This is a genomic window from Halomonas sp. KM007, from assembly GCF_050709225.1.
Lineage (GTDB): Bacteria > Pseudomonadota > Gammaproteobacteria > Pseudomonadales > Halomonadaceae > Vreelandella > Vreelandella hamiltonii.
The window spans coordinates 2,000,101-2,230,786 of the sequence record NZ_CP136131.1 but is presented as its reverse complement, the minus strand read 5'-3'; the positions used below and the strand labels follow the sequence as shown (position 1 = coordinate 2,230,786).

Genomic DNA, 230,686 nt, shown 5'->3' with positions numbered 1-230,686 from the left:
CGTTCATTCTACAGCGTTCTATCCAGCCCGAATATCGCACGATAGCATAGCCTCTCATTCTTTGAGGAGGCTTAACCATGACCAAAACCTACACCCCGCGTCGCAGCGCTGAACAATGGCAATCACTGATTGATCAGTGGCAAGCCAGCGGCCAGTCCGCCAAACAATTTTGCGAAGAGCGAGCACTGGGCTACGCCAGCTTCTGCCAGTGGCGAAAGCGGCTCAGCCAAGCGGATGAGAAAATAGCGCCGGGTGAAGCTTCTTCCCCGCAAGCATCGTTTATCGATCTGGCGTCACTTGGAGCATCTGAGTCTGGCGGTTGGCACATTGTCTTAAGCCTCGGCGGCGGAGTCGAGCTGACGCTGAGCCAAAGCTGATGTTCGTCCCTAGCCAACAAGCTCGCATCTGGTTGCGCACCGAACCCACGGACATGCGCAAATCTTATAATGGCTTGAGCGCTTTGGTGAAAAACCAATTGGAACAAGACCCGTTAAGTGGCCATTACTTCGTGTTCGTCAATCGGCGCAAGACGATGATGAAAGTTCTCTACTTCGAGTCTTCTGGGTACTGCGTGTGGAGCAAACGTCTCGAGCAGGGACAGTTCCAGGTGCGAGCTTCACCCACGGGACAGCGCAGTCTTAGTTGGACTGACTTGCAGTTGTTGCTTGAAGGCATCGAAGTGCAAAAACTGCGGCGGTTCAAGCGTTATCGGCATGCGGCTTGAGGCCTTGGCTGGTATAATCCCCGGCATGAAAAGCGCCACACCATCGACTCAAACTCTGGCTGATAAATGCCAAAGTCTCGAAGCGGAAAACGCGTCTTTGCGCAACCGCGTGCGCTGGTTCGAGAAACAGCTGTTCGGTCAGAAGTCGGAAAAACGTCCCGTCGAGAACCCTTACCAGGGCGGCCTGGATCTGGGCGATAGCGCCGAGCCCGTACAGCCCGAAGGTGAAAAGCAAACCGTTATCTATCAGCGCGGCACCGCCAAGAAACAACGCCCTGACGACTGCGTAAATGATAGCGGGCTGCGCTTCAATGATGACGTCCCAGTAGAAATTATCGACATCCAGCCCCCTGAGTTGTCCGGCTCCGAGGCGGATCAATACGAAGTGATCGCCACCAAAACCGTGTATCGTCTGGCCCAGCGTCCGGCCAGCTACGTGGTACTGCAATACAACCGCCCAGTACTCAAGCACAAAAACCAGCAAAAGCCCGAAGCCTGCCCGGCGCCGGATAATGTGCTCGAGCGCAGCATCGCCGATGTCAGCCTTCTGGCGGGGCTGCTGGTGGATAAGTTCCAGTACCACCTGCCGCTGTACCGTCAACATCAGCGCATCCAGAGCGCCGGTATTACGCTCAGTCGCGCCACCCTGACCAACCTCACTAAACGCGCCATTGAACTGCTTCGGCCCATCGTCCAGGCACAGCTTGATAATGTGCTGCGCAGCAAGGTGCTGGCGATGGATGAGACGCCGATCAAAGCGGGCAAATCCCGGAAAGGTAAGATGAAACAGGCTTGGTTCTGGCCCCTGTACGGAGACCAGCACGAGGTGGTGTTCACCTACTCGGCCAGCCGAGGGCGCTTGCATATCGGAAACACATTAAAACGCGAGTTTGAGGGCACGTTGCTCAGTGACGGCTATGCTGCTTATGCACGCTACGCCGAGCAGTGCCAGGGCGTGACTCACGCCCAGTGTTGGGCGCATACCCGGCGCCAATTTATCGAAGCCGAGAACGATGAGCCGCAAGCCGCTGCACAAGCGATCGGCCTGATCCGACAGCTCTACCGGCTTGAAACTGAAGCGGCGGAAAAAAACCTTAAAGACGATACGCTGCGCGAGCACCGACTGAATCACAGCAAGCCGATAGTCGACGAGCTTTATCAGTGGTGTCATGAGCAGCTGCTACGCACCACCCTGCTACCGAAGCAACCGTTCACCCAAGCACTGAATTACCTCTTGAATCGTGAACAGGCGCTGCGGGTGTTCCTTGAAGATCCGGCGGTACCACTCGATACCAATCACCTGGAAAGAGCACTTCGCCCGATCCCGATGGGACGCAAAAACTGGATGTTCTGCTGGACCGAGATCGGCGCTGAACACGTGGGTATTATCCAAAGCTTGATCAGCACCTGTAAGCTGCACGGCATCAATACTTACACTTATCTGACCGACGTATTACTGCGTATCAGTGAGCACCCTGCCAGCCGAGTGGAGGAGCTGACGCCCCGGCTGTGGAAGGACCTGTTCGCCAATCAGCCGCTGCGATCAGATCTATATGGGGCGTGCAAGAACGTCGCAGAATGAACGCTTACCTTTTATCGGCTTTCATGATGTTTCCTCACTGCGGCTTGTACATCGGATGATGTGAGCTCGTGCGTGCTGGTATCAGTGCTGAAAAAAGTCAGCGCATTTGCTGTCACGGAGATCGCAAGTAAGGTTGTTATTGTTGGAGAGTTGTTGTTTCTATCTGATCTTCATCCAATGGGAATGTAATGTATGTAAGAGAAAGACGATAAAGCTTGTAGGAAATACGCTACTTCAATGTAAGTTTTATCTTATATGTAATATTGAAAATGAAATTTGTGTGGTTGTGTAATGCGATGGCGTTAAAGAGTAATGGGAGGTGTTGATAAGCCGAGACCCTGATCACGCTGGGCATTACCCTCGCCATCTTCATCAACATGAGCCTCGCCAACCTCTCGGGCGTACTGATCCCGCTGGTGCTGAAGCGCCTGCAGATCGACCCGGCGCTGTCTGGCGCGGTCATCCTGACCACCGTGACGGATGTAGTGGGATTCCTCTCGTTTCTGGGGCTCGCGACGCTGATCATTTTGTGATCATGCAATGTTGATCATTGGCGATGAGGCTAGACTTCATCGCCAGCGCATTTGTCCAAGAGGCAGTCGCTTGAAGACTTTATTATGTCTTATCAATCAGTTTCTATACTGAAATCCATTGGCCCTGTTGATCGGAAGCTTCAATGGCATCGATCAGCCGATTCACTCGGGCGGCTGCGCGAAAATCAGGATACAACGGGCGATGATTGATAATGCCTTCTACCAGGTCACGCACCTCAATGATTTTCTGATCGTTATAGCCCAAGCCATGACCCGGCGCTGGGCTGAACGCCGCATAATCAGGATGCTCGGGACCTGCAAGCAATGTTGTAAAACCGCGTCGCCCCGGGAGCCCACTATGACGATACAGCTGTAACTCACTCATGCGCTCTTGATCAAACACGATAGCGCCCTTGGTGCCCGTTAGCGTATAAGCCAACCCCATTTTACGCCCTGCAGCCACCCGTGACGTCTCAATGTTGCCGATCAGTCCTCGATTAAAACGCAACATTGCTTGGGCCTGATCATCATTTTCCACGGCAGCCAAGCCACTACCGTCGGCCTTTGGCCGCATTGCGATGACGGTCTGTAGTTGGCCACATACTTCGGTAATACGCTGCCCTGTTAAAAATTCAGCCATATTGAGAATATGCGACCCTAGATCGCCCAACGCCCCGGCACCTGCCATCGCACGCTGTGTATGCCAGTCATGGGGCTTTTCCGGATCAAGCAGGTAATCCTCGTTGTGCCGTCCACGAAAGTGAATCAGCTCACCGATTTCACCGCTGGCGACCATCTGGCGAGCCAGTTGGGTGGCGGAATTGCGAATATAGTTAAAGCCCACCAGGGTTTTGACACCCGCCTTTTCAGCGGCAGCGACCATCTCGTCAGCATCGGCCGTGCTCAGCGCCAGCGGTTTTTCGGCGTAAACATGCTTACCAGCAGCAATCGCGGCCAGCGCCATCTCTTTATGCAGGAAATTGGGCGCGCAGATATCCACCACGTCAACCTCACTATCTTCTACCAAAGCGCGCCAATCGTCGGTGGCGCGGGCAAATCCCCAGGCGCGTGCGCGGCTCTCTGCAGTGGCGAGGTCGACATCCGCCAACAGTTCACAAACGGGCTTGGCGGGTAGTTCAAAAACGCTGGGCGCCGCATTAAAGGCGATGGCGTGGGCTTTGCCCATAAAACCGGTGCCAATTAGGCCAACTTTGAGGGTTTTCATTGTGATTATCCCTGTTTTAAAAAAATCACGCCGGGCTGAGCCCGGCGTTGAATAGTGTCGTGCCCCGTAGCCTGCTTACATGGTCGGCATGGTGAAGTGGTTGGTCTCTTCACGAATGCCGCTGGGCCAGCGCTGGGTGATGGTCTTCATACGGGTGTAGAAACGCACACCGTCCGGGCCGTGCATATGCAGCGGGCCAAACAGCGAGCGCTTCCAGCCGCCGAAGCTATGGAACGCCATGGGTACCGGGATCGGTACGTTAACGCCGACCATACCGACCTGAATCTGTTCGCAGTATTGGCGCGCTGCATCACCATCGCGGGTAAAGATCGCCGTGCCATTGCCGTACTCGTGGGCGTTGATCATGCTGACCGCGTCGTCGAAGCTGGCCACGCGGGCAATCGCCAGCACCGGGCCAAAGATCTCCTCCGAGTGAATACGCATTTTGGGCGTTACATGATCGAACAGAGTGCCGCCAATGAAGTAGCCATCGCCCGCACCCTCTATGGTTGTCTGGCGGCCGTCCACCACCAGCTCTGCGCCTTCATCCACGCCGGTTTGGATATAACTCGCCACTTTGTCGCGGTGCTCGCGGGTGATCAGCGGCCCCATATCGTTATCTGGACCATCGACAAGCCCCGGGCCAACCGTCAGCTTATCCAGTTCGGCCACCAGCTTTTCGCGCAGGCGGTTGGCGGTCTCTTCGCCCACTGGTACCGCCACCGAAATCGCCATGCAGCGCTCGCCTGCCGAGCCATAGGCCGCGCCCATCAGGGCACCCACGGCTTGATCGAGATCCGCGTCTGGCATAATCACCATGTGATTTTTAGCCCCGCCCAGGGCCTGAACGCGTTTGCCATGGGCTGATGCGGTAGCATAGATATACTCGGCAATGGGCGTGGAGCCCACAAAGCTGACCGCCTGAACACGCTCGTCGGTGAGCAGCACGTTCACTGCTTCTTTATCGCCATTGACGATATTGAAGACGCCATCCGGCAGGCCCGCGTCTTTCAACAGCTCGGCCAAGCGCAGCGGCGTAGAGGGATCTTTTTCCGAAGGTTTCATGACGAAGGTGTTGCCGCAAGCCAGCGCAATGGGGAACATCCACATGGGCACCATGGCGGGAAAGTTGAACGGCGAGATACCTGTACACACGCCCAACGGCTGCATCATCGAGTAGCTATCCACGCCGGTGCCGACGTTCATGGAGTGCTCGCCTTTTTGCAGGTGGGGGATGCCACAAGCAAATTCGACCACTTCCAGGCCACGGGTCACTTCACCCTTGGCATCGGAAAACACCTTGCCGTGCTCGCTGGAAATCAGCCGGGCCAGCTCATCGGTGTGCTCCTCGACCAGCGCTTTGAACTTGAACAAAATACGTGCGCGCTTTAGCGGCGAGGTTTTTGACCAAGCAACGAACGCCTCGTCGGCGATGCGTACGGCTTCGCGGGTTTCATCGGCAGATGCCAGCGCCACCAAGGCACTCTGTTCACCGGTGGCCGGATTATAGACCGGCGAAGTACGCTGGCTCTGTCCGGCAAAGAGCTGACCATTTAGATAGTGGGGTAACGTTTGCATAAAGGCTCCTAATTAATGGGTGGCGTTAACAACGTCGAAGCCTGCCTGCTCGGCCAGTTGGCACAGGTTGCGATACCCCAGGCGGGCGTAAGTCAGCGGATGGGCAACTTCCGGGTCTTGTTCGGCCTCGACCACTAACCACCCCTGGTAACCCTGTTCGCATAGGTGGGTCAAAGTGGGTAGGAAGTCCACATTGCCATCCCTCGGCACTGTAAACAGGCCGTCTAACACGCCATTTAAAAAGCTTTTGTCGCGATTGCGCACTGCGTCCAGAACCGGGAAACGCAGGTCTTTGCAATGCACATGGTGAATGCGCTGGCTGTAGCGTTTGGCGATGGCGAGCGGGTCACCACCGGCACCGCGCAAATGACCAAAATCGAGCAGCAGCCCCACGCCTTCGCCAGTGTTGTCCATTAAGCGCTCAACGTCGGTCTGGCTTTCGATCACCGTGCCTAGGTGGTGGTGATACACCAACTGAATGCCCTGGGATTTCAGGTAGTCGCCCACCACCTCTAAACCACTCAGCAGTCGCTGCCATTCGTCCTCGGCCAAATGCGGACGTTGGGAGAGCGGACGCTGCTGATCGCCGTGTATACAGTGGGTGACTTCACACAGCACCATCACCTTGGCGCCGCACTGTTTGAGCAGGTTCATATGGTCTTGAATAGCGTCAATCTCTTCTTCAGGCGTGCGCTCCAGCAGACGTGCGGAGTACCAGCCCGACACAAGCGCCAGGTCGTGGGCGCTAAGCGCCTGACTCAAGGCATCGGGCGTGCGGGGAAACTTGTTACCTAATTCAAAGCCGCTAAAGCCTGCTTCGCGGCCCTCTTGCAAGCAGGTTTCCAGCGGTGTTGCGCCCCCCAAGCTGGGTAAGTCGTCGTTGGTCCAGGTGAGCGGGTTGATGCCTAAAGTAACCGTGGGCATAGCGTATTCCTTGTGATTATGTTTTTGTTGAGGGCGAGAGCTAACGGGCCTGGCGCTGCTTGGCTTCGCGGTACCCTTGATAGGCTTTATTGACCGCTTCTCGCTCGGAAACCTCGGGCACGGCCACTTCCCACCAGGCGCCGCCCTCCTGGGTGCTGGGTAACGGGTCGGTGTCCAGCGCAATCACATAAGTCGAGGTGGCGCTGCGAGCGCGCACCAACGCCTGCTCCAGCTTCGCAATGCCGCTTACCGATTCAGACTCACAGCCCAACGCTTTGGCATGGGCGGCAAAATCGGTTCTGGGAGCGCCGGCCTCGACAGTGAGGCAATCCTGCAGCAGGTTGTTGAAACCCGCCCCGCCGGTAGCCTGCTGTAAGCGGTTGATACAGCCGTAGCCACGGTTATCCAACACCACCACAATCAGCTTGTGGCCCAGCATCACCGAGGTTGCCAGCTCTGAGTTGTGCATCAGGTAGCTGCCGTCGCCGACCATCACCACCACTTCCCGCTCGGGCTTAGCCATCTTGACGCCCAGTCCGCCCGCAATTTCATAGCCCATGCAGGAGAAGCCGTACTCCACGTGATAGCTGCCGGGGCCGGAGCATTGCCATAGCTTATGCAGCTCGCCGGGCAAGCCACCGGCGGCGCAAACTACGGTGGTATCGTTGCCTGCCTGGCGATTGACGGCGCCGATCACCTGGGCATCGGTGGGCAGCGCCAGTCCTTGGTCGGCGGTCACGTTGCGCACGATTTCGGCCCACTCGCGCTTGAGCGTGCCGGTCTGATCGCGCCATTCATCGCCGCCGCGCCATTCACCCAGCGCCGCGTCGAGTTGACCCAGCCCGACCAAGGCATCGCAGGTGAGTGGCAGCGCTTGATGCTTGACGCTGTCGAAGCGGCCAACGTTGAGGGCTATCAATGTTTTATCGCTGCTTTCAAATAGCGCCCTGGAACCGGTAGTGAAGTCCTGCAACCTCGTACCCACCGCCAAAATGACATCCGCCTGCTCTGCCAATTGGTTAGCGGCTGAGCTGCCGGTCACGCCTATGGCCCCCACCGCGCAGGAGTGGCTATCCGCCAGCGCCCCTTTGCCCGCCTGGGTTTCAGCCACCGGGATGCCCCGTGCTTTGGCAAACTCGGCCAGGGCATCGCAGGCAGCAGCGTAATGCACGCCGCCACCGGCAATGATCAACGGGCGTTTGGCTTGCTTGAGTGCAGCCACGGCCTGACGTAGCTCATAAGCATCCGGCGAAGGGCGTCGAATACGATGCACCCTGGGGGCAAAAAAGGCTTCTGGATAATCGTAGGCAAAGGTTTGCACATCCTGGGGCAATGCCAGCGTCGCGGGGCCGCAGTGCTCGGGATCCAGCAGCGTGGCCATCGCCTGGGGCAAACTGGTCAGCAGTTGCTCGGGGCGATTGATGCGGTCGAAGTAGCGCGATACCGGGCGAAAACAATCGTTGACGCTAATGGTAGGGTCGCCGAAATGCTCCACCTGCTGGAGTACCGGATCAGGTTCGCGGGTGGCAAAGGTATCCCCCGGCAGCAGAAGAATTGGCAGTCGATTGGCATGGGCGAGCGCCGCGGCGGTAACCATATTGGTCGCCCCAGGACCAATCGAGCTGGTCGCCGCCATTAAGCGCTGGCGGCCATTGGCCTTGGCAAAGGCAATCGCCGCGTGAGCCATGGTCTGCTCGTTATGGGCACGGAAGGTCGGCAAGGTGTCTTGCACGTGGTAAAGCGCTTCGCCTAACCCCGCCACATTGCCATGCCCAAAAATCGCGAATACGCCTTCAAACAGTGCCACTTCCTGGCCATCCACCTCTATATGCTGCGCAGCCAGGTACTTGACCAACGCCTGGGCCATGGTGAGTCGAATGGTGCTCATGACGCCTCCTCCGTGTGGGCCAGAGATAGCGGCTGAGTCTGCCTTAACTGGCGCCACGCCTGTATTAACTCGGCATAGTTGTTGGCCACCCGCGCGATTAAAGCAGCATCGTCGATACGCTCCGCCAGCCAATCGCGACTGGCACTGGCAAAGAGCGTGCGGCCAACGGTAAATCCTTTGCAGCAGGCATGACTCGCAGCTGCTTCAAAGCCGCGTTTCATATCGCTCATGGGTGCATCGAGCCCGAGCAATACGACGCCCCGACAATAGGCATCCTCACGCTCGATGGTCTCGCTCACTGCCTGCCAGGCGACATCTGACATGGCAGGCAACTTCCACCAGTCAGGACGAATGTTCAGGTTGTAAAGCCGCTGCAGGCTTCGTGGTAACGTCTTATCATCATTGGGCATATGGGCGGGGGGGATGACCTCAATCAGCAACTCCAACCCATACGCACAGGCCGCCTGATAGAGCTGGCGTAGCCGTTCTTCCTGCTCCAGGCGCAGCGATATTTCATCATCGGGGTGGTAAAACACCAGGCATTTAATGATCTGTTCTTTAGGCCAATTGCGCAGGCAAGAGCCCAAATCATCGCCATGCTGAAAGCGCAGCGGGCGTGAGCCCGGAAGCTCCACTGGGCGCCCAATCCACCAGCCTTTTCCACTGGCTTGATTGAGTGCGTCTTGACCCAACACATCGTCTACCAGAATCGCGGGGGTGGTAACGCCTCCCAGCTTGGCCCCCTCTTCTGCAGCGGTGACCAGGAGTTTTTTAAGTTCAGACAAGCGTGCGCTGTCGGCGTGCTCTTCACGGGCCATATCGGTGAGCTGGCGACGGTGGTCAAATGCCAGCCCCAATACTTCGGGCCACTGATCAGGTACGCGGGTAGTGACCCGATGCACATGATTCAGGCGTTGATCGATATCTGGCCGTGGAACGTCATCACGTCGAGCAAGGTAATCAAATAACTCGTCTTCGGTAGGCATCGCAGGAGCGCAACCATGGCGGGAAACCACCAGGGCACCGCAAGCGTTGGCGTAACTGGCGCTTGTTTGCCAAGGCTCACCGCGCAACCAACCTCTCAATAACCCGCTCATAAAGGCATCACCAGCGCCCAATACATTGAGTACCTCGACCTGCACGCCCTTGACTACAATACCGTCTTCGATACGCTCAGGAATGGCACCTTCAAACACCACGCAGCCCATGGGCCCGAGCTTACATACTAAGATGGCTTCGCTAACGTCGCGCACCGCACGCAGGGCCGCCAAGGTGTCCGTGCTGCCGCCAGCAATGTGAAACTCCTCTTCGGTGCCTACAATCAGGTCGAAATCAGGTAGCCAGCGCTGCAAGCCAATAGTCACTTTATCATCGGCAATAAAGCGGGTTTCACCATCACCGGGATTGGTCAGCCCCCACAGCACGGGCCGATAGTCGATATCCAGCACCCGTTTCACGCCATAATGGGCAGCGGCGTCCAGCGCCTTGCGACAAGCTCGACGAGCGGTATCGGTGGAAAGATGCGTGCCGGTAATGGCCAGCGCCTTGGCCCGGGCAATAAACGCAGGGTCGATGGCATCAGCATCGATCGCCATATCGGCGCAGTCGCGGCGGTAGAACAGCAGCGGAAAGCTCTCACGGTCTTTTAACGCCAGTAATACCAGTCCGGTATGGCGCTCTGGATCAGTCTGTAGCGCAGTGGTATCTACCCCCGCACGTTCCAGCTCTTCGCGAACGAAGTTGCCCATCTGCTCATTGCCGACCCGCGAAAGCATGGCCGACTTCAACCCCAGGCGCGCGGTGCCGTAAGCCACATTGCCTGAGCTTCCACCGAGGTATTTAGCAAAACTGGCGACATCTTCTAAGCGGCTGCCAATTTGCTCAGCGTAGAGGTCAACCGCCACGCGCCCCAGACAAATCAGGTCAAGCGGTCGGTGTTGACTATTGTTATTCAGCATAAATATCTCCCCACGTCACAAATTCGTGGTACTAGTCACAAGATGGCACTGGGCATACAAGCGTCTTGGGTGGCAAGCGATAAGGCTGATCAACCGCTGCTTAAAGTGAGAAAGCAGCACGGAATCGATCGAGCGCGAGGTCGTCGTCGCCAGAGGCCCAACCTTCCAGTCCTACGGTGCCGCGATAACCTATGTCGTTCAGGGCTTTGGCAATGGCCGGATAGTTAATCTCGCCAGTTCCCGGTTCGCAGCGCCCCGGCACATCAGCTACCTGCACCTCACCAATGTAAGGCCCACAGCGGCGAATCAATTCGATTAAATTACCTTCACCAATTTGGGCGTGATAAACGTCCAACATAATACGCAAGCTGGGCCGATCAAGACTTTCCACCAGCGCTAGAACATCTTCCAAGCGCGCAAATGGCACGCCGGGGTGGTCAACTTGGGTATTAAGGTTTTCAAGCACAAAGGTGACGCCGTGCTGCTCGCCAAGATCCGCCAACCGATTGAGGGTGTCGCGGGCTTTAAGCCACATAGCACCGGTCATCTGTTGGCAGGGTTTCACGGGAAGACCTTCGTCATCCAACCCCGTGCCATGCAGGTTTAGTCGCGGAATGCCAAGGCGCTTGGCTACCTCAATCGACTCAGCGGCGGTGCGCAGCAGTTCATCTGCCCCGGCTGCATCCGCCAGGGAGCCGGTGACATAGCCGGTCATGGATGAAAATGTCGCCCCGCTATTGGCCAGTGCGTCAATGTCGTGCTTAGTCCAGTCCCAGATTTCGACTTGAAAACCCAAATCAGAAATACGCTTAATTCGTTCCAACACGGGTAAATCGCGAAACACCATTTCAGCGCAAACGGCCAGCGTGAACGGGGATGATGGGGTAGGTTGATTCATCATGGCTCCTTAATAGCCGCTCGCCGTTCGCGGTGAAGAGGGTTCAGCGCTGCTTGTTTCATCCGCAGGCTGGGTGTCTTGTTCGGCTAAGCTGGCCTTTTTGGCTTTATCGTCCCGCTGGAATTCCGCAAGCTCCGCATCCAGGCTTTCAAGCTCAGCACCACCCGCCATCATGTTGAGCACTTCTTCGCGGGTGACCTCTTCTTTGCGGAAGGAACCCAAACTGCCGCCGCGTGACAATAGGGTGAAGGCATCCGCCACGGGGTAAGCGTGGTGGACATTGTGAGTGATGAAGATAACCGCAAGGCCATCAGCGCGGGCTTTGGCGATGTAACGCAGTACTACGGAGGCCTGCTTGACCCCAAGCGCGGAGGTTGGCTCATCCAGAATCAGCACCTTGGCACCAAAGTAGACGGCACGGGCAATGGCCACGCACTGGCGCTCACCACCAGAAAGCGTGCCCACCGGCTGACTTGGGTCACGCACGTCAATGCCGATTTTCGCCATCTCCTGTTTGGCAACTCGATCGGCATATTTCCAGTCAATCCGCTTTAAAGGCCCCCAGCCCACCGTCGGCTCGCGGCCCATAAAAAAGTTACGGGTGATCGACATCAACGGCACCATGGCCAGATCCTGAAACACCGTCGCGATACCAGCATCCAGGGCATAAGCCGGGGACTTGAAACGGGCGGGCTTGCCATCCAGAAGCATTTCACCATGGGTGGGCTGGTGCACCCCAGAAAGGGTTTTGATCAGCGTTGACTTACCTGCGCCGTTGTCACCCAGCAGACACATCACTTCGCCGGAATAGACCTGCATCGAGATATCACTCAAGGCAATCACGCTGCCGAAGTGCTTGCTGACACTGCGCATTTCAATCATTGGCGTACGAGTGGTCATGTTATTTGGCCTCCATCGCCTTTTTGCGCATGTAATTGTTGAATAGCACCGCCACCAGCAACATCACGCCCAAGAAAACCTGGAACCAGTCGGTGTTCACACCCGTATAGAAGATACCCATTTGCACCATGCCGAAGATGAGCGCCCCAAGCGCTGCACCAATGGCAGACCCATAGCCTCCGGTCAGCAAGGCGCCGCCAATCACCACCGCAATAATCGCTTCGAGCTCTTTCAGCATGCCGCGAATGGTGTCTGCCGATCCGGTATCCATGACTTGAATACAGGCAAAAATGGTGGCGGAGAAGGCTGTGAACATGAATAGCGAGATTTTGACGCGATGCACTGGCACACCCGAGTTACGCGCAGCGTTAGCATCACCACCGCTGGCAAATATCCAGTTACCGTAAGGCGTGCAGAGCAGTACCCACGTCGCCAAGGCTGTTAACCCCAACCACCAGACGATAGAGACCGGAATGCCTGAAACGACAGGATTACCCGCAAAGTTGGTCGCCATCCAGCCATTGGCTGCCATCCAACTGAACAAGCCTGTCGCTACCTCGCCCGAAAACAGCGCCGCAAACCAGTCACCGGGGATATGTGCTTGAACACCCCCGACCTGCGTACGCCCGGTTAGCAAGCGGCTGATACCAATCGCCAAGCCACGCAAGATGAATAGAAAGCCCAATGTCACGATGAAAGAGGGGAGTCCAGTACGGTTCACCAGATTACCGTTAATCCAGCCCACAAGAGCTGCGCATGAAAAGGCCAGTAAGATAGCGGCCCAAAGTGGCCAACCATACTCGACGGCCGGAATGGCAATAAGAATGCCCGCCAGGCCGATCATCGAGCCAATCGACAAGTCGAACTCACCACCAATCATAAGCAGTGCGGCCGCCGTGGCGATAATGCCAAGCTGGGCAGCGACTTCGAGAAAGTTGATGATGCCTTGCGGGGTAAACATACCCGTGCCGCTGGAAGCGACGATAAAGAAAGAGAGCACCAACACGGCACCGGCTAGCGCCCCCAGCTCGGGGCGAGTTAATGCTTTTTTCCAAAAAGACACTTTCTGGATGCGCTCATCTTGTACAACCACTGCTGGTGCAGTCGACTGTTGCACTTCATTGGTATTCATGGCGATCGACTCCTGGGGCCTGGCAGGGCTTGGAACTACCCAGCCTTTTCAGTTTCGTCAGCTTTCAGCGAATGCCCTGACTGCTCAGTTCAATGACTTGCTCGGCGTTTTCTGGAGTGACAAACCCCGGGCCCGTCGCAACGTCTCCTGCGGGTAACAGGCCGTTCTTGACGAACTGATCCAGGAACATCACTGGCAGGTAACCCTGCATGTATTGCTGTTGGTCGATCGCAAAATCCAGCTCACCCGCGGCGAGGGCTTCCAGGATACCCGGAGACAGATCAAACGTTCCTAGAGTGAACATGTCGGAGGCGCCTTGCTCACGCATGGCGCGAATCAAGGGATCTGCCGTCAACGCACCCAGCGTTAAAATACCGCGTACGTCACTGTTCTGATTCAAATACGCCACAATGGCATTGCGGATAGCAGTGGGATCATAGGTGGTCGCCAATTGCTCTGCGTTGCCATTAAAGCCATCAACAAAACCATCACATCGTTGGTCAAGCCCCTGATTGCCTTGCTCATGGTTAACGCAGACGCCTTTCTCAACACCCATTTCCTGCATCCGTTCGGCGGCCTGCCTACCCGCTTCGTACTCGCTCTGCCCCACATGCAATCGAGCACCATAATCGCGTGCTACATCGCCACCAGAATTAATGGTGATCACTGGGATGCCATTATCAACCGCGCTTTGCACAACACTGCCCAGCGCATTTTCATCAGTGAAAGAAAGAATCAGTCCATCCGGGTTGGATGCTACTGCAGCCTGCACAAGCTGTTGCATCATCGCCATATCAAACGTTGAAGGAGCCCGGTACTCCAGGCGTGCGCCCACTAACTCGGCGGCGGCTTCAGCACCGTTTTTGACAACCGACCAGAAAGGATCCGAGGGAACACCATGGGTCACCATGACAAAGCGGCTTTCTTTTGCCGGTTCTTGTGCTTGTGCGGGACCTGTCACTAGCGTCGTGGCAGCGATAGGGGCGAGAAGCCAGCGGGTAAGACGTGCCATAGGTAAATTCCTCTTCGTTTTATCATTATTTATTGGTAATGCAGCATGGAGGTGCTGCTGGCGCTATGAAATATAGATTCTAAAAACAAAAAATATCAAATTATTTATTCTATACTTTGGTATAAATGGAATATTTATTCCAAACAACTAGACTGCATAGCAATTCACCACTTTTCTTCGCCCCCATGCTCATTGCTTCATAAGCCTGGTGGCCTCCAGGACGAGTGGTGCACCTATTGATGCCAAGGAATTCGTATGCCGCAGCCGCCACAAAGCTACCGCGAGCTAGAGACGCTGATCACTGCTGAATACGCCACATTGAGCAAACGGCTTCAGCAAACAGCACGCTTCATGCTCGACCATCCGCAAGAAGTAGCCCTGGCCACCGTCGCTAAAATTGCCGAGCAGGCGGATGTCACCCCGTCCACCCTGATTCGCCTAGCTAATAGCCTTGGTTTTAAAGGCTTTTCCGAGATGCAGCAGCTATTTCGCAGTCGCCTGGTTGACGAGCTACCAAACTACACAGAGCGCATTCGGGCAGTGCGCAGTGCCACCGGTGAGACGCCAGATAGCACCCAACTGCTATGGGAATTTGCGGATGCCAACCGTACTGTTTTGGAACAGCTTCCCAGTCGTATTGACCCAGAAAGCCTGGAGAAGGCACTGGATATTTTTGAGCAAGCCCATGCCATTCACGTCATGGGCGCACGACGCAGCTTTGTGGTCGCCAGCTACATGACCTACGCCCTGGCTCACGTCGATAAGCCAGCGTTACTGGTCAGTGGTCTTGGCGGCATGTACGGCGAGCAGTTGCGCGCCATGGGTCAACAAGACGCTCTATTGACCATCAGCTTTTCTCCCTATGCAGAGGAGAGCCAACAAGCCTGTGTAGACGCCCAACAGCGTGGTATTCCCATTGTTGTCATCACCGACTCACTACTGAGTCCCCTCACCCACTTCGCCGATGTGGTCTTTATCGTGAATGAGGCCGAGGTAAAAAGTTTTCGCGGTTTAACAGCTTCACTCTGCCTGACCCAAGCACTGGCAATTGGTCTGGGGGTGCGGCAAGACAAGGCTCGCGACAAAGCATCAGGAAAAGCTCAGACACGGGGCTCAAGCGCAAAACGTAAGCCATGACCACTCAAATATGGCAAGACTAACAACAAGACAGGAGAGCTTATGAAACTCGCACTCATCGGCGCGGGACGCATCGGCAAAGTGCATGCCCAAGCCATTCATTCACATCCACATGTTACGCTGGCCGCTGTCGCTGATTTTCATCAGCCTGCCGCACACGCTTTGGCCGAGCAGTACGCCAGCCGTGCGGCTACTGTGGAGGAGGTTTTCGCCGACCCCACCATTGATGCCGTGTTGATTGCTTCCAGCACGCCTACCCACGCAGAATATCTGGAGCGTGCTGCTCGCGCAGGCAAGGCAGTGCTATGCGAAAAGCCCATTGCCCTGGACTTGGCACGTACCCGTGACGCCCTGCAGGTCCTCAGTGAACACCCGGTGACGTGTGCACTGGGGTTTAATCGCCGCCACGACCCCCAGTTTTCTGAACTTAAAAAAGCTATCGCTGGGGGGCATGTCGGCTCTCTGGAAACCTTGACGATCATTAGCCGAGATCCTTCTCCTCCACCTGCCGAGTATGTGGCTGAGTCCGGCGGCCTTTTCAGAGACATGATGATCCACGATCTAGACATGGCGCGCTGGCTACTGGATGAACCCATCGAAAGTCTCTTTGCCGTCGGCAGTAGCCTCATTGATCCAGCGATTGGTGAAGCAGGAGACGTGGATACCGCCATGGTGACCCTCACCACGGCCAGCGGAAAGCTTTGCCAAATCAGCAACTCACGACGTGCCAGCTATGGCTACGATCAGCGCATTGAAGCCTTCGGCAGCAAAGGCATGCTGCAAGCCCAAAACGAGAGCAATACCCGGCTACGATTTACCGGCGAGGCAGGACAAGTAGAAGAGAAACCCAAGTGGTTCTTTCTGGAGCGCTATGCAGAGGCTTATCGACTCGAAATTGATGACTTTGTCGATGCCTGGCGTGAAAAACGCGCCCCTCTCGCAGGCGCTCAGGATGGCCTGGAAGCATTGCGGTTAGCCGATGCAGCAGAGCGATCACTGCGCGAAGGCCGCAAAATTCAGCTTGATACCTCCGTTTAAGCAGGCTCTATCGAGTCTGCTTATGTCTTGCGTTTCGTCACCGGCTACCTGCCAATAAAGCAGCTAGCCATCAGAAGGAGCAACCTATGGCTTCTCTACTGGTACACCCTACTGCGCCAGATGCCCAAGGCACGGTGATTGACGTTACCCCGTCCTCCGCTGGCTGGGCGCACGTGGGCTTTCGGGTGCACAAACTGGTCAAGGGCCAGCGCCTGGAGGCCAGCAGCAATACTCAGGAAATCTGCCTCGTGCTACTCACCGGGCGCGCCACAATCACCTGCGGCGAGCACCGCTTTGAAGACATCGGCAAGCGCATGGATATCTTCGAGCAGGTCCCACCCTATGCGGTTTACCTGCCAGACCATGTAAGTTACACGGTAGAAGCGACCACGGATTTAGAGCTAGCGGTATGCGCTGCGCCGGGGTACGGCAATCACAACCCAAGACTGATCTCTCCCGACAGCATCAAGAAGAGTACTCGCGGGAAAGGAACCAATACACGTCATATTCACGATATTTTGCCGGAAGGTGAGCCAGCAGACAGTCTGCTGGTGGTTGAAGTATTTACCCCAGCAGGCAATTGGTCGAGCTATCCGCCCCATAAGCACGATGAGGATGACTTGCCTCACGAGTCGCTGCTGGAGGAGACGTACTATCACCGCATTAACCCTGAGCAAGGGTTTGCTTTCCAGCGCGTTTACACGGATGACAGATCCCTTGATGAAACCATGGCCGTAGAAAATGGCTGCTGCGTGCTGGTACCCAGAGGCTATCACCCCGTGGGCGCAGCGCATGGCTACTCACTGTACTACTTGAACGTCATGGCGGGGCCCAAGCGAGTATGGAAGTTTCACAATGATCCCGATCATGAATGGTTGACGCACGTCTGAGGAAGCACCTTCGCCCGCTAACCTTTATCTAATGGTATGCTTTTGCCCCGCTTTCGCGGGGCTTTTCATATCACCGACCCAAGCATTCGAGGCGCCCATGCTTCCTGATTACTCCGTCATCGCCTGGCTGTTGATCATCTTTTCTGTCTATTTGACCGGGGTGTCCAAGGGCGGATTCGCAGGCGGGTTCGGCACGCTGTCGGTGCCCTTGATGGCCCTGGCGATCAGCCCTACCCAGGCGGCGGGGCTGCTGCTGCCGCTACTGCTGGTCATGGATGCCTTTGCCGTCAAAGCGTGGTGGGGTAAGCACGATAGCGCGGAGGTATGGCGCTTTGTGCCGGGGCTTTTCATTGGCGTGACGGTGGGCACTTTGCTGTTTGGCAGCCTGAGCGAGCAGGGCGTGCGGCTGGTGCTGGGCATTCTCTCGGTCGTGTTTGCGGCCTATATGCTGCTCAAGCCCGTGGCGAAAAAACCCATTTCCACCTACTGGGCACTGCCCGCCTCTAGTGTGTGCGGCTTTACCAGCTTCATTGCCCACGCGGGCGCGCCACCGATGAACATGTACCTGATGCCGCGCAAGCTCACGAAAGAGACCTTTATTGCCACCTGTACGGTGACCTATGCCGTGGTCAACAGCATCAAGCTGGGCCCTTACGTATGGCTTGGCGAGGTCAACATGACCAGCGCCTGGGCCTCGCTGCTGCTGGTACCGGTTGCCTGGATCGGGGTGCGCAACGGCCTCTGGCTGCAAAGCCGCGTCAATGAAAAGCTGTTTTATCGTCTGGTGATCATGGCCATGTTCGTGGTGGGCCTCAACCTGGTCTGGCAGGCGCTGCGCTAGCGGCAAGCATTACAGCGCCACGATCAACAGGCCCAGCAGCATCACCAGCGTGCTCAGCGTCTTGGCGCTGGAGGCAGGCTCCTTGAGCCACAGCACCCCCATCAGCACGCCAACCGGAATCGAGAGCTGGCGCAGCGCCACCACGTAGCTGACCTCGTCGGTCAGCGCCATGGCCATGAGCACCAGCCCGTAGGTACAGGTCATCATCAAGCCCGTGGCCACCAGCATCGTCAGCCCCTGCTGTCGCAGCGCAGGCAATCGGCGGCGCTCTGCCGGCAACACGGCCAACAGCGGGAGCGCCCACAGCAGCGTCATCAATGCCTGCAGAACCATGAAGACCGCCCCTGCCGTCAGGCTGCTATGGCCAGCGCCTTGCATGACGCCCAGGGCTTGCTTGTCGATCAGCGAGTACCCCACGGTGCCCACCGCCGCCAGCAGCGCAAAGCCCATGGCGGGGGAAAGATACGAAGCAAGACGGCGAGCCTCGGGTCGGCTGAGCGGCAAGCCCAGCGCCCCTAGCATGATCAGCAGCATGCCGACGCCATCCCAGAGGCCAAGGCCACGATTGCCCAGCCAGGCAATCGATACCAGTGGCACCATCACCACCGGCAAGGCACGGGCAATGGGATAGAGGACGCTCACCTCTCCCCGGGCGTAGGCCCAGGCGAGCCCTCCCATATAGAGCATCTGGCAAAACCCGGACAGCACCAGCCAGCCCCAGAAGGCACCCGGCATCGCCGTCAAGGAGGGGCCCAGCACCAGCAGCGGCAACAGCGCCACACCCCCAGCGCCATAAGCCAGCGCAAACGACCCAAGCGAGGGCGCGTTGCGCTTGCCCAGCACGTTCCACCCTGCGTGCATGCACACCGAGACCAGCACCAGCGCGAGCGCGGTGGGGCTCATACGGAAGCCACCAGGGCAGGATCAGTGGGGTGTTCGATGAAACGGTAATCAGGCAGGTCGTGCGTCATGGGCTGGCAAATGCGTGGTGGGTTGACGGTTCACAAAGCTAAATGCTCTGCTCGGTATCGGCTCGCCAGTCTAAGCGTCGCCAGCCTTCGACGCCAGCCACCTCCGCCAGCACCGGGTCCGGGTTGACGGCAATCGCACAATCGACATATTGCAGCAGCGGCAGGTCGTTGCGGGAATCGGAATAGAACGTGGTATGGCACGCAGGACGCCCCTGCTCCGCCAGCCACTGCTGTAGCCGCGTGACCTTGCCGCCACGGTAGGAAAGCACCCCCACGCTGCGCCCGGTGTACACGGCGCCGCCTGGCAAGCGGTCCTGCTCCAGCTCCACCGCCAGCACGTGGTCGATCCCCAGCATGGCCGCTATGGGCGCGACCAGATGGCAGGCCGACGCCGAGATCAAGACCAGCGTATCGCCCGCCTGTCGGTGCGCATCGAGACAGCGCCATGCCTGCTCGAAGATGCGTGGCTGCAGGTGAGTAGCCACGAAGCGCTCGACTTCTTTTTGAACGTCGTCGACCCGACGGCCACGCAACGGCGCCAGCGTCATGGCCAGGTACTCTTCCAGCTTCAACTTGCCCGCATGGTAAGCCTGCTGCATCGCTTCCGCGCGAGCCATGAAACCTTCGGCATCACTGACCCAGCCTTGCTCTATCATCCATAAATTCCAGCGGTCGCTGCAGTCTCCATCCAGGAGGGTGTCATCAAGGTCGAACAGGGCCAGGCGCATGGCAAACTCCTATCGTCGCGGTATGGCGCGCGTAGGGTATGCCATGGATGATGACAGGACGATGACGCGCGGCTAGCCCTGGCGGCTTAGCCAGGTGGCGGCAAACTCAGCCGCCGGCAGAGGCCGCCCAAACCAATACCCCTGAGCCTGATGACAGCCCAGTTGTGCCAGCAGCTCGGCCTGGGCCTGCTGCTCGACACCCTCGGCCAGGGTTTTCATGCCCAGCGCGTTGGCCATGGCGATGATGGTCTGCACGATGGCGCGATCATGGGGATTGTCCAGCATGTCGCGCACGAAAGAGATATCGATTTTCAAGGCATCCGCCTCGAATCGGCGCAAGTAGGAGAGTGACGAATACCCGGTACCAAAGTCATCGATCAACAGCGCATACCCCGCCTGACGCATGGCCTGGGTAATCATGACCGCCTGGTCCGGATCCCGCATGAAGTCGCTTTCGGTCAGCTCCAGGGCCAGCGCTTGCGGCGGCACTCCTTGGGTGAGCCGCGCGACGTGCTCGGTCAGCCGTGGGTCGGCAAACTGCTGGGCGGCCATGTTGATCGACAGCCGCCCAGGCAGCGGAGTGCCCGCCACCTGCCAGTCCGACCACTGACGCGCCGATGCTTCCAATACCCAATCGCCCAGCAGGCGGATCAGCCCACGCCGTTCGGCAAGGGGGATGAACTCGCCGGGGCTGACCCAACCCCACTCCGGGTCATGCCAGCGGCAGAGCACTTCGGCACCGGTCAGTGCATAGGTCTCAAGGTCTACCTGCGGCTGAAAGTAGAGTTCCAGACGACGCTCGATGATGGCGCGGTGCAGGCGTTCGGTCATCCACTGCTGGCGCTCCAGCGTGCGGCGCATGGTCTGCGTATAGGGAGATATGCCCGCATCGCGCTGCTTGGCATCGTGCAGCGCAATGCTGGCGGCGTTGAACAGCTCGGCGGGGGCGGCCACGTCGCTGGGGTAGCGCGCGAAACCGATGCTGGCATCCAACTGAAACTCACGGTGCTCCAGATGAATCGGGTGCCTGATGGCCTCGATCACTTGCCTGATGAAGGAATCCAGTGCGACTCCCTGATGCTGCGGCAGAAGTAGTGCGAACTCATCGCTGGAGAGCCGCGCGCAGTGGCCGCTCAGGTCATGCAGTTGCTGGAGACGCCTGGCGACGGTGGCCAGCAACGCGTCTCCCACCTGATGGCCATGCAGGTCATTGATCTCCTTGAAACGACGCAGGTCCAGCAGCACCAGCGTCAGCGACTTACGCTCGCACTGGGCCTGGGCGCCCAGCGTCGCCAACTGCTCCATGAAATGGGCGCGATTGGGCAGCTCGGTGATGGTATCGATGTAGGCCAACTGGTGAATACGGCGATGATCTCGGCGCCGCTCTAGCTCGGCCGCCGCACCGGTCGAGAGTATTTGCAGTACCGATGTGGCAAAGGCATTGGTGGACAGCGGCTGTCGGTAGAACACCATCATGACCCCAATGGCATCGCCCTGGGCATTATCCAGCCGCCTCCCGATCCAGGCCTCGGCCCTCAGGGCATTACCCGGCAGCCAGTAGTCAGCGCCGTGCAGTTCGGTACTTTCCTGTTCGAGGACCACTCGTTCTGCGGGCGTGCCAGGCAAGGCAAAGTGCTCGCTCGCTTGGGCCTGGCCGTCCACGACCAGACTGACCAGACTGGCGGTGCGTACCGGCATGGCATCGGTTGCATCAGGCAAGCCTTCGCCAGGCAGAGGGGGCTCCAGCAGGGCAATCAAGCCTGCATCTGCCTCCAGCAGGCGCGTCAGGGTCGTGATCAGCTCAAGGAAGTAGTCATCCCCGATCCGCGAGGTCACCGTGGACGCCACCTCCACCACGGCTTGCTGTACCCGCTGTGACACTTGCTGATCGGTCACATCGGTGATGAAGCCTTCAAAGCAGAGCGGCTCGCCGCTCTGCGCATAAATGGCCTGGCCCTGCTCCCAGACCCAGCGTTCTCGGCCATCGCGATGCCGCAGCCGATAGGTCACCCGAAAAGGGCAACGCTCTTCGATGGCTTTCTGCGAGGCAGCCACCAGAAGCGGAAAGTCATCTGGATGCACCAGCTCAGCAAAGCTAATGACACGGCTCCCCACTAGCTCATCCGGGTGATATCCCGTCAGAGCGGTGGCGCCCTGGCTCGCCAGCAGCATGGTCCAGTCACGGTCGTTTTGGCACCGATACGCCATGCCGGGCAGGTGATTGAGCAGGGTATCCAGACGCCGCTCGCTCTCTTTGGCTGCCAGCTCGCTTGCCTGCAAGGCGCTTTCGGCTTGGCGACGGCCCAGCTCAGCCCCCGCCTGGGCTGCCGCAATACGCAGGATTTCGTTCTCAAGCCCATCGAATGCCCGTGGCCGATTGCTCAATACCGCCATGATGCCTATGGCCGCGCCATCGGCAGCAAACAGCGGCAAGCCCATGTAGCTCTCGGCGCCCAACTGCACCAGCAGCTCATCCTCCGGAAAAAGCGCCTGCACGTTGCAGGGGTAGAGGCAGGGTTGGTGGCCCACGACGGTTTCGCAGGGTGTCCCCGTCAACGAGTAACGGATATTGCCTGCGAGCGCGCCGCTTGACCACACGGACAAGGTTTCCGCTATATTAGGCTCTCGGATCACAGCAATCAGGGCATGCTCCACTGCCAGCAGGCGCGCCAGCTGTTCCACCAGCGCGTCGAAGAAGGAGGGCCGATGGCTATGCCCAAGCCCCTCTGCCAGTTGGCGAAACATCTCTGCTGCTTCTTGTCTGGTGTGCATCACGGCACTCGCTTGTGTCATTTTTAAGCAGCTCGGCTTTGACTCTTTTTAACCTGAATTCAGGTAAAAAAACACAGTGACATTTGCAGCATAAACCAGGGTCTTAGGGATATAAGCTGTACCACCGTCATATCGGTGCGGCGTACACTATGGTAAACAATAGCTTTCCCTATACGATAAGTCGCCCACTCCGCTGTTCGGCGTACGAGGAGATCACATGACGGGCTCAGCCGCCATCAGCGACGCGTTCTACCATGAGCTTGCCAGTCAGCTCCCCCCTACCCTGGGGAGCACACTGCAGAAGTGTCAGGGGCTTCCGTCACTGCCTGCCGTTGCCATGCGTGTCCTGGAAGTTGCCAGCACGGCTGAGGCGACCCTGACGGACTATGCCACGACCATCGAACATGACCCTGCCCTGACGGCCAGAGTGCTGAGCGTGGCCAACAGCGTGCACTACCTGCGCGCCAGCCAACCGCCCTTGACCTGTTTCGAAGCGACCCAACGGCTGGGCACCGATGCCACTCTGGCAACGGTGCTCAGCTTCAAGCTATTTGAACAGCACAACGGTACGCCTAGCCAGCGCCTTTATTGGCAGCGCGCCTTTACGGCGGCCGTTACGGCCAGCTACTTCGCCCAACAGCACTGCCCTGAACAGGCAGGACGGGTGTTCACAGCCGCGCTGTTGCAGGACATTGGCATGCTTGCCTTGCAGAAAGCCTTCCCGGCAGATGCGGAGCCTCTTTATGGTCATGAAGGCGTGACACATCAACAGGTCATACAGGCCGAGCAATGCCTGTTTGGCTGCGATCACGCGCTGGTGGGTGCATGGCTACTGTTGAAGTGGGGCGTACACGAGACACTGGCGCGTAGCGTGTATGAAAGCCATGGTCCGCTGGATACCGACAACCTGGCGGATCTGTGCATCCGTTTGTCGGGTCTGGTCGCCGATGCCTGGCTATCCCCCGCCCCCTCTCAGGCGTTGGCGCTGCTGATGCGCCAGTCAAACCTGATGAAGCTACCTGAGCCGTTGGCCCTTGATACACTGCTCACGTACCTACAGCAAACGTTACCACCGCTGTCTCAATCGCTAGGCATTCCGCTGGCCCTGGCCGTGGATAGTTTCTCGTTGATCGAGCAAGCTCAGCAGCGCTTGTTCGAGCACACGCTGATGCTCAGTACCCGTTTGGAAGCACAGCAAAAAAGCAGTGAAGCGCTACTCAACGATTACACTCAGCTCGAACAGCGCAGCCGCATCGATCCGCTGACTCAACTTGCCAACCGCGCCTGGCTGGAAGAACAACTGCGTGAGCGCTTCGCGCTATGCCGTGCCCAACAACGCACGCTCTCGGTCGTATTCATCGATCTGGATCACTTCAAGGTGCTGAATGACCGCTACGGTCACCAGGCAGGAGATCAGGTGCTTGCCCAGTTCGGCAGTACGCTGTCGGCCTTGACTCGGGCGGGTGACCTGGCGGGCCGCTATGGCGGTGAAGAGTTTCTGGTCCTCCTCCCCGACGAAACGGCCAGGGCAGCCGAATACTTTGCCGAACGGATAGCTCAACGTTTGCAGGCGTCCCCCATGGTTCAGGTGGGCCATGAGTCTCTGTACATCTCTGTCTCGATCGGTATTGCGTGTCTCGACGATGGCGAGTTTGCCAATGAAAGAGAGATGATCGACGCCGCCGACCAGAGCATGTACGCCATCAAGCGCGCTGGTCGGGGCGGTATTGCCGTATATGGGCGTGATCTTCCCTCTCGTTAACGATTCATCGCCTGGGGCAGGTACAGCGCAATTTCAGGGAAGATATGCATCAAGGCGATTGCCAACAGCATCAGCAGAAAGAACGGTAGCGTTGCCTTGGTGATGGTCAGGATATCCTTGCCGGTAAGCCCCTGGATCACGAACAGGTTGAACCCGACGGGCGGCGTGATTTGCGACATCTCCACCACGATCACCAGATAGATTCCGAACCAGATCAGGTCGAAGCCTGCCGCACTGATGACGGGCATGATGATCGCCGTCACCAGCAGAATCAGGGAAATGCCGTCCAGGAAACAGCCCATCAGCAGCAGCAGTACCGTCAGCGCAATCAGCAGCATGGTGGGCGACAGCCCCATTTCCCCAATCGCACGGGCCAGCTGCATGGGCACCTGAGTAAAGCCCATGGCCGAGGTCAGGAACGAGGCCCCGGCAATGATGAAGGCGATCATGCACGCCGTCCGCACCGCCGCAAACAGTGAGCTGGTGAAAATGGCTCGGTTGAAATGACCATTGAAGTAAGCAATCACCATCGACAGCACGACCCCCACGGCGGCGGCTTCCGTCGGCGACGCCAAACCACCGTAAATGGACACGATGATACCGCCGATCAGCAGCAGTATCGGCATGAGCGCCCAGGTGTTGCGCAGCTTTTCCGCCAGGCTCATGCTCGATTCGTCAGCACCGGTCAGCTGCTCCCGGTTGCCCTTGAGCAGCGCCCAAAGCACCAGATAGGTCATGAACAGTGCCAGAATCATCAGGCCCGGCCCGATACCGGCCATGAACAGCCGTGAGATCGACTGCTCCGTCACTACGCCATACACGATCAGCACGATGGAAGGAGGAATGAGCAGGCCCAGGGTGGACGCACTGGCCAACGTACCAATGGCCATATTGCTGTCGTAGCCTCGACGTTCCAGCTCCGGCAGCGTCATTTTACCGACCGTGGCACAGGTGGCTGCCGACGAACCGCACACCGCCGCGAACATGCCACTGCCGATGATATTGGTATGCAGCAGACGGCCCGGCAGGCGGTTCAACCAGGGCGACAGGCCACGGAACATGTTGTCGGCCAGCCCCGAGCGAAACAGAATCTCGCCCATCCAGATGAACATGGGCAGCGCCGTCAAATCCCAGCCATAGCTGGCACCCCAGAAATCGGAGGCCAGAATCGGCCCCGGTGAAAACGGGCTAAAAAACTCCAACGCGATCCACGCCGTTCCGATCAGCGCAAACGCGATCCACACCCCACTGCCCAACAGCAGCACCAGGGTAAACATCGTCACCAAGCTAAGTAGTAGCACAGGAATTCTCCAGAGTAGCCGAGCTAGGGCATCTCGCTGTCATCGGTGGCCGTCGCTTCGCGGAAGCTGGACGGGTCGCGGGCGGCAATGCGCAGCGCCGTGATCAGCGCTTCCAACAGCGCCAGACACAGTAATCCCACCCCCGTGGCTAACACGGTTTGCGGAATCCACAGCGGAATGGCCATGAACCCCGACGAGACATCGTTGTATTGCAGGCTTTCCCTGGCCAGTTCGATCAGCCCGTACCCCAGCAGCAGGCTGATGGCCAGCGCGACGATGAGACCGAAGACTTCAAACCAGACGCGAATGGCGGACGGCAGTCGCGAAATCAGCAGGGTGACACGAATGTGTGCGTGGTGAACGAAGGTGTAGGCCAGCCCCAGAAAGGTGGCGCCGACCAGCAGGTAAGAGGCCATTTCCGAGACCCCAGTAATGCTGATGCCCAGCCGCCCCAGGCCCACCAGCACCAGCAGTGCATCCACCAGCCGGAAGGTGACCTGCAGGGCGATCAGCGCACAAATCGCCACCATGCACGCGGCGGCTCCCCAGGCACCCAGGCGGTAGAGTTTGTCGAATTTAAACGTCATGTTCGCATGTCTCGCACAGTGCGCAGAGAAGAAGGGGCGGTCACACCGCCCCACGTGGAGCCAGATTATTCGCCGCGCTGGGCTTGATAGGTTTCCAGCGCTTGTTCGGCTTCATCATCGGCACGGGCCAACCAGTCGGCAAACAGCGCATCGCCTGCTGCCTGCAACGCCGCAGCCACGGCCTCATTGGGCTCGGAAACGCTAATGCCGTTGGCTTCGAGCGCCGCCAGGCTGGCCTCGTTGTTATCGCGGCTCATCTGCCAGCCACGCTCTTCGGCACGGGCTGCCGCTTCCATCAGCGCCTCCTGGGTGGCCTCGTCCAGACGATCAAAGCTGCGCTGGCTGATGAACACGATGTTCTTCGGTAGCCACAGGTTGGCATCGGTATAGTCCGAGACATAGTCCCAGGCGGCCATGGAGTTACCGGTCGAGCTGGAGGTAATCATGGCATCCACACGGCCGGTGCTGAACGCCGTGGGGATGTCCGACTCTTCGGTTTCGGTGGGGCTGCCGCCCAGGTTGTTGACGAAGCGCTGGGTGTTGATATTGGGCGCACGCACGCGCAGTCCTTCGAACTGTGCCGGGTCGGTCAGCGGTTTGGCGGTATAGATTCCTTGGGCGGGCCATGCCACGGCGTAGAGCGGAATCAAGCCCTCGTAAGCGAACAACTCCGTGATCATCGGTTTGGTCGCTTCCCACAGGGCGTAGGCATCGTCGTAACTACCGGCGACGCCTGGCAGGGTGTCGACCTCGAAAATCGGGTCATCGTTGGAGAGTACCGACAGGAACACCTCACCGGCATCGATGGTGCCACGGCGCACTGAAGGCTTGATCTCACCATGCGATACCAGCGAGCCGCCGCTGTGTACCGTGATGGTCAGCTCACCACCCGTGGCCTCGGCCACGTCTTCGGCGAACTGTTTGGTGTTTTGAGTATGGAAACTGGCATCGCCGTAGGGCGTGGCCATGGTCCACTGGGCAGCTTGCGCCGTGGCAGCGGCGGCAAGACTACAGGCAGTGGCCAGCAACAGCGGAGTCGCAAAACGTGTACGCATGGGAATGATCCTTTTGTTCATATTGATAGGGATGATGCAACGGGGTGGGAAGGAAGCACGCCAGGGGTCACCCAGCGGCCGGTAGAAGCGGTATGACGAATGTCGCTCTGCTTGTCATGGGCATAGCCCCGTGCGCACTCCTGGGCCAGACGGCCCACGCTGCGGCAAAACCGGGAGTGGTTGGCCGTGCGCCAGATGACGTCGTAGTGCATGGCAGGCAGCGGCGCGGGCAGCGCCAGCCGGTACAGCTCGCCCCGCTGCCACTCCTCCAGCACCGTGGCCACCGGCAGGGCACCGATGCCCAGCCCTTCCACGGTGAGCCGCACGATGGTCATCAGCGTACTGACACTATGGATACGCGGCTGACGAACGCCCTGGTCGCTCAAGTAGCGCAGCAGCTCTTCATAAGGGCGCGCCAGCTTGCCAAACGAGATGAACGGCAGGCTACTTGCCCAGGCACCGGGGTGCTCGCCCAACAGCCGCGCATGACGGGGCGACACGAACATGCCCATTTCATAGGGGCTGAGGGTGTCGTACTCGATTTGTTCGGTGGGCAGGTAGCCGTTCATGGCCAGCAGCACATCGAGCTCATTGGAGAGCAGCCGCTCGTTGAGCGCCGGGGAGTAATCCACGGTCAGCTCGATGATCAGCGCAGGGTAACGCGCCGTGAGCTGCTGCATGAACGTGGGGAACCAGCTGTGGGCAATGGTTTCGATGGTGCCCAGCCTCAGCGGCGCCGAAAACGTTTCGTCGTTGTCGAAGAGCTTGAGGGCTTCCTCGCGCTGGGCCAGCAAACGCTCTGCATGGAGATAGAACTCGCGGCCGCGCATGGTGGGCTGAATGGGGCGCGCCGAGCGCTCCAGCAGGATATCGCCCACGCTGTTTTCCAACCGCGAGATACGTTCGGACACCGACGGCTGAGTGATGTGCAAGCGCAAGGCCGCCTTGCGAAAGGATCCCAGCTTGACCGCCCAGACGAAGGCGTCCAGTTCCTTGAAATCGAGCATGATGCCTAACCAGCCATATCGAGACAGCCACAGAATGCCACGCCGCAGGGCAAGCACAGGGGGCTGTATGAAGCATGTATTTTCAACGCGTCCGGGCAATGCCGGATGCGCTGTCGCGGGGCTGGCGACGACCGCATGATGCACTCCTGGGAAATCACTCGTGGGCGGCCATTGTTCTGCGTCGCGATGACGTGTTGCCGAATCCTGCCTGAGCGTTTCTTTTATGTTTTTTTGAGGTGCTTTATTTAGCTGATAATCGTATCGCGCCCTAGCGTCAACCATTTTTCCACTAAATAACAGCATGATAGGAAGGGCCGATATTAAGTATCGCTAAAAACGATTGGCACTTGATATCGCGTCTCCATATATTGATTTGCACAATCAAAAACATAATCCATCTGCTGGAGGTGCTATGGCCATTCCCCTTCTCAACTGCGACATGGGCGAAAGTTTCGGCAACTGGTCGATTGGCTTGGACGCAGACGTCATGCCCTACGTCGACTGCGCCAACATTGCCTGCGGCTACCACGCTTCCGACCCCCATGTGATGCGCAAGACGGTGGCTCTGGCGGTCCAGCACGACGTGAAGATCGGTGCGCACCCGGGCTACCCGGATCTCATGGGGTTTGGCCGCCGCTCCATGGCCTGCACGCCGGATGAAGTGGAAGACATGATGCTCTACCAGATCGGCGCGCTGGCGGGCACTTGCCAGGCAGAAGGCACCGCGCTGAGCTACGTCAAACCCCACGGGGCCATGTACAACGACATGGCCGCCAACCTGGCGCTGCTGGAAGGCGCCATGCGCGCCGTGAAAGCCTTCGATGCCCGCCTGCCGCTGATGGTGATGGCCACTGCCGACCCAGCGCCGCACCGTCAGCTAGCGGAAAAAATGGGCGTCACGCTGTGGTTCGAGACCTTCGCTGACCGCGCGTATGAGGCCAACGGCCATCTGGCCTCTCGTCGCCTGGCGGGGGCCGTGCACCACGACCAGACCACCATCGTCGCCCAGGCGGTTGCACTGGCCAAAGGGGAAGCGCTCACCGCCCGAGATGGCAGCGCCTTGCAGTTGCCCTGCGACACGCTCTGCGTGCATGGCGACAACCCCGAATCCGTGGCTGCCGTGCGCGCCATTCGCGAGGCCTTCACGGCGCTGGAGTCCGCGTGAAACTACGCCTGGAAACCGCCGCCATGGACGCCTTGACGGTGCGCCTGTTCGACGCCATCGATGAACGCAATATGGCCTGGATCATGGCCGCCGACGAGGCGCTACGCCGCGCCTTTGCTCATGCGCTGATCGACCTGATTCCCTCGTACACCACTCTGCTGGTGCACTACGATTGCCAGAAGCTCACCTTTACCCAAGCCACGACGCTGGTGCGTAGCGCGCTGCACGATCTCACCCCTGCCGACACCCAGCAGGGGCAGCTGCACGAGATTCCCGTGTGGTACGACGAAAGCGTTGGCCCCGAATTGCCCATGGTGGCAACGCGCGCCGGGCTCAGCGTCGATGCCTTGATCGAGCGCCACTGCAGCCACGATTACTGCGTGTTTGCGCTGGGCTTTGCCCCTGGCTACGGCTTCATGGGCCTGGTGGATAAGGCCATTGCCACGCCACGATTGAAAACGCCCCGTCGCCGCGTCGCGGCGGGCAGCGTCGGCATTGCCGACCGACAAACGGCCATCTACCCGCTGCTTTCCCCGGGCGGCTGGAACATTCTGGGTAGAACCGCCGTGCCGCTGTTCGAGCACGCCAAACGCGGCGAGCCGCTGCTGCGCCCCGGCGATAAAGTACGCTTCAAGGCGATCTCAAGAGCCGAGTTCGAAGCGGCCGGAGGCGACACCACCCCGCTGGAGGAGCGCCCATGAGCCAGCCCATGTTGACCGTCAAGCAAGCCGGGCCGCTGGCGCTGATTCAGGATGCAGGCCGCTTCGGCGTTGGCCACTTGGGCGTTACCCAGGGCGGTGCCGCCGACTGGATCGCCTTCCGCTGGGCCAACTGGCTGCTGGGCAATCCCCTGCATAGCACTGCCCTGGAAATCGTCATGGGCGGCAACCTGACCCTGGTGGCCAACCGCGACGTACGTCTCGCCCTGACCGGGGCCGACCTGGCCACCACACTGGACGGCCAGCCCCTTGCCCCCAACGCCAGCTTCCTGATGCAGGCGGGCCAGACGCTGGTTTTTCGTCAGCCAAAGCAAGGCCTGCGCGCGTATCTCGCCTTCCCTGGCGGGCTGGATGCACCCGCCGTGCTGGGCAGCCGAGCATGCACCGCCCGAGAGCAGATCGGCGGGCTGCATGAAGATGGCCAGCCGCTCAAGGCGGGCGATACGCTGACCTGGAAAGGCATTTCGGCGTCGGTGCGCACGCTGCCCGCCCACGCTGAGCTGCCAACGGCTGCGATTTCCAGCACGCCGCAAACGGTACGGCTCGATATGGTCCTGGGCTCCCAGGCCGCCCACTTTGCCGGGCGCAGCCTGTTCGATGCCTTCAACCAGCCCTGGACGGTCGACCAGCGCGCCGACCGCATGGGCATTCGGCTCACCGGCAAAGCGCTGAACAGCCGCCTGGGCGGCATCGTTTCTGAAGGGATTCCGTTAGGTGCCGTGCAGATTCCTCCCGATGGCCAGCCGATCATCCTGATGAACGACCGCCAAACCATTGGGGGCTACCCGCGTTTGGGTGCCCTCACGCCCATGGCCTGCGCCCGGCTGGCACAGTGCCTGCCGGGTACAGAAGTGCGTTTGCAGCCTATCAGCGCAACCCAGGCGCAGGTGGCGTATCGCCGCCTGCTGGATGCCTGGTTGTGAGGGCGTTGAAAACCGCACTCACGCGCCGATAATGCCGCCATCTTCACGGGTAATGACCAGCGTGGCAGAACGCGGGATGGCGCTGCCGCCCTCCGGCCAGTGGCTGGTGAAGCGGCCTTCGGCAAAGGCTTCTTCGGTGGTGGTGGCGCCGGGGTGCTGGACGTTGACGAACATGGTGCGCTGGTCTGGAGTGGTCACCACGCCGGTGATTTCCTGGCCCACAGGCCCGGTCAGGAAGCGCTTGATCTCGCCGGTTTCCGGGTTGGCGACCAGCATCTGGTTGTTGCCGAAGACTTCGTAGATACCGGTGTTCATTTCGGATTCGCTGATGTCGGTCTGTATCCATACCCGCCGGTCGGCATCGATCCACAGGCCGTCGGGGCTGGCAAAGATGTTGTCTTCTACCAGCGCATTGCCCGCCAGGTCGCGGCTATCGTCCTGGTCGCCTGCCAGCACGAACAGGTCCCAGGCAAAGCGCTCGCCTGCGTGAGTGCCCTCTTCCTGCCAGCGGATGATATGGCCAAAGCTGTTGTTGGCACGCGGATTGGCGGGGTGCTCGTCGCCCTCTGCGCGACGCGTATTGTTGGTCAGCGTGAAATAGACGTCGCCGGTTTGCGGGTCGACGGCGCCCCACTCCGGGCGATCCATCTTGGTGGCGCCCACATGGTCGGCGGCACTGCGCGTATTGACCAGGATATCCGCCAGGTCCGCAAAGCCATTCTCGGGCGTCAGGCCGTTCTGGCCGGGGGCCAGCGCCAACCACTCGCCGCTGCCATCATCGTTGAACCTGGCCACATAAAGCGTGCCTTCATCCAACAGACTGCCATCCGCCGTCGCGGCGTCGAAGGGGCGCCGTGAAACGAACTTGTAGATATACTCGAAACGGGAGTCGTCCCCGGAGTACGCCACCACGGGCTGCCCTTCCACCGCAGGGGCAAAGATGACGCCTTCATGAGCAAAGCGCCCCAGGTGGGTACGCTTGACCGGCACGGAATCGGGGTTCATCGGGTCGATTTCGACCATCCAGCCAAACGCATGGGGTTCGTTACGGAAGTCCTCTGCCGGGCTGGCTCCCCGGCTACTGGCATCGAAGCGGCTGAACTGATCGCTCTGCTGATCGGCGCGGTGCCATTGATAACGACCGGTGTCGCGGGTTTCGATCCCGTAGCGCGCTTGGCGCCGATCGATGTCGGTATCCGTGTTGGCAAAATAGCCCGCCCAGTTCTCTTCGGCTGCCAGGTAGGTGTTCCAGGGCGTGACCCCGTGGGCACAGTTGTTCAAGGTGCCACGCGTCATCAGACCTTCCGGGCTGTACTGGGTAATGAGGTGTTCCGTGCCCGCCACCGGGCCCGAGAGCTGCATGGGCGTTTGGGCGGTAATGCGGCGATTCAGGGCATCCTGCACCACTTCCCACTCGCCTTGCTCATTGGCACGAACGCGCACGACACTCACGCCATGGGCATTCATCTCCTTGATCACCTGATCGGCATCGCGGCTGCCATCTTCATGCTGAGGAAAGGCATCCCGGTCCAGCGCCAAGCCACTGGCCGCCGCGTGCAAAAAGCGTGGTTCCACGTATTCATGGTTGAGCACCAACAGACCGTCGGTGGAGCTGCCGTTCAGCGCAAAGAAGTGCATGCCGTCGTGATGGCTGCCCACCTGATGCGCCTGCTCTTCCCCGGAAGCCGCCAGGCTGAACGCGGGCATGTCACCCGTGATGGGCGTCCCCCAGGGAATGAAGCTCTGCACGCGATAGCCCTCAGGCACCACGACGTTATCGGCAGCGCTGATACCTACCGGGTTGAATCCCATGGTGGGTGAACCCGCGCCCGCATTGGCGGCCAGCGCTTGCGTCAACGGCAGCTTGGTCGCCATCAGGCCCGCGATCACCGTTGCCAGCCCCCCTTTTATGACGCCTCGGCGGCTCAAGCGCCGCTCCAGAATGTCGCCAAAATAGGCATTGCTGGAACGGTTGCTGAGCGGCTCATCCCCCTGAGCCATTACGCTATCGACACTGCCTGCCACGGTTTTCTTCGTCATGATGCATCTCCCTGATGAGCGGCCCACTGCTGGCTTACCCAGTTGCTTGCTTATATGAGAAACAGCCAATATGGCTTGCTCAGCAGCATCGGCGCGCAACATGTCATGCTCGTGACAGTTGGGTGAAGGTTTGACGAAGCCTGAATAGCACCTGAAATTTTGCCTGCATTCTGGCGCGAATCGCTTCGGAGTCGGGCAGCAGGTTATCGAAGAAGTTGTAAACCACCGCGCCACGATAGCTTGCCGAAGATAACGGCATGGATAATGAAATAGCGCGTGCGCCGGGGCGGTCTAGCCATTCAGGCAGATAGCGGAAAGCCATGGCGCCGGAACGGCCAAGGCTGAGTCGGCCTACCTCGATACCGTTGAGTGCTACCGTCAGGTTAGCCACTGGTTACCACTCCTCATCCCACACCTGTTCACTTTGCTTACTCTCTCTTTGCCACATGTAACTCTAGTCCGAGGGCAGCCATCAGTTTGAAGAGCGTTTCAACGCGGCTTTTTCCCGGATGATTCTCGAAAGCGGAGACGGTGGCTTGTTTGATGCCGACCTGTTCGGCGGCATCTTTCTGGCTCATGCCATTATGGGAGCGGGCTTCTTTCAAGGCCTTGGCCAGCATATCGGGTGAGGTAATTTTCATGGCTATGTCTCAGAACGATGTCTCAGAACGATGTCTCAGAACGATTCCTCAGGACGGCCCCTTGGATCTATCCCTTTTAGCGGATAAGACGCATTTTATCCTCTGCAAAGGATTTTTCGCAATTATCCGTTGTAGAGGATTTCTTGATATGTCTGTTGGCCGTAGCATGTTCAGAGCACCTCAGAAAGGACTTTGGCACGTAAAGACTCGAGGGCTGCAGATACAAAAACCCCGCATCTTGAGATGCGGGGTTTTTGCTGGCACTAACAGTGATTACGCGACGTCAAAGCGATCCGCATTCATCACCTTCGTCCAGGCGGCCACGAAATCCTTGACGAATTTCTCGGCGTTATCGTCCTGGGCATACACTTCGGCGTAGGAGCGCAGCAGCGAGTTGGAGCCAAACACCAGGTCCACCCGAGAAGCGGTCCATTTCACGGCACCGGTCTTGCGGTCGCGAATTTCGTAGGTGTTGCTGCCCACCGGCTTCCAGGTGTTGGCCATATCGGTCAGGTTGACGAAGAAGTCGTTGGTCAACTGGCCTTCACGGTCCGTGAAGACGCCATGCTTGGTGCCACCGTAGTTGGTGCCCAGCACACGCATGCCACCCAGCAGCACGGTCATTTCCGGGCCTGTCAGGCCCATCAGCTGCGCACGGTCGAGCAACATCTCTTCCGGCTTCACGATGTACTCTTTCTTCTGCCAGTTGCGGAAGCCATCAGCCAGCGGCTCCAGCGGTGCGAAGGAGTCCGCATCGGTCAGCTCGTCAGTGGTGTCGCCACGGCCTTTCAGGAAGGGCACACGGATATCGTAGCCCGCCGCCTTGGCAGCTTGCTCGATACCGACGCTACCCGCCAGCACGATGATATCCGCCACGCTGGCACCGGTGTCGGCTGAAACCTGCTCGTAAACGCTGAGCACTTTGGCCAAACGCTCGGGCTCGTTGCCCTGCCAATCCTTTTGCGGTGCCAGACGAATACGCGCGCCGTTGGCGCCACCGCGCATGTCGGAACCACGGTAAGTACGGGCACTGTCCCAGGCCGTCGCGACCATCTCGCCGATGGACAAACCGCTGGCCGCAATCTTCTGCTTGACGACTTCTTCACAGTAGTCGGTGCTGCCTGCGGGCACCGGGTCTTGCCAGATCAGGTCTTCCGCCGGTACTTCCGGGCCGATGTAGCGCGCTTTCGGGCCCAGGTCGCGGTGGGTCAGCTTGAACCAGGCCTTCGCGAAGGTCTGCTTGAAGTACTCCGGGTCCGCCATGAATTTTTCACAGATGGCGCGATACGTCGGGTCCATCTTCATCGCCATGTCCGCATCGGTCATGATCGGGTTATGGCGAATGGAGGGGTCGGTGGCGTCGACCGGCTTGTCTTCTTCTTTGATATCGATCGGCTCCCACTGATGGGCACCGGCGGGGCTCTTTCTCAGCTCCCACTCGTAGCCGAACAGCAGGTCGAAGTAACCCATGTCGAATTTCGTCGGGTGAGTGGTCCACGCCCCTTCGATGCCCGACGTGACCGCCTTGCTGGCTTTACCGTCCATGTGCGGGTTGTTCCAGCCAAAGCCCTGGTTTTCGACGTCGGACGCTTCGGGCTCGGCACTCAGCGCACCGGCATCGCCATTACCGTGGGCCTTGCCCACCGTATGGCCACCCGCCGTCAGCGCGGCCGTTTCTTCGTCGTTCATCGCCATGCGAGCAAAGGTTTCGCGCACTTGCTGGGCGGTCTTCAGCGGGTCGGGCTGGCCATTCACGCCTTCCGGGTTTACATAGATAAGCCCCATCTGGACGGCCGCCAGCGGGTTTTCCATGGTCTCGGGCTTGTCGACATCGCCGTAGCGCTCGTCGGAGGGCGCCAGCCACTCTTTCTCGTCGCCCCAATAGATGTCTTTTTCCGGCTCCCAGATGTCCGCACGGCCAAACGAGAAGCCGTAGGAGGGCAGACCCATGGACTCATAGGCCACGGTACCTGCCAGGATCATCAGGTCGGCCCAACTGATCTTGTTGCCGTACTTTTTCTTGATCGGCCACAGCAGACGACGCGCCTTGTCCAGGCTGACGTTGTCCGGCCAGGAGTTGAGCGGTGCAAAACGCTGGCTGCCAGTGCCACCGCCCCCACGGCCATCGGCGATACGGTAGGTGCCTGCGGAGTGCCACGCCATACGAATCATCAAGCCACCGTAGTGGCCCCAGTCGGCTGGCCACCACTCCTGACTATCGGTCATCAGCGCATGAACGTCTTTTTTCAATGCGTCGAAGTCGAGCTTGCGCACTTCTTCACGGTAGTTGAAGTCTGCGCCCATCGGGTCTGATTTATGATCTTGCTGATGCAAGATATCCAGGTTCAACCCTTCCGGCCACCAGTCCTTGTTAGAAGTACCAGTCGATGTGTTGCCGCCATGCATGACAGGACATTTACCGCTCATAGCTCTCTCCCTTATTGCTCTATGCCTTGGAATGACCAAGGGAACAAGTACAGTGCATCTGCGCTGAAGGCGATGATTGCTGGCGCCTCGGATGCATTATTGATGTGTCACAGTTTTATAGCACCTTGCTAATAGCCACAATTTGCATTTTCTGACCAACTCAATAGCTCTCGGCTATTGGAAATCATTTCAAGCGTGCCAATGCCTAGGGCATCGAACGCGCTCCATCATCTCTTTCCAAGATAGCCACTATCAAGTGCATGTCACGATCTTCATCAACACCCGCCAACAAATCGGGGAGCCCATGGGCTCCCCGAGTTCATCTTCCAGCGTTACTCATCCTTCGACCAGCGGTAGCAGGGCATTCACGCTATCCCGTGCATCGCCGTAGAACATTCGCGTGTTCTCCTTGAAGAACAGCGGGTTCTCGATGCCCGAGTAGCCGGTGCCCTGGCCACGCTTGCTGACGAACACCTGCTTGGCTTCCCACACCTTGAGTACCGGCATGCCCGCGATGGGGCTATTGGGGTCCTCTTCGGCGGCGGGGTTCACGATGTCGTTGGAGCCGATGACGATGACCACGTCGGTGGTGGCGAAGTCGTCGTTGATTTCGTCCATTTCCAGCACGATATCGTAGGGCACCTTGGCTTCCGCCAGCAGCACGTTCATGTGCCCCGGCAAACGCCCAGCCACCGGATGAATCGCAAAGCGCACGGTTTTACCCGCAGCGCGCAGCTTGCGTACCAGGTCGCTGACCGCCGCCTGCGCCTGCGCCACGGCCATACCGTACCCGGGCACGATGATGACACTGTCGGCGTCGTTCAAGGCCGAGGCAACGCCGCTGGCATCGATGGCCACCTGCTCGCCTTCGATCTCGGCGGCAGGCCCCTGAGTGCCCCCAAAGCCCCCCAGAATCACGCTGATGAAGTTGCGGTTCATCGCCTTGCACATGATGTAGGAAAGAATGGCCCCGGAGGAGCCCACCAGGGCCCCGGTCACGATCAACAGGTCATTGGAGAGAGTGAAGCCCACTGCCGCCGCCGCCCAGCCGGAGTAGCTGTTGAGCATCGACACCACCACGGGCATGTCCGCCCCGCCGATGCCCATGATCAGGTGGTAGCCAATGAAGAACGCCAGTGCCGCCAGCAGGAGCAGTGTCCAGAAGCCCGCGCCATTGAGGTACAGGATCGCCAGCAAGAGCGACAGCGCCGCCGCTCCGGCATTGAGCCTATGTCCACCGGGCAGTTGGCGAGGTTTGCCATCCACCTTGCCAGCCAGTTTGCCAAAGGCCACCACGGAGCCGGTAAAGGTCACCGCGCCGATGAAGATGGCGAACACGACCTCGATCTGCAGAAAGGTCAGCTCGTCCGGTGCCTTGGTGGCCACCAGCGCAGCAAACGCAGAAAACTCCTGCATCACGCCATCGGCAGCCCGCGCGGCCATCACTCGGCGACGCTCCAGGTCGGCACTCCAGGCCACGAACACCGCCGCCAACCCGACAAAGCTGTGCAGCGCCGCGACCAGTTGAGGCATTTCGGTCATCTCGACCTTGCCCGCCACGTAAATCCCTATCCCTGCGCCGATCACCATCATCGGGATCAGCCACCCATAGCCGCCAATACCGGGGCCGAAGGCGGTGAACAGCACCGCCACCGCCATCCCGACGATGCCGTACCATACGGCACGTTTGGCCTTTTCCTGGTTGCTCAGCCCACCCAACGAAAGAATGAACAGCACGCTGGCCGCAATGGCCGCGGCAGATACGAACCCTTGTCCTAGCATATCGTTTCTCCGCCGCTCAGGATTTCTGGAACATGGCCAGCATCCGGCGTGTCACCTGGAAGCCACCCACGATATTGATAGACGCGATCAGTACCGAAATCGCCGCCAGTACGCTCACCACACCGCTCCCCGACCCCATCTGCAGGATGGCCCCCAGGATGATGATCCCGGAAATGGCATTGGTCACCGCCATGAGAGGCGTATGCAGCGAGTGGCTCACGTTCCAGATCACCTGGAAGCCAATGAAGCAGGCCAGCACGAAGACGATAAAATGCTGCATGAACGACGCTGGCGCGACTTGCCCCAGCAGCAGCATCACGGCACCGCCTGCCGCCAACAGGCCGACCTGGCGTTTGGTCTGTGCTTTGAAAGCCGCCTGTTCGGTGGCCTTCCTCTCTTCCGGCGAGGGCTGCTTCTCTTTCTTCTTCGGCTTGGCCGCGCCAATGGCTTTGACCTTGGGCGGAGGTGGAGGAAAGGTGATTTCCCCCTGGTGGGTCACCGTGGCCCCACGAATCACATCGTCATCCATATTGTGGTGGAGCACGCCATCCTTCTCCGGCGTCAAGTCACTGAGCATATGGCGAATGTTGGTGGCATACAGCAACGACGCCTGGGTGGCCATGCGTGAGGGGAAGTCGGTATAGCCAATCACCACTACGCCGTTATCGCTCACCACGCGCGCATCGGGCTGGGTGAGGTCGCAGTTGCCGCCCTTTTCGGCGGCCAGATCGACGATCACCGAGCCGGGTTTCATGGCCGCCACCATGTCGTCCAACCACAGTTTGGGCGCGGGTTTGCCAGGAATCAGTGCCGTGGTGATGACGATGTCCACCTCGGGCGCCTGCGCGCGGAAACATGCCAGCTGCTTTTCCCGAAACTCAGGGCTGGAGGGCGAGGCATAGCCACCGCTTTCCGCGCCGTCCTGGGCGTCTTCGAAATCGAGGAACAGAAACTCGGCGCCCATGGACTCGATCTGCTCGGAAACTTCCGGGCGCACATCGAAGGCGCGCACCACAGCCCCCAGGCTGGTAGCGGTTCCGATTGCCGCCAACCCCGCCACGCCCGCCCCGATCACCAGCACCTTGGCAGGGGGCACCTTGCCCGCAGCGGTCACCTGGCCAGTAAAGAAGCGGCCAAAATTGTTGCCCGCCTCGATCACCGCCCGATAGCCCGCAATGTTGGCCATGGAAGAGAGCGCATCCATCTTCTGGGCCCGAGAAATACGCGGCACCATGTCCATGGCAATCACGGTGGCACCCTGAGCTTTGCAGGTTTCCAGCAGCGCCGCGTGTTGGGCTGGCCAGAAGAACGCGATCAGCGTTTGGCCTTCGCGCAGCCGCTGCGCCTCTTGCTCGGAGGGCTCCCGTACCTTGACGACCACGTCGGCTTCTTGCCATAGCGCCTCGGCATGTTCGACCACGGTGACGCCAGCCGCCCGGTACGCCTCATCACTGAACCCGGCCCCAGCCCCCGCACCCGCTTCTACCAGGCACTCATGGCCCAGCTTGTGGAGCTGCTGCGCGCTGTCCGGCGTCAGCGCGACCCGCGCCTCGCCTTTAGCACTCTCTTTTGGTGCGCCTATTTTCACACGCGTTCTCCCTGGTTAGCCCATTTCCAGCGCCAGTACCAAAACGCTTACGTTTTCACCCCTGGCCATTGAGCGCTGAACCTTACTGCTAGCGCAAGTGATTACGCCAGATAGCAGTCTAGGATCTAACGCGGCGACCGCCAGTTACTATTCAACCTTGGATTCAACTGCGTTGTTTAACTACAACATTCACTTGAATTGGCATCAATCCCCACCAAAAGGGCGAGAAAACTACTCCCAAAGTACCGCAGGCAGTTTGCCCTACCAGTGATTAACTGAAGAAGTGGGTAGGGCAAACACGATGAACTGCCACCAACTCCCATATCAACACTCGCATGAACACTCACAACAACATGATTAACAACGCAGGAGAGTCTCTTATGTGGACCAAACCGACCTATCACGATATGCGCCTTGGTTTTGAAGTAACGCTGTATATCTCTACCCGCTAATCTCTAGCAACCGAGCCGCGGCCCCTGTCTTTAACAACTCGTTTTTACTGGGCAGGGGCTTTCACTGCAGCACCAACGTAGGAGGCCAGCCTATGCAGGTTTTAGTTCTTGGGGCTGCCGCAGGCGGCGGCTTTCCCCAGTGGAATTGCAACTGTTCGAACTGCTATCACACTCGCCAGGGCAGTGCCGACCATCAGCCGCGCACCCAGTCATCGATCGCGTTAAGCGTGGATGGCAAACAGTGGTTGCTATGCAATGCATCCCCTGACATTCGCGCCCAGCTCAATGCTAATCCGGAATTATGGCCAAGCGAGCTGCGTGGCAGCGGTGTTCGCGGCGTGCTGCTGGTGGATGCCCAGATCGACCACGTCACCGGGCTACTTTCACTAAGAGAGGGCTGCCCGCTGGAGGTATGGTGCACGCCCAATGTGCATCGCGATTTATCTACCGGCTTTCCACTCTTCCCGATGCTGGAGCACTGGGGCGGACTGCAGTGGCAGCCGATTGGGTTGGAAAATCAGCAGGAAGTTACTGAATTTTCGATTCCCTTTCTACCCGATATCACACTCACCGCCTTTGCACTACACAGCAATGCCCCACCCTACTCACCACGGCGCGGCGCACCCTCCTGTGGCGATAATTTAGGGCTGTATATAGTCGACCGCCGCAGCGGCAAGTCGCTTTGCTATGCCCCTGGGCTTGGCAACCCAACACCGCTGGCGATGCGTTTCTTAAACGCTGCTGATGTGGTGATGGTCGATGGCACCCTGTGGGAAGACAATGAAATGCAGACACTCGGCGTTGGCACCTCAACAGGCCAACAAATGGGTCATCTCGCGCTCAATGGCAACGGCGGTATGTGTGAGCTGTTGAGCGAACTACCCAGCAGCACGCGGCGCATTTTGATTCATATCAACAACACTAATCCGATATTGGACAGCGCAAGCGATGCAGCGAAAACGGTGCAGGCCGCAGGCATCGAAACCGCTTACGACGGTATGAAACTTACCCTATAGCCGACCTGTTTCTTTATAGAGCACTGACATCAGCAGCACTAACAATAACAATCAGGAGATAGATCATGGCGCTGACAGCGATAACGCCCTGCGCTTCTACCACCCCGCTCAGCCGGGAGGCGTTCCGTGAAGCGCTAATGAGTAAAGGGCAGTACTACCACCTTAACCACCCCTTTCAGCAGGCGATGGCCAATGGCGAACTTACCCGAGAGCAGCTGCAGGGCTGGGTGGCTAACCGCTTTTACTACCAGCTGATGATTCCCCAAAAAGATGCCGCGCTGCTGGCCAACTGCCCCGATGCCGCTACCCGCAGGCGATGGGTACAACGCCTGCTTGACCACGACGGCCACGCTGAAGATGAAGGCGGAATTGAAGCCTGGTTGGCGCTCGGTGAAGCCGTAGGGCTACCGCGTCATACGCTGCTTTCCCAGGAGCGTGTGTTACCCGGCGTGCGCTTTGCAGTTGATGCCTACCGCCACTTTGTCGCCCGCGCGCCCTGGCAGGAGGCAGCGATCTCATCGCTGACTGAACTGTTTGCGCCACTTGCCCACCAAAACCGCTTGGATACCTGGCCCCAGCACTACCCATGGATCAACGAGCAGGGCTATCGCTATTTCCGCAAGCGGCTCAGCGAGGCCCGCCGAGACGTTGAGCATGGCCTGGAAATCGCCTTAGGTGTATGTACGACCGTGGCGCTGCAGCAGCGCGCGCTGGACATTCTGCAATTTAAGCTCGATGTGCTGTGGAGCATGCTGGATGCCATGACCATGGCCTATCAGTTAGACCGCCCGCCTTATCACACCGTCACCCGCGAAGCGGTATATCACCGTGGGCTTGAGCACTCACATTACTAGGCCATGATCGACCAGCGTTGGGGAATTCACCATGTCACAACAACTCGCCATGTCACATCACGATATTTACCAGCTGCGACGCGGCTGGCGCTTACAGTGGGAAGCCATTCAGGGCTGCCACGTTATTCTCTACCCCGAGGGCATGGTCAAGCTCAGCGCGACTGCCGGCGCGATTCTTGAACAGGTCGACGGCCAGCAAACTATCGGCGACATTATCGCCACCCTACAGCAGCGCTACCCAGGCGCAGAGACCTTAGCAGACGACGTCGTGCAGTTTATCGATGAAGCCCGCAGCAACGGCTGGCTAGCTGTGAAGGAGGTGCATTGTGGCTAATAAAAACAGGCTCAATCAACATTCAGCCAACCCAGCCGCTGAAGCGACCTCACCGCCTTTATGGCTGCTGGCGGAACTCACCTACCGCTGCCCGCTGCAGTGCGCTTACTGCTCTAACCCGCTGGCCTTTACCCGCTACCAAAACGAGCTGGATACCGATGCGTGGTTTAGCGTACTGCGCCAAGCCAGGGCCATGGGGGCGGCTCAGTTAGGGTTTTCCGGCGGCGAGCCGCTGATTCGCCAAGACCTGGAAGCGCTAGTAAGTGAAGCACGCACGCTTGGCTTTTATACCAACCTGCTGACCTCCGGCGTGGGCCTCACTGCCCAGCGGGTAGACGCCCTGGCAGAAGCAGGTCTGGATCATATCCAGATTAGCCTACAAGCTGCCGACCCCGAACTGGCCCAGGCGCTGGCAGGCTCTGCCAAGGCTCACGCCAACAAGCTGGCGATGGCCAAAGCCGTCAAATCGGCAGGCTACCCCATGGTGTTGAACGTGGTGCTGCATCGGCACAATATCGATCAAATTGGCGACCTGATTGCGCTTTGCGATGAGCTAGGCGCAGATGCGGTTGAACTGGCCAACTGCCAATATTACGGCTGGGCGTTTTTGAACCGCCAAGCGCTGATGCCCACCCGTGAACAGCTGATACGTGCCGAAGCGGAAACCAACCGCTGGCGTGAAACACTCGCGGCGCGTGGCCGCGATATGTCATTGCTGTTTGTGGTGCCGGACTACTTTGAACAAGCGCCTAAAGCGTGCATGGGCGGTTGGGGCAGTATTTTTATGACCGTTGCTCCAGATGGTGCCGTATTGCCTTGCCATAGCGCCAGGGAGCTGCCGATGGCGTTTCCCAACGTCAAAGAGACATCACTGCAGGACATTTGGTACCAAAGCGATGCCTTCAACCGTTTCCGCGGCACCCAGTGGATGCCGACGCTTTGCCAACAGTGCGACGATCGCGATAAAGACCATGGCGGCTGCCGCTGCCAAGCTTATTTGTTAACCGGTGATATGAACGCCACTGACCCCGTGTGCCAACACTCTCCTCAGCATGGGTTGTTAGAGAGCCTGATCACAGAAAATGCCACAATCACTTCTGATCAAGCGACCCTGATTCCCCGCAATGCTCGCCAGTCAAAGCTGTTGCAAACAAAGCAGTTGCAGGGTCAGGCTGAAAGTCAGAGTGGCTTGGCAGCGCCTTCGCCCCGCCAACCACCCGAGCTGATTTATCGGCAATAAACCTAGTTAACCTATTAAGGCTCGCAGGTAGCTCGCTCAGCATGAGCGGGCAGCTGCGGGCAAACAGCGGCTAACGAATGACCGCTCGCTTGCCAGCCATCCACCCCATTGGGGTACCAATACAGCCCTTCATAGCCCATTGCCTCAGCACGCCGGGCAGCGTTCCAGGAAAGCCAGCAGTCAGCCCGGCAGAAAAACACCAGCGGTACCGCCTCTGGATGCTCGCGAAACGCATTAAGTGCATCGCTGAAATAGTCGACCCACGCATCTTCCAGCGCAGGAGCGCCAACGTTGGGCAGCCAAACGCTATCAGGAATGGTGAGATGAGGGCTATCCTGTAAAAACAGGCCGTCGCGCCAGGGCAGTGCATTAACATCTACCAGTATCACAGGCGATGCGTCCACCAGGGATTGAAAGGCATGGTCATCTAGCACGGTGACTCCCGGTAACGCAGCCGTCACAGGAGCCTTGAAAGGCGGTAACCGGTAGCCTTCTTGGTTGAAAGACGCTGACTGGTGAAAGGGGGCTGAGGGCTGTTCAGCCCCGGCTAGCATACTGAACAGCCCGCCTGCCCAGACACCCCCTATCCAGATCCCCCTCATACAGCAACGGCGCACAGGATGCGCCGAGTCGATGGTCGCCATACGCTTTACTCCCAGTCGAACGGACAGGCGGTACACCCCTCCATTTGCGCCAGTTGAAAGTTACCGTAGTGGATGCGCGCACCGGTCATATCGGCATTATTCAGGCGGGTAATGTTCATTTTAGCTTCCTGCAGGTTGGCATCACGCAGGTCGGCACCGATAAGGTTGACCTTATTCATCCACGCCATTTCCAGGTTACTACCCAGCAACGTCGCCGCTTGCATGCTGGCACCGGATAGACGAGCAAACCCAAGGTTGGCACCCGTTAAGTCAGCGTGGTCAAAAATCGCGCCTTGGGCGTAAATACTCCAGCTATCTAGCCCAATTAAACTCGCATGGGAAAGGTCTGCGCCTCGCAGATGCGTGTTGGGCATGCGCGCACGATTAAGGTTGGCATGGCGCAGCGATGCGCCTTCAAAATCAACGCTACGTAAATTGCTGTGACGAAAGTCCGCATTATCTAAATTGCTGCCCGCAAAGTTAGCCCCTTGCAGGTCAAGGTTGGAAAAGTCGCCGCCGGATAGATCCATGTCCGCGCACTGGGTGCCAGGCACCAGCTGGCAACCGTTAAACACAGGGGGGGCAAATTCATCATAGCTGCTGTCTGCCGAGGCAGTAGCGGCTGTACCAACGACCCCCATGCAGAGTAGCAGACCGACTATTTTTCGAGCACTGCGATGGGCGTTAACACGACGGTAGGAGCGCTGGGCGATACGATTTTTCATTATTATTCTCTCCATCTAAAAAAGGGCGGCACATGCCGCCCAAACACACGCGAATAACTTAACGATTAGCCAGATCTTGTACGAAGGAAGGCAGTTTAAAGACCCAGAACGAGCCGCCCTGCGCAATCGGTCGCGTCAGCTCAGCCATATCACCACCCCATAGTGGAACTGCGCCGCCGTAGCCTGCGGTAACACCAATGTATTGTTCACCATCCATTTCCCAGGTGATCGGTGGTGAGATGATGCCGGTACCGACTTGGAATTTCCAAAGCTCTTCACCAGTTTCAGCGTGGAACGCTTTAAAGTAGCCATCCCCTGTGCCGGTAAACACCAGATTACCGTGGGTCGCCAAGACACCTGCCCATAATGGCATTGGTTCTTTATGCTCCCAGGCAAACTCACCCGTGATTGGGTCAACAGCTCGTAAAATACCAACATGATCGTCGTACATGCGTTTAATGCGGAAGCCCATGCCTAGATAAGCGGCCCCTTCCACGTAGTCGACTTCTTCTGTCCAGTAATCTTCCTTCCAATGGTTAGCAGGCACGTAGAACAGCCCCGTGTCTTGGCTATACGCCATCGGGTTCCAGTTTTTACCGCCAAGGAAGGGTGGCGACACTTCAACGGCTTCAGAGCGCGTTTCCCCCTCTTTCAAGCGCGCAGGACGCTGGCCTTCCACCTCTACCGGGCGGCCTGTTTCCAAGTCAATGTGGGTGGCCCAGGTGATGTTATCGACAAACGGGAAGGCATTAATCAGCTCGCCGTTGGTACGATCAGTGATATAGAAGAAGCCGTTACGGTCGGCGTGGGCACCGGCGTTAACCATTTCGCCGTTTTCATCTTCGTACTCGAACAACACGATCTCGTTATTGCCTGAGAAATCCCAGGTATCATTGGGGGTGTGTTGGTAGAACCACTTCACTTCACCGGTGGAGGGGTCAACCCCTAGCTGGCCAGAGGTATAAAGACTGTCGTAGTCAGATGGGTCGCCATCTTCTGAGGTGCGTGCCCAGCCGTTCCAAGGCGCGGGGTTGCCTGCCCCAATGATGATGGTATTGGTATCGGGATCAAAGCTGGCACTCTGCCACGGCGCTCCACCACCTTGGCTCCAGGCTTGCACTTTACCGGTTTCACTATCGGGATCATCAGGCCAGGAAGGTGCACTGGCATCGCCTGTTGGCGTGCTCTCTTCACCATTCAAACGGCCCACGTGGCCTTCCACAAAGGGCCGCATCCAAATTTCTTCGCCAGTCTCCACGTCACGGGCATAGAGCTTGCCGACAATGCCAAACTCGTTGCCTGAAGAGCCATGAATCAGCATGACACGGCCCGTTTCCTGATCTTCCACAATGGTGGGCGCCCCAGTCATGGTGTAACCCGAGCGATGGTCACCAAAACGCTCGCGCCACACCACGTCACCGGTATCCTTATTCAGCGCGACGATGCCCGCATCCAGGGTGCCGAAGAACACCTTATCGCCGTAAATGGCCGCACCGCGGTTGACTACGTCACAGCAGGGGCGAATATCGCTGGGCAGGCGATGATTGTAGGACCACAGACGCTGGCCGGTACGCGCATCAATGGCGAAAATACGTGAATAAGAGCCGGTGACATAGATTACCCCTTCATGGATCAGCGCTTGGGACTCTTGACCACGCTGCATTTCATCACCGAAGGAGTGCGACCACGCGGGGGAAAGCATCTCTACGTTGTCAGCATTAATTTGGTCGAGCGGGCTGTAGCGTTGTGCTTTCACACCCATGCCATACATCAACACGGTTTCAGTGTTGTCATGGTCATTGAGAATATCATCCCAGGTCACCTGGCTGGCGTTAGCTGTCATCGCAACGCCACCTATGCCTAGCGCAGAGGCATAAGCAACGGCGGCGGTGAGCGTACGCAGGCGAAAGGGCCACGAAATGTTACGAGCTGACGTGTTGTTATTGGTAGCGTATGTCATGGGTTTTCCATCCGAGTAATGATCACAATGCAATGGCTGCAAAGCGGCCAAGCTGCTGCTTGCGTGGTGTTTGCAAGACTAAGCTCAGCTTAGAAGCTCGGATAAAAAACCAACCTACCCCTCCAGTCGCGTTCTCATCCTGATTTAGCACTACTTCCAAAGGAGGAGTCCAGCGATGCCTAAGGTGCTATTGGGACTAAGCGCTGGCCTGCCTATGCTCACTCAAGTGACGTGACATCGACCCCCCTTGAGGAGCATTCCCATGACCATTACAAAAAACGTGCTGACAAAAACGCAGCTGACACAAACCACCCCGACAAAAACGCCCTTACGCTTCTACGGCCAAGCCGGTGCCATCGCCCTTGTTGCATTGCTGGCGTCACCGCTGGCGTGGTCACATGGCGATGTCACCCCTCAGCCAGTCGATATTAAGGGGTTAGAGCTTCTGGGAGACGAGTGGCTAGAAGAGAACCCCTACCGTGAAGATCATCCCCAGCACGAACTAGCCGTGGATATCGGTGCCCGTGCCTATAACAGTAACTGCGCAGCCTGCCACGGCCTAGAGGCAAAATCTGGCGGCATCGCCCCCGACCTACGTGAGCTTGAAAACGGCGCATGGGGCGATGAGTGGTACAAAGAGCTGGTCACCAACGGTGCTGAACGCAACGGCCGCGTACTGATGCCACGAATGTCCGACTACGTTAGCCAAGAAGGCCTCTGGGCCATCCGCACTTGGCTGGAAACCGTCAGCATGGAAACCACTAAAGGCCAATAACACGCATAGCGGGGAGGCATCATGGTTTTATTAACGCAGACGTTCATCCCTCCACGGCTCGCCGCGACCCTCGCGGCGCTTGCCTGCCTTTTAATTAGCGTGTTTCCGCCGGCCTCTCACGCGGCGACACTGAATACCGCCGAAAAAGACCCGCTTAATTCCTTTATGTGGCCTGTTTACCGCGAACGCTTCTTGGGCGATGCCTCCGTGGTATTTGACGAGCGAGTCATCGTGAACGCACCAAGGTTTGCCGAAGACTCAGGACAAGTCCCCATTGAGCTAGACGCCAGCGCCCTAGAGGCCAGCGGTGAACCAATCACCGATATTATCGCCTGGGTCGATCTCAACCCCATTCCCCGCCTATTCACGTACTCACCAATGAGTCACGGCTTAGCCAAGCTTTCGCTGAATATTCGTTTGGAACAAGCCTCCGCCGTGCGCGTCGCGGTGAAGCAGGGAGATACCTGGCATGTTGGCGGCACCTACATTGAAGCAGAAGGGGGCGGCTGCACCACACCCGGTATTGCCACCGCTGACACTGACTGGGAAAACACCTTCGGCGAGCTACAGGGGCGTTTGTTCGACAATGAGGATGAGCAACGCCTGCGGTTGCGCCTTTCTCACCCCATGGACAGCGGCTTAATCCCCAGTCAACCGGCCTTTTACGTGCAGTCGTTTGAAATGCTCGACCATCAGGGCCAGCAAGTGGCCACCTTGGATATCGAAGCCTCGGTAAGCGCCAACCCTACCTTAGGGCTGCATATGCGCTCCTCGCCGGGTGGCTATGTGATTGGTGCACGGGACAACAACGGCAATCGTTTTTCCATGGGCCTTCAGCCATGAAAGCGCACTTCTTAGGTAGTCTAGCGGCACTGCTAGCCGCCCCGCTGTTGGCCAGCGAGCCGGTAATGTTCTGCGAACGTCCGCTAGTGGCTCAACCAGTTGCGGAAAACACCTGGATGGTGGAAGGCCTAACAGAAGAGCTTTCCACCAGCAACTGCGGCCACATCGGCAACCAGGCGTTTATTGCCACGCCCAACGGCGTCATTCTCATCGATAGCGGCAGTAGCCCACACTTTGGCGAGGCGCTAAAAGCGCTGATTGCTCAGCACACCTCTCAACCCGTAAGGTGGGTCTTAACTACCCACCACCACCCCGATCACTTTTTCGGCAATGCCGCCTTTGACAAGGCACAGCACCTCACTCTGGCCACGACCCGCGACCTGATGGCTCGCGACACAGACGCGCTGATCGACAACGTCGAGCGGCTGACCGGGCGCAGCTTGGAACGCTCGTCTGTTGCCCTACCCGAGGTGATTGAGGCCGGTGACATAACGCTGGGCAGCTACCCACTCACCCTATATGCCATGAGCGGCCATAGCGGGGGGGATCTGGTGATTATGGATCACGCCACCGGCGTGCTGTTTTTGGGTGACATGGGCTTCTACCAACGCGCTGCCGCTACCGCTCACACCCCTGGCCTTCAACAGTGGCTGGAAGAACTGAGCGACCTCAGCGCGCTCGACGCCAGAATCGCGGTGCCCGGCCATGGCCCCAGCGCTCCCCCCGCAACGATCATTGACCAAACCATTGATTACCTTGAATGGCTAGACCAGCGCCTCAGCGACGTGGCTAGCGAAGGGTTGGGGGCCAATCACGCCTTGGCTGGTGAATTACCTGACACGTTTAGCACCATCGCACTCGCCGAATACGAGTTTACCCGCAGCGTGATGCAGCTTTACCCACGCTATGAAGCACGGCTGCTGTGGGGCGCCCCACACTAAGGAGCACGCCTATGCGACTTACCCTAGCGGATGCCGCCGAGCCCTGCGACACCCTGAACGAACTGCATAGCGACACCGAGACGGTTTACTGGCTGGCTCGCTGCCCGCAAACGGGCGACATGCAGCTTTGGCAGTGGCGAGCTAACAGCAATGAGCCGCCGCACTGTGTAATAGAAGAGGCGGTGGGTAGCCGCGTGAACCAGTACGGCGGCGGCAGCTACACGCCACTGCTAGGGGGCGTCGTATGGGTGCGCCAGCACGACCAGGCCATCATGCAGCTCCGCCACCACGGTAAAAGCTACTGCTGGCAACAGCGCCCGCAAACCGCCTACGGTGGGCTGTGCGCTGACCCTAAGCGCCACCGTGTATTAGCGGTTGAGGAAGATGCCCGCGGTCAGCGGCTGGTCGCCGTCACTGATAGCGATCGGCAGGTATTGGCAGAAAGCATCGACTTCTACGGCGCGCCGATAATAAGCGACGATGGTAACTATCTAGCGTGGGTGAGCTGGTCACTGCCTTATATGCCCTGGCAGCGCAGCCAGTTGCACCTCGCACAGGTGGCGGCTAACGGCGCGCTACAGGCCTTTGATAGCTGGGACTTTGGCACAGCAATTAGCCAGCCACAGTTTGGCCCGCACAACGCGCTGATCTGCATGAGCGATCATGCTGGCTGGTGGCAACCCTGGCAGGTTAATCTGGCCTCCCCCATGTGTCTGAGCAGCGCCCCCGTTGATCACATCACCACGCCATGGCAACTGGGTGAGCGCCAGCACGCTTGGCGAGACAATCTGCAGATTTACTGCCAACTACACCAGGGTGCAGCGCAGCTATACCGCCGTACCGGCGAGCAGGTGGAAGCACTGCTACCCGACCCCGGCCGCGTGGCAAGCATCACGCTGGCACAACACGGCGATTACGCCATAGTACAAAGCGCCACCAGCGGCGCCCAGCTTATACGGTTCAACGAAAATGGCTCACGCAGATACTTAGTGGGTAACGTCGTGGGTAACGCACACTCAGTGGATAGCACAAACTCAACGGGTAGCGTAATCGCAAAAGCACCTGCCACCGCCCAGTGGCTTGAAGCGCCGGTGGGTAATAAAGGCGAAACGGTTCACGGCTTTTTCTACTCAGCCTCAGCCAACCGCGCTGCGCCAATGATTGTGCGCGTTCACGGCGGGCCAACCGCCGCCACCTATCCCATCTACGACCCGCTGGTGGCCTATTGGCAGCAGCAGGGCTTTCACGTTTTAGATATCAACCCCCGTGGCAGCGGCAACTTTGGTCGCCGCTACCGTGAAGGGTTAGCCGGCCAGTGGGGCGTCAGCGATACCGAGGATGTGATTGCCCTGGTAAACGCCGTCTGCGCACGCTTTGCGATTGACACAGCGCGCTGCTTTATTCGCGGCCAAAGCGCTGGTGGATTTACCGCCCTCAATGCCCTAGCGGCCACGCCACTGTTTGCTGCGGCCACCAGCCTGTACGGTGTCACCAATGCGCTCACCCTAGCGGCACAAACGCACCGCTTTGAGTCCGGCTATCTGGGCTGGCTAATCGGCGATGACGCCCTGCTAGCTCAGCGCAGCCCTGCCTCTCAGATCAGCCTGTGCACAAGACCTATTCAGGCGCTGTTTATTCAAGGTGGCAAAGACGCGGTGGTGGTACCGGAGCAGACACACGCCATGGCGCGACATATTGAGCAGCATGGTGGCGAAGCACAAACACTGCTGTTTGATAACGAATACCATGGTATTCGACACCCTAAAGCCCGAAGAACCATGCTGGCCCGCGAGCTGGCCTTTTATCAGCATTTTTAATCACGTTTTAACAATATTTCTAATCGCACGTACATCAACAGCGTGCTTTATACCCCGCGACAGCACCAAGGTCGTAGCGCAACAACCCCCTAAGGTGCTTAAGATAATGGTTAATAACTATAAACGAGACCGCCCCATGACATCGCCGCTCACGCAACTTCGTAAGTTTGTCGCTCCTGAAATTATTTTTGGCAACGGTGCACGCCACGCTGCAGGCAACTATGTCACCACCTTCGGCGCAGAAAAGGTGCTACTGGTCTCTGACCCCGGCGTGCTGCTGGCGGGTTGGGTCGCCGATATTGAAGCCAAGTTGCTGGAAGCCAACATTGCCGTTGAGCGCTTTACCGCCGTATCGCCCAATCCACGGGTCGATGAGATTATGGCCGGCGCTGAGATTTACCGTGAAACCGGCTGCAAAGCGATTGTGGCGATAGGCGGTGGCAGCCCGATGGACTGCGCCAAGGGGATTGGTATCGTCACGGCCCACGGCGGGCATATTCTCGATTTTGAAGGCGTTGATACGATTCGCGTGCCGATTCCTCCGCTGATTTTTATTCCTTCAACGGCGGGCACCTCGGCGGATATTTCCCAGTTTGCGATTATTTCTGATCAGCAGCGGCGCATGAAATTCTCGATTATCAGCAAGGCCGTCGTGCCGGATGTATCGCTGATCGATCCTGAAGTCACTATGACCATGTCGCCCTACCTGACCGCTTGTACCGGGGTCGACGCGTTAGTGCATGCCATTGAAGCGTTCGTTTCAACCGGCAGCGGCCCGCTCACCGACACTCACGCCTTGGAAGCCATGCGGTTGATCAGCAGCCATCTTGAGGCGCTGGTGGCGAACCCTACCGATGGCGAGCTGCGCGCCCAGGTAATGCTGGGCAGCATGCAAGCGGGCTTGGCGTTCTCAAACGCTATTTTGGGCGCAGTACACGCGATGTCGCATAGTTTGGGCGGCTTCTTGGATCTCCCCCACGGTTTATGCAACGCTATGCTATTAGAGCATGTGGTGGCTTATAACTATGATGCCGCCCCCGATCGTTTTAAGCGGGTCGCCGAAGCCGTGGGTATCGACTGCCGAGGGCTGTCACAGCAGCAGATCAAAAAAGCGCTGTTCCGGTACTTAGTCGATTTAAAACATGCGGTTGGCCTGGGAGGCACGCTTGGCAAGATGGGCGTCTCACGCAGCGACGTGCCGTTCCTCACCAACCACGCGCTGGGCGACCCCTGCATTTTGACCAACCCGCGCCGTTCCAACTCACGGGATGTAGCGGTGGTGTACGAAGAGGCGCTATGAAAAAAGCCAACGATCCTTCGGGCTTTTCGGTCAGCGATCTGCTCGGGCTGGGTCAGCAGTCGGCGCGTAAAAGCTACTATCGCGAGCTTTCCGTGCGTTTAGAAGAGCTGGAAGTTGAGCGCAACCGCTATAAGTGGCTATTTGAAAACGCACTACACGGTATTTTTCAGGCGTCGCTTTCCGGCAAGCTGCGCGCCGCCAACCCGGCGCTTGCCGCCATGCTCGACGATCCCTGCGTGACGCATACGTTAGAGCGCTGCGCGCGCTTTGATGCTCTATTTGTCAGTCGCACAACTGGCCAGCAGCTGCGCGACCTACTGCTCTCCCACGGCCACGTAACGGGCCATACCACCTTGCTGCAGGCAGCCTCTGGCCGCCAGGTGCCTGTTGCTATTACGCTGATAAAAAAGCCCGCCGAGCTGGCTGGAGACGAAGACCTAATTGAAGGTTTTGTTGCCGATATTACCGAGCGTGAACGCGCCCGCCAGCATTTAGAGACGCTCAACGCCCATTTGGAAGCGCGGGTTGCTGACCGCACCCAAGCGCTTGAACGACTCAACGAGGAGCTTAGAAACGCCCGTGATGCCGCTGAGTTTGCGAACCAGAGTAAAGACCGCTATCTAGCCGCCGCTAGCCATGACCTGCTGCAACCTATGAATGCAGCACGTTTGTTAGTAGCGTCACTACAGGAGCGGCTGATTAACAGCGATAATTTAGCCCTGGTTGAGAGCGTTCAAAACTCGCTGGAAGGTGCCGAAGCGATACTTTCCGATCTGCTTGATATCTCCCGCCTGGACCATGGTCAGGTGCAGCCTCAGCTGCGCCACTTTAAGCTCGACGATATCCTCAGCAACTTGGCTGATGAATTTACCCCGGTGGCGCAACGTAAAGGGCTAACGTTGCGCTATGTGCCTTCTCATCAAGCGGTAACCAGCGACCCTTATCTACTCAGCCGCATTATGCGCAACTTTCTGGCTAACGCCTGTCGCTATACCCAGCGTGGCGGGATCTGCCTGGGTGTCCGCCGCCATAGTGACGACAGCCTTGCCGTGCAGGTGGTTGATAGCGGTATTGGCATTCCCGAAAGCGACTACCAACTGATTTTCCGCGAGTTTCACCAACTCAACGCCACCCGCGCGCGTGACCGCCAGGGCGTGGGCTTAGGGCTTGCCATTGTGGAGCGAATTAGCCAGCGCCTAGAGCACCCACTCTCGGTGCGCTCAGCACCCGGCCAAGGCTCCTGTTTTGCGGTTAAGGTACCCCGTGCTAGCGGCATTTCCTTTAGCCAAGCCCCCGCCCCTAGCACGCCGCCCTCCGCTGGCGCCGAGTTCGAAGGGCTGCGCGTGCTGATCCTGGATAACGAGCCGACGATTCTGGAAGGCATGGCGCTGCTGCTCAGCGAATGGCAGATCAGCTGTGATACCGCCCTGGATGTCGATACCGCTAAAGCCTGCCAGGAGGCACCGGATATGCTGTTAGTTGATCTTCACCTAGATGATAACGTCACTGGCCTAGAGGCTATTCGCCAACTTCGCCAGCACTGGCACGACCCGCACTTGCCAGCAGCTATTCTCAGTGCCGACCGCTCTGACCACTGGCAGAGGCGGCTGCGTCATGCAGGCGTTCCGCAGCTAAACAAGCCGGTACGACCCGGCAAACTGCGCGCGCTGCTGCGTAGCCTGCTCAATGGCTAAGCTCAGTTTCCAACAACCCTGTATCTCCCTACCTAACGGGGTGCAGGGAGTGCTGGCCCAGGCGCCCCAGTTAACCCGCGCTCACGTTAGCATCGCCATTGCGGCAGGCTATTTGGATGAGCCACCCGCCCTACCTGGGCTGGCCCACCTGTTAGAGCACGTGCTGACCACAGCGCCACTGGAAGCCTCTTCTAACACCAGCCTGCTCACCTGGCTTGCCCAGCACCAAGGCAGCCTGAATGCCCATACTGATGACTACGTCACTGATGTGCACTTCTCGATACCAGCAAACAAACTAGAAGCAGCGGCGCTCACCGTTGCCCGTCAGCTCGCCAGGCCACCGCTGCCCTTATCGACTATTCGCGCTGAAGTGGCGGCGATCGATGCCGAGTGGAATGCCCGTCAGAACAGCGCCCAAATGCAACGTCTGGATGCCCTCGCGGCACTTGCTGACCCACAGCATGTTGGTGCAGGCTGCCGCCATGGCAACGCGCAAACCCTAGGCAGTGACACGGCGCTGCTACTTAAAGCGCTCACCACGTTTCATCGCGCCTATTACCATGGCGGCCGCGTTAACATCGCCATTATCAGCCCCTGGGAGATAGTAGACATGACGCGCCTTACCCAACACATGGCAGCGCGGTTTAGTCCATCACCACCCAACGCGCCTTCGCTTGCTATTGCGTCCCGTTGGAGCCGCCAGCTCAGCGCGAAGGTAGCCAGTACGAGCAATACCGTTGAGCTACTGTGGCCGTTGCCATCGGCCATTGCACGTCATCAGCTTATCGCCCTTAGCGGCTTAGCTGATGCGGTACAGCAAGGCTATTTTGTAGAACAATTTCCTGATTCGATTACCGACTACCGCGCAACTCTGGCACCTAGCGGGGCGACAGACGCCTTTGGCTTACTGTTAAGTGGCACTGCAACACAAGAACAGGTGAAAGCCCTTGCGGCTGCTCTAAGTGAGCGCTTAGCAATCTTCTTCACACCCCTGCCCGGGACAACACCTAACGATCACGACACTATTTGGCAGCCACCCGCTGATACGGTGCAGTTAGCCCCTGCTTGGTTTGCACACGCCCGCCGCCAAACGCTTGCTCGTCGTTTCGCTACGCCGCCTTCTGAACATCAACCGGCCCCAAGCCCGTTCTCCGCTGACAACGTCCGTTGGCTAATCGGTAACGCGCCTACATCGGCTTCACCTCGCGCTGTTGATGCTTCCCCAACGCCTTTCCCCAACGTGCAGTGTTGGTGCGGTCAGTACGCTGTTGATGAGGATTTCGGTGCACTTGCCGATAACGCCTGGGCGGCCTGCTTTGTGCCGGGAGCAATGATTGTCCCCAGCCCGCTCATCGCTCAGCGGCTGGCGCTTCAGGGCATTGTCTTCAAGCAAGAGAACTCGCCCCATGGTAGTTGGGTAATAGTGATGGGGAGTCAAGCCAATCACGCTATGGTGGCGCTATTAGAAAAAGCCACATTAGCTGCCCCCAACGCTCATGAAGGACTGCTGGCTCAGCAGCTGGTTCAGCGCTTAACGCCGCTGCCTGCCACACCTGCGCTATGGGTTTCCCATGACACAGAAGCCGCAGTCGTTTGCAACACACTAGCGAACTTGGCGAGTCGCATTGAAAAACACACGGTGCAGGCTTCTCTCGCCGACTTACCATCCAGCACCGCCATCATGCGGACACTGAGCCTACCGGGCACTCCCAGCCAGCGATTACTATTAGCACTTGCGGAGCAGCATCACAGCGCGGCTTTTTTTCAGCAGGCACGTGATGACCATCACTTGGGCTATGTGGCAGCGGTTCGCAGGGGCGACGGCGCGCCCTGCTCACTTGGCTATGTCGTACAAACTAGCAATGCGGGGCAAGTCAGCAATGTGGGGGAAATCAGCAAAGAAGCGGTCTCCACAGGGGGGAAGCTGATAAAGGAGATAGAGGAAAAACGGATAGAAGAAAAGCTAATAGCAATCACTGATGCCCTCTGGAAAACGTCGAATGGCGTTCTACAGGCGCACCTGCCAACGCTAACACCGCCTGAAACGCCACTGGCTGCGCTGATTCTCCAGTGGCAAAGCCTCTTGGCAGGTACCCGTCAGCCACTGCATCGGCTTGGGCAACAAAGCCTCCATTCACAGGCGCTTGGCGACTTGCTCACCCAAATAAACAGCGTTGGCCGCTGGCAAACCCACTGGCTGGATAGCGCTGGTCACTATCAATTTAACGAGTCAACGATTGAGGAACTGGGAAAAATCGATATCGTTGGCGGATAAAATCGCTTGTACGCGACTGGTTACCCCCAGCTTGCGTAAAATCGCCGACACGTGGGCTTTCACCGTGGTTTCCGCAATATTGAGATGATAAGCAATCATCTTGTTAGATTCACCGCGGGTCATGTGCTCTAACACTTGCAGCTGCTTGCGGGTCAACAGGCGCAGCTGTTCTGCGGTAAAGCCTTGATCCTGATGGCGACGTTTACGAATACTGTCCGGCGCACGCATGGCATCAGCAGGTAGAAAGATATTGCCTTCCAGCACCTGGGCAATGGCGTGGCGCATCTGGTCACGAGGCAATGATTTGGTAATAAACCCCGCCGCACCGCAGGAAACCGCCTGCAGAATAATCTGCTTATCCTCTTCGGCGGATACGATGACCACCGGAATCGTCGGCTGCTCGTTACGCAGATGCAGCAATCCGGTCAATCCGTTCATCCCCGGCATGTTCAGATCCAACAAAATCAGATCAAGGTCGGGGTCCTGCTGGGCATAGGCCAGTGCTTCGTCGAAATCCTCGACCTCAATCACCTCAGCGTCGGAGTAGGCTTCGCGGATCACCCGAGCCATCGCCTCACGTACCAGCGGATGATCATCGGCAATTAGGAGTTTATAGCGTGCGATCATTGTTATTGGCCTATTCAGGGAGCGCTTACCTGCACCTTACTAAGCGCACAGCGTTTATTGAAGCGGCGTCATCACACACACGACCAAGGGCGTAAACGCTAGCCAGGGGCACGGTGCCGACTGACTTGCGCCGCAAAGGCGGTGAGTTCTTGGTAAAGCCAGACATTGGCAGGCGCATTGGCGTAGAGACTGTGCTGGATCAGCGTCATGGTGAGGGCGGGCAGCGCAGCGGGCGGCGTCACCATGCGTACCGGCAGCATGGCCACGAAGCGCTCGGCCATCTGGCGTGGCAGGGTCATGATGGCATCGGTGAGGGCGACCACGCGGGCAGCGGCAATGTAGTTCAAGTTTCTGGAGATGACACGGCGCGTCAACCCGTGCTGAGCCAGGCAGTTCTCGATGGGGCTAGGCAGCAAGCCGCTGATGTCGGCCAATTCGACGTGCGCCAGCTGAGCAAACACCTCCAGCGCCAGCGCATCCCCCACGTGGGGGTTGTGCTGCGCCACCAGGCACACCAGCTCCTCATGCAGCCAGGGGGTTTGCACCACGCCACTGGGCAGCGACGATTGGCGATCCAGCCCCACCACCATATCCACCTGGCGCTGCTCCAGCGCCTCGTTCAGCACGTCGGGGGTAATCAGCTCTATCGAAAAACTGAGACCGGGCGCACTGCGCAGCAGCTGGCTCAAAAACGCCGGGTACATGACCTCCTCGAAATAATCCGTGGTGGCCAGGGTGAAGTGCCGCGTACTGGTGGCGGCCGCAAAGGTCGCGGGGGGCGCCAGACCCGCCTGCAGGGCGGCCAGGGATTGCTGCACGACCGGCAACAGTGCCAAGGCACGGGGGGTCGGCTGCAGCCCTTGCCCGGAACGCACCAGCAGCGGGTCATCCAGCGCTTCACGCAGGCGCTTGAGCGCATGACTCAGGGCGGGCTGGCTCAAATGGAGCTTTTCCGCCGCACGGGTGACATGGCGCTCGCGCATCAGCATCTCGAAGACGAGCAGCAAATTCAGGTCAAAATGGCGTAACGAACGCATGAGGGCTCACTATCCACAAGATGAATGATTTCATTCTAAACATTCATTTCATTCATCGCCAAAAATTCCTTATCGTCGCGCTTTCTCGCCTCGCGAACCCACGTTTCCCCCGCTGCACGCTGATAGGAGAACACATTAGGTGAACCCATCGCAGATCATGCCGAGCCTGTTTGGTGACGTCATCTCCACCTTCATGGGGGTACCCAAAGCCACCGACCCAAGCGCGACCGACGCCGAGGTCGTGGTCAGCGGTGTGCCGTTTGATCTGGCCTGCTCAGGCCGCTCGGGCACGCGCATGGGGCCTAATGCGATTCGCCAAAGCACGGCCAACCTGATTTGGGAAGGCAAGCGCTGGCCGTGGGATTTTGCGTTGGAAGAGCGCCTGCGGGTGTGCGATGCCGGCAACCTGGACTACGCCTATGGCGAACCAGAAAGCCTGATCGACAACCTGGAAAGCCACGCCATGCGCTGGCTGAAAGCGGGTAAAAAGATGCTCACGCTGGGCGGCGACCACTACATCAGCCTGCCGCTGCTGCGCGCCCATGCCCGTGAACACGGCCCGCTGGCGCTGATTCATTTCGATGCCCACACCGATACTTACGAGCAAGGCACACGCTATGATCACGGCACCATCTTCCATCATGCACTGAAGGAAGGCCTGGTCGTCCCGGAGCATTCACTGCAGATTGGTATTCGCACCAGCTATGACCGCCACAACCACCCTTACGAGGTGCTGGACGCCGACTGGGTGAACGACCACGGCCCGGCGGCAGTGCTGGAGCGCATTCGCGTGCGGGTAGGTCATCACCCCGCCTACGTGACGCTGGACATCGACGGCCTCGACCCGGCCTTTGCGCCCGGCACCGGCACCCCCGTGTGCGGTGGTCTCTCCACGGACCTGATGCTCAAGGTGGTGCGCGGCATGGTCGGCATGGAGCTGGTGGGCATGGACCTGGTGGAAGTCAATCCGGCCTATGATCACGGCGACATTACCTCGCTGGCCGCCGCCACGTTAGGGCTGGAATTCCTCTACACGCTGGCGGCGTCCAAGCCCGTCAAGTGATGGCAAAGCCGCCTGGGCCATCGCTCAGGCAGCTTTGTTCAGCCAGCGAATGACCTGCTCGACGACGGCGTCCGGGTGGGTCATGTGAATGCAATGCCCTTTGGTCGGCATGACGCAAAGCTGGCTGTTGGGCATCAGCTGATGCAACAACCCCAACGTTTTCTGGTACTCGTTCCTACCAGTCAAGTCGCTTAGCGTTATAGATGCCCACAGCGACTGCTTTCCAACAGGTAGAAGGCCCGTTTATCGAGAAGGGTCATAGGCGTCACCAGAATTGTCTCCAGGCGTGGAAAGAGCACTCTTTCGTTGCAATTAAAACAACACTTTCAGGATTGCATAGTCAACACGACAACCTCTACGCTGCTTGAGAGGCCCGTGACTGCCAGCCTGTTCGTTTAACTGACAACTCACAGCAGTTTACTCGGCTCATGACTTATTAAAAAAACAGCGTCACAACAACTTCCCGTCGTCATCTCGCACGGGAACACAGGAGACGAACATGATGTTTGATGCATCTCGCAAGTCGATCAAAACACTAGTCACTGCCTGCCTGGTGGGTAGCGCCATGATGGCCACACAGGCCATGGCACAAACCACCATCAACCTGGGTTACAACGGTGCACCGGACCCCGATAAAAATGCGGTGCATGTGTTTGCCACCAACCTGCAATCACTGGTCGAAGAGAAAACCAATGGTGAGATCCAGCTTCGCCTGTACCCCAATAGCATGTTGGGTGAAGAGCAGGAGCGCATGGAGCAGACCATGAGCTCGCCCATGCTGAATATCGCGTCCTTTGCAGGCGTGTCGCCGATTGCCGATGAAATTTTTGTCAGTGCCATCCCGTTTCTATTCGATGACTTCGATGCTGCACGCGACTTCTTCGATGAAGGCAGCTATTGGCAGGAAGTCGAGAAAGTCGTCAAGGAGCGTTCAGGCATCGACATGTTGGCGGTCGTTGAAGAGGGCGGCTTTCTAGCTTTTACCAACAACAAGACGCCTATCTCTCACCCTGATGACTTCGCAGGTCTGCGTTTTAGAGCCATGGACCCCAGCCAGGTCGCCCTGTACGAAGCCTTTGGCGCATCCGGCACCCCCATCCCGTGGACTGAAGTCTATATGGCGCTGCGTACGGGCGTCGTCGATGGCCAAATGAATCCCCCCATGTACATCATTCTGGGCAGCCTGCATGAGGTACAAACCTACCTCACGCTGGCCAACATCCAGTACTCCAATCAGTTTCTGGTGGGTAACGGCCAGATGATCGAGGGCTGGGAGGAGGAGACGCGCAACGCTTTCCTGGAAGCCGTCGCGGAAGCCAACCAGCAGGCTCGCGAACATAATGAGGCCCAGGTCGAAGAACGCATTGCCTACCTGGAAGAGCAAGGCATGGAAGTCATTCGCCCCTCGGAGGAAGAGCTGCTGGCCTTTCGAGAAATTGGTCAGCCCGCTTACCTCGAATGGCTCAGCGACCGAGGCATTGACCAGCATTGGATAGCACTGGCCCTGGAAGATGTCGGGCAAGAAGAGCTGCTCGACTAACCTCTCGTACTGCGCTCATCCACTCAGCGAGGACAATGATCATGTTGTCCTCGCTGACTTCACCTTGCGGACAAGACTCTCATGCACGCGCTTCGAACTCGCATGCTGGCGGTGACCCGCCCGCTTTCCCTGACGGTGGCTGCCCTGCTGCTGCTCACCAACCTGGGGGTCATCATTTATGGCGTTATCATGCGCTACTTCGTCGGTGGTGCCCCCATCTGGACTGACGAACTTTCCCGCTTTCTCATCATTGGTACGGTACTCATCGCTGCCGGGGCCGTGTGGGTCGAAGGCAGCCATATGCGTGTCGCATTGATGGAGCGCCTACTGCCTGCACCACTGGCACGTTTGCTCAACCTCTATCAATGGCTGTTGACCCTGGGCGTGGCCGTAGGGGCTGCCTGGGTAAGCTATCGCTATGCGCAGTCGGTCAGCATGTTTACGACGTCAGGGTTAGGCGTAAGCCGCACCCTGCCACTCATGTCCATGCCGATTGGGTTTTCGCTGTTGGCCTGGCACGTCTTTTGGTATGGGCCTGCGCCGCTGCCAGGCCTTCTGGAGCCCACTACCCACAAGAAAACTGATGCAGGGAAACCGTCATGATTCTGGCCATGTTAGGCGTCTTTCTGGTACACGTGCTGCTCGGGCTACCGCTGTTCATCGCGCTGCTCACGACGGCACTGGTCGGCTTTTTATTCGTTGACCCGACCATGATCCCGCGCATGATGCCGCAGCAATTCTTTGGCGGTATCAATGCCTTTTCTCTCATGGCCATTCCTCTTTTCATCCTGGCCGGAAACCTGATGAATGCCAGCGGCCTGACCGAGCGGTTGATGGGGCTGGCCCGCTTGCTGGTCGGCCACCTACGCGGAGGCATGGGGCATGTCAACGTGGTGTCCAGCGTCTTTTTTGCAGGCGTCAATGGCTCTGCGGTCGCGGATACCTCGGCACTTGGTTCACTGTTGGTCCCCGCCATGGAAAAAGAGGGCTACTCACGCGCCTTTGCCGCAGGCCTCACCGCCGGTAGTTCGCTCATAGGGCCGATCATCCCTCCGAGTATTTTCATGATCCTGTATGCGTCGCTAACGAATACTTCTGTCGGTGATCTATTCCTGGCGGGCATTATTCCAGGCCTGCTGCTCGGCGCCGCCTTCATGGGCATGAACGCCTGGTACGCCTGGAAAGTGGGCCTGCCGAAAAGCGGCAAACTGCCCAGCGTCAAAGCGATTGGTCTGGCCACGCTCGTCGCGCTGCCAGCGCTCATCGCACCGGTGATCATTGTGGCGGGTATCGTCCTGGGGATCGTCACTCCAACGGAGTCTGGAGCACTCACTGCGCTCTACGTGGCGCTGTGCGGTGTCGTGCTAGGCGGGCTGAGCATCACTCAGTGCTGGCAAGCCATCAAGGATACCGCCCGTTTGACCTCGGCTATTTTCCTGATCATGGCCGCCTCGGCCACGATCAGTTGGTTATTGTCCTACGCCCAGGTGCCTCAGCAGTTCGTCATGCTGCTCGCCCCCTATACGGAGAGCCCAATCATCATATTGCTGCTGCTCAGCGCCATCACCTTCATGACGGGCATGTTCATGGAAGAAGTGTCTGCCCTCATGTTGCTGACACCCATTTTTGCCCCCGTCGCCATGATGGCCGGTATCGATCCGGTGCACCTTGGGGTCATCATCACGCTGAACATCACGATTGCGCTCATCACCCCACCCATGGGTGCCTGCGTCTTTGTGGCAGCCGCCGTGAGCCGACTGGAAATCGTCTCGCTGTTTAAAACCATCTGGCCCTTCGTGCTCACTGCCCTTGCCGTATTGCTGCTACTGATTTTTTTCCCATCGTTGACGTTACTTCTGCCTAGACTACTTGGATAACCGAGATGCCCACTGCTTCAGCCACTGCTTCGACGGCCTTGACGGCCATTCCCGGTCAGCCCTCACCCGACTGGAGCACCGTCAGCCGTATTGCTATTCAAGAGTGTCACGAACGACTGCTTCCCATGAGCCTGGCACCTTCCCCTATCATGGTATTTCCCGCCTACGCCCGTTTGGGTATTCCCGGCGCCATTCCTGAGTGCTTCGTACGTGAAGGGGTATATCGAGCCTTGCTAGCCGTGGCGCGCTCCCTCCCTGAGGGCATCAAGCTACTGGTGCTCGATGGATGGCGACCCTGGCGTGTTCAGCAATACCTGTTCGATACGCTGCATGAAGCGATTCGGCATCAGCACCCTCAGGCAGAAGAGGCAGAGCTACTGACCCGAACACGTGAATTCGTTTCCTTGCCCAGTCGTGACCCTGCTGCGCCTAGCCCCCACCTCACCGGAGGTGCGGTGGATGTCACACTCTGCGATGACGATGGCATCCCGTTGGACATGGGAACGCTGTTCGATGAAGCAGTACCCACGTCCCATACCGACCACTACGAGCACCTCGACACGTCATCCACAGAGCACAGGCACGTACGCGACAACCGTCGGCTGCTTTACCATGCCATGCGCCAACAAGGCTTCACCAATTTGCCCAGCGAGTGGTGGCACTTCGATCTGGGTGACCAGCTATGGGCTCATTATGGAGGTCACCCGCACGCCCGTTACGGCCCGGCAGAGCTCGATACCATCGAAAACCGCTGGCGACGTCACATCCGTTAACACAAGCGAGGGGCATCGGCAGAGAAAAAACGCATACCCCGGCGCAGGTGCTCGACACAAGTAGTCGCGGCGACGGTCAGCTGGCGGCCTTCCAGACTCACGATCTGTGCCCGCGCACCGCTCATGATCGGATAGGCCATGGGCAGTGCAGTGATCTCGCCTCTGGCTATTTCATCGGCAACCGTCAATTCAGGCATGAAAGTCACCCCGATGCCTGAACGCACGAAGTTCTTGAGGACCGACACTGAGTTGGTGTGCAGGCGAGCATCCAGATAGCGGCGTTCCTGATGGGCTACCATATTGACCATCTGGCGCATACCAAACGGGTTATCCATCAGGGCCAACGGCCAAGGCTCGATATCGCTCAGGTGGGCAGCCCGTGACAGACGCACAAGGGGGTGCTCTGGCGGCACGATCAGGTCCAGCGGCTGCCGCGTTTCCACATGGCAATGTATCTGCGGGTCTACGGGGGGCGCATAGAGTAACGCCAGGTCGACTTCCATCTCCTTCACCAGGGTCATGGCTTCATTGACGCCCGCCATGCGAATTTCCACCTTGATACCCGAAAAACGCGACATGAACGCCCCCAGGGGCGCCGCAATCAAATCCGCGATAAACCCTTCACCGACGGCAATGCGCACTTCACCTTGAGCCATTTCCTGAATGGCCATCAATTGGGACAGCACGGCCTCTTCCGACAACCGCTGAGCATGGTAGTGTTGAATGAGCAGCCGTCCTGCCTCGGTAGCCCGCATGCCGCCACCGTGACGCTCGCATAGCTGCACACCCAGCTCCTCCTCCAGGGCTTTCAACTGTCGGCTGAGTGCAGAGGCATCCACATTGATATGCGCGGCGGCCCTCCGCAATGAGCCACGGCGTACCACCTCGTTTAGATATAACAGCGCACGCTGGCTAAGCATGAAAAGTGCCTTTATAAAAGTGACCAACCTTCAGCCCCAAAACTTCTGAAGCGATTCGGGCCTTCAGGGTGCCAAATGACGCAACATCGACCATGAGTTCTCACAGACAAACAGCCATTGATCCAAAAACCAGGTGCAATGCCCTGCCTGCATTTGCTAACTTGCCGAGTGGTGGTCGCTATGGAGATCTCGACGTTGACGGCAAGAAAAGCATCTTTTGTAACGTTAGTAAAAGCGGCGCTGCCAACGTTGCACCCTACCGAGCGTCGTCTGGCAGAGTTCATACTGAACTTTCCAGGCGAGCTGGCGAGCTATACCGCCACCGAGCTCGCTGGCCTGGCAGGGGTATCCAACGCTACGATTACCCGTTTCGTCAAAAAACTGGGCTATCGCTCTTTTGAAGAGGCGCGCCAGCATGTGCGCGATAATCGTGAAGCGGGGGCGGCACTACTGCGGGTAGACGGGCACGATGATCTGCATGGCGAAAGCCTGCTGCATCGTCATATCCATCAAGGTGTCAAGAACCTTGAACATGCTAGCCAGCACTTCTCCCAGGCGACACTGGACGAAGTCGCACAAGCGCTGTTGAGCGCACGCAGGGTATGGGTGTTGGGGTTTCGTAGCAGCCATCCTTTTGCCGCTTACCTCCACTGGCAGATCCTGCAAGTGATCGAAAACACCACACTGCTCCCGCGTGCTGGCGAGACGCTGGCCGAAAGCCTGGTGAGTATAGCGCCCGATGACTGTGTTGTTCTGTTTGGCCTCAAACGTCGCACCGCTGGTCTGGATGGCATCCTGACGCAGTTAGCGGGTAGCCAGGCCAGGGTGTTGTACATCACGGATGAGAGTGCCCCCCATAATACTCAGGTGACCTGGCATACCGTCTGTCGCACGGCGGCGCCAGGGCCCTTATTCAATCATGTGGCTGTGCTGACGCTCTGTCACTTTCTGGCCACGCGGGTCATCGAACTGTCAGGTACTGCAGGACGTCACCGACTGACCAGTATTGAAACCCTCCATGAGGCGCTTGACGAGCTACAGTGACCGCGTCTGGTGCATCACGCATCGATAGCGCTCACCTGTAGTGCAGTTCTCAAGCGCAAACACTCTCTCTTGAAGACTCAGCGACAGGCCAATCTATCGCTATCATGCTGCCAAACAAGGTGAAAAATATTTTTTCCCTAAAACATGGTATGAAAAATGTATTTCTCTTGATGTGCGTTCCTGCTTCCACATTCATAGAGGTCACCTTCATGCCTATGCTTACCCACACTCGACGCTTTGCTCTGACACCGTGGGCTGCCGCCACGTCCTTGCTAGCCCTGACCACCTCCTCCCTCGCGTTTGCCAATCCTATCGATATCCAGATCAACAACACTCTGCCCACGGGCTCGTTTGCGCATATCTTTCTGGAAGAGTTCAGCGATCGCCTGGAGGAAGAAGCACCTGGCCGTTTCAATGTCCGGCTGTTTATGGGTGGCACACTAGGTACAGAAGAAGATGTATTGCAGGGCCTTGGCATGGGGACTCACCACGCCTCCCTCGCAGCGTCGGCGGTGACACAGTTCAATCCACGCACGTCTATCTTCGACCTGCCTTACCTATTTGAAAATCGCGATGATGTGGCTCATTTCATCGACAGCGAGGCCGGCGACATGCTGCGTGACGGCTTCGATGGGACGGGCATGCGTTTGCTGGCGATGTGGGATAACGGCTTCCGAGTCATCACCAACAAGCAGCGGCCCATCGTCACCCCCGAGGATCTCGACGGCCTGCGTATTCGTACTCCCAACAGCCGCCAGCGGGTAGCGATGTTCAATGCGCTAGGGGCCAATGCCACGCCGCTGGCGTTTGGCGAGGTGTATTCCGCGCTCGATCAAGGTGTCATTGACGGTCAGGAAAACCCTGCCCATGTCGCCATGTCTTCACGCCTCTACGAAGTGCAAGAGTACCTGTCAGTCTCTAATCACATTTATCTGCCGACCTTCCTGGTCTTCGGCGAACCCTTCCTCAATCGCCTTGCCGCCGAGGATATTGAGGTGCTTGAGCGAGTGGCCCAGGAGATGAGTGCTTGGACGTTCGATTGGGGCGATGAAGCAGACGCGTCAGTATTGGCCGAGCTCGAGCAGTATCTGACCATTAACACTATCGATTTCGACGCGTTTCAAGAGGCGTCGCTGCCGTTGTATGAGGAGTCCGTGTTCGTGAGCGCCATCGGCCAGGACATGATCGATGCCACGTTAAACGCCATGCGCGACCGCTGAGGGAGCCAACATGACACCGCCCGTTTTTATCCTCGTTGAACAGTGGACCTTACGGCTGCTGGATGCGGTCGTGATTCTGTTGGCAGGTACCCTGCTGGTACTCCTCAACTATGCCGTATTTTCACGCTTCGTGCTCAACTCGTCGGTGTCATGGGGGGAGGAACTGCCCGCCAACCTGCTGGCAGTCCTCACCTTCATCGGTGCTGCTTACCTGACCAAAATCAACGAACACCTCGGCTTTGACAGCGTCCTGCGGCTGATGCCCATGCTATGGCAACGCATCGTATTGAGTATCAACCACGCTTTCATGCTGGCGTTTGCCGTGGCCGTTTTCTACTACGGCACCTTCGCAAGCGTTGGTTTCCATGGGCGCTCGCTGATTTCGATCGACCTGCCGCTGGCGCTATTCCGCTGGGCAATGCCGGTTGGCTTTGCACTGATTGCCATCATCTCGGCATGGCGACTCATCGGCCTGGTGAGCGGCAAAGTCCATCCCACTGACCTCTACCCGGAGACCGACTAATGCCCATGGATCCTGGCTACCTGATTCTGATCATGCTGGTGATGTTCCTCTTCACCGGGATGCCCATTGCTTTCGTGCTGGGCGTGACCGCCATGGTCATGATCATGCTCGACCCCAACGTGATGCCTCAGATCATGGGCATGGTGCCCTTCGGAGGGGCGAACAATTACCTGCTGGTCGCGGCACTGCTGTTCATGATCGCTGGAGAAGTCATGAACCAGGGGCGCATTGCTGAGCGACTTATTAACTTTGCCAGTTCGTTGGTCGGGCATATTCGTGGCGGCCTGGCCCACGTCAACATTCTCACGTCACTGTTTTTCTCTGAAATTTCTGGCACGGCTACATCGGATGCGGCAGCCATCGGTTCGGTGATGATCCCGCAGATGAAAAAGCGCGGCTACGATGTAGCCTTCGCAGCAGCCGTGACGGCCACCTCCGCGACCATGGCGATTATCGTACCGCCAAGCCTTAACCTGATTCTTTATGCTTACGTGTCTGACACGTCTATCGCGCAGCTCTTTGCGGCCGGCATCATTCCGGGGTTCGTGGTCTGCTTCGCGCTGATCATGACCGCGTATATTATTTCAGTGCGCAAGGGCTATCCGATCGAGGGTAAGTTCGACTTCAAGAACGTGCTCAGCACCGGCCGTGAAGCCATCATTCCGATCACTCTGCCAATCCTGATCCTGGGCGGCATTCTGGGCGGCGTTTTCACCCCCACAGAAGCAGGCGCCGTGGCAGCGCTATGGGCCATATTGCTGGCCACCCTCTATTACCGCTCGTTGACCTTCCGCTCACTGCTCGACACCTTGCGGGTGGCAGGCAAGCGTAGCGCCATGCTGATGTTTATCGTGGCGACGTCGACGCTGCTGGGCTGGTACTTGACCAACCAGGGGATCCCCCAGGAAATCGCCGAAGGCATTCTGGGCATCTCTGACAATTACTGGGTCGTGCTGCTGGCGATCAATGTGTTCTTCCTGCTGGCAGGCACCATCGTTCACGGCACACCGGCCATTTTGATGCTGGTCCCTATCTTTCTGCCGCTCGCGGATCAGTTGGGCATTGATCGTGTGCACTTCGGGCTCATTGTGACCATCAACCTGGGTATTGGACAGCAGACGCCGCCCGTTGCCTCCGTGGTGCTGGTGACCTGCTCTATTGCGCGAATCAGCATCGGTGCCATCATCCCAGCGCTACTGTGGTTCCTCGCCGCGATGCTCGTGGTGCTGGCCTTGATCAACGTCTTCCCGGCATTGTCGCTGTGGCTGCCGTCGGTCATTCTTTAATACGACAGGGACTGTGTTATGCGACTTCTCGTCATCAACCCCAACTCGTCTGCCAGCGTTACCCACCATATCGCGGCGGCGGCTCGTTTGGCCGCGGCTCCTGACGACGAGATATGGGCGGTCGAAGCGATCGGGGCGCCGCCACTGATTGTGGATGAGGCCGATGCCCGCCGTGCCGAGCAGGCCGTCGTCAATACCGTACGCGGCATTGAGCAACCCATGGATGGCGTCATCGTCGCGTCTTTCGGTGATACCGGCGCGGATGCCCTGCGCGCCTTCTTGCCCTGCCCGGTGGTCGGCATCGGCCACGCAGCGCTGCTGACCGCTGCGGCGTTGGGAGGCCCTTTTGCGATGGTTTCCTTCGCCCCGGCGGTCGTGCCTTCAATGCGTGCCGTCGTCGAGAGCTACGGAATGCAGCATCTGCTCAGCGACATTCATGTCATCGACATGCCACTGCCCGAGGCACCAGGAGACATTCAGCTGGTCACGGCCGATGCGCTGCTAGCGCTTTGCCGACGCGTCGAGGCGCAAGGCGAGTGCCGCAGCATCATTCTCGCGGGCGGCCCCCTTGCAGGGCTTGCGGCTCAGTTTTCTACACAGCTTTCGTTGCCCGTCATTGATGCACCCACCGCCGCCGTACATTTACTGCGTACACTGCACCAATTTAGCGGCGAACATGGTGTTGAGCCTTCCCCTGCCAGTGTCCAACATGTGCGGTAGTCCTACACTATTGTTACGTTAGCCATAGGTTTTGTCCGAAAAGTCATATCTGCTAAATTTGCCTATGCGATAGCTGCATAGGAGAACCGTCATGGTCGGACGTTATGAAGTCTCTGATAACGGCTGGGCACAGATTGAAGACATTGTATCGCCACCTCAGCTCATGGGGAGGCCTAGGCGAGATGACCGGCAAGTTCTCAACGGTATTTTCTGGGTGCTGTGCTCTGGTGCTAAATGGCGTGATCTGCCTGAGCGCTACGGTCCTTGGTCTACCGCTTATGAACGCTTTCGCAAATGGCGAGATGACGGCACGTTTGAGGCCATTCTTTCTCGCTTACAGCTCAAGTTACGTGAAGACGGCCTGATGGATTTGGATACGTGGATGATTGATTCAACATCGGTTCGTGCCACCCGTGCTGCCGCAGGAGGCGGCAAAAAGGGGCTCTGAAGAACCGCTAGATCATGCCCTTGGCCGCAGTCGCGGGGGGTTAACCACCAAAATTCATTTGGTTTGCGATCGTCATGGTTGGCCTCTGGCATTCACGCTGTTTCCCAGCCAAGAGGCAGACTCTCGGCACTTTATTTCGACATTAGAGAGCGTTTATCTGCCTGGTAACGTAGGGTGCCCGCGCAAACGTAGTCGCTATATGGTGGCTGACAAAGGCTATGACAGCGATGAGCTGCGTCGTTATTGCGATAGGCACGGGATGAAGCCGGTCATAGCTCAATGCAACATGTATCGAAGAAGGCGGCCAGGTCTACCTAGACGGTTTGATAAGCCTAAATATCGACAACGAAATGCGGTAGAACGCTGTTTTAGCTGACTAAAGGAGCTACGCCGCATTGCCACACGCTACGATAAGCTAGCAAGCAGCTTTAGGGCGATGGTATGCGTGGCATGCATAGACCGCTGCCTGCGAGCTAACTTTTCGTACAAAACCTAGCAGCGTAGAGTGTGCAAAAACCTGGGGGTCATTACTTTTTCACCTACTGCTCTTTTTCACTATCTAATTATTTTTTCCAGCTCTTCGATGTCTAATCCAATATTGTTATAATGTTTCTTTGTTGCTTCAAGCTTGGTGAAAACATCTTCATAGCCACAAGCTTCTCCGTGTTCATCGACATAAGTATAACCGCCTTTAACGATAAATAATGTAATCATTTCTTTAACATCGCTTGGGACAAATAGAGTGTGTGTTTCCCCAGGTGGCTCATATGCAAAAGAGCCTTCTTCCTTCAGCAATCCAGTCGTGCTCCAAGTAATGCCATTTGCCTTTTAAAACGAAAGCCTGGACATCTCCAGAGTGGCGATGGCGTGAAAGAAATCCACTTTTCGTAACACGTAATAAATTAACATAATAACCAGAGCTAACATGCAAAAGTAAAGGTTTAAAAGATACGCTTTCTAAAGTTGATGGCACCCACAATTTGTCATCTTCCAAATAATCGGTTAATACATTTTCAAGAATTAAATCAGGCCTCATATAACTAGATTGTGGAAGTTGATACGGCAGTTCACTGTTATTGAATTTCACATTCATCTTATTCACTTTTTCCTATAGCGACGCCAAAAGTCTTTTTGATTCATACTTTATATTTCCTCCCATGTAACTTATCCATTAGTCTAAAAGATATTTTTTCTATATGTAATTAATACTTTGGTAGTGGAAAAAATATGTCTTATTGGCCTGAATAATTTTTAAGATGTTGAAAATAATGAGTTAATTACATTATTGGATTGCTTGAGAAATAAAAAGTCGTGTTGACGTATCGGATGATCGCAACTAGATTGTTCACATAGAAAAAAAATGTTCACCTAGCGAACAAAACAGAATGTTAAAAAATTTCTGCAAATAAATTCATAGGTGATGGAAAATTTGGAGAATATATGGCCGAGTTTCTCAGCTTGCATGGCGCGGTAGCGCGCTACGTCCAAGACGGCGCCACCGTGGCCATGGAAGGCTTTACCCACCTGATTCCCTTTGCCGCGGGTCACGAAGTGATCCGCCAGCAAAAGCGTGATCTGACGCTGATCCGCATGACTCCCGATATCATCTACGACCAAATGATCGGCGCGGGTTGCGCGAAAAAAGTCATCTTCTCCTGGGGTGGCAACCCTGGCGTAGGTTCGCTACACCGCCTGCGCGATGCGGTTGAGAAAGGTTGGCCGTGCAAGATCGAGATTCTTGAGCATAGCCACGCCGCCATGGCCTGTGCTTTTGAAGCCGGTGCTGCAGGTCTGCCGCTGGCGGTTTTTCGCGGCTACATCGGTAGCGAGCTGCCCAGTGTCAACGATCAAATCAAATTCATTGAGTGCCCGTTTACCGGTGAGCGCTTGGCAGCCGTGCCGTCGGTGCGCCCGGATGTTTCGATCATCCACGCCCAGCGGGCAGATCACCATGGCAACGTGTTGGTAGAGGGTATTGTTGGCGTGCAGAAAGAAGCAGTGCTGGCGGCCAAGCAAAGTATCGTGACTGTGGAAGAGATCGTCGATGACCTCAACGCTCACCCCAACGCCTGCGTGATTCCCAGCTGGGCAATCAGCGCCATTGCGGTCGCCGAGAAAGGCGCGCTGCCTTCCTACACCCACGGCTACTACGACCGCAGCAACCGCTTCTATAAAGAGTGGGACGCCATCGCTCGCGACCGTGACACCTTCAACCAGTGGCTTGACGACAACATCTTTAATGCGGGAGGCCAAGCCTAATGAGTCTGGAATACACTTCTTCCGAAATGATGTCGGTCACCGCTGCACGGGCACTGGAAAATGGTATGACCTGCTTTGTGGGCATTGGCCTGCCCTCGGAAGCCGCCAACCTGGCACGTCTTACTCACGCCCCGGATGTGGTGCTGATTTATGAGTCCGGCACGCTGCAGACCAAGCCCGATATTCTGCCGTTATCTATTGGCGATGGTGAGCTGTGCGAATCGGCGCTTACCACCGTGGCGGTGCCCGAAATGTTCCGCTACTGGCTGCAAGGCGGCAAAGTGAGCGTGGGCTTTTTAGGCACCGCACAAATCGACCGCTTTGCTAATTTGAATACCACGCTGATTGGTGATTACAAAGCGCCTAAAGTTCGCCTGCCGGGCGGCGGTGGTGCACCGGAAATCGCCACCAACGCCGGTGAAGTCTTTATCACCCTGAAGCACTCCAAGCGCGCCTTTGTAAAAGATGTCGACTTCGTCACCACGCTAGGCTTTGGCCGCGACGGCAAAGGGCGCGATAACGTGCCCAATATCGGCAAAGGCCCCACCCGGGTGATCACCGACCTGTGTGTGATGAAGCCTGACCCGGACACCAAAGAGCTGGTGGTGGTATCGCTGCACCCTGGCGTAACCCGCGAAGACGTCATTGACGCGACCGGTTGGGAAGTGCGCTTTGCCGAACAGCTTGAAAGCACGCCTGAACCAAGTGCCAATGAGCTTGAAATTCTGCGTGAGCTAAAAGCGCGCACCGAGCGGGCCCACGCGGGCGCATAAGGATTCTGTTATGAGTGATGTTGTTATGAGAGACGTCTTTCTTTGTCATCCCCGCCGCACGGCGGTGGGTCGTTTCGGCGGCACCCTGGCCAGCGTTCGCCCGGACGATTTCGCCGCGAGCATCTTTAAAGCCGTACTGGCGGAAGCACCGGATCTCGACCCCGCGGCCATTGAAGAAGTGTTTATGGGATGCGCCAACCAGGCCGGTGAAGATAACCGCAACGTGGCGCGCATGTCGTCGCTACTCTCGGGCATTCCCACCTCGGTGCCCGGCACCACCATGAACCGTCTGTGTGGCTCAGGCATGGACGCAGTCGGCACGGCGTTTCGCGCCATTAAAGCCGGTGAGATGGAACTGGCGCTGGCGGGCGGCGTGGAATCCATGTCCCGCGCGCCCTATGTGATGGGCAAGGCCGATAGCGCATTTGCCCGCACACAAAAAATTGAAGACACCACCATTGGCTGGCGCCTTATCAACCCGCTGATGAAGAAAGCTTACGGCATTGATTCCATGCCGGAGACGGCAGAGAACGTCGCCGAGCAGTTCACTATCTCCCGGGAAGATCAGGACGCCTTTGCCCTGCGCTCCCAGCAGAAGGCCGCTGCCGCCCAAAAGGCCGGGCGCTTTGCCCAAGAGATCACCGCCATTGAGATCCCGCGCCGCAAGCAGGAGCCGCTGATCTTTGATACCGATGAGCACCTTCGCGAAACTACCCTGGAGAAGCTCGCGGGCTTGCCCACGCCGTTCCGTGAAGGCGGCAGCGTTACCGCAGGCAACGCCTCGGGCGTTAACGACGGCGCGGCGGCGATGCTGGTCGCCAGCGAAGCAGCGGTTAAACAGCATGGCCTGACACCCATGGCGAAGATTATCGGTATGGCCACCGCAGGCGTTGAGCCGCGCATCATGGGCTACGGACCGGTACCGGCCGTGCAGAAGCTGCTTAAGCGTACCGGCATTTCCATGGATGATATCGACGTATTTGAGTTCAACGAAGCCTTTGCCGCCCAGGCGTTAGCCTGTATGCGCGATTTGGGCCTTAAAGACGATGACCCCCGCGTGAACCCCAACGGCGGCGCGATTGCCCTGGGTCACCCGCTGGGAATGTCCGGTGCGCGTCTATTAATGACCGCCGCCCATGAGCTGCAAAACAGCGGCAAGCGCTATGCACTGTGCACCATGTGCGTAGGCGTGGGTCAGGGTATCGCTACGTTGATTGAGAATTTTCAGGCTAATACTAAAAGATAGGGTTGATTTCGCCCAGTGAACAAGTGTTCACTGGGCGTACATGGCTTATATAGATGCATCCTTCAAGTTACTGAGAATAATACAAGGCACCGCCGGTAGGAGGCGTAAGTAATGAAGAATGAAAATCATAAAAGTATCGCATCTGTTTTTGGAGAGGGCGGTCGCCCCAAAAATAGTCGAAGAGAAATTAAGATTATTGACACAACTTTTCGTGATGCACACCAAAGTCTTTGGGCAACACGTATGCGTACTGAACATATGCTAGGAATAGCAAAAACAATGAATGAAATTGGCTTTCATCATATAGATATGATGGCCCCTATTCAGTTTGATGTTTCAGTACGTTATTTAAAGGAAGATCCATGGGAGCGAGTGCGTGAGTTACATAAAGCTGCTCCAGAAACTAATTTTCGCGCGCTGATTCGTTCAAAAAATATTGCTGCATTCGATTTTCTACCAGATGATGTAATTGATGGGTGGGTTGATCAATTATATGATAACGGATTCAGAGTCATTGGAGCTTTTGATGGATTAAATGACGTATCAAATATTGTTCGTTGTTTGAAACGAGCTAAGGAACTTGGAGCATATACGTTTGGTGCTCTTTCTTTCTGTGAAAGTCCTGTTCATACAGATGAACTGTTTGTAAAAACGGCCACTGAACTTATTGAAAAAGCCAATGTTGATGCAATCATGCTCAAAGATGCTGGTGGTCTTCTTACGCCAGAAAGAATTCGTACATTGGTACCTGCAATTAAAGAGGTGATTGGAGACCTACCACTTGAGCTTCATAGTCATTGTCTTACATCACTATGCCCACTAGTTTATTTAGAGGCAGTTGAGTTAGGATGTGATATTTTACATACTTCAATAGCACCTTTAGCAAATGGCGCTGCTCAACCGGCAACGCAAACAATTGTAAAATCATTGCGTGAACTAGGTTATGTTGTAAATGTAGATGATAAAAAAATTGATGGAGTTAGTGAGTACTTCAAAAATATTTGTGAAATAGAAGGCAAGCCCGAAGGCAAACCTGCTGAATACAACCCACTACATTATAAGCACCAGCTTCCAGGCGGTATGTTATCTAATTTTCATGCGCAGCTGGAAACAGCGGGTTTGGGAGATCGTTATGAAGAGCTACTAGAAGAAATTGCTACAGTAAGAAAAGAGCTCGCATGGCCTATTATGATTACTCCTTTTGCCCAGTTTGTAGGTACTCAGGCAGTAATGAATGTTATTTCTGGGGAGCGTTATGGGACAGTTCCAAACGAGATTAAAAAATATGTTCTTGGGTATTATGGGCGTTTGCTAGGTCCAGTAGACTCAGATGTATATAAGAAAATACTTGATAATGGCTCCTCGGAAATTAGCGAGAAACCAACTTCTCCTAAGCCGATGATGAAAGACCTGGCTGGACAATATCCAAATGCAACAAAAGATGAACTGTTGTTACGCGCTATGTTTGCCGGAAACCAAGTTGATGGAATGAAAGAGGCTATTGCTAATGGAGAATCTGGTGATGATTACAATGGCGAATTAGTCTCCTTTATTAAAGGTCTTGCCAGTGGAGATGAAAAGCAGGTAAGCCTGTCAACTGGAAGTTTTAAAGTTTCAATTTCACGTTAATTTTCACATAAACAGGAGATTTAAAATGAATGATTTGAATATCAACCTAAACGATCTTAAGCAATTGACAAAATGGGTAAAAGAGAGCAGTGACATTCGAGAGCTGTCACTTTCATATAATGGACTTGAGCTTTTTATTAGTCGTAATGAAAATACACAGCGTTCAGCTGTCAGTGAAGCTCCGGTAGCTACACCGGTAGTACCTAGTAAGGCCAATGAAACAAAAGAGGTAGAAGCTAAGGAGCCAGTTAGCGTAGCACCCACTGAAACGAAAGCATCTTCGAAAGATGATATCTCTATTGGTGAAAACGAGCATTTAATTACAGCGCCAATGGTAGGTACTTTTTATAAGTCGCCCAAACCTGGTGCTGCTGCTTTCGTGGAAGTGGGGCAGAAAGTAACTCCAAAGACAATTGTATGTATTATTGAAGTTATGAAATTAATGAATAATCTTGAAGCTAAAGTGGACGGTCGAATCAAAGAAATTTATGTTGAAGACCAGCAGCCTGTAGAGTTTGGTCAGCCCATTATGCTTATTGAGAAAGAATAAAATTTTTTCTAAAAAAATAGGTATTTTATGTTAAACAAAATAAAAAGTGTCATGATTGCGAACCGGGGCGAAATTTCGCTCCGTATAGTCAGAGCGTGTAAAGAGCTTGGTGTAAAAAGTGTAGCTGTATATTCCGAAGCTGATAAAGATACTTTGGCCGTTAAGCTGGCTGATGAGTCTATTTGTATTGGCCCTGCTCCAGCCCAAGCAAGTTACCAAAATCAGGATGCAATAATTAGCGCTGCTTTATCATTTGGAGTAGATGCTATTCATCCTGGGTATGGGTTTCTATCTGAGAAAGCTAATTTTGCTATAAAATGTGAAGAAAATGGCATAGTTTTTATCGGGCCATCTTCAGAGATCATTGGCAAGATGGGAGATAAAATAGAAGCTAGAAAAATAGCAGATTCAGCTTCTGTACCTACTATACCTGGTTCTGATGGAGTCGTAACGGAGTTTAAAAAGGCTCTTGAAATAGCTGAGAGCATTGGTTTCCCACTACTTATAAAGGCTTCTGCTGGCGGAGGCGGTCGTGGGATGAGGGTTGTCAAGTCAGGAGACACTTTGGAGCAAGACCTAAATGAAATAATGTCTGAGGCAGAAGTTGCTTTTGGTGACTCATCTGTTTACATTGAAAAATATTTAACAGATATACGTCATATTGAAGTTCAATTGCTTGCTGATGGGAAAAACTGTATTCACTTGGGAGAGCGTGATTGTACTGCTCAGAGACGTAATCAAAAACTAGTAGAAGAAGGGCCTTCTCCGGTATTAAGTGATAAGCAACGCGACGACCTTTGTAAGTCAGCAGTACGCCTAGCAGAAAAAGTTAATTATAAAAGTGCAGGTACAGTTGAGTATGTTTTTGATAATATTGATAGAAAATTTTATTTCATAGAAATGAATACCCGTGTTCAGGTTGAGCACCCTGTTTCAGAGATGATTACAGGAATAGATATTATTAAAGAGCAAATTAAAATTGCTGATGATCAACTGTTGAAAATTAAACAAAAAGACATTGTTTTGAATGGCCATGCTATAGAATGTCGTTTGAATGCAGAAGATCCTGAAAATGGGTTTATGCCTTGTCCAGGTACTATTTCTTATTACCGTCCACCAGGTGGATTTGGTATTCGCATGGATAGCCATTTGGAAAGTGGCTATAAAATACCTCCTTATTATGATTCGATGATTGGAAAATTAATTTGTTGGGGTTATGATCGAAATGAAGCGATTGTTAGGATGACAAGAGCTCTTTCAGAAATGAAAGTTGATGGTGTCAAAACTACAGCAAGCTTTCATAGCAAATTGATCAATAGTGAACAGTTTAAGTCTGGAGAATTTAATACTGTTTTTGTTGCCAGTTTGCTTGAAAAATAGATATAAATACAATTAGGAGAAATTCCATGAGTGCATTTTCAAAAACAATGAAACATTGTGCAGTTGCCTTAGCTGTTACTACAACTGCGGGCCTAGGTGGAGTATCTAAAGCTGAAGCTCAGCAATTAAATATGCTGTCAGGGTATCCTTCTAATTTTGCGTGGTATAGGGAAATTGGACCTTCATTTATTGAAATGGTGGATGAAATATCTGAAAGTAATATTCAGATTAATTTCCAAGGTCCTGATGTTGTTCCACCTTTTGAGCAGCTACAGCCTGTGCAGGCTGGAGCATTTGACCTGCTATTTACTCATGCAGCGTATCATTCTGGAACTACTGCTGTTGGACTATCTCTCGATGCTATTGATGTTGATCCAGTTAAACGCCGTGAAGAAGGTTTAATTGACTATATTGATGAACACTACCAAGAGCTTGGGTTAAAGCTTATTTCTGCACCCTCTACGGGAACCAAGGGTTTTCGCTTCTATTTGCGTGATCCTATTACAGATGAACCTGGCCTAGATGGCCGTCGTATAAGAGGCACTGTATCTTACCAGTCGATGATTGAAGAGCTTGGTGGATCTCAGGTTAATATGCCTGTCACAGACATCTACACTGCTCTGCAAAGGGGCGTAGTTGATGGTGCTGCTTGGGGGCTAACAGGTGCAAGCGATTTACAGTGGCATGAAATCATTGATTATATGACTGCTCCTGCATTTGGGCAGGTAGGTGTCATGATTTTTATGAACTTAGACCGTTGGAATTCGTTGGATAGCAGTGCTCAAGAGATTTTAATTGAGGCAGGAAAGCAAATTGAAATTGATTCGGTATCGCATTTTGATGTTTTACAACAAGAAGAGGAGGAGTTCCTAATCGAGAATGGCATGGAGATCACATCTTTTAGCCAATCTGAAGCGGATGCACATGAGCAGCTATGGGCTGAAGGCGTGTGGAAAGTTGCAGAAGAGCAAAGTGGTGATGCTGCTCGATTGCTGCGTGAAATGGCTATTTCAGCTGATATGACATACTAATTCAAGCTTTTAATCATATGGCCGGATTAAAATTCCGGCCATATAGGGTTTTAATATAATGTTTACAAAAATCGTAGACTGTATAACTAAAGCTTTCTTTATCTTAGCTTCTTTAGCTTTGGCATCAATTGTTGTACTTTATTGTACAGAAATAGTAATGCGATACTTTTTTGCTTCTCCTACATCATGGGCCCCCGATGTTATTACTTTCCTCTTTTGTGCTTCTTTAATGTTGGCAATGCCAGAAGTAACGCGTGAAAATGGACATATAGCCGTTTCCATTATACTTGATTTCTCTTCTCATGGCTTTGCTAATAAACTGAGAGTGATACTCTATGCACTATCAGCAGTTGTGATGATTTATGTGTTCTACATAACTTTGATGGAGCTTCTTCGCTTATACGAAAATGGGATTAACACACTGGGTTCTTTTCGTATACGTAAATGGATAGTTTTTGCGTTTATTCCATTGGGAATTGGTTTGTCGGCAATTCAGTTTTTAATTTTGCTTAAACAGCAAGTTTCTGAGACCTTTTTGAATAAAAGTGGAGCCTGATATGGAATGGTATTGGATACTTACGGTTTCTTTTTTATTGCTTTTTATGCTTATGGGGATAGGGCTGCCTGTTTTTGTCGCTTTCTTAATTGCCAACTTGCTGGGTGTTTTAGTAACCCTTGGTGAGAGAGGGTTTGGCATGTTTAGCAATAGTCTATATGAAACCTTGACTTCGGAGAGTTTCGTCACTATCCCCTTGTTTGTGCTTATGGGTGAAATATTATTTAGATCTGGTTCCGTAGACGTTTTATCATCAGCTCTTGACAAATGGATAGGCAAAGTTAATGGCCGAATGTATTACTTAGTAATTGCGCTTTCAACTATTTTTGGAGCATTGTCGGGAGCTGCAGCAGCTGTAGCAGCAATGTTAGGCCGGTCAGCTCTACCTAAAATGCAAAAGCTAGGTTATGATACAAATTTGACAAATTTTACTATTCTTGGTGGTGCTTCTTTGGCACCGATAATTCCTCCAAGTTTGCTCGTAATTGTAATTGGCTCGTTAGTAAGAGATACTTCGATTGCCGGACTTCTCATCGCAGGCATTATACCTGGGCTATTGATAGCTCTAATCCTCTTTGCTTTTGTATATTATAGGGTTTCAAAAAACCCAGATCTATCCCCTAGTAATACTGAAGAAGTTATAAAAGTTACTAATAGGGAAAAACTTTTCGAGCTAGTTAAAGTTTCTCCTTTCTTTATTGTTATTTTTTCTGTCATGGGTCTTATCTTATTAGGTGTTGCTACACCTTCTGAGGCTGCTGCAACAGGCGTAGTTGGAGCGATGATTACAGCAGCGATATACAGATCGTTAAGTTTGAAAATGCTATGGGATGGTTTGCACTCATCTGCAAAAATAAGTTTGATGATTATAATTATAGTCGCTAGTTCAAAACTTTTTGGTCAACTTCTTTCGTTTATGGGAGCTACTTCAGGTTTAATTAATTTTGTTAGCACTATGGAGCTGAGTGATTGGATGATGTTTTTCATTTTGATGCTCATTCCATTCGTTCTTTGTATGTTTATTGATCAATTTGCTTTTATATTGCTAGCAATACCATTATATGCACCTGTTGTCAGTGCATATGATTTTGATCCAATCTGGTTTTGGACAATTTTCTTAATTAACTTAACAGTAGGGAGCTTAACGCCGCCTTTCGGTTATACGCTCTTTGCGTTAAAAGGAGCAGCAAACGATGTCTTGATTTCTGATATATATAGAAGTTCTTGGCCTGTTGTGGTTTTGTTTATGTCATCAATTGTGCTGTTTTATTTTTTCCCGCAAATCATCACTTTTTTACCAAACTTTTTTTAGACTAAAGAGGTGCTCATGGAGCACCTCTTTAAGGGATGCTTTTACTAATGGTTATAGAAAATAAATTCAATATATTAGTTGATGCACATAGAGGTCATAGGATATGTGTGAGGGAGTTTGTTGAAGATGAGGTAGTGGATATAAGAAAACCGCCATTGCTTCTTGTGCATGGTGCAACGATAGCTTCTGAACTATGGGTTAACGATGATAGGAAGAGGTCCTGGTGTCATCAATTAGCAGAGAGAGGGTTTAATGTTTTTACATTTGATTTTCTGGGCTTTAGAGAGTCTAGTGTAGATGAATATGAAAATTTATCTATTTTAGATACAAGATCGTATAAATCCGCTGATCATTTAAATTCTGTTGTTAATTTTATCAAAAAATATACCGGGAGCTTTTTTTTGGATGTTATGTCATGCTCATGGGGTACAGTGGTTTTGACTAAATTTTTATCTTTAGATATTAGTCAAAGTATTCGCAGAGCTGTCTTTTTCGCTCCTATTTATAATGATGATAAAGCAGGCTCGTATTGGAAATCGAAGTACGAAGCAATACCACAAGTAAATGGTATCAAAGCAGGATATGTTTATATCAACAAATACGATTTTGTATCTAGGTGGAATGAAGAGATTCCTCTTTTGGAAAAAAATATTTGGCGTAGTCAGTCAGTATTAAATTCTATTATTGATAATACAATAAATAAATCTACTTCTTCGGGTGATAGCTTTATCGTTCCCACTGGCCCATTAGCTGACTTGTATGACATTTTTAATGGGTTTCAAGTACACGACTCTACGGAAGTTAACATACCTTCTTTAGTTGTTCGTGGTGATCATGACTTAACGTCAACTTTTTTATCTTCAAAGTTGTTTTATGACAATATTTCATGTTGTGAAAAAAAGTATCTTACAATTTCTGATGGTTCACATTTTGTTATTTTAGAAGAAAAATTTGAAGATATACTTTGTGAGGTTTTAAATTTTTTAGGGAAATAATATATGACTTCTTGATAATTGACAATAAGCCGCGATTTGTATGTTCACTTTGAAAATTTCTCTTAGGCTTGATTTTGTCGGCGCTTTTCAAACAGTTGTATAAATATGCTGCCTATAATCAGCTGGCTTATTAGGCCTTGTACAAAAAATTGGTAAGCGAGCCACTAAACTATTTAGTCAGATTTCGCTTAGACCGGTAATGTCTCTTTACACTGCCACCCCCTCTGTCAGCTTAGTTGTGTGTGCCACAGCAATGCGAGGGCCTAACGATAATTATTCGCTCATAGCTGTAGGGTCCCGGATGATCAAATCGCCTATAGGAGTTATCCTCTGCTAGCCGCCAGGGAGCTTCTTCAGCAATTCATCCGGGAACAGGTTCATGAACATCAAGCTGCATAAACAAGCGACGACGACACCGAAGATCCGTGCCGAGATCCAGGCAGCGCCTTCCAGCATCACGGATAGCGAACTGGCCCGGCAGTATGGTGTCGCTACTGCGACCATCCGGCGATGGCGTTACCGCGACGATGTCCATGACCGACCGCATACCCGTCACAACCTCCTGGCCACGCTCACAGCTGAGCAGGAGACGGCTCGTGAGTTCCTGCGCCTCGGCTTGGATGACCTCCTCGTCGTGGCGCGTGAGTTCCTGAGCCCAGGCTTGTCGCGCTCTGCCTTGCATCGCATGCTCAAGCGTAAGCGTTCATTCCAAGACGTAGTTGACCTACTTCACGTCACGGTGGGGCCTTAATAACTCCGGCGAGACCTTGTATTGCTTCCTGCCATCCTCCCCCAGCACGATCACACTCTTGCGGTTGATCTTGGTGACGATCCCCAATACCGGGCCTTCCCGGCCCTCGAAGGTCACCTTCAAGCCAACCCGCAACTGACTCAGCGCCTGGAGATTTTCCTGATCCCGGAGCTCATCAATGCGTCGGCAGATATACTGGTTCAGTTCCAGCAACTGGTCGATGCTCATGTCTTCAATGCGCATGAACGGTGGCCTCCGGCTGTGGGTTCTGGCGATCAGGATGACGTGGATCGATCAGCGCCCGTAGTGGATTCTCGGCGAACCGGATTTTCCAGAGTCGGGGCGTCAGGTCGCTGACTTCAAGGGCCGGGTGCTGGCTGATGCGTTGCAGTACGTCCACCAGGTAAGTGTAGGGGGTTAATATCGTGCAGCTTGCAGGTGCTGATCAGGCTCTGGATGATACCCAGGTGTTCCGCACCCAGTTCAGTCCAGCAGAACATCCAGTTTTTCTTGCCCATGGGAATGGGCCGCAAAGCCCGTTCCAGGTGGTTGGTGTCTGGCTGCACGTCCGGGTTTTCCAGGAACACGGTCAGGCTGGCTTCCCGGCTGAGAACGTAGTTCAGGGCCTTGGTCAGTGGGTCGCTGGGCACGAGGCCGCCTTGTGCCAACTGATCCCGGCACCACTGGAAGAAGTCGCTGACCACCGGCTTCGAGTGATCCAACCGGTACTGGCGTTTCTTCTCGCCAGTTAGCCCCTGAGCTTTGATGGCCTCTTCATTCCGATACAGCATCGCGATCCGTTGCAGGGCCTCGGTGACGGTCTCAGGATGATCTTTCTGTGCTTCGATAAAATAGCGGCGACCATGCACCCAACATTGGGCATGGGCGACGTTCTCCTGGGCTGCGGCATAACGGGCATAGGCCGCATAGCCGTCACTGATCAGGGTGCCGCTGAACGATTCGCTGAGTACCTGCTCAATGTGGGGTAAGCGATGCAAGGCAGAGCGCGACAAGCCTGGGCTCAGGAACTCACGCGCCACGACGAGGAGGTCATCCAAGCCGAGGCGCAGGAACTCACGAGCCGTCTCCTGCTCAGCTGTGAGCGTGGCCAGGAGGTTGTGACGGGTATGCGGTCGGTCATGGACATCGTCGCGGTAACGCCATCGCCGGATGGTCGCAGTAGCGACACCATACTGCCGGGCCAGTTCGCTATCCGTGATGCTGGAAGGCGCTGCCTGGATCTCGGCACGGATCTTCGGTGTCGTCGTCGCTTGTTTATGCAGCTTGATGTTCATGAACCTGTTCCCGGATGAATTGCTGAAGAAGCTCCCTGGCGGCTAGCAGAGGATAACTCCTATAGGCGATTTGATCATCCGGGACCCTACACTTAGCCTCATTCTCTGGCTGGTCAGCCTTACCCCCTGGCTAGCTTTTTGAGAGTGCCAATGAATTGCTCTTCGTGAAGGTCAGAGCCGCCCTTGCAGGAAGCGGCTCGTCATCAAAGCGCGATATGGCTCCCGCGAGTGTTACTGGTCGGCGGCTTTCATCACCGCGTCCAGGGCCGCCTGGTAGCCTTGGGTACCCAGCCCGGCAATCACACCATCGGCCCGCAGCGAGACATAGGAGTGGTGGCGAAAGCGTTCACGCTTGTGCACATTGGAAATGTGCACTTCAATCACCGTGCCCTCGAAGGCATTCAAGGCATCCAGGATAGCCACAGAGGTATGGGTGTAAGCGGCAGGATTGATAATGATCGCCTGGGTGCCATCGAGACGTGCAGCGTGGATGGCATCGATCAGGGCGCCCTCGTGGTTGCTCTGCAGGCAGTGCAGCGTCCATCCCACCATCACGGCTTTTTCACGCAGCGCGTTATTGACGTCTTCCAGCGTCTCGTAGCCGTAGATTTCCGGCTGCCGGGTGCCCAGCAAATTCAGGTTGGGCCCATGCAGGACAAGCACTTTAGCCTGGCTCATGTATCATTCTCCTTCAGCAGTTGGCGGCGATAGTGGGCAAATAGCGTGGCCGATTGTTGCGCTGCTGCCTCGCGTTTGGCGTCATCTTCACAAAAAAACTTGAAGGCGTCGACGCCTTGAAAGACGAACAGGCTGACACCGCTCACCACCGAAGCACCGACCTACTTCGCCGCCACAACAAACTCGGTGACAGCGGGCACGTACACCGCGTCAAAGATCCAATGGCATGCCTCTACCAACTCGGCGGGTAGCGTGCGCAATTCTTTATTGAGACAGTAGGGGCACCCCCTGATAAAGCCACTGGTTTGGGGCAACTGCTCGTCAGACAAGGCCATGCCGCAAAGCACACCGTCATGATTGGCGACTCTTACAATGACTACCGCGCGGCTCGCTCCAATGGCACGCGATTCATTGGCGTGGCTGCAGAGCCCCACCAATCCCCTTTCCCTGCCGATACCGTGGTCATCAATGACCTGAGTCAATTGGAAGAGGCATTGCTGAGCTTAGAATAATTGTTCGGCATTCGAACAATATGCTACATTGTTGCCTGACCAAGCATCCACCAATGAGAATGCAACATGGAAGATATTCTACAGGCAGATGCCCTGCAGCCTGATGACAGAGACTTTGTTACCGCCCTGGCCAGCGGCCTGGAAGTCATCATGGCGTTTGACGATTCACACCCCAGAATGACCCTCAGCGAAGTGGCTGCGCGTACCGGCATGAACCGCGCAAAAGCACGTCGATTTTTGCTGACGCTCCATGCGCTGGGATACGTTAGAAAACAGCAGCGTTACTTTGAGCTGTCTCCCAAAGTATTACAGCTCGGCTACTCTTTTCTCTCTGCCAACAATTATCGCAGTGTGATCCAGCAGTATCTGGAGGATATTACTGCGCAGTGCGGGGAATCATCATCACTAGGCATTCTGGATGGCGATGAGGTGATTTATGTCGCACGCTCCGCAGCCCCCCATCGGTTGATGTCTATTTCGCTCTCTGTGGGCACACGCCTGCCTGCGGCCCACACCTCCATGGGCCGTGTGCTGCTTGCTCAGCTCTCCGAACCGGCACTGGATGCCTATTTATCGAGAATTGTACTCGAGCGCCATACTGAGAAAACGATTACCGATAAAGAGTACCTTAAAAAATGCATCAACAAGGTTCGTCAGCAAGGCTATGCCATCTCTGACCAGGAGCTGGACCCAGGCTTGAGATCGTTGGCCGTCCCTGCATTTGATATGAATGGAAAGCTGCTGGGCGCCATCAATATCAGCACCAATGCGGCCAGGGTCGACATGGAGACGCTGCTTAAACACCACCTGCCGCTCCTGCAGGAAAAAGGGCGTTTGATCCGCTCGACGATCAGTGCCTAGCATTGAGCTTCAAGCTTCGTGAAGCAGTCGAGAAAATGCGCGCACCGCCAGCTATCTTTAAAATATTTCATTCATTTTCATGAAGATAGCTGAGCAAAGCACATAACTGCTTGTGCTCAAAATTTGCACAAACACCGGCTAGCTTCTACATTGGGCCCAGTATATGAACTAAGGATACACCTATCTCGTTAGCTCATGAGGAGCTAATCATCGCAATCAAGGAGAGATAACATGTTGAAATTTCTGGCAAGCACCGTCGGCATCATTTTCATAGTACCCTGCAGACCTCTTGGCACACCTGAGTTTCTGTGACCTGATTAAAACCATCGCTACGGTAATATGCCCATCTTGGGCTCTGGAATAAGCTCTACCCCCTGTCAGTCCTCCCCCCCAACCACGCCAACACGGCCTCTTTCGAGCGCTGTTCGCGTTCGGCATACAGCGCCAGCTCATCCTGCACCGGGGCACCCAGGGCGGCCTCGAAGGCGTCGCGGTTTGCGTTACCGGCGTAAGCGCCGTTTTCACTGCCGCCCAGGTTGGATTGGAAAATACCGGCGGCACTGACGGGCAGGAAGTCTTCGTAGGTGATGGGCTGGGCCTCGACCCACCCTTGGGCCAGCAGCGTTTCCAGGTCGGCGTGCTCGGCGCGGCCCTTGGCTGCCCGCCCGGCGTCGGTCAGGTGATAGTGGAAGTAGGCCAGCTGCTCGGTGCGAATCGCCTCGTGGTGGTCCGGAAACGCGGCGAACACGCGCTCCATGATGGCCTGATGGGCGTCATTGTCCAGGCCAGCGGTCTGGGCACGCCCTTGGTTCAGCAGCTCATCATAAAGCGCCCGCCCTTTAGGGGTCAGCGCCATGCCGCGCTGCTCGATTTCGCCAAAGCGCGCCGTATGAGTGCCCTGGGCCTCCCCGGCGAAACGAATCGACTCCTCCAGCGCCCGAAAGCTGGTTTGGCGCAGCAACATGGGGCACTTCCGACGGGGCGGCCCTTCGATCACCGCTTTGGGGTTCATGCCCATGCTCGGCATACGACGCTGTGCTTCGTCGATATCCAGGGTTCTGGGCGTCAGGTGGTTGATGTGCGGCCCCTTGAAACACACCACATCGGCAATCAGGCGATGCTCGTCGTGCAGCGCTTGGTAGGTTTCCAGGTCGACGGTCGCTTCCTGATGCCAGCGGAAGGTTTCCAGCGCCTCGCTGACGAACTGGTCGGCCTCTTCACTGCTCAACCCGCCCTGAGTTTCGTGGCGCTGGATGAGCGCCCGCACCGTGGGGGTAAAGATATCCCGCTGGGCCAGAATCTCCTCGGCGCGACGGCGCAGCGCCTCGCTCTCGATCAGCTCCAGGCGCAATAAAGAGGTAAAGACCCGGAAAGGGTTCAGCGCGAGGGCTTCGTCCTCGATGGGCCGAAACGCCGTAGAGTGCACCGGCACTCCCGCTTCCGAGAGGTCGTAATACCCCACCGGGTACATGCCCATGACCGCAAACAACCGGCGCAACATGGCAAGCTCGGCCTCGGTGCCCACCCGGATCGCCCCGTGGCGCTCAACGCTCAGCCGAGCCAGCTCGCCCTGCGCCTCCAGCCGGTGGTGCAGCGCGGGCTGCTGTTGAAGGGTTTCCTGGTTTACCCGCTCGACCAGTTCCAGCAGCGCACCGTACTGCGGCACTTCCGCTTGATACATGGCCGACATCGCCTTGGAAAAACGGTCGCGTATTGCATCAGTAGTGATAAAGGACATGTTGTGGCTCTCTGGGGTCGATAAAGAACGGCACGCGTCGCCAGCCTCATGGCCTCTTTATGACACGTGCTGGCGCTGCGTTCTATCAAACCGACTCGGGGAGCGAACCACAAACGAAAAAAAGCACTCAATGCATGCCAAAAAGGAATGCTTAAAGGCTTTTATAAAGAGCGGCGAGCACCGGGTACGCAACAGCATGGCGCCCAAGGGAGCCCTTTGATAGGGTGGGATTCCTTACCGTCATTCCGCCGAGTGACGCTTGCCCAGGAGCGCCCGCGTTCACCATGCGCAATCTTCCTTCCATCACCGCCATGCAGTGCTTCGAAGCGGCCGCCCGCCACATGAGCTTCACCCGGGCCGCCGATGAGCTGAACCTGACCCAGAGTGCGGTCAGTAAACAGGTGGCACAGCTGGAAACCACCCTGGAGCACAAGCTGTTCCGCCGGGTACGTCGCAGCCTGCTGCTGACCCCCGAAGGGGCAATTTTCCTGAGCGATGTGCGCAAGGTGCTGACCCAGATCGAGATGTCCACCCAGGCCATCATGACGTACAGCGGCCATAGCGAAGTGCTCAACATCGCCACCCTGCCCAGCTTCGGCAGCCGCTGGCTGGCCAACAAGCTGCCCTCGTTCATGGCGGCGCATCCAAACATCAGCCTGGCGTTTCACGACCGCGTCGAGGATTTCGACCTAGAGCAGGAGAACATCGACATTGCCCTCTTGTATGGGCATGGCAGCTGGCCCAACCTGGCCTGCCACAAGCTGGCCGACGACCTCATGGTCGCCGTCGCCTCCCCGACCTGGCTGGCCCAGCACCCCATTTATTCACTCGACGATTTGACCCAGCGCCCGCTGCTGCACCTTTCGACCCGCCCGGATGCCTGGCACCACTGGTTTGCCAGCCAGCACGTCATGACCGAGCGCAGCTACCACGGCACCCGTTTCGAAACCTTCCCCATGCTGGTCAGAACCGCCATGGCAGGCGGCGGCGTGGCACTGGTGCCCCACTTCACCGTGGATGAAGAGCTGGAGAGCCAACGGCTCGCCCTGGCATGGCCCTACCAACTGCTCAGCCGCAACGCCTACTACCTCGTCTACCCCGAACACCTGGGAGAGCTCGCCAAGGTGCGCCGCTTTGTTGAGCATGTGGTGCAGTTTGGGGAGTAGAGAAAGAGTCTTGCAAGCCACAAATCAAGCAGTTAAGCAACACCACCAATCAGGCTGGTTACCTCAAGCACATACCGCATCATGAGCGTTGCAGTCGCAGTACGACAACAGACATCCCATCATCTCACTCGCCAGCACGCTAAATTTATTTTAATATTTGTCGCAATATCTCACTATCGTGGACAAGAAGAGCGGAATAATGGCGACGATCAACACCAATTTTGCTGCGCTCAAGGCACAGCAAAACCTGAATAATACTGGCGCAAAGCTGTCGACAAGTATTGAGCGACTCTCTTCTGGTCTTCGTATTAATAGTGCAAAGGATGATGCAGCAGGGCAAGCGATTGGTAATCGCATGGCGACCAACCTGCGAGCAAATTCCGCCATCACGCGGGGAATCAACGATGGCGTTTCACTAATACAGACAGCCGAAGGCGGGCTGGATAGCATCAACAGCATTCTTCAGCGCTCCCGCGAGCTGGCCGTTCAAGCTGCAAACGGCACCTTATCGGATAGCGACCGGGCTTTCATTAATGATGAATATCAAGCGCTACGCGCTGAAATAGACCGGATAGCCAAGGGTACGGAAGCATTTGGAAAATACCCTTTGGCGCCCACGCAGCCTCCCCCCCAACCCGCCCAGCTCGGAAACACTGAACATATCGTTGCTAAACTAAGCCCTGCTAGCAGCGTATTTACCTCGGGGATCGTGCCTGTCGCCTATATACCTGCGGGCGCCACCAACATACGCATCGAGATTGACTCGTTCTCCATGGACGATGACATGCAGCTGTTTACACGCGATGGTAAACATCTAGCCCGAATATTGCACCAGGCATGAAAAAAGCGGCTGAAAATCGGTTATAATTCAAGAGCCTAACCAAGAATTAGCCGACACAGCCGCCATGACAAAATGTACCACGCCCACCGCCACCTTTCCACGCTGCAAAGGCCGTCAGATCACCGCCAGCTTCGATGGCGGCGAGGTCACCTCTGACGGTGGCATCCTGCTGCTGCGGCAGCTCGACCGCGAGATGGGCCTGACCCGCGCTATCGCTCGCCGGCTGAGTGATGACCGCGATCCTCAACGCTGCCTGCATCGCACCGAAACCCTGGTTCGGCAGCGCGTGTTTGGCCTGGCGCTGGGCTACGAGGATCTCAACGACCACCAGGCGCTGCGTCACGACATCGCCCTGCAGACCGCCGTCGATACCGACGGCGTGCTGGCCAGCCAGTCCACGCTGTGTCGCTTCGAGCAGCAAGCCGATCGGGACTGGGCGGTCACCATCCACGAGGAAATGATCGAGCAGTTCATCCGCTCGTTCCGGCGGCCACCCAAGAAGCCGCTCTACCTCGACTTCGATGCCACCGACGACCGGGTGCACGGCCAGCAGCTCGGGCGGCACTTCAACGGCTACTACAACCACTACATCTTTCTGCCGCTGTTCGTGTTCTGTGGCGATCAGCTGCTGGTCAGCTACCTTCGCCCGGCCTACCGAGATGCCGCCCACCACGCCGGCGCCATTCTTGCCCTGCTGGTTCGGCGGCTGCGCCAGGCGTGGCCTGAGGTAAAGGTCGTATTCCGCGGCGACAGCGGCTTCTGCCGCCCGCTGATCCTCAGTTGGTGCGAGCGCCACGGTGTCGACTACATCGTCGGCCTCGCCGGCAACCCGCGGCTGGCCAAGCTAGCCCTGGATATCGACTACGAGTCAGCTATCCGCTTCGAGAAGACCCGTGAGAAGCAGCGAGTCTTCGGCTTCATCGAGTACGCCGCCAAGAGCTGGAAGAAGCGCCGACGAAAGGTGGTCGTCAAATCCGAGACCAGTTGGCGTGGCTTCAACACCCGCTACGTGGTGACCAACCTGCGCGGCTGCAGCGCAGAGTGGCTCTACGACCACCGCTACTGCGCCCGAGGCGAGATGGAGAACCGCATCAAGGAGCAGCAGCTCCTGTTCTCAGACCGCACCAGCTGCCACCAATGGTGGCCCAATCAGTACCGACTGCTGCTGTCGGGGCTGGCCTACCTGCTCCTGGAGCGGCTGCGTCGGATTTACCTTAAGCGCACCGCCTTCGCCCAAGCCCAGGTCAATACCATCCGCCTGAAGCTGCTGAAGATCGGCGCCGTCATCACTCGCAACACACGGACCATTCGGCTGATGTTGAACAGCCAGTATCCGGAGCAGGACCTCTTCCTGATGTTGGCCAGCAAGCTGGTGCCGGGATAGCGTCGCGGCGTGCTGTCCCCGGCACAGAAAAGACATGGGGGTGGGGGGAGGTGCGCCCTGAGCACAGGAACTTGATCAAAAAACAGCCAAACTCCACCCCAGATCCCTTTTATCCCCACCGAGCCTGGCATCTGAGGACTTCTGACTGACCCGGTGCAACATCCGGGCTAGTAGGAACCCCGATTATTGGAAGCGACAACAGCCCTACAGATAACGTCTGGTCGGCACGTGGCATTAGCGATACCGCATCGGCTAATGCAAACCTGCTAAGTGAAGCGAACGGTTTTCTGGTAGATGCAGACTACGATGCAAGCTTTTTTGAAGATGCAACAGACCAATACGATGTTGCACAGCCGCCTGTCTCCCTAACGTATAGTGGCATGACCATCACTTATAGCGGGGATCGCGATCGCGCCTTCGACCCAGACGACAGCAGTTTTAACGATGGACAACTGGGTGGAGTGACTTCTTCTGAAATGCGAGAAGTCATTACCATTGACCAAACCACCGAGGAGCTCATGCTGCTAGTCGTAGGACAAGGGGCATTTAGCGCCTTTGCCACGTGGGATGAGATGCCGGTAGAGCTAGTGGAGTCCGCCCCAATACCACCGCCTGTCGGCACAGCGACGAAGGTTGTGACTAGCGCAGGTTATGGTGAAGCACTAGACAGCATGACCATACAACCCACTCCCTCGGACCATATTTCTCTAGGACTAATGGATGTTGAGCTGGACCCTATCGAAAAAGCCCGGGAAGCAATAGAAAAGCTTCAGTCCGCATTAAACCAAGTGGATGATTACCGAGCTCAATACGGAGCGCTCACAAACCGTTTTGAAAGCATTATTGATAACCTGGCTAACCAAAGCGTGAATACCGCTGCAGCACGATCTCGTATTATGGATGCTGATTACGCCCAGGAAGCCTCCAAACTGGTAAAAGCGCAAATATTGCAACAAGCAGGATCGTCCATGTTAGCCCAAGCCAACCAGGCGCCACAGGGGCTCGTGACATTATTGAACCAGGCTGATTGAGGAACGGAGCCCGCCACATAGCTAAGGAGGTTGAATATGAAATCGCTGCTCCTTGCTCTGGGCTCCACTTTTACACAACCGATCAGTCACTCTGGGCCAGCTGTCGGTACCCCATGTTTTGCTTCACCTTAACGGTAAATTCGAGAAGGTACCGGCACGACGCTCTTTCCTCTTCATGCATTACTCAAAGTACTGCGACTACTCTGGGACGCCAAAACTCCAGACCTCGGCTTTACAAACACCTGGTTTTTTCACGCTCGTCGAGCAACGATTATGAACTACTCTATCTTTCTCGATTTCGACATATAAGCGCACAAACAGGCGCTCACCAACACTGACAACATCAGCGAGGCAGAGAAAGCCGCCAAAGGATGAAAAACTTCCACACCAACAATCAAAGCTGCGCTGAAAGCCACCAGGCTAATCATTCCAACCTGTGTATTTGCCAACGTAGCGCGCGCCATTTCAACGCCATATCGCTTATGAAGTGTTAGTGCTATCGTCAACATACCTATAGGGAAGCTTAATACAACACCAGAAACAACAGGGTCGAAATCAACTAATAGCGCCGTCACTACACAGACTATCCCTCCTGCCAGCACACCACGCACCAATAGATCCCGAAATAACACTGGGGCTGAAACAATTTGGGTAGAAAGGTCGATAGACTTTATGTACCACTGAGATAAAAACAGCATCACCCCAAACAATGTCAATGCCAGAAAAACGCCGCCTGGCAGATGGTTAGCCATCATTGCTGTTAACAGCCAAACAAAACCAGACAAAATAACACTCAGTAAAGCCCCCAGGCGAGGAGCAAGAAGAACGTAGCCAAGGCAGAAGATCAATGTCGCCAGCATCGCTTGTAAAGAGCCAAGCGATGCATTAGCCACAAATTGTGCAGACTGCTCCCTAATCATAAAAAAGTAACCAGGCCCCAGCACTATGGGCATGCCCGCCAGCACGCCTCCGATCTTGGGGCCCAGACGAACGGCGGCTAGCGATACACAGACCACTACCAGAGTGGTGGAAAACCACTTTATAAACATCATGGTGAGCATGAGTATATTCTCAGCCCACTACATGACGTCGCCGCTGTTGGGTCCCAGCGTCTGCCCGAGGTAGAGGTCCCCATCGGGGGAGGCGGCAAGCATGAGTGCCGTGGGAGCGACTTCTTCGGCTTTTCCAAATCGGCCTAGAGGAAGTTCGGCTTCTTTATTGGCAATCCACTCTTTACTAAGCCCCTCTAACATCGGCGTTAGAATAGGCCCCGGGGCGATAGCGTTGGTCAGAATCCCATAAGGTGCCAACTCTCTCGCCATCGACTTCGTAAGCCCTAGTAATCCAGCTTTCGCGGAGCAGTAGTGAGATAAGCCCACGCCACCCTTGAGCGCTAACTGGGAAGAGATATTGATGATCCGACCGCTTTTGCGTTTCACCATCTCCGCAGCAACATAACGCCCCACCAGGAAAGCACCGCGCAGGTTAATGCTGATCATATGATCGAACGTCTCGGCAGACATTTCCAAGAACGGCGTCTCATCCAGAATACCTGCACAATTGACTAGTACATCAATAGCTTGATGATGGCGTACTACCTCATCCACCATCTGCTGCACAGAAGTTTCATCAGCGACATCGACACGATGATGCGTTGCACTGCCTCCAATCAATCCAGCCATCTCTTCACATGCGTCACGATTGCGATCAGCCAAGGCAATAGTGGCCCCTTGTGCATGAAAACACTCTGCGATGGCTCGGCCGATACCGCTAGCACTACCCACGACGAGGGCAACTTTTCCCTGAAGTTTTTTAGACATAAGGATTACTCAGCTTAATAGATAAAAGAAGCGAGGAGCTCTCCTCGCTTCATAGGCAGCCAATTAGCTTGGCCAACGCACGGTCAAGCCACCATCGACCACCAGTTGCTGACCTGTTATGTAGGCTGCATCGTCACTACTTAAAAAGCGTATGGTACGGGCAGCTTCATCGGCATACCCCACACGCCCTAAGGGAATCGATTTACCAGCTGCCGCTAAGCCATCAGGCCCTAGCGAGTTGACGGGATCCAACGATTGAGGAGTCTCTATCAACCCTGGAATCAGGGTATTCACACGAATACCGCGTGGAGCAAGCTCAACCGCGAGTGATTTTACCAAGCCAACCAAGCCGCTTTTGGCTGCCGCATAATGGGCGTGGTTATCCCATCCATATACGCCACCTGCGATAGAAGAAACGGCCACCATAGCGCCCCCTTCCTGCATCAACGCTGAAGCGCTACGGAACACTCGCATCACGCCCGTCAAGTCGACTGATAGCATGTCGTCCCATGCTTGATCAGTCAGCTCCTCCAAGGGTGCTTGGCGAAGAATGCCCGCACCGGCCACAACGATGTGCAGAGCACCAAAGGTGTCGATGGCCGTCTGCGCGAAGTGGTTGCATTGATTGGCATCTCTCACATCCAAGGCAACCGCCACACACTCACCGCCAATGGCTTTTACTGCGGACACCGTTTCTTCTACATCATGGGGATCGTTCGGATAGTAACCTGCCACTACCTTGACACCAGCCTTGGCATAGCAGACGGCAAGAGCTTGACCAATGCCACTAGCGGCACCTGAGATGATTGCCACTTTGCCTGCCAAACCATCGTCGCGCGTTAATAGACTCATGCCACCGCCTCCTTTATTAGGTCATTTTCGAGGTGATCCACATGGCGTGTACCAAACATCAACAAGCCACTAAGAACCAATGGTAAAGAGCCTGCCAAAATCCCTGCCCAGGTCATACTGACACCCGCAGCCAGTAGTATGGACACTAAGCCAGAGCCAATAATTGCGCCTACCGGAGCCATTACGTGGGCTACGTTAGTCCCCGTGCCACGAACGTGAGCAGGGAAAGATTCGCCCATATAGAACAAGATGGCAGCAAAAGGACCAAGCAAGAAAAACAGCGTGATGGCATACATCATGTAGATGAAGCTGTCATTTGCCGGACCAAGCAACATAACGATGCTGGCCAAACCACCTAGCAGGAACCCCACCAGAACGGTACTGCGACGACCCACACGATCCCCCATCCAGCCATGGCTGAGGTACCCCACAAAACCCACTGCGTTAGCCAGAATCAACACATAGAGAGAGTTTTCAAAACTAACTCCTTTCGCCTCTACCAATACCGTGGTGCCCAGTACTGCGAAGACCTGAATGGCCATCCAACTGAACAGCCAGACCAATGAGAGCGAGATGGTATGGCGGCGCAACTCTGGTGCAAAAACACCCTTTAGTCCCAGATTATTGCCAGTATTGACCTCTATATCTTGCTCAGCAGCCAATTTTGCTGCGCCAGCTGCATCTCCAGCCTTGCGACGGCGCTCCACTTCTTTAATAGCTGCAAACACAGGCGATTCAGGCAACTTTAGCGCCATTACAATAACGATAATCGATGCACAAGCAGCAACGAAGAAGCTCCCGCGCCAGCCCACGATGGGTAATAACAGAGAGGTCATACCTGCAGCCAGTAGAGCCCCTACGGGCCAACCACTCTGTACCAAGCTGTACATGAAGCCACGACCTTTGGCCTTCTTGTAAATCTCATTGAGATAAACAGCATTTACGACCTCTTCCGAAACCGCAAAGCCCGAGAAGGCGCGGATAATCACCATCGAAGCCGCTCCCATGGCGACACCCGATAGCCCAGAGCTCACTGCCCCACCGATGACCAGTAAAATCAGCGTTTTCTTACGACCATAACGATCGAGCATAAAGCCGACGACCAGAGACACCAGGAATACACCTATCGTCGCAAAGGTATTAATAGCCGTGGCTTTAGCCGCACTCCAACCAAAATCCTCGGCAATGACAGGAAGCAATGTTCCAAACAAGGTGTAGTCGTAAACCGACGCCACCCAGGCAATAAAACAGACCAGTGATGCATAACCAATCTGTTTTTTGGTGATGACTGCATTCCAGGGTTCGTCAGCGTGCTGACTTGCCTCGGCAGTCGTACTTGAGTTTGGCTCGGCCATCGACTTCACCCTCTTTTCAGTTATCGTTTTTTATTGAAGATGCTTATCGGCATCAGCTACGCGGGTTGCGCTTGGCGAAGTCATCAGCGATTTCATCGAAGGTGCAAAAGCGCACACCTTCATGGCTCTGCATGTACTCAATCAATCGCTCGAGCATCATCAGCACTTGAGGACGCCCCGATACATCCGGGTGAATGGTCATGGTGAACACCGCGTAATCGTTCTCGCGGTAAACCCAATCAAACTGGTCTTGCCACATTTCACCTAAATGACGAGGGCTAACAAAACCATGGCTGTTGGGCGACTTTTTGATGAACATCATTGGCGGGAGGTCATCGAGATACCAGTTGGCAGGAATCTCGATCAGGTCGGTTTCCTCGCCGCGGACCAACGGTTTCATCCATTCCTTAGCGGGCTTGGAGTAATCGATCTTGGTCCAGGAGTCACCGACACGGACGTAGTAGGGATGGAAGTCATTATGCATCAAGCTGTGGTCATACTTGATACCACGCTCGAGAAGCAGCTCATTGGTCACCGGGCTAAATTCCCACCACGGAGCCACATAGCCTGTTGGCCGCTTACCCGATAGCTTGGTCACGAGCTCGATGTTGTAATCAAGCACGTCCCGCTCTTGCTCTCGTGTCATCGCGATAGGATTTTCATGGCTATAGCCATGTACCCCCACCTCATGGCCTGCATCAACGACAGCCTTCATCTGCTCCGGGAAGGTCTCGATACTGTGGCCGGGAATGAACCAGGTCGTTTTCAGGTTATAACGCTCAAAGAGCTTAAGCAGGCGTGGCGCGCCCACTTCACCAGCAAATAAGCCACGGGAAATGTCGTCGGGCGAATCTTCGCCACCGTAAGAGCCCAACCAACCAGCAACGGCATCGACGTCAACTCCGAAGGCGCAGAGAATCTCTTTTTTAGCCATTTTGAACACCTCATTATTGGTATTTGGATATGGTGTGCTTGCAGCAGGCGAATGGTCACTGCCACCAAACGCACAAATTGCAGATTGGACACAAAGGTCATTTATGTCAACAAGACATTATTGACTACCCAAAATGCTCACCCCACCATTGTCAGATGCACCAAAAAAGCCAAAAATCGCCAAAAAACCATAAAAAATAAGAAAAATGCTTATAAAATCACAAATAATGCTTGTAGAAAAAAGGACTGCTTGGTGCAGCATATTCAGAAGGGAAGGGTAGAAAATAGTTGAACGCCCCAAAAAAGAGCATTTTTTTGACTAAAGAATCCAAGTGACGTTTATGTAGATGATGCCAGCCTACTCAGCAATGCTCTGAACACAAGTATCTTGCGTATGACCAGGGCAGCACGGGCTGGCGGAAAAAGGGTCAAGTAATTTTAAGCAGGTACGGCGGGAGGTCTGGCTCGGGAAAAACGGACAAGACCTTCAAACGGCGACGAGTACGTTCGGCAGCCGCCTGGAGATGCGCCTGCAAGCTTGAGGCAGCAGCATCGAAAGCACCAAACAAAAGATGGTCAAGCACCAGCTGATGCTCTCTCAAAAGCGGCTCGTTCGGAGGGACGCCAACCGTCTGAAAAAACATCCGATTCACGATGACCGGTAGTTGGCTCTGAGCAATCATCTCGCAAGCTTTACGGTTTCTGTAATAGCGCAGACATCTCTGATGCAGATCTTGCTCAAGAGAGGTGATCGACTCCGCATTCTGCAGCTCAGGATGCTCGATCAAACGCTGAATATTTGCCTTCATAGCCTCTAGTTCAGCTTTATCCAGCATAGGCCCTGACGCTCTAAGCGCAGCAGGTTCAAGCAGCGCACGAATTTCGAAATCTTCAGCCACAGCCTGGGCAGTCAGCGGCCCCGCCAACCAATGGGAGTAATTATCCTTTTCGACCAGCCTCTGATTACGAAGGCGCCCCAGCACTTGCCGGGCAACGGTGCGGCTGACGCCATAATATTCGCTGAGCGCCGACTCGATGATACGGAAATGGCCAAAGGCCAGGCAGGAAGCAACTGCCTCCTCTACCTCGGCATAAATACGATCAGAGATTGGCCGGGCATCGATTTGAGACTTGTAATCTGCGGTCAAACCTAGCATGTCAGGCGTCAGCGTCTGACGCTCTGGCGTGACCGCTTCGGGCTCGGACGTCGCCAAAAAACCACGCCCCTCGAAACGGCTGATCACACCTTCTTGATGCAACAGTTCAAGCGCCTTGCGCACAGGCCCGCGACTGGTTCCATAAATCTTCGCTAGCGGGCCCTCAAGCAGCACCAGGCTCGGCGGCAAACGCCGAGACAGAATGGCATCACGTAACGATTCTTGAATCTGGGCATAGCGAGGCACTTGCCCTTCTTGAACGCTGTCAGAACTATCGTCAATGGTCAGAACCACACCCTCCACAAACCCATCCTTCCCTGGTGATTGTCAATCCCTGCTTACTCAGCTCCAACCAAGCAAAGGCACATGTAGATTGTTACATCTTAACACTTCCTGCCTTGACTTTTGAGCGGGCCAACCGCAACACAGAAACAATCAAATTATTCATTTAAAAACAACAATTTATTCTCAAAAAAAGACATTTCTACCAAAGATCTTCAGTTACCCGCTTGCCTAATAATGCCTTTTGTATCCATACTGCATTTTAAAATAATGAAAAATGACCACGCCATTGTCTCCAAAACTGACTGCCAACAATTCAGAGGAACACTCAATGGGATCTTCACGAAGCACCAACGCATCCGCCGTACCAGGCAGCGGCCAGCAGAGTTTGCTGGAAGCCTCGATCTTGCCGGTCTGGCTCAATCAACGAACGATCGGTTTCTTTGGTTTCATCTGGCTATGGATAGGGATGGCCGTCATCATTGCCACCTTCCAACTCGGCGCAGGGGGTGTTGCTGGCCTACCACTGATTCAGGTCGTGGCCATCATCTTCTTTGCCAATCTTGTACTTGGCATCGTCATGAGCCTTACCGCTGACATAGGAACAGAGCACGGACTCTCTTTTGCAGTTTATCTACGCGCCCCCTTTGGGCTTAAAGGTACGCATCTTCCTGCCGTCTCCCGAGGGGTAGTGGCCGCTATCTGGTTCGGTGTCCAAACCTATCTTGGCGCCCTGGCACTTAACGGGATTGTCGAGTACCTATGGGGATTTGATAACTGGATAGTGTGGTATGTACTTTTCGCGGTCGTGCAGATCGTGAACACTGCTCTCGGTATCCGTGCCGTGGGGTTGCTGGCCTCAATTGCAGCCCCATGCATCGTCGCCATCTCCGTATGGATGTACTTCACGCTCAACGTGTTAGCCGAAACCAACGGCGTCAACATCTGGACGTTCGTTGGCGATCAACCAGTAGTGCCTTTAGCGCTGTTCTTCGCCAACATGGCTTTCTGGTCAGCTCTAGCGGTCGATATTCCCAACCTGACTCGCTTCCTACGCACCCCAGGAGGTGAGCGCAGCTTTTTCGCCCGTAATCGCAACGTCTTCGTCGCACAGTTCCTGGCATTACCTGCCACTCAGGCCTGGGTCGCGTTGATTGGTGGCGTATCCTTTATCGCAGCAAGCGACTGGAACCCCGTCACCGTCATTCAAGGCCAAGGGGGAGGCTTTACCATGGTGGCTCTACTAGCCATGGTGATATTGGCGCAATGGTCTACCAACAATGCCGCCAACTTGATTCCAGCCGCCCTCACCTTCGTCAATGCCGGAGCACCTCGCATCAGCTATCCTGTTGCGCTGGTCATCGCAGGCATCATCGGCACCGCTTCCATGCCTTGGCTGATTCTGAACAATCTGTTTACCTTCCTCAGCTACTATGGCGCAGTACTCTCCGCCGTTGGCGGGATTATGGTCGCGGATTACTACATTTTGCGACGCCGCCGGCTCAATGTGCCCGCACTGTACGACCCAGCGGGCCAGTTCCGGTTTTTCAATGGCTTCAATCCCGCAGGCATGATCGCCTGGCTGGTTGGCGGAGTCATGGCACTGATATTCCTACAGTACGCCTATGCCGTTGGCTTCATCACCGCGCTGGTGGTGTACGTGTTGCTGATGAAAACCTGGATCCTGCGTCGCTACCCCCAAGAAGAACTAGATAGCAATTTTGATGATCGTTTTCTGGCCACATCGGTAGGACTTAATTGGGTCTACACCGAACAGAAACGTTTCGAGCGCCTGACTGTAGACGATATCCCAGCCTCAGCACTCAAGCGTGAAGATCGCTAAGCGGGCTATCGCCATCACTAGAGCGCCAGTCGGCCAATTCGGGGACTGTTTATCATGACCGATTACCCAATCACTGCCCTTGCCATCGGCGAATCCATCCGGCGTGGCCAGTTAGACCCTATCGAACTGACACGTCAACGTTTGGCAGCGGCAAAAGAGAGTGACGCCGTTTTTATAACGATCACTCCAGAACGCGCCATGTTCGAGGCCGAGGCTGCTGCGCGTCGCCAAGCGCTAGGGGCTTCGCTAGGGCCGCTTGACGGGGTTCCTATCGCCTGGAAGGATATGTTCGATATTGCAGGGACGGTAACGACTGCTGGCAGCCGAGTGCTCACTGAAAAGCCAGCTCGGCACGACGCCAAGGCCGTGCGCCATGCGTCAGCAGCGGGCATGGTCTGTCTAGGCAAGACCAACCTGACGGAATTGGCCTACTCAGGCCTGGGGCTGAACCCGCACTATGGCACACCCCACCATACGCCGGGCACGGGAGAGCCAAGGGCGCCTGGCGGCTCCAGTTCTGGCTCTGCTGTAGCCGTCGCCAAAGGCATCGTTCCTGCGGCAATAGGCACCGATACGGCGGGCTCGCTGCGCGTGCCTGCCGCCTTTAATGGCTTGACCTCCTATCGCCCATCCCAAGCTCGCCATCATCGGCAAGGCGTTACTCCTCTTTCCCACACTCTGGACACCATAGGCGTCATCGCAACGTGCCTCGAAGACTGCCTGGCCATCGACGATGCTATGCGAGCAGAATCCATCACCACGCGTGCGAGTGCTGATCCCGAACGCACGGTCATCGTGCTGGATACCACCTATCTGGACGACGAACGTATCGAAGAAGCCGTGCGGCAAAACCTCGAGCACAGCGCCGAAATACTTTCCAATGCGGGCTTTCATTTGATCAGACGAGCACTAGAAGGTGTTAGCGACACCCTCGATCTCATTCAACACCACGGCTGGCTAGGCGCAGCAGAAGCTTACACCGAGTACCGAGTACTACTGGAAAAGGACTCGGCAGACGCGATGGACCCAAGAGTTCGGCAGCGATTATTGAGTGCGCAGAAGATGGCACCAGACAGCATAGTGACGCTTTATCGCCAGCGCCGAGCACTTCAAGCACAGCTGAGCCATGAACTCGCTGGGGCGACGCTACTTACCCCCACGGTGGCACACACGGCCCCCCTTCTTGCCCCGTTAGCAGATGACCCCGTACGTTTCGCTGACGTGAATCTCGCCACGCTGCGGCTAAGCATGGTGGCAAGCCTACTAGACTCGCCTGCGATTGCGCTGCCCAGCGGTGTTGACGGAAACCAGCAACACACCAGCATTCAGTTATCGGCACCTTGCGGAGAGGATGAAGCACTGATGAACGTAGCGCTCGCCGCCAACACTCACTTGAGACGTGCCACCCACTCCCAATAGGCCCATGGACAAGCTGGAACCACTGTTAAAGGAGCTGTTATGTGCGGACTCTGCGGCGTATTCGGCGGTGAAAACCACTGGAGCACCCACATCGAAGACCCTGAGCAGGCGCATTACGAGCGCCGCCGTGCCAGGGCCTATCGGGCAGAACTCATCAACCGCGTACTTAAGCCGCATCGTTTGGTGCTCGAGGATTTTCAGGCATCCAGCTTCGTGATCGCCAGCGCAACAGGCAAGCGCGAGATGGTCCAGGATCTAGGCGGTATATGGCGTCAGGCCGAACTGATGACCGGGAACGATATCGATCCGCTGGATGCAAATTTCCTAGCATCGTTAAGCTAATGAAACGCTATTTCCAAGCCCTGCATCAGAGAGGAGCCGACCAATGAACGACAAGACGACGCTGCTTCCGGTTCACGTGATATCCGGTTTTCTGGGCAGTGGTAAAACCACCTTGCTCAAATCGGTGCTGGCCAGTGAAGACTTCGGCGACAGCGCCGTGCTGATCAACGAGTTCGGCGACGTGGGCCTGGACAACCGCCTACTGGGCGATATCGCCGAGGATGCTGTACTACTCTCCAGTGGCTGTGTGTGCTGCACCATCCGGGGCGAACTCTCTGATGCGTTAAGGCGTTTGATGTCACAACGACAAGACGGTGAAATACCGCCCTTCCAACGCATCATCCTGGAAACCACAGGCCTGGCCGACCCTGGCCCCATTGCCTCCACGATCACTGCCGACCCTGTGCTGCGTCACCACCTGCGTCCAGGTACAAATCTCACGCTGGTCGACGCACTCAATGCCACCGCCAGCCGAAAGCTCCATCCAGTATGGGAATCCCAGGTGGCCGCTGCCGACAAACTCGTCATCAGCAAGATCGACCTGGTCGATCAAACCCAGCTTGATGCGGTTCAGAGACTGATTGACACGATCAACCCGGCAGCGCAGCAATTGGGGCAGGAAGCCTTGAGCCAGGCCAGTGATGCGCTTTTCAGCAGCGGTCCTCACATTGACCATTACAGCTACGCGGAGGTAAAAACATGGCTTGGCCCCTGGCGTAAACCGCCAACCCCTGATACCTCTGCTCATCTTGGCGGTGCTCAATCATTTCGACTCTGTTTCGATGGCGAAGTGGACTGGACGTGCTTTGGCCTTTGGCTCTCGATGCTGCTCAACCGTCATGGTAGCCACATCATGCGGGTCAAAGGCGTGCTGCATGTAAAAGGAGATACCCGGCCGGTGGTCATACACGGTGTTCAGCACACCATTCATCCACCCGAACACGTGGACGTCTGGCCTCAAAATGACCGTATTTCAGAGCTAATTTTCATCACTCATGGCATCTCCGCCAAACGCGTGACAGACTCGCTGAATACCTTCATGAATGCCGTTAGCCACCACCCAAGCCCCAGGATATTCCATGCATGACGCTGCATCACCCAAACCACTGGCCATGCCCTATGTGCAGCGAGGCCCCGTTACCCTGAGAGTCCTCGGCACCTCGGTAACACTGCTTGAAAGCATTCGTAAACGGGCTCGGGAAGACTTGGGCTTACGGCTCACTTTCGAGGTGCTCGATGGTGTAGCCGCTCAGCAAGCGGGGGTGCTAACGCCTGACAGCTTCGATATCTATGATCAATGGTTTCACAACGTAGACTTCGTATGGCCCGCTAACGCGATTCAACCCATTCAAGTAGAGCGCATTAAATACTGGGACATGATCAATGATCTTCCCAAGACAGGCAGATTGACGCCCCATGCGCCTCTGGGGGCAGGCAGTAATCCGGTCAACCTTCTCTATGTTCAACCCGATGGCAGCTACGGCTCACGCCCCAGCGGACATATCACCATGCTCCCTGTTAGCCACAACGTAGACAGCTTCGGTTATCGCACCGACATGTTGCCCAAAGGACTGGACATCCACCAAGAGAGCTGGAGCTGGTTGCTGGATAAACGCTGGAAAGGCATGGTCAGCCTGCAAAATGACAGCGCCATCGGCGCCATTGACGCCGCGCTGGCAGCCAAAGCGGCGGGGTTGGTCGAGTTCGAAGACCTGGGCAATCTCAACCTGGCAGAGATCGACAGCCTGATTGACTGCCTTATCCACCTCAAACGCCAGCACCACTTTCGCGCCTTCTGGAGCAATCAAGACCAGGCATCTTCCGATATGGTGCGAGGCCGGGTCGGCATCGAAAGCCTATGGTCTCCCGCCATGACAGATCTTAAAAAGCGCAATATCAAGGTGCGCATGGCAGCACCCTCAGAAGGCTATCGCGCCTGGTACGGCGGTATGTCCATCTCACGGCATGTGAACGGGCGCACGCTAGATGCCGCCTATGATTACCTCAACTGGTGGATTTCGGGATGGCCCGGCTCCGTCATGGCCCGCCAGGGCTATTACATTTCCACCCCCGAGCTGACCCGCCCTCACCTTTCCGCAGCAGAATGGGACTTCTGGTATGGCGGTCAACCTGCTGCCAAGGACCTCCCCGGTCCCGATGGGACTTCAGACCTGATCCACCGAGGCGAAATTCGCGACGGCGGAGACTACCAGACAAGAATGAGCCGCATCGCTGTATGGAATACTGTCATGGACGAGCATAACTATTTGGTCAGGCGCTGGAACGACTTTATGTCAGCTTGAGCCGTGTGTTTGATCTACCATCCAGCCCGCCCCAAAAATGACATTAACCGCACAACCCCTTACTCCATGGAACTGCGTAACGTCAGGGCAGCCACCAGCTCTCGCGCGAAGCGTTGCGCCGCAGGCAACGCGCCAAAACTCCATACCGGCGGTAAGCGCAATAGCGTGGCGTTTTTAACGCTGGGTAAGTGCTGCCATAAACCACTTTGCGAAAGTGATGCTTCGACTCCGGCGGGCAGCGGCTCGACCACGACCAGCGTGGCCTCTGGGTAGTCGTAGAGCGCTTCGATCCCTACCAGTGAAAATCCCCAGGCGTTAGTGGGCCGGTCCCAGGCATTGGCCAAGTCGATTTGTTCAAGCACGGCGTGATAGAGGCTGTTGTCGCCAAACACCCTGACATGACGGGCATCCATGAACTGCAACATCAGCAGCGGCGGCGCATCGGGACGCTGCTGGCGAAGCGTTTCCAGCAGCGCCTGCGTTTCGTTGATGAGCTGCGCGGCCTGCTCTCGGCGGTCGGTCAACTCACCCAGCTGGCGGGTGAGTGTGTGTATCTCTTGCCAGGTATGGGTGCCGGGGGAATAGGGGTAAAACGACGTGACCGGGGCTACTCGCTCCAGCCGCTCCGTCAAACCGGCGAACATCGGTGAAATGAACGTGTGCTCCGGGGGCGACTGGGCCATGAGTTCGAGGTTGGGCTGCGACCGCAGGCCCAGGTCTGCCACGCCGTCGGGAATTCCTGGCTCCCCTACCCACTCATGGTAGCCCTTGTGTTGAGCGGTACCGCTCAGCGGCGCGTCGATGGCCAGCAGCGTTTCGGCAATGGTCCAGTTGAGGGTGGCCCACTGCGCGTGGGCACTCGACAAGGGCAGCCAGCAAGCGGCCATCAAACAGCAGCGAGCCAGGAAAGAGAGCATCGACCGGTGGCACATGGCAGCGAAAGCATCAGAAAAGAGAGACCACATTTAGACGCCAATAGGCACTTTTTGCAAGGCATCACGAAAAAATCACACCTGCATATGCCAATGTCTCTCATTTTGTTTATTATATAGATCCACATCGGGCAGGTGGCCGTGGCGCCAACGCCAGGCGCTGCCGTACACAAAACTGGATCGATACCATGCCTCTCGGGAACACCTCCAACACAGCGGCCCAGCGCCGCAAAGCACGGCTGTTGCGCGCGATGACACTGCTCGCAATGGGCATGACGCCTGTGGCCACCTGGGCACAAACGAGCGCCGACACCCAATCCCTGGATACCGTCACCGTCACGGGCACCATCCCCACCTACGGCGATACGCCGCCGCCAGCCTTCGCCGGTGGCCAAATCGCGGCAGGGGGCCGCGTGGGCCTGATCGGTGAAAGGGACGCGATGGACGTGCCTTTCAACGTCATCAGCTATACCAGCGAGCTGATGGAGAACCAGCAATCCCAGACACTGGGCGATACGCTGCAAAACGATGCCTCGGTATCGGTAGGGCTGGGCTTTGGCATCTACGGCGAAGCGTACAAGGTGCGCGGCTTCAACCTGACCGGAGACGACGTGGCCTATGGCGGCCTCTACGGCGTCCTGCCACGGCAGATCATCAACAGCGACCTGGCCGAGCGCGTCGAAGTCTTCAAAGGCGCCAGTGCCTTTACCTCGGGCATTCCCATCGGCGGGAACGGCGGCATTGGTGGCACCGTCAACATCGAGCCCAAACGCGCAGGGAATGACCCGATGCTCAACCTCTCCAGTGGCTATCGCTCCGATGGCTACGGCGAAGTGGGCGTCGATGCCAGCCAGCGTTATGGTGATCAACAGCAATGGGGCGCGCGGGTTAGTGCCACGCGCGGCCGGGGTGACACCGCCATCGATGACGAAAACCAGCGCGATACCTCCGCCGTCGTGGGGCTCGACTACCGTGGCGAACAAGGCCGGATACTGCTCGATGTCGGCCATCAAAAGCTCACCCTGGATAATGGCCGTTCAAGCGTCAACACCGGCGTGGCCACCCAGGTGCCCGCTGCGCCGGACGCCTCGTTGAACTACACCCCCTCGTTCGGTGGAACCGCGCTTGAAACCAATTTCGGCATGGTCCGGGGCGAATATGACCTCACCGACTCCTGGACCGCGTTCGCGGCCCTGGGCGGTAACCGCACGCTCGAAGGCATCGTATCGGCAACTCCGACCCTGACCGATGACGCGGGCAACGCCAGCGTCAACGATTTCGAAACCAGCAACCACATCGACAACTTCGCTAGCCAGGCGGGGCTGCGTGGCTACGTGCTGACCGGCCCGGTCAGCCACGACATCACCGTTGGCTACTCCAGCGCCTATCGCAAGTTCGACACCGACTGGAGCTTCCTCGCGGCAGGCACCACCAACATCTATAACCCGGTCGATTTATCCCGCCCGGAAGGCACGCCGTTCGTGGGGGGTAGCGTAACGCGCACCCGCTCCCAAGGGGTCACGCTGAGCGATACGCTGGGCTTCATCGATGACCGGCTGCTGCTGACACTGGGCGCACGCTATCAGGAGCTCGAAATCGACGAACGCCCCAGTGCCGATAGCAGCAACCGCTATGCCGACCGTCGGATCACTCCCGCCGTGGGCGCGGTGTTCAAGACCACGGAGAATGTCTCGCTCTACGCCAACTACGTCGAAGCCTTGCAGGATGGCGGCACGGTCACCGATACCACCGCGATGAACTTTGGCCAGCACCTGGGCATTGCCCGTGCCGAACAGCACGAAGTGGGCGCCAAGTTCGACTACGGCAACCTGGGCGGTGGCATCAGCCTGTTTCAGATCGAGCTGCCCTCGGCTGCGGTCGTCGATGGCGTGGGCAACCTGGATAACGAGCAGCGTAATCGCGGCCTGGAGCTAAGCCTTTACGGCGAGCCGACCCCCGGAGTGCGCCTGTTCAGCAGCGCGACCTGGATCGACGCCAAACTCACCAAGACACAGGATGGCAACGAAGGAAACGACGCCACGGGCGTGCCTGAGTACCGTTTTGTGTTCGGTGGCGAATGGGACACGCCCTTCATCGAACGCCTCACGGCCACGGGCCGCGTCCTGCACACGGGCTCCCAGTACGCCGATGTCGCCAACGACCTGCAGCTGGATTCCTGGACACGCCTCGATCTTGGCCTGCGCTACACCACCCCGCTGGGTGTCGCTGATTGGGTATGGCGCGCTGGCATCGACAACGTGACCGACGAAGATTACTGGTCCGGCGCCTCGACCTCCTTTGCCAACTACCTGGTCCAAGGCGAACCACGCACCTTCAAGCTGTCCGCGACGGTCGAGTTTTAAGGCACGCATTCTCTCTAACGTGACCATGAGGGCGCTTCCTGTGAAGCGCCCTTGCTGTTTGCGGTATGGGTATAACGGCTAGCAGTGTGATGGCCACCAGCTTCCACCTAGCCAAGATCGCAACGGCTGAACACCTGCCAATGCTGGGTAACGGTGCGAGCCCTCAGCAGCAGGTCACTGATGAGCGTTGAAAAGAAAGAATTACGAGTCTCAGCTTGATTTCAGAGGGTTATGCTGAAGCGCCTACCCTTCGTAGCTGCACAGGTTGTAGTGCAGCCATCAGGAGCGACGTCACCTCCAGATTGAGTAGCACTACACCAAGTCAGAAAACGTCGACCGGCTTTGCGGATATTTAGGCAGCAAGGTCAAAGATGTTATTGAGTATGTGGGAAAAATCTTAATTAACAAAACTTTATATAAGTTATCTCAAAGGCTTTGCTAGACCGAAACTGCTGCAACCGGTTGGCAAACGCGAAGGCTTCATTCATCTCGTAGTGCTGAAAGATGTCCAGCCCTCGATCCAGTGAAATCTTCCAGCCGTGGTCCGTAACAATATGACGGGCGTGAATGGTGCCGCTTTCGTCAAACTCCCAGGTGAAGTCGATGCCCACGGTGCGAGCGGATTCCTGTATTTTTTCAAAACTCTCGTCTTGCAGGTCACCCTTGAATTCGTCCCGGACGGTGATGAGATGAACCGATACTTCATTCTCGTCGGCCTTGTTTTTCACGATGGCTTCGAGAAACTCCATGAAATTGCGGATCTGGTAGAAAAGTCGGATGTAGGGGTCTGTAACAGTGATCCTGCTGGCTCCTTTCAGGTAGGCGCCAAACAAGCCGTCGAATGAGATGCCCTTCTGATTTTCCTGGAAAGTCAGGTGCTTTTCTTCCAGTACGGGCTCGGGGGCATTCGGCTCTTTGGGCTCGACACCTTTAACGTCCCCTGTTGGCTCGGGATTTACTCCCTCGCCATCAGGAGTAGACACTGCCTGATGGTAGTAACCCGGGTACTCTTCTTCCTCAAGTGTCCTGACCAGTATTTCCTGGCCTTGTTGATCCTGATAGGAAAAGCGTACTTCGCCGTAGGTGGTATCGATCCGCTGTAACTGGTCCTTGACCCGCTTGCGCCCCTCGATGGCAAAACGCAGCACTTCTTCCACCTCTTCCCTGGTCGCTCCCCCCTGGGGGAACAGGATCTTCATCAAGCCGGAAAAGGTCTTGTTGATACCATCCCGGTCACGGGTCGAGATATCCGAAGAAAGGGTAAAGTGCTCCCGGTACTGATCGGAATAATCGTAGTTCCGCATCGAGCGCAGGATTTCCGCAAGATAGTCCACCACAAAGCCATAGCCGTCGGAGAACATCTCGCCCCGGATGATGTCGACCTCCCATCCCGGAATGTAGAAGTGGATACGGTCCAGAAAGGCAGAATCGTAGAACTTGTCCGGCAGTTCATCGAACAGGTCCGAATGCTTCAGCATGTAAGGCACGGTATGCCGGGTGTTCCCCACGAACACCATGGACGCTTCGGCGCCCAGGGTTTCCACACCCCGGGAGAAAGACTTGTTGGCCATGTAGTTCTTCATGATGTCGACCAGTGCTTTATCGACGCGCTTCTGTTTGCCGGCAAATTCGTCAAAGGCCACGCAATCCCAGTACCCCACCAGGCCGATCTTGCCGCTGGAGTTATTCACAAACAGCTTGGGTACAGTGACCTCACCACCAGAAACCAGGATCCCATGGGGCGAGAATTCGGAATATACGTGGGATTTACCCGTCCCCTTGGGACCCAGTTCAATCAGGTTGTAGTTCCGCTCGCAAAACGGAATCAAGCGGACCAGTTGGGTCAGCTTGCTGCGCCGTCCGAACATCTCCGGGTTAAAGCCGATACTCTGGATCAGCAGGTCAATCCACTCATCGGTGCTGAACTGTCGCCGGGCGGCGGCGTAGGCGTCATAGTCGAAGTGAGATAGCTGAATCGGCTTGAGGGTGGACAGAATCCAGGGGCTGACGTTCTGGTCTTCAGAAAATACGTATTCGATGTCCGCAATGCACCAGACGCCGCTTACCAGCAGTTTGGGGTGGGCCTTCACGGTCCCAGAATCCACCAACACTTTCTTGATTCCCAGGTTGGAAAACTGTGCCTCGTAGGCATCCGTCTTCTCATTCAGGGCCACGCTGATCTTATCGATGACCTTGTAGCGCCCCTTTTCCTTGATATTCGAGCGCACCAGCCCGGCCTCGTTGCGGTGGACATAGTGCTTGGCCAGAATCTCCTTGACCGTTTCAATCCCGGTTTGAATCGTGGCCTCGTCGTTAGTGGCGCAGTATTGGCCGAGCAGATACTCCAGCACATATGAGGGGACGATGGCGTTGCCCTTGACCGTTTTCACCAGGTCTTTGCGCACCACCAACCCGGGGAAGTGTTCGTTGATCTTTTGGTCAAGCGTACTCATTGGCTATAACCCTCAGAAATCAAAATCGCTGGTAAAGGACCGCCGCATCAAATACCTGAGCGACTTGTATTCCTTGTAGTGGGAGGTGCCGGCGTGCTGTTCTTCCAGCTTTAGGAAGACCTCCTGGCCGTTGGCCTCGTCCGCCTTGCGGCTGAGCACAAAGCGCACCTGAAGCTCCCGCTCGCGGGGGTTCTCCGAGGTCAGGTCGAACGACAGATCGTGACTATCCGAGATCAGTTCCCCTGACTGGGTATAAATCCCGGCCCGCAGGTGGCGAGGCTGTACTTTCTCGGTAACCGGCCCGGACTGATACAAGGTGACCGCCAGTTGGCCGGACGTGATCACCGAGCTGGCCCCACGCAGGATGTCCACCTCAACGGCGCTGACATCACTTTGGCGCTTCTTGTTAACCTTCAGGACCGGAATCACAACCTCCTGAAGGGATGCGCCGCCATGCACAAACCGGCTGCCAGAGCCCTTAAGGCGCAGTCGGTTGATGGACTTGGGAATCTGCACTTCCATATCGCCATCCAGCCCAAGCTGCTCAGACGAGAATTGATGGAACGCCGGAGAAGCGGACAGCCCCTTACCCAGCACGAACCGACGGTCCCGGTAGCGAATATCATCGCCAGAAACGACGTCACCCAGGAAGTCACTCTCATCCAGCTCACGGTTCTGGTAAATAAAGCCATGGTCAGCGGTGATCAGCAGGTTATTGGCGTTGGCCGCCGTGAGCTTCTTGATCAGACGAATCAGATCATCCAGGGTTTGTTCTGCGGCTTCAAAGGCCTGCCCCTCTGAGTGCATCTTGTCGCCAGTGTGGTCGATGCGGTTGTGGTAGATGTACAGCACATCATTACCCTTGAGCAGCTCCCGGCTGTCGTCCCGGTTGAGCTGCATAAAATCCTCCGCCTTAACAGCCTGGCCCCGCCCATCCAGGGCGGCCTGCAGGATTTTGGTACGGTTGACCGTACCCTGTGAGCTTTGGCCATCCACCAGTACCGTGCCGGTATCATTGTCTGCGATCGCCAAGGACTTGTTGGGCAGTAGCGCCGCCATACCGAGCTGCGTATAGCTGGGCAGGGTTGAGAGAGCCGGTTCAAGCTCCGCGCTGTAGCGATCTTCCTGCCGGATAAGGCCCAACAGCTCATCACCAATCTCATAGCGCATGGCGTCGGAAATGATCACACAGATCCGCTTGTCCTTGCACAGGTACGGGCGAACCCAGTGCTCGAAAAAGGCCTTTTGCTGAACGACCGGATAGGCCTCCCAGCGCGGCGCGGCGTCCACGTGAACCTGGAAGCCGTCGCCCAGCTTGAGCAGATAGTTGTTGGAATACAGGTTCTCCACCTGCTCACTGAGCTCGCCCATTAACGATGCCTGGCCGGACATGCGCACATGGTAGGTAAATTTGCGGTAGAGCTGATCCAACTGGAACCAGGTGCGGCTGTATCGCTGAACGCCGTCGGAGAGGCTGTCCATGGTGAGCCGAGCCTCACCCAGCATCTGGACAAAGCGGGCCGCAAACTCAATGGCTTCATACAGGTGTCGGAACTCGCCATACCAGTGGCCCTGACGCCGCTGCCGCACCCACAGCGCCACATCACCGCTGGTGACCGTGCGGCCTACCACCGCCCGCACCAGGTCACTGATAATCTTCTGGTCGATCAGCCGGAAGTAGTCCAGCTCAACCAGGTCCCGAAAGTCCCGCTTACCCAGATCCTGCTCAATGCCCAGCACCTCGGCACACTCGGCAGACAGAGTTTCAAACCCCTGCTCGAACTGCCGGCTGTCTTTCCAGCGTTTGAGGAACACCAGGGCGTCGCCGGTCAGTTTGACCTCGCCATCCGTGGGCTCTCCAACTACAGTCATGGCGTAGCAGGACTTGAACAGCTCAATCACGAAGTCTCGCAGGCTGGGCTCACTGGCCTCGTAGCCGTAGAAGCGAGTGAGCTGTTCCCAAAGGAAGCTATCCAAGCCGCATCGTTCGATCAGCCGGATGCCATCATCGCGGTCTTCCGCCAGTTGCTGCAGCAGGGTTTCCACCACCGAGTCCATACGGGGCTCACTACCGGCACACACGGCCAGCATCTTCAGGCGCAGCTGACCGGCAGTGTCGTCCGGTTTCAGCAACTTCTTCAATGCCTCCTTGCGCTTGATTGCCTGGAAAAACTCCGCGTGGGCCTGGGCCACCTCGGCAAATTCCAGGCCCAGCTCCAGTTCGGACAGCCAAATAGCCACCTGGTCGGTCCGGAATTCACCGTGGGCCAGCTGTACGTCCAGTAGCCAGTTATCCAGATCCTCTGGTTGCGGCCCCTCCTTGTACAGCAAGAATTTCTGTTCCGGTGACTCCCGAAGGATGCGATATTTCAGGCCGTACTCGTTGTTGGCGATTTCCAGCTTCTCCACGTGCGGGATGGAAACCGCCTCGAAGTCGCTGCGCAGCTCTTGCTTGGTGTCGTACCAGAACACGACCCGGTGCCGCTCGAATAATTTTTTTAACGCCTGGGAAATTCGGTTACTCATGCGGCTGCGTAGTCTCCAAACAAATATTTGATAGTGGTCCAGAACTCACTGAAACGGCCGTCTGCTCCCATGGTTAAATAGCCCGATACGAACCTGCTCAACTCGTCATGAGTCAAACTATCATCAAGGAAAGGCTCAATTGCGCCAGCCCTCAACTCATTCAGCTTGGGCAGGTTCAGACCCAGCCTGGTAATGGTTTCACGGGCCGCCCGGTCGTTACTGTCAGCAGGTTTAATCCAACCATCACCTTCAAAACCAAACCGGTGCTCACAACTCGCATCCAGCGGAGATATCAACAGCTCAGGATCAAACCAGTCGCCTTTGAGGTTACCGCAGTGGCGGGGCTCCCCCTTTCTGATTTGGTTTTGGCAAGAACACAAAAGATTGCCGTAATCCAACGGATTCACTGCCGGGTCACTCTGGGGCTGGAAGTGTTCTATGTGGGAATCGCCATCGGTTAACCGACGTTCACAATAGCAGCAAATGTAACCCTGCTCCCGCATCAACGATCTCTTTACCGAGGCTTTGGGATCACCCCTCAGGTCGCCATAGGTAGGCTGCCAGTCTTCATTGACATTGGCCAGATCCTTCCATTGCGTAAAAGCTTCAGGTTCGTGGCACTTCTCCACATACTTCATCGGCCAATCAGCTCCTTGCGTTTGATCAGCACCTTGGCTTTTACCAGTTCCGGATCTTCGCCAATGTCTCGTTCCAATGCAGCAATGCCTTCTCTGGCAGTATCAAGCTCGCCATCATTGATTTGCTCGTAAATAGCTCGAAGAGCACTTTCCACCTGGTTGGGGCGTGTGGTCTGAAGCCCCATCAGGTCCTCAAGCACCCTATCTACGGTCTTCCCATAAGATTCCACAGGGCGAATCGCTTCCAGTATTCCGTCATCGGTCATGTTCAGCAGGAAGAGGTTCTCCGGCTGTATATGGGTAATCACATGGGGTGAATGGGTTGAGATGACAAATTGACAATTTGGAAACACCTCAGTAAGCCTAGGCACCACCAAGCGTTGCCATTTGGGGTGCAGGTGAAGATCAATCTCGTCGATCATTACGATACCGTCGCCCAGCAAAGGATCCTTTCGCTGTGGGTTGGCTATGGCTATACGCCGGGCGAGATCTCCGACCATGGCCATCAAACATTTTTCACCATCGGAAAGCTGGTTGACGGTAAGGCGCTGGCCGTTTTTCAGAACTTCCATACGCAGCGGGTTGCGTCTTACGGTCAGTCCTGTGAAGTCCGGCATAAAGCTCTCCAGTGCGCGCCGGACAGCGGTTAACTGAGAATCCGGAAACTCGAAATCATCCGGCTTGGTCAGGTCGTCTACATACTTTCGGTTCTCGTTCTCAAGGTCCTCCCGCTCCCGGAACCACTCGAAAAACGTCCGGAAGTTAGCACCACTGGTGAGCGACTCCTCATAGGCAGACAAGAGCCCGAACTGATGCTTTTCCCGGATACGTAATGGAATGTCCAAAACCGAGCGATTTACAGGGTAGTAGGCGAACAGAGGGATATTAACCTTGCCGTTGTGCGCAGAGATGCCAGCCTGAATCCGCTTTGCCGCCTCGGAAACGGAAACCAAAACTGATGCCAGGTCTTTTTTGCTATACCCCTTACGAACCTTAGCCAGATTCCAGCCGAAGTAGGAGCCGTCTTCACACAGATGGATAGCTAGATTGGCTGAGGATTCGCCGTTTTTGATGTCGGTTTCGGCAATGGGCCGCCCAGACGCACCCGCATGCTTAATCCGGTTCGCCAGCCAGGAGAGCATGATGGCCGAGGCATCCAGAATGCTGGATTTGCCCGCGCCATTCATACCGACAAACACATTGAGCTTATCGTCCAGATCCAGCGGTAGATCTTGAGCGCCACGAAAGCGCTGCAAGGTTAGTTTGCTGATATGCATGACTGTGCTCCTAGCCAGAGAGGCCGGTAATCTTCTTTAAAGCGTCGCCAAATTTCGGATAGTTGGCCTTCACCCCGTCATCGAGATCGATTTCCACCTGCTCGGTAGCCAGCGGATAAAGTACATCCCGCTCGTAGTCATCCAACTCGGCTAGGGTTTTGTTGATCTTCTCGATCTCTTTCAGGGCCTTGGTCTTATCACCCTGGGAGGCCCCGGCGCTGATACTGACGGCCTCTAGATGGTTTTTCCGAGCTTTCAGCTTTTCATCTTTGAAATCGCGCAGATACTCCAGCACCGTGCCTACGGTGTGAGGCTGGTAGCGGTGCATGTAGATCAGCGCGTTGAATGAGCCCTTGGGAGAGGAGAACAGCCAGTAGATGGGGCGCTTTTTGTAACGGCGCACGTGGTCGTTGTAGAAGTCCTTCAAGAAGTACTTGCGGATTTCCTTACCCAGTGCCTGCTCGACAAAGCGGAGGTTTTCCCCATAGTGCTCTTCACCAAAGGCGATGCGCAGGAATTCACGGAAGCGCTCGGTGATGTCGTCGGTGAACCAGTCGCCATCGAGCATGGGGATGACATTGTCATCGTCCGCCGGGAAGCTCGGCTCCGGAACCCGGTCCAGGTAGTCCTCGATGGTCTCGCCTTGGTTGGCCAGGACGAGACCCGGTTTGTCCAGCGCATAGCGGCCAAACATGCAACCCACGGCGTAGGAAACCAGCTCGCGCACAGTATCGGCCAATAGCAGCGCCTCCAGTTCCTCCTCACTCTTGTTGTTCCCGTAGCGGTAGTGGGGGTTGCAGGTCAGAGTGATCTCATCCAGCGGTACATTTGGTGTCAGCTCATCGTGTAGACCGTAGGATTCGATGAAGATGCGATTGTTCTCTTCCTCGAGTTGCTGTATCTCCAGCGTCATTTCCTGCCAATCTGCGCGGAGCTTTTGATAGGTAGCCTTCAGAGTTGGCTGAAGGTAGTCGGGATTCAGGAGCGGTAGACCAGTGAAGTCCCAAGAGGTTTCGTAGGAATCCCAGTCTAGCTTTGACTGGTTAATAAGAGCTTCTGTAACATCCCGGTAACTGATTTCGGGATTAAGAAGCAATGGAAACTCAGAAATCTGCCCAACTCCAAAGTGAATTGTAGGGCACAAAACATCAGTAAAAGGCTTGGACACACAAGAATTCAGAAAAGCCAAAATTCCGTAGAGTTTATCGCTTGAATAGATAGCAGGCCCTGAGTCAGTCGGGATGCTGCCTTCTGGAGTGAACCTTGAAGACAGCCTCCCCGTAGAAACGTCATTCCAAGAAACACAAGTTTTAAAATATGCTTTCTCATTCCTAATAACGGCCAATGGATTGCCATTTTTGTCCGTTCGACTTCTTATGCTGTCGCCATTGTCAGCCCAGTAAATGAGATTATCATTGTTTCCGTACCACTTTCTGAAAGGGCCGCCCTTAGTAATTGGAAACCATACCTCGCCACCATTCTTAGAAAAACTATCTTTTTTTACTTCCCAATGGTATCTATAAAAAATATCAGTTCCACTACAACTCAGCCCTTTCTTAGCTGCGCTCCCAATCTTTTCACCAGAAAAGAAGGAGTTGCAAAAAGAAGGCGACGCCCAGTAGGCAATCGGTTTGCCAGGAATCTTCTTGAAATCCGCCGCGGAGGCCTGAAAAAGATAGTTTTCAATAGGTTGACTGGTATCAATTGCCTGTTTGTTATTCATCGCCTTTCTCCGAATCGTGCTCCTCAATAGATGTATTGACTTGCTGCCAGTCATCCGCAACCGCCTTCCAGTCCACCTCGCGCTCGACCGTCTCTCCGTCGCTATCCTGACCTGACCACACGACCCAAAAATCAGGATCATCCGATTTGAGTCGATAGTGTTCAGGAAGATGATTCACCTGCACCAGTACCTGCAGCTCCGATGCCCAGCCGAGGGCAATGGCATGCCAAGATTGAAGCAAGTGAAAGTTCCGCAATAGAAATCTTGAAACCATAACTTTCATCGAACCACCTGATACGGAACGACCATGTGCATGAGGCTCTCCTCATTCGCAGTGATAGAGGCTGGCAACTTAATTCTGTGGCGTGGCAAATCCCTCACAAAATCATGATGATCCGTCTGATAAAAGTTTCTTAGAATGAATTCTACGAACCATCGAGGTGTTAACGGCGCTGATACCGGGATTCGGCATCCTTTCACATCACCCAATGTAAGGTGACTCTTGGGATGAGTTACATCAGCATACACGCCATCTCTTGCATCAAAATCGAAACGCAGGGGAAATGGAACTATTCTTCGCTGGACAATCTCAAGGAATAGATCATCACGCATATACGAATCCGGATCATCCTGAAACGGAAGCAAACTCGGCGATGGATAAAATGAAAGGCGATGCTGTATTAACGCATTGTTCTTTATTCGATACATTAATTGAACAAGAGCGCCATCGACAAGTTTCATGTTGTATGAGCGTTTGTCAGCAAGTTCACTGTAAATTTCAGCATATTCAATATCGCCCAGCGCAATGGAAATATGTTCTGAACCGCTGAAGGTAACGTCTGCTTGGTTTCCGTATGACCGGACCGAAGAGAAATTTGCGTCGTCGCAAATGCCTTTTCCGATCAATTCAGAAATCAGTCCATCAAGATCCTCTTTTATACTCTTCGGGCTCAGTGCTTTCATTCACCGCCCCCAAGTAACTTTCGGAGCTTCTCGCGAGTTGCCTCGTCAAGGTCTTCCGGGTGTAGCTCACCACTCTCCAAGTCACCCAAAAGGTCGGCAAGCTGGTTCTTTCTGTGCTCAAGGCGTTTTCTTTCTTGCGGAGACAAATCGCGGTGAACGATGCGCAATTTACCTAACAGGTTGTCGTCTGGGTAAGTAAAATCTAAAACAAAGTCGTTTTGCTTAAGAGCTTCAAACTCGTCAATCAAACTTTGCATCTTCGGACCAAACCCTATGACACGAACCCAAGCTTTGCTTCGGGTGATAGCGGTAAAAAGGCGATTGCGAAGGTTGGCCAGGCCTGGTCCGGAACCATTACAATCCTGGGCATTAATGACATACACCATGCCCCCCTCATTCCCTTTGGCACGGTATATTCCAGTGAATGTCACGGATGGCGTATCGGTTCGGAAGAACACATCCGCATCGGTATCCACACCCGCCAAGTGAGTCTGAACGCCTGATTCAAAAAGTTGTTTGCGGATGGGACCAGTACGACCACGGGCAGTCCGAGGATCCGGGTGAATTACGATGATGTCGTCATGGCGAAGCTCATCTTCATTCAGATTGTGCTGAATCTGTTGGGCAAGCCATGCATTCTGCGCCGATTCATCTTCGAATTTAATGAATTGGACGAGATCATCAATATCAAACTGCTCCTCCAGAAACCTTGGGCTCGTTTCTGTAGTGCGCTCCAATACAACATGCTGACCTTTCGCCAGTTGGCCATCCTTAACCTTGTAACCAATCTCCTCCCATAGCGCTGGGTAATCAAACATCTGAACCAAGCCGGTCTCTGTATCTTGCGGAGCATTCCGGTATATACCGAATCCAAGGCCGTGGGCGGATACCAAAACCGGGCGTGAGTTTCGATAGCATTTTTGCAGGATTACGTCTCGCCTTCGATCATCACCGAAAGTGACCAATGGTTGCCCACGCTCATTATCTCCGAAAATAACCTCTGGCGGCGGAAGAGAAATTCCGGAAAGATTTTGAAGCTCGTCATACGCATAGACCAACCGTTTTGGCGGCTTTAGCATTGAGTAACAAAGCTTTAGAAAACTTGGTGCAAAGTCCTGTGCTTCATCCACAAGAAATGCATCGTAGAGATAAGCTTCATCCGAAGCATTTTGCAATGCTGCCTGACAAGCGCCATCGAAGGCGCGTTCGTTCCCGCCAAATCGGTTGGATGCACTTCTAAAGTCGAGAAATTCAGTCCCAGTTGCCCGACAATATTCGTAGTAAATACCGTCTCGGGCATCCCCCCCCGGCGCGCCCCATGCGTTGACGATTCGTATTTTTGTCCAGTCCGGCTCCTCGCCGCTCTGCTCAATACAAAAGTTGTTGATTAAGCGCCGGAACTGCCCTTTGAGGGAGCGAGTATGGAAAGTCACAGCAATACGCCAGTCCGGGTACTGTGTGTGCAAGTAAGCAGCCTTGAGTGCCAATACGATGGTTTTGCCTGAACCAGCCAGCCCCCGGATACGTTGAACACCATCTACCGTTTCGATGACGGCTTTGTTCTGACGATGATCGAGCGTCGCGATGGAATCCTCCAGCTGCTTGAGCTTCGCTCCACGTGAATCAGCCCGATGAACCTCGCGTTTGGAACGGCTCTTCCGAATACTGCTGAGGCTTTCGATGGCCGACAACGTCAACCGATAAAGGTCCTCGTTGCTTTCAGACCAGTCCAGCGTATTCAACACGTTAGCAAGGCCATGCTCATTGACAAGAGGGTAATCAGGTACTGCAACCGACTCGATATTCTCGATACCAGGCGCGAACGAAATAACACAAAGTGGTACCCGTAATTGACGCCCTTTGACCAGTTCACGATGCAATTTCAATCGTGCCTCGATCTTGTTTGCCAAATCATCCTGGCGCTCTGTGTATTCCCCGACCTCTGGTCCCTCTATCAGATCGAATAGCACGATGCCTTTAGAGGGACTCACCAGTGTGGCATCAATCGAGTACTTGCCATCAGGTGTCGCAATCAGTGGGTATCCAGTGAAGGCTTCGCCCTCTAAATTTTGCAAAGCTTCGAGACTCTGCTCCAGCACTTCGGTTGAGACCGGTTTCTTGTTTATACCTCTCGTAATCGTTAACTTATCTGCCATGTTCGACTCCTGATTCTTTAAAGACACACCGCTTGAGGGTCCTGCAAAGCTTGTGATATGGGTTGCTGGTCATGCAGATCTCCCCTGCGCAATAGCATGTGCCATCATGGTCATCTTCTCAGCTTCCGAATTGCCATCGACCAATCGGAGAAACGCGCCTTGATAGTTCGGCTTATGGGCGTTCTCGAGCACGAAAGCAGTCGTTGAGACCACTTCTCCACCGATGCTGTCAAAGGCTCGCGCGCCCAAATGAGCCATCGACAAAATAGTGTGTTGATTGAGAATGCGGCCGCGCAAAGCCTCGAAGGAAGACAGAAACATCCAGCTCTGCATCGTGATCATGGCGACAGCACCGCCAGTCACCGCAATCTCCAGATTACGTTCTATGAACATGGCAAACAGGTCGGACTTGCTCTTTGGGTAGTTCTCCTTGGCCCAGGCGCCAAGCCGTCCATTCATACCCTTGCCGCCCATATAGGGCGGGTTGGCGACGACCACGGCGTAGCGCGGGCTCAAGGCTTCGGCCATGCGCAGTACTTTTAGTACTTTGCTGTGCGTGTCGGCCAGGAACAGGTTACTACCCAGATTCTTGGTCTCCAGCTCGGCCAGCACGTCAGTCACGTTGGTAAGCTTGGGCAAGATCAGGGAGCCGAAGTTGTCAGCCTCCTCGAATTGTTGCAAGGTTTCACGTAAGCCCTGGGTGAACAGGTCGCGGCCCACGGCGCTCATGTACTCTTCCAGTTCATCCGGAGTGAAGCTAACTTTTTCCAATACGCATATGTTGGGCTTGATGCCTTTGTTGAAAAAGCGCCGCTGACGCGCTCGGGCTTTCATGGTCAGAGCGAAGGCGGCCAGCTCACCGGCGCGCTCATCCAGCTCAATACCGTAAAGGTTGTGTGTCAGGATCTTTTCAGGGATTTCGGACGGCTCGTAGCCTTCTTCTTCATATATGGCGTAGAGCAGATCGAAAGCATAGGTCAGCATATGGCCGGAGCCGCAGGCTGGGTCGCAAACCTTGAGCTCTTCCGGGCCTTCGACTTTCAAAAAATCGGCCCCAGTCTCCTCCGGAGGAATGTAATACTCCATCTGGTCCACCAAGGCTGAATTTGGTCTGTTAAGCATCCACAAGCGGCCGAGCGAGTTCTCCACCAGATAACGCACAATCCAGTGTGGCGTGAACAGCTGGGTGGCGGCGGGGATATTGGCCGGTTTGATTTTCTGATTCTTCTTCAGCGCCTCGAATACTTGATCCTTTTTCTCAGAGATATAGAACTGGTACAGCCAGCCGATCACCTCAACATCCTCACAGGCGTCCGGCGTCATGGCCTCGCGGGTGTAGGCCAGAATTGAGTTGCCGGAGAGCAGGTCATCCGGCATTAGCAGCTCGGTGTAGTCGTCGATACGCTCGAACAGGAACGGCATCGCGCTGTACCAATAGTTACAGGCCGCAACGACCAACAGGCGATAGGTTTCCCCCTGCGGGTCCTGGCTGGGTGTCTTTCCGTCCAGCAGTGCGAAGATCTTCTGGCGGGTTGACTCCGACACCATGTCTTCATCGATATGGCCCATCTTGGCATCCGCCAGGATCTCGGGCTGGAACTGCCCCTCTGCAGGCGAGACCACGCCAATGCGGTTGTAACGATTCACGTCCATAAAACGCAGGGCGCAGAAGCGGTTGAACCAGATGTAGGCCACCCGCTCGATAATCTGTTCTTTGCCTTGTTCGGTTACCGCCTCTTCCAGCTTTTTAATCGCCTGTGGCCTTTCTCGCCGGGCGGGACTCTCTTCAGTCAATACCAGCTTGAGCTTGGCTGTAACCTGTTCGAGGAGGCTGCGGCGTGCGAATTGGGCGAATTTTTTAAGTTTTGCGGTGTCCATTCAATAACCTGCTGAATTGCTTTTGAACGCAGAGCAGGCGCTCTGTGTTGTCGTTACGCTTTCGCATGCAGCGCATATATGCTCGGTGAGCATATATATGCTCGGTGAGCACATGTTGCGCGCAAAAAGCTTAAACCCGCTCATAAGTAGCGCCTTTCTGCTCACCTATTTGCTTGATTTGTTTGGCGCCTTTCATTCTGGTTAGCAGCCGGTAAGCCTGATTTCTATCGAGGTGGCAGAGCTCCATGACGTCCGCGCGTTTAATGCTTCCGTGAGTGCCAATAAAGCTCAGTACCATCTGCTCCTGCTGGATGGCATCGAACCCGGCTTGACGCACGTAAGCCACCTTTTGGCCCGCCCCCTGGTATACCTTGGCGCTCAGGGTATAGCTACGGCCACGACCAGTGCCGTGAGCCTCAACCAGGCCAACCTCGAGTAATCTTTCGAGAATAACCCGGGTTTGCGGCTCACTTTTCTGTAACGCTGGTGCCAGTTCGCCCGTGGTCAGTCGGCGCTCATCTTTCAGGCGGGCAAGTGCGATCAAGGGCTCAACATGCGAATTCCCCAGCTTGTCATGCTGTTCGACCACCATCCTCAGGAAGTCTCGATCTGCGGCGATATTGGCCATGAAAAGATTGACAAAGTAGGCCGTGGACAAGGTGTAATCTGGCTCGGGCCGGCCATAACGCAACATCCCCTCGTAAATACGGTCGATACCACGCCCGGTACGCTCAGCCAGACCAATTCGCTTGATGATGTCAGCCAGCAGGGGGTTGCGAGATTGTGGTGGGGCCACCAGCAAATTATTGAGATTGACCCCTTCGATAAAGCCGCCGGGGCTGCTGATATTCAGACCGCTGTCATCCAGTTTGACATGGACTGCCCCGAGGCGACTAAAGTCCCGGTGCACGAGCGCGTTGACGAAACCTTCCCGAAAGGCGCGCCGATCGTAGTTGGGGATCGGTACGCGAAACAACCCGACTTCCAGCTCTTCTTCTATTACCCACGGCTTGAACTGAAGCTCTACTTGTTCGAAGGTTTCCAGCAGCGGCTTGCGGTAGAACTCGTTAACACGTACCTCAGTGCCGTGCAGTACCTGAAAGGCGACTTCATAGGCCGGGAGGTGCTGCCGCAACAATGCCTCAGATCCCAAGAGCAATAGGCCTGCAACAGTCGGCTGTGGTTTGCCATTAATGGTTTTGACTAAACCCAGTGCTCCATCCAGCTCTTCATCCGACAGGGCCAAAAGAGACTGCTCACCACCGTATTTTTCAATGGCATTGCGAATGCGCAGACGTTGCAAGGGATCGAGTTGGTCGGTGCTTATTTCTTCAAGCATCATGGCTGAAGGGTCCATAAGCCCCATCGATGATTGGCGTTGAGTGAACTCATGGGGATAGAACGGCACGGCCTCCGGGGAGCCATCGACTCTCAGGCGCCGGCGCTGCAGCAGGCCATCCGAGGTGGATATCAACTGCCGTGATTTGGGTACGTGGATTCTGGCAACGGGCTTCCCCTGCAGCTCAAGGGCTTCAACACGCACAGCCAGCGATGGGGTGGTCTTGTTGGCAATCAGTGCTGGCAGGCCAGTGAGGTTACGGTGGTTGGCGTGCAGCCCGGTCGGCGTGCCATCGTCTTCAACACCCAGAAACAGGTCGCCGCCCTCGGTATTGGCCAAGGCCACCACTGCGGCTATCAGATCCCGGTCCGGCAGGCTTTTGGCATCGCTCTTGAACTCGACGGTCAGATTTTCACCGCCGCGAATTAGCTCAAGGAGATCCCGCTCTATATCGTTCATAGCCATCTCTTATATTTGCACCTTGCGGCCTTGCTGGATTTCTTGCAGCAGGGCTTCTCGCAGAGATTCCAGGTAACGCTCCACGTCGGCTTCACTGGCCAGCCAGGCTTTGTCATAAACAACCTGAAGATTACGCGCCTGCACGTAATCCGCCGGTGATTCATTGACTTGAGGCGGCTTCCCATCACTTTCCCTTGAGCCAGTAGGTTCTGGCGTTTCCTCTGGCGCCGCTTTCTGGTGGGCCATAGAGACCATTCGAGCGAGAACCTTCTGATAGCCTTGGTCTTCAAAAAAGCGCAGACGATCATTGATCACAGCAATCAAGCGCTCCTGTCCGATGTAATCAACCAGATCTCGGAAGGGTTTGTTGAGCTCATCCTGGCGCGGCTCCGGCAGGGACTGATATTCATCCATGCTCTGCATTCGCTCCTGCATGGTCTTCAGGGAGGTTTCTGCCTGAGTTCGGGTTTGCTGCACTTTCTCGTCGATGCGTTCCTGCAGGCTATCCAGTTGGCCCTTGAGTTGCTGAATGCGATTCCCTTTGTAGCAGTTGGGGTCGTTCAGGATGGTGCGAATCTGCTCGATCTCGTCCCCGGACACGTAGATGAAGTTGGGCTCCTGGCTCTGCAGGAAGGACCGAGCCTGGTTGTAGATGTCTTTTTGTGAGCCGCCCATAAACTTGCGGATGGGGTCGATGACATCCTCTTTCAGGTCCAGCAGCTGGTCTTCCTGCTTGCCCAATTCCGTCAGGTGCCAGGTGTAGGGCTTTCCGGCGACCTCTTTCAGCGTCACCAGGGCAGGTTTCAAGGCATTGAGAAACGGGTACTGATCGACCTGCGCTATCCGCCTATCCAGGTCGTGGAACATGTCCTGGAAGGCTTCGCCGGCCTCTTTACCCAGGACCTTGGCTTCGCTGCTGCGGGGCGGGCTGTCGAAGAAGTCCTCGTAGAACGACTTGAGGGCTCGGACCTGAGAGGCGGTGAACTCAATCTGGGGTTCCAGCACCACGTTGCCGTAGCCGTGAGTGTTACGCAGGGCGCGCTCCAGCTCGCTGTCCTCCAGGATGTTACCGTCGAGACGAACCTCTACCTTGCCACGGGCACACAGGTTGGCCAGGGTGCAGAGAATCGCGGCGTAATACCAGCCGTAGGGTTTGCGTTCGAATTTTTCCAGCAAGCTCTTGAGGGTGGTGCGGACACCGCCACGGTTGTTGCTCTGAATGAACGCCAGCACCTCTTGCTCGGATTCCGCCAGGGCCGTGGCGTCGTTACCGAAAAGGCCATCGTCTGTACGGTTGAGGCAATTGTTGATGTCGTTTTCCGTGTAGGAAACGCCGCGCAACATGCGGAGGTTGGGGTAAGCCCGTGAAATCAGCTCGTGGAAGCCCCGGATAATGCGGGTCTGGGGGTCCTCATTCGCCACTTCCACATCGGCGCCGCCAATGAGCAACCTGGATTTTCCAATGAGGGTCTGAACCTGCTGCCGGAGCCTGGCCTCGCGCTCACGGTTCTGGAAGCCTTTATCATTCAGGATCCGCTTGACGGCTTCCTGCTGGGTAACAGAGATATTCTGTTTGATGTACTTCTCGGTGCGCTTGAACATGAGCAGATCACGCACCAGGCGCTCGTCCGACGGCATGAGCACGAAGAGCTCGTCCGCCTTGTAGGTTGAAGCTGTACGGAGCATTTGCTCATTGTCGGTATGCTCGTGGAACGGGCTGATGACATTGATCGAGAGCTCGTATTCACGCCCATGCAGTCGATCATCCAGTTTGCGCGAATAGGAGTAGTCTTGCCCCTGGTTCTGGGAGGAGCCTGCGTCATAGCGGATTTTGCGCTGCTTTATAACAAAGTCGAAAACGATCTTTTCCAGCTCGTCCGCCACATCCGATGATTCGACCTCCGTGTTTTTGATCTCCTGCTCGACGTCCTTTTCCTCGTCCGTCAGGTACTCGTACTGGTCGCCGTTGCGCTGTATGTAGGTCTGTTGCTCCAGAAGGCTCAGGGCTTCCTCGACCTTGGTGCGAAGTGCCGGCAGATCCTGATCAAAGGCATCCAGCATCAGCACGCAAAGGTTGCGCACCGTGGGCTTGAATTCCTTGACGTATTTGACCAGAAACAGGGCCTTCAGAAGACGAATGGCGAAGGCATTATCGAGGTGGTTCTCGGCCTGAATAATCGCCCGCTGTATCTGTGATTTCAGTGCAGAGCGTATGCCTTCAAACATCAGGTCAAAGGTGGCCAGCTGGCCCACCTCATGGTTGCCGATGTGGATGGCCACCTGCTGGAAAACCCCCAGCATGGAGCGCTCACCGACGGAACTGTGTTTACCCTCGAAGGCGTTGTGCTGCGACAGGTTCTGAATCGCCGATTGAAACAGCGCGAACTGGTAGGGAACGAAAGGATAGCTGTGGATGAAGTGGTCCCTGTCCCGGAAGTTCCGGTAGGTGGCCGATCCATCCGCGAAGTCAAACAGGGTTTTGAAGTTGTTCGCTTGCGCGTGGTAGACGTCCGATAGCTGATTGACGCCCTCCTCAGTCTTGGTCAGCAGGCGCTTCTGGATAACCTCCGCCACGTCCGCGCTGGACAGCTTCATGCGGTTATTGAACCGTGCCTGAATTTTCGAGAAATCGTTGCCTTGCTGCTTGCCCATTTCGCCCACCACGTTTTTCATTTCTTCCTGGGCGGTGACGATAATCCAGGCCCGGCCCCGACACTTGGTGGCGAGGCTCTCGGCAATGGTTTGCAGGTTGGTCATCAGCTTGGTGTTGTCGGCAATGTACTGGCCGACCTCGTCCACAAAGAAGTTCAGGCGAAACTCTTTGTGGCCACCCTCTTTTGCCTGCTTCTCGATATAGGCATTCACATTGTCCGCGAAGTCTTCAATTGAAACGCGGTATTCGCTGCGGTACTTGTCCAGAATGCCCGCTGCCGACTGCGGGTCGCCACCAGTCACAGCGGCGTAGGCTTTGGCAATATTCGGGCCTTCCAGAAGGGCTTGCTCCCGGCCTTTCTGCCAAGGGCGACCGGCGATGGCCTCGTACTCGGCTTTGAACTGTTCGTACAGGCCACGGCCGTCCAGATCGCGCTCAAACTGGGCGATGTGCCCTTGTTTGCCGTAGTAGCCGCACATTTCGTCAAAGACTTTAACGAACACGGCCAGAAGCGCATCGATCTGGGTTTTGCTGATGACATCGGCTTTCTGATCGATGTTGAACAGAATGCTCTTCGCCGGAATTGAGACAGCTCGCTTCAGGTCGCCCCGGAGAATTTCATTCTCGCTGCACTTGGGAAGGAACAGGTCCAGGGTCGTAGCACCGTCCATTTCCCGGTTTTCAAGCAGAAGGGCAAGCATTTTGAGCAGGTGTGACTTACCCGAGCCGAAGAAGCCGGATACCCAGACCCCGTTCGCCCCTTCGTAGTTGTTGTAGGCGTCCAGAAACTCTTCGAGGCGTTTCTCGACTTCGTTGGTCAGTACGTATTCTTCAATTTCGAGGCGAAGACTGGCTTCATCGTCGGCTTTGATAACGCCTTCAATGGGGCGATCAACGGGCTTTAGAAAAATATTCTTCAATGTCATTGTGCTTTCCCTTAATGATTACGCCTCGAATCGTATCGTCCGCTCAGGCTTCGTAATGAAAGATGTTGAACGCACGGTAGTACTTGTCGTCATGCAACCTGCCGAACAGATCCAGCGATGCCCCGGTTTCCAGCGAGTGGGTATAGGAGCCCGGGAAGAACATCACCGTTGGCTGGTCTTTGGCGGTGCTCTGCAAGTTGTTGAGCACGTTATGGGAGCGTATGTAGGGGAAGACCTCGCCCACCCCTGAGAGAAACAGCACGTCAAACTCAACGGACTGGAGTTTTGCCGCAATAGCGGGCACCAAATGGGCTTCCGGGTCCAGCACTCCCTGTAGCAGCTCTTTCAGCTGATCCTTTGAGACCGTGGGCTCGAGCTCCAACACCTGCTCCCAGATGTCTCTTTCTTTCAAAATATCGACGGCCAGGTCGTACAGATTGATACTCAGGATCCGGATGCCCGCCTGCTCCAGTCGGTTAACCAACTGTCGCTGAAGGCGCTCCATTTCGACCGCCTCTTCAGGCCGGTAGGGGCAGATGAAGAAAGGCACTTCATTACCCAGCCCCTGTTTGTTCAGGAATCGCTGGCCGGAAACCACGCTGAACAGGTGCTGTAGTCGCTCCTGCATCGGCATTTTGGCAATGTCCTTTCTCAAGCTGACATCCCCCTGATATCGGATTCATAGACTGGGAAGTAAAAAAACTCGTCAGGATTGTTCTGACGCAGCAACTCAACCAGCCTGGGGTTTAGCAGTACCGCGTTGATGGTTTTGTCCTTAGCTAACAACCCTGCCTCCCGCAGCATTCTGAACAGGACCTGTCGCAATTTATCGCGCGTTGAGGCGCTGGCATTATCCAGTTCGTCATGCCATTCCGATTTACGGTTATAGAAGGCATCGAAATCCTCAAAACTGAGATCCAGCTTCATCGCGACAAACCGTTCGTGTAGCACTTCCACCGCAAAGTCCGCTATAAAGCGATAAAGGCGGCACACCGCAACCCAGAGGAGGTGCGCCTGATCCTGGTGGTTTGCCTCGGCCAGGAAAGTGAGTTCGCTTTCGCCCAACGTCTTCAGGCGTGCAATCGCCTCTCTACAGGTGCGCTTTGCCGTGCTTTCCGTTCTGGCCTGTAGCAGGTTGTCATGCAGCGCTTGAGCACGCACCTCTTCCCAATCATGAAGCGAGAGGTACAGTTCGGCCAGGCTCACCGATTCGCGGTGATACAAGCTGCCGGACGTGAAGGAAATGCGATACCGTTGAAGCTTCATCCCAGCACCGTTTACTGATTGACGTAAATAAATAATTTATCAGGCATTTAATCGCTATAAAAAATTTTGAAAATGAGATGTTACATCAATCACACTTCATATTGTTGGAGCACGTGATATCACTGAAAGGTAGTAACCGCCAACATAGCCTGTTATGTAAACAAGTGTGTGTGGCAAAAAGCCAAGAGGCATCATTCAAAATCATTAGATGGGAATATCAAGACAGTGTGGTCACAATTTAGTCTCGGGATAGTCATAGCCAAAAAAACAAGGGCTTACGAATTAACGTAAGCCCTTGATATATTTGGCGCGCCCGGCAGGAATTGAACCTGCGACCTTCGGCTTCGGAGGCCGACACTCTATCCAACTGAGCTACGGGCGCTTTGGGTGCGTATCGTACCCGTGTGGGCGCGTGGTGTCCAGCCGCTTGGCGGTTTTCGGCGCGTAGATGATTGACCGTTTTCCCTGCGGTGGTGCATGCTCTGGGGGCACTTTTGCACCTCGCACCTACCCTGATCCGTTTGGGAACATAATAAATGAAAACATTTGCACGTAGTACGCTGGCACTGGGCATCTCACTGGCGCTGGTGGGCGCCGCGAACGCCAACGAATTTGCCGACATGAACCCCGTGACCCTTCGCCTGGCCCACGTGGTGAACGAGCAGGATGGCTTCCATGTTGCCGCCACCAAGTTCGAAGAGCTGGTGGAAGAGCGCACCGAAGGCAAGGTGAACATCGAGATTTTCCCCAACGCCTCGCTGGGCGATGAGCGCACGCTGCTGGAAGGCATGCAGATCGGCACCGTGGACATGGGCGTGATCACCAACGGGCCGGTGGCCAACTTCGTGGAAGAGATGGCGGTCTTCGAACTGCCCTTCCTGTTCCCCACTCCCGAAGCCGCCTATGGCGTGCTGGATGGCCCCATTGGCCAGGAGCTGCTGGACAAGCTGGCCGACGTGAACCTGAAAGGCCTGGCCTACGCCGAGCGCGGCTTCCGCAACCTGACCAACAGCGAGCGCGCCGTGAACTCGCCGGAAGACCTGGATGGCCTGCGCATTCGCGTGATGGAAAACCCGGTGTACACCGATACCTTCCGCGAGCTGGGGGCCAACGCCATCCCGATGGCCTGGACCGAAGCGTTGACCGCCATGCAGCAGGGCACCATCGACGGCCAGGAAAACCCGGTGAACGTGATTCACTCGTTCAAGCTGGATGAAACCCAGAACTACATGACCCTGTCACGCCACACCTACGCCCCGGCGATTTTCGTGATGGGCATGCCTGCCTGGAACCAGCTGCCTGAAGCCGCCCAGGACGTCATCCGTCAGGCCGCCCAGGAAGCCGCCGAGCATGAGCGTCAGGTGAACGCCGATATGGAAGCCGAACAGCTGGCCGCCCTGCGCGAAGCGGGCATGGAAATCAACGACTCCCCCGATATGGAAGCCTTCCAGGCCGCCGTTGCGCCGGTTTATGAGAAGTACGGCCAGCAGTTCGGTGATTACCTGCCGCGCATTCAGGAGGCGCTGAATCAGTGATGCCCTTTGCACAGCCTCTTTTGACGCTGCTGCAACGCATTGAACGTGGGCTGGATGCCATCATCCAGCCCGTCGTGTTTGCGGGCATGGCAGCTTTGATCGGTGTGATCACGCTACAAATCGTGTCACGGGTGTTTTTCAGTGCCGTGGGCTGGACCGAAGAGGTCGCGCGGTTTCTGCTGGTATGGATCACCTTTCTCGCGGGCACGCTGGCCTTCCAGCGTGGGCGGCACATTGCGGTCACTTTTGCGGTGGATGCTCTGCCCCTGCCGCTACGCAGTAAGCGTTCATTCCACGACGTTCTGCCAACCTGCTGAAAATCGCCCTAAAGTAACCTCACACTTTCCAACACGAGGTTACCCCCATGAGAAAGCACCGCACACCCGAACAGTGGCAGACCCTGGTTGATCAGCAGCGTGACTGTGGTCTGTCAGCTTCGAAGTTTTGCAAACAAGAGAACATTGGTTACGCCAGTTTCTGCAATTGGCGCAAGCGTCTGTCCGATCCGTCGACCAATGATTCGGCTGGATCCGGTGAAGCCGGTTTTCTGGATCTCTCGTCGTTGATGGGCAACTCCCCATCCTCCGGCCCAGGCTGGCACATTGTGCTCAGCCTGGGCAACGGCGTTGAACTCCGGCTGAGCCAGCACGGATGATCGGGCTCGATAGCCAGGCCCGCATCTGGCTGTGCACCGAGCCTACCGATATGCGCAAATCGTTCCGAGGCCTGAGTGCCCTGGTCCGGAATCAGTTGAAGCACGACCCGCTCAGCGGCCAGTATTTCGTCTTCGTCAATCGTCGCAAGACTCAGATGAAGATGCTGTATTTTACGACCACCGGTTACAGCCTGTGGGCCAAGCGCCTGGAACAAGGGCAGTTCCGGGTGCCGTTATCCGCCTCCGGTCAGCGCCCCCTGACATTGACGGATCTGCAACTGCTGATCGATGGCATCGAGGTGCAGAAATACCGCCAGTTCAAGCGTTTTCGAGGGGTATAGAAGACGGACTTCCGGTATAATATGGGCCATGAATTCAACGGCTTCCACTACCTCTTCCAACACGCCTTCTTACTCGGCCCTGGCCGAGGAGAATGCATTGCTGCGTGAACAACTTCAGGTCATGCAGCGGCAGTTGGACTGGTTCAAGAAGCAGCTGTTCGGTCCCAAGTCCGAGAAGCAGGTGTTTGACCTGCCTGGGCAGGATAGCCTGTTCGCGTCGGATGACGCCCCGGTTCCGGCGCAGCCGCCGAAAAATGAGAAGCGCACGGTTAAAGCCTATCAGCGTGGCACTGGCAAGAAACAGCGGGACGACGACTGCCTGAACGACACCGGCCTGCGCTTTACTGCCGATGTGCCGGTAGAAGTGGTTGAGCACCTGCCGCCAGAGCTGACCGGCCCGGAGGCCGATCAGTACGAAGTGATTGGCAGCAAGACTACCTTCCGGCTGGCCCAGCGGGCCTCCAGTTATGTGGTGCTCAAGTGCGAACGCCCGGTGTTCCGGCGTAAGGGCAGCGACAAGCCCATTACCACACCAGCCCCGTTCAACGTACTGGATAACAGCCTGGCCGATGTCAGCCTGCTGGCCGGGCTGCTGGTCGACAAGTTCCAGTTCCACTTGCCGCTGTATCGTCAGCACCAACGCATCCGGCAAGCCGGTATCACCGTCAGTCGCAGCACCCTGACCAACCTGGTCAAGCGTGCCATCGATCTGCTGCGACCCATCGTGGATGCCCAGACCGACAACGTGTTGCGCAGCCGGGTGCTGGCGATGGATGAAACGCCCATCAAGGCCGGCCACCAGGGGCGCGCAGGCCCGCAAAAGGGCAAGATGAAAACCGGCTGGTTCTGGCCGTTATACGGCGATGCCGACGAGGTGGTGTTCACCTACTCAAACAGCCGTGGTCGCGCCCACATTGAACAGGTACTCAGCGAATCGTTCAGCGGCACCCTGATCAGTGACGGCTATGCGGCCTATGCCCGTTATGCCGCGGCCCAGGAGAACGTCACCCATGCCCAATGTTGGGTGCATGGTCGCCGCTATTTTATCGAAGCACAGAAAGATCATCCTGAGACCGTCACCGAGGCCCTGCAACGGATCGCGATGCTGTATCGGAATGAAGAGGCCATCAAAGCTCAGGGGCTAACTGGCGAGAAGAAACGCCAGTACCGGTTGGATCACTCGAAGCCGGTGGTCAGCGACTTCTTCCAGTGGTGCCGGGATCAGTTGGAGCGAGGCGGCCTCGTGCCCAGCGACCCACTGACCAAGGCCCTGAACTACGTTCTCAGCCGGGAAGCCAGCCTGACCGTGTTCCTGGAAAACCCGGACGTGCAGCCAGACACCAACCACCTGGAACGGGCTTTGCGGCCCATTCCCATGGGCAAGAAAAACTGGATGTTCTGCTGGACTGAACTGGGCGCGGAACACCTGGGTATCATCCAGAGCCTGATCAGCACCTGCAAGCTGCACGATATTAACCCCTACACTTACCTGGTGGACGTACTGCAACGCATCAGCCAGCACCCGGCCCTTGAAGTCAGCGACCTGACGCCTCGACTCTGGAAAACCCGGTTCGCCGAGAACCCGTTACGGGCGCTGATCGATCCACGTCATCCGAACCGACAAGCCACGCAACTTACACCGGTGGAGGTCGTCCATGCGCATTGAGGACATGAGCATCGACGAGTTGCTGGAACTGAACCAGTACATCTGCCAGCGCATTGATGAACTGCAAGAACAGGAAACCCTGCAAGCCTTGAGTCGGTTGCGGGTTGGCTTGAAGGTGACCTTCGAGGGCCGGGAAGGCCCGGTATTGGGGATCGTCACCAAGATCAACCGCAAGAGTGTGATCGTGCTGGGCGAGGATGGCAGGAAGCAATACAAGGTCTCGCCGGAGTTATTAAGGCCTCTGCGTGACGTGAAGTAGGTCAACTACGTCTTGGAATGAACGCTTACGCTACGCAAGCTGGCCAGGTTGGCGGCGCTGGCCATCGTGCTGGCCTTCATGGTCACGCTGGTGGTCATCGGCCATCGCTACATGCAGGTACAAAGCTTTCAGAAGTCGGCCGCGCTGCGCCTCTCGATGACCTACGTCTACGCCGTCATTCCGCTCTCGGCGGGCATCATGGCGTGGTATGCGCTGGTAGACATGATCGAGGTGCTGGTGCACGGGCAGCCCATCACCGCCCAGGAGGAAGTGCTATGACGCTGGTGCTGTTCGGGCTGTTCTTCCTGTTCATGCTGCTGGGCGTGCCGATTGCCTTTGCCATTGGCGCCAGCACGCTCTACGCCCTGCATCAGTCGGGGGTGCCGCTGATGGTGGTCACCCAGCAGATGTTCCAGGGCATCAACTCGTTCGCCCTGGTGGCCATTCCCATGTTTATCCTGGCCGGGGATTTGATGGCCCAGGGCAAGGTCAGCGAGCGGCTGGTGAGCTTTGCCGATTCGCTGGTGGGCTTCATGCGCGGCGGGCTCTCGGTGGTCTCGGTGATGGCCGGCATGTTCTTCGCGGCCATTTCCGGCTCGGGGGCGGCCACCACGGCGGCGGTGGGATCTAGCCTGGTGCCGGAGCTGAAGCGCAAGGGCTACGACCCCGCCTCGGCGGCCAGCCTGATCGCCGCCAGCGGCACCATCGGCGTGGTGATCCCGCCTTCGGTGCCGATGATCATCTACGCGGTGATCGCCCAACAGTCGGTCTCCAAGCTGTTCCTGAACGGCTTCTTGCCGGGGCTGGCCATGGGCCTGGCGCTGATGGCCATTGCCATCACCCAGGCGTACAAGCGCCAGTACCCGAAAGGCACGCCGCTCTCGCTGGCCACCATTTGGCGCACGTTGAAATCGGCCAGCTGGGGGCTGATGACGCCGGTGATCATTCTGGGGGGTATCTTCTCGGGGATTTTCACGCCGTCGGAAGCGGCGGTGGTGGCGGTGAACTACGCGCTGCTGGTGTCGCTGTTCGTGTACCGGGATTTGACCCTGCCCCAGGTGTACAAGCTGTTGATCCGTTCGGCGATGACCACCGCCGTGATCATGCTGGTGATTGCCATGTCGGCGGTGCTGAGCTGGACGCTCTCCAGCTGGCAGGTGCCCGGCGCAATTGCCCAGTCGGTGCTGTCGCTCTCCACCAACCCCTACGTGATCATGCTGCTGGTGGTGGCGTTGATTCTGCTGACCGGGGTATTCATCGAGACGGCCAGCGCCTTGATCATCCTAACCCCGGTGCTGCTGCCGCTGGTGCTGCAGCTGGGCATCGACCCGATCCACTTCGGGCTGATCATCGTGGTGGGGCTCTCGATTGGCATGATTACCCCGCCCGTGGCGATCAACCTCTACGTGGCATCGTCCGTCACCCAGCTGCCCCTGGAGCGGATCACCCGCGCCATCATCCCCTATCTGCTAGGGCTGATTGGCGTGCTGCTGCTGGTGGTTTACGTGCCTATCCTGCTGGGCTGGTCGGGCCACTGAACCGACGCCTCGGCCTCTATCACCTCGCGGGCGGTGACTTTTCACCGCTCGCGGGGTGTGCGTCAGAGGCTTAGCCCTCTTCTGCCAGATTACGCCCTGGCGTGCCTGCTTCGAACGCCAGCACGTTTTCGAACGCATCGCCAAAGTAGAGCTCGTAGCTGTCTTTCTCTACGTAGCCCAGGTGGGGCGTGGCCAGGAAGTTGGGCAGCGCCAGCAGCGGATGCTCGATCACCGGCTCTTCATCGAACACGTCCACGGCGGCCATGCCGGGGCGGCCAGCCTTCAGCGCCGCTTCCAGTGCGCCCGCTTCGATCAGCGGGGCACGGCTGGTGTTCACCAGCACGGCGGTCGGCTTCATGCTGGCCAGGTTGGCGGCGGTGACGATCCCGCGGGTTTCCGGGTTCAGGCGCAGGTGCAGGCTCAGCACATCGCTGCGTTCGAAGAATGCCTCCTGCGAGGTTGCTACCTCCAGCCCCGCCTCGGCGGCCCGCTGGCGGGTGCCCTCGCGGCCCCATACCAGCACGTTCATCTCGAACGCCTGGCCATAGCGGGCCACCAGTTGGCCAATCTTGCCGTAGCCAAACACGCCCAGGGTGCGCCCTTTCAGGCCCATGCCCAGGGTGCGCTGCCAGCGGCCAGCCTTGAGGTTGGCCACCTCGTCGGGAATGCGCCGCATGGCCGAGAGCACCAGCCCCCAAGTGAGCTCCGCGGCGGCGTAAGGCGAGCCGGTGCCTGCCAGCACCATCACGCCGTGCGCTCGGCAGGCGGCCATATCCACGTGGGCCGCGCCGCCGCCGGTTTGGCTGATCAGCTTGAGCCTGGGCAGCCGCGCCAGCAGGGATGCGGTGATCGGCGTGCGCTCGCGAATCAGTACCAGCGCATCGGCCTCCTTGAAGCGTTCGACCAGCGCATCCTCATCGGTGACGGTGTCGTTGTAAATCGTCACCTGGTGGCCTGCCAGCTTGGCAAAGGCATCCAGGTCGCGCACACAATCCTGGTAATCATCGGGAATGACAATGTTCATCAAAGCGGCTCCTTGCTTGCTGCCTGCTTTAGGGAAGTGCCCTGTTTCACGGCATGGCTAACATAACGCTGTCAGGCAGATACCTCTCGCTCGTACCTCACGTTCATACCTCACGCTCATACCTCAAGGCCAGCGCCCTGCCCTCCTGGGCGCTGAGGGCCTGCCCGCTCGTCAACAATAAACGCAATCAGCAAGCCGCCCTAGGACATTTTCGTGGCGGCATTCGAGGTCACGCTGCCGCAATACCATGACTCCACAGGCACGGGATTGTTGGATTTATTCCGCCTCCGGCGGCACGAGGTCGCTGGGCACCTCGATACCGATCTCGCGGTAGTAGCGCAGCGAACCGGCGTGCAGCGGCGTGGTGGTGTTCTCCACCGAGATCTCCGGCGTCATTCCACGGGCGGGGGCGAACGTCTCGCCCAGCCGCTCGATGTTCTCCCAGTAAGCGCGGGTGAATGCGTAGCCTGCCTCTTCAGAGAGTTCATGGGTGGCGGCGATGCCGATGTAGGTGCCGAGCGTGGTGGCGGCGGGCATGTCTCGGTAGGCGTTCTCAGGAATCTCGGTGGCGGCCAGGAAGGGCAACGTCTCGGTGACGGTGGACACCTGCTCCTCGCTCATCGAGAGCACCCGCAGCGGGCGCGCGGAGTGCACTTCGGTGAACGCCGGGATAGGCGGAATGCCGTTGTAGCTGAAGCCGACGATGCGCCCATCCACCACGGCATCGGCGGCATCCGACATGCTCATGCGCTGGAAGTCAGGCGAGATTCCCAGCGCATCGAACACCAGCTCGGTGATGTACTCGCCGCCCCCACCGATGCTGCTGGGGTTGAAGCGCGCGCCCTCCAGATCCTCGAAAGTCTCGATGCCACTGTCTTTGCGCACGGCCCAGTGCATGGTGGAAGGTGCGACCCACAGCACGACGCGCATCTGCTCGATGGCGTCGTTTTCGTAGCGGCCCTCACCGTTGTAGGCCTCGTAGGCGCCCGGGGCGTCTATCAGCCCCAGGTCAATCTCGCCACGGCTCAGGCGGATGGCGTTCTCCCTGGAGCCGCCGGTTTCGCGCACCGAGACTTCCAGCGGTGAATCGCCGCTCAGCCGCGAGAGTTCCGAAAAGCCGAAGTACCAGCCAGAAGCGGCCGGTGCCACGCCGATGCCAAGGGCCACGTTGGCCACGGCCTGGGTAGCCACACCCGAGGCGACACCGGCGGTCAGCACCGCCGTGGCCAGCGGGGCGAGCAGGCGTTTGGGGGATAGCGTCATGGCAGTTCTCCATACTCGGTTATTGTTGTCGTTCGCCCGGTGGCGGCCGGGTCGTCGGAACACGGCCTCAGCGGCCGTTCTGCTCCTCTTGCCAGGCGGCCAACACCTCGCGGGCGGTACGCAGCCCGTCGATGGCCGCCGGAAAGCCACAGTAGGGCACGCACTGCAGCAGCACCTCGCGAATCTCCTCCTCGGTGCAGCCGTTGTTCAGCGCGCCACGCAGGTGCACCTTGAGTTCATGGGGGCGGTTCAATGCCACCAGCATCCCGATGTTGATCAGGCTGCGGGTGGGCCGTGCAAGGCCCGGGCGGTTCCAGATGTCGTTCCAGCAGTTGCGGGTCACCAGCTCCTGCATGGGCCAGCTGAACTCATCCACCTGGGAAAGCGCGGCATCCACGTAGGCATCGCCCAGCACTTCGCGGCGGGTGGCCAGGCCGTTCGGGTCCAGGGCGTTCTGTCGATCACTCATCAGGCGGGCTCCTTGGGGGTGGGGGGCGTCAGAGCTACCTCTGAGCGCTGATTTTTAAGGTACTGCCAAACGAACAACCCTCCGATGACGGCAATACCCGCCACGTCGGTGATCAGTTGGCCGCTGATCAGCATCAACGCGGCCGCAAGCAGCAGGCCGCGTTCCAGCCAGGAACAGGGGCGCAGGAAGTAGCCGATGGTGGAGGCCGCCAGCGCCGTGATGCCGATCACCCCGGAGCCCACCGCCAGGGCAATCTCCAGCGCCGTGCCGTTGCCGAGCAGCGGCGGGTGATAGATGAACATGTAGGGAATCAGGAAGCCACCCAGCGAGATCTTGGTGGCCGTCAGCGCGGTGCGGAACCAGTGGGAACCTGCGATGGCGCCGCCGATATAGGCAGCCAGCGCCACCGGTGGCGTGACCCCGGAGAGAATCGCGAAATAGAGAATGAAGAGATGCGCCGAGAGGCTCGGCAGACCGGCTTCGATGAAGGCCCCTGCCACCACCGAGGCGGCCAGCATGTAAGCCGCCACGGTGGGCAGCCCCATACCGAGGATGATCGCTACCACCATGGCCAGCACCAGCGTCACCAGTACATCACCACCGCTGACCACCAGAATGACCGAGGAGACCTTCAGCCCCAGGCCGGTCAGGCTGATCACCGAAGCGATGATGGCCACGCTGCCGATGATGACCGCGATCATGGCAGCGGTCATGGCGCCCGCTTCCAGCGCTGCGGGCAGCGACTTGAGGCGCTCCACGAAGGTGCCCGGGCTGCGCCAGGAGAACAGGTAAAGCGCCATGGCGGTGAAGTAGGCGGCCACCGCCGCCGTGGTGGGGGTATAGCGCATCACCAACAGGGTGATCAGCACGATCAGAGGAATCAACAAGGTCTCGATGTTGAACAGACCCTCGCGCAGGCTGGGGCGCTGAGACTTGGGAATCGGCGACAGGCCCAGGCGCTTGGCCTCGAAGTGCACACTCATCCAGATAGCAAGATAAAAGAGCAGCGCGGGAATGAGGGCGGCGCTGATGATGGCGAGGTAGCTGGTCGAGATGACATCGGCCATGACGAAGGCGGCGGCCCCCATGATGGGCGGAAGTATCTGACCACCGGTAGAAGCAGATGCCTCGGTGGCCGCCGCAAAGCGCGGGCTGTAGCCGTTCTTCTTCATCATCGGGATGGTGAACACCCCGGTGGTGGCCACGTTGGCAGCGGTACTGCCGCTGATACTGCCGAACATGGCGCTGCACAGGGTAGCGGCCTTGGCGGGGCCGCCCGAGAGGCGACCGGTGGCGGCGTTGGCCAGGCGCATGAAGCTGTCGCCGCCGCCGGTGGTTACCAACAGGGCACCGAACATGATGAACACGACGATCACCGTGGACGAGGTGCGCATCAGGCTACCGTAGACGCCGGTAGGGCTCAGGTAGAAGGTCGCTACCAGGTCATCCCAGCGGAAGCCGCCATGCCCCCAAACGCCCGGCAGGTGCTGGCCGAAGGCGGCATAGGAGAGCGCGATGAGTACAAGGATGGGGAAAGCAAGGCCGATGGCTCGGCGGCAGGCTTCCAGCAGCAGCAGGATGGCGGAGACACCAAAAATGATATCCAGTTGGGTGGGCATCAAATAGCCCAGCTGATAGATGATTCGGTCAAAGTGGATCACGTAATAGATGCTGACCACCGCGCCGAGGCTGATCGGCACCAGGTCATACCAGGGAATGCGGTTGATATCGCGGCTACGGCAGCTGTAGGCCAGAAAAATCAGCGGCAGAGCGAACAGCAAGTGGATCGCGTTCTGAGTGTTCATGGGGCCGGTGAGGGCCGTATAGAGATGAAACAGCGCCATGGAGACCGCCGCCAGGCGCGTGACCATGAACCAGAAGCCGGACAGCTGACGCTTGCCCGAGTCCTCCGAATATTTCTCAACGACGTTGGGGTTTGCAGGGGTGTCCATTGGAATAGCTCCCGCACCGCAGCACGATAGGATGGCGGCGCGTCAGGATAAGGGCATCAGAGGCTTCTGCGGGCGATGGGCCCGCAGAAGTAAAGGGTTACTGCGCTTCAGGAGGGATGATTTCCTCGGGGATATCGAGCGCCAGGTCGTCCCGGTAATAGCGCAGAGCACCGGCATGCAGCGGTCAGGCGCCCTTCATCGGCAATCGCGACGAACAGTCTGAGCGTGACAAAATCGAATCGCAGCATGGCATCTACCCGGTCAGTGGTTGGAAACGTGGTCGAAAACATCGTTGGAAAAAGTACCGCGCGTCCACGTCAGGGTTCGCCAGTGACGAACGCCCGTTTCCTGATTGCCTAATTGTGATGCTCGGCAGGCTCGCAGATGCTTGATGGACAACAACAGTCGAGTCTGCATCCAGACTCGCTTGCTCGCTCAAGCGTTACCAGGAGTCTCTATTATGACGACGCGACAGCTTCCTCTCGATGGACTTAAAGTCGTAGAGCTTGGCCAGCTCATCGCCGGTCCGTTTGCCACCAAGCTGCTGGGGGAGTTCGGGGCGGACGTGATCAAGATCGAGCCTCCCGGCACCGGCGACCCCCTTCGCAAATGGCGTATTCTCGAAGAGGGCACCTCGCTGTGGTGGCACGTCCAGAGCCGTACCAAGCGTTCGGTGACGCTGGACCTGCGCAGTGAACAGGGCCAGGAGGTGGTGCGCCGCCTGGCCGCCGAAGCCGATGTGATCGTCGAGAATTTTCGCCCCGGCACGCTGGAAAGCTGGGGGCTGGGCTACGACACGCTGGCCGCCCGGAACCCGGGGTTGATCATGGTGCGGGTTTCCGGCTTTGGCCAGACCGGCCCCTACCGCAACAAGCCAGGCTTTGGGGTGATTGGCGAAGCCATGGGCGGGCTGCGCTACTTGACCGGCCACCCCGGCGAGCCTTCGGTGCGGGTGGGGGTCAGCATCGGCGACTCGCTCTCGGCGCTCTACGCGGTGATCGGCACCCTGCTGGCCCTGCAGGAGCGCCAGCGCAGCGGCCTGGGGCAAGAGATCGATGTGGCCCTGTACGAATCCGTGTTTGCCATGATGGAGAGCCTGCTGCCGGAGTTCGATGCCACCGGCCAGGTGCGGGAGCCCAGCGGCAGCGCGCTGCCCGGCATTACGCCCTCCAACGCCTACCGCACCTGCGAAGGCGAATACGTGCTGATCGCCGGTAATGGCGACAGCATCTTCAAGCGCTTGATGGGTGTGATTGGCCGTGAGGATCTCGCCAACCACCCCGCCATGGCCCACAACGATGGCCGCAGCCAGCACGCCAGCGAAATCGATGCGGCCATCGAAGCCTGGACCCAGACCCGCCGCCGCGACGATATTCTCAGCGCCCTGGACGACGCCCGCGTACCGGCAGGCTTCCCCTACACCGCCGCCGATATCGCCAGCGACCCCCACTACCTTGCCCGGGAGATGATCCAGAGCGTCACCCGCGCCGATGGCCGCGCTCTCAAGGTGCCGGGCGTGCTGCCCAAGCTGAGCGCCACCCCCGGCAGGCTGGGGCAAGGCGGGCCGACGCTGGGCGCCCACACCGATGACGTACTGGAAGAGCTGGGCATCGATGCCGCCACCCGCGACAAGCTGCGCCAAGCGGGCATCATCTAACCGGAGACCCCCATGACTACCCTGCAAATCAACGAAGTGGCCCCCCGCGATGGTTTTCAGAGCGAAGAGCGCTTTATCCCCACCGAGCAGAAAGTCGCGCTGATTGATGCGTTAACGACCACCGGCATTGCCCGTATCGAAGCGACCTCGTTTGTCTCTCCCAAAGCCATTCCCAACCTGCGCGACGCCGCCGATGTGGTGAGTGCTATTCAGCGCCGCGAAGGTGTGGACGTCACGGTGCTGGTACCCAATCTAAAAGGTGCCGAGCGGGCGCTGGCCTGCGGCGTGGATGAAATCAACCTGGTGATGTCGGCCAGTGACGCCCATGGCCGCGCCAACCTGCGCATGACGCCAGAGGCGTCACTCGAACAGTTCGCCTCGATCATTCAGCTGGCACAGGGTAGCGGCGTGTTCATCAATGCCTCGCTCTCCACCACCTTTGGCTGCCCCTTCGAAGGCAAGGTGCCCGACGCCCGCGTGCTCAGCCTGATCGAACAGCAGCTGGCGCTAGGCGTGGAAGGCATCACGCTGTGCGATACCACCGGCGTGGCCAACCCCGCCCAGGTCGGCGCGCTATGCCGCCAGGTGCTGGAGCGTTTTCCCGGCGTGCCGTTCACGCTGCATTTCCACAACACCCGGGGCATGGGGCTGGCCAACGCTCTGGCGGCTTGGCAAGCGGGCATCTTGCGGTTCGATGCCTCGCTGGGTGGTCTGGGCGGCTGCCCGTTTGCCCCCGGCGCCACGGGCAATGTCTGCACCGAAGACCTGGTGCACATGTTCGAGCAGATGGGCGTCGCCACCGGCGTCAACCTGACTGCGCTACTGGACATTTCCGCCACCTTGCCAGCGCTGATCGGCCACGACACGCCCGGTCAGGTGGTGAAAGCCGGCAGCGCAGATCGTCGTTACGCCCTGCCTTGAATACGTTTTTCCCCTACCTCCTCTGAGCTTTCGATAACAACGACAATCGGATAACTGACCATGACCTCAACCTCCCCTGCTCAACCGTTAAACCTTGCCCAGCAACTGCTCCAACGCCATCTCGTCAGCGGCGAGCTGACTCCGGGCAGTGAAATCGCCCTTCGCATCGACCAAGCCCTGCTGCAGGACGTGTTAGGGACGCTGGTGATGTTAGAGCTAGAAGCCATGGGGCTCGACCGTGTACACACCGAGCCCAGCGTGCAGTACATCGACCACGGCCTCGTCCAGGCCGATAACCTAAATGCCGAAACCTACCTGTTTTTAAAGAGCGCCTGCGAGCGCTTTGGGGTGTGGTACTCCGGCCCCGGCAACGGCATCAGCCATCCGGTGCACATGGAAAACTTCGGTGTGCCCGGCGAGTCCATCGTCGGTTGCGACAGCCACACCACGGCGGCGGGTGCCCTCGGCATGCTGGCGATTGGTGCGGGCGGCATCGAAGTGGCCATGGCCATGGCAGGCGAGCCGCTGTACATCACCATGCCGAAGATTTGGGGCATCAAGCTGGAAGGCCAGCTGCCCGACTGGGTCTCGGCGAAGGACATCGTACTGGAGCTGCTGCGCCGCCACGGCGTGGCGGGCGGCAAGAACACCATCATCGAGTATTACGGGCCAGGGCTTGCTCACCTTTCCGCCATGGACCGCCATGTGCTGGCCAACATGGGCACCGAAATGGGGGCAACGGCCACGGTGTTCCCCAGCGATGACGAGACTCGGCGCTTTCTAGCCTCCCGAGGGCGAGAAAACGATTGGGTCGCGCTGTCCGCCGAGCCCGGCTGCCACTACGACCTGCACGAGACGCTCGACCTCAGCCAGCTGGAACCCATGATTGCGCTGCCCTCCAGCCCGGATAACGTCGTCACCGTGCGCGAGGCGGCGGGCCAGCCGCTGCATCAGGCGTACATCGGCTCGTCGGGCAACCCCGGCTTTCGCGATTTTGCCATGGTCGCCGAGATCGTGCGCGGCAAGCAGGTGGCCGACGGCGTTTCGCTGGATATCAACCCCTCTTCCCGCCAGGTGCTGACCTCGCTCATCGAGCAAGGCTACCTGGCCGACCTGGTCGCCAGCGGCGCACGGCTGCACCAGGCGGGCTGTAATGGCTGTATCGGGATGGGACAAGCGCCCGCCGTGGGGCTCAACAGCCTGCGTACCGTGCCGCGCAATTTTCCCGGGCGCTCCGGTACGCGGGAAGACAGCGTGTTTTTGTGCAGCCCGGAAACCGCCGCCGCCTCAGCGGTGGCCGGGGTGATCACCGACCCACGAACCCTCGATATGCCCTACCCCCGCCCCCAGGAGCCCACCAAAATCGAAGTCAACCGCGCGCTGTTTAATGCGCCGCTGCCTCCCCATGACGCAAAGCTGAAAGCGCTACAGAAGACCGACAACACACCGGCCCTGCCAGAGCTCGCTCCATTGCCGGACCGCCTGGAAGTGCCGGTACTTCTGGTCACGGGCGACAATATCTCCACCGATGACATCATGCCTGCCGGGCAGCGAGTGCTCCCCTACTGGAGCAGCGTGTATGCCTCGGCCCCCTTCACCTTCGAGGCGGTCGACCCGCACTACGCCGAGCGCGCAGAAAGCACTCGCACCCAGGGTGGGCACGCGATCATCGGAGGAACGAATTACGGCCAGGGCTCCAGCCGCGAGAATGCCGCACTGGTGCCGCGCTATTTGGGGCTACAGGTGGTGGTCGCGAAGAGTTTTGCGCGGATTCACTGGCAAAACCTGATCTGCTTTGGTGCCCTGCCTCTCACCTTTACCCGCGAGGAAGACAGCGCCCGGCTAACCCAGGGCGACTGCCTGGTGATCGAGGGGCTCTACGCGCAGCTGGAACGCGGGGACACGCTGACCGCGCATATCCCCGGCAAGGGCGAGCTGACGCTGCATCATGGGCTCAGCCCCCGCCAGCGGGAGCTGATAGCGCAAGGTGGCGTGATCAACCACCTGCGCCAGCGTCACGCCTAGAACTCTTCCCAGTCGTCTGCGCCCTGTGCGGCAGACGACGGCTTGGCGGCCAAGGCTGGGCGCTTGAGTTGCTGGGCCGCCCCCGTGCCGTTGGCGGGCAACGCTTGGCGCACCCCGCTGCGTGACGGCGCCGAGGCGCTGTCTTCTCCCAGCACGAATGAGTTGATCAGCTCGTTCAAATGCTCGGCGTGACGGCGCATATCCGCCGCGGCGGTGGTGGCCTCTTCCACCATGGACGCGTTCTGCTGCGTCATGGTGTCCATTTCGGCCACGGCGGTGTTGATCTGGCCAATCCCGCTGCTCTGCTCTTTTGCACCCGCGCTGATTTCCCCGATCACGTCGGTCACCTTGGACACGCTCTCGACGATCTCACGCATGGTGTCGCCGGCGCTGCGTACCAGCTCGGCACCCGAGTGGGTATGCTGCACGGACGTATCGATCAGCGCGCGGATCTCTTTAGAGGCATTACTAGAACGGCTGGCCAGGGTGCGTACTTCTTGAGCAACCACCGCAAAGCCACGGCCATGCTCACCCGCACGGGCAGCTTCCACCGAGGCGTTTAGCGCCAGAATGTTGGTCTGGAAGGCAATCGCATCAATCATGGTGATGATTTCACTGATGCGCGTAGCCGAGTCGTTGATATCGCGCATCGTGTTTTCTACCTGCCCCATGGCCCGCTCACCCTGCTGGGCGACTTCCGCCGTCGACTGCACCAGCTTGTTGGCCTGCTGCGCATTGTCGGCGCTATGGTTCACGGTGGAGGTGATTTCTTCCATGGAGGCAGACGTCTGCTGCAGGTTGGCAGCGGCCTGTTCTGTGCGGGTAGCCAGCTCTTCGGAGCTGCGCGCAATCTCTCCTGCTGAGTGGTAGACGCTCACGGTGCTGCGACGCACGTCGCGCAGCGTTTCCTGCATGCGCGCTACGAATGCATTGAACTGCACCGCCAGATTGCCGATTTCATCGCGGCTTTCGACTTCCAGGCGACGCGTCAGGTCGCCGCGCCCCAGGGCAATATCATGCATGGCGCTGGCCGTGCGTTTGATGGGCCCCACCAGACGACGCACGAGTCCAAACGCCAACAGGGCAACCCCGGAAAACAGCCCAGCACCCAGCAGTGAGGCAAACAGAATCGAGTCGCGCAGATTGGCATTGGCAGCCGCTTCCAGCTCGGCCACCGACACATCGACATCCACCACATAAACGCCTGCCCCGATTATCCAGCCCCATTTTTCGAGGCGGTCGATATAGGAGTGCTTGGTTTCCACATCGCTGGTGCCCGGGTATTCCCAAGGATACTCGTAGAAGCCGCCGCCAGACTGAGCGATACGAATCATGTCGCGAATCCTGTAGTCACCCGAAGGTGTCTGGAGGTCGATCAGATTGGTGCCCTGGCGGTCCGGAGAGATATTGGTGCCATCGTACTCATAGACGAACACATAGTTGTTGCCTTCAAACCGCATGGCCCGAAGCATCTCGGCCGCCTGTGCCTTGGCCTCGGCATCGTTGGCATCAGCAGCATCATAAATCGGCGCAATGGCAGTGGTGGCCATCTGGACGATGTCGCGTACGGCGTTGCGCCGCTCGGTAATCAGCAGCTCGCGCTGCTCTGCCAAGGAAGTGCGGGTATCTTGAATACGGCTGTAAGCATCGAAGCTGACCAGCGCGATGGTCAGCAACAGCAGGGGGAGCAGTACGAGTGTCAGGACTTTGGTTTGCAAGCCAAAGGAGCGAGACGGAGGAGCAGCGTGGGTTGGCATGAAGGCATCCTTGAGACAGAGAAAGGTTGGATCTTTTTATCTAATCAATATCGACCTGGAATGTGCCATCTTTAGCCACTTTCGGCGCTTTTTTACTTTGCGGACAAATAATTAACGGCCGATTGGGGACTTCATAACCTAGGTTAAGGTTATCAGGGACTTATCAGTCCACTGTGTCCAAGTGGTGGCCAGGGACGGCCCGTTTTGGCACGACGCTGACCACACTCTTCCGCTGCCCTGACCGCTTACCGCCTGGTCAGGGCAGCTTTTTATCAGGCGCTTGCTGCCGCTGGGCGCCGCTCTTCCAGCATGCCTTTGTCGAGTATGAAGCGGATGATCTCTTCAAGCCCGACGCCATCGTAGAGGTTGGTGAACACGAACGGGCGCTCGCCGCGCATCTTTTTCGAGTCGCGCTCCATCACTTCCAACGAGGCGTGGACCTGCTCGGCAATATCGATTTTGTTGATAATCAGCAGGTCGGATTTGGTGATGCCGGGACCGCCTTTACGGGGAATTTTGTCGCCTGCCGACACGTCGATCACGTAGAGCGTCAGATCAGAAAGCTCGGGGCTGAAGGTGGCGGAGAGGTTGTCGCCACCGGACTCTACCAGCACCAGCTCCAGGCTGGGGTGGCGGGCGTGCAGCTCGTCAATGGCTGCCAGGTTCATCGAGGCATCTTCCCGAATCGCCGTGTGCGGGCAGCCGCCGGTTTCTACGCCGAGAATACGGTCGGCGGGCAGCGCATCGTGCTTGAGCAGGAAATCGGCGTCTTCGCGGGTATAGATATCGTTGGTGACAACAGCAATGTCATAGTGGTCTCGCAGCGCGGTGCAGAGCTGCTTGAGCAGGGCGGTTTTACCTGAACCGACCGGGCCACCCACGCCAACGCGTAAACAGTGAGTCATGGTTTTCTCCTAAATAACAACGCTCGTTAGCTTCTAAACAAACGGGAATATTGGGTTTCGTGTAGGGCGCTGGCCAGCGCCAAGCCGGGCAGCGCAGGGCCAAGCTCGTCATCGTCTAGCCGCTGGGCCTTCTCGACGGCATTCACCAGTTCGCCACGTAACTGCTCGATAATGCGCTGAGCAGCGGTGTGCCCCAGCGGCAGCGCTTTACAGGCCACCGCGAGTTGATTTTCCAGCCACGCCCAGCCAAAGCCGAGCTGCGCTTGACGCACAGGGATGCCGCGCTGGTAGGCCGCCCAGGCAAATAGGGTCACATAGCCTGCCTGGACCGGTAGCAAGGGCGTAAGTGAGTCTTCACTAGGCAGCCCTTCATTTTTGGGTAATAGGTCGAGGCTGCCCAGCAGCCGCTTCAGCGAGGCGCCCAGGCGGCTGTCTTCAGCAGCCAGTTCAGCGGTTTCACGGGTGGCGGCCAGCCAGTGGTCCCACTCGGCAACCGTGCCGCCTTGCTGGGCGGAAAAGGCACCGTATAGCCGATCGATCACCGGCAGTTCACAGCGGGTCAGGCCATCTTCCAGTACCCCGGACAGCCACTCGCTCAGGCTCTCTTCATCGCAGACCCAGCCCAGCTCGAAGGCGCTTTCCAGCCCTTGGGAAAAGGCGAAGGCGCCGATGGGCAGCGCTGGGCTCACCAGTTGCAGCAAGCCCAGCAGCGCCAGGTCTGGCGAGGTGTCTGGCTTAGTGGGCATGGCTGTGTCCATGTCCATGTCCATGGTCGTGGTCGTGGTCGTGGGAATGAGCGTGGTGATGACTGTGCGAATGCCCACCCCCCACCTGGTTATAGGCGCCCGGTTCGGGGTCGAAGGTGGCGTTGTGATGCTCGAGCGTCGCGCCCAGCAGCTCGGCCAGCTCCTCGAGAACGTGGTCGGGAGGGAAGCGTACCCAGCCACCTTTAGCATCTTCACCCAGCGCGAGCTGCACATGGCGGTTGCCGAGGTGGTAGGCAAGCCGTGCCAGGGGTAAGCCAGTACTCACTCGCGCGGTCACCACGGGCTCGATAGCGGCACAAACGCGCACGATCTCGCCATTTTCGGCTTTCAGGCCTTCACCATCGCGCAATACCGGGCCGCGATCCAGAAACAGGCCCAGCGGCTGGCCGCTGTCGCTTTCGGCTTTCAAGCGGCCGCGAATGCGTAGCTCGAAGGGCAGTGTCAGTGTGTCGCTGGCAGCGCTTGCGTCTATCGGCCCTAAGCGCTCAATTAATTTCAGCATGCTCTCATCCTTTCTCGATCCATGAAGGCTGAGCCGGGGGTAGGCCGTAGAGAGGGTCTTTTGCCATGGATGGCAAAAGTAGCGTACAGGGAGGTATTTACAGCGCCCTCTCGTAGGCCTACCCCCGGCGCCCCGGGCAACAACTCAATCAAAACAAGTGATACCGCTGCGCCAGCGGAAGTTCAGTTGCGGGTTCGCAGGTGAGCAGTTCGCCGTCGCAGCGCACTTCGTAGGTTTGCGGGTCGACGGTGAGCTCTGGGCAGGCGTCGTTGAGCTTCATGTCCTTTTTGCGCACGCCGCGCACGTTCTTGCAGGCCGACAGCGTACTTTGCAGGCCCAGCCGCTCCTTGATGCCCGCATCGATGGCGGCCTGGCTGACGAAGTTGAGTCTTACCTGGCTGGCGGCGCGGCCAAAGGTGCCGAACATGGGGCGGTAGTGCACCGGCTGCGGCGTGGGAATCGAGGCGTTGGGATCGCCCATGGGCGCTCCGGCAATCATGCCGCCTTTTAGGATCAGCGCGGGTTTGACGCCGAAGAAAGCAGGCTTCCACAGTACCAAATCCGCCAGCTTACCGACTTCAATCGAGCCAACTTCGTGGGCAATGCCGTGGGTAATGGCGGGGTTGATGGTGTATTTGGCGATATAACGCTTGGCGCGCAGGTTGTCGGCCCCCAGCGCTTCATCTTCCGGCAGCAGGCCGCGCTGCACTTTCATTTTGTGGGCGGTTTGCCAGGTGCGGCAGACCACTTCACCCACTCGGCCCATGGCCTGGGAGTCGGAGGCAATCATCGAGATCACGCCCAGGTCGTGCAAAATATCCTCGGCGGCGATGGTTTCGCGGCGAATGCGTGAATCGGCAAACGCCACATCTTCAGGAATATTGGGGTCCAGGTGGTGGCAGACCATGAGCATGTCGAGATGCTCGTCGATGGTGTTCACCGTGTAGGGCCGCGTGGGGTTGGTGGAGGACGGCAGCACGTACTCCTTGGAGCAGGCAGTGAGAATGTCCGGAGCGTGGCCGCCGCCTGCACCTTCGGTGTGGTAGGTGTGGATGCCGCGCTCTTTGAAGGCCGCCAGGGTGTCTTCCACGAAGCCGGATTCGTTGAGCGTATCGGTGTGGATGGCGATCTGCACATCGTACTTTTCCGCCACGCTCAGGCAGGTGTCGATGGAGGCGGGGGTGGTGCCCCAGTCCTCATGCAGCTTGAGGCCCATGGCACCGGCTTCCAGCTGCGCCTCGAGCCCTTCCGGCAGGCTGGCGTTGCCTTTGCCCAGCAGGCCAATGTTCATGGGCAGGTCGTCCACGGCCTGGAGCATCTTGCCAATGTGCCACTCGCCGGGGGTGCAGGTGGTGGCGTTGGAGCCCGTGGCGGGGCCAGTGCCACCACCCAGCATGGTGGTAACGCCGCTCATCAGCGCTTCTTCCACCTGCTGGGGGCAGATGAAGTGGATATGGGCGTCGATGCCACCAGCGGTAAGGATCTTGCCTTCTCCGGCAATCACTTCGGTGCCAGGGCCAATGACGATCTCGACACCGGGCTGGGTGTCGGGGTTGCCTGCCTTGCCAATGGCGGCGATGCGGCCATTTTGCAGCCCCACATCGGCTTTGACGATGCCCCACCAGTCGAGAATCAGCGCGTTGGTGATCACGGTGTCCATCACCGAGGCATCCTGGCGCTGGCTTTGGCCCATGCCATCGCGGATCACCTTGCCGCCGCCGAACTTCACTTCTTCACCGTAGTGGGTGGCGTCTTTTTCGACTTGAATCCATAGCTCTGTGTCGCCCAGGCGCACGCGGTCGCCTACCGTGGGGCCGTACATATCGGCGTAGGCGCGCCGACTGATCTTGTTTACCGATTTCATGTGTTGCCTCTGCCTCAAGCGTTGAGTCCAGTGCTGGGCGACCATCGTCTGTGTGACACGCTGTGGATACATCCCTGTACGCTTGACTGCGCCATCCATGGCGCAGACAGTCACCCAGCCGATGCCCGCCCTACCGTCGGTTGTTCTTTATTAAGCCGTTGGCTAATCCAGCGACCCCATCACATCGCCACGGAAGCCGTAGATTTCCCGCTTGCCGACGAACGGAATCAGCGTGACTTCGCGGGTTTGGCCGGGTTCGAAGCGGATGGCGGTGCCGGCGGCGACGTCCAGCCGGTAGCCACGGGTTTTATCGCGGTCAAACACCAGCGCGGGGTTGGCTTCAGCAAAGTGGTAGTGGGAGCCAAGCTGAATGGGCCGGTCGCCGGTGTTGGCCACCTCCACGCTGATACGCTCGCGACCCGCGCACAGCTCGATATCACCCTCTTGTAACTGATACTGTCCTGGAATCATTGGGCCGGACATCATGGCGCTCTCCTAGCAGGGGACGGTTAGTTAATCGGCGTGTGGACGGTGACCAGCTTGGTGCCGTCGGGGAAGGTGGCTTCCACCTGTACTTCATCGACCATCTCCGCCACGCCTTCCATCACGTCGTCTCGGGTGAGGATTTCGCGGCCGTAGCTCATTAAATCCGCCACGCTGCGGCCATCTCGCGCGCCTTCCATAATCTCAAAGCTGATCAGCGCTACCGCTTCGGGGTAGTTCAGTTTTAAACCACGCGCTTTGCGGCGCTCGGCAAGCTGGGCGGCGGTAAACAGCATCAGCTTGTCTTTGTCTCGTGGGGTCAGTTCCATGGAGTGTCTCCAGCGTTATCAGCGTGTTGCCAATCAGGTTAGCCAAATGCGCGGCGTATGCGCTTCGCGTTCGATCCAGCGCGGGCGTAATAGCTGCCAGGCGTGTTCACACAGGGCCCAGGCTTCGTTTCGGGATGCACCTAAATAGCGCATCAGCAGTACGCCATGGCGTTCCGTCACTGCCCAGCGGAGGTTATCCGGCAGCGCCTCGCGCAGTGCTTCGATGGCCGCCGGGGCATCATCGAGCCCCACGGCCCACAACGTGGCCTGCACCGTCGCGCCGCCCTGCCCCCAGCGGCCCACGAAGCGCGGGTGCGCGGGGTCCAGCGGCTGGCGTTCAAGCCACAGCGGCTTGCCATCCAGGGTTAAGCGAAAGTGCTGTTCAATACGCCCAGAGACATAGGGCAGATCGCTGGCCGGGCGTCCGAGCGCCATCACTTCCCAGCCTAGGCAGCGGGCATTACCCTGCAGCGCAATATGGGTGCGTTGAGTGCCCTTTGAGCCGTTAAACGCGATGGTTTCCTGGGGCAGCCACTCTAAGGTGCCGCCCTCTTCTACCGTCAGCTCGGTGTGCTGTGTCCAGGCCACGCCTTGGCTGTCGGCTTTGTAGAGCTTATTGGCAGCGGGGGTGGTGAGCAGCGCATGGGCTTCGCGCTCGATATGACCACGGATGGTCAGCGCATCACCGCTCACCAGTCCGCCGGGCGGGTGCAATACGTAAACGTGGCACGCTTCCTGGCTGCCTTCTGGGTAGAAGGGGCGCTGTACCCGTAACGGACCTTGGTGGCGCGCTTGCACTAATCGGGTCACGCCATCGCGGTTGGCAAAACGCAGGGCCAGCGAGGCGGCCCAGCGGCGCTCGGCGTCAAAGCGGTGGCCGGAACCAGCAGCGGGTGGGGCAAGTTCGCTCAACATCATGGGGCGCTGTCGCTTCCTTGTGGATAAATCATTGCCTTATAAATGCAAAGAATGCGCCAAAATGGTGAAAAGCGCTTTTTTACCGTCATAAAGACCTTTTTTTGAGCCTCAACCCTCTTGCTCAGCCCTGCAGTGCACCAAATATGTGCATATAGCCATCACATTGCACCTAACCGGCGAACGGCTGGCGGTGTACGTCAATCCCTATACGGCTGAGGTGCTTGGTTATCTGGATGGCCGGGGAACGGTGATGAGGACCGTTCGCTACCTGCATAGCTTCAAGTTTTTCGGGCAAACCCCGCGCAAGCTGATTGAGATTGCCGCGGGCTGGTCGATTTTGTTAGTGCCACCGGCATTTATCTCTGGTGGCCGTGAAACGGCAGGGGCGGCGTGGTGAGCCGCTGCTCGATATGAGCTACGCCGACTATGGCCCGCTAGGCCGCTGGCTGGAATTTGGGATTAACGTTCACTTGGGGCAGGAGTTTGGGCTTATCAATCAGCTCTTCCTGCTGGCGGTATGCATCGCCATCATCGTGATGTGCGTGGCCGCAGGCGTGATGTGGTGGAAGCGTCGCCCCGCTCGCCAAGGCTAACAGGGCGGTAGGCCGACTTAGTGCGTCGCGTGCCCATGATCATGGGCACCTTTAGGGTGACTACCTTCATGGTGGCTCCCTTCCGGAGAGGCACCCACTGGTAGCACCTGAAGCTCGATCTTCATCGGCTCGGCGTGCTGGAACTCCAGCGTCACAGGGACGGGCGCACCCTCCACGATGGGTGAGCCCAGTTCCATCAACATCAAGTGTAAACCGCCCGGCGCTAGCGTCACGCTCTCGCCCGCCGGTAGCTCGATGCCACCGGGCAGGGGTACCATGCGCATTACATCGCCGTCCATCTCCATAATATGGATCTCGACACGCTCGGTGATCGGGCTGGTCGCCCCCAGCAGCATGTCATCGCCATCGCCGTGATTGGTGAGAGTGACAAAGCCACCGCCCGCCCCGGCCCCCGGCGGCGTTGCACGGGTCCAGGGTTGCGCCACTTCAATAGAGGAGTGGCCCTCCATGGCATCCGAATGGTCGCTGCCATGATGAGCCGCCATCAGCGGCGTGCTCATGAACAGCAGTGCGGTTAACAGCATAAAACGGCGCATCAACATAGTGTTCTCCGTGGGTAACATCGCCAAAACCTAGCGCTTACCGCGATATTACTCAGTGGCAGCGGCAACCACCACCCGGTCACGCCCGCTGCGCTTCGCTTGGTACAGCGCTTGGTCGGCGCGCTGCATCGAGCGTTGGTAGTCTGGGTGGCCATCATGAAGCGTAACCCCGACGCTCACCGTGACGTTCAGTAGCGTATCGGCAGCGGCTAACATCGGCTCTTTGGCCACCGCGTGGCGCAGCCGTTCGGCAAACAGTCGACTGCCGTCTTGATCCGTATCCACCAGCACAATCAGAAACTCTTCACCGCCCATGCGAAACACGTAGTCGCCGCCTCGGGTCGAGCGGTCAAGGATACTGGCTACCTGCCGCAGTACGTTATCGCCAGCATCATGACCATGGGTATCATTAATTGATTTGAAGTGATCAACATCCACCATGAGCAGCGCAAAACACTTTTCCGAGTGGCGCGCGATCTCTATTTCACGGTTCAGCACCACCGAGAGGAACTTGCGATTGAGCAGACGCGTCAGGCTATCGCGGCCTGCTTCGAGCCCCGAGGCGCGATCCAGAACGTCATCCAACAGCATCAAGATCGTGCGAGCCGCATCGCGAATGCTGCTCAACGCAGTCAGGCGACGCTGGCTGTCTGAGTCGCCTAGCTGGGCGAGCCACTCCTCGTCCACGCGACGAACATGCTGTGAAATAGTGGTAATTTCCGGCGCGCCCTCAAAGGCGTGACACGCCTTGTGGTGATACCAAAGCCCAAACTCGGAGCTGGCTAATCGGGGTAAAGCCGTCGTTGCCTGCTGCGCAGCCACGGCAAACATGAGCGCGTTCTCCCAATCGAGCAGTGCCGAGCGCTGCCGCTCGCGCTCATCGCCGATGCTCTGGGTCAAAGAGAACAGCTTATAGGCTTCTTCCATACGGGTATTACGATTATTCGCCACTGAATAGGCATGGCTCATTATTTCCATGGCCATATCAATATGATCAGACACATACACCGCTGCATCACCGGAAGAGAGTTCAGCGCTAAAGGTGCTGTTAATGTGCTCATAAAGCGTCTGCTTTAACTGCCGTGCGCCATTAAGTACCAAGTTCACCGGGATATCGATACGCGCATGCACCTGGCCGACTTTTTCCTGCTGCTCGACCAGGGACTCAAAATCGGCGTGCTCGACGGCAAACATAGCGTTGAGCCAGCGCTGCATGGAGGGGTGAAGCCGGTTTTTTACCTGCTCATTGGAGAGAAACAGCGACGCGTGGGGGTCTTCCAGCATCACTTGATAGAAATGATCGGCAAAGATATCGCGGCGGGATTCCACCAGTGTCTCCACCGCCTGGCGTAGCGCCAAAGGCGTGCGCTCCAGGAGTGACTGCCACTCGGCAGCGAGCTGATGTTTGTCTTTATAGCGCATACCCCACCCGATGGTTATTTTGAAACCCGCCATGTTACACATAAAACGCAGCGCCAAAACCTACTCAGCGCAGGGTTTTAAGCAAAAAGCCCCCTCTTTTCTACATGAAACGAGAGGGCTATTAGAGTGTGCTCTGTCAACAGGCAAAGAAAGGTTAAAGTGGTTGTGGATAACTCAAACCGTCAAATGCTGTTTAATCAGCTCGTTGGAGAGTTCGCTGATCTCGCCTTTGGCCACCGGGCGGCCGCGGTCCATGATCACGAAGCGGTCGGCGTATTTGCGGGCGAAGGGTAGCTTCTGCTCGACCAGCAGCACCGTCAAGCCGTCCTCTTTGATCAGTTGGCGAACCACCTGACCAATCTGGGCGACGATATTGGGCTGAATGCCCTCGCCGGGCTCGTCCAGAATCAGCAGTTTCGGTTCGATCACCAGCGCGCGGCCAATGGCGAGCTGCTGCTGTTGCCCACCGGACAAATCGCCGCCACGGCGGTGTTTCATCTCCTTGAGCACCGGAAACAGCTCGTAAATGCGCTCGGGAATTTTCTTCAGCCCGTCGCCCCGAGCGGCCAGCCCGGTGCGCAGGTTCTCCTCCACCGTCAGCAGCGGGAAAATCTGCCGCCCTTGGGGCACGAAACCGATGCCCAGGCGCGAGCGCGCCTCCACGGCTTTTTTGGTGAGTTCGATCTCGCCATCATTGCCCTGGTAGCGCAGTTGGCCGCTCTTCACCGCCACTTCCCCCATGATGGCTTTCATCAGGGTGGTTTTACCCACCCCGTTGCGGCCCATCACGCAGGTGCACTGCCCGGCGGGTACCTCCAGGCCCAAATCCCACAGGGTGTGGCTTTCGCCGTAGAACTGGTTCAACTTGTCGACGGTCAGCATCAGGCCATCTCCTCCTCGTCCGCGCCCAGGTACACTTCGACCACTTTCGGGTCATTGGAGACCTGATCCATGCTGCCTTCGGCCAGCACGCTGCCCTGGTGCAGCACGGTCACCTTGCGCGCAATCGAGCGGACAAAGCCCATGTCGTGCTCCACCACCACCACCGACTGTTTGCCAGCCAGCCCCGTAAGCAGCTCGGCAGTGCGCTCCATCTCCTGCTCGGTCATCCCGGCCACCGGCTCGTCCACCAGCAGCAGGCGCGGGCGCTGCATCAGCAGCATGCCGATCTCCAGCCACTGCTTCTGGCCGTGGGAGAGAATCCCGGCGGGCTGAAAGCGCAGCGCGGTCAGGCCGATGGTGTCCAGCACGTCGTCGATGCGGTCGCTGATCTCGCTGGTCATGCGGGCGGTCAGCGTGGGAAAGATGCGCTTGTCGGCGGCCATGGCCAGCTCCAGATTGTCGAACACGCTGAGCGCTTCGAACACCGTGGGCTTCTGGAACTTGCGGCCAATGCCGAGGCTGGCGATTTCCGGCTCGTTCATTTGCAGCAGGTTATGGCGGCTGCCGAACCAGACGCTGCCCTGGTTGGGGCGGGTCTTGCCGGTGATGATATCCATCATGGTGGTTTTACCAGCCCCGTTGGGGCCGATGATGCAGCGCAACTCGCCGTCGTCGATGGTCAGGTTGAGGTTATTGATGGCCTTGAAGCCATCGAAGCTCACCGTCACGTCTTCCATGTACAGAATCGGGCCGTGGCGAACGTCCACCGGCGAGGCTTCCCCCGCCATGAAGTCGAACACTCGGTCGCGTGCTTTCAGCGATTGTATCAGGCTCATGCTGCAGCCTCCGTAGGCGGTTGTTCGGCTTTGCGACGGCGCTTCACGTGGCTCAAAAGGCCCGCGACGCCCTTGGGCAGGAAGACCGTGACCAGTACGAACAGCGCGCCCAGGGCAAATAGCCAGGCATCCGGCATGACCCCAGTAAATACCGTTTTGGCGTAGTTGACCAGAATCGCCCCAATGACGGCACCGTACAGCGTGGCTCGCCCACCCAGTGCGACCCAGAGCACGATTTCGATGGAGAACAGCGGCGAGAATTCGCTGGGGTTGATGATGCCTACCTGCGGCACATAAAGCGCCCCCGCCAGGCCCGCCAGCATGGCCGAGACCACGAACACGAACAGCTGGAAGCGTTCGACCCGGTAGCCGATGAAACGCGTACGCGCTTCGGCATCGCGGGTGGCCACGCACACGCGGCCCAGCTTGCTGGTGACAATGGCACGGCACAGGATGTAGCCCAGCGCCAGCGCCACCCCAGTGGCAATGAACAGCCCCAGTCGCGTGTCGTTGCTGCGCAGGTTGAAGCCCAGCAGCTCACGGAAATCGGTGAGGCCATTGTTGCCGCCGAAGCCCATCTCGTTGCGGAAGAAAGCCAGCATCAGGGCAAACGTCAGCGCCTGGGTGATGATCGACAGATACACCCCGGTCACCCGCGAACGGAACGCCAGGAAGCCGAACACCAGCGCCAGCAGACCAGGGGCCAGCAGCACCATGGCAAAGGCGAACCAGGCCATATCGAAGCCCAGCCAGTACCAGGGCAGGCTGTCCCAGTTGAGGAACACCATAAAGTCCGGCAGTACCGGGTGGCCGTAGGTGCCACGGTCACCGATTTGGCGCATCAGGTACATGCCCATGGCGTAGCCGCCAATGGCGAAGAACGCCCCGTGGCCCAGGCTCAGAATGCCCAGATAGCCCCACACCAGGTCCACCGCCACGGCCAGCAGCGCATAGCTCAGGTACTTGCCGAACAGGTTCACGGTGTAGGCGTTGACATGCAGCGGATGCCCTTGCGGCACTGCCACGTGCAGCACGGTGACCAGCACCAGGGCGGCCAGCAGCACGCCGAGAAAGAGCTGGGTGGCCCGTTCGCCGAACGGGCGTAGCAGCCAGAACCGTTGAGAAGATGATGTCATCATGATGGGTTAGCCCTCCGCAGCCCGGCCCTTCTGCGGGAAGAGTCCACGCGGGCGTTTTTGAATAAACAGGATGATGAACACCAGCACGATGATCTTGGCCAGCACGGCACCCGCCCAGGGCTCCAGCACCTGGTTGATGATACCCAGTGAAAGCCCCGCCACCAGCGTGCCCCACAGGTTACCCACGCCACCGAACACCACCACCATGAACGAGTCGATGATGTAGTTCTGGCCCAGGTTGGGGCCGACGTTGGTGAGCTGCGACAGCGCCACACCGGCCAGCCCCGCCACGCCGGAGCCCAGCGCGAAGGTCATGATGTCCACGCGGGTGGCGCGGATGCCCATGGAGCGCGCCATGGCACGGTTTTGGGTCACGGCACGCACTTCTAGCCCTAAGCGGGTGCGGCGCATAATCAGCATCAGCCCGGCAAACACCACCAGCGCAAAGCCAAGCACGTACATACGGTTGAGGGTCAGCGAGAGCGCGTCATTGATCACCAGCGAGCCGCTCATCCACTCTGGCGTCACCACGGTGCGGTTGAGCGGTGAAATCACCGTGCGCACCAGTTGCTGAAGAATCAGGCTGATGCCGAACGTGGCCAGCAGCGTTTCCAGCGGGCGCCCCTTGAGAAACTGGATCACGCCCCGTTCGATGGCAATGCCCACCAGGGCGGCCACCATGAAGCCCGCCGGAATGGAAAGAATCAGCGCCAGCCCCGGCTGGCCCGGCAGCAGTTGCTGCATCATCCAGGTGGTATAGGCGCCCAGCATCATCAGCTCGCCGTGGGCCATGTTGATCACACCCATGACGCCAAAGGTGATGGCCAGGCCGATGGCCGCCAGCACCAGTACCGACCCCAGGCTCAGGCCAAAGTAGAGCGTTTCGAGGCCACGATTGATCTTGAGGTTTTGTTCGATACTGAGGAGCGCCTCTCTGGCCGCGTCGGCAACCACCGGGTCATCGCCATTGGCCGCGCGATTGAGCGCCACACGGGCACGCGGATGCAGACTGCCACGCAGCGCTTCCACGCCTTCCATCTGGCCCGCTTCGGTTTGATAAATGGCCAGTGCCTGCGCTAACCGGCGCTGCACCTGGCTATCCTCTTCTTCGGCAATCAGCGCTTCCAGAGGCTCGGCCAGCGTCTCGTCCACTTCGCCCAACAGGCGCTCGGCGGAGGTACGGCGGCGTTCCACGTTGGGGGAGTAGAGATCGACCACGGCGATGGCGCTGCGCAGTTGGTTGCGCAGGGCGTTGTTGATGCCGATGCGGTTGAGGTCGCGGCGGGACATCTCACCCAGCGGCGCTTCGGTCAAGGCATCGGCCACGGGCCAGTCACGCCCGGTGTTGTTCAACACCACGACGAAGCGACCCTCGCTGGTACGCTGCAGGCGGCCATCGAGCAAGGCTTGCAGCCAATCTCTGGCGCGCTCGTCGTCGCTTTGCAAAATGGCCGTAATCGCGTCGCCTTTGGCGCGGAAGTTCTCCACGTCCAGCGCTTCCAGCAGCGCCAGTGCCGCGTCGTCATCAGAAGGTGTGGTGGGGGTTTGTGCCTGCGACAACGTCGCCATGCTGAGCAGCAACAGACACAACACCCCAGAAAGGAAACGCCTCATGGGGTTCTTCCTTTGGTCATCATCAATGGGGAGAGGTAGCGTGCTCCCTTGCCGCGACGGGTCGCGGCAAGGGAAGAGTGTTACTCGGCGAGTGCCGCTTCGGCTTCTTCTGCTGCGGTGCTGCCACCGCACGAACCGTTGGCGACGTTGAAGTTGCCGCAGCGCATCGGTGCACGCCAGTCAGCAATCAGGTCGCGAGAACCCGGCAGGAAGTCCGACCAGGCATCGCCTGCCACGGTGGACGGCGTTTGCCAGACGATATCGAACTGACCGTTGTCCTGCACTTCACCGATCAACACCGGCTTGGTGATGTGGTGGTTGGGCATCATGGCGGCATAGCCACCGGAAAGGTTAGGCACGGTCACGCCGATGATCGCATCTTTCACCGCGTCCACATCGGTGGTGCCTGCCTTGCGCACCGCTTCGGCCCACATGTTGAAGCCGATGTAGTGGGCTTCCATGGGGTCGTTGGTGACCGCTTCTTCATCGCCCGTCCAGTCGATCCAGGCGTCGATGAAGTCGTAGTTGGCGTCGGTGTCCACGCTCATGAAGTAGTTCCAGGCGGCCAGGTGGCCCACCAGCGGCCCGGTATCGATACCGGACAGCTCCTGCTCACCCACCGAGAAGGCGATGACGGGAATATCCGCAGCATCGATCCCCTGGTTGGCCAGCTCACGATAGAACGGCACGTTGGCATCGCCGTTGATGGTGGAGACCACCGCCGTGGGTTTGCCCTCTTCACCGAAACGACGGATTTCAGAGACGATGTTCTGCCAGTCCGAATGGCCGAACGGGGTGTAGTTGACCATGATGTCTTCTTCGGCCACCCCGTGCTCATCCTTCAGGAAGGCTTCCAGAATCCGGTTGGTGGTACGCGGGTAGACGTAGTCGGTGCCGATCAGCGCGAAACGCTCGATCCCGACTTCGTTGATCAGGTACTCCACCGCAGGAATGGCCTGCTGGTTGGGTGCCGCGCCGGTGTAGAAGACGTTCTCGGAAGACTCTTCCCCTTCGTACTGTACCGGGTAGAACAGCAGGCCGTTCAGCTCTTCGAACACCGGCAGTACCGCCTTGCGGGATACCGAGGTCCAGTTACCGAACACCACGTCTACCTCATGCTGGGCCAGCAGCTCGCGGGCACGCTCGGCAAACAGCGGCCAGTTGGAAGCGGGGTCGACCACCACGGCTTCCAACTGACGCCCCAACAGGCCACCGGCTTCGTTCTGCTGGTCGATGAGCATTGCGACGGTGTCTTTCAGAGTCGATTCGCTGATCGCCATGGTGCCGGAGAGGGAGTGCAGAATACCTACCTTGATCGGGTCGTTGTCCTGGGCAACGGCCTGAGCGCTGGCGCCCATGATGGCGGCGGCCAGGGCGGCCGTGGCGAAACGGCCAAGGGTACGAGGGTGTGTCTTGCGTTGCGATGTGGTCACTTGAACCTCCTTGCACCCCTTGGAAGGGGCTTGTTATAGGCGCGTTGAGCGGGCATTCACCCGCCGTGGGCTAATCCACCTTTCACACTGCAAGGGGTGCGCCAGATTGAATCAAAGCCTATTAAGACAATGACAATCAGACAGTTAGCGATACTCAAAAAAAACCGCATTGCGCCAGACGCACTAACTCAGGGCAAGCCGAGAGGCGCCATGCACAGTTGTCATGCACCAGCAAAGCGCCTTGCACCAAAGAAGGGTACACGCACACAAAGAAGCGCCCGGGGTTTCCCCCGGGCGCTGACAACGCCAAAACTCACTCCATCACACCACGCAACAATCGCTTATTTGGCGGCCATGGCCTTCTGCTTGCGGCGCTTTTTCAGCAGCGGCATGCCCAGCGACAGGGCCGCAATGATCAGCAGCGACAGTGAAATGGGCTTGTCGATGAAGATGGACCAGTCACCGCCGGAAATCTGCAGTGCGCGGCGCATGGACTCTTCCATCAGGCTGCCCAGGATCAGCGCCAGAATCAGCGGCGCCGTGGGGAAGCCGAACAGGCGCAAGCCCAGGCCGATCAAACCGAAGCCCAGCAGCAGCAGCAGGTCGAAGACGCTGAAGCTCATGCCGTAGACACCGATCATGCAGAAGATCAGGATCATCGAGAGCAGCAGCGGACGCGGCATATCGAGAATCTTGGCAATCAGCGGAATCAGCGGCAGGTTGAGTACCAGCAGGAAAATATTACCGATGTACATACTGGCAATGACCCCCCAGAACACGTCCGGGCGCTGCTCCAGCATCATGGGGCCAGGCGTCACGCCCATGACCAGCAGCGCACCCAGCAGCACCGCCGTGGTGCCCGAGCCAGGCACCCCCAGGGTCAGCAGTGGTACGAACGAGCCGGTACAGGCGGCGTTGTTGGCCGCTTCGGGAGCTGCCACGCCCTTGATGTTGCCCTTGCCGAAGGTGTCACCATCCTTGGCCAGGCGTTTTTCCATACTGTAGCCCAGGAAAGAACCAATGGTGGCACCGGCCCCCGGCAGTACGCCGGTAAAGAAGCCCAGCACCGAGCTGCGGCTAATGGGGCCTGCAATTTGCTTCATTTCACTGCCGCTCAGCTTGAGCGAGCCGATGGCGTTACGCGGCGCTTCCTTGCCACCGCCCCCACGCAGCAGCATGTAGAACACTTCCGCCAGGGCGAAGATACCCAGCGCCACGACCAGGAAGTCGATGCCGTCGAGCAGTTGAATCGAGCCAAAGGTGTAGCGCTCGGTGCCGGTTTGCATGTCGATGCCGACGATCGAGATCATGACGCCGATCACCGCCGCAATCAGACCCTTCACCAGCGATTTGTCCGACAGCGAGACGACCGCCGTCAGGCCCAGCACCATGAGCGCGAAATATTCGGGAGGCCCAAAGCTGACCGCCACTTTGGAAAGCAGCGGCGCCACCAGCATCAAGAAAACAATTGAAATAGTGCCGCCGACAAACGACGCATAGGCGGCAATGGCCAGCGCCTTGCCCGCCAACCCCTGCTTGGCCATGGGGTAGCCATCGAAAGAGGTGGCGACCGTGCCCGCCACCCCAGGCGCATTGAGCAGAATAGAAGAGGTCGAGCCACCGAAAATGGCCCCGTAATACACACCCGCCATCAGAATCAGGCCTGATGCAGGCTCCATTGAGAAGGTGATCGGAATCATCAGCGCCAGGGCACTGATCGGGCCGAGGCCCGGCAACATACCGATGATGGTACCGGCAAACACACCGGCAAAGACGTAAGCGATGTTGATGGGCTCGAGCGCGATGCCAAAGCCGTACATCAAGTTGTTCAAGGCATCCATGGGCGTATCTCTCTTAAAAAACTACGGCAGGTGCGTGGGCACGGCGTATTCAGAACGGCAAGAGGCCAGTGGGCAGATACACATCCATGACGCGCGTCATGGTGAGATACAGCGCCAGGACCACCCCCAGCGAAGCCGCCAGGTTGATGCCATGACGACGGTAGCCGTAATAGGCCGTCAACCCCGTGCACAGCAGCGTCGATGCCAACACGAAGCCCAACGGCACCAGCAGGAAGGCATAGGCGGCGATGGCCACAGCGGTAATCACGACCCGCGCCCAAGGCGTGAACAGCAGCGGGCCGTTGGTGGCCTCTTCGTCGATCTCGTCAGCGCCTGCCAGCGGTACCGGTTTTTCAAAGAAGAGCAGCCCTGCTAGCAATAACAAGGTAATTCCCAGCACTTTTGGAAACAGGTCTGAATCTACCGGTCGCGGCAGAGGAAAGGTTGGAATTTGCCAGGCAATTGCTAGATAGGCGGCGGCTAGAAGCGCCAGCACGAGGGCCAGCCACTGATTAGTGTTCAATCGAGTCATGGGGAGTCTCTCCGAAGGCGCAGGTTGCGCTTACGGTCACAGGCAGTGACCCCGGGCCTGGCTGGCCCGGGGCAGCACGGTGAAGCGGGGGTTATTGAGCCAGCAAGCCCAGGTCGCTCAGGACACTGCTGAACTGTTCTTTCTGCTCATCCAGGAAGGCGCCAAACGCTTCGCTATCCTGGTAGGCATCGATCCAGCCCAACTGGTCGCGAGCCTGCTGCCAGCCATCGGTTTCGAGCATTTCGGCAAACAGATCTTCGTAGTAGGCCACGGCTTCGGCAGGCATGTCAGGGGTGCCCATCACGCCACGCCAGATATCGAAGGTGTAGTCCACACCCTGTTCCTGGTACGTGGGCACGTCGGCCAGAGCACCGCCCAGGCGCTCAGGGGCAGATACGCCCAGCGCACGCAGTTGGCTGCCTTCGCCCAGCTGGCCCACGGACTCACCCGCGCCAGTAATGACCGCCTCGATATGGCCACCCATCAGGTTGGTCATGGCATCGCCACCCCCCGAGAAGGGGATGTAGTTCACCGAGGAAGCATCGAGACCCGCCGCAGAGGCCAGGCCAGCCACCGAGATGTGGTCCATCGAGCCTGGCGCACTGCCGCCACCCACGCTCAGGCGCGGGTTCTCTTTCATCGCATCGAACAGGTCATTGATGGTCTGATATTCGGAATCCGCTGACACCAGAATGATGGAGTAGTCGGTGATCAGACGCGCCACGGGGGTGAAATCCGTGTGGTCGTAGCGCGAAGCACCCGCCAGCGGCACTAGGATGATGGGCGGGCTGGTGGCGAACAGCTTGTGCGGGTTACCGCTGTCACGGGCGATTTGCGCCCATGCCACGGCACCGCCGCCGCCAGGCACGTTGATGGCCGCAAAGTTACGGTCTGCCAGCTGCTCTTCCTGCAACACGCGAGAAACGGTACGCACCAGCGTATCCCAGCCACCGCCTGGGTTGGCAGGCGCGACGAATTCGATGGAACGGCTTGGGGTCCACTCCTGGGCCTGTACGCCAGTGGTCATAGCGAGGGCTGCCAGAGGCAGAGCGAATACAGCGGCGCGCTTGAAGGAAAGCGAGGTCATGGGCGTTCTCCACAGTCAATTATGTTGTTATGCGCGGTGATCGACACGCGGCAATTGTGGTTACACCGCGAACGTTAGAAGACAGCCACCTTTCAGGACAAGCTTGTGACCATAAACGACAAATTGTTCTTTATGGTCGTTTTGTTCATTTTGTTCACGCATCGAGCCAGCCGTGATCGCCCTTCAATAAGCGGTAGCGCCGCTCGGGTCGCCCGACATCCCCGTAACCCAGCTCGGCGCCTACGGCCTGCTCGGCCACGAGAAACTCCAGATAGCGGCGTGCCGTCGAGCGGCTGGCGCCCATGGTACGCGCCACCTGCATGGCGGTCAGGGCGCCGCTGTCTGCTGCCAAGGCTTCCACCACACGGCGCAGGGTCAAGCGGTCGATGCCCTTGGGCAAGCTGCGCTGAGGGGCGCGTGCAGGCTCGCTGGGCGTCACCCGGGCCAGCACATGGTCCAGCTCGTCCTGGTTCAGCTCGGCGCGGTTGGCCAGCGCCTCCCGTTCGCGCCGAAAACGTGCCAGCATCTGGTTCATTCTTGCCGCTTCGATGGGTTTGATCAGGTAGTCGAACACCCCGCCACGCAGCGCCTCGCTGATGGTCTCCACCTCGCGGGCCGCCGTCACCATGACGATATCCACGTGCACATGGTCGCGGCGAATCGACCACAAAAGCTCCAGCCCTTCCACATCGGGCAGGTAAGCATCCAGCAGAATCAGCTGTATTTGCGAGGCGTGCTCGGCCATCAGCGCTTTGGCTTCGCTGCCGTTGCGCGCCATACCCACCACATAAAAACCGTCACTTTGCTCGATGAAGGCGCGGTGAATATCGGCGATGCGGAAATCGTCTTCGACGACCAGAATGCCGTATTGCGTCGCAGACATGCGTCATCCTCTTGTTAACGTCGTTATTATGAGTGTGAACCGTTTAGCCTGGTGGGCCGGGTTCATCGCTGCGGGCGCACAGCGAGCGGTCCAGCACGGCAATGAAACAGGCGCCCCCCAGCTCGCTCTCTTCCAGGGTGATCGCGCCACCGTGCTGACGACACAGCCGCTCCACCAGCGCCAGACCAATGCCGCGGTGCTTGCCGGTCTTGGTCGAAAAACCCTCCTGGAAGATCGACCCGGCGTGCTCCGCAGGGACCCCTGCCCCATTGTCTTCGACCTCGACCAACAGCTGTTCGCCCAAATCGGTGAAGAATAGCCGCACCCGGGGTTCGCTGGCGTGGGGGCCATTCAGTGCCGCATGGCAGGCATTATCCAGCAAATTGCCCACCACGCTCATCATGACCTCCTGCCCCGTTGGCGTCAGCGGGCAAGAGAGCGAGCTTTGTTCGTCGATTTCCAGCGCCACGCCCAGTTCACGGGCGCGGGTCAGCTTGCCCAGCAGCGTGCCGCTCAGCACCGCATCGGCCACATGGCGCATCAGGAAGTTCATCTGTGCCTGGGCACGCTCGGTTTCCTGATGAATCAGGGCCAGCGCTTCCTCGATGCGCTGCAACTGCAGCAGCCCGGAAATGGTGTAGAGCTTGTTGGAGAACTCGTGGGCCTGGGCGCGCAGCATGTCCACGTCGCGGCTGGCCTGGGTCAGCGCCTGGGAGAGGTCGATGATTTCTCGGCGGCTACGGAAGGTGGCCACGGCGCCTTCGATCTCGCCCTCGTGAATGATGGGCACGCGGTTGACCACCACCGGGTGATCCCCCAGCCACATTTCCTGGTCGAACTCCTGCTCACCGTGTCTGAGCACTTCCAGCAGGCGGGAATTGGGCACTACCTCGCGGATGGGCTGCCCCAACAGCACGTGCTCGTCGGGCAGCTCCAGAAAACGGCGTGCTTGCTGGTTCACCAGGGTAATGTGGCCATCCCGATTGACCGCCAGAATGCCCTCGTGAATCGATTGCAGGATGGCTTCCTTTTCCATGGCGAGACGGGCGATTTCGTAGGGTTCGAGGCCGAGAATGATTTTTTTGAGATGCTGCGACAGCCAATAAGCGCCGGCAAACCCGAGCACGATCATCATGGCCACCAGTATCCAGCCCAGCTTGGTGTAGCGCGCCACGTCCATGTCCACGCGGTCGAGCATGAAGCCGACGGAAACCACGCCGATGATGTTGCCCTCTTCATCCCAAATCGGCGTTTTGCCGCGCATGGCGGTGCCCAGGGTGCCGGTGGCTTCGGACACGTAGGATTGACCATAGATCAGCGCTTGATCATTATCATCCCCCACCATGCGCTCGCCGATGCGCTCGGGCACCGGGTGGGAGTAGCGTATCGACTGGGCATTGCCCACCACCACATAGCGCGCGCCCGTTTCCTGGCGCACCCGCTCGGCCAGCGGCTGAATGAAGTGGGAAGGCTCGGGCGTGGAGAAGGCATCGACGATTTGCGGCATGGCCGCTACGGTCTTGGCGACCGCCAGCGCCCGCTCACCCATTTGATAGGTGATGATGTCGGCTTTACGGTAGTTCAGGTAGGTCCCTTGGGCCAGCAGCATACCCGCCAGCAGCAGGCCCACCAGGATCATGACCTGCAAGCGAAAGCTGCGTTTGTACCAGCGTCGCTTGGCGCGCGTGCGACGCCAGCGCTGCAGTTCGGCCAGGGTGCGTGGGCGGGGCTCGGTCATAAGGGAACTCGTGATGCGCAAGAGCGTCATTATGGCACGCACCGCCAGGCGGCGTTAGGCTTTGCGCTTTTTCACCCAGCGGCTTATATACTCCCTGCCCACCGCAACACTCAAGGAGGAGAAAAGTGCGACACCTTTCACGCTACCTGTTACTGGCCAGCTGCCCGCTCTGGGCGGGGGCTGCCGCAGCCAACCCGTTCTATGCGCCCCCGCCGCCCCAGGAAGATGCGCCCATCTTCAGCGGCGACGCCGAGCTTGGTTTCAACCAGCTCTCCGGCAATACCGACAGCCGCACGCTGATCGGCAAAACGCTGCTCACCTGGCTGACCGGCGACTTCACCCACTCATTTCGGGCAGAAGTGCGTAATGTCAGCAAGGATGGCGAGACCAGCGCGGAGCAGTATCTCGTGGCGGGGCGGGAGCGCTATGACTTCAACGGCCCGCATTACCTGTTTGGGTTTGCCCGCTGGGAAAAGGACCGCTTTGCGGGCTACGATCAGCAGCTCACCGCCATCGGTGGCTATGGTCGACAGATCGTGGATGGCGAGCGCCACTACCTTTCCCTGGAAGCAGGGCCCGGCTATCGCCATGACCGGCTGCGTGACGATGAGAACGAGCAACTGGGCGTGGCCTACTCGGCGCTGGACTACCGCTGGGAGTTCTCCCAGTTCGCGGACCTACGCCAGGAGATGTCGGTGGAGTATACCCATGAGAACACCACCTCGCGCTCGCTGTCGGCCCTCACGGCACGCCTGAATTCGCGGCTGTCGCTGCGCCTGTCTCATGAGATCAAGCGCAACTCCCAGCCCCCCGAAGAGGCCAGCGAGCGGACCGACCATACCACCAGCGCGTCGCTCCTCTACCGCTGGTAGCCTGACCGCCTATTGGCGCTGCTGCCCGCGGTGTGCCCAGGCGGTCATGCGCTTTTCCAGCAGCGAGAACAGCTCGTACATCACCATGGCCATGGCACTGATCACCAGCAGCCCGGCAAATACCAGCCCCATGCGCATCTGTGAGCCCGCGCTCATCATGAGGTAGCCAATGCCCTGGTTGGAGGCCACGGTCTCGGACACCACCGTGCCCACGAAGGCCAGCGTGATGGCGATTTTCAGCGAGGCGAAGAAGTACGGCAGCGAACGCGGCAAGCCCACCTTGAGCAGCACATCGATGCGCCGTGCGCCCAGCACTCTCAGCACATCTTCCATCTCAGGCTCCAGGGTCGCCAGGCCGGTGGCCACGTTCACCACGATGGGGAAGAAGCAGATCAGGAAGGCGGTGAGTATTGCGGGCACCGAGCCGATGCCGAACCAGACCACCAGAATGGGCACGAAGGCCACCTTGGGAATGGCGTTGAACCCCACCAGCAGCGGGTAGCAGGCGTTGTACAAAAAGCGCGACGAGCCGATGCTGAAGCCCAGCAACAGCCCCACGGCAACGCCCAGGCCAAAGCCAATCAGCGTGGTCCAGAAGGTTTGCCAGGAGTGCTTGCCGATGGGCCCGGCGTAGGTCACCAGCGCCTGAACCGTGTCCAGCGCGCTGGGAAAAATAAAGCTGGGCACGTTGAACAGGCGTACCGTCACTTCCCAGATCACCACCAGCCCCGCCATGGCGATCCAGGGAGCCAGCCGCTCGGCCAGCTTGCGATTGTGGTTCATGGGCATTCCTTCAGGCGCTGCGCACTTCACCGATCTGGGCGCGCAGCGACTGCACCAGGTCAATGAACGGTTTCTGGTAGGTGGTTTCCAGCGCCCGAGGGCGAGGCAGTTCGATGGAGCGCCGCTCGATCACGCGCCCCGGACGACGGCTCATGACATAGACGGTGTCGGCCAGGAAAGCGGCTTCGCGCAGGTCATGGGTCACCAACACCACGGTAAAGCGTTGGGCCTCCCACAGGTCACGCAAGACGCACCAGAGCTCTTCACGGGTGAACGCATCCAGCGCGCCAAAGGGCTCGTCCAGCATCAGCAAGCGCGGCCGATGAATCAGCGCGCGACAGATGGACGCTCGCTGCTGCATGCCCCCCGACAGCTCCCAGGGGTACTTGTTTTCATGCTCGGCCAGGCCCACCGTCTCGAGCAGCGCCCGAGCCCAGCCTTTGAACTCTTCCCGGCGCTTGCGAAACTGCTTCCGATAGGGCTCGACGATTTCCAGCGGCAGCAGCACGTTGTCCAGAGTGGTACGCCAGGGCAGCAGGTTGGCATTCTGGAACGCCATGCCGGTGATTTTCAAAGGCCCGGTCACGGGCAGCCCATCCACCTGGATGCTTCCCTGCGTAGGGGCATGCAGGCCGGTACACAGCTTCATGAAGGTGGATTTGCCACACCCTGACGGCCCCACGAAGGCGACGAACTCGCCTTCGTGGATCGACAGGTCGATATCTTCGATGGCGTTGCCCGAGCCGTCGTACGCCAGGCTGACGTCATCGAAGCGGACGAACGCTGCCGACATCACTCCGCCTCCGGCAGCAGCATGCGCTCTTCTACCGGCGGCAGGTAGCGGGAGTCAAAGACCTGATCGGGGGATGGCAACGTGGGCAGATCGTAAGCATCCGCCACCAGTTGAATCGCCTGGCTCAACCGCTCGTCATCCACACCGCCCACGCCATATTCACGGGCATCGGGGGTATCCACCACGCTCTCCAACGCCAGCTTCAGGCGACGCGTTTCCATCTCGACATCGATCAGGCCGTCGCGGTTACGCACGTACTCGATGGCTGCTTCGGGGTCTGCCAGGGTCTCTCCCAGCGCACGGTTGAAGGCGCGCAGAAAGCCCTGCACGGCCTCGGGGTTGGCATCGGCAAAGGCATCACTGACCAGAATCGCGTTGCCGTACAGCGGGACGCCGTAGTCGGGGAACGGCATGATGGTCAGCTCGTCTTCGCTCATGCCGCGCTCTTCCAGGTTGAGCAGGCTGGTGAAGTAGAAGCCGGTGATGGCATCGACATCGCCCCGGGTCAGCAGGGTTTCGCGTAGCGCAGGGTCGACGTTTTGCCACGCCACCGCGTCGGCCTCCAGCCCATTGGCAGCGGCAAAGATGCCCCAGGCGCGATAGCCGGTGTCGAAGGCCGGGGCGGCGATGGTCTTGCCTGCCAGGTCAGCGGGGCTCTCGATGCCGCTCTCCTTGCGCGCAAACACCGCCGCGGGCGTGCCGTCATAAACGATATAGACGCCCTTGATGCCGGGGCCTTCCGGGTTTTCCGCAAGGAATTCGACCAGCGCGTTGAGATCGCCAAAGCCCATCTCATAGGCGCCCGAGGCCACCCGGTTCACCGCCCCTGCAGAGCCGCTTCCCGAATCGATCTGAACCTGCAGACCTTCTTCGGCGAAGTAGCCTTTTTCGGCTGCCATCAGAAACGGCGCTGCCGGGCCTTCGAAGCGCCAGTCCAGCTGGAAGCGAATCGAGGTCGTCTCGGCAGCAGCGCCGAGCGGCATCATCAGCACCGCGCCAAATAGCGCTAGCGGAAACAAAGAGGAACGGGCAGTACGGGAGCGAGCCGGCATGGCAGTGAGCACCTTGTATACAATATTGAAGATGCTTTGCAGCAACGCTGCCATCTTTTGCTTTTTACTGTTCATTCATGCGCTTAGATAAGCGAACGGGTCCCTCATTGCGCCTGAAAGTGCCAAAATGGTGCGCACCACACCCATCTCGCACCATTAGAAAACATTTTGGCCAAATCGTTAGACTTTGGTCTAACCCGACGGTATACTGTGCTCAGTTTCCTGTCCTCGCGCCATTCATTGAATGGCGCTTTTTTTTGTGCTGCGGTTTTGCTCCGTAACACGCTCAAGCCATGCCCTTACCCTGCCTACTCCCCCTTCGATCCTGAACAGGTATTCGACATGACGCACTCTTCTCGCCCCACCGAGGAAGCCACACGGCGTCCCTTTGGAGACCCCATCGTACTGGTGCTCAGCATTGGTTTCATCGTGGCCTTCCTGTCACTTTCGCTGTATGACATCGAGCGGGTAGCCAGCACCATCAGCCAAGGATTTGCCTGGACGGCGCTCACCCTGGGAAGCTACTTTCAACTGCTGCTATTGATGACTTTCCTGATTGCCATGGGCCTGGCGCTGACACCAGCAGCCAAGGCGCGTATCGGCAATCTGGATGCACCAGAAATGGGCACCTTCAAGTGGGTGTCGATCATTCTGTGCGCTCTGCTGGGCGGTGGTGGGGTGTTTTTCGCCACAGGCGAGCCAATCTATCACTTTGTCGTTACGCCCCCCGCTTTCGATACCGACCCCGGCACTGCCGAGGCGGTGGCAGGTGCCTTGGCCCAGTCGTTTACCCACTGGGGGTTCATGGCCTGGGCGGTATTGGGCTCGCTCACGGCGGTAGTATTGGCGCATGCGCATTACGTCAAAGGCCAGCCGCTTCAGCCCAGAACGCTCCTTTATCCGGTGTTCGGTGAGCGCCTGATGCGCGGCCCGCTGGGCAGCGTGGTGGATGCCTGCTGTGTGATCGGTGTCGTGGCGGGGACCGTGGGGCCGATTGGCTTTCTGGCGACTCAGGTCAGTTTCGGCCTGCATGAGCTGTTCGGCCTGCCGGAAGGTTACACCGGCCAGCTGATCATCCTGGCCATATTAGGGGCCATCTATGTGCTCTCCTCCATGAGTGGGGTACACAAAGGCATCCAACTGCTCAGCCGTTTCAACGTGCTGTTGGCACTGGCCATTGGTGCCGTGATTGTGGTTTTTGGCCCCACGCTGTTTCTGATGAATAGCTACATGGCCAGCATGGGTGCGTATGTCAGCGGCTTTTTCACCATGGCCACCATGACCGCCGACACCGCGCCCGCTTGGTGGATGCAGTGGTGGACGGTGTTCTTCTTCGCCTGGTTCATCGGCTATGCGCCGCTGATGGCGATTTTCGTAGCGCGTATTTCCAGAGGGCGCACGATACGCGAAATGATTCTGGCGGTGGCCGTGCTCGCCCCCTTGGCGACGACCATCTGGTTCACGCTGCTGGGCGGTACCGGCATTTACTACCAATTGACCGACGTGATCGATATCACCGAAGCGCTCAACAACTTCCAGTTCGACGTGGCTACCCTCACCGTAGCCCAGGCACTGCCTGGCGGCACCTGGATGGCCATGGCCATCTTGCTGCTGACCACCATCTTCGTGGCCACCACCGGCGACTCCATGAGCTATGCCATTGCCGTGGTAGGAGCGGGGCATGATGCGCCCAGCCCTTACATGCGTGCGTTCTGGGGGATCGCCATGGCACTGATGGCGGCGGTTCTGCTGTACATGGGCGCAGGCCAGATTGGCGCGCTGCAGCAGCTCATCGTGATTACCGCGATTCCCGTCTCGCTGATCCTGCTGCCGTCACTCTGGAACGGCCCGCAAGCGGCTTACGCCATGGCGCGGGAGCAAGGGATCATCGACTGATCTCGGCTTACAAGCCTTGCAGCAGCCGCAGAATCACCTGCGGCTGCTGGTTGACCTGAGCCAGCATGGAGATGCCGACCTGCTGCAACAGCTGGGCACGAATCAGGTTGGAGACTTCCTGCGCGTAGTCGGCGTCCTGGATGCGTGACTGGGCGGCAGAGGTGTTGATGATGTTGGTGTTGAGGCCGTCGATCACGCTTTCGAAGCGGTTCTGCACGGCGCCCAGGTAGCTGCGCTGGCGGTCGACCAGCTTCATGGCTTCATCCACCACGTCCATGGGCTTGTCGGTGGCCGTGCCATCGTCCAGCACGCTAAAACCTTCCAGCCCAAGCGCCTGAAGCCCCATGGCGGAAAAACGAACGCCAATCACATCCCCCGCATTGGCACCCACCTGAATGTTCAGGGTCCGATCTGCGTTGATCAGAGGAATGCCGTTGAAGTTACTCTGCTCAGTGACGCGGGTGATCTCTTCCAGGCGCTGATCGATTTCCAGCTGGATAGAGGCCAAATCTTCGGAAGAGTTGGTGCCGTTGAGGGCTTGAACGCTCAGCTCACGGATACGTTGAAGGTTGTCGTTGATCTGGTTCAGCGAGCCTTCCGCCGTTTGCACCATGGAGATGCCATCGTTGGTGTTACGAATGGCCTGGTTCATGCCTCGAATCTGCGCGCCCATGCGATTGGCAATGGCCTGACCAGCGGGGTCGTCCTTCGCGCTATTGATACGCAAGCCGGAAGACAGGCGCTGCATGGAGGTCTGCATGGCCTGCTGGCTCGTACGTAAATTGTTCATCACCAGCAGCGACGTGATGTTGGTCGCAAGGCTAAGCACGGGCATGACCTCGAAAGTAAACGCGCAGGGCGCGGTTAGCGTAATTATCGGCCGCCACCCCGAAAACGTGAGGCCTGTCGCATCAATTATGTCGGACAGGGCCTGCACTGATTAGCGAGCGCCCGCTGTCGGCTAGCACGGCATCGACCGGGCCACGCACGTAGTCGTGCTGAAAATAGCCTTCGTCCACTATCTCGCCATCCCAGGCCACGATGTCCAAATCCATGGTACGAGGCCCCGACTTGATCGGCCCACGCACGCGTCCCAGGCGATGCTCGACATCCTTCAAATAGGCCTTGAAGGCGTGCCGCTCCAGCGTGGTGCGAACCACCAGCGCAGCATTGAGAAAGTCAGGCTGCTGCTGAAAGCCAACCGGTGCCGTACGAACAGCCTCCGAGTGGGCGACCAGCTCACACTCGCTGCTTAAAATGTCCAGTGCTCGGGCAAAATGGTGCTCGGGTTCGATATTGGAACCCAGTGAAATCACGCATTCATGATGCATGGTGTCAGGTGCTCCATATGACGACGTTGGGGGCATAGCAGTATTCCAGATAAAAACCGTGATGGAGTTACCGACCAAGGGCACTGTCGAACCGCCATGGCACCCCAAAAAAATAGCTCGCTCAGGCTCTCTACAGAGTAAACCGCCACGCATTTTGTTCAAGCTCTGTACAATTTATTGACAAACGCTGCGCTCACGCAGAGTCTTGGTGATCAAACCCCCATCATGACTCACCATACCGACAGCGAGGGACTTTTCATGCCAACACCTGCGGCACTGGTCACCGGCGGCGCCACACGACTTGGACGCCATTTTGCAGAAGCCCTGGCCGACAAAGGCTTCAATATCGCCCTGCACGTGAATAGCTCCCGAGGGGAGGCTGAAGAGGTGGCCACGGTGATTCGTCGTAAAGGGAGGGAGTGCGAGATTCTTCCCTGCGACTTTTTGAACGACTCACCGGAAACACTGATTCAACGGGCGACAGCGCGCTTTCCCGGTTTGAATGTGCTGCTCAATAGCGCCTCAGCCTATGAGCCTGCGCCCATCGCCCAGACAAACCTGGCCATGCTGGAGACCCAGTTTCGGGTCAATATGTTCACCCCGCTGCTATTGACGCGCCACTTTGCCGAGGTGGTCAAACACGGCCAGGTCATCAATATCATCGACAACAAGGTGGCTTACCATCAGTACCCTTATGCGGCCTACCTGCTATCCAAGAAAAGTCTGGCAGACATGACGCGCATGGCGGCGCTGGAGTTTGCACCTCGCCTACGCATCAATGGCATCGCCCCTGGCGTCGTGCTGCCCGCATCACAGCGCACCAGCGACTATGTTCAGTGGCGCATCGAGGGTATTCCTGCCGATCACCAGGGAAGCCCAGCGCATCTCGTACAAGCCTTGTACTACTTGCTGGACAACGACTTCGTGGTGGGCCAGGTGCTGTTCGTGGACGGCGGGGAGTCCATCAACCTGGTGGGACGTCACTCAGAAAATTATCCGGGCGAGTGAGCCTGGCAGACTCTGCGCATACGACAAGGCCGCCCGAAGGCGGCCTTGTCGCTGATGCGGCGAGGATCACACTTCCTCATCGTCGGGCTTGTGGTGCTCAGCCTCTTGCTGACTCGGTGCTTTTCCACGACGAGGGTGATGGCGGTCATCCACTTCGAGCTCTGCTCGTTTGGGCTGCCCTGCCGGGCTACCATCGATGGTGAAGTCCTGTTTCATGACACGCAGGTTGGCAGGCGGCGCAGAGCCGGACTTGTCCTGCCCGAAGTACAGGGTGGTATGCGGGAACGGAATTTCGATACCCGCCGAGTCGAAGCGCATCTTGACGAGGCGGTTGTATGCCCGGCCAACGCCCCACTGGTCACCCGGCGTGGTCTTGATGACCACACGGATATTGACCGAGCTGTCGGCCAGCGAAGTAACACCCGCCACGGTCATGTCTGCCAACAGCTTGTGACTGTGCTCTGTGCTGGCTTTGAGGTCTTCGAAGGCCAGTTGGAGCTGGGCAATGGCATCGTCGATGTTCTCGCGGTAGGCAATGCCGTACTCGCCCAGGTGATTACCGTACTCACGCATGTAGTTGGAGACGGTATCGACACTGGAGAACGGCACAATGTGATAAGTACCGGAGAGGTCGCGGATACCCACCGAGCGAATACTCAAGCGCTCTGCGGTACCGGTAATACCCCCTACGGTCACCACATCGCCGGTATTCATCGCGTTTTCCACCTGGATGAAGACGCCGGTGATGACGTCCTGCACCAGTCTCTGGGCACCGAAACCGATCGCCAGACCCAGCACACCGGCACCGGCAATCAACGGCCCAATGTTGATGCCGATCTCCGACAGCACGATCATGCCGGTAATGGTCACCATGGCAATGGCCAGTGCATTGCGGAACAGGCTAAGCAGCGTCTTGGCACGCGCCGAGGGCTCCCCGTCGCCCGTCTCGGGGTTCAGCTTGTGCTCGATCAGGCTCGCCAGCCCCAGCCATACGCCCAGCGATACGATCAGAATGACCGCCACGCTGATCAGATTGCCCACCAGGTTGGCACCGCGCTCGGAGGCGTACCAGGCGGCGAGATTGAACGCTCCCCAAGCATCCAGCACCACCATGATCACAGCCACGACAATGATGGTGCGCAGCACGCGCAGGGCATTGGGCACATAGCTGTTCAGGCGCGCTTCCAGCAGCGGCAGCTTGCGCCGCAGGTCATCCGACAGCTGAATACGACGGCCGATGGTCTGGGTGAGGAAGGTGGACAGCAGCAGCCCCACCACCACCGCCACCAGCGTTTTCAGCGTGGCCATGAGCACGAAGGGCAGTGCGTCGCCCGGGCGGGTCAGGGTCAGTACGAACACCATCAGGAAGTAGAGCAGAGCAAACAGGTGCCACGTACGGGCAAAAAGGTGCAGCGACACGCGGCTGGCCATCAGCGTCGAACGGTCGCCCATCAGGTTCAGGTTATTCCGCAGTCGAACACGGTTCTTCAGCACCACCGCCACGGCATAGACGAAGGCCAGCAGCATGATGAAGGTGCCCACGGCCTGCCCCAAGGTCGGGGCCAGGTAATAGTTGACCAGCGGTACGACCACCATCAGGCCATAGCCCACCATACCGATCAGGCGGGCGATCCAGCGATTCCAATAGGAGGCTTCCTGGGCAGAAATATGCAGCAGCCGCAGTCCCTCATAGCGGGAGGAGAACAGCATGCGCACTGCCGCCTTGAGCAGCTCGATGATCAGGAACGCGTTCAGGAACAGCGAGGCCCGGGTAGACAGCTCGCCCGTTTCGCCCACCGCAAACGTGGCGATCAGATTGCCGCCCACGTAGGCCAGCGCCACCAGCAGCACATCTACTACCGCGGCAAGCGCCACGCATAGCACGAGACGCAGCACCGGGGTCAGGTTGCCACCGGCCAACGACCAGGCACTAAGCTTAGTAAACAGCGTCTTGGCGAGACGACGGAAGGTAAAGAACAGGGCAAACGTGGCAATGATGACGATGCCAAGATTGATCGCGGCATTGGTGAAGTCGGCCATATTGAAAGTGCTGGCCCCTTGCCCCGAGAACAGACTGCCGACGATCGAGATAGCCTGCTCCAGCTGGCCCCCGACATCACTCACCGTGCGGCTGGTCAGTTCGGCCAGCTGGCGCGGCAGCGAGACATCTTCGGGTGCGACATTGCCACCGGCAGCCGCGGCTTCCGGGGAGAGCTCGTTGGCCAGCCCTGGAGGCAGCGCCGACGCTTGGTGGCGCAGCAGCTCGATCAGCTCCTGGCGGGCCTGCTCATCTTCCAGCAAGTCCGCCAGCGCAGAATACGAGGGCGGCTGCTCGGCGCTCGTATCCGGCGCTTCATTGTCACCGCCCAGCGTGGTTTGCGCCATGGCGGGGCCGGCCAATAAGGCGAACAGCGCCATCATCCAGACGCCTAGCCAGGGTAATAAACGTAGTGACGTCACACCATAACCTCCCTTTGGGTGAGTGTTTGCGATCCTGCGATTCGCCAAGAGCCTGCCTACGCGTGCCCGCACAGACACGTCCACACAGACACGTCCACACAGACACGTCCACACAGACACGTCCACACAGACACGTCCACACAGAATAGTGCATCCATCAGGAATGCAAACCTGACATAACATACGCTAGGGTAACATGCCTAAATGCAAGAGACGTTAACGCGACTGCTTTTGGCGCACCCACGAAGACACCGTCGCGCAGACCTTAGACAACCGCATAGCAGTGCCTTATTGGCAGTAAGGGGCCAGCCACTGCTGGGCCATGACGATCAACAGCGCATAGCGCGCGCCCTTGGCCAGCACGATCCAAAGCAGCGCCCGCCACCAGGCCAACCGCATGACGCCGGCCAGGACGGTGAGCGGGTCGCCCACCACCGGTAACCACGAGAACAGCAGGCTGTACTCACCAAAGCGATGGTACCAACGCTCTGCGCGGGCCAACCCTTGCGGTGATGCAGGGAACCAGCGACGATCCTGAAACTGGCGGGCATAGCGGCCCATGGCCACGTTGATCACGCTGCCCAGCGTATTGCCCGCCGTGGCGACCAGCCACAACCCCAGCGCGGGCTCACCCAGGCACCAGAGCCTGGCCAGCCACACTTCAGAGCCGCCCGGCAGTAGTGTGGCACTGGCGAGTGCCACCCAAAACAGACTAAACATGCGCAATCATCGGCAATTAACGAGGCCGTTGGCCACCCATTTGCAGGGTGATGTCGTCGGCCGTGCGACGCACCAGCGCCCCCAACGCCAGCAGGCGATCTTCTGGAATGCGCGCCATGGGCCCGGAAACGGAAATGGCCGCCAAGGGGGTGGCGTGCTCATCGAAAATACACGCGGCCACGCAGTGCAGGCCAATGGCGTGCTCTTCACGGTCACAGGCAAAGCCCTGGGCACGAATGGCGGCCATTTCCGCCAACAGCGAATCGACCTGATAACGCGTGTTTTCCGTGACGCGCGCCAGCTCGTACCCGCCTGCCAGCAGCGCGTTGCGCTCCTCTTCGCTCATCCAGGCCAGCAGCGCCTTGCCCACCCCAGAGGCGTGCAGCGGTGCCCGCGACCCCAGCCGCGTGATCATGCGCATCATTTGCGGCGATTCGTTCTGGGCCAAAAACACCGCCGTGGCGCCATCGCGAATGCCCAGGTTGGCCGTTTCGCCAGTCTCTGCCGTCAGGCGGCGCAGGAACGGACGGCTTTTCGCCACCACGTCGCGGGCTTCCAGAAAGCTGTTGCCGATGCGGAAGGTTTTCACGTCGATGCGCCACAGGCCTTGCTCGCTCTCCTGGGTGACGAACCCCTGGCTTTGCAGCGCCTGAAGCAGGCGATGAGTGGTGGAAGGGGCAAGATCAGCCATTTCCGCCAGCTCTGAAAGCGCAAGGCCCAGCGGGCTAGCGGATAGATATTCGAGCAGCGTGAGGCCACGCACCAACGATTGGCTATGCCCTCCGCTCGCTTTCGTGGCTCCCGCCGGACGTCCGACTGACCTGCGCTTGACTTCACTCACCTGGCACTCTCCTGACGGCGCTCAATACGTAAAAAGCCAGCAGGATAACGCGCAGCAGGGGGCGCTGTCGCGTTTACGGAAACAAATTCCACCAATGGCTAGCAGCGTGTACTAGCGATGCTGCCAGCGAGGCGCGCGCTTTTCGATAAACGCATCGATGCCTTCTGCCACATCGTCGACCAGGATGATTACGCTTTCTCGCGAGTGCCTTGGCGATGGTTATAGCCCAGCGGATGAGGCTCACCACGGGCTTTGGCCAGCTCGATCTGGCGCTGACGCTCGCGGGCGGCGGCGCGGGTTTTCTCAGGCAATGAGTCGATACAGTGCGGGCAGCTGATGCCGGGCTCATAGGCCGACGACTGCATATCTTCCTGAGAGATCGGCATGCGACATGCGTGGCACTGCTCGTGCTCGCCCTCGGTGAGATCATGGCGCACGGTGACGCGGTTATCGAACACGAAGCACTCGCCGCGCCACAGCGACTGCTCTTCCGGCACCTTTTCCAGGTAATTGAGCACGCCGCCCTTCAGGTGGTATACCTCTTCGAAGCCCTCTTTCAGCATGAAGCTGGAGGCTTTCTCGCAGCGAATGCCGCCGGTGCAGAACATCGCCACCTTCTTGTGCTGCTCCGGGTTGTAGTGCTGGCGCACGTACTCGGGAAACTCGCGGAACGTGGTGGTCCTGGGGTCGACCGCGCCTTCGAAGCTGCCAATCGCGACTTCGTAGTCGTTACGGGTATCGATCACCAGCACTTCCGGGTCGGAGATCACGTCGTTCCAGTTTTCCGGCTCGACGTAAGTGCCCACGGTGTCGTTGGGGTCGATGCCCGGCACACCCAGCGTCACGATCTCCTTTTTCAGCTTCACCTTGGTGCGGTAGAACGGCGGCTCGTCGCAGAACGACTCTTTATGGTCGATATCGGCAAGGCGCGGGTCGGCGGTCAGCCAGGCCAGCAGCGCATCGATGCCTTCACGGCTGCCGGCCACGGTGCCGTTGATGCCCTCTTTGGCCAACAGCAGCGTGCCTTTGACGCCGTTGGCCAGCATGGTCTGGTGCAGCGGCTCGCGCAGCGCTTCGAAGTCGTTCAGGGTGACAAATTTGTACAGCGCAGCCACCACGATGGGCGGTGTGGAAGTGGGGATCGTCATGCAGTGCTCCTGGTAGTCGCCCTCGCAAAGGGCGGACCGGGTGAATAATCCCGCGCATGATAGCAAAAAGCGCGCCGCGCGTGCATCTGCGCGCGCCTGCCAGCCACTATTCTGGCGGCCCTCAATCGTCGATTATTTCGACGCCACCATTGAGAAAGCTTCACCCCACGCCTGGCGCACTCGGTCGTATAGTAGGCGACATATTAAAGGCAACAACTTGACTGAGTAACGAGGTACCGTTCATGAAGATTCGTCGTTCCAACGAGCGCGGCTACGCAGACCACGGTTGGCTGCGCTCGTACCACACCTTTTCGTTTGCCAATTACATGGACCCGGAGCACATGGGCTTTCGTGCCCTGCGGGTCATCAATGAAGACCGGGTCGCCCCGGGCCACGGCTTTGGCGCCCACCCCCACCGGGATATGGAGATCATCTCCTACGTACTCGAAGGTGAGATGGAGCACAAGGACAACATGGGCAACGGCGAGGTCATGCGCCCCGGCGACGTACAGCGCATGTCAGCGGGCACAGGGGTAGTGCATAGCGAGTTCAACCACTCCCAGCAAAACGGCCTGCATTTCCTGCAGATCTGGATCGAACCGGCCCAGCGGGGCATCTCGCCCAGCTACGAGCAGAAGGCGTTCCCCACGGCCGAGCGCCAGGGCCAGTGGCGCCTGGTCGCTTCTCAGGATGGCCGCGACGGCTCGGTGGGCGTCAATCAGGACGTCAACCTGTATGCCAGCCTGCTGAGCGCGGGTGATCAGCTGGCAGCGCCACCTTCCCGCCATGCCTGGCTGCATGTGGTGAAAGGGGCCGTTGAAGTGAACGGAGAAACCCTGCGCACCGGTGACGCGGCGGCCTTCACCCCCAGCGAGGACGTTGCGCTGGCGTGCACCGAGGCCAGCGAAGTACTGCTGTTCGACCTGGCCTGATAGGCAAAACGGCCCCAGAGGGGCCGTTTTTTATTGCACGAAGGGGCGAGATCAGCTGTTCTGCGCCGAGTAGAGAACGCGAATCTTCAGCGTGTGCTCTACCTGCTTCAATGCCTCCAGCGCCTGCGGGCCGTAGGCCTTGTCGACGTCGATGACCACGTAGCCCACCTTGTCGTTGGTCTGCAGGTACTGGCCAGAGATGTTGATGCCGTTTTCCGACAGCACGCGGTTGATCTGCGACAGCACGCCGGGCACGTTGTCGTGGATGTGCAGCAGGCGGTGCTTGTCCGGGTGAGCAGGCAGCGCTACTTCGGGGAAGTTGACCGACGTCACTGTGGTGCCGTTATCCGAGTAGGTGATCAGCTTCTCGGACACTTCGACCCCGATGTTCTCCTGCGCTTCCAGCGTCGAGCCGCCGATATGCGGCGTCAGGATCACGTTGTGCAGGCCACGCAGCGGGCTCTGGAACTCTTCATCGTTGCCCTTCGGCTCGACCGGGAAGACGTCGATGGCGGCACCGTTCAGCTTGCCAGCCTTCACGGCGTCGGCCAGCGCTTCGATCTCGACCACGCTGCCCCGGGCGGCGTTGATCAGGATCGCACCATCCTTCATGGCAGCGATTTCCTTCGCACCCATCATCCAGCGGGTAGAGGGCAGGTCCGGCACGTGCAGGCTGACCACGTCCGAACGACCCAGCAACTCCTCCAGGCTGGCGACCTGGCTGGCATTACCCATGCCCAGCTTGGTGATCACATCGTAGTAGATCACGTTGAAGCCCAGCGACTCCGCCAGCACCGACAGCTGAGCGCCAATGCTGCCATAGCCCACGATACCCAGCGTCTTGCCGCGCGCCTCATGGGAGTTCTTGGCCGATTTCAACCAGCCCCCCTGGTGCGCCAGCGCGTTTTTCTCGGGAATGCCACGCAGCAGCATGATGGCTTCCGCCAGCACCAGCTCGGCCACCGAGCGAGTGTTGGAATACGGCGCATTGAAGACCGCGATACCGCGCTTGAGCGCCGCATCCAGGTCGACCTGATTGGTCCCGATACAGAAACAGCCCACGCTGACCAGTTTCTCGGCGGCATCGAACACGCGCTCCGTCAACTGCGTCCGGGAGCGAATGCCGAGGAAGTGAACATCACGGATCTTCTCGATCAGTGCCTCTTCATCCAGCGATGTAGAGAGAGACTCGATGTTTTCATAACCCGCGTTGTGAAAATTGTCCACCGCGCTTTGGTGGACGCCCTCGAGTAGCAGGATCTTGATCTTGCTCTTTTCCAGGGACGTTTTGGCCATGGCTGAATCAACCTCTATGGTCGGCGGCAGGCGCCGTGTATCGGTTCACGGAAGGCCCGTATGGTAGCACAGCCCCCGCCTTTCTCAGCGCTCCCGGATGATGAAAAGTCTGCGTTTTGAAGATGAACCCGGCACACGTCGAGGAATCCCGCCAGCGGGAGGCAGACGCCACCCCCTTGCCTCGGTGTATACTGTGCGTTTATTTGACTGGCATCCGGCCACTTTCGCCGCCCGCACCGAGCACAGGGCCCACGACAAACGGTAGGCATTGACCATGAGCACCCCTCCCCAAGATTTTGCTGCCACGGTGACCGAGCTTGAAACCATCGTGGAACGCCTGGAGTCAGGCGAACTCTCATTGGAAGATGCCCTGACCGCCTTCGAGCAGGGCGTGCGGCTCACTCGCGATGCCCAGCAGCGCCTCGACAGTGCCGAGCTGAAAGTGCGCGCGCTCAGCGAAGCCCCCGAAGGCAAGCTGGACGTGGCTCCCTTCCATGCCGCACCAGAGCCGTCAGCTGCTCAGGGACACGACGACAGCGAGGAAACGCCCCCATGGTAACGGCCCACGACACACCGCTGGCCACGCTGCGCCGCGCCAGCAACGCCCGCGTCGATGCCACCCTGGCGGCGCTGTTCGAGTCTCGGCCCGCCGTTGAGGCGCGCCTGGAGGCAGCCATGCGCCACGGCCTGCTGGTGGGCGGCAAGCGCCTGCGCCCGCTGCTGGTCTATCTGGCGGGGCGTGCCCTGGGAGCAGAAGACGACGCCCTGGACGCCCCCGCGGCGGCCATCGAGCTGATCCACGCCTACTCGTTGATCCACGACGACCTGCCCGCCATGGATGACGACGACCTGCGTCGTGGCCAGCCCACGGTGCACAAGGCCTACGACGAAGCCACGGCCATTCTGGCAGGCGACGCCCTGCAGGCGCTGGCCTTTGAAGTCATGGCCAGCCGCCCGCACCCGCGCCTGGCTGCACTGGTATCTACCCTGGCGGTAGCCGCTGGCCGCGATGGCATGGTGGCAGGCCAGGCGCTGGACCTGGCAGCCGTGGGTGGCCATCCCGATGTCGAGGCACTGGCGCACATGCACGCCCACAAGACCGGCGCGCTGATCGTGGCGGCGGTCCGGATGGGTGGGCTGATCGCCGTCGAGGCCGACGACCCACGCCTGGCGGCACTGATTCGCTATGCACGCGCCATTGGTCTAGCCTTCCAGATTCACGACGACATTCTCGACGTCACCGGAGACACCGCCACGCTGGGCAAAACCTCCGGTGCCGACGCTGCCCGCGCCAAGCCCACGTATCCCAGCCTGCTCGGGCTGGCGGGCGCCCAGCAAAAAGCGAACGCATTGATCGACGAGGCCATTGCTGCGCTCGCCCCGCTTGGCGAGCCCGCCGCGCCCCTGGCCGATCTTGCCCATTACATGATCGAGCGCGACCACTAACGATGCCTTTCACAACATACCCATGAAAACATGCCGCCTATGAAGCTGTTCGACGAGATACCCCGCGAGCGCCCGGCGACGCCGCTGCTCGACTCCTTTGACCACCCCGCGGCCCTGCGGGCCATGAGTCCTGGCCAGCTGGCGCAGCTGGCCGACGAGCTGCGCGCCTATCTGCTGTATAGCGTCGGTGTCACCGGCGGCCACTTTGGCGCAGGGCTCGGCGTGGTGGAACTCAGCGTGGCCTTGCACCACGCCTTCCACACCCCCAGAGACCGCCTGGTATGGGACGTAGGCCACCAGGCCTACCCCCACAAGATCCTTACCGGTCGCCGTGAAGCCATGCTCGGCATCCGCCAGCACGGCGGCCTGGCCGCGTTCCCCCGCCGCGCCGAATCCGAGTACGACACCTTCGGCGTTGGTCACTCCAGCACCTCGATCTCGGCGGCGCTCGGCATGGCCCTGGCCGCCCAGGCACAAAACGACCCGCGCCGCGTGTGCGCCATCATCGGCGATGGCGCGCTCACCGCGGGCATGGCCTTCGAAGCGCTGGCCCACGCGGGGCACGTCAACGCCAACATGCTGGTGGTGCTGAACGACAACGAGATGTCGATCTCCGAGAACGTCGGCGGTATCGCCACCTATCTGGCGCGGATGCTCTCCAGCAAGCCTTACCTGAAAATGCGCGAAGAGGGCAAGAAAGTGCTCTCGCATCTGCCCGGCGCGCTGGAGTTTGCCAAGCGCACCGAAGAGCACATGAAGGGCATGGTAAGCCCCGCAACGCTCTTCGAAGAGATGGGCTTTCACTACGTGGGCCCCATCGACGGCCACGACCTGGACGCACTGACCCAGACCCTGCGCAACCTGCGTGACCAGAAAGGCCCCCAGTTTCTGCATATCAAGACGGTCAAGGGCAAAGGGTTCCTGCCGGCAGAGGCCGACCAGATTGGCTATCACGCCATCACCAAGCTGGAAAAAGTGCCCGCGTCCAGCACGCCCCCAGTGAAGCCCCCCGCTGCACCCAAGAAGAAGTACTGCAATGTGTTTGGTGACTGGCTGTGCGACATGGCCGCCGCCGACCCGCGCCTGATGGGCATCACTCCCGCCATGGGCGAAGGCTCGGATCTGATTCGCTTTGCGCAGACCTACCCCGAACGCTATTTCGACGTGGCGATTGCCGAACAGCACGCGGTCACCCTGGCCGCAGGCATGGCCTGCGAGGGCATGAAGCCCGTCGTCGCCATCTACTCGACCTTTCTGCAGCGTGGCTACGACCAGTTGATCCACGACGTGGCCGTGCAGGACCTGGATGTCACCTTCGCCATCGACCGAGCAGGCCTGGTGGGAGAAGACGGCCCGACGCACCACGGCAGCATGGACCTGTCGTTCCTGCGCTGCGTGCCCGGCATGGTGATTCTGGCACCCGCCGATGAAGCAGAGTGCCGCGCCATGCTCAGCGCCGCCTATCACCACCCGGGCCCGGCCGCCGTTCGCTACCCCCGTGGCACCGGCCCCGGCGTGGCCATTCCAGACCATCTGGAGCCCATGGCGATTGGCCAGGCCGAGGTACGCCGCACCAGTACCAGCGACGGCATGCGCATCGCCCTGCTGGCCTTTGGCAGCATCAATGGTGCCGCCGCCGAGGTGGCCGAGAAGCTCAATGCAACGCATATCAACATGCGCTCCATCAAGCCGCTGGATCGCGACGCCGTGCTGCACGCCGCCGACGAGCACGAGCTGCTGGTCACGCTGGAGGAGAACGTGATTGCGGGCGGCGCGGGCAGCGCGGTGAATGAGCTGCTCCACAGCGAAGGCGTTCAGGTCGAAGTCCTGAACCTGGGCTTGCCGGACAGCTTCGTCGAGCACGGCACCCCCGCCGAGCTGCTGCGCGACTGCGGCCTGGATGCCGCCGGCATCGAAGCGGCCATTCGTTCGCGCCTGCCGTCGCCTTGAGCCTACTGACTAACTTGTTGAGACCGTTATGCTTTTTTTGATGATTCTGTTTGGTTTGATTGGCCTTGCCAGCGGCGGCCCCGTGGGCCTGCTGGTGGGAGCGGGTCTGGGCTGGTGGTTGGCACGCCAGCTGGGGCGCCGCTTGAATGCCGCCCGCACGCGTTTGCAGGAAGGTTTCCTGGAGTCGATCTTTTCGGTGATGGGCTGCCTTTGCCAGGCCGATGGCAAGGTCACTCCAGGTGAGCTGGGCGTGGCCGAAAAGCTGTTCGACCAGATGCGCTTGCAGGGCGAGCACCGCGTCAAGGCGCGGGCCGCCTTCGAACGGGGCCGTGCCGACGACTTCGACCTGGAGGCCGAGCTGGCCAAGGTCAATCGCCTGACCCAGCGTCAGCCCATTTTGCGCCAGGTATTTTTGCAGGTTCAACTCAGCGCGATTGCCGCCGATGGGGTCCTGCACCCCGCCGAGCATGAGATGATTCTGCGCGTGGCGCGGGGCGTTGGCTGCAGCGAGGCCGAAGTACAGCAGATCGAAGTCATGCTGCATGGCGCGGCGGCCAACTCTCAAGGCGCCAGCGAGGAAGCTCTGAAGGATGCCTATCGCGTACTGGGCGTGGCCGAAGACGCCAGCGATGCCGAGATCAAGAAAGCGTATCGTCGCCTGATGAGCCAGAATCACCCGGACAAGCTGGCGGGCAAGGGGCTTCCGGAGAGCATGCGCGAGGTGGCGCAGGCCCGCACCAGCGAGATTGGCAATGCCTATGAGCGCATCCGCGCGGCGCGGGGCCAGTAGCCCCGTGACAGGCGTTCAGGCAGTGGCTACAGTGAAGGCTTCACGGTACTGCCTGGAGCCGCCCCATGATCACCCTTTATAGTTTCCCCAACTCCCGCTCGCTGCGTGCCGCCTGGACGCTGGAAGAGCTGGGCCTGGCGTACCAGTGCCACCACGTAGCCCTGGACCAGGGCGCGGGGCAAAGCGCCGAGCATCTCGCCCGCCACCCGGATGGCAAGGTACCCGTGCTGGAAGACGGCGAACTGACGCTGTTCGAATCCGCACCCATCTGCCGCTATCTCGCCGAACGGTACGGCGAAGGCCAACTGCTGCCACACAGCGTGGAGGAACGCGCCCAGGTAGATCAGTGGCTAAGCTTCATCGTCACCGAGATCGAGCAGCCGCTGTGGCTGCAGGCCAAGCACAAGTTCGCCCTGCCTCAGGACAAGCGCGTGCCCTCCGTACTGCCCACCGCCGCCTGGGAATTTCAGCGCGCCCTGACCGCCCTGGAGCGCCGCTACCACGGCCAGGAGACGCTGGTGGGCGATACCTTCACACTGGCCGACCTCTTCCTGACCCACACCTTGAGCTGGGCAGCGAGCATGAAACACCGCCTGCCGGAACCGCTGGTGGCCTACCGCGCCCGCCATGCCGACCGTCCGGCGCTGGCCCGCGCCGCGGAGAAGGAGCAGGCCGCAGCAAAGCATTGATCCATCGCTAAACGCTTTCAAAACCGTTGCTGGCAACGCATGGCAATGGTTTTGGCTCGATGTCGCTGGCTTGGTCTAAAAGCCCAACTCATCCAGCAGATCGTCTACTTGATCCTGCCCTGCTACCACATCTGCCTTATTTTGGTTCACCTGTGGTCCGTTCCGCAGCTTGGCATGCTCATCTCGGCTATCTTCCACCTTAACGCCATCGGTGATATGGGGCACACTATCGACAAGCACCTGAACAAGCTGCTCTTCGATGAGCTTGATGACCTCCATCATTTTCTTGATCACCTGACCGGTGAGATCCTGGAAGTCCTGAGCCATCATGATTTCAAGCAGCTCTTTTTGCGTCGCCCCCGTTGCGCTGGGAAGTTTGTTGTTCAAAAAGTCCTGAGTGTCTTCGAGGAGGCTGGGATCACCCTCTATCGTCGCCAGCTTCGCTGCCGCTAACTGCCAGCGCTCATTAAGTGCGGCGCCCTCTTCCTCAAGACCGTCTTGTAACGGCTGAGCACGCTCAACGGCATTCAATGCCCGCTCTGCGGCCTGCTCCGTCATGGAGGCGACATAGTTTAGACGGTCATTGGCATCCGGTATCGCTTGCGCCGCCTGGGTGATCTGCTGATCCAGGCCCAGCTCTTTCATGCTGTCCCGCAGCAGTCGCGTCAACCCGCATTGAGAGCCGGTGCACGGCTATGCAGCAAGTGCTTGCCAACCGCCTTGAGCGCCCCCCAGCCTCCCGCCGGGTTATGGTACTCGTGGATAGTGGGTTCGTGTTCGTGCTCAGACATGAGGCTCCTCCAGCATTGACCGCTATCATGTAGACTATCGTAGAGGCTCATGATAGCACTCTGCTGCTGACCCAACGCCTGCCGTTCACCTGCTTTCGGGTTATAGCCAGTCTGACCAGCCATCACATGGCGCAAGCAATCAGTGGCTTATCATCCACGGTCGTGCTGACGGAAACATTTTATTACCATCAGCGGTGTAAAATACTTGTGGCTTATGGCGATGCTGGTGGCAACAGCCACTCTCCCGTTCACTCGCCCGATTACCGTGGCGCGGCTCATGTGCCGCCTTCTCATTACGCGCCATCGCATTACGTCGGGCAGGATCCATCATCAGTAACTGCGGCGGTATTAGTAACACCCTTGGCGACAGCTCCCCACACTCCGGACAGGCATGGGCATCTCCAGACGCCCGGATGGGTACGAGTTCATGAAACAATCCATGCCTGGGGCACTTGAAGTCATACAGTGGCATCGTATTTCTCCTGGCAAGCGGTACCGAGATAACGCCATAACGGGCTCTCGGCACCGTCACTCTTAATTTAATGACACCTGGTTTGGTAGTCGTTTATATTTGCCGACCACTTCAACGCCCCTGGTCACTTCTCCTTGGAGAGCGGTAAATCACTACCAGGAACCACTTTAGTCGTCGGCCCTTCCGCATTGGGTTTTATATCGAAGTCGAAGATGTCCGTTGGTAGCCATAGGGTGGCACACGCATTGGGCACATCCACAACACCGCTGATATGCCCCTGTACTGGGGCACATCCCAGCAATGAGTATGCCTGAGCACCGGTATAACCAAACTTCTTAAGGTACTCAATCGCGTTAAGCACTGCCTGACGATAGGCAATATGCACATCAAGGTAGTGCTGCTTGCCTTCCTCATCCACGGAAATGCCTTCGAAGATCAGATAGTCATCATACTTCGGCGCAATGGGACTAGGTTTGAAGATCGGGTTTTTGATTCCGTACTTCTCCATGCCGCCTTTGATGATATTGACCCGCAGGTGGATCCAGCCGGCCATTTCGATCGCACCACAAAAGGTAATTTCCCCATCCCCCTGACTGAAGTGCAGATCGCCCACGGACAAGCCCGCGTCTTTCACATACACCGGGAAATATACCTGGGAGCCTCTGGAGAGATCCTTGATATCACAATTACCGCCATGCTCACGGGGCGGGACAGTACGAGCACCTTCTGCCGCTGCCTGGGACTTGGCATCACCTGTGAGTTTGCCCATGTGGGCAGTGTCAGCATAGGGCAGATTAGCCAACCCCGGAACACGCTCGGGATCCGTATCGTAGAGCTCTTGCTCACGGCGGTTCCACTCATTCAGCATCTCTTTGGACGGCAGGCAACCAATTAACCCCGGATGGATCATGCCAGCAAATTCCACATTGGGAATATGGCGGGATTTAGTGAACATACCATTGAAGTCCCAAATCGATTTCTGGGCTTCCGGGAAATGTTCGGTGAGAAAGCCGCCACCATTTTGCTTGGAGAAGAAACCGTTAAAACCCCACTGACTCTCTTTGAAGGTGCCAATATCGAGAATATCCACCACCAGCAGATCTCCAGGCTCTGCCCCTTCTACCCCGACCGGGCCAGTGAGGAAATGCACTTGGGTAAGGTCCACGTCTCGCACATCATCGGCGCTATCATTGTTCTTGATCTGACCACCGGTCCAATCGTGACACTCCAGAATAAAGTCATCCCCCGGCTTCACCATTTTCGCCATGGGAATGTCCGGATGCCAGCGGTTATGAATGTTCTCGTTTTCGTAGGGTGACTGGTTTAGGTCAATCCTGATCAGCGTCTCAGCCATGATAGTAACTCCTCAGCGAGTGATTGGGGTCAAGCGAAGATCACAAAGCCACTATTGTTGAAACCGCCAGGTAAGACCATTCGTGAATAGCACCCCCTTCTTACGTCATTTGACGTAGGAAGGGCGCTATCAGTAACCCAGAAGAGCGGGAGCGCAATCGTCACCTCGGGTTACAATTTGCGATTGCATGAAAACAAAAACGCCTGATGACGAGCATCAAGCGTGTGGTATCTGGCATATGTCTTCAGACTGGGGTGACAATCAGCAATCCATTGTCCATTTTTGCTCCAAAGGTATCTGCTTGGGGGGAATCCAGCATGCCCCTGGCCAGCGGAGGTAGCAGCTCGTTGCGGACTCGCCGTGCCATTTCTCTGGCTCCGTAGCGTGCATCCAGTGGCCGACAGAGGTGTCGTTTGGCTGCTTCATCCACAGTCAGCACCGCCTTGCGTTTCTGCAATTTCCGCGTAAGCCGATCCAGTTCAATATCCAGCAACTGTTCGTTCAGATTCCTGTCCAGGGGATTGAAAGTGATGATGTTATCGATGCGGTTCAGAAATTCCGGGTCAAAGTGTTGAGCCAATGCCTGTTCCACTGTGTCAGTAATTTGGCGCTGCCCACTTCCCCAACGCCACCAACTTTTCTGCTGCTGATGCCTCAATGCAGATACCTGCGCAGCCCCCGCATTACTGGTCATGAAGATCAGGCTATTGCGGAAATCTATCTCCCGATTGCCAGCACTGAGCCGCAAGCGACCTCTCTCCAGCACGTTGAGCAACGCCCTCACTACCTCAGGACTGGCCTTTTCCAGTTCATCAAACAGCACGAGACCGGGCTTGCTGAAACTCCCCTGAATGGCATCCACGTCAAATAGCGTCTGGCCCTCCTTACTGCCTACATATCCAGGCGGAGCACCCGTCAGCGAAGCTGCATAGTGCTCCTGCGCAAGGGTACTCATATCAATACGGCAAACCGCATCGGCGCTACCATGAATGGCTTGTGCCAACAGCCGTACCGTCTCTGTTTTCCCCACCCCCGTTGGCCCGACAAACAGTTGGACCGATAATGGCCTATCATCTGCGACAACATCAGCCTTAAGTATCTGTAGCACGTTATCGAGTCTGTCCAACACATGATCCTGACCAACAATCCGACTCCGCAAAAGCGCCATCACTGCTACCGGATCAAACACAAAACGGCTCATGCGAGAGGGGGTAGCGGACCAACGCTGGCGGTCCGCTGTTTCCTGATTGGCTGCCAATTGCTCATTGATAAAAGGCATCAGTTCCCCGCCGTTTTCTCTTTTCCATCTACAGGCAATTCGCCAACGGGGCACTCGGCAACCCCGATGGTGCGACGGGTCATGGCTTCGACCTGCTCACGGGCCTTCTCGGCATCCATCACCCAAGTGCGATAAAAGTCGAATGGGCAATCAGCAACGCCCTTGTCACCATCACCAGAGTTGTACATACCGGTGTAGCCCCGGTGCAGCAGCTTGAACAGATGATTCTGGGATTGGTCATTGGCACGGGCATCGCGGATTTGACTGATCGATAACTGGGCGTATTGCACCCCCATATCCTCCTCTCCACACTCACCCAGCGTACGCCCATCAAAGCCGATAACGGCGGAGTGCCCAAAGTAGGAATAGACACCATCAAACCCTGTGGCATTGGCAACGGCCACATAGCAGTTATTGGCCCACGCCATGGTTTTGGCCATCATCACCTGCTGCTCCTTGGCCGGGTACATATACCCCTGACAACGTACAATCAGCTCAGCGCCTTTCATGGCGCAATCTCGCCAGATTTCCGGATAGTTGCCATCATCACAAATGATCAAACTGATTTTGAGCCCTTTGGGGCCCTCTGTGACATAGGTTGTATCTCCTGGATACCACCCTTCGATAGGGCACCAGGGAATACACTTACGGTATTTCTGTACTATCTCCCCGTGATTATCAATCAGTATCAGGGTGTTGTAGGGGGCTTTATGAGGATGCTCCTCATGGCGTTCACCCGTCAGCGAAAAGACGCCCCAGGTATCTGCTTCGCGACAGGCGGCAGAGAAAATCGCCGTTTCATCCCCAGGAATCGTCGCGGCCGTCTCCATCATTTCGTCATTGTCGTACATAATCCCCATAGTGCTATATTCGGGGAATACCACTAGGTCCATCCCTGGCAGCCCCATTTTCATGCCTTTGATCATGTCAGCAATCTTGTGGGCATTTTCTAGCACTTCTGCCCGTGTATGCAGACGCGGCATTTTATAGTTGACGACTGCTACACCAACGGTATCTGGGCTACTGGAAATATCACCATGACGCATAAGAGTTTCCTCTTCGATATTAATGGACTGCCTTGGCACAATGACAAGGCGACACTGGCACCACTAAACGGCTAGAAAGCTGGCTATCTTGGCTTGATCAGCCGTTCCACTCTGCTCCTCATGCACAATCCTGCCTTTCTCAACCACCACCAGACGATCCGACATTTCTATGGTGAAACTCAGCACTTGCTCCGAAACCAAAATAGCGATTTTTTTCATCGCCCGGATCTCATTCAGGGTGGCGGCAATCTCCTTGATGATGGAGGGCTGAATACCTTCGGTCGGTTCATCAAGCAGCAGTACTTTCGGCTCGGATACCAGAGCGCGGGCAATAGCTAACTGTTGCTGCTGGCCTCCTGACAGATTCCCCCCCTTGCGGTTACGCATGTCATGCAGGACCGGAAACAGATCGAATATTTCGCTCGGCACTCTCTTTACACTGGCCGTCTCCAGCCCCGCTTCGATATTTTCCTGCACACTCAGGTTGGAGAAGATCATCCGTCCCTGGGGGACATACGCCATCCCGGAGGCTACCCGCTGATGCGAAGACATGTTGGAAATATCCTGACCATCAAGCACGACCTTTCCTTCACTGGGCAAAATACCGATCAGGGCCTTGAACAAGGTGGTCTTGCCCATTCCATTACGCCCCATCACGGCAAGCGACTCCTCTTTCCCCATATTTAAATTCATGTCGCGGATAACCTGACTCTGGCCATAACTCACTTGCAGGCTGCTAACTTCGAGCATACTGTTACCCTCCTTTCTCAGTGTCCCAGATAGACGTCAATGACGTTCTTGTTCTGTTTGACGGTTTCAATATCTCCTTCTGCCAATATCTTGCCCTGGTGCAAAACAGTTACTTTGCCGCCCAGCGCTGCCACAAACTCCATATCGTGTTCAATAACGATTACCGAGCGTCCCTGGGCAATACGTTTGAGTAGCCGGGCTGTTTCCTGACGTTCACTGGCACTCATGCCGGCAACAGGCTCATCAAGCATCAGTAGCTCTGGTTCCTGAATCAGTAACATGCCAATCTCCAGCCACTGCTTCTGTCCATGACTAAGCAGACCAGCTTCCATATCCAACTGGTCTTCCAGTTGAATTTCCCGGGCAATGTTATGAATGTGCTGTATCACCTGCTCATCACGTTTGAAAGCCAGCGCACCAAATACACTTCTCCCCTGCGGATAGGAAACTTCCAGGTTTTCAAACACGCTCAACCCTTCGTAAATAGAGGGGTTCTGAAATTTGCGCCCGACACCCTCCCAGACGATGCGATGCTCCCGTAATTGCGTCAGCTCTTTACCACGGAACTTGATGGAACCAGCAGTGGCTTTGGTCTTGCCACAAATCAGATCAAGCAACGTTGTCTTACCAGCCCCGTTGGGACCGATCACAACACGCAGCTCACTCTCATCCATGTAGAAGTTCAGTCCTTCAATCGCCTTGAAGCCGTCAAACGATACGGTAAGCTCCTCAATAGCGAGTAAAAAGTTAGTATTTGAACTCATGAGCGATTCTCCGTGGCAGGCGGATGTCGGGTGCGCTTCTGCATCCATGGCAGACGCGACCCAAGTGCAGAGCGGTAACGGTCTACCAGGCTTGCCAATCCGTACGGAAGCAGCAGCACCACCAGAATGAAGACAGCACCGATCATCACTTGCCAAAGTTGAGGATATGCTTCCGCAAAAAGAGTCTTCGCATAACTGACCAGCAGAGCACCATACACGCCTCCCAGCAGCGATAACCGCCCACCAACAGCCGCGAAGATGACAAACTCAATGGAGGGAACGATGCCGACAAAGGAGGGCGACATGAAACCCACCTGCAGGGTAAACATCGCCCCACCGATACCCGACATGAAGGCTGCCAGGCAAAAGATAAATATCTTGAAATTGGCCACATCGTAGCCAGAGAAACGTACCCGATCCTCCCGATCACGCAATGCCGTCAGAATACGGCCATATTTACTGCCCAGTACCCAGCGACCAATGAGCACACAAGCGATCAGTAGTACGGCATTGAGGTAGTACAGCAGGTACTGTGAGCTATCATCGCGAATATCCCAGCCCTTCAGGGTACGCAAGTCGGTGATACCATTGATCCCGCCGGTATAGCCCTGCTGCCCTACGATCAGAATGGTCAACACCACTGCCAATGCCTGGGTGATGATGGCGAAGTAGACACCACTCACCCGACGCTTGAACATGGCATAGCCGATGACAAAGGCGAACGCCGCTGGCAGTGTCAACACGGCCAATACCGTCAACGTCAGACTTTCAAAGGGTACCCAGAACCAAGGCAGCTCGGTAAGCCGGTTCCAGTCCATGAAATCAGGGATACCAGGTGTCGTCTGGATACGGGTACTGTGCGGGTCGGAGGCTTCAAGTTTCAGAAACATCGCCATGGCATAGCCGCCGACACCAAAAAAAATCCCCTGTCCAAGGCTAAGGATTCCTCCGTACCCCCAACATAGCACCAGCCCCAGAGCCACAAACGCATAGGTGAGATAGCGTCCCGCCAGATTCAGGCGGTAAAGATCCAATATCATCGGCATTACGACCATCAGGATTAACGCCAGTAAGGCGATGCCCCCCAAACTCGCATGACGCCCTGCAAATAAGCGGTTGATCAAAGACATGCGACATCTCCTTAACGACGCACCTTGCTGGCGACCAAACCTTCTGGACGTATCAGCAAAATGGCTATAACAGTGAGCAGAGTGAGGACTTTGGCCATAGAGCCTCCCATAAAGAACTCCATCACCGACTGGGCTTGAGCGATAGAGAACGCAGAGGCAATGGTTCCCAGCAGGCTACCGGCTCCGCCAAACACAACAACCAGGAAGGTATCGACGATATACAGCGAGCCACTGGTTGGCCCGGTAGAAGAAATAGTGGTAAACGCCGCCCCCGCGATACCGGCAATGCCGCACCCCAAGGCAAACGTCATGCGGTCAACACGTTTGGTATTGATGCCAATGGCACCACTCATTTCACGGTTGGCAGTCGTACAGCGGACACGTAACCCCCAACGAGAGCGGAATAGCAGCCACCACACTCCCAGGGTCACAAATAGCGTCAAGACGAGAATCGCTATACCATTTAGAGGTATATCAATCATCATAGTGGGTTGATAGGAGCCACGTAACCAGCCAGGTACGATGACACTGACCTCCCGAGCTCCGAATGCTGAGCGGAAGCCCTGCTGCATGATCAGGGCCAGGCCCCACGTTGCTAATAATGTATCGAGGGGCCGATGATACAGGTGGCGTATCAGCACCCACTCCACCAGATAGCCCACGACAAAGGCACTGGCAAACGCAACCGGGAGAGCAAGAAACAAATAGTAGTCAGTCATACCGGGCAATTGTCCCAGCGTGACTGAACAGAGATAAGTGGCATAAGCACCTATGACCATGAACTCGCCATGCGCCATATTAATGACACGCATCTGACCGTAAATAATTGCCAGCCCCAAGGCCATCAGTAGCAGAACACTGAAGAAACTGACCCCAGCGAATCCCTGCATGGCCAGGATGGCCATCAGTTCCTGCGTTGTGAATCCATCCATGATGGAATCCCCCAATTGATATCAAACAAATAACAGTGACTCTGCGGCAGCCTGGGCTACCGCAGACTGGTTATTGATTACTGGTATCCCTCGGGGAAAGGGTTGGGTTCGATCAGTTCCGACTCCCAGACAACATCGGCTTGCCCGGTCTCATTCCAGCGACCTATCCGTGTTTTGCTCCACAGGTGGCGATTGGGATGCACCTTGACATAACCTTCAGGCGCAGTGGTTAACTCAATATCCGCCATGGCAGCTGACACAGCATCAATATCAAAAGTACCCGCTTTCTCTACTGCCGCCTTCCACAGCCACGGCCCCAGATAAGCCGCTTGTGTCACGTCACCGATAACACTATCTGCACCCCAGCGCTCCTGAAACGCCTCAACAAACGCAGCATTGTTATCGTTATCCAGGCTCTGGAAGTACTTCATCGCCGAGTAGAAGCCATCGACATTCTCGCCACCAATACCCAATACTTCATCTTCAGTCACTGAGATAGTCAGCAATGTCTGGTTATCACCATTGATACCAGCAGCATTCAATTGCCGGAACCAGGCGACATTACTGCCACCGACGACAGCGGCAAAAATCACATCAGGATTACGCAAGCGAATACGATTGATATTGGAACCAAACGAGGTATGTTCCAGCGGCGCGTAGTCCTCCCCCAATACCTCCCCTCCCAGTACATCTTCGATATGTATCCGGGCAATCTTCATTGAGGTACGTGGCCAGATATAGTCGGAGCCAATCAGATAGAAGCTACGCGCACCCAGCTCGTTCCAGGCCCAGTCAATACTTGAAAGTATCTGCTGGGTCGCTTCCTGTCCGGTATAAATAACATTGGGGGACTCTTCCAGTCCCTCATAAAAAGTGGGGTAGTAGAGAAGGCCATTTTCTCGCTCAAGAATCGGCAACATGGCTTTACGGGAGGCGGATGTCCAGGCGCCAAAGATAGCGGCTACATTATCCTGTGTGAGCAGCTTGCGCGTGCGGTCAGCAAAGGTAGGCCAGTCACTGGCACCATCTTCAATGATATATTCAATTTGCCGCCCCAGTATGCCACCCTGGGCGTTAATCTGTTCAATCGCCAGCCGCTCTGCTTCAACCGAGCCAGTTTCGCTGATTGCCATAGTGCCTGTTAGCGAGTGCAGAATACCGACCTGAACCGTATCATCCGTCACAGCGAGACCAGTAGTATTCACTTCACTCGTAGGTGGATTACCCCAAGCTGTCGTGGATGATATGGCCACTGCCAGGGGCAACGCGACCAGCCCTGCCAGCAGGCGGCGGCGTAGCGGCAAATGCCGTGTACGTGCAGTCTCAGAACGTTGCGTAAACATGATGGTGATTCCCCGAGTTAGCGATAATTCGGAATCTGTATTGATTCCACACCAACAGTATTGGCGCGCATAATGTCATCGCACTATGCGGGGAATACACCAACCGCCTACGTCATTTACCCCATAGCAATGGTCAGCGACACAGCTTAATATTTTTGCTATTAACTCGGCATCTAAATAGCTATGATATAATGCCGACATGAACAGAGAAGATGCTCGTACACTCCACCCCGCCGCTCAGGAAGAAAAGCGAAAACTTGCGGTTCGCCTTTCCAAGCGTGGCATGAAGAACAAAGAGATCGCCAAGGAGGTTGGCGTTCACCCTCTCACCGTTGGGCGGTGGCTTGCGAAATACCGTGAAGGCGGTTTAAAGGCCTTGCTCGCCCAGGTTCGTGGGCGAAGAGAAGGCTCTGGCCGCCAGCTTACCCCTGATGAAGAAAGTCGACTCCAGGTCATGTTGGTCGACAGGACACCTGACCAGCTGAAGCTGCAGTATGCCCTGTGGACGCGCAAGGCCGTCCAGGAGTTGATCAAGCTGGAAACCGGGAAGTGGGTGCCCATTCGCACCATCGGCGAATATCTGAAACGCTGGGGGTTCACCGTTCAGAAGCCCAAGAAGCAGGCCTACGAGCAGCGTCCAGCCGAAGTGAAGCGTTGGCTGGAGGAGGACTATCCAACCATTCATGACCGTGCCAAGGCCGAAGATGCCGAGATTTACTGGGGCGATGAGACCGGGTTACGTAGCGATAGCCAGCATGTGCGTGGCTACTCACCTCAAGGCGTCACACCCGTCCTCCGGCTCAATGCGAGAAGGGCGACGATCAACCTCATTTCCGCCGTCACCAACCAGGGCAAGGTACGGTTCCGGTTTTTTGACGGCACCATGAATGCGAAAATTCTGATCGACTTCATGAAGCGCTTGATTCGTGATGCCAAGCGGAAGGTCTTCCTGATCCTGGACAACCTCAAGGTCCATCACGCCAAGATCGTCAAGGCCTGGCTGGCAGAGCATCGGGATGAGATTGAGGTGTTCTACCTTCCACCCTACTCGCCGGAGTTGAACCCAGATGAGTATCTGAACTCTGAACTGCGACCTCAAAGCCGACGTACATAGCGGTACTCCGGCACACAGCAGAGACCAGCTGAAGAGGAAGGCGATGTCTCACCTGCGGAAGCTTCAGAAGCTCCCGATGCGAGTCGCGAAATACTTCAAAGCCCCGTCAATCCAATACGCCGCATCATAGCTATTTTATTGCCGGGTTAATAATAAGGCAAGAGAAGCCTTACCTGTCAACGCCCGTACAAGGCCAGACATGACAACGACCAAACAACGTATTTTTCCTGTTCGACGTGATTACAATCAGTGGGTTGCCAACCAAACACTGGAAGATTTTGCGTTACGTTATACAGGAAAGTCGGCTCGCCGCTGGAGCTATCATCGGGTCGCACTAACGGCTCTGGGGACCATCTCCTTCCTGGCACTTGAGGTGCTTGGTGCCACCATCACCCTCAATTATGGTATTACCAACGCCCTCACCGCCATCCTGACCGTCAGTCTGGTAACGTTTCTGCTGGGCATACCCATCAGCTATTATGCTGCCCGGTATAGTGTCGACATTGACCTGTTAACCCGTGGCGCTGGTTTCGGTTACCTTGGATCAACGCTGACCTCCCTGATCTATGCTACCTTCACCTTCATTTTCTTCGCGCTGGAAGCGGCCATCATGGCCATGGCGCTGGACATTCTGTTTGGCATTCCGCTTACCTTGGGTTATCTGATCAGTTCCGTGATCGTGATTCCTATCGTGACCCATGGCTTTACCTATATCAGCCGCTTCCAGACCTGGACGCAACCCATATGGGTCTTACTGCAACTGGCCCCCTTTATCTTTATTCTGCTGCAGGATCCCCACTCCTTGCCTCGCTGGTTGGATTTCAACACTCCAATCCAAGGGGACAACAGTTTTGATATATTGTTATTTGGCGCAGCAGCAACCATCATGTTTGCGCTTATTGCCCAAATCGGTGAGCAGGTGGATTACCTGCGTTTTCTTCCCGAACCAAAACCCAAAGAACGGATCAAGTGGTGGTTGGCCATGTTATCCGGCGGCCCTGGCTGGATCGTGGTAGGCGCGATAAAAATACTGCTCGGCTCCTTTCTGGCAGTCCTGGCCCTTGAGCATGGACTATCGGCAGAGCTTTCCCAAGAACCGATGCATATGTATATGGTCGCCTTCAGTTATATCACCAGCCACCCAGCGACACTGATGGCCCTGGCAGGTATCTTCGTCATTCTCTCGCAGCTCAAAATCAACGTCACCAATGCTTATGCAGGCTCTATTGCATGGTCAAACTTCTTCTCCCGCCTGACCCATAGCCACCCTGGGCGCGTTGTCTGGCTGGTTTTCAATGTCATGATTGCTCTCGTACTGATGGAAATTGGTATCTACCGGGCATTTGAGGTCATTCTTTCCCATTACTCAATGATTGCCATGGCCTGGATCGGTGCCCTGGTCGCAGATCTGGTCGTTAACAAGCCCCTGGGCTTAAGCCCTCGATATATTGAGTTTAAGCGTGCTTATCTGTATGACATCAATCCAGTGGGATTTGGTGCTGTCATTATCGCTACCATCGTTGCTCTGGCTGCAAGTGCCGGGTTATGGGGTGAGACAGTAGCAGCGCTGGCTTCCTTCCTGGCTCTGTTGGTAGCCTTTATCGTCTCACCCAGTATTGCCCTATTGACCAAGGGGCGCTATTACATCGCTCGCACCCCCGAGTCAAACCAAACGCTAACGGGCAAAGCCTGCATCATTTGCGAACATCAGTTCGATATCGAGGATATGGCCTTCTGCCCAGCTTATAATGGCGCCATCTGCTCTCTCTGTTGCTCTTTGGATGCACGCTGTAATGATGCTTGCAAAACCAACTCGTCCTTTCCACAGCAATTAGGAATATGGCTGGAAAGCAGTCCATTGAAGCGCATCCTTCCCCCCCTTAACACACGCCTCGGCCACTTTCTTGCCTTATTGCTGCTGGTAAGTCTGATTATTGCTGGTTTTTTGACACTGGTTTACTATCAACTCCCCGATGTCAGTGATGCCACTCACAAACTGATCGCTGCCACCCTGGCACAAATTTTTGCAATTCTGGTGATTATCAGTGGTGTGATTTCCTGGCTGTTCGTTCTGGCACATGAAAGCCGCGTCGTCGCTCAGGAGGAGTCGCATCGCCAAACCCGCATGCTGCTCGCTGAGATAGAGGCTCATGAAAAAACTGACCGCGAACTGCAGCAGGCCAAGGAGTTAGCCGAAGCAGCTAACCAGGCCAAGAGTCGTTACTTAACGGGCTTAAGCCACGAACTGCGCTCTCCTCTCAATGCTGCCTTCGGTTATGCCCAACTATTAGAGAAGGATCCACTCATTCCCGTAGAACGGCGTGAGTCTGTTTCCACCATTCGCCGGAGTACCGAGCATCTTTCCGACCTTATCGAAGGGCTATTGGAAATATCCAAAATCGAGGCTGGTCGACTGGAGCTGTATCGTAACCGAATACGCTTACGGGTACTGATTGAAGAGCTGGTATCCATGTTTCAGCTTCAGGCAGAAGAGAAAGGCATTCAGTTTGTTTTCCATGATCGAGGGCACATACCCGAGTGGGTACATACTGACGAAAAACGCTTGCGCCAAATCCTGATCAACCTGCTCTCCAACGCCATCAAGTTCACAAACCAGGGGCAGGTTACGCTCAACGTACGCTATCGCAACCAAGTGGCAGAGTTCACTATCAGTGATACTGGCGTCGGCATTGATGAGACCGATATTACCCGTATATTCCGACCGTTCGAGCGCGTTCGCAAACCTGGCGTACCTGCCGTTCACGGCACAGGCCTTGGATTAACGATCACCAAGCTACTCACTGAAATCATGGGTGGGGATCTCCAGGTCACCAGTAAACCCCAGGTAGGTAGTGAGTTCCGCCTCAGCCTGATGCTATCGAGTGCCCTGCCGGAAGTGCCCCCCAAACAGCGTCCCCATCACCCTGTCATCGGCTACCGCGGCCCCAGGCTCCGACTGTTGGTGACCGATGATGACCCCTCACACCGGGGCTTGATCAGCGACATGCTATCGCCGCTAGGATTTCAGATTATGGAAGCCCCCGATGGAGAAACGACCCTGCACCTGGTGCAGCAGAGCCCTCCTGCTCTCGTTCTTCTCGATGTATCCATGCCAACGCTGGACGGATGGGAAACAGCACATCAATTACGCTTACAGCACTATACAGGCCCGATCGTCATGCTATCGGCAAATGCCCGTGAAAACAGCCTCATACATCACTCAAACGCCCCACACAACGACTACCTGGTCAAGCCCTTCAAGTACTCCGTACTACTCGATATGCTGGCTACTCAATTACAGCTGTCATGGTGCACTGCCAATGAACAACAAGAGCGCATTGCCACTTCCGCCTGCCGACTGCCTGAGGGACTACGAGACGAACTGATAGCCCTGGCAGAAATAGGCCACTTGTCTGGATTACAGAGCCGCTTATCTATGGCAACTGAACAGGGTTCGATAGCACCCGCGCTCGCTTTGCAGCTCAACAGCCTATTGAAACACCTGGATTTCAAACGTGTGGTCCAACTTCTAGAGGCAGCACCATGACACTTCTGCAACGCAAAGACCTTATTCTGGTGGTGGATGATTCTCCTGAGTCCCTTGGTATGGTGCACCATGCGCTGGATCAAGCAGGGATGAATGCCCTGCTAGCACTCGACGGCCAGCAGGCCATTGAGATTGCTGAAAAAATGACACCTGACCTGATTCTTCTGGACGCACTGATGCCGGAGTTGAATGGCTTTGATACCTGTCGCCTGCTCAAACAGCAACCAGCACTCGCAACGATTCCAGTCATCTTCATGACCGGCCTGACTGATGCCGAAGATGTTGTACACGGCCTGGAAGCAGGAGGGGTCGATTACGTAACCAAACCGATACGTACCGATGAGTTGGTAGCCCGTATTCGGGTGCACCTTGCTAACGCACGAATGACACAAAGCGCGCACTCCGCCCTGGATAAATTAGGCCAATCGGTATTTGCTACCAACCTAAGTGGTCATTGGCTGTGGTCAACACCTCAAGTCAGCCAGTACCTGGAAGCAGTGGGGCCACCCCAGGAAATGCGTAGCGCGGCAACCCAACAGATACAAAACTGGCTTTCCCGCTCACCAGAACCAGGAAGCCAACTCTCTCTACACCTCGCTACTGGCGAGTTCCGGCTGCGTTACTTGGGCACAACCGAGCATCAGGAGTACCTGTTTCGCCTACTGAACAACGACGGTGAAGGAGAGAGTCAGTTACTACAGGTACAGCTACGCCTGACCACCCGAGAGTCGCAGGTACTGTTATGGATTGCCCAAGGCAAAACCAACCGTGAAATTGGCCAGATACTCGACTTAAGCCCACGCACGGTCAACAAGCATCTGGAGCAGATATTCCGTAAATTGGGTGTTGAAAACCGCACTTCCGCCGCTGCCATGGCCTTTCACTGCTTGACCCGGATTTAATCGGTTCTTCGTCACTTCACGTGGATTTGGCCTGATCGAACAGGCGGCCCACCGAGCTGCCAATCAGGTAGATCATGGCAATGAAGTTGGCTTCGTTCCGGTAACCGCGTGCGCGTGACCGAGCCGCCTGGAACAGGCCGTTCATGCCTTCCAGTCGTGCGTTCGTCAGCCCCGAGATCCAACGCCTGACCACTGCCTCTGCATGTCGCTCCAGCGTCGCCAGGGCCTTGCCCATTGGCTTCAGAAGTGGCTTCTCCGAGACCGCCGCTTTCATGACCTTGAGGTAGTTCGTGATGCGCCACCGAGCCGCTCGCGGCGTCGGAGCCTTCTGGATCCAGCGCAGCTTCTCCTTGATCACCCAGGCATCAGACGTCGCGCTCTGATCGGCCACCAGTTCCTGGAGTGCCGCCAGCTGCTTGGGCGTCAGGTTCTCGTTGTCCAGGCTCTTCAGCAGGGCCCAGCGCAGCGACTTGGGGTGGCCCTGCTCGCGGCGCTCTTTTTTGCGCACTTCGTCCAGTCGCTTGGTGAAGGCCTGCACGATATGGAACCAGTCGACCGTGACCTCGGCCTTGGGGAGGTTCTCGGCCACGCCGCTGAGGAAGGCTGGTGACATGTCGACCAACATGACCTGGAGTCGACTTTCTTCATCAGGGGTAAGCTGGCGGCCAGAGCCTTCTCTTCGCCCACGAACCTGGGCGAGCAAGGCCTTTAAACCGCCTTCACGGTATTTCGCAAGCCACCGCCCAACGGTGAGAGGGTGAACGCCAACCTCCTTGGCGATCTCTTTGTTCTTCATCCCACGCTTGGAAAGGCGAACCGCAAGTTTTCGCTTTTCTTCCTGAGCGGCGGGGTGGAGTGTACGAGCATCTTCTCTGTTCATGTCGGCATTATAGCATAGCTATTTAGATGCCGGGCTAATAAGTGCGGCGCCCTCTTCCTCAAGACCGTCTTGTAACGGCTGTGCACGCTCAACGGCATTCAATGCCCGCTCTGCGGCCTGCTCCGTCATGGAGGCGACATAGTTTAGACGGTCATTGGCATCCGGTATCGCTTGCACCGCCTGGGTGATCTGCTGATCCAGGCCCAGCTCTTTCATGCTGTCCCGCAGCAGTCGCGTCAAGTGGCCTATGCGCTGCACCATCTCATCAGTACTGTCTTTTTTGCCCAGCACCGACGGCATGGTCGTGTCGTGGGCGTTGTTAACAGTGCTCATGACAATCCTCTTGTTGGAAAAATCTTGTTGAATGTCGTTACGGGTGTGGCGATAGGCATCGCTATGCCAACCCGCCGTGATCGTTCAGGCCACACAGCATTACCTACATCCCGGACAAGAGCCATCCCTAATACTACTTTAGGCGTAACTATTCAGGTGGCTGCGGATGGGATATCGCCAACCAGCTGATTTTTCTGGCATAGTGTGCCTAATCCTTCGGCATATCTATGCGGTGACATGACCATCAGCGATATCAACGTCGACGAGGCTCTGGAGCGGGTCCGACAGCAGCTCAAGGAAGACCAGACGGTCTCTCCGTCGCTGCGTGCGGCCATCGATGTGCTGATGTTGCTGGTCAAGCTCATGGCCGATCGCCTGGCCACCAGTAGCCGCAACAGCAGCAAGCCACCGTCCCAGGATCCCAATCGCCAGCGCCGCTCGCGCGCCAAAGGCGAGCGGCGCCCCGGCGGACAGCCAGGGCATGAGGGTAAGACGTTGGCGCCGGTGACGGACCCCGACGAGGTGGTCAAGCTCCGTGTCGATCGTCGGCAACTCCCCAAGGGGCGTTCTTACCGCCCGGTCGGCGTCGAAACGCGCCAAGTGCAGGACATCGTAATCCAGGCCGTGGTCACCGAATATCAGGCTGAGGTCCTCGAAGATGATCAGGGGCAACGCTACGTGGCGCCATTCCCCGAGGGCGTGACTCGCCCCATCCAGTATGGCCCTCGCCTCAAGGCGCATGTCGTCTATCTCTCCCAGTATCAGCTGTTGCCCTATGCGCGTATCCGCGAGTTGCTCACCTCGCAGTGCGGCCTGTCGCTGAGCACCGGCACCCTGTTCGCCTTCAACCAGGAGGCCTACCAGCGGGCCGAGGCGTTCGCCGAGTGGGTGATCCCGGCGCTACGTGAAGCAGCCACCGTCCATGCCGATGAAACCGGAATGCAGGTCGGTGGCAAACGCTACTGGCTACACAGCGCCTCCAACGAGGCCCTGACCTGGTTGGCCCCGCACCCCAAGCGCGGCCAGGAAGCGATGGACGCCATCGGCGTATTGCCCTTCGTGCGTGGCGTGCTGGTGCATGATCACTGGAAGCCCTACTACCGCTATCCGGATTGCCGGCACGCGCTCTGTAATGCGCACCACCTTCGGGAGCTGACAGCGGCCTGGGAGAACGATGGCCAGGCATGGGCCAAGGCCTTGCATGACCTGTTGTTGGAGATGCATCGCGCCGTGGAGGTGGCCGACGGCTGCCTCTCGGCCGATGAGACCCGAGCCTGGCGGCAGCGCTATCGAGATTGCCTGGCGAAAGGGGACGCCGAGTGCCCCCCGCCGGTGAAACCGCCACCTGGAACGCGAGGCCGGGCCAAGCGCACCAAGCCGCGCAACCTCCTGGAACGCCTCCAGGCGTACGAGGACGACGTGTTGCGCTTCCTCGACGACCCTGCCGCTCCCTTCACCAACAACCAGGGGGAGCGCGATCTGCGAATGACCAAGGTCCAGCAGAAAATCTCGGGCTGTTTCCGCTCCTGGGAGGGTGCTGAGATCTTCTGCCGCATGCGTAGCTTTCTCTCGACCGCCGTCAAGCAAGGGGTAGCGGCGCATACCGCACTGGAGCAACTGTTTGCGGGGGAGGTGCCAGCCTTCATGCAGCAAGAAGCCCCGACTCAGCCAACCGGTGCTGAATAGTTACCTTTAGGCTTAATATTTTGAAGCTTGAGTTTTCGGCTTGGGATTTGTGCGAAAAGTCTTATCTGCTAACTGTCCCTCCCGGATGCAAGCCATCAGTGCCGCACCTGCTGCATCCAGGGGGATCGTCTTCACCGCTCTTCAACAGCCGGATCATGGCCGCTTGCGTCAGGCCTGCTGAGCCCCTGGGCAGCCGTGCTGCCAGTCAATAACCACTACGCCGTCGAAGCGTGGGGCAATACGGTGCTATAAACGGCAAAGTAGAAAGGGGGTGTAGGTGCCTGCGATAAGGAGGTAAATCGCACAATGGTCAAGCAGTTGAAAACGCTGCTTCCAGCGGCGATGAGAAATGCCGTGGTAAAGGGTCGAGGCAGTGTAAAGCAGTAGCAGCGTTGTGCCGTAAAGACTCAGACTCACCACTTTCCAGGCATCCACGTGAGCAGCTACGCTGGTCGCCACCAGCAATATGACCATACCCACCAAGCTGAGTACCGCACCAATGCCATGGGTAACGCTGTGCAGCCACTCTTCGAGGGGGCTGAACTCCCCCTGCTCTTCAAGCGGCGGTTCATTCACGCCGACATACGATTCTTTTCGTACAGTCTTCATACTGGGGCGCTCCCAACATCCGACGCCCCACTCTTATCACCCCTTGCGCTCGATATCCACATCGCTGGCCTGGGTGAAGTCATCCAGCGCCATCATGTGGCCCAGCTTGCCCGCCTTGGTGGCCAGGTACTGCTCGTTATGCGGGTTGAGGCCGGTGGTGATGGGCTGACGCTCTACCACGTTGACCCCATCGCGGGTGAGCGCATCGACCTTGCGGGGGTTGTTGGTCATCAGCTTGAGGGCCGTGACGCCCAGATGCTCCAACATCGGCACGCAGAGGTCATAGCGGCGCATGTCGGCACCGAAGCCGAGCTGCTCGTTGGCCTCCACGGTATCCGCCCCCTGGTCCTGCAAATGGTAGGCGCGAATCTTGTTGAGCAGGCCAATACCGCGCCCCTCCTGACGCAGGTACAGCAGTACCCCGCGGCCTTCGCTGGCAATGCGCTTGAGGGCTTCCTGCAGCTGGTAGCCACAGTCGCAGCGCATGGAAAACAGCGCATCGCCCGTCAGGCACTCGGAGTGCACCCGCCCCAGCACCGGCGCGCCATCGCGCACATCGCCCAGGGTGAGCGCAATATGGTCTTTCCCCGTGGCATCGTCTTCGAAGCCATGCATGGTGAACGTGGCCCAGGGGGTGGGCAGCCGGGAAGCGGCGATGAAGCGAATGGTCACGGATTACCTCACAGATGAACCAGGCCAGTTATCCACATCAGTGTTGGCAAGTGGGCGCATAGTCTAACAGGAAGTGGCGCAAGCCTCACGATTGGCCGGGGTGCGACGATGTTGGCCAGCCAACAGGCGCCACCGCTGCCCAACTTCACGTACAATTCCTATCGTCGGATGTGCTGACTCCCTTACAATGCGGGCAAATTTTCCAAGAGCAAGTGTTTATGACCACCACACCTTTGCAGAACGACCGTTTTCTTCGCGCGCTGGCGCGCCAGCCTGTCGACCGCACTCCGGTGTGGATGATGCGTCAAGCGGGCCGTTACCTGCCCGAGTACCGCGCCAGCCGCGCCGATGCGGGCAGCTTCATGGACCTGTGCCGCAATCATGACCTGGCCTGTGAAGTCACCCTGCAGCCGCTGGAGCGCTACCCGCTCGACGCCGCCATCCTGTTCTCGGACATTTTGACCATCCCCGATGCCATGGGATTGGGCCTGTACTTCGAAACTGGTGAAGGCCCCAAATTCAAGAAGACCGTACGCACCGCCGAAGAAGTCGCCGCGCTCACCGTGCCCAATGCCGAGCGCGACCTGGACTACGTGATGCGGGCGGTCTCCACGATCCGTCGTGAGCTCAACGGCCGCATGCCGCTGATCGGCTTTTCCGGCAGCCCTTGGACGCTGGCCACCTACATGGTCGAAGGCGGCTCCAGCAAGGACTTCCGTCACCTGAAGACCATGCTGTACGACACGCCCGACACCATGCACCAGCTGCTGGACACCCTGGCACAAGCGGTCACCGACTACCTGAATGCCCAGATCCGCGCCGGTGCCCAGGCGGTACAGATTTTTGATACCTGGGGCGGCGCGCTGTCCACACCGGCCTACCTGGAGTTCTCGCTGCGCTACATGGAGCAGATCGTCTCTGGGCTGATCCGCGAGCACGATGGCCGCCGCGTGCCGGTGATCCTGTTCACCAAAAACGGCGGCCAGTGGCTTGAACACATTGCTTGCGCCGGTGCCGACGCGCTGGGTATCGACTGGTCGACCGAGCTTTCTGACGCTCGCGCCCGCGTAGGCCATAAAGTCGCCCTGCAGGGTAATTTAGACCCCAACGTGCTGTTTGCGCGCCCTTCGGCCATTCGCGCCGAAGTGGCTCGCGTACTGGAGAGCTACGGCCACGGTCCGGGCCACGTGTTCAACTTGGGCCACGGCATCAGCCAGTTCACCAACCCTGATCATGTCACCGCCTTTATGGAGGCGCTGCACGACTTGAGCCCGCAGTACCATCAGGGCATTCCGACTCAATCGAACGACTCATGCCCAGGAGCCAAGCAATGAGCGACCTACGCGACGACCAGTGGTTTACCGAAGTCTTTGATAGCCACGGCAGCGCTTTCTCGCTGAAAGTTTCTGCAAAACTGCTGGATGTGCAAAGCCCTTACCAGCACCTGGAAGTGTACGCCACCGAAACCTACGGCAACCTGATGGTGCTGGATGGCTGCGTGATGCTCACCGACCGCGACAACTTCCTGTATCACGAAATGATCGCCCACCCGGCGCTGTTCACCCATCAGGACCCCAAGCGCGTGGTCATCATTGGTGGCGGCGACTGCGGCACCTTGAAAGAAGTGCTGCGCCATCCGGGCGTCGAGAAGGTCACCCAGATCGATATCGACGAGGAAGTCACCAAGGCCGCCGAGCGCTTTTTCCCCGAACTCGTGGAAGCCAACGGCGACCCCCGGGCCGAGCTGCTGTTTGCCGACGGCGTGAAGTGGGTAGACGACGCGGCCGACGAGAGCATCGACCTGCTGATCATCGACTCCACCGACCCGGTTGGCCCAGCCGAAGGCCTGTTCAAGACCGACTTCCTGAAACGCTGCCACCGTATTCTGAAAAGTGGCGGAGTGATGGTGCAGCAGAGCGAGTCGCCGCTTTACCATAGCGGTTCGATCATTCGCGAACTGCGCAACGACATGCGCGAAGCGGGCTTCGACAGCGTGGCCACTTTACCCTTCCCCCAACCGGTCTACCCCTCTGGCTGGTGGAGCGTGACGTTGGCAGGTAAAGGCACCAGCGTTGAAAGCTTCCGCGAAGAAGCTGCCGCCAGCCACGAAATGCCGCTACAGTACTACACAGCAGAGGCCCATCGTGGAGCCTTGGCGCTGCCGCCCTTTATGCGTAAAGCCTTCGCATAAGCGGGCAGCTACGCTAGGTATCTGGCCGGGCTCTGCCCGGCTTTTTTAGTGCGCCCGGCACGGGCGCACTCCTGGAGGTGCAAGTCCTCCCGTGAGCTGGCCACAGCGAACGAAGCGAAGCGCAACTGCGGAAGGGCGACCGACCGTGGGGAGGAAGCGTGGAGCGTAAACCGTGAGCCGATGAACAAGAATCGGATACGAGGCACTGCCAAGCAGGGCGAGCGGGCTAGAAGCCGCGAAGCTCTTGTGGCCAAGGCGAGGCGGTGTAAATCCGGCGGTTGTGCGGTGAAGGAGTGTGTTCTTACCCGGGGAGATCTCGCCTCATGTCTGAAAGGGCGACGTGGCAACACGGAGCGAGAAGTCAGCAGAAGCCATAGTAGCTGCTTGGTCAGGGCGAAGGGCTGAACGAGAAGGAGCGTCAAACGCCTTGTCGATGAAAACTGTACAGCATCAGATGCCCGCGTCAGCGGGGCGGGTCGCGGAACGGGAAGGTGAAGCCTTACCGAATGCGATCAGCGATGAAACAGGACTCCCGCGACAAGAACCGGAGGGCGCAGGGCGAAGCCTGCTTGAGCAGGCGTTCGCACGAGAGAATATGCAGCGGGCATGGAAGCGCGTGAAGGCCAACAAGGGATCGGCAGGTGTGGACGGGCTGGATATTGCCCAGACCGCCGAACACCTGCGATGGGTGTGGCCGGAGCTTCGCCAGCAATTGCTGAGCGGCTCCTACCAACCACAACCCGTTCGTCGGGTAGGCATCCCGAAACCGGACGGCAGTGAGCGGGAACTGGGTATCCCCACCGTCACCGACCGTCTGATTCAACAGGCACTGCTGCAAGTGCTGCAACCTCTGATTGATCCCACCTTCAGCGAGCACAGCCACGGCTTCCGCCCGGGCCGCCGGGCCCACGATGCGGTGCTGGCTGCGCAACGCTACGCCCAACAGGGCCGCCATATCGTAGTGGACGTTGACCTGTCGAAGTTCTTCGACCGGGTTAACCACGACATCCTGATCGACCGCCTGAAGAAACGCATAAACGACCCCGGAGTCATCCGGCTGGTGCGTGCGTATCTCAACGCGGGCATCATGGATGGTGGCGTGGTCATGGATCGGCATGAGGGCACGCCGCAAGGCGGGCCGCTCTCGCCGTTGCTGGCCAACGTTCTGCTGGACGAGGTGGATAAAGAGCTGGAACGTCGGGGGCACTGCTTCGCCCGTTACGCTGATGACTGCAACGTTTACGTTCGCAGTGAGAAGGCGGGAGAACGGGTGATGCGCCTGCTACGCCGGTGTTACAACAAACTGCGCTTGGTGATCAACGAATCCAAAAGTGCAGTCGCCAGCGTGTTCGGTCGCCAGTTCCTCGGCTACGCCCTGTGGCAAGGGAGGGGTGGAGACGTTCGACGGGCGGTATCCGCCAAGGCGTTACAGGCGTTCAAGCTCCGGATCAGGCAACTGACCCGGGGGGCAGGTGGTCGCAGCATGGCACAGGTGGTGGAGAAGCTCCGCAGTTACCTGCTCGGCTGGAAAGGGTACTTCAGGCTGGCACAAACGCCACGCATCTGGCGATCACTGGATGAGTGGATACGTCGCCGCCTGAGAATGCTCCACCTCCGGCACTGGCGACGGGGCAAGACGATCTACCGGGAGCTGACCCGCTTAGGCGCGAGTTCCTGGGTTGCGGAATCCGTGGCGGCGCTGAGTCGTCGCTGGTGGCATAACAGTCGCTCTGCCATCCATAATGTGCTGACCATTGCCTACTTCGATCGGTTGGGAGTGCCGAGACTCTCGTGAAACCTCAACTTCTCGAACCGCCCGGTGCGGACCCGCATGCCGGGTGGTGTGGGAGGGGCGGAACCTATGGGTTCCCCCCTATCCCGATTGCGTAGGAGTTGCTGCGCTCGACGTTAAGGAATAATAAATGACTACAACGCGTTGGTTAGGATTGGGAATCACTCTATTAGCACCCGCTCTCTGGGTACCTGCCACGGCCATGGCCGATACCCTTGAGGCCATTCAAGAGCGCGACAGCGTGCGCTGCGGCGTTAACGCCGCCCAGCCCGGCTTCTCATCGCTGGACGATAACGACCAATACCGCGGCCTGGACACCGATGTGTGCCGCGCCATTGCCGCTGCCGCGCTAGGTGATGCCAGCAAAGTCAATTTCGTACCGTTAGACTCGGTGGAGCGTTTTGCCGCACTGCAGTCTGGCGAAGTGGACGTGCTCTCCCGCACCACCACCTGGACCTCCAGCCGCGACACCACCCTCGGGATGAACTTCACTGGCGTCAGCTACTACGACGGCCAGGCGTTTATGGTGGCCAGCGACCTCGGCGTACAGAGCGCAAAAGAACTGGATGGGGCGGCTGTTTGCACTCAGTCAGGCACCACCAGCGAACTGAACCTGTCCGACTACTTCAGAATCCACGGCATGACCTACGATGCCGTGGTCTTCGACTCTCCCGAGCAGTCGATTGCCGGGTTCGAAGCAGGCCGCTGCGACGTGCTGAGCTCCGATGCCTCGCAGCTCTATGCCCAGCGGATGCAGCTGGCCGACCCCGACATGGCCGTGGTGCTGCCCGAGATCATCTCCAAGGAGCCGCTGGGCCCGGCCGTGCGCCAGGGCGACGACCAGTGGTTCAATATCGTCAAATGGACGCTGTTTGCCATGCTCAATGCCGAAGAGCTGGAAGTCACCCAGGCGAACGTGGACGAGCAGCTCGACAGCGACAACCCTGACGTACAGCGCCTGCTGGGCCAGGATGGCGATTTCGGCAGCCCCATGGGCATCAGCGCCGACTGGGCCTACCAGGTCGTCAAGCAGGTAGGTAATTACGCGGACATTTATGACCGTAACGTGGGCACAGGCTCTGATTTTAAGATTGCACGAGGCTTAAACGCGCTCTGGAAAGACGGCGGTATTCAATACGCCCCGCCGATTCGCTGACCGACGAGCCTGCGGCCACCTGCCCACACCAACGGCTACGCACCAAAGCGGAGCATCGCGTAGCCGCTGGAGCACTTTTTTGCACCAATACTTTCGTTAAATTCGCTGATTTTACGTTGAAAACCGCTGAATTTGCCGACATATCTTTTTTGGCACCTTCCTTGCTAGCTTTTAGGCATGCATCGACATGCATAACGACACTAAATCGAGGAAGGGGAACACACATGGTTAACAAAAAACACCTGGTACTGCTTGCCTCTGCGGGTGCAATTACGCTGGCCGGTATCGCTACCGCGCAAGCGAACACATTAGAAGAAACGCGCTCTCGCGGTGCCGTACAGTGTGGCGTTAGTGATGGCTTGCCAGGTTTTTCCGCGCCGGACGATAGCGGCGAATGGCAAGGTCTCGATGTTGACGTATGCCGTGCCGTGGCCGCCGCCGTACTGGGCGATGCGGACGCCGTTAACTACATTTCCCTGAACGCCGTTGAGCGTTTCACCGCGCTGCAGTCCGGCGAAGTGGATGTCCTTTCTCGTAACACCACCTGGACGACCACCCGTGACACCACGCTAGGCCTAAACTTCACCGGGGTGACCTTCTACGACGGCCAAGGCTTCTTGGTGTCTCGTGACCTGGGTATTTCCAGTGCTTCGGAGCTGGATGGCGCGGCGATTTGTATTCAATCAGGCACCACTACCGAGCTGAACCTGGCGGACTACTTCCGTGCCAACGGCATGGAGTTCGACCCCATCGTTTTCGATACCTCTGAGCAAACGGTAGGCGGCTTCCAGGCGGGCCGCTGTGACGTACTAACCTCTGACACCTCTCAGCTGGCCGCACTGCGCATCCAACTGGACGACCCCGCTTCTGCAATGATTCTGCCCGACGTCATCTCCAAGGAGCCGCTGGGCCCCGTGGTACGTCAGGGTGACGACCTGTGGTTCAACATCGTCAAGTGGTCGCTGTTCGCCATGATCAACGGTGAAGAGTACGGCGTGACCAGCGAGAACGCTGAAGAGATGCTCAGCTCTGAGAACCCGGACGTAGCTCGCCTGCTGGGTCAGGACGGCAACTATGGTGAAGGCATGGGTCTTGAAGCCGACTGGGCTTACAACATCCTGAGCCAAGTAGGTAACTACGGTGAAAGCTTTGAGCGCAACGTAGGTATGGGTTCACCGTTGGAAATCGAACGGGGCGTCAACGCTCTGTGGAACCAGGGTGGCTTCCAGTACGCACCGCCGATTCGCTAAGCGTCTCGCTTGACCCCGGCCCGCCGGCCCTTGCCATCAACACTCAAGGGTATCGGCGGGCCATTTGATTGACCTTCCGTGTAGCGGAGACGCCATCCATGTCCGTAAGACCTAACGCTCGCCCCGTTGGCCAAAAGCCTCCGTTCTGGCGAGACCGCGCAAAGCGTGCGCTGATCTTTCAGTTTTTACTCATTGCTGCCGTTATTGCGTTTCTGTTCTATATCGTCGGTAATGTTCAAGACAACCTTTCCTCTCGCGGGATCACTACCGGGTTCGGTTTTCTTAACAACACCGCAGGCTTCGGGATCGTTCAGAGTCTGATCGACTACTCTTCCCAAAGCACCTATGGCCGCACCTTCTTCGTGGGCCTGCTGAATACGCTGCTGGTGGGTGGGTTGGGCGTTATTGCCGCCACCATCATTGGCTTTATCGTCGGTATCGCTCGTCTATCGCCCAACTGGCTGATCGCCAAGCTAGCCGCCGCGTATATCGAAACCTTTCGTAACATTCCGCTGCTGCTGCAGATTTTCTTTTGGTACTTTGCCGTGCTGCGGGCGCTCCCCAGCGCTCGAGAAAGCCTTGCGTTCGGCGAGGCCGTGTTTCTTAACGTACGCGGGCTTTATCTACCTGAGCCGCTATTCGAATCGGGCTTTGGGCTGATTCCCGTGACCTTTGTGATCGCCATTGTGGCCAGCATTGCGCTGGTGATTTGGGCGAAGCGCCGCCAGGAAGGCACGGGGCAGCGAATTCCTGCCTACTGGATCTCCTTGGCGCTGATTTTTGGCTTGCCGCTGTTGGTTATGTTGGTGACTGGCGTGCCCGTCACTTGGGAAATGCCCGAACTGCGTGGCTTTAACTTCCGCGGCGGTATTACGGTGATTCCCGAGTTCCTGGCGCTATGGTTTGCACTATCGATCTACACCGCCTCGTTCATCGCCGAGATCGTGCGCTCAGGCATACAGGCCATTTCTCATGGCCAAACCGAAGCGGCACAGGCCCTGAGTCTGCCGCGCAACCTGGTGCTGCGCCTCGTCATCATTCCTCAAGCGTTGCGGGTCATTATTCCCCCGCTGACCAGCCAGTACCTCAACCTGATCAAGAACTCGTCGCTGGCCACCGCCATTGGCTATCCGGACCTCGTGTCGGTGTTTGCGGGCACCACGCTGAACCAGACAGGCCAAGCCATCGAGGTCATTGCGATGACTATGGCGGTGTATCTGACGATCAGCCTGCTGGTGTCGATGTTCATGAACTGGTTCAACGCCCGCGTGGCGCTGGTTGAACGCTAGGCTGAGGCGAGGAGCCATACATGATTCATAACCAAACCGTGATTGAGCAGCGACCAGCGCCTAGTAGCTCTGTTGGGGCTGCTGCTTGGCTGCGCACCAACCTGTTTAACGGCCCGATTAATACTATTTTCACCTTAGTCGGCCTCTATATTCTCTACCTGCTCGTGGTACCGACCGTGCAGTGGGCGTTTATCAACGCCGACTGGGTAGGCACTACCCGCGACGACTGCTCTCGCGAAGGCGCCTGCTGGGTATTTATCAACGCACGTTTATCCCAGTTTATTTACGGCCTTTACCCCAGCGAGGAGACCTGGCGCGCCAATATCGTGTTCGCTATGTTCTTTTCGCTGATTGGCTGGCTGGCGATTCCCAAGCTGCCTTTCAAGCGCTGGGTGGCCATCTTTGCGCTGGTGGCATTCCCCATTATTTCGTTCGTACTGCTTTACGGCGGCTACTTTGACCTTCCCCAAGTGCCTACTCACCGCTGGGGTGGCCTGATGCTGACGCTACTGTTAGCCACAGTGGGCATGGTGGGCGCGCTGCCGATCGGTATTGTGCTGGCCCTGGGTCGGCGCTCTAACATGCCGATCGTCAAAAGCTTTTGCGTGGTGTTTATCGAGTTCTGGCGCGGTGTGCCGCTGATCACCGTGCTGTTTATGGCCTCGGTCATGCTGCCGCTGTTCCTGCCCTCCGATATGAGCGTTGACCGCCTAGTGCGTGCCCTGATCGGCTTAACGCTGTTCCAGAGCGCCTATATGGCCGAGGTCATTCGTGGCGGCTTACAGGCCATCCCTAAAGGCCAGGAAGAGGCGGCAGCGGCTCTCGGCATGACCTACTGGAAACGCATGGGGCTGATCATCCTTCCCCAGGCGTTGAAGATGATGATTCCAGGCATCGTGAATACGTTTATCTCACTGTTTAAAGACACCACCCTGGTCATGATTATCGGGCTCTTTGACCTTTTGGGGATCGTGCAAGCGGCACTGGCCGACTCGCGCTGGTTAGGCTTCTCGTTGGAAGGTTACGTGTTTGCCGCCTTCATGTTCTGGATCTTCTGTTTCAGCATGTCGCGCTACAGTCAGTACCTAGAACGCAAGCTGCATACCGGCCACAGGCGTTAACGCCGCTTTTATCAACGATTTTTTAGCAGGATAGTGACATGACACAAGCAGCTTCCCATAACCCTGGCACCGGTACTTCGGATCTGATGGTCGAAATGCGCGGCGTCAACAAGTGGTACGGCGATTTCCACGTACTTCGCGATATCTACTTGGAAGTGAAACGCGGCGAGCGGATCGTCATTTGCGGGCCTTCTGGCTCGGGCAAATCCACCATGATCCGCTGCATCAACCACCTGGAAGAGCATCAGAAAGGCGAGATTGTGGTAGGCGGCGTACCGCTCACCCAAGACGTCAAGCGCATCGAGCAAGTTCGCCGTAGCGTCGGCATGGTGTTCCAGCACTTCAACCTGTTCCCTCACCTCACGGTGCTGGAGAACTGCTGTATCGCCCCTATGTGGGTACAGAAAAAGCCGCGCAAAGAAGCCGAAGAGCAGGCCATGCGCTACCTGCAGCGGGTACGCATCGCCGAACAGGCGAAGAAATATCCCGGCCAGCTTTCCGGTGGTCAGCAGCAGCGGGTCGCCATTGCCCGCTCGCTGTGCATGCACCCGGACGTCATGCTGTTCGATGAGCCCACCTCGGCCCTTGACCCGGAAATGATCAAGGAAGTACTGGACGTCATGATCGAACTGGCCGAAGAGGGCATGACCATGCTCTGTGTCACCCACGAGATGGGCTTTGCCAAAACCGTGGCCGACCGCGTGATCTTTATGGACCAAGGGCAAATCATTGAAGAGAACGCGCCTGAGCCGTTCTTCAATAACCCGCAGTCCGAGCGCACCCAGCTCTTCTTGAGCCAGATTCTGGGGCATTAACGCTGCCCACCCGCACCTGCATCGGCGTGACCGGGCTTGCGGGCAGTGCGGATGTGGAGGTAGATATGATCGCCTGGATTTCTCCCAAAGCGGGCGCTTAACCACCCACGAGCGTAATGCTGGCAGGCAGTAGCGCAGGCTGCTCACGGTGCTGGGTCAATGGCTTACCTGCCAGCGCCGTGAGCAGAATTTGTAACGGGTCACCGTGGCTCACCACCAGTACCGTTTCACCCTCAAAGCGTTGCTCCAACGCTTCCAGCGCAGCGACCATGCGCGCCGCGACACGCTTGACCGGCTCCACCTGCCACTGGGTGTGGTCGGCGTTCTGGGCATCGAAGGCCCACACCTCCGGGTAGTGGCTATCCGCCTTGCCCTCCAATTCACCAAAGTGGCGCTCCCTCAAGCGCTCCTCTTTTTGCATCTCCAACCCAAACGCGGCGGCCACTCGGGCGGCGGTGTGCGTGGTGCGTAAAAAGTCCGAATGCACGACCTGTGTGGGTACCGGCCAGTGCCACCGTGCGACGGTATCTGCCAGCTGCTGCTCGCCCTGCGGCGACAGCCCATACGCCAACAGCCCTCGCTCGGGGGAGCTGATGATGGTGCCTTGTGCGTTAGCCTGGCTATGGCCGTGGCGCATCAGCAGATAGCGGTTTCGCCAATGATGACGTGAGTCGTCTATATCCATGCTCTTTTCTCTATGAAAACCGTGTTTGACCAAACACGGAACGGTTGCCATGGTTAAAGGGTAATCAATGACATGGAGGACGTATGACAATGACCACCTATATCGTGGTAGCCGACGCCGCTCGGGCACGTATCTTCACCCGTGATGCACTTCACCTCGCCGAGCAGGAGAGCTTGGTACACGCTGCAGGCAGGCTGCATGAAGGCGACTTGATCACGGACCGCCGCGGTGCCGATGTTCATGAGTCTACGTCAACGTCATCGCGCTCATCCGGCGAGGAAGGCGCGGCCTCCCAACATGAAAACGAGCTGTTTGCCAAAGAAGTCGCCCAGCGACTCTACACTGCGCGGGTGGACAACAGCATGGACAAGCTGATCATGGTCGCGCCTCCCAAGTTCTTGGGGCTGCTCAAAGAGAAGCTCGATAACCCCACGCAGAAGCTGGTCACCCACACGCTCTCGAAAGACCTCAGCAAAGCGTCCATGGCTGATATTCAGAACGCGGTCAGCGATCTTCGTTAACACTACAGTTAGCGCTTACTAACTTTTTTTCCTGCTTTTTACTAAAGGCGTAGTCGCTCTCGCCGATACCCATCATGAACCCTGATGATCCCGAGAGCGACTATGTTTTCTTCCCTACGTTTACGTATCTTGCTAGCGGCCCTTATCGCTATTGTGTTGGCTTTAACGGTGAATGGCATTGCTAGTTACACGACTGTAAAGCATCACAATAGTGAGCAGGTTAATCGCAACCTAAGCGCTGTTGTGAATGGAAACACACAGGCCATCGATGAGTGGTTCAATGCGCGCTACACGATGTTAGCCAGCATGGAACACACTGCAGGTAGCGAAGAGCCGCTACAAGCCTTGCGACAATTAGCCGATTCTGGCGACTTTATGACCGCTTACATTGCTTACCCGTCCACATCAGAGGGAATTTTCTCAGACGGCTGGCAACCCCCTAGCGATTATGACCCACGCCAGCGTCCCTGGTATCAAGGCGCGGTGAACGCGCAAGACACTATCATCACCGCCCCGTATGTCGATGCTCAAACGGGCGGCCTGATCATTACCTTCGCTCGCCCCTTCTATCAAAACGGCGAACTAGCCGCTGTGGTTGGGGCCGATATTACGATTGCTGACGTTATCGATATTGTTGCCAGCATTTCCCCCACACCGTCTAGCTTTGGCTTTCTAACCACCAACGATGGCACGCTGGTTGCCCATCCGGATGAGTCGCTGACGCTGGAGCCTTCAAGTGTATTAAGCGATGCGCTCACGCCTTCGGACCTCACTCGCATCGTGCAGGCAGACTCCCCACAGCCGCTAGCTCTGCAAGGCAGCGATAAACTGCTAATGGGCAGTGCTGTAGGCGGCAATAGCGACTGGCAGCTTGTCGTAGCACTGGATGAAGCGGAGGCCACCGCAGGACTACGCGCCATTGCCACTACATCTATTGTTACCCTATTGATCGTTGCAGCCATTACCGCTGTGGTATTTGGGCTGCTGCTGTCGCTATTGTTGCGCCGCCTGCTGGGGGTGCGCAACGCGATGGATAATATCGCCTCCGGCGAGGGCGACCTCACCCAGCGTCTGCCAGAAGAAGGCAACGACGAAGTCACTCAAATCGCTAGCGCCTTTAACCGCTTTGTTAACAAAATGGAGCACGTCTTAATCGATGTGCGCACCAGCAGCGAATCGGTGCACCACGCCGCTAACGAGATTGCCATGGGCGGCCAAGACCTCTCCCGCCGTACCGACAACGCGGCGTCTAGCCTGCAGCAAACCTCCGCATCGGTAGAGCAAATCACCAGCACCGTGCAGCACACGGCGGCCTCAGCACAGGAAGCCAACAAGCTCTCCCACGCGGCCACCGAAGTCGCGAAAGAGGGTGGTCAGGTGGTGTCGAACGTGGTCACCACCATGGAAGATATTTCCGACGCCTCTAACAAGATTGGCGATATTGTCACGTTGATGAACAGCATCGCTTTTCAAACCAATCTGCTGGCACTGAACGCCTCGGTCGAGGCTGCCCGCGCAGGTGAACACGGCCGTGGCTTTGCCGTCGTGGCAGAGGAAGTGCGCAAACTGGCGGGCCGCAGCAGCGACGCGGCCAACGATATCCAGAAACTGATCGAAGACTCGCAAGCCAAGGTGAATAACGGCACCTCGTTGGTACGCAATGCGGGTAGCACGATGAAGGATATCGTGGACCACATCACCCGCGTAACCGACGTACTGGAAGAGATCAACGCTGCAACCAGCGAGCAAAGCGATGGCATCAAACAGGTCAACATCGCCGTGGCCGAGCTTGACCGGATGACCCAGGAAAACGCCGCCATGGTGGAAGAGTCCACCACCGCCGCCGAGCAGTTGAAAGAGCAGGCGGATCGCCTGACCGGCACGATCAGCAGTTTCAAACTCTCTAACGCGGCATCACCCGCGCTGCAAGCGCCGCAGGATCGCTTACCGCGCACGTCAGAGACCTTCTAAACGTCTCGTCTGCCACTCCTCCATGGCCGCCGCAGCGCTCGCGGTGGCGGCCATGTCATGCGTTAACCATGAATCTTTGTTCTACTGGTTCAAGGATGGCACTCGATACGCTCTTTCGCCTCTTGCTGATGAACAGCATTGCCTTCCAAACCAATCTGCTGGCACTCAACGCCTCAGTAGAAGCAGCGCGGGCTGGCGAACACGGGCGCGGCTTTGCCGTGGTGGCCGATGAAGTGCGCAAGCTCGCCTCGCGCCGCAGCGACGCCGCCAAGGACATTCGCCAGCGCATCGATGCGTCTGCCGATAAGGTCGAAAGCGGCACGCAAATGGTACGCGACGCCGAAGCCGCCATGCACGAGCTGGCCGATAGCGTGACGCGCGTCACCCAAATGCTGGGCGATATCAGTACGGCAGCCGGTGAGCAGAACGACGGGATCAACCAAGTCAGCATCGCGGTGACCGACCTGGATCAGATGACCCAGCAAAACGCCGCCCTGGTGCAAGAGTCCACCACCGCGGCCGAGCAGCTTAAAGACCAAGCGGACAGGCTGGCCGCGCTAGTGGGTGGCTTTACGCTAGAGGCGTCGCAGCACCTGGCTCAGGCGCTGCCAAGCCCTGAAAAGGCCAAGGTGTAACCGCTAGGGAATCGGTGGCAGCGGGATATCGTCACTGCGCTTGGCCCCGGCGGTCATTTCGCGGCAGAGCCTTAAAAACTCCCGCACGCCGGTGGTCAGGTACTTGTGGCGATGCCAGATAAAGGTGAACTGGCGCTTTAGATCCAACTCCGGCGTGGGCAGTGGCACCAGGCTACCCCGCCGGAAGGCATCGCGCAGCGCCAGCCGTGAAACGCAGCCAATGCCAAGGCCCGACTCCACCGCGCGTTTAATGCCCTCGGTATGTTCCAGCTCCAATAGCGTATTGAAGCGGCTGCGACGGTGGCGGGCGGCATGCTCCAGCGTCATACGCGTACCGGAGCCCTCCTCGCGCATGATCCAATCTTCCCGCAGCAGCTGATCCAGCTCCAGATGCTCTCGCCCTGCCAACGGGTGGCGAGGCGAGCAGAACACGCACAGCTCATCCTCGACCCAGGGCTGGCTGATGATCATATCGTCATCGCACTGCCCTTCGATCAGCCCCAGGTCCAGCGAATGCTGGCGCACCCCCTCGATAATATGCCGTGTATTGCGCACCGCCAGACGCACACGGCTGCCAGGGTAGCGCTGCATGAAATCGCTGATCAGCAGCGTGGCGAGATAGTTACCAATGGTGAGCGTCGCGCCGACGTCTAACGCCCCTACACCCTGTTGGCCCCGCAGCAGCTCTTCGACCTCCTCGGCGCGGTCCAGCAGGGCCACCGCCTTGGGCAGTAGCTGGAAGCCGAGCGCGTTGAGCTTTAGCCGCTTACCAATGCGGTCGAGCAGCTGGCAATCGAACTGGCGCTCCAGCTCCGCCAGCGCTGTGCTGGTGGCCGATTGCGACATGGCCAGCGCGCGCGCCGCGTGAGAAACGCTCTCGTGCTGAGCAACGGCTACGAAGACTTCTAGCTGACGCAGGGTGTAGTGCATGACCAAAACCTATCTGTCGAGTGATCGGCGAAGGGCTATATCGATTTTAAAGATAAGCGTTATCAAGATAATTTGCTTAACAGATATACCACCCTTATTTAGAATTGAGAGCAACCTATAGAGCTATTTTTTATTCTTTTTTGGAATATGGCGAGCAAGGCTTAGACCGCGCCGCCTCTGGAGGAGTGAGCATGAGCAAGTTTGCCCTGGAAGAAGTGCTAAGCGTTCACCACTGGAACGATACCCTGTTCAGCTTCCGCACCACCCGCGAGCGCAGCCTGCGCTTCAAAAACGGCCAATTCGTCATGATCGGTCTCGAAGTGGACGGCAAGCCGCTGATGCGCGCGTACTCCATCGCCAGCCCCAACTACGAAGACCACCTGGAATTCTTCAGCATCAAAGTGCCCGATGGCCCGCTCACCTCGCGCCTACAGCACCTGAAGGTGGGCGACCAGATCATGGTCAGCCGCAAGCCGACCGGTACGCTGGTATGCGACGACCTGCTGCCCGGACGCAATCTCTACATGCTCTCCACCGGCACGGGCCTGGCGCCGTTCATGAGCCTGATCCAGGACCCGGAAGTCTACGAGCGTTTCGAGAAGGTCGTGCTCATTCACGGCGTGCGTGAAGTCTCCGAGCTGGCCTACGCCGACTTCATCACCAAGGAGCTGCCCGCCCATGAGTACCTGGGTGAAGAAGTCGCCGAAAAGCTGGTGTACTACCCCACGGTCACCCGTGAAGAGTTCCACACCATGGGCCGCCTGACCAACCACATTCGCAGCGGCAAGCTGTTTGCCGACACTGGCCTGCCGCCCATCGACCCGCGCCAGGACCGCGCCATGATCTGCGGTAGCCCCGCCATGCTGGACGACACCAGCGCGCTGCTGGATGAACTGGGGCTGAACATCTCCCCGCGCATGGGCGAACCAGGCGACTACGTCATCGAACGCGCCTTCGTAGAGAAGTAAGCCTCGTTCGAAGGGTGAAAGGTGAATAGAAAATCGTAGCCCGTGTCATCGTCGCCTTATGCATTAAGCCCCTGTGGATATTATCCACAGGGGCTTTGTCGATTCAGCGCGACTCACTGTTCACGCCTTACCATTCACCGTGGTTAGACAGCGTCTTTGCCGGTTTCGCCGGTACGGATACGAATGACCTGCTCCAACGGCATCACGAAGATTTTGCCATCGCCGATCTTGCCCGTATTGGCCACTTGGGTGATCGCATCGATGACCTGCTCGGCCATATCGTCGTCCACGGCCACTTCCAGCTTCACCTTGGGCAGGAAATCCACCACGTATTCCGCCCCACGATACAGCTCTGTGTGGCCTTTCTGGCGACCAAAGCCTTTCACTTCCGTCACCGTAATACCCTGCACGCCGATATCGGAAAGCGACTCGCGTACGTCATCAAGCTTGAACGGCTTGATAATGGCTGAGATTAATTTCATGACCACATCCTCTGGTTATGCAACGGTTGTCTTGACCGGAAACACGGCGGCGCGATGTCGATGTCCCTCACGCCCATTGCACCTAGCATACACCCGCCAGCCCAGAGAATAAAAAGCCCTTGTGCCTGGCACGTACATGCGGGCAAGCCTGACCCGTTCCCTACGGCAAAAGGCCTCCCACGAGGGAGGCCTTGAGTAGCAGTGCCGCTTGCTATGGCACGGCGCTTATTTCTTGACGCCAAACTCGGGGTAGGCTTCCAGGCCACACTCTGCGATATCGACGCCTTCGTACTCTTCTTCTTCGCTGACACGGATACCCATGACCGCTTTCAGCACCAGCCATACCACCAGGCTCGCCAGGAACACCCAGCCGAAGATGCCCACGATACCGATCAGCTGTGCACCGAAGGACGCATCGCCATTGTTCAGCGGCACGGCCAGCACACCCCAGATACCCACGACACCGTGAACCGAGATAGCACCCACAGGGTCATCCAGCTTCAGCTTGTCCAGCGTGACGATGGCAGCGACCACGATCAGGCCACCGATGGCACCAATCAAGGCGGCACCCAGCGCAGAAGGCGACAGCGGGTCGGCGGTAATGGCGACCAGGCCTGCCAGCGCACCGTTCAGCGCCATGGTCAGGTCCGCCTTGCGGAACCACAGTTTGGCCAGCACCAGGGCTGCAATCACGCCACCCGCGGCCGCCGCATTGGTATTCACGAACACTTGAGCAACGTTGTTGGCCGACACGGCATCCGACAGTTTCAGCTCGGAACCACCGTTGAAACCGAACCAGCCCATCCACAGGATGAAGGTACCCAGCGTGGCCAGCGGCATGTTGGCGCCCGGAATCGCGTGGATAGAACCGTCCTTGCCATACTTGCCCTTACGGGGGCCCAGTACCAGCACACCCGCCAACGCTGCTGCTGCACCCGCCATGTGGACGATACCCGAGCCCGCATAGTCAGAGTAGCCCACGCCATCCAGCCAGCCACCGCCCCAGGTCCAGTAGCCAGACACCGGGTAGATGAAGGCGGTCATGACCACCGCGAAGGCCAGGAAGGCCCACAGCTTCATACGCTCGGCCACGGCACCCGACACGATCGACATCGCCGTTGCGACGAACACGACCTGGAAGAAGAAGTCCGAACGCATGGAGTAGTAAGGCGCATCCTCACCACCGGCCAGCACCGCATCGACGCTGTTCTCGGTACCGATCAGGAACCCGAGGCTAGGCAGGAAACCGCCTTCGCCGCTGGAGTACATGATGTAGTAGCCCACCAGCAGGTACATGGTGCAGGCAATGGCAAACAGCGCAATGTTCTTGGTCAGAATTTCAGCGGTGTTCTTGGAACGTACCATACCGGCCTCGAGCATCGAGAAGCCGGCGGCCATCCACATGACCAGTACGCCGCAAATCAGGAAGTAAAACGTATCGAGCGCATAGCTCAATTCTGTAAGCTCGTTCATCAGGTGTTCCCCGTGATCCAAGAGAAGTTATACGTAGTGGGTCGTCGTTGTGTGGGCAGGCCTATACCGCGTCGGCGCCGCGCTCTCCGGTACGAATACGAATGACATCTTCCAGCGGCGTCACGAACACTTTGCCGTCACCGATCTTGCCGCTGTTGGCAGCGCTGCAGATGGCATCCAGCACGCTCTCCAGACGCGCATCGTCCACGGCCACTTCCACTTTCACCTTGGGCAGAAAGTCCACTACGTACTCGGCACCGCGATACAGCTCGGTGTGGCCTTTCTGGCGACCAAATCCCTTGACCTCAGTAACCGTAATCCCCTGCACGCCGTTGTCGGCGAGTGCTTCACGAACGTCGTCAAGCTTGAAAGGCTTGATGATAGCGGTGATGAGTTTCATCCCGGATCTCCCCTGCTGGTTCAGTCCCACTCGGTGGAGAGCGGCGTGGCCGCCCGAATTTAGTGCTTGCCCTACTAATGCTCATACCGTGCCATTGGTTTTTTTCTTATTTAAATTCATGCCCTTAAACATTAAAAAAACACGTTTCACGGGCATCAGCAGAGCGACTACCCACCTCCTTTCACCCGTCACTGCACTAAAAAAGTACATCACCAAAAGCTCAATGCTTCTTTTTGACGCACGAGCGCATTGAAGGAGAAAACGCACGCGGGGCATGCGGATTGCCAAAGGGTTGCGTATCCTTACAGGTAAGCTATCCACATTTATGCGCCACCGTTTAAGGAGAGAGCCATGACGCCCCAGGATCGCATCAGCCGTTTAGCCCAGCAGATAGGCGACCGTTTACAGAACGCTTCCCAGGCCCCGGAAGACATTCAGAAAGGCGTGCAGCAAGTGGTGCGGGGAGCCTTCGACCGCCTGGAGCTGGTATCACGGGAAGACTTTGATATCTTGATGGATGTACTGCAGCGCACGCGCGCGCGCGTCGAGGCGCTGGAGCGTCAGGTAGCCAGCCTGGAAGCCTCGGTGGAAGCAGCCAGCGCCGCACAGGCCACGCCCATGGAAGCCGAAGTACCACCAGCCCCCGCAGAGCCTGCCGAGCAAGGCAAGCCCACCCCCGGCAACCCAAGCTGAGGCAACGCTGGGTGGCCTTGGATAGGCACCCAGCGCGCTTATCCGCCTGACCCCTTACGGCTCACTTTGTGACGCATCAAACCCGCGAAGGCATGGCGAAAGCCACCTCATGCACCATGTTGGAGCAGTTACGCCCCTGGGGCGTCTCGCGCTGACGACTTGTGCGACCTCCGCTGTTTCCATTTGCAATTGATAAACAGAATCGTTTAAATAAAGCGCTTATTGTCAGGTGCCCACTTCATGCGCTGCATCCCCCGACTCCCGACCCTGGCCCGCAGCTGCTTGCTCGCGGCAGCCCTGCTGTTCAGCACCGCCAGCCACGCCCAGTGGGCCACCATCGACTGGACCATCGCCGAAACGCTGCTGGCGATTGGCGCTCCGGTCAGCGGTATCGCGCAACAGCCGGGATATCACGATTGGGTAGGCGAGCCGCGTATCCCGGAGCACGTCAGCGACCTTGGCCTACGCACCCAGCCCAACTTCGAGCAGTTGGCCCAATCGCCCCCTGAGCAAACCCTGCTCTCGCCCATGTTTACCGGGCTGATTCCTCGGTTGGAGCGCATCGCGCCGGTGGGCACTTTCGCCCTTTACTCGCCAGGCACCGATACGTGGCAGGAAATGCAGACCCTCACCCGCCAGTTGGGCGAGTTGACCGGACGCAACGCAGAAGCCGACGCGCTGATCGAGAACGCCCAGCAGCTGATGCGCGAGCTGCGCTACCCGCCCGGCAACGCATCTCCATTGCTGATGGTGCAGTTCATGGATGCTCGGCATGTGCGGGTATTTGGCGAGAACAGCCTCTACAACGCCGTATTGGAACAGCTGGCGCTGCCCAACGCCTGGGATGAGCCCACCAACGCCTGGGGCTTCGCCTTGGTCGGTATCGAAGCGCTGGCACGCTACCCCGACGCCACCCTGGTCATCGTTGACCCGCTCCCCGCAGGGGTGGAAGCGCAGTTGGAAAAGAGCGGCCTGTGGCAGCAATTGCCGAGCGTTCAACATGGCCATCTGCTGCGCCTGCCGCCAGTCTGGAGCTTTGGCGCCCTGCCCTCCGCCCAGCGCTTTGCCCGCGAACTGACCAGCGCATTGAACGCCCAGGGGGCACATTAACGCTTTACTCGCTGGCCGCTCAGTAGCGCTCAACGCTTGAAATAAAGTAGGCTTAGCCAACGAGCAGGCTCATTAAACTGAATGAACCGATTGAGAAACGTTGCTAGGGAGCACCATGAAATTAGCGATTGTGGCCACGCGGGCGGGCGTGGGGTTGGAAGCCCCGGCGGATCTGCCCAAAAAGATCTAGTATGATTTAGCAAAAATCCGCGTAAACCCTCGCCCACTCGGGCGGGGATACAAGCGGGCAGCGCGATAGCGCTGCTGGGTTTGCGGTATGGGGCCCGGCGGCATAAGCTGTACATATATCCATGCATCAATGGCGCACCATGCTGAAGGCTACGAAGGTACGACTCTACCCCACGACCGAGCAGGCGGAGTTCCTGAACCGCCAGTTCGGCGCGGTGCGCTTCGTCTATAACACCGGCCTTCGCATCATTTCCCATCGCCACAAGCGTCACGGCCAGTCGCTGAGCGCCAAGCACGACATCAAGAAGCTGCTGCCCGTGGCCAAGAAATCCCGCAAGTATGGCTGGCTGAAAGAAGCTGATTCCATCGCCCTCCAGCAGGCGTGCCTCAACCTCGATCATGCCTTCCAGCGCTTCTTCGACCCCGCGCAGAAAGCCGGCTATCCGCGCTTCAAGAGCAAGCGGGGCAAGCAGTCCAGCTATCACTGCGTCGGCGTCAAGGCCGGCGACGACTGGATCAAGGTGCCCAAGCTCGGGCCGATCAAGGCCAGGATGCATCGACAGGTCGAAGGTCGACTGAAAAGCATCACCCTGACCCGCACCGTCACCGGGAAACACTACGCCTCGCTGCTCTACGAAACAGAGCAGGTCGCCCCGGCACCGCTGAAGGACGTTGACGCCGCTAAGGTCGTGGGCCTCGATATGGGGCTGTCGCATCTGGCCATTGACTCTCGCGGCCGCAAGATCGCCAACCCGCGCTTTCTTCGCCAGGCCGCCGCCAACCTGCGGCGCAAGCAGCAGGCGCTCTCCCGCTGCCAGAAGGGCAGCCGGCGCCGCGCCAAGGCGCGGCTGCTGGTGGCCAAGGCGCACGAGCGGCTGGCCAACGCCCGCAACGACTTCCAGCACAAGCTCTCTCGACAGCTCGTTGACGACAACCAAGCGGTGATCGTCGAGGCGCTGAAGGTCCGCAACATGATGAAGAACGCCCGCCTCGCCAAGCACATCGGCGATGCGTCCTGGCATGCCTTGGTGACCAAGCTGGATTACAAGGCCAAGGAGCAGGGCAAGCATCTGGTCAAGATCGACCCGTGGTTTGCTAGCTCCAAAACCTGCCATATCTGCCACCACAAGGTGGACGCCATGCCGTTGAGTGTCCGGTCATGGGAGTGCCCCTCCTGCCACACGCACCACGACCGAGACATCAACGCCGCGCTGAATATCAAGCATCAAGGCATAGTGAAGTTGAAGGCGGAAGGGCTGTCCGTCTCTGCCCATGGAGGCTTGCGTAAGTCCGGCACATCGCCGGTTGCTGCCTGAGAAGTGGGAAGCCTCGCCCGCTAGGGCGGGGAGCAGTCACTTATCGTTGTTATCTGCCGCTAAAAGTAAATGGATTCGCTCCACTTCGCTCATTGAGGCTTTCTGTAAGGCTGTCCAACTATCGGTGGGTTGCCACTGCTGAGCATTTTCTGAAAGACAGAGTAAGCATCATGCTTACTGCCATAAGCGCGTTTTGTAGCGTCATCATTGACCCATGCATAAATAATGATCTTGCTCACAGCATCATAGCGAAAGAACAGCCGGTACTGCTGGTAGAACTTTGCTCGTTGCCAATGAGTGTGCTCTGTGCCAAGCGTGCTCCCTTGGCGATATTGAGTGCCTGATGGATCCTGCGGAATATCATTCAAGGCTAGCTTCATGATCGCTGCTAGGCGCTTGGTGGCCGCCTTGTTTCGATAACCGGCAGGATCTTTCGATTGAAGATGTCTCACCTTCAAGGTGAGTGCTTCGACTTGTTCCAAGAACAACGGATGGGCATAAATCGTCCATCCATTAACCTCCAGAGGTTTCATGCGTCGTCATCATCCTCTTCCAGTGCCTCTTCGAGGTCTACCTCAATACCTGCGGTAAGCCGCTCAGCCTCGGAAAAGCTACTGGCAGTCACCGGGCGAATATTTTCTGGATGCGCCAGAAGATCGCGCTCTAGAAAATTGAGGAAGTTGACCATCACAGGGTCGTGCCTGGCCTCATCACTCGCCTTGGAAAGCACCACTTCACCATCAGGACGAACGGTATAATGAATACGGTCTCGGCGCTTCAGCTTTAGCGCCCGGCGAATCGATGCCGGAACAGTCGTTTGATAGCGATCCGTCAGAGTTGAGTCGTCTTCGATAAGCGTGCTCACTGTCGCTCTCCGCCTGATAGCAATGCAAAAGTAATGCATACAAAGTTAATGCAACCGCATTACTTCGTCAAGCTGTCTCCCCTACTTGAACCGGTTGCTTAATCGCTACCAAAGCCTTCTTAATTACGTTAGGTTAAATACTTAAGCTAATGTAGCTTTATCCTACATTGGAGTAATGTGATAACTGCAGAGGAAAGGCGATGACGCTAGCCATTGTGGCCACGCGGGCGGGCGTGGGGTTGGAAGCACCGGCGGTGCATGTCGAAGTACATCTGGCAAATGGCTTGCCGGGCCTGACACTGGTGGGCCTGCCGGAAACCGCCGTGAAGGAGAGCCGCGAGCGGGTGCGCAGCGCCTTGATCAACGCGGGCTTCGATTTCCCCAACACCAAGCGCATTACCCTCAACCTCGCCCCGGCGGACCTGCCCAAAGAGGGTGGCCGTTTCGATTTGCCGATTGCGCTGGGCATTCTCGCGGCGTCGGGCCAAATCCCGGTGGATGCGCTGGAAGGCATGGAGTGCGCAGGCGAGCTGGCCCTGGATGGCAAGCTGCGGGCGGTACCCGGCGTGCTGCCCTTTGCCCTGGCCACTCGCCGTACCAACAAGGCGTTGATCGTGCCCCGCGCCTGCGCCGATGAAGCTGCCCTGGCGGGCGATCTACCGGTGCTGCCCGCCGACTCTCTCTGGCAAGTCGTCGCCCACCTGCTAGGCCAGGAAAAGATCCCACCCCACCAGCTCTCGGCATCGGCCAAATCGACCACGCCCATGGCCGACCTGGCCGATGTGCGCGGCCAGCACCAGGCCCGCCGCGCGCTGGAAGTGGCCGCCGCCGGGGGCCACAACTTGCTGTTTGCAGGCCCACCCGGCACCGGCAAAACCATGCTGGCCAGCCGCTTGCCCGGCATTCTGCCGCCGCTTTCCGAGGACGACGCCCTGGAGGTGGCGGCGGTGCGCTCGGTATGCGGCTTGGCGCTGGAAGCCGACTGGGGCCAGCGGCCCTTCCGCCAGCCCCACCACAGTGCCAGCGCCGCTGCGTTGGTTGGGGGCGGCTCGAAGCCCAAGCCGGGGGAAATCTCGCTGGCACACCACGGCGTGCTGTTTCTGGACGAGCTGCCGGAGTTCTCCCGCCACGTGCTGGAAGTGTTGCGTCAGCCGCTGGAGACAGGCGAAATTCACCTCTCCCGCGCCAGCCATGAGCGCCGCTACCCTGCTCAATTTCAGCTCGTTGCCGCCATGAATCCCTGCCCCTGCGGGCACCTGGGCGACCCGCGAAGCCGCTGCCAGTGCAGCGCCAGCCAGATTCAGCGCTACCAGGCGCGGCTTTCTGGCCCGCTGCTGGACCGCATCGACCTGCAGGTGGAAGTACCCGCGCTGCCACCGGAGCAGCTCACCGCACAAACCCAGGGCGAGCCCTCCAGCGCCGTGCGCGAGCGGGTGATGGCAGCTCGGGAGCGGCAAATGGCTCGGGGCGCGCTCAACAGCCAGCTCAACGGTAAAGCGCTGGAAGCCGCCTGCGCCCTCAACGATGAAGAGCGCGCCTGGCTCGCTGGCGTACTGGAAAAGCTCAAGCTCTCCGCCCGCGCCTACCACCGGGTACTGCGCGTGGCGCTGACGCTGGCCGATCTGCAGGGCGAACCCAAGCCCTCTCAGCCGCACTTTATCGAAGCCATCGGCTACCGGCAGTTGGATCGGCTATTGAAGGGAGCTTAATGCACGTTCTCGATAAAGCGATCCAGCGCTTCAAACAGCACTTCACGGATAGGATCTGCTTCGTTCACCAAGTGGTGGCGCGCCTCCGGGTGGCGGTGAATCTCCGCGTTGGGAAACTTCTCCGCCAGAATGGCCAGATTCCACTCCCAATCGACCGTGAGGTCCTGCTCGCCTTGAAGAATCAAGGTGGGTAGCGGGCTGGGCTCCAGCGCCAGCAGCCGGGGCATCCAGCGGCGCATGGCGGTAATCCACGCCACGCTCAGCCGCTCAGGCTGCAACGGGTCCTGGTCACGCAGGAATTCGGCGAACTGCTCATCGGTGGAGTTGGGCCGATACTTGCGCGGTAGCTCCTTGACGAACGGGCTGGCAATCAAGTGAAGCCAGCTGGATTGGCTCCAGCGCCAGGGCCGTACCAGGGGTGCCAGCAGCACGATGCCTGCCCAGCCTGCCTCGTCTTGGCGCGTCAACGCATCCGTGGCCAGAATGGCCGCGCCGGTACTCTGCCCGACCCCCAGCCACGGCGTAGGCGCCATGCCATATACCTGCAGCGCCTCTTGCAGGTAAGTCAGGCAGTGCTGGTAGTCGTCGAAGTCTTCGATCTCGGCCCGGGGGCCGCTGGAAAGCCCATGGCCCGGCAAGTCCCACAGCACCACGCGCCAGCCCTTGGCCAGCAAGCAGCCCAGCAAATGGCGATACAGCCCCAGGTGGTCGAAATAGCCGTGAATCACAAACGCCGTGCCCACCGGTGAGGGCGGGCTCCATACCTGGCACCAGAGCGCAAACCGACCGGTATCGATGAAACCAGCGTGCACCTCATGGGTATCACTCAGCAAGGCCGCCAAACCGTAATGGCAGAAGTAGTCGTGCATGGCGTCCGTGAGGGCCTCGCCCGGCCTCAAGAGAGAGAGCGGCGAATCGCCTGCTGCCTGGCGAAACAGGCCTTCCAAATGCTGGAAATTATGCATCAACGTCTCTCCGTGAACACGACACATCCATGGGCTGGCGAAACAGCGCTTGATCGCAGCGGCAGCGGGGCCACTCTCATCATTTGGTCGAGCATTTTACCGCTTTCGGGTCTACCCTGTTTACATGCCACCGCAGGTGTGGAAGTATTTTCCATAAATCACCTTTCACCCGAACCGTGGCACTAGAACAATCCACGGGCACCTTCACAGGAGATCCCCATGAGCGAGCGTATCACGCGCCACCGTTTACAGGTGGCAGCCGACCTGGACCGTTTCATCAACGAGCAGGCTCTGCCGGGCACCGGCGTCGACGAAAGCGCCTTCTGGGCCGGTGTCGATGCCCTGTTCCACGATTTGACCCCAAAAAACCGCCAACTGCTCGAAGAGCGCGACACGCTGCAAGAGAAGCTGGACGCCTGGCACCGTGAAAACCCCGGCCCGGTCAGCGACATGCCCGCCTACCGCAGCTTCCTGAAAGAAGCGGGTTACTTGGTAGACGCGCCGAATAGCGTGAAAGCCACCACGGCCAACGTCGACCGCGAAGTGGCCACGCAAGCAGGCCCACAGCTGGTGGTGCCGGTAAGCAACGCTCGCTACGCCCTGAACGCGGCCAACGCCCGCTGGGGCAGCCTGTACGATGCGCTGTACGGCACCGACGCCATCTCTGAAGAAGACGGCGCGGAAAAAGGCACCAGCTTCAACCCGAAGCGCGGCGAAAAAGTCATCGCTTACGCCCGTGGCGTGCTGGACCGTGCCGCCCCGCTGGCCACCGGTTCCCACCGGGATGCAGTGAAATACGTGATTCGCGATGGCCACCTGGTGGTCAGCCTGGAGGGCGGTCGTGAAACCGGCCTGCAAGATGCAGGCAAGCTGATCGGCTTCAACGGCGACGCTTCTGCCCCCGAGTCGATTCTGCTGGCCAACAACGGCCTGCACCTGGAAATCCAGATTGATGCCAGCCACCCCATCGGCAAGACCGACCCGGCACACGTCAAAGACGTCGTGGTTGAAGCCGCGCTGACCGCCATCATGGATTGCGAAGACTCCGTTGCGGCGGTGGATTCTGAAGATAAAGTCGGTGTGTACAGCAACTGGCTCGGCCTGATGAAGGGCGACCTGGAAGAGAACATCGAAAAAGGCGGCAAAACCTTCACCCGTAAGCTGCACGCCGACCGCACTTGGCAAACCACCGATGGCAACACCGTCACGCTGCCGGGCCGTTCGCTGATGTTCGTGCGCAACGTGGGCCACCTGATGACCACGCCTGCAGTGCTGGACGAAAACGGCAACGAGCTGCCGGAAGGCATTCTGGACGCGGTGGTGACTTCGCTGCTGGCCCTGCACGACCTGAAGAAAGACGCCGACCAGCCGCGCAACTCCCGCGCAGGCTCGGTGTATATCGTGAAGCCGAAGATGCACGGCCCTAAAGAAGTCGCCTTCGCTAACGAGCTATTTGGCCGCGTGGAAGACATTCTCGGCATGAGCCGTGACACCCTGAAAATGGGCATCATGGACGAAGAGCGTCGCACCACGGTCAACCTCAAGGCATGTATTGCCGAAGCCACCTCACGCGTAGTCTTCATCAACACCGGCTTCCTGGATCGTACCGGCGATGAGATGCACACCGCCATGGA

The 230,686-nt window shown here is 57.5% G+C and carries 204 protein-coding genes, 1 tRNA gene and 12 pseudogenes (1 of these 217 cut by a window edge); 101 read left to right on the top strand and 116 right to left on the bottom strand.

The annotated features are described in order from the left end of the window. Positions 1-77 precede the first annotated feature (77 nt). From tnpA (RVM27_RS10495) to RVM27_RS10480, 4 genes and pseudogenes are all read left to right on the top strand, one after another. Positions 78-377: an IS66 family insertion sequence element accessory protein TnpA gene (tnpA, locus tag RVM27_RS10495; RefSeq protein WP_081193859.1), complete on the top strand. Its 300-nt coding sequence runs from the start codon at positions 78-80 to the stop codon at positions 375-377. Positions 378-430: 53 nt separating this feature from the next. After that, positions 431-724, top strand: a complete 294-nt coding sequence (gene tnpB / locus RVM27_RS10490; protein WP_498956529.1) for an IS66 family insertion sequence element accessory protein TnpB — start codon at positions 431-433, stop codon at positions 722-724. A gap of 25 nt (positions 725-749) precedes the next feature. Next, on the top strand, positions 750-2,306 hold the full coding sequence (gene tnpC, locus RVM27_RS10485) for an IS66 family transposase (RefSeq protein WP_498956528.1): 1,557 nt from the start codon (positions 750-752) through the stop codon (positions 2,304-2,306). A 332-nt stretch (positions 2,307-2,638) separates the two neighbouring features. Next, positions 2,639-2,839 (top strand): annotated as a pseudogene (locus tag RVM27_RS10480) (magnesium transporter); the annotation flags it as partial. A 103-nt stretch (positions 2,840-2,942) separates the two neighbouring features. Here RVM27_RS10480 and RVM27_RS10475 read toward each other — a convergent pair. From RVM27_RS10475 to RVM27_RS10435, 9 genes are all read right to left on the bottom strand, one after another. Beyond that, positions 2,943-4,064 (bottom strand): Gfo/Idh/MocA family protein, encoded by a 1,122-nt coding sequence (locus RVM27_RS10475; RefSeq protein WP_498956527.1) that lies wholly within the window; start codon positions 4,062-4,064, stop codon positions 2,943-2,945. A 75-nt stretch (positions 4,065-4,139) separates the two neighbouring features. Further along, positions 4,140-5,642: a CoA-acylating methylmalonate-semialdehyde dehydrogenase gene (locus tag RVM27_RS10470; RefSeq protein ID WP_227407195.1), complete on the bottom strand. Its 1,503-nt coding sequence runs from the start codon at positions 5,640-5,642 to the stop codon at positions 4,140-4,142. 12 nt (positions 5,643-5,654) lie between these two features. Beyond that, entirely contained in the window at positions 5,655-6,566 is a 912-nt protein-coding gene (gene iolE / locus RVM27_RS10465) for a myo-inosose-2 dehydratase (RefSeq protein ID WP_227407196.1), read from the bottom strand. A gap of 40 nt (positions 6,567-6,606) precedes the next feature. Next, positions 6,607-8,454: a 3D-(3,5/4)-trihydroxycyclohexane-1,2-dione acylhydrolase (decyclizing) gene (iolD, locus tag RVM27_RS10460; RefSeq protein ID WP_227407197.1), complete on the bottom strand. Its 1,848-nt coding sequence runs from the start codon at positions 8,452-8,454 to the stop codon at positions 6,607-6,609. Then, positions 8,451-10,412 carry a bifunctional 5-dehydro-2-deoxygluconokinase/5-dehydro-2-deoxyphosphogluconate aldolase gene (locus RVM27_RS10455; protein WP_227407198.1) on the bottom strand — a complete coding sequence of 654 codons (1,962 nt, stop codon included), beginning with the start codon at positions 10,410-10,412 and terminating at the stop codon, positions 8,451-8,453. The genes iolD and RVM27_RS10455 overlap by 4 nt, the downstream gene beginning before the upstream one ends. Positions 10,413-10,512: 100 nt before the next feature. Further along, positions 10,513-11,310, bottom strand: coding sequence for a TIM barrel protein (locus tag RVM27_RS10450; protein WP_227407199.1), 798 nt, complete (start codon positions 11,308-11,310; stop codon positions 10,513-10,515). A gap of 9 nt (positions 11,311-11,319) precedes the next feature. After that, positions 11,320-12,210: an ATP-binding cassette domain-containing protein gene (locus RVM27_RS10445; protein WP_227407200.1), complete on the bottom strand. Its 891-nt coding sequence runs from the start codon at positions 12,208-12,210 to the stop codon at positions 11,320-11,322. 1 nt (position 12,211) lies between these two features. Further along, on the bottom strand, positions 12,212-13,342 hold the full coding sequence (locus tag RVM27_RS10440; protein WP_227407201.1) for an ABC transporter permease: 1,131 nt from the start codon (positions 13,340-13,342) through the stop codon (positions 12,212-12,214). A 64-nt stretch (positions 13,343-13,406) separates the two neighbouring features. Then, positions 13,407-14,354 (bottom strand): sugar ABC transporter substrate-binding protein, encoded by a 948-nt coding sequence (locus RVM27_RS10435; protein WP_227407202.1) that lies wholly within the window; start codon positions 14,352-14,354, stop codon positions 13,407-13,409. 255 nt (positions 14,355-14,609) lie between these two features. Between RVM27_RS10435 and RVM27_RS10430 the strand changes: the two genes are divergently transcribed. From RVM27_RS10430 to RVM27_RS10415, 4 genes are all read left to right on the top strand, one after another. Further along, positions 14,610-15,491, top strand: coding sequence for a MurR/RpiR family transcriptional regulator (locus RVM27_RS10430; protein WP_227407203.1), 882 nt, complete (start codon positions 14,610-14,612; stop codon positions 15,489-15,491). Positions 15,492-15,533: 42 nt separating this feature from the next. Then, positions 15,534-16,529 carry an inositol 2-dehydrogenase gene (iolG, locus tag RVM27_RS10425; RefSeq protein WP_227407204.1) on the top strand — a complete coding sequence of 332 codons (996 nt, stop codon included), beginning with the start codon at positions 15,534-15,536 and terminating at the stop codon, positions 16,527-16,529. Positions 16,530-16,615: 86 nt separating this feature from the next. Continuing rightward, positions 16,616-17,419 carry a 5-deoxy-glucuronate isomerase gene (gene iolB, locus RVM27_RS10420; RefSeq protein WP_081136024.1) on the top strand — a complete coding sequence of 268 codons (804 nt, stop codon included), beginning with the start codon at positions 16,616-16,618 and terminating at the stop codon, positions 17,417-17,419. A gap of 97 nt (positions 17,420-17,516) precedes the next feature. Beyond that, complete coding sequence (locus RVM27_RS10415) at positions 17,517-18,260, top strand: sulfite exporter TauE/SafE family protein (protein ID WP_287804467.1); 744 nt, start codon at positions 17,517-17,519, stop codon at positions 18,258-18,260. A 9-nt stretch (positions 18,261-18,269) separates the two neighbouring features. On the opposite strand, the gene RVM27_RS10410 is transcribed toward RVM27_RS10415, so the two are convergent. From RVM27_RS10410 to RVM27_RS10400, 3 genes are all read right to left on the bottom strand, one after another. Beyond that, positions 18,270-19,163, bottom strand: coding sequence for an EamA family transporter (locus tag RVM27_RS10410; RefSeq protein ID WP_498956526.1), 894 nt, complete (start codon positions 19,161-19,163; stop codon positions 18,270-18,272). A 106-nt stretch (positions 19,164-19,269) separates the two neighbouring features. Further along, complete coding sequence (locus tag RVM27_RS10405) at positions 19,270-19,959, bottom strand: HAD family hydrolase (protein WP_287804468.1); 690 nt, start codon at positions 19,957-19,959, stop codon at positions 19,270-19,272. A gap of 72 nt (positions 19,960-20,031) precedes the next feature. Then, the gene (locus tag RVM27_RS10400; protein ID WP_498956525.1) at positions 20,032-22,731 is read right to left on the bottom strand and encodes a bifunctional diguanylate cyclase/phosphodiesterase; all 2,700 of its coding nucleotides are present in this window, start codon (positions 22,729-22,731) and stop codon (positions 20,032-20,034) included. A 217-nt stretch (positions 22,732-22,948) separates the two neighbouring features. Here RVM27_RS10400 and RVM27_RS10395 point away from each other — a divergent pair, with 217 nt between their 5' ends. Continuing rightward, positions 22,949-24,493: a sensor domain-containing diguanylate cyclase gene (locus tag RVM27_RS10395; RefSeq protein WP_498956524.1), complete on the top strand. Its 1,545-nt coding sequence runs from the start codon at positions 22,949-22,951 to the stop codon at positions 24,491-24,493. On the opposite strand, the gene RVM27_RS10390 is transcribed toward RVM27_RS10395, so the two are convergent. From RVM27_RS10390 to RVM27_RS10375, 4 genes are all read right to left on the bottom strand, one after another. After that, a complete protein-coding gene (locus tag RVM27_RS10390; RefSeq protein WP_189464072.1) occupies positions 24,490-25,794 on the bottom strand; it encodes a TRAP transporter large permease in 1,305 nt (434 codons plus the stop codon). The two genes, RVM27_RS10395 and RVM27_RS10390, sit on opposite strands and share 4 nt — an antisense overlap. Positions 25,795-25,817: 23 nt before the next feature. Continuing rightward, positions 25,818-26,381 (bottom strand): TRAP transporter small permease, encoded by a 564-nt coding sequence (locus RVM27_RS10385; RefSeq protein WP_039174996.1) that lies wholly within the window; start codon positions 26,379-26,381, stop codon positions 25,818-25,820. Between the two features lie 65 nt (positions 26,382-26,446). Next, positions 26,447-27,436: a TRAP transporter substrate-binding protein gene (locus tag RVM27_RS10380; protein ID WP_039174994.1), complete on the bottom strand. Its 990-nt coding sequence runs from the start codon at positions 27,434-27,436 to the stop codon at positions 26,447-26,449. 17 nt (positions 27,437-27,453) lie between these two features. Next, positions 27,454-28,443 carry a LysR family transcriptional regulator gene (locus RVM27_RS10375; RefSeq protein WP_498956523.1) on the bottom strand — a complete coding sequence of 330 codons (990 nt, stop codon included), beginning with the start codon at positions 28,441-28,443 and terminating at the stop codon, positions 27,454-27,456. Positions 28,444-28,855: 412 nt separating this feature from the next. Here RVM27_RS10375 and RVM27_RS10370 point away from each other — a divergent pair, with 412 nt between their 5' ends. Genes RVM27_RS10370 through RVM27_RS10360 form a run of 3 tightly spaced genes read left to right on the top strand, consistent with a single transcriptional unit; the run spans position 28,856 to position 31,250 of the window. Continuing rightward, complete coding sequence (locus tag RVM27_RS10370) at positions 28,856-29,608, top strand: 5-oxoprolinase subunit PxpA (RefSeq protein WP_498956522.1); 753 nt, start codon at positions 28,856-28,858, stop codon at positions 29,606-29,608. Further along, on the top strand, positions 29,605-30,309 hold the full coding sequence (pxpB, locus tag RVM27_RS10365) for a 5-oxoprolinase subunit B family protein (RefSeq protein WP_498956521.1): 705 nt from the start codon (positions 29,605-29,607) through the stop codon (positions 30,307-30,309). The genes RVM27_RS10370 and pxpB overlap by 4 nt, the downstream gene beginning before the upstream one ends. Then, entirely contained in the window at positions 30,306-31,250 is a 945-nt protein-coding gene (locus RVM27_RS10360; protein WP_498956520.1) for a 5-oxoprolinase subunit C family protein, read from the top strand. The genes pxpB and RVM27_RS10360 overlap by 4 nt, the downstream gene beginning before the upstream one ends. Before the next feature lie 18 nt (positions 31,251-31,268). Here the strand turns inward: RVM27_RS10360 and RVM27_RS10355 are convergent, their stop codons facing one another. From RVM27_RS10355 to RVM27_RS10330, 6 genes are all read right to left on the bottom strand, one after another. Then, on the bottom strand, positions 31,269-33,290 hold the full coding sequence (locus tag RVM27_RS10355; protein WP_498956519.1) for a PhoX family protein: 2,022 nt from the start codon (positions 33,288-33,290) through the stop codon (positions 31,269-31,271). 103 nt (positions 33,291-33,393) lie between these two features. Continuing rightward, a complete protein-coding gene (locus tag RVM27_RS10350; protein WP_498956518.1) occupies positions 33,394-33,681 on the bottom strand; it encodes a HipA N-terminal domain-containing protein in 288 nt (95 codons plus the stop codon). A gap of 37 nt (positions 33,682-33,718) precedes the next feature. After that, positions 33,719-33,931 (bottom strand): helix-turn-helix domain-containing protein, encoded by a 213-nt coding sequence (locus tag RVM27_RS10345; RefSeq protein ID WP_498956517.1) that lies wholly within the window; start codon positions 33,929-33,931, stop codon positions 33,719-33,721. A 273-nt stretch (positions 33,932-34,204) separates the two neighbouring features. Then, on the bottom strand, positions 34,205-36,358 hold the full coding sequence (gene katG / locus RVM27_RS10340) for a catalase/peroxidase (protein WP_498956516.1): 2,154 nt from the start codon (positions 36,356-36,358) through the stop codon (positions 34,205-34,207). Positions 36,359-36,694: 336 nt separating this feature from the next. After that, positions 36,695-38,140: an NAD(P)(+) transhydrogenase (Re/Si-specific) subunit beta gene (locus RVM27_RS10335; protein ID WP_039174945.1), complete on the bottom strand. Its 1,446-nt coding sequence runs from the start codon at positions 38,138-38,140 to the stop codon at positions 36,695-36,697. 16 nt (positions 38,141-38,156) lie between these two features. Further along, positions 38,157-39,728, bottom strand: coding sequence for an NAD(P) transhydrogenase subunit alpha (locus tag RVM27_RS10330; RefSeq protein WP_498956515.1), 1,572 nt, complete (start codon positions 39,726-39,728; stop codon positions 38,157-38,159). A 380-nt stretch (positions 39,729-40,108) separates the two neighbouring features. On the opposite strand from RVM27_RS10330, the gene pqqA reads away from it, so the two are divergent. The 5 genes from pqqA (at position 40,109) to pqqE (ending at position 43,624) form a co-directional block, all read left to right on the top strand. Further along, complete coding sequence (pqqA, locus tag RVM27_RS10325) at positions 40,109-40,180, top strand: pyrroloquinoline quinone precursor peptide PqqA (protein WP_081136035.1); 72 nt, start codon at positions 40,109-40,111, stop codon at positions 40,178-40,180. A 92-nt stretch (positions 40,181-40,272) separates the two neighbouring features. Then, a complete protein-coding gene (gene pqqB / locus RVM27_RS10320; RefSeq protein WP_498956514.1) occupies positions 40,273-41,196 on the top strand; it encodes a pyrroloquinoline quinone biosynthesis protein PqqB in 924 nt (307 codons plus the stop codon). 65 nt (positions 41,197-41,261) lie between these two features. After that, positions 41,262-42,050: a pyrroloquinoline-quinone synthase PqqC gene (pqqC, locus tag RVM27_RS10315; RefSeq protein WP_264017562.1), complete on the top strand. Its 789-nt coding sequence runs from the start codon at positions 41,262-41,264 to the stop codon at positions 42,048-42,050. A 31-nt stretch (positions 42,051-42,081) separates the two neighbouring features. Continuing rightward, positions 42,082-42,384, top strand: a complete 303-nt coding sequence (pqqD, locus tag RVM27_RS10310; RefSeq protein ID WP_212636725.1) for a pyrroloquinoline quinone biosynthesis peptide chaperone PqqD — start codon at positions 42,082-42,084, stop codon at positions 42,382-42,384. Next, positions 42,377-43,624: a pyrroloquinoline quinone biosynthesis protein PqqE gene (gene pqqE, locus RVM27_RS10305; RefSeq protein WP_081136000.1), complete on the top strand. Its 1,248-nt coding sequence runs from the start codon at positions 42,377-42,379 to the stop codon at positions 43,622-43,624. The genes pqqD and pqqE overlap by 8 nt, the downstream gene beginning before the upstream one ends. Positions 43,625-43,638: 14 nt before the next feature. Here the strand turns inward: pqqE and RVM27_RS10300 are convergent, their stop codons facing one another. From RVM27_RS10300 to RVM27_RS10290, 3 genes are all read right to left on the bottom strand, one after another. Further along, a complete protein-coding gene (locus tag RVM27_RS10300; RefSeq protein ID WP_230478459.1) occupies positions 43,639-44,178 on the bottom strand; it encodes a rhodanese-like domain-containing protein in 540 nt (179 codons plus the stop codon). A gap of 95 nt (positions 44,179-44,273) precedes the next feature. Further along, the gene (locus RVM27_RS10295) at positions 44,274-44,993 is read right to left on the bottom strand and encodes a pentapeptide repeat-containing protein (protein ID WP_081135994.1); all 720 of its coding nucleotides are present in this window, start codon (positions 44,991-44,993) and stop codon (positions 44,274-44,276) included. Positions 44,994-45,051: 58 nt separating this feature from the next. Beyond that, positions 45,052-46,836 carry a PQQ-dependent methanol/ethanol family dehydrogenase gene (locus RVM27_RS10290; protein WP_498957767.1) on the bottom strand — a complete coding sequence of 595 codons (1,785 nt, stop codon included), beginning with the start codon at positions 46,834-46,836 and terminating at the stop codon, positions 45,052-45,054. 379 nt (positions 46,837-47,215) lie between these two features. Here RVM27_RS10290 and pedF point away from each other — a divergent pair, with 379 nt between their 5' ends. From pedF to RVM27_RS10255, 7 genes are all read left to right on the top strand, one after another. Further along, positions 47,216-47,728, top strand: a complete 513-nt coding sequence (gene pedF, locus RVM27_RS10285; protein ID WP_081135992.1) for a cytochrome c-550 PedF — start codon at positions 47,216-47,218, stop codon at positions 47,726-47,728. Between the two features lie 21 nt (positions 47,729-47,749). After that, on the top strand, positions 47,750-48,571 hold the full coding sequence (locus RVM27_RS10280) for a quinoprotein dehydrogenase-associated SoxYZ-like carrier (protein ID WP_081135990.1): 822 nt from the start codon (positions 47,750-47,752) through the stop codon (positions 48,569-48,571). Then, positions 48,568-49,512, top strand: a complete 945-nt coding sequence (locus RVM27_RS10275) for a quinoprotein relay system zinc metallohydrolase 1 (protein WP_498956513.1) — start codon at positions 48,568-48,570, stop codon at positions 49,510-49,512. The genes RVM27_RS10280 and RVM27_RS10275 overlap by 4 nt, the downstream gene beginning before the upstream one ends. Positions 49,513-49,523: 11 nt before the next feature. Further along, positions 49,524-51,329 (top strand): alpha/beta hydrolase family protein, encoded by a 1,806-nt coding sequence (locus tag RVM27_RS10270; protein ID WP_081135986.1) that lies wholly within the window; start codon positions 49,524-49,526, stop codon positions 51,327-51,329. Positions 51,330-51,465: 136 nt separating this feature from the next. Continuing rightward, on the top strand, positions 51,466-52,629 hold the full coding sequence (ercA, locus tag RVM27_RS10265; RefSeq protein ID WP_498956512.1) for an iron-containing alcohol dehydrogenase: 1,164 nt from the start codon (positions 51,466-51,468) through the stop codon (positions 52,627-52,629). After that, positions 52,626-54,323, top strand: a complete 1,698-nt coding sequence (locus RVM27_RS10260) for a PAS domain-containing hybrid sensor histidine kinase/response regulator (RefSeq protein ID WP_498956511.1) — start codon at positions 52,626-52,628, stop codon at positions 54,321-54,323. Before ercA ends, RVM27_RS10260 begins: the two co-directional genes overlap by 4 nt. A 49-nt stretch (positions 54,324-54,372) precedes the next feature. Beyond that, on the top strand, positions 54,373-56,598 hold the full coding sequence (locus tag RVM27_RS10255) for an insulinase family protein (protein WP_249273162.1): 2,226 nt from the start codon (positions 54,373-54,375) through the stop codon (positions 56,596-56,598). On the opposite strand, the gene RVM27_RS10250 is transcribed toward RVM27_RS10255, so the two are convergent. Together RVM27_RS10250 and RVM27_RS10245 are read right to left on the bottom strand one after the other, a co-directional pair. Continuing rightward, positions 56,554-57,225 (bottom strand): response regulator, encoded by a 672-nt coding sequence (locus RVM27_RS10250; protein WP_081135980.1) that lies wholly within the window; start codon positions 57,223-57,225, stop codon positions 56,554-56,556. The genes RVM27_RS10255 and RVM27_RS10250 overlap by 45 nt on opposite strands. A gap of 98 nt (positions 57,226-57,323) precedes the next feature. Then, a complete protein-coding gene (locus RVM27_RS10245; protein WP_498956510.1) occupies positions 57,324-58,262 on the bottom strand; it encodes a LysR family transcriptional regulator in 939 nt (312 codons plus the stop codon). A gap of 157 nt (positions 58,263-58,419) precedes the next feature. Here RVM27_RS10245 and speB point away from each other — a divergent pair, with 157 nt between their 5' ends. After that, positions 58,420-59,325, top strand: coding sequence for an agmatinase (gene speB, locus RVM27_RS10240; protein ID WP_498957766.1), 906 nt, complete (start codon positions 58,420-58,422; stop codon positions 59,323-59,325). A gap of 24 nt (positions 59,326-59,349) precedes the next feature. Here the strand turns inward: speB and RVM27_RS10235 are convergent, their stop codons facing one another. Further along, positions 59,350-59,511, bottom strand: coding sequence for an alpha/beta fold hydrolase (locus RVM27_RS10235; protein ID WP_498956509.1), 162 nt, complete (start codon positions 59,509-59,511; stop codon positions 59,350-59,352). A 313-nt stretch (positions 59,512-59,824) separates the two neighbouring features. On the opposite strand from RVM27_RS10235, the gene dctP (RVM27_RS10230) reads away from it, so the two are divergent. From dctP (RVM27_RS10230) to RVM27_RS10215, 4 genes are all read left to right on the top strand, one after another. Next, positions 59,825-60,865, top strand: coding sequence for a TRAP transporter substrate-binding protein DctP (gene dctP, locus RVM27_RS10230; RefSeq protein WP_498956508.1), 1,041 nt, complete (start codon positions 59,825-59,827; stop codon positions 60,863-60,865). An 81-nt stretch (positions 60,866-60,946) separates the two neighbouring features. Beyond that, positions 60,947-61,468, top strand: coding sequence for a TRAP transporter small permease (locus RVM27_RS10225; protein ID WP_498956507.1), 522 nt, complete (start codon positions 60,947-60,949; stop codon positions 61,466-61,468). Continuing rightward, positions 61,465-62,742 carry a TRAP transporter large permease gene (locus RVM27_RS10220; RefSeq protein ID WP_498956506.1) on the top strand — a complete coding sequence of 426 codons (1,278 nt, stop codon included), beginning with the start codon at positions 61,465-61,467 and terminating at the stop codon, positions 62,740-62,742. The genes RVM27_RS10225 and RVM27_RS10220 overlap by 4 nt, the downstream gene beginning before the upstream one ends. 5 nt (positions 62,743-62,747) lie before the next feature. Next, a complete protein-coding gene (locus RVM27_RS10215; protein ID WP_498956505.1) occupies positions 62,748-63,515 on the top strand; it encodes a M15 family metallopeptidase in 768 nt (255 codons plus the stop codon). Here the strand turns inward: RVM27_RS10215 and RVM27_RS10210 are convergent. Beyond that, positions 63,512-64,435 (bottom strand): LysR family transcriptional regulator, encoded by a 924-nt coding sequence (locus tag RVM27_RS10210; RefSeq protein WP_039174925.1) that lies wholly within the window; start codon positions 64,433-64,435, stop codon positions 63,512-63,514. The two genes, RVM27_RS10215 and RVM27_RS10210, sit on opposite strands and share 4 nt — an antisense overlap. Positions 64,436-64,615: 180 nt before the next feature. Here RVM27_RS10210 and RVM27_RS10205 point away from each other — a divergent pair, with 180 nt between their 5' ends. The 6 genes and pseudogenes from RVM27_RS10205 to RVM27_RS10180 all read left to right on the top strand — a co-directional run bounded on the left by RVM27_RS10205 (position 64,616) and on the right by RVM27_RS10180 (position 70,172). Next, positions 64,616-65,479 (top strand): MurR/RpiR family transcriptional regulator, encoded by an 864-nt coding sequence (locus RVM27_RS10205; protein WP_498956504.1) that lies wholly within the window; start codon positions 64,616-64,618, stop codon positions 65,477-65,479. Positions 65,480-65,688: 209 nt separating this feature from the next. Then, positions 65,689-66,699 (top strand): TRAP transporter substrate-binding protein, encoded by a 1,011-nt coding sequence (locus tag RVM27_RS10200; RefSeq protein WP_498956503.1) that lies wholly within the window; start codon positions 65,689-65,691, stop codon positions 66,697-66,699. A gap of 10 nt (positions 66,700-66,709) precedes the next feature. After that, positions 66,710-67,222: a TRAP transporter small permease gene (locus tag RVM27_RS10195; RefSeq protein WP_498956502.1), complete on the top strand. Its 513-nt coding sequence runs from the start codon at positions 66,710-66,712 to the stop codon at positions 67,220-67,222. Continuing rightward, positions 67,222-68,508, top strand: a complete 1,287-nt coding sequence (locus tag RVM27_RS10190; RefSeq protein WP_287804509.1) for a TRAP transporter large permease — start codon at positions 67,222-67,224, stop codon at positions 68,506-68,508. The genes RVM27_RS10195 and RVM27_RS10190 overlap by 1 nt, the downstream gene beginning before the upstream one ends. A gap of 18 nt (positions 68,509-68,526) precedes the next feature. Continuing rightward, a complete protein-coding gene (locus tag RVM27_RS10185; protein ID WP_498956501.1) occupies positions 68,527-69,228 on the top strand; it encodes an aspartate/glutamate racemase family protein in 702 nt (233 codons plus the stop codon). 91 nt (positions 69,229-69,319) lie between these two features. Then, positions 69,320-70,172, top strand: a pseudogene (locus RVM27_RS10180) (IS5 family transposase). A gap of 59 nt (positions 70,173-70,231) precedes the next feature. Here the strand turns inward: RVM27_RS10180 and RVM27_RS10175 are convergent. Both RVM27_RS10175 and RVM27_RS10170 read right to left on the bottom strand, forming a co-directional pair. After that, positions 70,232-70,471, bottom strand: coding sequence for a cupin domain-containing protein (locus RVM27_RS10175; RefSeq protein WP_498956500.1), 240 nt, complete (start codon positions 70,469-70,471; stop codon positions 70,232-70,234). After that, complete coding sequence (locus RVM27_RS10170; protein ID WP_498956499.1) at positions 70,440-70,769, bottom strand: cupin domain-containing protein; 330 nt, start codon at positions 70,767-70,769, stop codon at positions 70,440-70,442. The genes RVM27_RS10175 and RVM27_RS10170 overlap by 32 nt, the downstream gene beginning before the upstream one ends. A 347-nt stretch (positions 70,770-71,116) precedes the next feature. On the opposite strand from RVM27_RS10170, the gene RVM27_RS10165 reads away from it, so the two are divergent. The 11 genes and pseudogenes from RVM27_RS10165 to RVM27_RS10115 all read left to right on the top strand — a co-directional run. Further along, the gene (locus RVM27_RS10165) at positions 71,117-71,935 is read left to right on the top strand and encodes a CoA transferase subunit A (protein WP_498956498.1); all 819 of its coding nucleotides are present in this window, start codon (positions 71,117-71,119) and stop codon (positions 71,933-71,935) included. Then, positions 71,935-72,708 carry a CoA-transferase subunit beta gene (locus RVM27_RS10160; RefSeq protein ID WP_498956497.1) on the top strand — a complete coding sequence of 258 codons (774 nt, stop codon included), beginning with the start codon at positions 71,935-71,937 and terminating at the stop codon, positions 72,706-72,708. The genes RVM27_RS10165 and RVM27_RS10160 overlap by 1 nt, the downstream gene beginning before the upstream one ends. Positions 72,709-72,733: 25 nt before the next feature. Next, complete coding sequence (gene pcaF / locus RVM27_RS10155) at positions 72,734-73,954, top strand: thiolase family protein (RefSeq protein ID WP_498957765.1); 1,221 nt, start codon at positions 72,734-72,736, stop codon at positions 73,952-73,954. Between the two features lie 111 nt (positions 73,955-74,065). Next, entirely contained in the window at positions 74,066-75,583 is a 1,518-nt protein-coding gene (locus RVM27_RS10150) for a pyruvate carboxylase subunit B (protein ID WP_498956496.1), read from the top strand. Between the two features lie 25 nt (positions 75,584-75,608). Beyond that, positions 75,609-76,133: an acetyl-CoA carboxylase biotin carboxyl carrier protein gene (gene accB / locus RVM27_RS10145; RefSeq protein ID WP_498956495.1), complete on the top strand. Its 525-nt coding sequence runs from the start codon at positions 75,609-75,611 to the stop codon at positions 76,131-76,133. Positions 76,134-76,160: 27 nt separating this feature from the next. Then, positions 76,161-77,513 (top strand): acetyl-CoA carboxylase biotin carboxylase subunit, encoded by a 1,353-nt coding sequence (accC, locus tag RVM27_RS10140; RefSeq protein ID WP_498956494.1) that lies wholly within the window; start codon positions 76,161-76,163, stop codon positions 77,511-77,513. Between the two features lie 26 nt (positions 77,514-77,539). Next, on the top strand, positions 77,540-78,544 hold the full coding sequence (dctP, locus tag RVM27_RS10135; protein WP_498956493.1) for a type 2 periplasmic-binding domain-containing protein: 1,005 nt from the start codon (positions 77,540-77,542) through the stop codon (positions 78,542-78,544). 58 nt (positions 78,545-78,602) lie between these two features. Next, a complete protein-coding gene (locus RVM27_RS10130; RefSeq protein WP_498956492.1) occupies positions 78,603-79,100 on the top strand; it encodes a TRAP transporter small permease in 498 nt (165 codons plus the stop codon). 1 nt (position 79,101) lies between these two features. Then, a complete protein-coding gene (locus RVM27_RS10125; RefSeq protein ID WP_498956491.1) occupies positions 79,102-80,412 on the top strand; it encodes a TRAP transporter large permease in 1,311 nt (436 codons plus the stop codon). A 47-nt stretch (positions 80,413-80,459) separates the two neighbouring features. Continuing rightward, positions 80,460-81,407 carry an alpha/beta hydrolase gene (locus RVM27_RS10120; RefSeq protein ID WP_498956490.1) on the top strand — a complete coding sequence of 316 codons (948 nt, stop codon included), beginning with the start codon at positions 80,460-80,462 and terminating at the stop codon, positions 81,405-81,407. A 379-nt stretch (positions 81,408-81,786) separates the two neighbouring features. Then, positions 81,787-82,107 (top strand): annotated as a pseudogene (locus RVM27_RS10115) (IS481 family transposase); the annotation flags it as partial. Between the two features lie 24 nt (positions 82,108-82,131). On the opposite strand, the gene RVM27_RS10110 reads toward RVM27_RS10115, so the two are convergent. The 5 genes and pseudogenes from RVM27_RS10110 to RVM27_RS10090 form a co-directional block, all read right to left on the bottom strand. Further along, entirely contained in the window at positions 82,132-82,401 is a 270-nt protein-coding gene (locus RVM27_RS10110) for a hypothetical protein (protein ID WP_498956489.1), read from the bottom strand. Next, positions 82,391-83,141: pseudogene (gene tnpC, locus RVM27_RS10105) on the bottom strand (IS66 family transposase); the annotation flags it as partial. The gene RVM27_RS10110 and the pseudogene tnpC (RVM27_RS10105), both read right to left, overlap by 11 nt. A 3-nt stretch (positions 83,142-83,144) precedes the next feature. Further along, positions 83,145-83,453 (bottom strand): annotated as a pseudogene (locus RVM27_RS10100) (IS481 family transposase); the annotation flags it as partial. A 231-nt stretch (positions 83,454-83,684) separates the two neighbouring features. Continuing rightward, complete coding sequence (aroQ, locus tag RVM27_RS10095) at positions 83,685-84,131, bottom strand: type II 3-dehydroquinate dehydratase (RefSeq protein WP_498956488.1); 447 nt, start codon at positions 84,129-84,131, stop codon at positions 83,685-83,687. Next, on the bottom strand, positions 84,128-84,277 hold the full coding sequence (locus tag RVM27_RS10090; RefSeq protein ID WP_498956487.1) for a hypothetical protein: 150 nt from the start codon (positions 84,275-84,277) through the stop codon (positions 84,128-84,130). Before RVM27_RS10090 ends, aroQ begins: the two co-directional genes overlap by 4 nt. Before the next feature lie 207 nt (positions 84,278-84,484). Here RVM27_RS10090 and RVM27_RS10085 point away from each other — a divergent pair, with 207 nt between their 5' ends. Together RVM27_RS10085 and RVM27_RS10080 are read left to right on the top strand one after the other, a co-directional pair. Beyond that, entirely contained in the window at positions 84,485-84,643 is a 159-nt protein-coding gene (locus tag RVM27_RS10085; RefSeq protein WP_498956486.1) for an HAD family hydrolase, read from the top strand. Positions 84,644-84,709: 66 nt separating this feature from the next. Beyond that, entirely contained in the window at positions 84,710-85,504 is a 795-nt protein-coding gene (locus RVM27_RS10080) for an IclR family transcriptional regulator (RefSeq protein WP_498956485.1), read from the top strand. A 367-nt stretch (positions 85,505-85,871) separates the two neighbouring features. Here RVM27_RS10080 and hglS read toward each other — a convergent pair whose 3' ends face one another. Then, complete coding sequence (gene hglS / locus RVM27_RS10075; RefSeq protein WP_498956484.1) at positions 85,872-87,242, bottom strand: VOC family protein; 1,371 nt, start codon at positions 87,240-87,242, stop codon at positions 85,872-85,874. Positions 87,243-87,526: 284 nt separating this feature from the next. Between hglS and RVM27_RS10070 the strand changes: the two genes are divergently transcribed. The 4 genes from RVM27_RS10070 to RVM27_RS10055 all read left to right on the top strand — a co-directional run bounded on the left by RVM27_RS10070 (position 87,527) and on the right by RVM27_RS10055 (position 91,664). Next, positions 87,527-88,408 (top strand): LysR family transcriptional regulator, encoded by an 882-nt coding sequence (locus tag RVM27_RS10070; RefSeq protein ID WP_498956483.1) that lies wholly within the window; start codon positions 87,527-87,529, stop codon positions 88,406-88,408. A gap of 199 nt (positions 88,409-88,607) precedes the next feature. Beyond that, positions 88,608-89,249: a flagellin gene (locus RVM27_RS10065; protein ID WP_498956482.1), complete on the top strand. Its 642-nt coding sequence runs from the start codon at positions 88,608-88,610 to the stop codon at positions 89,247-89,249. Positions 89,250-89,313: 64 nt separating this feature from the next. Next, complete coding sequence (locus tag RVM27_RS10060) at positions 89,314-90,633, top strand: IS1380 family transposase (RefSeq protein WP_169959611.1); 1,320 nt, start codon at positions 89,314-89,316, stop codon at positions 90,631-90,633. A 380-nt stretch (positions 90,634-91,013) separates the two neighbouring features. Continuing rightward, the gene (locus RVM27_RS10055; protein WP_498956481.1) at positions 91,014-91,664 is read left to right on the top strand and encodes a flagellin; all 651 of its coding nucleotides are present in this window, start codon (positions 91,014-91,016) and stop codon (positions 91,662-91,664) included. A 278-nt stretch (positions 91,665-91,942) separates the two neighbouring features. On the opposite strand, the gene RVM27_RS10050 is transcribed toward RVM27_RS10055, so the two are convergent. The 6 genes from RVM27_RS10050 to RVM27_RS10025 all read right to left on the bottom strand — a co-directional run bounded on the left by RVM27_RS10050 (position 91,943) and on the right by RVM27_RS10025 (position 98,084). Then, positions 91,943-92,725: a hypothetical protein gene (locus RVM27_RS10050; protein ID WP_498956480.1), complete on the bottom strand. Its 783-nt coding sequence runs from the start codon at positions 92,723-92,725 to the stop codon at positions 91,943-91,945. A gap of 18 nt (positions 92,726-92,743) precedes the next feature. Then, the gene (locus RVM27_RS10045; RefSeq protein ID WP_498956479.1) at positions 92,744-93,484 is read right to left on the bottom strand and encodes an SDR family NAD(P)-dependent oxidoreductase; all 741 of its coding nucleotides are present in this window, start codon (positions 93,482-93,484) and stop codon (positions 92,744-92,746) included. A gap of 63 nt (positions 93,485-93,547) precedes the next feature. Beyond that, positions 93,548-94,336, bottom strand: coding sequence for an SDR family NAD(P)-dependent oxidoreductase (locus tag RVM27_RS10040; protein WP_498956478.1), 789 nt, complete (start codon positions 94,334-94,336; stop codon positions 93,548-93,550). Continuing rightward, positions 94,333-95,691 carry an MFS transporter gene (locus tag RVM27_RS10035; RefSeq protein WP_498956477.1) on the bottom strand — a complete coding sequence of 453 codons (1,359 nt, stop codon included), beginning with the start codon at positions 95,689-95,691 and terminating at the stop codon, positions 94,333-94,335. The genes RVM27_RS10040 and RVM27_RS10035 overlap by 4 nt, the downstream gene beginning before the upstream one ends. Positions 95,692-95,743: 52 nt before the next feature. Beyond that, on the bottom strand, positions 95,744-96,625 hold the full coding sequence (locus tag RVM27_RS10030) for a polysaccharide deacetylase family protein (RefSeq protein WP_498956476.1): 882 nt from the start codon (positions 96,623-96,625) through the stop codon (positions 95,744-95,746). 427 nt (positions 96,626-97,052) lie between these two features. Next, on the bottom strand, positions 97,053-98,084 hold the full coding sequence (locus RVM27_RS10025; protein ID WP_498956475.1) for a GntR family transcriptional regulator: 1,032 nt from the start codon (positions 98,082-98,084) through the stop codon (positions 97,053-97,055). Between the two features lie 310 nt (positions 98,085-98,394). Between RVM27_RS10025 and RVM27_RS10020 the strand changes: the two genes are divergently transcribed. Genes RVM27_RS10020 through RVM27_RS10000 form a run of 5 tightly spaced genes read left to right on the top strand, consistent with a single transcriptional unit; the run spans position 98,395 to position 103,970 of the window. Next, positions 98,395-99,906 (top strand): NCS1 family transporter, encoded by a 1,512-nt coding sequence (locus tag RVM27_RS10020; RefSeq protein WP_498956474.1) that lies wholly within the window; start codon positions 98,395-98,397, stop codon positions 99,904-99,906. A 54-nt stretch (positions 99,907-99,960) separates the two neighbouring features. Continuing rightward, entirely contained in the window at positions 99,961-101,325 is a 1,365-nt protein-coding gene (locus RVM27_RS10015) for an amidase (RefSeq protein ID WP_498956473.1), read from the top strand. A 39-nt stretch (positions 101,326-101,364) separates the two neighbouring features. Then, positions 101,365-101,667 (top strand): hypothetical protein, encoded by a 303-nt coding sequence (locus RVM27_RS10010; protein ID WP_218313977.1) that lies wholly within the window; start codon positions 101,365-101,367, stop codon positions 101,665-101,667. 43 nt (positions 101,668-101,710) lie between these two features. Next, a complete protein-coding gene (locus RVM27_RS10005) occupies positions 101,711-102,754 on the top strand; it encodes a CobW family GTP-binding protein (protein ID WP_498956472.1) in 1,044 nt (347 codons plus the stop codon). Continuing rightward, positions 102,747-103,970 carry an ABC transporter substrate-binding protein gene (locus tag RVM27_RS10000; RefSeq protein ID WP_218313979.1) on the top strand — a complete coding sequence of 408 codons (1,224 nt, stop codon included), beginning with the start codon at positions 102,747-102,749 and terminating at the stop codon, positions 103,968-103,970. Before RVM27_RS10005 ends, RVM27_RS10000 begins: the two co-directional genes overlap by 8 nt. 59 nt (positions 103,971-104,029) lie before the next feature. Here RVM27_RS10000 and RVM27_RS09995 read toward each other — a convergent pair whose 3' ends face one another. Next, the gene (locus RVM27_RS09995) at positions 104,030-104,887 is read right to left on the bottom strand and encodes an iron-siderophore ABC transporter substrate-binding protein (protein WP_498956471.1); all 858 of its coding nucleotides are present in this window, start codon (positions 104,885-104,887) and stop codon (positions 104,030-104,032) included. Positions 104,888-105,090: 203 nt separating this feature from the next. On the opposite strand from RVM27_RS09995, the gene RVM27_RS09990 reads away from it, so the two are divergent. Continuing rightward, positions 105,091-107,265 (top strand): TonB-dependent receptor, encoded by a 2,175-nt coding sequence (locus RVM27_RS09990; RefSeq protein WP_498956470.1) that lies wholly within the window; start codon positions 105,091-105,093, stop codon positions 107,263-107,265. 401 nt (positions 107,266-107,666) lie between these two features. On the opposite strand, the gene brxL is transcribed toward RVM27_RS09990, so the two are convergent. From brxL to RVM27_RS09920, 14 genes are all read right to left on the bottom strand, one after another. Then, the gene (gene brxL, locus RVM27_RS09985) at positions 107,667-109,718 is read right to left on the bottom strand and encodes a BREX system Lon protease-like protein BrxL (RefSeq protein ID WP_498956469.1); all 2,052 of its coding nucleotides are present in this window, start codon (positions 109,716-109,718) and stop codon (positions 107,667-107,669) included. Positions 109,719-109,730: 12 nt separating this feature from the next. Next, on the bottom strand, positions 109,731-112,244 hold the full coding sequence (pglZ, locus tag RVM27_RS09980) for a BREX-1 system phosphatase PglZ type A (RefSeq protein WP_498956468.1): 2,514 nt from the start codon (positions 112,242-112,244) through the stop codon (positions 109,731-109,733). Then, positions 112,241-112,882 carry an HNH endonuclease family protein gene (locus RVM27_RS09975; RefSeq protein WP_498956467.1) on the bottom strand — a complete coding sequence of 214 codons (642 nt, stop codon included), beginning with the start codon at positions 112,880-112,882 and terminating at the stop codon, positions 112,241-112,243. Before RVM27_RS09975 ends, pglZ begins: the two co-directional genes overlap by 4 nt. Continuing rightward, a complete protein-coding gene (locus RVM27_RS09970) occupies positions 112,879-114,159 on the bottom strand; it encodes an AAA family ATPase (protein ID WP_498956466.1) in 1,281 nt (426 codons plus the stop codon). Before RVM27_RS09970 ends, RVM27_RS09975 begins: the two co-directional genes overlap by 4 nt. 10 nt (positions 114,160-114,169) lie before the next feature. Next, the gene (gene pglX, locus RVM27_RS09965) at positions 114,170-115,882 is read right to left on the bottom strand and encodes a BREX-1 system adenine-specific DNA-methyltransferase PglX (protein WP_498956465.1); all 1,713 of its coding nucleotides are present in this window, start codon (positions 115,880-115,882) and stop codon (positions 114,170-114,172) included. Then, positions 115,875-116,165 (bottom strand): hypothetical protein, encoded by a 291-nt coding sequence (locus tag RVM27_RS09960; protein WP_498956464.1) that lies wholly within the window; start codon positions 116,163-116,165, stop codon positions 115,875-115,877. The genes pglX (RVM27_RS09965) and RVM27_RS09960 overlap by 8 nt, the downstream gene beginning before the upstream one ends. Beyond that, positions 116,162-116,845, bottom strand: a complete 684-nt coding sequence (locus RVM27_RS09955; protein ID WP_498956463.1) for a DUF2290 domain-containing protein — start codon at positions 116,843-116,845, stop codon at positions 116,162-116,164. Before RVM27_RS09955 ends, RVM27_RS09960 begins: the two co-directional genes overlap by 4 nt. After that, the gene (locus RVM27_RS09950; protein ID WP_498956462.1) at positions 116,842-119,001 is read right to left on the bottom strand and encodes a DEAD/DEAH box helicase; all 2,160 of its coding nucleotides are present in this window, start codon (positions 118,999-119,001) and stop codon (positions 116,842-116,844) included. The genes RVM27_RS09955 and RVM27_RS09950 overlap by 4 nt, the downstream gene beginning before the upstream one ends. Before the next feature lie 69 nt (positions 119,002-119,070). Continuing rightward, entirely contained in the window at positions 119,071-120,879 is a 1,809-nt protein-coding gene (pglX, locus tag RVM27_RS09945) for a BREX-1 system adenine-specific DNA-methyltransferase PglX (protein WP_498956461.1), read from the bottom strand. 130 nt (positions 120,880-121,009) lie between these two features. Then, positions 121,010-122,677: an ATP-binding protein gene (locus RVM27_RS09940; protein ID WP_498956460.1), complete on the bottom strand. Its 1,668-nt coding sequence runs from the start codon at positions 122,675-122,677 to the stop codon at positions 121,010-121,012. Between the two features lie 9 nt (positions 122,678-122,686). Continuing rightward, complete coding sequence (brxC, locus tag RVM27_RS09935) at positions 122,687-126,256, bottom strand: BREX system P-loop protein BrxC (protein WP_498956459.1); 3,570 nt, start codon at positions 126,254-126,256, stop codon at positions 122,687-122,689. Between the two features lie 43 nt (positions 126,257-126,299). Beyond that, entirely contained in the window at positions 126,300-126,911 is a 612-nt protein-coding gene (locus RVM27_RS09930) for a DUF1788 domain-containing protein (RefSeq protein WP_023008353.1), read from the bottom strand. Next, positions 126,908-127,522 (bottom strand): DUF1819 family protein, encoded by a 615-nt coding sequence (locus RVM27_RS09925; protein WP_498939359.1) that lies wholly within the window; start codon positions 127,520-127,522, stop codon positions 126,908-126,910. The genes RVM27_RS09930 and RVM27_RS09925 overlap by 4 nt, the downstream gene beginning before the upstream one ends. A gap of 305 nt (positions 127,523-127,827) precedes the next feature. After that, a tRNA-Arg gene (locus RVM27_RS09920) sits at positions 127,828-127,904 on the bottom strand. A 154-nt stretch (positions 127,905-128,058) separates the two neighbouring features. On the opposite strand from RVM27_RS09920, the gene RVM27_RS09915 reads away from it, so the two are divergent. The 8 genes and pseudogenes from RVM27_RS09915 to RVM27_RS09880 all read left to right on the top strand — a co-directional run bounded on the left by RVM27_RS09915 (position 128,059) and on the right by RVM27_RS09880 (position 133,516). Next, positions 128,059-129,057 (top strand): TRAP transporter substrate-binding protein, encoded by a 999-nt coding sequence (locus RVM27_RS09915; RefSeq protein ID WP_498956458.1) that lies wholly within the window; start codon positions 128,059-128,061, stop codon positions 129,055-129,057. Beyond that, positions 129,057-129,335, top strand: a pseudogene (locus RVM27_RS09910) (TRAP transporter small permease); the annotation flags it as partial. The gene RVM27_RS09915 and the pseudogene RVM27_RS09910, both read left to right, overlap by 1 nt. An 86-nt stretch (positions 129,336-129,421) precedes the next feature. Continuing rightward, positions 129,422-129,712: an IS66 family insertion sequence element accessory protein TnpA gene (tnpA, locus tag RVM27_RS09905; RefSeq protein WP_498956457.1), complete on the top strand. Its 291-nt coding sequence runs from the start codon at positions 129,422-129,424 to the stop codon at positions 129,710-129,712. Beyond that, entirely contained in the window at positions 129,709-130,053 is a 345-nt protein-coding gene (gene tnpB, locus RVM27_RS09900; protein WP_498956456.1) for an IS66 family insertion sequence element accessory protein TnpB, read from the top strand. Before tnpA (RVM27_RS09905) ends, tnpB (RVM27_RS09900) begins: the two co-directional genes overlap by 4 nt. Before the next feature lie 28 nt (positions 130,054-130,081). Then, positions 130,082-131,719 (top strand): IS66 family transposase, encoded by a 1,638-nt coding sequence (tnpC, locus tag RVM27_RS09895; RefSeq protein ID WP_498956455.1) that lies wholly within the window; start codon positions 130,082-130,084, stop codon positions 131,717-131,719. Further along, complete coding sequence (locus RVM27_RS09890) at positions 131,709-131,978, top strand: hypothetical protein (RefSeq protein WP_154518720.1); 270 nt, start codon at positions 131,709-131,711, stop codon at positions 131,976-131,978. Before tnpC (RVM27_RS09895) ends, RVM27_RS09890 begins: the two co-directional genes overlap by 11 nt. Positions 131,979-132,026: 48 nt before the next feature. Next, entirely contained in the window at positions 132,027-132,257 is a 231-nt protein-coding gene (locus RVM27_RS09885; protein WP_498956454.1) for a hypothetical protein, read from the top strand. Beyond that, complete coding sequence (locus tag RVM27_RS09880; protein WP_287804758.1) at positions 132,254-133,516, top strand: TRAP transporter large permease; 1,263 nt, start codon at positions 132,254-132,256, stop codon at positions 133,514-133,516. Before RVM27_RS09885 ends, RVM27_RS09880 begins: the two co-directional genes overlap by 4 nt. Before the next feature lie 70 nt (positions 133,517-133,586). Here RVM27_RS09880 and RVM27_RS09875 read toward each other — a convergent pair whose 3' ends face one another. The 4 genes from RVM27_RS09875 to RVM27_RS09860 all read right to left on the bottom strand — a co-directional run bounded on the left by RVM27_RS09875 (position 133,587) and on the right by RVM27_RS09860 (position 138,224). Then, positions 133,587-134,540, bottom strand: coding sequence for a D-2-hydroxyacid dehydrogenase family protein (locus RVM27_RS09875; protein ID WP_081135948.1), 954 nt, complete (start codon positions 134,538-134,540; stop codon positions 133,587-133,589). Positions 134,541-134,816: 276 nt separating this feature from the next. Then, positions 134,817-135,803 carry a TAXI family TRAP transporter solute-binding subunit gene (locus tag RVM27_RS09870; RefSeq protein ID WP_498956453.1) on the bottom strand — a complete coding sequence of 329 codons (987 nt, stop codon included), beginning with the start codon at positions 135,801-135,803 and terminating at the stop codon, positions 134,817-134,819. Positions 135,804-135,870: 67 nt separating this feature from the next. After that, on the bottom strand, positions 135,871-136,272 hold the full coding sequence (locus RVM27_RS09865; RefSeq protein ID WP_100731471.1) for a carboxymuconolactone decarboxylase family protein: 402 nt from the start codon (positions 136,270-136,272) through the stop codon (positions 135,871-135,873). Then, positions 136,272-138,224, bottom strand: a complete 1,953-nt coding sequence (locus RVM27_RS09860) for a TRAP transporter permease (RefSeq protein ID WP_498956452.1) — start codon at positions 138,222-138,224, stop codon at positions 136,272-136,274. Before RVM27_RS09860 ends, RVM27_RS09865 begins: the two co-directional genes overlap by 1 nt. 460 nt (positions 138,225-138,684) lie before the next feature. On the opposite strand from RVM27_RS09860, the gene RVM27_RS09855 reads away from it, so the two are divergent. The 3 genes from RVM27_RS09855 to RVM27_RS09845 are packed head-to-tail and all read left to right on the top strand — an operon-like array spanning position 138,685 to position 142,827. Beyond that, complete coding sequence (locus RVM27_RS09855) at positions 138,685-139,881, top strand: CaiB/BaiF CoA transferase family protein (RefSeq protein ID WP_081193372.1); 1,197 nt, start codon at positions 138,685-138,687, stop codon at positions 139,879-139,881. 12 nt (positions 139,882-139,893) lie between these two features. Further along, complete coding sequence (locus RVM27_RS09850) at positions 139,894-140,802, top strand: hydroxymethylglutaryl-CoA lyase (RefSeq protein ID WP_498956451.1); 909 nt, start codon at positions 139,894-139,896, stop codon at positions 140,800-140,802. A gap of 60 nt (positions 140,803-140,862) precedes the next feature. Beyond that, the gene (locus tag RVM27_RS09845; protein WP_498956450.1) at positions 140,863-142,827 is read left to right on the top strand and encodes an aconitate hydratase; all 1,965 of its coding nucleotides are present in this window, start codon (positions 140,863-140,865) and stop codon (positions 142,825-142,827) included. Here the strand turns inward: RVM27_RS09845 and RVM27_RS09840 are convergent. The 8 genes from RVM27_RS09840 to RVM27_RS09805 form a co-directional block, all read right to left on the bottom strand. Next, positions 142,824-144,584, bottom strand: coding sequence for a methyl-accepting chemotaxis protein (locus RVM27_RS09840; protein ID WP_498939380.1), 1,761 nt, complete (start codon positions 144,582-144,584; stop codon positions 142,824-142,826). The two genes, RVM27_RS09845 and RVM27_RS09840, sit on opposite strands and share 4 nt — an antisense overlap. Before the next feature lie 272 nt (positions 144,585-144,856). Beyond that, a complete protein-coding gene (gene ureG, locus RVM27_RS09835; protein WP_498956449.1) occupies positions 144,857-145,489 on the bottom strand; it encodes an urease accessory protein UreG in 633 nt (210 codons plus the stop codon). Between the two features lie 26 nt (positions 145,490-145,515). Next, positions 145,516-146,235 carry an urease accessory protein UreF gene (locus tag RVM27_RS09830; RefSeq protein WP_287804780.1) on the bottom strand — a complete coding sequence of 240 codons (720 nt, stop codon included), beginning with the start codon at positions 146,233-146,235 and terminating at the stop codon, positions 145,516-145,518. After that, positions 146,225-146,758 carry an urease accessory protein UreE gene (gene ureE / locus RVM27_RS09825; protein WP_498956448.1) on the bottom strand — a complete coding sequence of 178 codons (534 nt, stop codon included), beginning with the start codon at positions 146,756-146,758 and terminating at the stop codon, positions 146,225-146,227. Before ureE ends, RVM27_RS09830 begins: the two co-directional genes overlap by 11 nt. Positions 146,759-146,906: 148 nt before the next feature. Further along, positions 146,907-148,622, bottom strand: coding sequence for an urease subunit alpha (gene ureC / locus RVM27_RS09820; protein WP_498956447.1), 1,716 nt, complete (start codon positions 148,620-148,622; stop codon positions 146,907-146,909). Positions 148,623-148,784: 162 nt separating this feature from the next. Further along, on the bottom strand, positions 148,785-149,093 hold the full coding sequence (locus RVM27_RS09815; protein ID WP_498957764.1) for an urease subunit beta: 309 nt from the start codon (positions 149,091-149,093) through the stop codon (positions 148,785-148,787). A 38-nt stretch (positions 149,094-149,131) separates the two neighbouring features. Then, a complete protein-coding gene (gene ureA / locus RVM27_RS09810) occupies positions 149,132-149,434 on the bottom strand; it encodes an urease subunit gamma (protein WP_016915359.1) in 303 nt (100 codons plus the stop codon). A 33-nt stretch (positions 149,435-149,467) separates the two neighbouring features. Next, positions 149,468-150,352 carry an urease accessory protein UreD gene (locus tag RVM27_RS09805; protein WP_498956446.1) on the bottom strand — a complete coding sequence of 295 codons (885 nt, stop codon included), beginning with the start codon at positions 150,350-150,352 and terminating at the stop codon, positions 149,468-149,470. Between the two features lie 145 nt (positions 150,353-150,497). Here RVM27_RS09805 and RVM27_RS09800 point away from each other — a divergent pair, with 145 nt between their 5' ends. Together RVM27_RS09800 and RVM27_RS09795 are read left to right on the top strand one after the other, a co-directional pair. Then, positions 150,498-150,749, top strand: coding sequence for a PepSY domain-containing protein (locus RVM27_RS09800; RefSeq protein WP_230478401.1), 252 nt, complete (start codon positions 150,498-150,500; stop codon positions 150,747-150,749). Continuing rightward, the gene (locus tag RVM27_RS09795) at positions 150,724-150,945 is read left to right on the top strand and encodes a PepSY domain-containing protein (RefSeq protein WP_498956445.1); all 222 of its coding nucleotides are present in this window, start codon (positions 150,724-150,726) and stop codon (positions 150,943-150,945) included. Before RVM27_RS09800 ends, RVM27_RS09795 begins: the two co-directional genes overlap by 26 nt. 17 nt (positions 150,946-150,962) lie before the next feature. On the opposite strand, the gene RVM27_RS09790 is transcribed toward RVM27_RS09795, so the two are convergent. The 12 genes from RVM27_RS09790 to RVM27_RS09735 all read right to left on the bottom strand — a co-directional run bounded on the left by RVM27_RS09790 (position 150,963) and on the right by RVM27_RS09735 (position 164,915). Next, positions 150,963-151,508: a copper chaperone PCu(A)C gene (locus RVM27_RS09790; RefSeq protein ID WP_193461296.1), complete on the bottom strand. Its 546-nt coding sequence runs from the start codon at positions 151,506-151,508 to the stop codon at positions 150,963-150,965. 48 nt (positions 151,509-151,556) lie between these two features. Further along, on the bottom strand, positions 151,557-152,930 hold the full coding sequence (locus RVM27_RS09785) for a diguanylate cyclase (protein ID WP_498956444.1): 1,374 nt from the start codon (positions 152,928-152,930) through the stop codon (positions 151,557-151,559). Between the two features lie 174 nt (positions 152,931-153,104). Then, the gene (gene urtE, locus RVM27_RS09780; protein ID WP_498956443.1) at positions 153,105-153,812 is read right to left on the bottom strand and encodes an ABC transporter ATP-binding protein; all 708 of its coding nucleotides are present in this window, start codon (positions 153,810-153,812) and stop codon (positions 153,105-153,107) included. After that, positions 153,812-154,648, bottom strand: a complete 837-nt coding sequence (gene urtD / locus RVM27_RS09775) for an urea ABC transporter ATP-binding protein UrtD (RefSeq protein WP_016915368.1) — start codon at positions 154,646-154,648, stop codon at positions 153,812-153,814. Before urtD (RVM27_RS09775) ends, urtE (RVM27_RS09780) begins: the two co-directional genes overlap by 1 nt. After that, a complete protein-coding gene (gene urtC / locus RVM27_RS09770) occupies positions 154,645-155,787 on the bottom strand; it encodes an urea ABC transporter permease subunit UrtC (protein WP_016915369.1) in 1,143 nt (380 codons plus the stop codon). The genes urtD (RVM27_RS09775) and urtC (RVM27_RS09770) overlap by 4 nt, the downstream gene beginning before the upstream one ends. Before the next feature lie 6 nt (positions 155,788-155,793). Further along, positions 155,794-157,401, bottom strand: a complete 1,608-nt coding sequence (gene urtB / locus RVM27_RS09765) for an ABC transporter permease (protein ID WP_498956442.1) — start codon at positions 157,399-157,401, stop codon at positions 155,794-155,796. Positions 157,402-157,481: 80 nt separating this feature from the next. After that, entirely contained in the window at positions 157,482-158,834 is a 1,353-nt protein-coding gene (urtA, locus tag RVM27_RS09760; RefSeq protein ID WP_498956441.1) for an urea ABC transporter substrate-binding protein, read from the bottom strand. Positions 158,835-159,175: 341 nt separating this feature from the next. Beyond that, positions 159,176-160,675, bottom strand: coding sequence for a tripartite tricarboxylate transporter permease (locus RVM27_RS09755; protein ID WP_498956440.1), 1,500 nt, complete (start codon positions 160,673-160,675; stop codon positions 159,176-159,178). 49 nt (positions 160,676-160,724) lie between these two features. Beyond that, the gene (locus tag RVM27_RS09750) at positions 160,725-161,207 is read right to left on the bottom strand and encodes a tripartite tricarboxylate transporter TctB family protein (protein ID WP_498956439.1); all 483 of its coding nucleotides are present in this window, start codon (positions 161,205-161,207) and stop codon (positions 160,725-160,727) included. Between the two features lie 91 nt (positions 161,208-161,298). Continuing rightward, the gene (locus tag RVM27_RS09745) at positions 161,299-162,294 is read right to left on the bottom strand and encodes a Bug family tripartite tricarboxylate transporter substrate binding protein (RefSeq protein WP_498956438.1); all 996 of its coding nucleotides are present in this window, start codon (positions 162,292-162,294) and stop codon (positions 161,299-161,301) included. A gap of 154 nt (positions 162,295-162,448) precedes the next feature. After that, complete coding sequence (locus tag RVM27_RS09740) at positions 162,449-163,177, bottom strand: response regulator (protein ID WP_039178626.1); 729 nt, start codon at positions 163,175-163,177, stop codon at positions 162,449-162,451. Positions 163,178-163,220: 43 nt separating this feature from the next. Beyond that, on the bottom strand, positions 163,221-164,915 hold the full coding sequence (locus tag RVM27_RS09735) for a sensor histidine kinase (RefSeq protein ID WP_498956437.1): 1,695 nt from the start codon (positions 164,913-164,915) through the stop codon (positions 163,221-163,223). Between the two features lie 125 nt (positions 164,916-165,040). On the opposite strand from RVM27_RS09735, the gene RVM27_RS09730 reads away from it, so the two are divergent. Continuing rightward, positions 165,041-165,787, top strand: a complete 747-nt coding sequence (locus tag RVM27_RS09730) for a DUF481 domain-containing protein (RefSeq protein WP_039178631.1) — start codon at positions 165,041-165,043, stop codon at positions 165,785-165,787. A gap of 9 nt (positions 165,788-165,796) precedes the next feature. Here RVM27_RS09730 and RVM27_RS09725 read toward each other — a convergent pair whose 3' ends face one another. Genes RVM27_RS09725 through RVM27_RS09715 form a run of 3 tightly spaced genes read right to left on the bottom strand, consistent with a single transcriptional unit; the run spans position 165,797 to position 168,415 of the window. Continuing rightward, complete coding sequence (locus RVM27_RS09725) at positions 165,797-166,570, bottom strand: ABC transporter permease (RefSeq protein WP_193461300.1); 774 nt, start codon at positions 166,568-166,570, stop codon at positions 165,797-165,799. Positions 166,571-166,580: 10 nt separating this feature from the next. Then, positions 166,581-167,363: an ABC transporter ATP-binding protein gene (locus RVM27_RS09720; RefSeq protein ID WP_227407273.1), complete on the bottom strand. Its 783-nt coding sequence runs from the start codon at positions 167,361-167,363 to the stop codon at positions 166,581-166,583. Next, a complete protein-coding gene (locus RVM27_RS09715) occupies positions 167,363-168,415 on the bottom strand; it encodes an ABC transporter substrate-binding protein (protein ID WP_498956436.1) in 1,053 nt (350 codons plus the stop codon). The genes RVM27_RS09720 and RVM27_RS09715 overlap by 1 nt, the downstream gene beginning before the upstream one ends. A 342-nt stretch (positions 168,416-168,757) precedes the next feature. Between RVM27_RS09715 and RVM27_RS09710 the strand changes: the two genes are divergently transcribed. After that, positions 168,758-170,311 carry a BCCT family transporter gene (locus RVM27_RS09710; RefSeq protein ID WP_498956435.1) on the top strand — a complete coding sequence of 518 codons (1,554 nt, stop codon included), beginning with the start codon at positions 168,758-168,760 and terminating at the stop codon, positions 170,309-170,311. 7 nt (positions 170,312-170,318) lie between these two features. Here RVM27_RS09710 and RVM27_RS09705 read toward each other — a convergent pair whose 3' ends face one another. After that, positions 170,319-171,140: a flagellin family protein gene (locus RVM27_RS09705; protein ID WP_498956434.1), complete on the bottom strand. Its 822-nt coding sequence runs from the start codon at positions 171,138-171,140 to the stop codon at positions 170,319-170,321. A gap of 82 nt (positions 171,141-171,222) precedes the next feature. After that, positions 171,223-171,642: a 2-amino-4-hydroxy-6-hydroxymethyldihydropteridine diphosphokinase gene (gene folK / locus RVM27_RS09700; protein ID WP_016915383.1), complete on the bottom strand. Its 420-nt coding sequence runs from the start codon at positions 171,640-171,642 to the stop codon at positions 171,223-171,225. 258 nt (positions 171,643-171,900) lie between these two features. Between folK and RVM27_RS09695 the strand changes: the two genes are divergently transcribed. After that, a complete protein-coding gene (locus RVM27_RS09695) occupies positions 171,901-172,650 on the top strand; it encodes a Rossmann-fold NAD(P)-binding domain-containing protein (RefSeq protein ID WP_498956433.1) in 750 nt (249 codons plus the stop codon). A gap of 66 nt (positions 172,651-172,716) precedes the next feature. Here RVM27_RS09695 and ybiO read toward each other — a convergent pair whose 3' ends face one another. The 4 genes from ybiO to trhO all read right to left on the bottom strand — a co-directional run bounded on the left by ybiO (position 172,717) and on the right by trhO (position 177,819). Then, positions 172,717-175,110, bottom strand: a complete 2,394-nt coding sequence (gene ybiO, locus RVM27_RS09690; RefSeq protein WP_498956432.1) for a mechanosensitive channel protein — start codon at positions 175,108-175,110, stop codon at positions 172,717-172,719. 288 nt (positions 175,111-175,398) lie between these two features. Continuing rightward, entirely contained in the window at positions 175,399-175,830 is a 432-nt protein-coding gene (locus tag RVM27_RS09685; RefSeq protein ID WP_081135907.1) for a YqaA family protein, read from the bottom strand. Between the two features lie 16 nt (positions 175,831-175,846). Further along, positions 175,847-176,671 (bottom strand): IclR family transcriptional regulator domain-containing protein, encoded by an 825-nt coding sequence (locus tag RVM27_RS09680; RefSeq protein WP_227407288.1) that lies wholly within the window; start codon positions 176,669-176,671, stop codon positions 175,847-175,849. A gap of 188 nt (positions 176,672-176,859) precedes the next feature. After that, positions 176,860-177,819, bottom strand: a complete 960-nt coding sequence (gene trhO, locus RVM27_RS09675; protein ID WP_498956431.1) for a rhodanese-related sulfurtransferase — start codon at positions 177,817-177,819, stop codon at positions 176,860-176,862. A gap of 242 nt (positions 177,820-178,061) precedes the next feature. Here trhO and RVM27_RS09670 point away from each other — a divergent pair, with 242 nt between their 5' ends. Then, on the top strand, positions 178,062-178,751 hold the full coding sequence (locus RVM27_RS09670) for a pirin family protein (RefSeq protein ID WP_144981350.1): 690 nt from the start codon (positions 178,062-178,064) through the stop codon (positions 178,749-178,751). Between the two features lie 51 nt (positions 178,752-178,802). Here the strand turns inward: RVM27_RS09670 and serA are convergent, their stop codons facing one another. Continuing rightward, positions 178,803-180,047 carry a phosphoglycerate dehydrogenase gene (gene serA, locus RVM27_RS09665; protein WP_039178658.1) on the bottom strand — a complete coding sequence of 415 codons (1,245 nt, stop codon included), beginning with the start codon at positions 180,045-180,047 and terminating at the stop codon, positions 178,803-178,805. Between the two features lie 274 nt (positions 180,048-180,321). Between serA and RVM27_RS09660 the strand changes: the two genes are divergently transcribed. The 5 genes from RVM27_RS09660 (at position 180,322) to RVM27_RS09640 (ending at position 184,922) form a co-directional block, all read left to right on the top strand. Then, a complete protein-coding gene (locus tag RVM27_RS09660) occupies positions 180,322-180,606 on the top strand; it encodes an exodeoxyribonuclease VII small subunit (RefSeq protein WP_039178661.1) in 285 nt (94 codons plus the stop codon). Beyond that, the gene (locus tag RVM27_RS09655; protein WP_189463615.1) at positions 180,600-181,493 is read left to right on the top strand and encodes a farnesyl diphosphate synthase; all 894 of its coding nucleotides are present in this window, start codon (positions 180,600-180,602) and stop codon (positions 181,491-181,493) included. Before RVM27_RS09660 ends, RVM27_RS09655 begins: the two co-directional genes overlap by 7 nt. Positions 181,494-181,532: 39 nt before the next feature. Beyond that, positions 181,533-183,443: a 1-deoxy-D-xylulose-5-phosphate synthase gene (gene dxs / locus RVM27_RS09650; RefSeq protein WP_498957763.1), complete on the top strand. Its 1,911-nt coding sequence runs from the start codon at positions 181,533-181,535 to the stop codon at positions 183,441-183,443. A gap of 28 nt (positions 183,444-183,471) precedes the next feature. Further along, the gene (gene djlA / locus RVM27_RS09645) at positions 183,472-184,233 is read left to right on the top strand and encodes a co-chaperone DjlA (protein WP_498956430.1); all 762 of its coding nucleotides are present in this window, start codon (positions 183,472-183,474) and stop codon (positions 184,231-184,233) included. Between the two features lie 65 nt (positions 184,234-184,298). After that, a complete protein-coding gene (locus RVM27_RS09640) occupies positions 184,299-184,922 on the top strand; it encodes a glutathione S-transferase family protein (RefSeq protein ID WP_498956429.1) in 624 nt (207 codons plus the stop codon). 75 nt (positions 184,923-184,997) lie between these two features. Here RVM27_RS09640 and cheZ read toward each other — a convergent pair whose 3' ends face one another. The 11 genes from cheZ to urtA (RVM27_RS09585) form a co-directional block, all read right to left on the bottom strand. Further along, positions 184,998-185,591 (bottom strand): protein phosphatase CheZ, encoded by a 594-nt coding sequence (gene cheZ / locus RVM27_RS09635; protein ID WP_139788461.1) that lies wholly within the window; start codon positions 185,589-185,591, stop codon positions 184,998-185,000. Continuing rightward, positions 185,588-185,713 carry a hypothetical protein gene (locus RVM27_RS09630; RefSeq protein WP_254893772.1) on the bottom strand — a complete coding sequence of 42 codons (126 nt, stop codon included), beginning with the start codon at positions 185,711-185,713 and terminating at the stop codon, positions 185,588-185,590. Before RVM27_RS09630 ends, cheZ begins: the two co-directional genes overlap by 4 nt. Positions 185,714-185,852: 139 nt before the next feature. Further along, complete coding sequence (locus RVM27_RS09625; RefSeq protein ID WP_081193422.1) at positions 185,853-186,185, bottom strand: zinc ribbon domain-containing protein; 333 nt, start codon at positions 186,183-186,185, stop codon at positions 185,853-185,855. A 124-nt stretch (positions 186,186-186,309) separates the two neighbouring features. Further along, positions 186,310-187,539: a formamidase gene (gene fmdA / locus RVM27_RS09620; RefSeq protein ID WP_081193424.1), complete on the bottom strand. Its 1,230-nt coding sequence runs from the start codon at positions 187,537-187,539 to the stop codon at positions 186,310-186,312. 244 nt (positions 187,540-187,783) lie between these two features. Further along, positions 187,784-188,818, bottom strand: a complete 1,035-nt coding sequence (locus RVM27_RS09615) for an AAA family ATPase (RefSeq protein WP_081193426.1) — start codon at positions 188,816-188,818, stop codon at positions 187,784-187,786. After that, positions 188,818-189,864, bottom strand: coding sequence for an aliphatic amidase (locus RVM27_RS09610; RefSeq protein WP_081193428.1), 1,047 nt, complete (start codon positions 189,862-189,864; stop codon positions 188,818-188,820). Before RVM27_RS09610 ends, RVM27_RS09615 begins: the two co-directional genes overlap by 1 nt. Before the next feature lie 63 nt (positions 189,865-189,927). Then, entirely contained in the window at positions 189,928-190,614 is a 687-nt protein-coding gene (gene urtE / locus RVM27_RS09605; protein WP_081193430.1) for an urea ABC transporter ATP-binding subunit UrtE, read from the bottom strand. Positions 190,615-190,631: 17 nt separating this feature from the next. Beyond that, a complete protein-coding gene (gene urtD / locus RVM27_RS09600) occupies positions 190,632-191,378 on the bottom strand; it encodes an urea ABC transporter ATP-binding protein UrtD (RefSeq protein WP_081193432.1) in 747 nt (248 codons plus the stop codon). Continuing rightward, on the bottom strand, positions 191,375-192,508 hold the full coding sequence (urtC, locus tag RVM27_RS09595) for an urea ABC transporter permease subunit UrtC (RefSeq protein ID WP_081193434.1): 1,134 nt from the start codon (positions 192,506-192,508) through the stop codon (positions 191,375-191,377). Before urtC (RVM27_RS09595) ends, urtD (RVM27_RS09600) begins: the two co-directional genes overlap by 4 nt. Before the next feature lie 11 nt (positions 192,509-192,519). Continuing rightward, positions 192,520-193,440, bottom strand: coding sequence for an urea ABC transporter permease subunit UrtB (gene urtB, locus RVM27_RS09590; RefSeq protein ID WP_081193436.1), 921 nt, complete (start codon positions 193,438-193,440; stop codon positions 192,520-192,522). Between the two features lie 77 nt (positions 193,441-193,517). After that, a complete protein-coding gene (gene urtA / locus RVM27_RS09585; protein WP_498956428.1) occupies positions 193,518-194,783 on the bottom strand; it encodes a type 1 periplasmic-binding domain-containing protein in 1,266 nt (421 codons plus the stop codon). A 199-nt stretch (positions 194,784-194,982) separates the two neighbouring features. Between urtA (RVM27_RS09585) and RVM27_RS09580 the strand changes: the two are divergent. The 3 genes and pseudogenes from RVM27_RS09580 (at position 194,983) to RVM27_RS09570 (ending at position 200,346) form a co-directional block, all read left to right on the top strand. Next, a pseudogene (locus RVM27_RS09580) lies at positions 194,983-196,027 on the top strand (IS630 family transposase). Positions 196,028-196,096: 69 nt separating this feature from the next. Then, positions 196,097-199,444, top strand: coding sequence for a hybrid sensor histidine kinase/response regulator (locus RVM27_RS09575; RefSeq protein WP_081193440.1), 3,348 nt, complete (start codon positions 196,097-196,099; stop codon positions 199,442-199,444). Further along, positions 199,441-200,346, top strand: coding sequence for a response regulator (locus RVM27_RS09570; RefSeq protein WP_081193442.1), 906 nt, complete (start codon positions 199,441-199,443; stop codon positions 200,344-200,346). The genes RVM27_RS09575 and RVM27_RS09570 overlap by 4 nt, the downstream gene beginning before the upstream one ends. Positions 200,347-200,362: 16 nt before the next feature. Here the strand turns inward: RVM27_RS09570 and RVM27_RS09565 are convergent. The 3 pseudogenes from RVM27_RS09565 to RVM27_RS09555 form a co-directional block, all read right to left on the bottom strand. Further along, positions 200,363-200,971: pseudogene (locus RVM27_RS09565) on the bottom strand (transposase); the annotation flags it as partial. Between the two features lie 78 nt (positions 200,972-201,049). Continuing rightward, positions 201,050-201,142 (bottom strand): annotated as a pseudogene (locus RVM27_RS09560) (helix-turn-helix domain-containing protein); the annotation flags it as partial. 123 nt (positions 201,143-201,265) lie between these two features. Next, positions 201,266-201,559 (bottom strand): annotated as a pseudogene (locus RVM27_RS09555) (protein phosphatase CheZ); the annotation flags it as partial. 237 nt (positions 201,560-201,796) lie between these two features. On the opposite strand from RVM27_RS09555, the gene tnpC (RVM27_RS09550) reads away from it, so the two are divergent. Beyond that, positions 201,797-203,245, top strand: coding sequence for an IS66 family transposase (gene tnpC / locus RVM27_RS09550; RefSeq protein ID WP_154487592.1), 1,449 nt, complete (start codon positions 201,797-201,799; stop codon positions 203,243-203,245). A gap of 249 nt (positions 203,246-203,494) precedes the next feature. On the opposite strand, the pseudogene trhA reads toward tnpC (RVM27_RS09550), so the two are convergent. Then, positions 203,495-203,854: pseudogene (gene trhA / locus RVM27_RS09545) on the bottom strand (PAQR family membrane homeostasis protein TrhA); the annotation flags it as partial. Between the two features lie 36 nt (positions 203,855-203,890). Then, positions 203,891-204,526: a GTP cyclohydrolase II gene (ribA, locus tag RVM27_RS09540; protein WP_498956427.1), complete on the bottom strand. Its 636-nt coding sequence runs from the start codon at positions 204,524-204,526 to the stop codon at positions 203,891-203,893. Between the two features lie 218 nt (positions 204,527-204,744). Here ribA and hemE point away from each other — a divergent pair, with 218 nt between their 5' ends. From hemE to RVM27_RS09500, 8 genes are all read left to right on the top strand, one after another. After that, positions 204,745-205,860 carry a uroporphyrinogen decarboxylase gene (gene hemE / locus RVM27_RS09535; protein ID WP_016915400.1) on the top strand — a complete coding sequence of 372 codons (1,116 nt, stop codon included), beginning with the start codon at positions 204,745-204,747 and terminating at the stop codon, positions 205,858-205,860. Beyond that, on the top strand, positions 205,857-206,717 hold the full coding sequence (gene speE / locus RVM27_RS09530; protein ID WP_498956426.1) for a spermidine synthase: 861 nt from the start codon (positions 205,857-205,859) through the stop codon (positions 206,715-206,717). Before hemE ends, speE begins: the two co-directional genes overlap by 4 nt. Positions 206,718-207,150: 433 nt before the next feature. Next, a complete protein-coding gene (ltrA, locus tag RVM27_RS09525) occupies positions 207,151-208,512 on the top strand; it encodes a group II intron reverse transcriptase/maturase (RefSeq protein ID WP_498957762.1) in 1,362 nt (453 codons plus the stop codon). Positions 208,513-208,639: 127 nt separating this feature from the next. Next, a complete protein-coding gene (locus RVM27_RS09520) occupies positions 208,640-209,665 on the top strand; it encodes an amino acid ABC transporter substrate-binding protein (RefSeq protein WP_498956425.1) in 1,026 nt (341 codons plus the stop codon). A 224-nt stretch (positions 209,666-209,889) separates the two neighbouring features. Further along, on the top strand, positions 209,890-210,915 hold the full coding sequence (locus tag RVM27_RS09515) for an amino acid ABC transporter substrate-binding protein (RefSeq protein WP_287804840.1): 1,026 nt from the start codon (positions 209,890-209,892) through the stop codon (positions 210,913-210,915). A 98-nt stretch (positions 210,916-211,013) separates the two neighbouring features. Then, positions 211,014-212,204 carry an amino acid ABC transporter permease gene (locus RVM27_RS09510; RefSeq protein ID WP_498956424.1) on the top strand — a complete coding sequence of 397 codons (1,191 nt, stop codon included), beginning with the start codon at positions 211,014-211,016 and terminating at the stop codon, positions 212,202-212,204. 20 nt (positions 212,205-212,224) lie between these two features. Further along, positions 212,225-213,325 (top strand): amino acid ABC transporter permease, encoded by a 1,101-nt coding sequence (locus RVM27_RS09505; protein ID WP_498956423.1) that lies wholly within the window; start codon positions 212,225-212,227, stop codon positions 213,323-213,325. An 86-nt stretch (positions 213,326-213,411) separates the two neighbouring features. Beyond that, complete coding sequence (locus RVM27_RS09500) at positions 213,412-214,140, top strand: amino acid ABC transporter ATP-binding protein (RefSeq protein WP_498941774.1); 729 nt, start codon at positions 213,412-213,414, stop codon at positions 214,138-214,140. A gap of 97 nt (positions 214,141-214,237) precedes the next feature. Here RVM27_RS09500 and RVM27_RS09495 read toward each other — a convergent pair whose 3' ends face one another. Next, entirely contained in the window at positions 214,238-214,825 is a 588-nt protein-coding gene (locus RVM27_RS09495) for a histidine phosphatase family protein (protein ID WP_228168779.1), read from the bottom strand. An 89-nt stretch (positions 214,826-214,914) separates the two neighbouring features. Here RVM27_RS09495 and RVM27_RS09490 point away from each other — a divergent pair, with 89 nt between their 5' ends. The 3 genes and pseudogenes from RVM27_RS09490 to RVM27_RS09480 all read left to right on the top strand — a co-directional run. After that, positions 214,915-215,346 carry a host attachment protein gene (locus tag RVM27_RS09490; RefSeq protein ID WP_044629926.1) on the top strand — a complete coding sequence of 144 codons (432 nt, stop codon included), beginning with the start codon at positions 214,915-214,917 and terminating at the stop codon, positions 215,344-215,346. A 102-nt stretch (positions 215,347-215,448) separates the two neighbouring features. After that, positions 215,449-217,317 carry a methyl-accepting chemotaxis protein gene (locus RVM27_RS09485; RefSeq protein ID WP_498956422.1) on the top strand — a complete coding sequence of 623 codons (1,869 nt, stop codon included), beginning with the start codon at positions 215,449-215,451 and terminating at the stop codon, positions 217,315-217,317. A 125-nt stretch (positions 217,318-217,442) separates the two neighbouring features. After that, positions 217,443-217,952, top strand: a pseudogene (locus RVM27_RS09480) (methyl-accepting chemotaxis protein); the annotation flags it as partial. A gap of 3 nt (positions 217,953-217,955) precedes the next feature. Here the strand turns inward: RVM27_RS09480 and RVM27_RS09475 are convergent. Further along, complete coding sequence (locus RVM27_RS09475; protein WP_044629892.1) at positions 217,956-218,882, bottom strand: LysR family transcriptional regulator; 927 nt, start codon at positions 218,880-218,882, stop codon at positions 217,956-217,958. Between the two features lie 191 nt (positions 218,883-219,073). Between RVM27_RS09475 and RVM27_RS09470 the strand changes: the two genes are divergently transcribed. After that, positions 219,074-219,850: a ferredoxin--NADP reductase gene (locus tag RVM27_RS09470; protein ID WP_498956421.1), complete on the top strand. Its 777-nt coding sequence runs from the start codon at positions 219,074-219,076 to the stop codon at positions 219,848-219,850. 143 nt (positions 219,851-219,993) lie between these two features. Here RVM27_RS09470 and glnK read toward each other — a convergent pair whose 3' ends face one another. The 3 genes from glnK to RVM27_RS09455 all read right to left on the bottom strand — a co-directional run bounded on the left by glnK (position 219,994) and on the right by RVM27_RS09455 (position 222,205). Further along, complete coding sequence (gene glnK / locus RVM27_RS09465; RefSeq protein ID WP_009098335.1) at positions 219,994-220,332, bottom strand: P-II family nitrogen regulator; 339 nt, start codon at positions 220,330-220,332, stop codon at positions 219,994-219,996. Between the two features lie 225 nt (positions 220,333-220,557). After that, positions 220,558-221,805 (bottom strand): ammonium transporter, encoded by a 1,248-nt coding sequence (locus RVM27_RS09460; RefSeq protein ID WP_287804855.1) that lies wholly within the window; start codon positions 221,803-221,805, stop codon positions 220,558-220,560. 61 nt (positions 221,806-221,866) lie between these two features. After that, positions 221,867-222,205 carry a P-II family nitrogen regulator gene (locus RVM27_RS09455; protein ID WP_007112359.1) on the bottom strand — a complete coding sequence of 113 codons (339 nt, stop codon included), beginning with the start codon at positions 222,203-222,205 and terminating at the stop codon, positions 221,867-221,869. 351 nt (positions 222,206-222,556) lie between these two features. Between RVM27_RS09455 and RVM27_RS09450 the strand changes: the two genes are divergently transcribed. The 3 genes from RVM27_RS09450 (at position 222,557) to RVM27_RS09440 (ending at position 225,513) form a co-directional block, all read left to right on the top strand. Continuing rightward, positions 222,557-222,898 (top strand): accessory factor UbiK family protein, encoded by a 342-nt coding sequence (locus RVM27_RS09450; RefSeq protein ID WP_498956420.1) that lies wholly within the window; start codon positions 222,557-222,559, stop codon positions 222,896-222,898. Between the two features lie 240 nt (positions 222,899-223,138). Then, positions 223,139-224,008, top strand: a complete 870-nt coding sequence (locus RVM27_RS09445) for an ABC transporter substrate-binding protein (protein ID WP_287804861.1) — start codon at positions 223,139-223,141, stop codon at positions 224,006-224,008. Positions 224,009-224,337: 329 nt separating this feature from the next. Beyond that, positions 224,338-225,513, top strand: a complete 1,176-nt coding sequence (locus RVM27_RS09440) for an RNA-guided endonuclease InsQ/TnpB family protein (protein WP_144981391.1) — start codon at positions 224,338-224,340, stop codon at positions 225,511-225,513. An 89-nt stretch (positions 225,514-225,602) separates the two neighbouring features. On the opposite strand, the gene RVM27_RS09435 is transcribed toward RVM27_RS09440, so the two are convergent. Both RVM27_RS09435 and RVM27_RS09430 read right to left on the bottom strand, forming a co-directional pair. Further along, entirely contained in the window at positions 225,603-226,046 is a 444-nt protein-coding gene (locus RVM27_RS09435; RefSeq protein ID WP_287807087.1) for a type II toxin-antitoxin system YhaV family toxin, read from the bottom strand. After that, positions 226,043-226,378 carry a type II toxin-antitoxin system PrlF family antitoxin gene (locus RVM27_RS09430; RefSeq protein ID WP_144981397.1) on the bottom strand — a complete coding sequence of 112 codons (336 nt, stop codon included), beginning with the start codon at positions 226,376-226,378 and terminating at the stop codon, positions 226,043-226,045. Before RVM27_RS09430 ends, RVM27_RS09435 begins: the two co-directional genes overlap by 4 nt. Before the next feature lie 200 nt (positions 226,379-226,578). Between RVM27_RS09430 and RVM27_RS09425 the strand changes: the two genes are divergently transcribed. Further along, on the top strand, positions 226,579-228,087 hold the full coding sequence (locus RVM27_RS09425) for a YifB family Mg chelatase-like AAA ATPase (protein ID WP_287807084.1): 1,509 nt from the start codon (positions 226,579-226,581) through the stop codon (positions 228,085-228,087). Here the strand turns inward: RVM27_RS09425 and RVM27_RS09420 are convergent. After that, on the bottom strand, positions 228,084-229,052 hold the full coding sequence (locus RVM27_RS09420) for an alpha/beta hydrolase (RefSeq protein ID WP_144981403.1): 969 nt from the start codon (positions 229,050-229,052) through the stop codon (positions 228,084-228,086). The genes RVM27_RS09425 and RVM27_RS09420 overlap by 4 nt on opposite strands. A gap of 219 nt (positions 229,053-229,271) precedes the next feature. Between RVM27_RS09420 and RVM27_RS09415 the strand changes: the two genes are divergently transcribed. Beyond that, positions 229,272-230,686 carry the 5' portion of a malate synthase G gene (locus tag RVM27_RS09415; protein WP_287807082.1) on the top strand. It continues 760 nt past the right edge of the window, so only the first 1,415 of its 2,175 coding nucleotides appear in the window; its start codon is at positions 229,272-229,274; its stop codon lies off the right edge, out of view.

Bases quoted from the DNA above. Each gene is read 5' to 3' on its own strand.
- tnpA (WP_081193859.1), top strand. From the start codon at position 78: ATGACCAAAACCTACACCCCGCGTCGCAGCGCTGAACAATGGCAATCA.
- tnpB (WP_498956529.1), top strand. From the start codon at position 431: ATGCGCAAATCTTATAATGGCTTGAGCGCTTTGGTGAAAAACCAATTG.
- tnpC (WP_498956528.1), top strand. From the start codon at position 750: ATGAAAAGCGCCACACCATCGACTCAAACTCTGGCTGATAAATGCCAA.
- RVM27_RS10475 (WP_498956527.1), bottom strand. From the start codon at position 4,064: ATGAAAACCCTCAAAGTTGGCCTAATTGGCACCGGTTTTATGGGCAAA.
- RVM27_RS10470 (WP_227407195.1), bottom strand. From the start codon at position 5,642: ATGCAAACGTTACCCCACTATCTAAATGGTCAGCTCTTTGCCGGACAG.
- iolE (WP_227407196.1), bottom strand. From the start codon at position 6,566: ATGCCCACGGTTACTTTAGGCATCAACCCGCTCACCTGGACCAACGAC.
- iolD (WP_227407197.1), bottom strand. From the start codon at position 8,454: ATGAGCACCATTCGACTCACCATGGCCCAGGCGTTGGTCAAGTACCTG.
- RVM27_RS10455 (WP_227407198.1), bottom strand. From the start codon at position 10,412: ATGCTGAATAACAATAGTCAACACCGACCGCTTGACCTGATTTGTCTG.
- RVM27_RS10450 (WP_227407199.1), bottom strand. From the start codon at position 11,310: ATGAATCAACCTACCCCATCATCCCCGTTCACGCTGGCCGTTTGCGCT.
- RVM27_RS10445 (WP_227407200.1), bottom strand. From the start codon at position 12,210: ATGACCACTCGTACGCCAATGATTGAAATGCGCAGTGTCAGCAAGCAC.
- RVM27_RS10440 (WP_227407201.1), bottom strand. From the start codon at position 13,342: ATGAATACCAATGAAGTGCAACAGTCGACTGCACCAGCAGTGGTTGTA.
- RVM27_RS10435 (WP_227407202.1), bottom strand. From the start codon at position 14,354: ATGGCACGTCTTACCCGCTGGCTTCTCGCCCCTATCGCTGCCACGACG.
- RVM27_RS10430 (WP_227407203.1), top strand. From the start codon at position 14,610: ATGCCGCAGCCGCCACAAAGCTACCGCGAGCTAGAGACGCTGATCACT.
- iolG (WP_227407204.1), top strand. From the start codon at position 15,534: ATGAAACTCGCACTCATCGGCGCGGGACGCATCGGCAAAGTGCATGCC.
- iolB (WP_081136024.1), top strand. From the start codon at position 16,616: ATGGCTTCTCTACTGGTACACCCTACTGCGCCAGATGCCCAAGGCACG.
- RVM27_RS10415 (WP_287804467.1), top strand. From the start codon at position 17,517: ATGCTTCCTGATTACTCCGTCATCGCCTGGCTGTTGATCATCTTTTCT.
- RVM27_RS10410 (WP_498956526.1), bottom strand. From the start codon at position 19,163: ATGAGCCCCACCGCGCTCGCGCTGGTGCTGGTCTCGGTGTGCATGCAC.
- RVM27_RS10405 (WP_287804468.1), bottom strand. From the start codon at position 19,959: ATGCGCCTGGCCCTGTTCGACCTTGATGACACCCTCCTGGATGGAGAC.
- RVM27_RS10400 (WP_498956525.1), bottom strand. From the start codon at position 22,731: ATGCACACCAGACAAGAAGCAGCAGAGATGTTTCGCCAACTGGCAGAG.
- RVM27_RS10395 (WP_498956524.1), top strand. From the start codon at position 22,949: ATGACGGGCTCAGCCGCCATCAGCGACGCGTTCTACCATGAGCTTGCC.
- RVM27_RS10385 (WP_039174996.1), bottom strand. From the start codon at position 26,381: ATGACGTTTAAATTCGACAAACTCTACCGCCTGGGTGCCTGGGGAGCC.
- RVM27_RS10380 (WP_039174994.1), bottom strand. From the start codon at position 27,436: ATGCGTACACGTTTTGCGACTCCGCTGTTGCTGGCCACTGCCTGTAGT.
- RVM27_RS10375 (WP_498956523.1), bottom strand. From the start codon at position 28,443: ATGCTCGATTTCAAGGAACTGGACGCCTTCGTCTGGGCGGTCAAGCTG.
- RVM27_RS10370 (WP_498956522.1), top strand. From the start codon at position 28,856: ATGGCCATTCCCCTTCTCAACTGCGACATGGGCGAAAGTTTCGGCAAC.
- RVM27_RS10360 (WP_498956520.1), top strand. From the start codon at position 30,306: ATGAGCCAGCCCATGTTGACCGTCAAGCAAGCCGGGCCGCTGGCGCTG.
- RVM27_RS10355 (WP_498956519.1), bottom strand. From the start codon at position 33,290: ATGACGAAGAAAACCGTGGCAGGCAGTGTCGATAGCGTAATGGCTCAG.
- RVM27_RS10345 (WP_498956517.1), bottom strand. From the start codon at position 33,931: ATGAAAATTACCTCACCCGATATGCTGGCCAAGGCCTTGAAAGAAGCC.
- katG (WP_498956516.1), bottom strand. From the start codon at position 36,358: ATGAGCGGTAAATGTCCTGTCATGCATGGCGGCAACACATCGACTGGT.
- RVM27_RS10335 (WP_039174945.1), bottom strand. From the start codon at position 38,140: ATGCTAGGACAAGGGTTCGTATCTGCCGCGGCCATTGCGGCCAGCGTG.
- pqqB (WP_498956514.1), top strand. From the start codon at position 40,273: ATGCAGGTTTTAGTTCTTGGGGCTGCCGCAGGCGGCGGCTTTCCCCAG.
- pqqC (WP_264017562.1), top strand. From the start codon at position 41,262: ATGGCGCTGACAGCGATAACGCCCTGCGCTTCTACCACCCCGCTCAGC.
- pqqD (WP_212636725.1), top strand. From the start codon at position 42,082: ATGTCACAACAACTCGCCATGTCACATCACGATATTTACCAGCTGCGA.
- RVM27_RS10300 (WP_230478459.1), bottom strand. From the start codon at position 44,178: ATGCTAGCCGGGGCTGAACAGCCCTCAGCCCCCTTTCACCAGTCAGCG.
- RVM27_RS10295 (WP_081135994.1), bottom strand. From the start codon at position 44,993: ATGAAAAATCGTATCGCCCAGCGCTCCTACCGTCGTGTTAACGCCCAT.
- RVM27_RS10290 (WP_498957767.1), bottom strand. From the start codon at position 46,836: ATGACAGCTAACGCCAGCCAGGTGACCTGGGATGATATTCTCAATGAC.
- pedF (WP_081135992.1), top strand. From the start codon at position 47,216: ATGACCATTACAAAAAACGTGCTGACAAAAACGCAGCTGACACAAACC.
- RVM27_RS10280 (WP_081135990.1), top strand. From the start codon at position 47,750: ATGGTTTTATTAACGCAGACGTTCATCCCTCCACGGCTCGCCGCGACC.
- RVM27_RS10275 (WP_498956513.1), top strand. From the start codon at position 48,568: ATGAAAGCGCACTTCTTAGGTAGTCTAGCGGCACTGCTAGCCGCCCCG.
- RVM27_RS10270 (WP_081135986.1), top strand. From the start codon at position 49,524: ATGCGACTTACCCTAGCGGATGCCGCCGAGCCCTGCGACACCCTGAAC.
- ercA (WP_498956512.1), top strand. From the start codon at position 51,466: ATGACATCGCCGCTCACGCAACTTCGTAAGTTTGTCGCTCCTGAAATT.
- RVM27_RS10260 (WP_498956511.1), top strand. From the start codon at position 52,626: ATGAAAAAAGCCAACGATCCTTCGGGCTTTTCGGTCAGCGATCTGCTC.
- RVM27_RS10250 (WP_081135980.1), bottom strand. From the start codon at position 57,225: ATGATCGCACGCTATAAACTCCTAATTGCCGATGATCATCCGCTGGTA.
- RVM27_RS10245 (WP_498956510.1), bottom strand. From the start codon at position 58,262: ATGCGTTCGTTACGCCATTTTGACCTGAATTTGCTGCTCGTCTTCGAG.
- speB (WP_498957766.1), top strand. From the start codon at position 58,420: ATGCCGAGCCTGTTTGGTGACGTCATCTCCACCTTCATGGGGGTACCC.
- dctP (WP_498956508.1), top strand. From the start codon at position 59,825: ATGATGTTTGATGCATCTCGCAAGTCGATCAAAACACTAGTCACTGCC.
- RVM27_RS10225 (WP_498956507.1), top strand. From the start codon at position 60,947: ATGCACGCGCTTCGAACTCGCATGCTGGCGGTGACCCGCCCGCTTTCC.
- RVM27_RS10220 (WP_498956506.1), top strand. From the start codon at position 61,465: ATGATTCTGGCCATGTTAGGCGTCTTTCTGGTACACGTGCTGCTCGGG.
- RVM27_RS10215 (WP_498956505.1), top strand. From the start codon at position 62,748: ATGCCCACTGCTTCAGCCACTGCTTCGACGGCCTTGACGGCCATTCCC.
- RVM27_RS10210 (WP_039174925.1), bottom strand. From the start codon at position 64,435: ATGCTTAGCCAGCGTGCGCTGTTATATCTAAACGAGGTGGTACGCCGT.
- RVM27_RS10205 (WP_498956504.1), top strand. From the start codon at position 64,616: ATGGAGATCTCGACGTTGACGGCAAGAAAAGCATCTTTTGTAACGTTA.
- RVM27_RS10200 (WP_498956503.1), top strand. From the start codon at position 65,689: ATGCCTATGCTTACCCACACTCGACGCTTTGCTCTGACACCGTGGGCT.
- RVM27_RS10195 (WP_498956502.1), top strand. From the start codon at position 66,710: ATGACACCGCCCGTTTTTATCCTCGTTGAACAGTGGACCTTACGGCTG.
- RVM27_RS10190 (WP_287804509.1), top strand. From the start codon at position 67,222: ATGCCCATGGATCCTGGCTACCTGATTCTGATCATGCTGGTGATGTTC.
- RVM27_RS10185 (WP_498956501.1), top strand. From the start codon at position 68,527: ATGCGACTTCTCGTCATCAACCCCAACTCGTCTGCCAGCGTTACCCAC.
- RVM27_RS10170 (WP_498956499.1), bottom strand. From the start codon at position 70,769: ATGAATGTGAAATTCAATAACAGTGAACTGCCGTATCAACTTCCACAA.
- RVM27_RS10165 (WP_498956498.1), top strand. From the start codon at position 71,117: ATGGCCGAGTTTCTCAGCTTGCATGGCGCGGTAGCGCGCTACGTCCAA.
- RVM27_RS10160 (WP_498956497.1), top strand. From the start codon at position 71,935: ATGAGTCTGGAATACACTTCTTCCGAAATGATGTCGGTCACCGCTGCA.
- pcaF (WP_498957765.1), top strand. From the start codon at position 72,734: ATGAGAGACGTCTTTCTTTGTCATCCCCGCCGCACGGCGGTGGGTCGT.
- RVM27_RS10150 (WP_498956496.1), top strand. From the start codon at position 74,066: ATGAAGAATGAAAATCATAAAAGTATCGCATCTGTTTTTGGAGAGGGC.
- accB (WP_498956495.1), top strand. From the start codon at position 75,609: ATGAATGATTTGAATATCAACCTAAACGATCTTAAGCAATTGACAAAA.
- accC (WP_498956494.1), top strand. From the start codon at position 76,161: ATGTTAAACAAAATAAAAAGTGTCATGATTGCGAACCGGGGCGAAATT.
- dctP (WP_498956493.1), top strand. From the start codon at position 77,540: ATGAGTGCATTTTCAAAAACAATGAAACATTGTGCAGTTGCCTTAGCT.
- RVM27_RS10130 (WP_498956492.1), top strand. From the start codon at position 78,603: ATGTTTACAAAAATCGTAGACTGTATAACTAAAGCTTTCTTTATCTTA.
- RVM27_RS10125 (WP_498956491.1), top strand. From the start codon at position 79,102: ATGGAATGGTATTGGATACTTACGGTTTCTTTTTTATTGCTTTTTATG.
- RVM27_RS10120 (WP_498956490.1), top strand. From the start codon at position 80,460: ATGGTTATAGAAAATAAATTCAATATATTAGTTGATGCACATAGAGGT.
- RVM27_RS10110 (WP_498956489.1), bottom strand. From the start codon at position 82,401: ATGCGCATTGAAGACATGAGCATCGACCAGTTGCTGGAACTGAACCAG.
- aroQ (WP_498956488.1), bottom strand. From the start codon at position 84,131: ATGAGCCAGGCTAAAGTGCTTGTCCTGCATGGGCCCAACCTGAATTTG.
- RVM27_RS10085 (WP_498956486.1), top strand. From the start codon at position 84,485: ATGATTGGCGACTCTTACAATGACTACCGCGCGGCTCGCTCCAATGGC.
- RVM27_RS10080 (WP_498956485.1), top strand. From the start codon at position 84,710: ATGGAAGATATTCTACAGGCAGATGCCCTGCAGCCTGATGACAGAGAC.
- hglS (WP_498956484.1), bottom strand. From the start codon at position 87,242: ATGTCCTTTATCACTACTGATGCAATACGCGACCGTTTTTCCAAGGCG.
- RVM27_RS10070 (WP_498956483.1), top strand. From the start codon at position 87,527: ATGCGCAATCTTCCTTCCATCACCGCCATGCAGTGCTTCGAAGCGGCC.
- RVM27_RS10065 (WP_498956482.1), top strand. From the start codon at position 88,608: ATGGCGACGATCAACACCAATTTTGCTGCGCTCAAGGCACAGCAAAAC.
- RVM27_RS10060 (WP_169959611.1), top strand. From the start codon at position 89,314: ATGACAAAATGTACCACGCCCACCGCCACCTTTCCACGCTGCAAAGGC.
- RVM27_RS10055 (WP_498956481.1), top strand. From the start codon at position 91,014: ATGACCATCACTTATAGCGGGGATCGCGATCGCGCCTTCGACCCAGAC.
- RVM27_RS10050 (WP_498956480.1), bottom strand. From the start codon at position 92,725: ATGCTCACCATGATGTTTATAAAGTGGTTTTCCACCACTCTGGTAGTG.
- RVM27_RS10045 (WP_498956479.1), bottom strand. From the start codon at position 93,484: ATGTCTAAAAAACTTCAGGGAAAAGTTGCCCTCGTCGTGGGTAGTGCT.
- RVM27_RS10040 (WP_498956478.1), bottom strand. From the start codon at position 94,336: ATGAGTCTATTAACGCGCGACGATGGTTTGGCAGGCAAAGTGGCAATC.
- RVM27_RS10035 (WP_498956477.1), bottom strand. From the start codon at position 95,691: ATGGCCGAGCCAAACTCAAGTACGACTGCCGAGGCAAGTCAGCACGCT.
- RVM27_RS10030 (WP_498956476.1), bottom strand. From the start codon at position 96,625: ATGGCTAAAAAAGAGATTCTCTGCGCCTTCGGAGTTGACGTCGATGCC.
- RVM27_RS10020 (WP_498956474.1), top strand. From the start codon at position 98,395: ATGGGATCTTCACGAAGCACCAACGCATCCGCCGTACCAGGCAGCGGC.
- RVM27_RS10015 (WP_498956473.1), top strand. From the start codon at position 99,961: ATGACCGATTACCCAATCACTGCCCTTGCCATCGGCGAATCCATCCGG.
- RVM27_RS10010 (WP_218313977.1), top strand. From the start codon at position 101,365: ATGTGCGGACTCTGCGGCGTATTCGGCGGTGAAAACCACTGGAGCACC.
- RVM27_RS10005 (WP_498956472.1), top strand. From the start codon at position 101,711: ATGAACGACAAGACGACGCTGCTTCCGGTTCACGTGATATCCGGTTTT.
- RVM27_RS10000 (WP_218313979.1), top strand. From the start codon at position 102,747: ATGCATGACGCTGCATCACCCAAACCACTGGCCATGCCCTATGTGCAG.
- RVM27_RS09995 (WP_498956471.1), bottom strand. From the start codon at position 104,887: ATGCTCTCTTTCCTGGCTCGCTGCTGTTTGATGGCCGCTTGCTGGCTG.
- RVM27_RS09990 (WP_498956470.1), top strand. From the start codon at position 105,091: ATGCCTCTCGGGAACACCTCCAACACAGCGGCCCAGCGCCGCAAAGCA.
- brxL (WP_498956469.1), bottom strand. From the start codon at position 109,718: ATGAGTACGCTTGACCAAAAGATCAACGAACACTTCCCCGGGTTGGTG.
- pglZ (WP_498956468.1), bottom strand. From the start codon at position 112,244: ATGAGTAACCGAATTTCCCAGGCGTTAAAAAAATTATTCGAGCGGCAC.
- RVM27_RS09975 (WP_498956467.1), bottom strand. From the start codon at position 112,882: ATGAAGTATGTGGAGAAGTGCCACGAACCTGAAGCTTTTACGCAATGG.
- RVM27_RS09970 (WP_498956466.1), bottom strand. From the start codon at position 114,159: ATGCATATCAGCAAACTAACCTTGCAGCGCTTTCGTGGCGCTCAAGAT.
- pglX (WP_498956465.1), bottom strand. From the start codon at position 115,882: ATGAATAACAAACAGGCAATTGATACCAGTCAACCTATTGAAAACTAT.
- RVM27_RS09960 (WP_498956464.1), bottom strand. From the start codon at position 116,165: ATGAAAGTTATGGTTTCAAGATTTCTATTGCGGAACTTTCACTTGCTT.
- RVM27_RS09955 (WP_498956463.1), bottom strand. From the start codon at position 116,845: ATGAAAGCACTGAGCCCGAAGAGTATAAAAGAGGATCTTGATGGACTG.
- RVM27_RS09950 (WP_498956462.1), bottom strand. From the start codon at position 119,001: ATGGCAGATAAGTTAACGATTACGAGAGGTATAAACAAGAAACCGGTC.
- pglX (WP_498956461.1), bottom strand. From the start codon at position 120,879: ATGGACACCGCAAAACTTAAAAAATTCGCCCAATTCGCACGCCGCAGC.
- RVM27_RS09940 (WP_498956460.1), bottom strand. From the start codon at position 122,677: ATGAACGATATAGAGCGGGATCTCCTTGAGCTAATTCGCGGCGGTGAA.
- brxC (WP_498956459.1), bottom strand. From the start codon at position 126,256: ATGACATTGAAGAATATTTTTCTAAAGCCCGTTGATCGCCCCATTGAA.
- RVM27_RS09925 (WP_498939359.1), bottom strand. From the start codon at position 127,522: ATGAAGCTTCAACGGTATCGCATTTCCTTCACGTCCGGCAGCTTGTAT.
- RVM27_RS09915 (WP_498956458.1), top strand. From the start codon at position 128,059: ATGAAAACATTTGCACGTAGTACGCTGGCACTGGGCATCTCACTGGCG.
- tnpA (WP_498956457.1), top strand. From the start codon at position 129,422: ATGAGAAAGCACCGCACACCCGAACAGTGGCAGACCCTGGTTGATCAG.
- tnpB (WP_498956456.1), top strand. From the start codon at position 129,709: ATGATCGGGCTCGATAGCCAGGCCCGCATCTGGCTGTGCACCGAGCCT.
- tnpC (WP_498956455.1), top strand. From the start codon at position 130,082: ATGAATTCAACGGCTTCCACTACCTCTTCCAACACGCCTTCTTACTCG.
- RVM27_RS09890 (WP_154518720.1), top strand. From the start codon at position 131,709: ATGCGCATTGAGGACATGAGCATCGACGAGTTGCTGGAACTGAACCAG.
- RVM27_RS09880 (WP_287804758.1), top strand. From the start codon at position 132,254: ATGACGCTGGTGCTGTTCGGGCTGTTCTTCCTGTTCATGCTGCTGGGC.
- RVM27_RS09875 (WP_081135948.1), bottom strand. From the start codon at position 134,540: ATGAACATTGTCATTCCCGATGATTACCAGGATTGTGTGCGCGACCTG.
- RVM27_RS09870 (WP_498956453.1), bottom strand. From the start codon at position 135,803: ATGACGCTATCCCCCAAACGCCTGCTCGCCCCGCTGGCCACGGCGGTG.
- RVM27_RS09865 (WP_100731471.1), bottom strand. From the start codon at position 136,272: ATGAGTGATCGACAGAACGCCCTGGACCCGAACGGCCTGGCCACCCGC.
- RVM27_RS09860 (WP_498956452.1), bottom strand. From the start codon at position 138,224: ATGGACACCCCTGCAAACCCCAACGTCGTTGAGAAATATTCGGAGGAC.
- RVM27_RS09855 (WP_081193372.1), top strand. From the start codon at position 138,685: ATGACGACGCGACAGCTTCCTCTCGATGGACTTAAAGTCGTAGAGCTT.
- RVM27_RS09850 (WP_498956451.1), top strand. From the start codon at position 139,894: ATGACTACCCTGCAAATCAACGAAGTGGCCCCCCGCGATGGTTTTCAG.
- RVM27_RS09845 (WP_498956450.1), top strand. From the start codon at position 140,863: ATGACCTCAACCTCCCCTGCTCAACCGTTAAACCTTGCCCAGCAACTG.
- RVM27_RS09840 (WP_498939380.1), bottom strand. From the start codon at position 144,584: ATGCCAACCCACGCTGCTCCTCCGTCTCGCTCCTTTGGCTTGCAAACC.
- ureG (WP_498956449.1), bottom strand. From the start codon at position 145,489: ATGACTCACTGTTTACGCGTTGGCGTGGGTGGCCCGGTCGGTTCAGGT.
- RVM27_RS09830 (WP_287804780.1), bottom strand. From the start codon at position 146,235: ATGCCCACTAAGCCAGACACCTCGCCAGACCTGGCGCTGCTGGGCTTG.
- ureE (WP_498956448.1), bottom strand. From the start codon at position 146,758: ATGCTGAAATTAATTGAGCGCTTAGGGCCGATAGACGCAAGCGCTGCC.
- ureC (WP_498956447.1), bottom strand. From the start codon at position 148,622: ATGAAATCGGTAAACAAGATCAGTCGGCGCGCCTACGCCGATATGTAC.
- RVM27_RS09815 (WP_498957764.1), bottom strand. From the start codon at position 149,093: ATGATTCCAGGACAGTATCAGTTACAAGAGGGTGATATCGAGCTGTGC.
- ureA (WP_016915359.1), bottom strand. From the start codon at position 149,434: ATGGAACTGACCCCACGAGACAAAGACAAGCTGATGCTGTTTACCGCC.
- RVM27_RS09805 (WP_498956446.1), bottom strand. From the start codon at position 150,352: ATGATGTTGAGCGAACTTGCCCCACCCGCTGCTGGTTCCGGCCACCGC.
- RVM27_RS09790 (WP_193461296.1), bottom strand. From the start codon at position 151,508: ATGTTGATGCGCCGTTTTATGCTGTTAACCGCACTGCTGTTCATGAGC.
- RVM27_RS09785 (WP_498956444.1), bottom strand. From the start codon at position 152,930: ATGCGCTATAAAGACAAACATCAGCTCGCTGCCGAGTGGCAGTCACTC.
- urtE (WP_498956443.1), bottom strand. From the start codon at position 153,812: ATGCTGACCGTCGACAAGTTGAACCAGTTCTACGGCGAAAGCCACACC.
- urtD (WP_016915368.1), bottom strand. From the start codon at position 154,648: ATGAGCCTGATACAATCGCTGAAAGCACGCGACCGAGTGTTCGACTTC.
- urtC (WP_016915369.1), bottom strand. From the start codon at position 155,787: ATGATGACATCATCTTCTCAACGGTTCTGGCTGCTACGCCCGTTCGGC.
- urtB (WP_498956442.1), bottom strand. From the start codon at position 157,401: ATGAGGCGTTTCCTTTCTGGGGTGTTGTGTCTGTTGCTGCTCAGCATG.
- RVM27_RS09755 (WP_498956440.1), bottom strand. From the start codon at position 160,675: ATGGATGCCTTGAACAACTTGATGTACGGCTTTGGCATCGCGCTCGAG.
- RVM27_RS09750 (WP_498956439.1), bottom strand. From the start codon at position 161,207: ATGACTCGATTGAACACTAATCAGTGGCTGGCCCTCGTGCTGGCGCTT.
- RVM27_RS09745 (WP_498956438.1), bottom strand. From the start codon at position 162,294: ATGACCTCGCTTTCCTTCAAGCGCGCCGCTGTATTCGCTCTGCCTCTG.
- RVM27_RS09740 (WP_039178626.1), bottom strand. From the start codon at position 163,177: ATGTCTGCGACGCAATACGGCATTCTGGTCGTCGAAGACGATTTCCGC.
- RVM27_RS09735 (WP_498956437.1), bottom strand. From the start codon at position 164,915: ATGACCGAGCCCCGCCCACGCACCCTGGCCGAACTGCAGCGCTGGCGT.
- RVM27_RS09725 (WP_193461300.1), bottom strand. From the start codon at position 166,570: ATGAACCACAATCGCAAGCTGGCCGAGCGGCTGGCTCCCTGGATCGCC.
- RVM27_RS09720 (WP_227407273.1), bottom strand. From the start codon at position 167,363: ATGTCGGCAGCGTTCGTCCGCTTCGATGACGTCAGCCTGGCGTACGAC.
- RVM27_RS09715 (WP_498956436.1), bottom strand. From the start codon at position 168,415: ATGCCGGCTCGCTCCCGTACTGCCCGTTCCTCTTTGTTTCCGCTAGCG.
- RVM27_RS09710 (WP_498956435.1), top strand. From the start codon at position 168,758: ATGACGCACTCTTCTCGCCCCACCGAGGAAGCCACACGGCGTCCCTTT.
- folK (WP_016915383.1), bottom strand. From the start codon at position 171,642: ATGCATCATGAATGCGTGATTTCACTGGGTTCCAATATCGAACCCGAG.
- RVM27_RS09695 (WP_498956433.1), top strand. From the start codon at position 171,901: ATGCCAACACCTGCGGCACTGGTCACCGGCGGCGCCACACGACTTGGA.
- RVM27_RS09685 (WP_081135907.1), bottom strand. From the start codon at position 175,830: ATGTTTAGTCTGTTTTGGGTGGCACTCGCCAGTGCCACACTACTGCCG.
- trhO (WP_498956431.1), bottom strand. From the start codon at position 177,819: ATGACGATCCCCACTTCCACACCGCCCATCGTGGTGGCTGCGCTGTAC.
- RVM27_RS09670 (WP_144981350.1), top strand. From the start codon at position 178,062: ATGAAGATTCGTCGTTCCAACGAGCGCGGCTACGCAGACCACGGTTGG.
- serA (WP_039178658.1), bottom strand. From the start codon at position 180,047: ATGGCCAAAACGTCCCTGGAAAAGAGCAAGATCAAGATCCTGCTACTC.
- RVM27_RS09660 (WP_039178661.1), top strand. From the start codon at position 180,322: ATGAGCACCCCTCCCCAAGATTTTGCTGCCACGGTGACCGAGCTTGAA.
- RVM27_RS09655 (WP_189463615.1), top strand. From the start codon at position 180,600: ATGGTAACGGCCCACGACACACCGCTGGCCACGCTGCGCCGCGCCAGC.
- dxs (WP_498957763.1), top strand. From the start codon at position 181,533: ATGAAGCTGTTCGACGAGATACCCCGCGAGCGCCCGGCGACGCCGCTG.
- djlA (WP_498956430.1), top strand. From the start codon at position 183,472: ATGCTTTTTTTGATGATTCTGTTTGGTTTGATTGGCCTTGCCAGCGGC.
- RVM27_RS09640 (WP_498956429.1), top strand. From the start codon at position 184,299: ATGATCACCCTTTATAGTTTCCCCAACTCCCGCTCGCTGCGTGCCGCC.
- RVM27_RS09630 (WP_254893772.1), bottom strand. From the start codon at position 185,713: ATGTCTGAGCACGAACACGAACCCACTATCCACGAGTACCATAACCCG.
- RVM27_RS09625 (WP_081193422.1), bottom strand. From the start codon at position 186,185: ATGCCACTGTATGACTTCAAGTGCCCCAGGCATGGATTGTTTCATGAA.
- fmdA (WP_081193424.1), bottom strand. From the start codon at position 187,539: ATGGCTGAGACGCTGATCAGGATTGACCTAAACCAGTCACCCTACGAA.
- RVM27_RS09615 (WP_081193426.1), bottom strand. From the start codon at position 188,818: ATGCCTTTTATCAATGAGCAATTGGCAGCCAATCAGGAAACAGCGGAC.
- RVM27_RS09610 (WP_081193428.1), bottom strand. From the start codon at position 189,864: ATGCGTCATGGTGATATTTCCAGTAGCCCAGATACCGTTGGTGTAGCA.
- urtE (WP_081193430.1), bottom strand. From the start codon at position 190,614: ATGCTCGAAGTTAGCAGCCTGCAAGTGAGTTATGGCCAGAGTCAGGTT.
- urtD (WP_081193432.1), bottom strand. From the start codon at position 191,378: ATGAGTTCAAATACTAACTTTTTACTCGCTATTGAGGAGCTTACCGTA.
- urtC (WP_081193434.1), bottom strand. From the start codon at position 192,508: ATGTCTTTGATCAACCGCTTATTTGCAGGGCGTCATGCGAGTTTGGGG.
- urtB (WP_081193436.1), bottom strand. From the start codon at position 193,440: ATGGATGGATTCACAACGCAGGAACTGATGGCCATCCTGGCCATGCAG.
- urtA (WP_498956428.1), bottom strand. From the start codon at position 194,783: ATGTTTACGCAACGTTCTGAGACTGCACGTACACGGCATTTGCCGCTA.
- RVM27_RS09575 (WP_081193440.1), top strand. From the start codon at position 196,097: ATGACAACGACCAAACAACGTATTTTTCCTGTTCGACGTGATTACAAT.
- RVM27_RS09570 (WP_081193442.1), top strand. From the start codon at position 199,441: ATGACACTTCTGCAACGCAAAGACCTTATTCTGGTGGTGGATGATTCT.
- tnpC (WP_154487592.1), top strand. From the start codon at position 201,797: ATGACCATCAGCGATATCAACGTCGACGAGGCTCTGGAGCGGGTCCGA.
- hemE (WP_016915400.1), top strand. From the start codon at position 204,745: ATGACCACCACACCTTTGCAGAACGACCGTTTTCTTCGCGCGCTGGCG.
- speE (WP_498956426.1), top strand. From the start codon at position 205,857: ATGAGCGACCTACGCGACGACCAGTGGTTTACCGAAGTCTTTGATAGC.
- ltrA (WP_498957762.1), top strand. From the start codon at position 207,151: ATGAAAACTGTACAGCATCAGATGCCCGCGTCAGCGGGGCGGGTCGCG.
- RVM27_RS09520 (WP_498956425.1), top strand. From the start codon at position 208,640: ATGACTACAACGCGTTGGTTAGGATTGGGAATCACTCTATTAGCACCC.
- RVM27_RS09515 (WP_287804840.1), top strand. From the start codon at position 209,890: ATGGTTAACAAAAAACACCTGGTACTGCTTGCCTCTGCGGGTGCAATT.
- RVM27_RS09510 (WP_498956424.1), top strand. From the start codon at position 211,014: ATGTCCGTAAGACCTAACGCTCGCCCCGTTGGCCAAAAGCCTCCGTTC.
- RVM27_RS09505 (WP_498956423.1), top strand. From the start codon at position 212,225: ATGATTCATAACCAAACCGTGATTGAGCAGCGACCAGCGCCTAGTAGC.
- RVM27_RS09500 (WP_498941774.1), top strand. From the start codon at position 213,412: ATGGTCGAAATGCGCGGCGTCAACAAGTGGTACGGCGATTTCCACGTA.
- RVM27_RS09495 (WP_228168779.1), bottom strand. From the start codon at position 214,825: ATGGATATAGACGACTCACGTCATCATTGGCGAAACCGCTATCTGCTG.
- RVM27_RS09490 (WP_044629926.1), top strand. From the start codon at position 214,915: ATGACCACCTATATCGTGGTAGCCGACGCCGCTCGGGCACGTATCTTC.
- RVM27_RS09485 (WP_498956422.1), top strand. From the start codon at position 215,449: ATGTTTTCTTCCCTACGTTTACGTATCTTGCTAGCGGCCCTTATCGCT.
- RVM27_RS09475 (WP_044629892.1), bottom strand. From the start codon at position 218,882: ATGCACTACACCCTGCGTCAGCTAGAAGTCTTCGTAGCCGTTGCTCAG.
- RVM27_RS09470 (WP_498956421.1), top strand. From the start codon at position 219,074: ATGAGCAAGTTTGCCCTGGAAGAAGTGCTAAGCGTTCACCACTGGAAC.
- glnK (WP_009098335.1), bottom strand. From the start codon at position 220,332: ATGAAATTAATCTCAGCCATTATCAAGCCGTTCAAGCTTGATGACGTA.
- RVM27_RS09460 (WP_287804855.1), bottom strand. From the start codon at position 221,805: ATGAACGAGCTTACAGAATTGAGCTATGCGCTCGATACGTTTTACTTC.
- RVM27_RS09455 (WP_007112359.1), bottom strand. From the start codon at position 222,205: ATGAAACTCATCACCGCTATCATCAAGCCTTTCAAGCTTGACGACGTT.
- RVM27_RS09450 (WP_498956420.1), top strand. From the start codon at position 222,557: ATGACGCCCCAGGATCGCATCAGCCGTTTAGCCCAGCAGATAGGCGAC.
- RVM27_RS09445 (WP_287804861.1), top strand. From the start codon at position 223,139: ATGCGCTGCATCCCCCGACTCCCGACCCTGGCCCGCAGCTGCTTGCTC.
- RVM27_RS09440 (WP_144981391.1), top strand. From the start codon at position 224,338: ATGCTGAAGGCTACGAAGGTACGACTCTACCCCACGACCGAGCAGGCG.
- RVM27_RS09435 (WP_287807087.1), bottom strand. From the start codon at position 226,046: ATGAAACCTCTGGAGGTTAATGGATGGACGATTTATGCCCATCCGTTG.
- RVM27_RS09425 (WP_287807084.1), top strand. From the start codon at position 226,579: ATGACGCTAGCCATTGTGGCCACGCGGGCGGGCGTGGGGTTGGAAGCA.
- RVM27_RS09420 (WP_144981403.1), bottom strand. From the start codon at position 229,052: ATGCATAATTTCCAGCATTTGGAAGGCCTGTTTCGCCAGGCAGCAGGC.